The 230,213-nt window shown below is 61.1% G+C and carries 204 protein-coding genes and 2 tRNA genes (2 of these 206 only partly in view); 73 read left to right on the top strand and 133 right to left on the bottom strand.

Annotated elements, in window-relative coordinates:
* The 7 genes in view from mdcE to dctP are tightly spaced (at most 31 nt apart) and all read right to left on the bottom strand, a layout consistent with a single transcriptional unit that may run on beyond the window.
* Positions 1–278: the start of a biotin-independent malonate decarboxylase subunit gamma gene (gene mdcE / locus AC07V8_RS02135; RefSeq protein ID WP_494676862.1), read on the bottom strand. 439 nt of this gene lie to the left of the window's left edge; 278 of the gene's 717 nt are visible here — the first part of the coding sequence; its start codon is at positions 276–278; the stop codon falls past the left edge of the window.
* Positions 279–1,178, bottom strand: coding sequence for a biotin-independent malonate decarboxylase subunit beta (locus AC07V8_RS02130; protein ID WP_494676863.1), 900 nt, complete (start codon positions 1,176–1,178; stop codon positions 279–281). It abuts the gene before it with no gap.
* Complete coding sequence (gene mdcC / locus AC07V8_RS02125; protein WP_494676864.1) at positions 1,175–1,489, bottom strand: malonate decarboxylase acyl carrier protein; 315 nt, start codon at positions 1,487–1,489, stop codon at positions 1,175–1,177. The genes AC07V8_RS02130 and mdcC overlap by 4 nt, the downstream gene beginning before the upstream one ends.
* Positions 1,490–1,520: 31 nt before the next feature.
* A complete protein-coding gene (mdcA, locus tag AC07V8_RS02120; RefSeq protein ID WP_494676865.1) occupies positions 1,521–3,182 on the bottom strand; it encodes a malonate decarboxylase subunit alpha in 1,662 nt (553 codons plus the stop codon).
* A gap of 1 nt (position 3,183) precedes the next feature.
* Positions 3,184–4,533 carry a TRAP transporter large permease gene (locus AC07V8_RS02115; protein WP_494676866.1) on the bottom strand — a complete coding sequence of 450 codons (1,350 nt, stop codon included), beginning with the start codon at positions 4,531–4,533 and terminating at the stop codon, positions 3,184–3,186.
* Entirely contained in the window at positions 4,533–5,111 is a 579-nt protein-coding gene (locus tag AC07V8_RS02110) for a TRAP transporter small permease (protein WP_494676867.1), read from the bottom strand. The genes AC07V8_RS02115 and AC07V8_RS02110 overlap by 1 nt, the downstream gene beginning before the upstream one ends.
* Complete coding sequence (gene dctP / locus AC07V8_RS02105) at positions 5,108–6,127, bottom strand: TRAP transporter substrate-binding protein DctP (protein WP_494676868.1); 1,020 nt, start codon at positions 6,125–6,127, stop codon at positions 5,108–5,110. Before dctP ends, AC07V8_RS02110 begins: the two co-directional genes overlap by 4 nt.
* A 355-nt stretch (positions 6,128–6,482) precedes the next feature.
* Here dctP and AC07V8_RS02100 point away from each other — a divergent pair, with 355 nt between their 5' ends.
* The 5 genes from AC07V8_RS02100 (at position 6,483) to AC07V8_RS02080 (ending at position 11,875) form a co-directional block, all read left to right on the top strand.
* Positions 6,483–7,172, top strand: coding sequence for a GntR family transcriptional regulator (locus AC07V8_RS02100; protein WP_494676869.1), 690 nt, complete (start codon positions 6,483–6,485; stop codon positions 7,170–7,172).
* Between the two features lie 33 nt (positions 7,173–7,205).
* A complete protein-coding gene (locus AC07V8_RS02095) occupies positions 7,206–7,529 on the top strand; it encodes a helix-turn-helix transcriptional regulator (protein ID WP_494676870.1) in 324 nt (107 codons plus the stop codon).
* Positions 7,530–7,580: 51 nt separating this feature from the next.
* Positions 7,581–7,973: a DUF2946 domain-containing protein gene (locus tag AC07V8_RS02090; RefSeq protein ID WP_494676871.1), complete on the top strand. Its 393-nt coding sequence runs from the start codon at positions 7,581–7,583 to the stop codon at positions 7,971–7,973.
* A 90-nt stretch (positions 7,974–8,063) separates the two neighbouring features.
* The gene (locus AC07V8_RS02085) at positions 8,064–10,418 is read left to right on the top strand and encodes a TonB-dependent receptor (protein ID WP_494676872.1); all 2,355 of its coding nucleotides are present in this window, start codon (positions 8,064–8,066) and stop codon (positions 10,416–10,418) included.
* A gap of 44 nt (positions 10,419–10,462) precedes the next feature.
* Complete coding sequence (locus AC07V8_RS02080) at positions 10,463–11,875, top strand: PepSY-associated TM helix domain-containing protein (protein WP_494676873.1); 1,413 nt, start codon at positions 10,463–10,465, stop codon at positions 11,873–11,875.
* A gap of 6 nt (positions 11,876–11,881) precedes the next feature.
* Here AC07V8_RS02080 and selD read toward each other — a convergent pair whose 3' ends face one another.
* From selD to AC07V8_RS02065, 3 genes are all read right to left on the bottom strand, one after another.
* Complete coding sequence (gene selD, locus AC07V8_RS02075) at positions 11,882–12,940, bottom strand: selenide, water dikinase SelD (RefSeq protein WP_494676874.1); 1,059 nt, start codon at positions 12,938–12,940, stop codon at positions 11,882–11,884.
* Positions 12,941–13,010: 70 nt separating this feature from the next.
* Positions 13,011–13,244: a hypothetical protein gene (locus AC07V8_RS02070; RefSeq protein WP_494721442.1), complete on the bottom strand. Its 234-nt coding sequence runs from the start codon at positions 13,242–13,244 to the stop codon at positions 13,011–13,013.
* A gap of 34 nt (positions 13,245–13,278) precedes the next feature.
* A complete protein-coding gene (locus AC07V8_RS02065) occupies positions 13,279–13,932 on the bottom strand; it encodes a TetR/AcrR family transcriptional regulator (protein ID WP_494676875.1) in 654 nt (217 codons plus the stop codon).
* Positions 13,933–14,026: 94 nt separating this feature from the next.
* Between AC07V8_RS02065 and AC07V8_RS02060 the strand changes: the two genes are divergently transcribed.
* Both AC07V8_RS02060 and AC07V8_RS02055 read left to right on the top strand, forming a co-directional pair.
* Positions 14,027–14,878: a metal-dependent hydrolase gene (locus AC07V8_RS02060; RefSeq protein ID WP_494676876.1), complete on the top strand. Its 852-nt coding sequence runs from the start codon at positions 14,027–14,029 to the stop codon at positions 14,876–14,878.
* 104 nt (positions 14,879–14,982) lie between these two features.
* Positions 14,983–15,591 carry a DUF2242 domain-containing protein gene (locus AC07V8_RS02055; RefSeq protein WP_494676877.1) on the top strand — a complete coding sequence of 203 codons (609 nt, stop codon included), beginning with the start codon at positions 14,983–14,985 and terminating at the stop codon, positions 15,589–15,591.
* Between the two features lie 94 nt (positions 15,592–15,685).
* Here the strand turns inward: AC07V8_RS02055 and AC07V8_RS02050 are convergent, their stop codons facing one another.
* On the bottom strand, positions 15,686–17,617 hold the full coding sequence (locus tag AC07V8_RS02050) for an autotransporter outer membrane beta-barrel domain-containing protein (protein WP_494676878.1): 1,932 nt from the start codon (positions 17,615–17,617) through the stop codon (positions 15,686–15,688).
* A gap of 189 nt (positions 17,618–17,806) precedes the next feature.
* On the opposite strand from AC07V8_RS02050, the gene AC07V8_RS02045 reads away from it, so the two are divergent.
* On the top strand, positions 17,807–18,274 hold the full coding sequence (locus AC07V8_RS02045) for an Lrp/AsnC family transcriptional regulator (RefSeq protein WP_061946074.1): 468 nt from the start codon (positions 17,807–17,809) through the stop codon (positions 18,272–18,274).
* 2 nt (positions 18,275–18,276) lie between these two features.
* On the opposite strand, the gene metC is transcribed toward AC07V8_RS02045, so the two are convergent.
* Positions 18,277–19,476, bottom strand: a complete 1,200-nt coding sequence (metC, locus tag AC07V8_RS02040) for a cystathionine beta-lyase (RefSeq protein WP_494676879.1) — start codon at positions 19,474–19,476, stop codon at positions 18,277–18,279.
* Between the two features lie 304 nt (positions 19,477–19,780).
* On the opposite strand from metC, the gene ilvD reads away from it, so the two are divergent.
* The 8 genes from ilvD (at position 19,781) to AC07V8_RS02000 (ending at position 29,126) form a co-directional block, all read left to right on the top strand.
* A complete protein-coding gene (gene ilvD / locus AC07V8_RS02035) occupies positions 19,781–21,655 on the top strand; it encodes a dihydroxy-acid dehydratase (protein WP_494676880.1) in 1,875 nt (624 codons plus the stop codon).
* Between the two features lie 127 nt (positions 21,656–21,782).
* Positions 21,783–21,941 carry a hypothetical protein gene (locus AC07V8_RS02030; RefSeq protein ID WP_494676881.1) on the top strand — a complete coding sequence of 53 codons (159 nt, stop codon included), beginning with the start codon at positions 21,783–21,785 and terminating at the stop codon, positions 21,939–21,941.
* A gap of 73 nt (positions 21,942–22,014) precedes the next feature.
* Positions 22,015–23,286 carry a TIGR03862 family flavoprotein gene (locus AC07V8_RS02025; protein WP_494676882.1) on the top strand — a complete coding sequence of 424 codons (1,272 nt, stop codon included), beginning with the start codon at positions 22,015–22,017 and terminating at the stop codon, positions 23,284–23,286.
* A 101-nt stretch (positions 23,287–23,387) separates the two neighbouring features.
* Positions 23,388–24,281: a hypothetical protein gene (locus tag AC07V8_RS02020; RefSeq protein WP_494676883.1), complete on the top strand. Its 894-nt coding sequence runs from the start codon at positions 23,388–23,390 to the stop codon at positions 24,279–24,281.
* A gap of 192 nt (positions 24,282–24,473) precedes the next feature.
* Entirely contained in the window at positions 24,474–27,140 is a 2,667-nt protein-coding gene (mutS, locus tag AC07V8_RS02015) for a DNA mismatch repair protein MutS (protein WP_494676884.1), read from the top strand.
* Between the two features lie 50 nt (positions 27,141–27,190).
* Complete coding sequence (locus AC07V8_RS02010; RefSeq protein ID WP_494676885.1) at positions 27,191–28,123, top strand: hypothetical protein; 933 nt, start codon at positions 27,191–27,193, stop codon at positions 28,121–28,123.
* 184 nt (positions 28,124–28,307) lie between these two features.
* A complete protein-coding gene (locus AC07V8_RS02005) occupies positions 28,308–28,571 on the top strand; it encodes a hypothetical protein (protein WP_494676886.1) in 264 nt (87 codons plus the stop codon).
* Between the two features lie 33 nt (positions 28,572–28,604).
* The gene (locus AC07V8_RS02000) at positions 28,605–29,126 is read left to right on the top strand and encodes a helix-turn-helix transcriptional regulator (RefSeq protein WP_494676887.1); all 522 of its coding nucleotides are present in this window, start codon (positions 28,605–28,607) and stop codon (positions 29,124–29,126) included.
* Positions 29,127–29,194: 68 nt separating this feature from the next.
* Here AC07V8_RS02000 and AC07V8_RS01995 read toward each other — a convergent pair whose 3' ends face one another.
* Entirely contained in the window at positions 29,195–29,737 is a 543-nt protein-coding gene (locus tag AC07V8_RS01995; RefSeq protein ID WP_061946072.1) for an FKBP-type peptidyl-prolyl cis-trans isomerase, read from the bottom strand.
* A gap of 176 nt (positions 29,738–29,913) precedes the next feature.
* Here AC07V8_RS01995 and AC07V8_RS01990 point away from each other — a divergent pair, with 176 nt between their 5' ends.
* Positions 29,914–31,035 carry a JmjC domain-containing protein gene (locus AC07V8_RS01990; RefSeq protein WP_494676888.1) on the top strand — a complete coding sequence of 374 codons (1,122 nt, stop codon included), beginning with the start codon at positions 29,914–29,916 and terminating at the stop codon, positions 31,033–31,035.
* 602 nt (positions 31,036–31,637) lie between these two features.
* Entirely contained in the window at positions 31,638–31,961 is a 324-nt protein-coding gene (locus tag AC07V8_RS01985) for a hypothetical protein (RefSeq protein ID WP_211440760.1), read from the top strand.
* A gap of 104 nt (positions 31,962–32,065) precedes the next feature.
* Here AC07V8_RS01985 and AC07V8_RS01980 read toward each other — a convergent pair whose 3' ends face one another.
* The 9 genes from AC07V8_RS01980 to AC07V8_RS01940 all read right to left on the bottom strand — a co-directional run bounded on the left by AC07V8_RS01980 (position 32,066) and on the right by AC07V8_RS01940 (position 40,254).
* Positions 32,066–32,839 (bottom strand): MBL fold metallo-hydrolase, encoded by a 774-nt coding sequence (locus AC07V8_RS01980; protein ID WP_494676889.1) that lies wholly within the window; start codon positions 32,837–32,839, stop codon positions 32,066–32,068.
* 61 nt (positions 32,840–32,900) lie between these two features.
* Complete coding sequence (gene bamC, locus AC07V8_RS01975) at positions 32,901–34,076, bottom strand: NlpB/DapX family lipoprotein (protein WP_494676890.1); 1,176 nt, start codon at positions 34,074–34,076, stop codon at positions 32,901–32,903.
* A 93-nt stretch (positions 34,077–34,169) separates the two neighbouring features.
* A complete protein-coding gene (gene dapA / locus AC07V8_RS01970) occupies positions 34,170–35,048 on the bottom strand; it encodes a 4-hydroxy-tetrahydrodipicolinate synthase (RefSeq protein ID WP_494676891.1) in 879 nt (292 codons plus the stop codon).
* A gap of 130 nt (positions 35,049–35,178) precedes the next feature.
* Positions 35,179–35,769, bottom strand: coding sequence for a class I SAM-dependent methyltransferase (locus AC07V8_RS01965; protein WP_494676892.1), 591 nt, complete (start codon positions 35,767–35,769; stop codon positions 35,179–35,181).
* A gap of 7 nt (positions 35,770–35,776) precedes the next feature.
* Positions 35,777–36,979: a tryptophan--tRNA ligase gene (locus AC07V8_RS01960; protein WP_494676893.1), complete on the bottom strand. Its 1,203-nt coding sequence runs from the start codon at positions 36,977–36,979 to the stop codon at positions 35,777–35,779.
* 11 nt (positions 36,980–36,990) lie between these two features.
* On the bottom strand, positions 36,991–37,665 hold the full coding sequence (locus AC07V8_RS01955) for a site-2 protease family protein (RefSeq protein ID WP_494676894.1): 675 nt from the start codon (positions 37,663–37,665) through the stop codon (positions 36,991–36,993).
* A 135-nt stretch (positions 37,666–37,800) separates the two neighbouring features.
* Positions 37,801–38,424, bottom strand: a complete 624-nt coding sequence (locus AC07V8_RS01950) for an L-threonylcarbamoyladenylate synthase (protein ID WP_325673702.1) — start codon at positions 38,422–38,424, stop codon at positions 37,801–37,803.
* Between the two features lie 67 nt (positions 38,425–38,491).
* Complete coding sequence (htpX, locus tag AC07V8_RS01945; protein WP_098497892.1) at positions 38,492–39,376, bottom strand: protease HtpX; 885 nt, start codon at positions 39,374–39,376, stop codon at positions 38,492–38,494.
* Between the two features lie 278 nt (positions 39,377–39,654).
* Complete coding sequence (locus AC07V8_RS01940; protein ID WP_494676895.1) at positions 39,655–40,254, bottom strand: glutathione S-transferase; 600 nt, start codon at positions 40,252–40,254, stop codon at positions 39,655–39,657.
* 177 nt (positions 40,255–40,431) lie between these two features.
* Between AC07V8_RS01940 and AC07V8_RS01935 the strand changes: the two genes are divergently transcribed.
* Positions 40,432–41,496: an acyltransferase family protein gene (locus AC07V8_RS01935; RefSeq protein ID WP_494676896.1), complete on the top strand. Its 1,065-nt coding sequence runs from the start codon at positions 40,432–40,434 to the stop codon at positions 41,494–41,496.
* Positions 41,497–41,499: 3 nt separating this feature from the next.
* On the opposite strand, the gene AC07V8_RS01930 is transcribed toward AC07V8_RS01935, so the two are convergent.
* The 10 genes from AC07V8_RS01930 to AC07V8_RS01885 all read right to left on the bottom strand — a co-directional run bounded on the left by AC07V8_RS01930 (position 41,500) and on the right by AC07V8_RS01885 (position 50,379).
* The gene (locus AC07V8_RS01930; RefSeq protein WP_211440752.1) at positions 41,500–41,814 is read right to left on the bottom strand and encodes a cytochrome C oxidase subunit IV family protein; all 315 of its coding nucleotides are present in this window, start codon (positions 41,812–41,814) and stop codon (positions 41,500–41,502) included.
* Between the two features lie 8 nt (positions 41,815–41,822).
* The gene (locus tag AC07V8_RS01925; RefSeq protein WP_494676897.1) at positions 41,823–42,539 is read right to left on the bottom strand and encodes a heme-copper oxidase subunit III family protein; all 717 of its coding nucleotides are present in this window, start codon (positions 42,537–42,539) and stop codon (positions 41,823–41,825) included.
* Positions 42,540–42,549: 10 nt separating this feature from the next.
* Complete coding sequence (locus AC07V8_RS01920) at positions 42,550–43,191, bottom strand: cytochrome c oxidase subunit 3 family protein (RefSeq protein WP_494676898.1); 642 nt, start codon at positions 43,189–43,191, stop codon at positions 42,550–42,552.
* A complete protein-coding gene (locus AC07V8_RS01915; RefSeq protein ID WP_494676899.1) occupies positions 43,188–44,975 on the bottom strand; it encodes a cytochrome c oxidase subunit I in 1,788 nt (595 codons plus the stop codon). The genes AC07V8_RS01920 and AC07V8_RS01915 overlap by 4 nt, the downstream gene beginning before the upstream one ends.
* Before the next feature lie 26 nt (positions 44,976–45,001).
* Positions 45,002–46,174 (bottom strand): c-type cytochrome, encoded by a 1,173-nt coding sequence (locus AC07V8_RS01910; RefSeq protein ID WP_494676900.1) that lies wholly within the window; start codon positions 46,172–46,174, stop codon positions 45,002–45,004.
* A 203-nt stretch (positions 46,175–46,377) separates the two neighbouring features.
* Positions 46,378–46,878: a hypothetical protein gene (locus AC07V8_RS01905; protein ID WP_494676901.1), complete on the bottom strand. Its 501-nt coding sequence runs from the start codon at positions 46,876–46,878 to the stop codon at positions 46,378–46,380.
* Between the two features lie 182 nt (positions 46,879–47,060).
* Positions 47,061–47,891, bottom strand: a complete 831-nt coding sequence (locus AC07V8_RS01900; protein ID WP_494677229.1) for a 3',5'-nucleoside bisphosphate phosphatase — start codon at positions 47,889–47,891, stop codon at positions 47,061–47,063.
* 128 nt (positions 47,892–48,019) lie between these two features.
* Positions 48,020–48,910 carry an alpha/beta fold hydrolase gene (locus AC07V8_RS01895; RefSeq protein ID WP_494676902.1) on the bottom strand — a complete coding sequence of 297 codons (891 nt, stop codon included), beginning with the start codon at positions 48,908–48,910 and terminating at the stop codon, positions 48,020–48,022.
* A gap of 45 nt (positions 48,911–48,955) precedes the next feature.
* Complete coding sequence (locus tag AC07V8_RS01890; protein ID WP_494676903.1) at positions 48,956–49,981, bottom strand: patatin-like phospholipase family protein; 1,026 nt, start codon at positions 49,979–49,981, stop codon at positions 48,956–48,958.
* A 113-nt stretch (positions 49,982–50,094) separates the two neighbouring features.
* Positions 50,095–50,379, bottom strand: a complete 285-nt coding sequence (locus AC07V8_RS01885; protein WP_494676904.1) for a hypothetical protein — start codon at positions 50,377–50,379, stop codon at positions 50,095–50,097.
* On the opposite strand from AC07V8_RS01885, the gene eat reads away from it, so the two are divergent.
* From eat to AC07V8_RS01855, 6 genes are all read left to right on the top strand, one after another.
* On the top strand, positions 50,378–51,748 hold the full coding sequence (gene eat / locus AC07V8_RS01880) for an ethanolamine permease (RefSeq protein WP_494676905.1): 1,371 nt from the start codon (positions 50,378–50,380) through the stop codon (positions 51,746–51,748). The two genes, AC07V8_RS01885 and eat, sit on opposite strands and share 2 nt — an antisense overlap.
* Before the next feature lie 64 nt (positions 51,749–51,812).
* Positions 51,813–53,186, top strand: coding sequence for an ethanolamine ammonia-lyase subunit EutB (locus tag AC07V8_RS01875; RefSeq protein WP_494677230.1), 1,374 nt, complete (start codon positions 51,813–51,815; stop codon positions 53,184–53,186).
* Between the two features lie 10 nt (positions 53,187–53,196).
* Positions 53,197–54,027 carry an ethanolamine ammonia-lyase subunit EutC gene (gene eutC, locus AC07V8_RS01870; RefSeq protein ID WP_494676906.1) on the top strand — a complete coding sequence of 277 codons (831 nt, stop codon included), beginning with the start codon at positions 53,197–53,199 and terminating at the stop codon, positions 54,025–54,027.
* 552 nt (positions 54,028–54,579) lie between these two features.
* Entirely contained in the window at positions 54,580–56,814 is a 2,235-nt protein-coding gene (locus AC07V8_RS01865; RefSeq protein ID WP_494676907.1) for a TonB-dependent receptor, read from the top strand.
* 22 nt (positions 56,815–56,836) lie between these two features.
* Positions 56,837–57,523: a Fe2+-dependent dioxygenase gene (locus tag AC07V8_RS01860; RefSeq protein ID WP_494676908.1), complete on the top strand. Its 687-nt coding sequence runs from the start codon at positions 56,837–56,839 to the stop codon at positions 57,521–57,523.
* 174 nt (positions 57,524–57,697) lie between these two features.
* The gene (locus tag AC07V8_RS01855; protein WP_494676909.1) at positions 57,698–58,324 is read left to right on the top strand and encodes a 2OG-Fe(II) oxygenase; all 627 of its coding nucleotides are present in this window, start codon (positions 57,698–57,700) and stop codon (positions 58,322–58,324) included.
* Between the two features lie 11 nt (positions 58,325–58,335).
* Here the strand turns inward: AC07V8_RS01855 and AC07V8_RS01850 are convergent, their stop codons facing one another.
* Positions 58,336–58,701 (bottom strand): glyoxalase superfamily protein, encoded by a 366-nt coding sequence (locus AC07V8_RS01850; RefSeq protein WP_494676910.1) that lies wholly within the window; start codon positions 58,699–58,701, stop codon positions 58,336–58,338.
* Positions 58,702–59,258: 557 nt separating this feature from the next.
* Between AC07V8_RS01850 and AC07V8_RS01845 the strand changes: the two genes are divergently transcribed.
* Both AC07V8_RS01845 and AC07V8_RS01840 read left to right on the top strand, forming a co-directional pair.
* Complete coding sequence (locus tag AC07V8_RS01845) at positions 59,259–60,002, top strand: slipin family protein (protein WP_494677231.1); 744 nt, start codon at positions 59,259–59,261, stop codon at positions 60,000–60,002.
* Positions 60,003–60,123: 121 nt separating this feature from the next.
* Positions 60,124–60,624, top strand: coding sequence for a DinB family protein (locus AC07V8_RS01840; protein ID WP_494676911.1), 501 nt, complete (start codon positions 60,124–60,126; stop codon positions 60,622–60,624).
* Here AC07V8_RS01840 and AC07V8_RS01835 read toward each other — a convergent pair.
* Positions 60,614–62,017 (bottom strand): HdeD family acid-resistance protein, encoded by a 1,404-nt coding sequence (locus AC07V8_RS01835; RefSeq protein WP_494676912.1) that lies wholly within the window; start codon positions 62,015–62,017, stop codon positions 60,614–60,616. The two genes, AC07V8_RS01840 and AC07V8_RS01835, sit on opposite strands and share 11 nt — an antisense overlap.
* A gap of 34 nt (positions 62,018–62,051) precedes the next feature.
* Entirely contained in the window at positions 62,052–62,933 is an 882-nt protein-coding gene (locus tag AC07V8_RS01830; protein ID WP_494676913.1) for an alpha/beta fold hydrolase, read from the bottom strand.
* Between the two features lie 357 nt (positions 62,934–63,290).
* Here AC07V8_RS01830 and AC07V8_RS01825 point away from each other — a divergent pair, with 357 nt between their 5' ends.
* The 3 genes from AC07V8_RS01825 to AC07V8_RS01815 all read left to right on the top strand — a co-directional run bounded on the left by AC07V8_RS01825 (position 63,291) and on the right by AC07V8_RS01815 (position 66,221).
* Positions 63,291–65,021, top strand: coding sequence for a CocE/NonD family hydrolase (locus AC07V8_RS01825; RefSeq protein WP_494676914.1), 1,731 nt, complete (start codon positions 63,291–63,293; stop codon positions 65,019–65,021).
* Between the two features lie 194 nt (positions 65,022–65,215).
* On the top strand, positions 65,216–65,743 hold the full coding sequence (locus AC07V8_RS01820; protein ID WP_494676915.1) for a Csu type fimbrial protein: 528 nt from the start codon (positions 65,216–65,218) through the stop codon (positions 65,741–65,743).
* Between the two features lie 40 nt (positions 65,744–65,783).
* A complete protein-coding gene (locus AC07V8_RS01815) occupies positions 65,784–66,221 on the top strand; it encodes a hypothetical protein (protein ID WP_494676916.1) in 438 nt (145 codons plus the stop codon).
* 60 nt (positions 66,222–66,281) lie between these two features.
* Here AC07V8_RS01815 and AC07V8_RS01810 read toward each other — a convergent pair whose 3' ends face one another.
* Complete coding sequence (locus AC07V8_RS01810; RefSeq protein WP_494676917.1) at positions 66,282–67,661, bottom strand: alpha/beta hydrolase family protein; 1,380 nt, start codon at positions 67,659–67,661, stop codon at positions 66,282–66,284.
* A gap of 83 nt (positions 67,662–67,744) precedes the next feature.
* The gene (locus tag AC07V8_RS01805; protein ID WP_494676918.1) at positions 67,745–68,422 is read right to left on the bottom strand and encodes an FMN-dependent NADH-azoreductase; all 678 of its coding nucleotides are present in this window, start codon (positions 68,420–68,422) and stop codon (positions 67,745–67,747) included.
* 125 nt (positions 68,423–68,547) lie between these two features.
* Between AC07V8_RS01805 and gcvA the strand changes: the two genes are divergently transcribed.
* A complete protein-coding gene (gene gcvA / locus AC07V8_RS01800; protein ID WP_494676919.1) occupies positions 68,548–69,459 on the top strand; it encodes a transcriptional regulator GcvA in 912 nt (303 codons plus the stop codon).
* A 153-nt stretch (positions 69,460–69,612) separates the two neighbouring features.
* Here gcvA and AC07V8_RS01795 read toward each other — a convergent pair whose 3' ends face one another.
* On the bottom strand, positions 69,613–70,704 hold the full coding sequence (locus tag AC07V8_RS01795; protein ID WP_494676920.1) for a serine hydrolase domain-containing protein: 1,092 nt from the start codon (positions 70,702–70,704) through the stop codon (positions 69,613–69,615).
* Positions 70,705–70,936: 232 nt separating this feature from the next.
* Between AC07V8_RS01795 and AC07V8_RS01790 the strand changes: the two genes are divergently transcribed.
* The 3 genes from AC07V8_RS01790 to AC07V8_RS01780 all read left to right on the top strand — a co-directional run bounded on the left by AC07V8_RS01790 (position 70,937) and on the right by AC07V8_RS01780 (position 73,818).
* Positions 70,937–71,542 (top strand): pyridoxamine 5'-phosphate oxidase family protein, encoded by a 606-nt coding sequence (locus tag AC07V8_RS01790; protein ID WP_494676921.1) that lies wholly within the window; start codon positions 70,937–70,939, stop codon positions 71,540–71,542.
* 18 nt (positions 71,543–71,560) lie between these two features.
* Entirely contained in the window at positions 71,561–73,078 is a 1,518-nt protein-coding gene (locus tag AC07V8_RS01785; RefSeq protein WP_494676922.1) for a S41 family peptidase, read from the top strand.
* A 62-nt stretch (positions 73,079–73,140) separates the two neighbouring features.
* Positions 73,141–73,818, top strand: a complete 678-nt coding sequence (locus AC07V8_RS01780) for an HAD-IA family hydrolase (protein WP_494676923.1) — start codon at positions 73,141–73,143, stop codon at positions 73,816–73,818.
* A 30-nt stretch (positions 73,819–73,848) separates the two neighbouring features.
* Here AC07V8_RS01780 and AC07V8_RS01775 read toward each other — a convergent pair whose 3' ends face one another.
* The 3 genes from AC07V8_RS01775 to AC07V8_RS01765 are packed head-to-tail and all read right to left on the bottom strand — an operon-like array spanning position 73,849 to position 75,283.
* Complete coding sequence (locus AC07V8_RS01775; RefSeq protein ID WP_494676924.1) at positions 73,849–74,079, bottom strand: DUF6566 family protein; 231 nt, start codon at positions 74,077–74,079, stop codon at positions 73,849–73,851.
* A 40-nt stretch (positions 74,080–74,119) separates the two neighbouring features.
* Positions 74,120–74,548, bottom strand: coding sequence for a hypothetical protein (locus tag AC07V8_RS01770; RefSeq protein WP_494676925.1), 429 nt, complete (start codon positions 74,546–74,548; stop codon positions 74,120–74,122).
* Between the two features lie 57 nt (positions 74,549–74,605).
* Complete coding sequence (locus AC07V8_RS01765) at positions 74,606–75,283, bottom strand: alanyl-tRNA editing protein (protein WP_494676926.1); 678 nt, start codon at positions 75,281–75,283, stop codon at positions 74,606–74,608.
* A gap of 346 nt (positions 75,284–75,629) precedes the next feature.
* On the opposite strand from AC07V8_RS01765, the gene AC07V8_RS01760 reads away from it, so the two are divergent.
* Positions 75,630–78,641, top strand: a complete 3,012-nt coding sequence (locus AC07V8_RS01760; protein WP_494676927.1) for a transglycosylase domain-containing protein — start codon at positions 75,630–75,632, stop codon at positions 78,639–78,641.
* 100 nt (positions 78,642–78,741) lie between these two features.
* On the opposite strand, the gene AC07V8_RS01755 is transcribed toward AC07V8_RS01760, so the two are convergent.
* From AC07V8_RS01755 to AC07V8_RS01730, 6 genes are all read right to left on the bottom strand, one after another.
* Positions 78,742–78,816, bottom strand: a tRNA-Val gene (locus AC07V8_RS01755).
* A 92-nt stretch (positions 78,817–78,908) separates the two neighbouring features.
* On the bottom strand, positions 78,909–81,176 hold the full coding sequence (locus AC07V8_RS01750) for a RelA/SpoT family protein (protein ID WP_494676928.1): 2,268 nt from the start codon (positions 81,174–81,176) through the stop codon (positions 78,909–78,911).
* A 10-nt stretch (positions 81,177–81,186) separates the two neighbouring features.
* Complete coding sequence (locus AC07V8_RS01745; RefSeq protein WP_494676929.1) at positions 81,187–81,537, bottom strand: RidA family protein; 351 nt, start codon at positions 81,535–81,537, stop codon at positions 81,187–81,189.
* 33 nt (positions 81,538–81,570) lie between these two features.
* Entirely contained in the window at positions 81,571–82,437 is an 867-nt protein-coding gene (locus AC07V8_RS01740; RefSeq protein WP_494676930.1) for an alpha/beta fold hydrolase, read from the bottom strand.
* A 223-nt stretch (positions 82,438–82,660) separates the two neighbouring features.
* Positions 82,661–83,314, bottom strand: coding sequence for a 3-oxoacid CoA-transferase subunit B (locus AC07V8_RS01735; protein ID WP_494676931.1), 654 nt, complete (start codon positions 83,312–83,314; stop codon positions 82,661–82,663).
* A 19-nt stretch (positions 83,315–83,333) separates the two neighbouring features.
* Entirely contained in the window at positions 83,334–84,035 is a 702-nt protein-coding gene (locus AC07V8_RS01730; protein ID WP_494676932.1) for a CoA transferase subunit A, read from the bottom strand.
* Positions 84,036–84,159: 124 nt separating this feature from the next.
* Here AC07V8_RS01730 and AC07V8_RS01725 point away from each other — a divergent pair, with 124 nt between their 5' ends.
* Complete coding sequence (locus AC07V8_RS01725) at positions 84,160–84,735, top strand: LuxR C-terminal-related transcriptional regulator (protein WP_494676933.1); 576 nt, start codon at positions 84,160–84,162, stop codon at positions 84,733–84,735.
* A gap of 7 nt (positions 84,736–84,742) precedes the next feature.
* Here AC07V8_RS01725 and AC07V8_RS01720 read toward each other — a convergent pair whose 3' ends face one another.
* Positions 84,743–85,162, bottom strand: a complete 420-nt coding sequence (locus AC07V8_RS01720) for an acyl-CoA thioesterase (RefSeq protein WP_494676934.1) — start codon at positions 85,160–85,162, stop codon at positions 84,743–84,745.
* A 445-nt stretch (positions 85,163–85,607) separates the two neighbouring features.
* Between AC07V8_RS01720 and AC07V8_RS01715 the strand changes: the two genes are divergently transcribed.
* Positions 85,608–87,299, top strand: coding sequence for an electron transfer flavoprotein-ubiquinone oxidoreductase (locus AC07V8_RS01715; protein ID WP_494676935.1), 1,692 nt, complete (start codon positions 85,608–85,610; stop codon positions 87,297–87,299).
* A gap of 87 nt (positions 87,300–87,386) precedes the next feature.
* A complete protein-coding gene (locus AC07V8_RS01710; RefSeq protein ID WP_494676936.1) occupies positions 87,387–88,196 on the top strand; it encodes a metallophosphoesterase in 810 nt (269 codons plus the stop codon).
* Positions 88,197–88,283: 87 nt separating this feature from the next.
* Here the strand turns inward: AC07V8_RS01710 and AC07V8_RS01705 are convergent, their stop codons facing one another.
* The 36 genes from AC07V8_RS01705 to AC07V8_RS01530 form a co-directional block, all read right to left on the bottom strand.
* A complete protein-coding gene (locus tag AC07V8_RS01705) occupies positions 88,284–88,841 on the bottom strand; it encodes an NUDIX domain-containing protein (protein WP_494676937.1) in 558 nt (185 codons plus the stop codon).
* 129 nt (positions 88,842–88,970) lie between these two features.
* Positions 88,971–89,285 carry a DUF2818 family protein gene (locus AC07V8_RS01700; RefSeq protein ID WP_494676938.1) on the bottom strand — a complete coding sequence of 105 codons (315 nt, stop codon included), beginning with the start codon at positions 89,283–89,285 and terminating at the stop codon, positions 88,971–88,973.
* 4 nt (positions 89,286–89,289) lie between these two features.
* Positions 89,290–90,795: an NADH-quinone oxidoreductase subunit NuoN gene (gene nuoN / locus AC07V8_RS01695; protein WP_494676939.1), complete on the bottom strand. Its 1,506-nt coding sequence runs from the start codon at positions 90,793–90,795 to the stop codon at positions 89,290–89,292.
* A 116-nt stretch (positions 90,796–90,911) separates the two neighbouring features.
* Positions 90,912–92,399 (bottom strand): NADH-quinone oxidoreductase subunit M, encoded by a 1,488-nt coding sequence (locus AC07V8_RS01690; protein WP_494676940.1) that lies wholly within the window; start codon positions 92,397–92,399, stop codon positions 90,912–90,914.
* 49 nt (positions 92,400–92,448) lie between these two features.
* Positions 92,449–94,506 carry an NADH-quinone oxidoreductase subunit L gene (gene nuoL, locus AC07V8_RS01685; protein WP_494676941.1) on the bottom strand — a complete coding sequence of 686 codons (2,058 nt, stop codon included), beginning with the start codon at positions 94,504–94,506 and terminating at the stop codon, positions 92,449–92,451.
* Between the two features lie 83 nt (positions 94,507–94,589).
* Positions 94,590–94,898 carry an NADH-quinone oxidoreductase subunit NuoK gene (gene nuoK, locus AC07V8_RS01680; RefSeq protein WP_098497950.1) on the bottom strand — a complete coding sequence of 103 codons (309 nt, stop codon included), beginning with the start codon at positions 94,896–94,898 and terminating at the stop codon, positions 94,590–94,592.
* Between the two features lie 12 nt (positions 94,899–94,910).
* Positions 94,911–95,576, bottom strand: coding sequence for an NADH-quinone oxidoreductase subunit J (locus AC07V8_RS01675; protein WP_098497951.1), 666 nt, complete (start codon positions 95,574–95,576; stop codon positions 94,911–94,913).
* A gap of 55 nt (positions 95,577–95,631) precedes the next feature.
* Positions 95,632–96,120: an NADH-quinone oxidoreductase subunit NuoI gene (nuoI, locus tag AC07V8_RS01670; RefSeq protein WP_014005585.1), complete on the bottom strand. Its 489-nt coding sequence runs from the start codon at positions 96,118–96,120 to the stop codon at positions 95,632–95,634.
* Positions 96,121–96,137: 17 nt separating this feature from the next.
* Positions 96,138–97,205 carry an NADH-quinone oxidoreductase subunit NuoH gene (nuoH, locus tag AC07V8_RS01665; RefSeq protein ID WP_494677232.1) on the bottom strand — a complete coding sequence of 356 codons (1,068 nt, stop codon included), beginning with the start codon at positions 97,203–97,205 and terminating at the stop codon, positions 96,138–96,140.
* Positions 97,205–99,547 carry an NADH-quinone oxidoreductase subunit NuoG gene (gene nuoG, locus AC07V8_RS01660; RefSeq protein ID WP_494676942.1) on the bottom strand — a complete coding sequence of 781 codons (2,343 nt, stop codon included), beginning with the start codon at positions 99,545–99,547 and terminating at the stop codon, positions 97,205–97,207. Before nuoG ends, nuoH begins: the two co-directional genes overlap by 1 nt.
* 134 nt (positions 99,548–99,681) lie before the next feature.
* On the bottom strand, positions 99,682–100,977 hold the full coding sequence (nuoF, locus tag AC07V8_RS01655) for an NADH-quinone oxidoreductase subunit NuoF (RefSeq protein ID WP_211440682.1): 1,296 nt from the start codon (positions 100,975–100,977) through the stop codon (positions 99,682–99,684).
* Positions 100,974–101,453, bottom strand: a complete 480-nt coding sequence (nuoE, locus tag AC07V8_RS01650) for an NADH-quinone oxidoreductase subunit NuoE (RefSeq protein WP_494676943.1) — start codon at positions 101,451–101,453, stop codon at positions 100,974–100,976. Before nuoE ends, nuoF begins: the two co-directional genes overlap by 4 nt.
* A 55-nt stretch (positions 101,454–101,508) precedes the next feature.
* Entirely contained in the window at positions 101,509–102,762 is a 1,254-nt protein-coding gene (locus AC07V8_RS01645; protein ID WP_211472994.1) for an NADH-quinone oxidoreductase subunit D, read from the bottom strand.
* Entirely contained in the window at positions 102,762–103,358 is a 597-nt protein-coding gene (locus AC07V8_RS01640; RefSeq protein ID WP_494676944.1) for an NADH-quinone oxidoreductase subunit C, read from the bottom strand. The genes AC07V8_RS01645 and AC07V8_RS01640 overlap by 1 nt, the downstream gene beginning before the upstream one ends.
* Before the next feature lie 9 nt (positions 103,359–103,367).
* Positions 103,368–103,844 carry a NuoB/complex I 20 kDa subunit family protein gene (locus AC07V8_RS01635; RefSeq protein WP_211440679.1) on the bottom strand — a complete coding sequence of 159 codons (477 nt, stop codon included), beginning with the start codon at positions 103,842–103,844 and terminating at the stop codon, positions 103,368–103,370.
* 3 nt (positions 103,845–103,847) lie between these two features.
* Positions 103,848–104,207: an NADH-quinone oxidoreductase subunit A gene (locus AC07V8_RS01630; protein WP_061946053.1), complete on the bottom strand. Its 360-nt coding sequence runs from the start codon at positions 104,205–104,207 to the stop codon at positions 103,848–103,850.
* Between the two features lie 146 nt (positions 104,208–104,353).
* A tRNA-Leu gene (locus AC07V8_RS01625) sits at positions 104,354–104,438 on the bottom strand.
* Positions 104,439–104,589: 151 nt separating this feature from the next.
* A complete protein-coding gene (gene secG / locus AC07V8_RS01620; protein WP_494676945.1) occupies positions 104,590–105,039 on the bottom strand; it encodes a preprotein translocase subunit SecG in 450 nt (149 codons plus the stop codon).
* Between the two features lie 61 nt (positions 105,040–105,100).
* Positions 105,101–105,850: a triose-phosphate isomerase gene (gene tpiA, locus AC07V8_RS01615; protein WP_494676946.1), complete on the bottom strand. Its 750-nt coding sequence runs from the start codon at positions 105,848–105,850 to the stop codon at positions 105,101–105,103.
* 171 nt (positions 105,851–106,021) lie between these two features.
* Entirely contained in the window at positions 106,022–107,008 is a 987-nt protein-coding gene (locus AC07V8_RS01610) for a threo-3-hydroxy-L-aspartate ammonia-lyase (RefSeq protein WP_494676947.1), read from the bottom strand.
* Between the two features lie 43 nt (positions 107,009–107,051).
* Positions 107,052–107,828, bottom strand: coding sequence for a peroxide stress protein YaaA (gene yaaA / locus AC07V8_RS01605; RefSeq protein WP_494676948.1), 777 nt, complete (start codon positions 107,826–107,828; stop codon positions 107,052–107,054).
* Between the two features lie 74 nt (positions 107,829–107,902).
* On the bottom strand, positions 107,903–108,157 hold the full coding sequence (locus AC07V8_RS01600) for a transcriptional regulator (RefSeq protein ID WP_494676949.1): 255 nt from the start codon (positions 108,155–108,157) through the stop codon (positions 107,903–107,905).
* Positions 108,158–108,280: 123 nt separating this feature from the next.
* Positions 108,281–108,790 (bottom strand): GNAT family N-acetyltransferase, encoded by a 510-nt coding sequence (locus AC07V8_RS01595; RefSeq protein ID WP_494676950.1) that lies wholly within the window; start codon positions 108,788–108,790, stop codon positions 108,281–108,283.
* 67 nt (positions 108,791–108,857) lie between these two features.
* Positions 108,858–109,715: a metal-dependent hydrolase gene (locus tag AC07V8_RS01590; RefSeq protein ID WP_494676951.1), complete on the bottom strand. Its 858-nt coding sequence runs from the start codon at positions 109,713–109,715 to the stop codon at positions 108,858–108,860.
* An 87-nt stretch (positions 109,716–109,802) separates the two neighbouring features.
* Positions 109,803–111,104 (bottom strand): hypothetical protein, encoded by a 1,302-nt coding sequence (locus AC07V8_RS01585; protein WP_494676952.1) that lies wholly within the window; start codon positions 111,102–111,104, stop codon positions 109,803–109,805.
* The gene (locus tag AC07V8_RS01580; RefSeq protein WP_494676953.1) at positions 111,101–112,264 is read right to left on the bottom strand and encodes an alkane 1-monooxygenase; all 1,164 of its coding nucleotides are present in this window, start codon (positions 112,262–112,264) and stop codon (positions 111,101–111,103) included. Before AC07V8_RS01580 ends, AC07V8_RS01585 begins: the two co-directional genes overlap by 4 nt.
* Before the next feature lie 22 nt (positions 112,265–112,286).
* Entirely contained in the window at positions 112,287–112,883 is a 597-nt protein-coding gene (locus tag AC07V8_RS01575) for a 4'-phosphopantetheinyl transferase family protein (RefSeq protein ID WP_494676954.1), read from the bottom strand.
* Positions 112,884–113,031: 148 nt separating this feature from the next.
* Positions 113,032–113,883, bottom strand: a complete 852-nt coding sequence (locus AC07V8_RS01570) for a metal-dependent hydrolase (RefSeq protein ID WP_494676955.1) — start codon at positions 113,881–113,883, stop codon at positions 113,032–113,034.
* A gap of 77 nt (positions 113,884–113,960) precedes the next feature.
* Positions 113,961–114,857, bottom strand: a complete 897-nt coding sequence (locus tag AC07V8_RS01565; RefSeq protein ID WP_494676956.1) for an acyl-CoA desaturase — start codon at positions 114,855–114,857, stop codon at positions 113,961–113,963.
* Positions 114,858–114,967: 110 nt separating this feature from the next.
* Positions 114,968–117,040 carry an oxidoreductase gene (locus tag AC07V8_RS01560; protein ID WP_494676957.1) on the bottom strand — a complete coding sequence of 691 codons (2,073 nt, stop codon included), beginning with the start codon at positions 117,038–117,040 and terminating at the stop codon, positions 114,968–114,970.
* On the bottom strand, positions 117,033–117,803 hold the full coding sequence (fabG, locus tag AC07V8_RS01555; protein ID WP_494676958.1) for a 3-oxoacyl-ACP reductase FabG: 771 nt from the start codon (positions 117,801–117,803) through the stop codon (positions 117,033–117,035). Before fabG ends, AC07V8_RS01560 begins: the two co-directional genes overlap by 8 nt.
* 96 nt (positions 117,804–117,899) lie before the next feature.
* A complete protein-coding gene (locus AC07V8_RS01550; RefSeq protein WP_494676959.1) occupies positions 117,900–119,099 on the bottom strand; it encodes a beta-ketoacyl synthase in 1,200 nt (399 codons plus the stop codon).
* The gene (locus AC07V8_RS01545; protein ID WP_494676960.1) at positions 119,100–120,332 is read right to left on the bottom strand and encodes a beta-ketoacyl-[acyl-carrier-protein] synthase family protein; all 1,233 of its coding nucleotides are present in this window, start codon (positions 120,330–120,332) and stop codon (positions 119,100–119,102) included.
* A 38-nt stretch (positions 120,333–120,370) separates the two neighbouring features.
* Positions 120,371–120,802: a 3-hydroxyacyl-ACP dehydratase FabZ family protein gene (locus tag AC07V8_RS01540; protein WP_494676961.1), complete on the bottom strand. Its 432-nt coding sequence runs from the start codon at positions 120,800–120,802 to the stop codon at positions 120,371–120,373.
* Positions 120,802–121,131: a phosphopantetheine-binding protein gene (locus tag AC07V8_RS01535; protein ID WP_494676962.1), complete on the bottom strand. Its 330-nt coding sequence runs from the start codon at positions 121,129–121,131 to the stop codon at positions 120,802–120,804. The genes AC07V8_RS01540 and AC07V8_RS01535 overlap by 1 nt, the downstream gene beginning before the upstream one ends.
* 32 nt (positions 121,132–121,163) lie before the next feature.
* Positions 121,164–122,318, bottom strand: a complete 1,155-nt coding sequence (locus AC07V8_RS01530; RefSeq protein WP_494676963.1) for an SDR family oxidoreductase — start codon at positions 122,316–122,318, stop codon at positions 121,164–121,166.
* Positions 122,319–122,674: 356 nt separating this feature from the next.
* Here AC07V8_RS01530 and AC07V8_RS01525 point away from each other — a divergent pair, with 356 nt between their 5' ends.
* The 4 genes from AC07V8_RS01525 (at position 122,675) to AC07V8_RS01510 (ending at position 126,149) form a co-directional block, all read left to right on the top strand.
* Positions 122,675–123,571, top strand: coding sequence for a DJ-1/PfpI family protein (locus tag AC07V8_RS01525; RefSeq protein ID WP_494676964.1), 897 nt, complete (start codon positions 122,675–122,677; stop codon positions 123,569–123,571).
* A 30-nt stretch (positions 123,572–123,601) separates the two neighbouring features.
* Entirely contained in the window at positions 123,602–124,087 is a 486-nt protein-coding gene (locus AC07V8_RS01520) for a putative toxin-antitoxin system toxin component, PIN family (protein ID WP_494676965.1), read from the top strand.
* Positions 124,088–124,196: 109 nt separating this feature from the next.
* Positions 124,197–125,405: a pyridoxal phosphate-dependent aminotransferase gene (locus AC07V8_RS01515; protein WP_494676966.1), complete on the top strand. Its 1,209-nt coding sequence runs from the start codon at positions 124,197–124,199 to the stop codon at positions 125,403–125,405.
* A gap of 51 nt (positions 125,406–125,456) precedes the next feature.
* Positions 125,457–126,149: a glutathione binding-like protein gene (locus tag AC07V8_RS01510; protein WP_494676967.1), complete on the top strand. Its 693-nt coding sequence runs from the start codon at positions 125,457–125,459 to the stop codon at positions 126,147–126,149.
* A gap of 110 nt (positions 126,150–126,259) precedes the next feature.
* Here AC07V8_RS01510 and greB read toward each other — a convergent pair whose 3' ends face one another.
* Positions 126,260–126,814, bottom strand: coding sequence for a transcription elongation factor GreB (gene greB, locus AC07V8_RS01505; protein WP_494677233.1), 555 nt, complete (start codon positions 126,812–126,814; stop codon positions 126,260–126,262).
* A 128-nt stretch (positions 126,815–126,942) separates the two neighbouring features.
* On the opposite strand from greB, the gene AC07V8_RS01500 reads away from it, so the two are divergent.
* Positions 126,943–127,878, top strand: a complete 936-nt coding sequence (locus AC07V8_RS01500) for a methylglyoxal synthase (RefSeq protein ID WP_494676968.1) — start codon at positions 126,943–126,945, stop codon at positions 127,876–127,878.
* 27 nt (positions 127,879–127,905) lie between these two features.
* Here the strand turns inward: AC07V8_RS01500 and AC07V8_RS01495 are convergent, their stop codons facing one another.
* The 8 genes from AC07V8_RS01495 to AC07V8_RS01460 form a co-directional block, all read right to left on the bottom strand.
* Positions 127,906–128,931 carry a fimbrial protein gene (locus AC07V8_RS01495; RefSeq protein ID WP_494676969.1) on the bottom strand — a complete coding sequence of 342 codons (1,026 nt, stop codon included), beginning with the start codon at positions 128,929–128,931 and terminating at the stop codon, positions 127,906–127,908.
* An 8-nt stretch (positions 128,932–128,939) separates the two neighbouring features.
* On the bottom strand, positions 128,940–129,101 hold the full coding sequence (locus tag AC07V8_RS01490; RefSeq protein ID WP_494676970.1) for a hypothetical protein: 162 nt from the start codon (positions 129,099–129,101) through the stop codon (positions 128,940–128,942).
* Complete coding sequence (locus tag AC07V8_RS01485) at positions 129,098–131,668, bottom strand: fimbria/pilus outer membrane usher protein (protein WP_494676971.1); 2,571 nt, start codon at positions 131,666–131,668, stop codon at positions 129,098–129,100. Before AC07V8_RS01485 ends, AC07V8_RS01490 begins: the two co-directional genes overlap by 4 nt.
* Before the next feature lie 90 nt (positions 131,669–131,758).
* Positions 131,759–132,529 carry a fimbrial biogenesis chaperone gene (locus AC07V8_RS01480; RefSeq protein WP_494676972.1) on the bottom strand — a complete coding sequence of 257 codons (771 nt, stop codon included), beginning with the start codon at positions 132,527–132,529 and terminating at the stop codon, positions 131,759–131,761.
* Positions 132,530–132,768: 239 nt separating this feature from the next.
* On the bottom strand, positions 132,769–133,308 hold the full coding sequence (locus AC07V8_RS01475; RefSeq protein WP_494676973.1) for a fimbrial protein: 540 nt from the start codon (positions 133,306–133,308) through the stop codon (positions 132,769–132,771).
* A 434-nt stretch (positions 133,309–133,742) separates the two neighbouring features.
* On the bottom strand, positions 133,743–134,336 hold the full coding sequence (gene pnuC, locus AC07V8_RS01470) for a nicotinamide riboside transporter PnuC (RefSeq protein WP_494676974.1): 594 nt from the start codon (positions 134,334–134,336) through the stop codon (positions 133,743–133,745).
* Positions 134,336–135,547 (bottom strand): phosphotransferase enzyme family protein, encoded by a 1,212-nt coding sequence (locus AC07V8_RS01465; RefSeq protein ID WP_494676975.1) that lies wholly within the window; start codon positions 135,545–135,547, stop codon positions 134,336–134,338. Before AC07V8_RS01465 ends, pnuC begins: the two co-directional genes overlap by 1 nt.
* An 18-nt stretch (positions 135,548–135,565) precedes the next feature.
* Positions 135,566–137,827: a TonB-dependent siderophore receptor gene (locus AC07V8_RS01460; RefSeq protein ID WP_494676976.1), complete on the bottom strand. Its 2,262-nt coding sequence runs from the start codon at positions 137,825–137,827 to the stop codon at positions 135,566–135,568.
* 323 nt (positions 137,828–138,150) lie between these two features.
* Between AC07V8_RS01460 and msrB the strand changes: the two genes are divergently transcribed.
* The gene (gene msrB, locus AC07V8_RS01455) at positions 138,151–138,639 is read left to right on the top strand and encodes a peptide-methionine (R)-S-oxide reductase MsrB (protein ID WP_494676977.1); all 489 of its coding nucleotides are present in this window, start codon (positions 138,151–138,153) and stop codon (positions 138,637–138,639) included.
* Between the two features lie 31 nt (positions 138,640–138,670).
* Here the strand turns inward: msrB and AC07V8_RS01450 are convergent, their stop codons facing one another.
* The 5 genes from AC07V8_RS01450 to AC07V8_RS01430 all read right to left on the bottom strand — a co-directional run bounded on the left by AC07V8_RS01450 (position 138,671) and on the right by AC07V8_RS01430 (position 142,951).
* Positions 138,671–139,579, bottom strand: coding sequence for a 23S rRNA (adenine(2030)-N(6))-methyltransferase RlmJ (locus tag AC07V8_RS01450; protein ID WP_494676978.1), 909 nt, complete (start codon positions 139,577–139,579; stop codon positions 138,671–138,673).
* A 247-nt stretch (positions 139,580–139,826) separates the two neighbouring features.
* Entirely contained in the window at positions 139,827–140,354 is a 528-nt protein-coding gene (locus tag AC07V8_RS01445) for a hypothetical protein (RefSeq protein ID WP_494676979.1), read from the bottom strand.
* Entirely contained in the window at positions 140,354–140,608 is a 255-nt protein-coding gene (locus AC07V8_RS01440) for a GlsB/YeaQ/YmgE family stress response membrane protein (RefSeq protein WP_211440645.1), read from the bottom strand. The genes AC07V8_RS01445 and AC07V8_RS01440 overlap by 1 nt, the downstream gene beginning before the upstream one ends.
* 155 nt (positions 140,609–140,763) lie before the next feature.
* Positions 140,764–142,539, bottom strand: a complete 1,776-nt coding sequence (locus tag AC07V8_RS01435; RefSeq protein WP_494676980.1) for a ClcB-like voltage-gated chloride channel protein — start codon at positions 142,537–142,539, stop codon at positions 140,764–140,766.
* A 40-nt stretch (positions 142,540–142,579) separates the two neighbouring features.
* On the bottom strand, positions 142,580–142,951 hold the full coding sequence (locus AC07V8_RS01430; protein WP_494676981.1) for a winged helix-turn-helix domain-containing protein: 372 nt from the start codon (positions 142,949–142,951) through the stop codon (positions 142,580–142,582).
* 168 nt (positions 142,952–143,119) lie between these two features.
* On the opposite strand from AC07V8_RS01430, the gene modA reads away from it, so the two are divergent.
* The 3 genes from modA to AC07V8_RS01415 all read left to right on the top strand — a co-directional run bounded on the left by modA (position 143,120) and on the right by AC07V8_RS01415 (position 145,322).
* On the top strand, positions 143,120–143,890 hold the full coding sequence (gene modA / locus AC07V8_RS01425; RefSeq protein WP_494676982.1) for a molybdate ABC transporter substrate-binding protein: 771 nt from the start codon (positions 143,120–143,122) through the stop codon (positions 143,888–143,890).
* Positions 143,891–143,959: 69 nt separating this feature from the next.
* Positions 143,960–144,637, top strand: a complete 678-nt coding sequence (gene modB, locus AC07V8_RS01420; protein WP_494676983.1) for a molybdate ABC transporter permease subunit — start codon at positions 143,960–143,962, stop codon at positions 144,635–144,637.
* Between the two features lie 10 nt (positions 144,638–144,647).
* Entirely contained in the window at positions 144,648–145,322 is a 675-nt protein-coding gene (locus AC07V8_RS01415; protein ID WP_494676984.1) for an ABC transporter ATP-binding protein, read from the top strand.
* Positions 145,323–145,416: 94 nt separating this feature from the next.
* Here AC07V8_RS01415 and AC07V8_RS01410 read toward each other — a convergent pair whose 3' ends face one another.
* The 6 genes from AC07V8_RS01410 to AC07V8_RS01385 form a co-directional block, all read right to left on the bottom strand.
* Positions 145,417–146,505 carry a porin gene (locus tag AC07V8_RS01410; protein ID WP_494676985.1) on the bottom strand — a complete coding sequence of 363 codons (1,089 nt, stop codon included), beginning with the start codon at positions 146,503–146,505 and terminating at the stop codon, positions 145,417–145,419.
* Positions 146,506–146,725: 220 nt separating this feature from the next.
* Entirely contained in the window at positions 146,726–147,802 is a 1,077-nt protein-coding gene (gene hppD / locus AC07V8_RS01405) for a 4-hydroxyphenylpyruvate dioxygenase (protein WP_211440638.1), read from the bottom strand.
* A gap of 47 nt (positions 147,803–147,849) precedes the next feature.
* Positions 147,850–149,112, bottom strand: coding sequence for a Glu/Leu/Phe/Val dehydrogenase dimerization domain-containing protein (locus AC07V8_RS01400; RefSeq protein ID WP_494676986.1), 1,263 nt, complete (start codon positions 149,110–149,112; stop codon positions 147,850–147,852).
* Between the two features lie 52 nt (positions 149,113–149,164).
* On the bottom strand, positions 149,165–149,959 hold the full coding sequence (locus tag AC07V8_RS01395; protein ID WP_211440636.1) for an ABC transporter ATP-binding protein: 795 nt from the start codon (positions 149,957–149,959) through the stop codon (positions 149,165–149,167).
* A complete protein-coding gene (locus AC07V8_RS01390) occupies positions 149,959–150,909 on the bottom strand; it encodes an ABC transporter permease (protein ID WP_494676987.1) in 951 nt (316 codons plus the stop codon). Before AC07V8_RS01390 ends, AC07V8_RS01395 begins: the two co-directional genes overlap by 1 nt.
* A 158-nt stretch (positions 150,910–151,067) precedes the next feature.
* Positions 151,068–152,045 (bottom strand): ABC transporter substrate-binding protein, encoded by a 978-nt coding sequence (locus tag AC07V8_RS01385; protein ID WP_494676988.1) that lies wholly within the window; start codon positions 152,043–152,045, stop codon positions 151,068–151,070.
* A 213-nt stretch (positions 152,046–152,258) separates the two neighbouring features.
* Here AC07V8_RS01385 and AC07V8_RS01380 point away from each other — a divergent pair, with 213 nt between their 5' ends.
* Positions 152,259–152,735: an Lrp/AsnC family transcriptional regulator gene (locus tag AC07V8_RS01380; RefSeq protein WP_211440633.1), complete on the top strand. Its 477-nt coding sequence runs from the start codon at positions 152,259–152,261 to the stop codon at positions 152,733–152,735.
* 129 nt (positions 152,736–152,864) lie between these two features.
* On the opposite strand, the gene aceA is transcribed toward AC07V8_RS01380, so the two are convergent.
* From aceA to AC07V8_RS01365, 3 genes are all read right to left on the bottom strand, one after another.
* Positions 152,865–154,160, bottom strand: coding sequence for an isocitrate lyase (aceA, locus tag AC07V8_RS01375; RefSeq protein WP_494676989.1), 1,296 nt, complete (start codon positions 154,158–154,160; stop codon positions 152,865–152,867).
* Between the two features lie 315 nt (positions 154,161–154,475).
* A complete protein-coding gene (locus AC07V8_RS01370) occupies positions 154,476–156,854 on the bottom strand; it encodes a TonB-dependent receptor (protein ID WP_494676990.1) in 2,379 nt (792 codons plus the stop codon).
* A 133-nt stretch (positions 156,855–156,987) separates the two neighbouring features.
* Positions 156,988–157,323, bottom strand: a complete 336-nt coding sequence (locus tag AC07V8_RS01365) for a hypothetical protein (protein ID WP_494676991.1) — start codon at positions 157,321–157,323, stop codon at positions 156,988–156,990.
* A gap of 383 nt (positions 157,324–157,706) precedes the next feature.
* On the opposite strand from AC07V8_RS01365, the gene AC07V8_RS01360 reads away from it, so the two are divergent.
* Complete coding sequence (locus tag AC07V8_RS01360) at positions 157,707–158,888, top strand: efflux RND transporter periplasmic adaptor subunit (protein WP_494676992.1); 1,182 nt, start codon at positions 157,707–157,709, stop codon at positions 158,886–158,888.
* 15 nt (positions 158,889–158,903) lie between these two features.
* Positions 158,904–162,020: an efflux RND transporter permease subunit gene (locus AC07V8_RS01355; protein ID WP_494676993.1), complete on the top strand. Its 3,117-nt coding sequence runs from the start codon at positions 158,904–158,906 to the stop codon at positions 162,018–162,020.
* Between the two features lie 8 nt (positions 162,021–162,028).
* On the opposite strand, the gene AC07V8_RS01350 is transcribed toward AC07V8_RS01355, so the two are convergent.
* Together AC07V8_RS01350 and AC07V8_RS01345 are read right to left on the bottom strand one after the other, a co-directional pair.
* Positions 162,029–162,985, bottom strand: coding sequence for a lipase secretion chaperone (locus AC07V8_RS01350; RefSeq protein ID WP_494676994.1), 957 nt, complete (start codon positions 162,983–162,985; stop codon positions 162,029–162,031).
* Between the two features lie 8 nt (positions 162,986–162,993).
* Complete coding sequence (locus AC07V8_RS01345; protein ID WP_494676995.1) at positions 162,994–163,971, bottom strand: lipase family alpha/beta hydrolase; 978 nt, start codon at positions 163,969–163,971, stop codon at positions 162,994–162,996.
* A 203-nt stretch (positions 163,972–164,174) separates the two neighbouring features.
* On the opposite strand from AC07V8_RS01345, the gene AC07V8_RS01340 reads away from it, so the two are divergent.
* Both AC07V8_RS01340 and AC07V8_RS01335 read left to right on the top strand, forming a co-directional pair.
* On the top strand, positions 164,175–164,705 hold the full coding sequence (locus tag AC07V8_RS01340) for a PaaI family thioesterase (protein WP_494676996.1): 531 nt from the start codon (positions 164,175–164,177) through the stop codon (positions 164,703–164,705).
* A gap of 370 nt (positions 164,706–165,075) precedes the next feature.
* A complete protein-coding gene (locus AC07V8_RS01335; protein ID WP_494676997.1) occupies positions 165,076–166,530 on the top strand; it encodes a condensation domain-containing protein in 1,455 nt (484 codons plus the stop codon).
* Between the two features lie 58 nt (positions 166,531–166,588).
* Here AC07V8_RS01335 and AC07V8_RS01330 read toward each other — a convergent pair whose 3' ends face one another.
* Entirely contained in the window at positions 166,589–180,232 is a 13,644-nt protein-coding gene (locus AC07V8_RS01330; protein WP_494676998.1) for an amino acid adenylation domain-containing protein, read from the bottom strand.
* 523 nt (positions 180,233–180,755) lie between these two features.
* Here AC07V8_RS01330 and AC07V8_RS01325 point away from each other — a divergent pair.
* Positions 180,756–182,024: an MFS transporter gene (locus AC07V8_RS01325; RefSeq protein ID WP_494676999.1), complete on the top strand. Its 1,269-nt coding sequence runs from the start codon at positions 180,756–180,758 to the stop codon at positions 182,022–182,024.
* Positions 182,025–182,036: 12 nt separating this feature from the next.
* On the opposite strand, the gene AC07V8_RS01320 is transcribed toward AC07V8_RS01325, so the two are convergent.
* Both AC07V8_RS01320 and AC07V8_RS01315 read right to left on the bottom strand, forming a co-directional pair.
* Positions 182,037–182,852: a hypothetical protein gene (locus tag AC07V8_RS01320; protein ID WP_494677000.1), complete on the bottom strand. Its 816-nt coding sequence runs from the start codon at positions 182,850–182,852 to the stop codon at positions 182,037–182,039.
* 8 nt (positions 182,853–182,860) lie between these two features.
* A complete protein-coding gene (locus AC07V8_RS01315; RefSeq protein WP_494677001.1) occupies positions 182,861–183,061 on the bottom strand; it encodes a hypothetical protein in 201 nt (66 codons plus the stop codon).
* A 177-nt stretch (positions 183,062–183,238) separates the two neighbouring features.
* On the opposite strand from AC07V8_RS01315, the gene AC07V8_RS01310 reads away from it, so the two are divergent.
* The 4 genes from AC07V8_RS01310 to AC07V8_RS01295 all read left to right on the top strand — a co-directional run bounded on the left by AC07V8_RS01310 (position 183,239) and on the right by AC07V8_RS01295 (position 186,496).
* The gene (locus AC07V8_RS01310) at positions 183,239–184,288 is read left to right on the top strand and encodes a methionine ABC transporter ATP-binding protein (protein WP_494677002.1); all 1,050 of its coding nucleotides are present in this window, start codon (positions 183,239–183,241) and stop codon (positions 184,286–184,288) included.
* Positions 184,288–184,947, top strand: a complete 660-nt coding sequence (locus AC07V8_RS01305; RefSeq protein WP_494677003.1) for a methionine ABC transporter permease — start codon at positions 184,288–184,290, stop codon at positions 184,945–184,947. The genes AC07V8_RS01310 and AC07V8_RS01305 overlap by 1 nt, the downstream gene beginning before the upstream one ends.
* A 42-nt stretch (positions 184,948–184,989) precedes the next feature.
* Complete coding sequence (locus AC07V8_RS01300) at positions 184,990–185,799, top strand: MetQ/NlpA family ABC transporter substrate-binding protein (protein ID WP_494677004.1); 810 nt, start codon at positions 184,990–184,992, stop codon at positions 185,797–185,799.
* Between the two features lie 118 nt (positions 185,800–185,917).
* Positions 185,918–186,496 carry an ATP-dependent Clp protease proteolytic subunit gene (locus AC07V8_RS01295; protein ID WP_494677005.1) on the top strand — a complete coding sequence of 193 codons (579 nt, stop codon included), beginning with the start codon at positions 185,918–185,920 and terminating at the stop codon, positions 186,494–186,496.
* Positions 186,497–186,575: 79 nt separating this feature from the next.
* Here AC07V8_RS01295 and metE read toward each other — a convergent pair whose 3' ends face one another.
* Entirely contained in the window at positions 186,576–188,864 is a 2,289-nt protein-coding gene (metE, locus tag AC07V8_RS01290) for a 5-methyltetrahydropteroyltriglutamate--homocysteine S-methyltransferase (protein ID WP_494677006.1), read from the bottom strand.
* Positions 188,865–188,996: 132 nt separating this feature from the next.
* Between metE and AC07V8_RS01285 the strand changes: the two genes are divergently transcribed.
* Positions 188,997–189,917 (top strand): LysR family transcriptional regulator, encoded by a 921-nt coding sequence (locus AC07V8_RS01285; protein ID WP_494677007.1) that lies wholly within the window; start codon positions 188,997–188,999, stop codon positions 189,915–189,917.
* A gap of 23 nt (positions 189,918–189,940) precedes the next feature.
* On the opposite strand, the gene AC07V8_RS01280 is transcribed toward AC07V8_RS01285, so the two are convergent.
* Positions 189,941–190,555 (bottom strand): CVNH domain-containing protein, encoded by a 615-nt coding sequence (locus AC07V8_RS01280; protein ID WP_494677008.1) that lies wholly within the window; start codon positions 190,553–190,555, stop codon positions 189,941–189,943.
* Positions 190,556–191,020: 465 nt separating this feature from the next.
* Between AC07V8_RS01280 and AC07V8_RS01275 the strand changes: the two genes are divergently transcribed.
* On the top strand, positions 191,021–192,829 hold the full coding sequence (locus tag AC07V8_RS01275) for a M4 family metallopeptidase (protein WP_494677009.1): 1,809 nt from the start codon (positions 191,021–191,023) through the stop codon (positions 192,827–192,829).
* A 230-nt stretch (positions 192,830–193,059) separates the two neighbouring features.
* On the opposite strand, the gene AC07V8_RS01270 is transcribed toward AC07V8_RS01275, so the two are convergent.
* The 5 genes from AC07V8_RS01270 to AC07V8_RS01250 form a co-directional block, all read right to left on the bottom strand.
* Positions 193,060–194,259 carry a trans-sulfuration enzyme family protein gene (locus tag AC07V8_RS01270; protein WP_494677010.1) on the bottom strand — a complete coding sequence of 400 codons (1,200 nt, stop codon included), beginning with the start codon at positions 194,257–194,259 and terminating at the stop codon, positions 193,060–193,062.
* Complete coding sequence (locus AC07V8_RS01265) at positions 194,256–195,638, bottom strand: pyridoxal-phosphate dependent enzyme (protein WP_494677011.1); 1,383 nt, start codon at positions 195,636–195,638, stop codon at positions 194,256–194,258. The genes AC07V8_RS01270 and AC07V8_RS01265 overlap by 4 nt, the downstream gene beginning before the upstream one ends.
* A gap of 221 nt (positions 195,639–195,859) precedes the next feature.
* Complete coding sequence (locus AC07V8_RS01260; protein WP_494677012.1) at positions 195,860–198,724, bottom strand: TonB-dependent receptor domain-containing protein; 2,865 nt, start codon at positions 198,722–198,724, stop codon at positions 195,860–195,862.
* 573 nt (positions 198,725–199,297) lie between these two features.
* The gene (locus AC07V8_RS01255) at positions 199,298–200,686 is read right to left on the bottom strand and encodes a sensor histidine kinase (RefSeq protein WP_494677013.1); all 1,389 of its coding nucleotides are present in this window, start codon (positions 200,684–200,686) and stop codon (positions 199,298–199,300) included.
* Complete coding sequence (locus AC07V8_RS01250; RefSeq protein ID WP_494677014.1) at positions 200,683–201,351, bottom strand: response regulator transcription factor; 669 nt, start codon at positions 201,349–201,351, stop codon at positions 200,683–200,685. Before AC07V8_RS01250 ends, AC07V8_RS01255 begins: the two co-directional genes overlap by 4 nt.
* Before the next feature lie 212 nt (positions 201,352–201,563).
* Here AC07V8_RS01250 and AC07V8_RS01245 point away from each other — a divergent pair, with 212 nt between their 5' ends.
* Positions 201,564–201,959: a MerR family transcriptional regulator gene (locus AC07V8_RS01245; protein ID WP_494677015.1), complete on the top strand. Its 396-nt coding sequence runs from the start codon at positions 201,564–201,566 to the stop codon at positions 201,957–201,959.
* Between the two features lie 16 nt (positions 201,960–201,975).
* A complete protein-coding gene (locus tag AC07V8_RS01240) occupies positions 201,976–202,380 on the top strand; it encodes a carboxymuconolactone decarboxylase family protein (RefSeq protein ID WP_494677016.1) in 405 nt (134 codons plus the stop codon).
* A 314-nt stretch (positions 202,381–202,694) separates the two neighbouring features.
* On the opposite strand, the gene AC07V8_RS01235 is transcribed toward AC07V8_RS01240, so the two are convergent.
* Positions 202,695–203,633 (bottom strand): LysR substrate-binding domain-containing protein, encoded by a 939-nt coding sequence (locus AC07V8_RS01235; RefSeq protein ID WP_494677017.1) that lies wholly within the window; start codon positions 203,631–203,633, stop codon positions 202,695–202,697.
* A 187-nt stretch (positions 203,634–203,820) separates the two neighbouring features.
* Between AC07V8_RS01235 and AC07V8_RS01230 the strand changes: the two genes are divergently transcribed.
* The 5 genes from AC07V8_RS01230 (at position 203,821) to leuA (ending at position 208,854) form a co-directional block, all read left to right on the top strand.
* A complete protein-coding gene (locus AC07V8_RS01230) occupies positions 203,821–205,128 on the top strand; it encodes an MFS transporter (protein ID WP_494677018.1) in 1,308 nt (435 codons plus the stop codon).
* Positions 205,129–205,140: 12 nt separating this feature from the next.
* Positions 205,141–205,575, top strand: a complete 435-nt coding sequence (locus AC07V8_RS01225) for a GNAT family N-acetyltransferase (RefSeq protein WP_494677019.1) — start codon at positions 205,141–205,143, stop codon at positions 205,573–205,575.
* A 138-nt stretch (positions 205,576–205,713) separates the two neighbouring features.
* Positions 205,714–206,037, top strand: coding sequence for a hypothetical protein (locus AC07V8_RS01220; RefSeq protein ID WP_494677020.1), 324 nt, complete (start codon positions 205,714–205,716; stop codon positions 206,035–206,037).
* 383 nt (positions 206,038–206,420) lie between these two features.
* Positions 206,421–206,561, top strand: a complete 141-nt coding sequence (locus AC07V8_RS01215) for a DUF3096 domain-containing protein (RefSeq protein WP_082792731.1) — start codon at positions 206,421–206,423, stop codon at positions 206,559–206,561.
* A gap of 586 nt (positions 206,562–207,147) precedes the next feature.
* Positions 207,148–208,854: a 2-isopropylmalate synthase gene (leuA, locus tag AC07V8_RS01210; RefSeq protein ID WP_494677021.1), complete on the top strand. Its 1,707-nt coding sequence runs from the start codon at positions 207,148–207,150 to the stop codon at positions 208,852–208,854.
* 219 nt (positions 208,855–209,073) lie between these two features.
* Here the strand turns inward: leuA and AC07V8_RS01205 are convergent, their stop codons facing one another.
* A complete protein-coding gene (locus AC07V8_RS01205) occupies positions 209,074–209,691 on the bottom strand; it encodes an FMN-dependent NADH-azoreductase (protein WP_494677022.1) in 618 nt (205 codons plus the stop codon).
* Between the two features lie 192 nt (positions 209,692–209,883).
* Here AC07V8_RS01205 and AC07V8_RS01200 point away from each other — a divergent pair, with 192 nt between their 5' ends.
* Positions 209,884–210,807: a LysR substrate-binding domain-containing protein gene (locus AC07V8_RS01200; RefSeq protein WP_494677023.1), complete on the top strand. Its 924-nt coding sequence runs from the start codon at positions 209,884–209,886 to the stop codon at positions 210,805–210,807.
* 10 nt (positions 210,808–210,817) lie between these two features.
* Here the strand turns inward: AC07V8_RS01200 and egtB are convergent, their stop codons facing one another.
* A complete protein-coding gene (gene egtB, locus AC07V8_RS01195) occupies positions 210,818–212,071 on the bottom strand; it encodes an ergothioneine biosynthesis protein EgtB (RefSeq protein ID WP_494677024.1) in 1,254 nt (417 codons plus the stop codon).
* Positions 212,072–212,107: 36 nt separating this feature from the next.
* Positions 212,108–213,076 (bottom strand): L-histidine N(alpha)-methyltransferase, encoded by a 969-nt coding sequence (egtD, locus tag AC07V8_RS01190; protein WP_494677025.1) that lies wholly within the window; start codon positions 213,074–213,076, stop codon positions 212,108–212,110.
* 382 nt (positions 213,077–213,458) lie between these two features.
* On the opposite strand from egtD, the gene AC07V8_RS01185 reads away from it, so the two are divergent.
* Both AC07V8_RS01185 and AC07V8_RS01180 read left to right on the top strand, forming a co-directional pair.
* A complete protein-coding gene (locus AC07V8_RS01185; RefSeq protein WP_494677026.1) occupies positions 213,459–215,255 on the top strand; it encodes an ABC transporter transmembrane domain-containing protein in 1,797 nt (598 codons plus the stop codon).
* A 56-nt stretch (positions 215,256–215,311) separates the two neighbouring features.
* A complete protein-coding gene (locus tag AC07V8_RS01180; protein WP_494677027.1) occupies positions 215,312–216,421 on the top strand; it encodes an NADH:flavin oxidoreductase/NADH oxidase in 1,110 nt (369 codons plus the stop codon).
* A gap of 35 nt (positions 216,422–216,456) precedes the next feature.
* Here the strand turns inward: AC07V8_RS01180 and AC07V8_RS01175 are convergent, their stop codons facing one another.
* On the bottom strand, positions 216,457–217,416 hold the full coding sequence (locus AC07V8_RS01175) for a LysR family transcriptional regulator (RefSeq protein WP_494677028.1): 960 nt from the start codon (positions 217,414–217,416) through the stop codon (positions 216,457–216,459).
* A gap of 231 nt (positions 217,417–217,647) precedes the next feature.
* Between AC07V8_RS01175 and AC07V8_RS01170 the strand changes: the two genes are divergently transcribed.
* The 4 genes from AC07V8_RS01170 (at position 217,648) to AC07V8_RS01155 (ending at position 221,498) form a co-directional block, all read left to right on the top strand.
* Positions 217,648–218,253, top strand: a complete 606-nt coding sequence (locus AC07V8_RS01170) for a TetR/AcrR family transcriptional regulator (RefSeq protein WP_494677029.1) — start codon at positions 217,648–217,650, stop codon at positions 218,251–218,253.
* A gap of 108 nt (positions 218,254–218,361) precedes the next feature.
* Positions 218,362–219,519, top strand: coding sequence for an iron-containing alcohol dehydrogenase (locus AC07V8_RS01165; RefSeq protein ID WP_494677030.1), 1,158 nt, complete (start codon positions 218,362–218,364; stop codon positions 219,517–219,519).
* Positions 219,520–219,753: 234 nt separating this feature from the next.
* Positions 219,754–220,785 (top strand): NADPH-dependent curcumin/dihydrocurcumin reductase, encoded by a 1,032-nt coding sequence (gene curA, locus AC07V8_RS01160; protein ID WP_494677031.1) that lies wholly within the window; start codon positions 219,754–219,756, stop codon positions 220,783–220,785.
* Between the two features lie 35 nt (positions 220,786–220,820).
* Positions 220,821–221,498 carry a type 1 glutamine amidotransferase domain-containing protein gene (locus tag AC07V8_RS01155; protein ID WP_494677032.1) on the top strand — a complete coding sequence of 226 codons (678 nt, stop codon included), beginning with the start codon at positions 220,821–220,823 and terminating at the stop codon, positions 221,496–221,498.
* A gap of 107 nt (positions 221,499–221,605) precedes the next feature.
* On the opposite strand, the gene upp is transcribed toward AC07V8_RS01155, so the two are convergent.
* The 9 genes from upp to thrS form a co-directional block, all read right to left on the bottom strand.
* Positions 221,606–222,256, bottom strand: coding sequence for a uracil phosphoribosyltransferase (gene upp / locus AC07V8_RS01150; RefSeq protein WP_494677033.1), 651 nt, complete (start codon positions 222,254–222,256; stop codon positions 221,606–221,608).
* Positions 222,257–222,342: 86 nt separating this feature from the next.
* Entirely contained in the window at positions 222,343–222,750 is a 408-nt protein-coding gene (locus AC07V8_RS01145) for a MerR family transcriptional regulator (RefSeq protein WP_494677034.1), read from the bottom strand.
* Positions 222,747–223,190, bottom strand: coding sequence for an integration host factor subunit alpha (locus AC07V8_RS01140; protein WP_014005494.1), 444 nt, complete (start codon positions 223,188–223,190; stop codon positions 222,747–222,749). Before AC07V8_RS01140 ends, AC07V8_RS01145 begins: the two co-directional genes overlap by 4 nt.
* A gap of 123 nt (positions 223,191–223,313) precedes the next feature.
* The gene (gene pheT / locus AC07V8_RS01135) at positions 223,314–225,740 is read right to left on the bottom strand and encodes a phenylalanine--tRNA ligase subunit beta (RefSeq protein ID WP_494677035.1); all 2,427 of its coding nucleotides are present in this window, start codon (positions 225,738–225,740) and stop codon (positions 223,314–223,316) included.
* Positions 225,741–225,851: 111 nt separating this feature from the next.
* Positions 225,852–226,868, bottom strand: a complete 1,017-nt coding sequence (pheS, locus tag AC07V8_RS01130; RefSeq protein WP_494677036.1) for a phenylalanine--tRNA ligase subunit alpha — start codon at positions 226,866–226,868, stop codon at positions 225,852–225,854.
* 155 nt (positions 226,869–227,023) lie between these two features.
* Positions 227,024–227,383, bottom strand: coding sequence for a 50S ribosomal protein L20 (gene rplT, locus AC07V8_RS01125; RefSeq protein WP_061939538.1), 360 nt, complete (start codon positions 227,381–227,383; stop codon positions 227,024–227,026).
* A 20-nt stretch (positions 227,384–227,403) separates the two neighbouring features.
* Complete coding sequence (rpmI, locus tag AC07V8_RS01120; RefSeq protein WP_061539612.1) at positions 227,404–227,601, bottom strand: 50S ribosomal protein L35; 198 nt, start codon at positions 227,599–227,601, stop codon at positions 227,404–227,406.
* 284 nt (positions 227,602–227,885) lie between these two features.
* Entirely contained in the window at positions 227,886–228,410 is a 525-nt protein-coding gene (gene infC / locus AC07V8_RS01115; RefSeq protein ID WP_081992442.1) for a translation initiation factor IF-3, read from the bottom strand.
* A 59-nt stretch (positions 228,411–228,469) separates the two neighbouring features.
* Positions 228,470–230,213 carry the 3' portion of a threonine--tRNA ligase gene (gene thrS / locus AC07V8_RS01110; RefSeq protein ID WP_494677037.1) on the bottom strand. It continues 164 nt past the right edge of the window, so 1,744 of the gene's 1,908 nt are visible here — the last part of the coding sequence; the start codon falls outside the window, past its right edge — the gene reads right to left on this strand; the stop codon is at positions 228,470–228,472.

Genomic DNA, 230,213 nt, shown 5'->3' with positions numbered 1-230,213 from the left:
TAGCTGTTAATGCCCAGCATTTCATCGCGATGGCGCAGGCGCTGGCCTTGGGTATCGACCAGGATGACGATAGGCCGCTGCGGGAAGTTGCGCACCGTGGCCAGCACCGCCTGCGCCTGCAGCAAGGCGATTTCGACGCCGATCGGCGCATGGCCGCTGCTGCCGATCACGTTCACCGTGGCGCCGTCGACTTGCGCGGTGCCGGTCAGGAAATTATCCTGCTCGACGATGGTGTGGCCTTGCGGGAAAAGCTGCGCGGCTAAGGAAATCCAATCCATTCACGGCCTCCGTCGCAGTTGCGCTGTGGCGGCGACAAAGGCGTCGGCTTCCAGCACGGGTAGATTGACAGCATCGGCGACGCCGATTTTTTGCCAGATGTCGAGCGGGTCGACGGCGGCGCCGAAGGCATCGATGCGGTCCTGCAAAAACTGCTGTTCGGCTTCCAGCGCCTCCAGCGTCAAGGCGATCGCGCCAACGCCGGCATGGCATTCCTGCATCAAGGCAAAGGCCGCCTGCCGGAACGCGGCGCTGTCGTCGGCCACCAGCATCTGGCAATCGCCCAGCAGATAGCGGTGCTTGCCGCCGGTGGTGCGCCAGACCAGCGCGCGGTCGCGGGCATCGAATTCTTCGACGCCGTTGGCGGTTTCTATCACTTCCGGCCCCGACATCGCCAGCCGCCCTTCTTCCGACATCACGATCGCATTGGCGCAGCAGGCGACGATGCCCATGCCGCCGAAACAGCCGTTGGAACCGCCCACCAGCACGATCACCGGAATGCCGGCGGCGCGCACCTCCAGCAAGGCGCGCATCACTTCGGAGACGGCAATCAGGCCGGCATTGGCTTCGTGCAGGCGCACGCCGCCGCTTTCCAGCAGCAGCAGTACCGCATACGGACGCTCCAGCAGCGCGCGCTGCAGCAGGCCGGTCAGCTTGGCGCCGTGCACCTCGCCCACGGCGCCGCCCATGAAGCCGCCCTCTTGCGCCGCCACCAGTATCGGCTCGCCGAACAGCCGCCCGGCGCCGATGGCGACGCCGTCGTCGAACGACACCGGCGCATCCAGCTGGCCCAGATGCGGGCTGACGATGCGCAGCGATGGCGGCAGGAATTCACTGAAACTGCCGGCATCGAGCACCGCATCCAGGCGCTCGCGCGCATGCGCTTCCAGATAGCTGTTCATGGCTGCCCTCCCAGCGCCGCCTCCACCGCCTGGTCCAGGCGCAGGCTGACCACTGCCGGGGTCGCCCCCATGTCGTTGATGGCGATGCGCGTATCGGCCAGTTGCCAGCGTTGCTGAAAATCGCCCAGCACCGCTTGCCAGATCTTGCCGAAGCCGCGCGCGGCGGTCCTGATTTCAATCGTGCAAGCGCCGTTCAGCGGCGCCGACTCGATCAGCACTTCCAGGTTGCCCGAGCTGACCACACCCGACAGCTGCGCCGTGGTCGGCAGCTGGCGCTGGCCGTGTTCAAAACGAAAATTCAAGGTTTCCATCGCAACGCCCTATCACCTTTGCCAGTTCGGTTCACCAGTTCCTGAAACGCTTCGGCGGCTGGTACAAGCCGCCCGAGGCGCGCATCAGGTCTTTCATGCTCTTGGCCGCCAGCAAGTCGCGCGTGGCCAGCCGCTTGTCGATGCCCAGGTCTTCCGGGCGCCGGATGATGCCGCGGTCGCGCAGGTTTTCGACCATGCGCTTGTCGCGTCCCAGGCCGATGGCGGTATAGCCCGCGACGCCGCGCACGGCCTGCTCGCGTTCTTCGTCGCTGCGGCACAGCAGCAGGTTGGCCAGCCCTTCTTCGGTCAGGATATGGCTGACATCTTCACCGTAGATCATCACCGGCGGAATCGCCATGCCGGCCTGCTCGGCCAGTTCCCAGGCATCCAGTTTCTCGACGAAAGCCGGTTGCATGTGTTCGCGGAAGGTTTCGACTATCTGCACCACCAGCTTTTGCCCGCGCGGGATCAGATTCCTGCCGTCGCGCGCCTGCTGGCCGGCTTTCAGCCAGGCCGGGCTGGCGTGGCGCCGCCCGCGCGCATCGGCGCCCATGTTGGGCGCGCCGCCGAAACCGGCAATGCGGCCAGCGGTGGCGGTAGACGAGTTGCCCTGCAAATCGATCTGCAAGGTGGAGCCGATGAACATGTCGCAGGCGTAGTGGCCGGCCATCTGGCTGAAGGCGCGGTTGCTGCGCATCGAGCCGTCGGCGCCGACGAAAAATACGTCGGAGCGGGCCCGGATGTAGTCTTCCATGCCGAGCTCGGAACCGAAGGAATGGATGGACTCGACAAAGCCGGCCTCGATCGCCGGGATCAGCGCCGGATGCGGATTGAGCGCCCAATGCTGGCAGATCTTGCCCTTCAATCCCAGCGATGCCGCGTAGGTCGGCAGCAGCAGCTCGATGGCGGCGGTGTCGAATCCGATGCCGTGGTTGAGGCGCTGGATTTCATACTCGGCGTAGATGCCCTTGATCGCCATCATCGCCATCAATACCTGGATGTCGGAGATCTGCGCCGGGTCGCGCGTGAAGAGCGGCTCGATATAGTGCGGCGTCGGCGCCTGCACCACAAAGCCGACCCAGTCCGCCGGGATATCGACGCGCGGCAAGACATCGACGATTTCATTGACCTGGGCGATCACGATGCCGCCGCTGAAGGCGGTGGCTTCGACGATCGCCGGCGTGTCTTCGGTATTCGGCCCGGTGTACAGGTTGCCGTGGCGGTCCGCCGCCTGCGCCGCCACCAGCGCCACGCGCGGCGTCAGGTCGACGAAGTAGCGGCCGAACAGTTCAAGATAGGTATGGATGGCGCCGATATTCAGCTTGCCGGCCGCGACCAGCCCGGCCAGGCGCCCCGCCTGCGGGCCGGAGAAAGAAAAGTCCAGGCGCGCGGCGACGCCGCTTTCAAAGATGTCCAGATGTTCCGGCAACGCCAGCACCGACAGCAGCATGTGCAGGCCGTTGATGCGCGCCGGATCAAGTTTGGCCAGCGCCTTGGCGAGGAAGTCGGCCTGCTTCTGGTTATTCCCTTCCAGGCAGACTTTATCGCCCGCTTCCAGCACGCTGTACAGCAGGTCCTGGATGCGCCCGGCTTCCACTACCTTGCCCTGGCAACCGCTGCCGAGCGTCTCCGCGGCGCGCCGCAGGCGTTGCTCGCGATTGGCGTTGCGCAAGTCCCAGCGGCGGCCTTCCATGTTATCTGGCTCCCATCAAGACATCCGGCAGGCCGGTGACGATGCCCGGAAACAGGCACAGCAGAATGATCGCCGCAAACATCAGCAGCAGGAACGGCAGCGTGCCCTTGATCACATCGGACAGCGGAATGTCGGGCGCGATGTTCTTGATCACGAACAGGTTGAGGCCGACCGGCGGATGGATCAGGCCCATTTCCATCACCACCGTCATCACCACGCCGAACCAGATCAGGTCGAAACCGGCTTCGCGCAACGGCGGCAGGATGATCGGCGCGGTCATCAGGATGATCGACACCGGCGGCAGGAAGAAACCGAGCACGATCACCATCAGCAGGATCACTGCCAGCAGCAGCCATTTCGACAGATGCAGGGCAACCACCCATTGCGCCGCCGACTGGCTGATGTGCAGATAGCTCATCACATACGAATACAGCAGCGACATGCCGATGATCAGCAGCAGCATGCAGGATTCCTTGATGGTCGAGTTCAAAAACGGCATCAGGTCGCGCGGCCGCCACATGCGGTAGACCACGGCGATCAGTACGATCGCCAGCAAGGCGCCGAGGCCGGCAGTCTCGGACGGCGTGGCGAAGCCGCCGTACAAGGCAATCATGACGCCGATCAGCAGGATCAGGAACGGCAGCACGCGCGGCAGCATTTCGACCTTCTGGGCAAGCGTGAAATGTTCGTCATCCAGGTAGGCCGACTTGACGCCGCCCTGGCGATAGATTTCGTGCGCCAGCCGGTATTCCTTGCGGGCGCGGTAGACGGCATAGCCGGCGAACATGACTACCAGCAGGACGCCGGGGCCGATGCCGGCCAGGAACAGGCGTCCCAGCGATTGTTCCGAGGCCACCGCGTACAGGATCATGGTGATCGACGGCGGCAGCAGGATCCCCAGCGTGCCGCCGGCGGCGATGATGCCGGCCGCGAATCCCGGCGAGTAGCCGCGCCGCCGCATCTCCGGAATGCCGGCGGAACCGATCGCCGAACAGGTCGCCGGCGAGGAGCCTGCCATCGCCGCAAACAAGGCGCAGGCAAAGACGTTGGCGATGCCGAGGCCGCCCGGAACCCGGCTCAGCCAGGCGTGGATCGCCGAGTACAGGTCGCGCCCCGCCGGCGATTTGCCGATGGCCGCCCCCTTCAAGATGAACAGTGGAATGGAGAGCAAGGTGACGGAGGCGATTTCCTCGTAGACGTTTTGGGTGACGGTATCCAGCGAGGAAGCCGGCATGAAGAAATACATGAAGCTGGTCGCAACCACGCCAAGCGCAAAGGCAATCGGCATGCCGGAACACATCACGACAATCGTGACGATGCCATACAGGGCACCAAGGGCAAGCGGACTCATTACACTCCCGTGACGGTTGGTTGATTGGCGCCGCGATCGGTCAGGCGCGTCAGCACCTGCGCCAGGATCTGCAAGGTCAGCACGGTCATGCCGAGCGCCATCAAGGAATAAGGGATCCACAGCGGCGGCGCAAACGTGGACGAGGTCGTCTGGCCTTCGGACCAGGCCTCATGGAACAAGGTCCATGACTTCCACGAAAAGAAACCGCAGAACAGAAAAGAGACCACATCGACCAGCAGCAGGCGCATTGCGTTGACCGCGGCCGGCAGGATCGAAGACAAGGCTTCGATGCCGATATGGCCGCGATACGATTGCGCATAGCCGGCGCACAGGAAGATCACGCCGACCAGCATGAAAACGGTGGCGTCGTCCTGCCAGTCGGTCGGCACGTGGAAGAAATAGCGCGCCACCACGGAATAGGTCATGATCAGCGCCGTCAGCATTAGCGCTACCATCGACAGGTACAAGGCAAGTTTATTGAAGCGTGCAAGTGCGCCAACCAGCACCGCCACTACCGGATTATCCGGCATGGCAGGCAGGTCGGCAGCGGTCGGCTTCGCGTCGAAGCCGTGGCTCATAGGAGTTTCTCAGCCAGTTTCAGCAGCTTGGCGCAATTCTCGTTCTTGGCCGCATAGTCTTTCCAGGCGGTGTTGCGCGCAATGTCCTGCCATTTCCTGACGGTGGCGGCATTCAGGTCGACCACCTTGGCGCCGGCCTTCATGTACACCGCGGCGACGCCGGAATCGTCCAGCCGCGCCGCGCTTTCGGCGAATTTTTCCATGTCGGCGCCGACCGCCATCACCGCCGCCTGCTGCTCCTTGGTCAGGCGGTCGAAGGTAGCTTTCGAGATCATCAGCGGTTCCAGCATGTACCAGTAGGCCTTGTCGCGGCCGCTGGTCAGGCTCTTCGATACTTCTTCCAGGCGAAAGGAAATCAGCGAGGTCGACGACGTCATGGCGGCGTCCATCGCGCCGGTCTGCATCGCTGCATAGATTTCATTGGACGGCAGCGTCACCACGGCGGCGCCGGCTTCCTTCAGGATCAGGTCCATCTCGCGCGAACCGCCGCGTATTTTCAAGCCCTTGGCGTCGGCAGGATCGACGATCGGCTTGGTGCGGGAAGCAACGCCGCCGGCTTGCCAGATCCAGCTGACGATGATCACGCCCTTGTCCAGCAGGATGCGCGACAATTCCTTGCCGACTTCCGCATTCTTCCAGGCCGCGCCTTGCTCGTAGGACGTCACCAGGCCAGGCATCAGGCCGATGTTCACTTCCGGCACTTCGCCGCCGGCGTAGTTGAGCGGCACCAGCGAAAAATCCAGCGCGCCCTTGCGCAGCGCGGAGAACTGGGAATTGGTTTTCATCAGGGAGGAGCCCGGATAAATCTCGAATTTCAGGCTGCCGTTGGTGCGCTTGCCGACTTCCGCGGCAAACATGCGGGTCAGGCGGTCGCGGAAGTCGCCTTCGCTGATGCTGCCGCCGGGAAACTGATGGGATATCTTAAGAGCGCTGGATTGCGCCCAGACTGACGACATGGACCAGAACGGTGTGCTCGCAAGCGCGCCCAGCACGGTTCTTCTGCTGACTAAAGACATATCCCCTCTCCTCTGGTGGAAAAACTACCGATACAATTTTAGCTACTTTTCATGCGGTTATTGCTGAAGATAGATGCCGTGTATTCTTATTTAATTTCCTTGTATACACAATATTCCATAAAACATTTTTATGTCAACGAATAAATACGCCTTACAATCAAATCTCGAATACACGGCGCCGTTAGGGAGTAAGTTGGGCATTTGGGCGGCCGTAGCTGGATGCGATGCAAGGCGCACGTCGCGCCGCAGTGCGAGCACTGCAAGCGGCGGGCAACGCAGCAGCGCGCCTGCTACGGCCAGCACAAATGTTCAACTTACTCCCTGACGGGGCCTTTATCCCAGAAACGGCCAAATTATGCTCACGACAAAAAATCGCTCGGAATCGCTACGCGAAACCATCGAAGAGATGATCGCGGTTGGTGAGTTTCGCCCAGGCCAGCATCTTGATGAAACCGACCTGGCCATCAAGTTCGGCGTGTCCCGCACGCCGGTGCGCGAAGCCTTGATCCAGCTGGCTTCCATGGGCATCGTAGTGACGCGGCCGCGACGCGGCACCGTGGTCGCCGAAATCGGTCCGCGCCAGCTGGTGGAAATGTTCGAGGTGATGGCGGAGCTGGAAGCGATGTGCGGACGCCTGGCGGCGCGCAGGATGTCCGGCGAGGAGCATGCGCACCTGCTGGCGGCGCACCAGGCATGCATGGAAGCGCGCGATGCGCACGATTCGGACAGCTATTTTTACAAGAATGAAGCCTTCCACGACGCCATCTATGAAGGCAGCCACAATGCCTTCCTGGCGACCCAGGCGCGCTCGCTGCAGCGCCGCCTGCGTCCCTATCGGCGGCTGCAGCTGCGGGTGCGCGACCGCCTGAACGTCTCCTATCAGGAGCACGACGGCGTGGTGCAAGCCATCATCGCCGGCAACAGCGAGCAAACCGCCGACCTGCTGCGCCAGCACGTCACGGTGCAAGGGCAGCGCTTCGCCGACTTGATAGCTTCGCTGCAGCAGCTGACTGCGATGCCGGAGCCGCAGTACACCTATAACTGAACGGCGGACAGCTGCATCAGCGCAGCCATGGCGATGCAGGCCACGAGGCGGAACAGTGCAGCTTGCTCCGCCCGTCTGTTCCATCGGGTTGCCGGCATCACGCCGGCCGCCATGCTGATGCAGATGCGCATGGCGCAAGCGGCTTTATGGCTGGCGCAAGGAAAACGTGCAGTGGGCGACATCGGCGAGGCGGTCGGCTATCAGTCGGAGGCGGCTTTCAACCGCGTATTCAAGCGCTGCTTCGGAGTCGGCCCGGGCCAGTACCGGCGCAGCGCCCGCACCGGCAACACATCAATCTCTCCGCACGGCCGCCGTCACGGCTTACGGTCTTGTGCTCGCCCGGGCCTCATCCTATAATCGGCAGGCTTTGCCGCACAGCATCTACCCGCAAGCCTTCGTTAACTATCCATGTTCCGCATCCGCCGCCAAAAAATTGTTGTCTGGAGCTGCCTGTTCGCCATCTGGCTAGGCATCCTGATGCCGACAGTTTCGCAGTCGCTCAAGGCGAGCGGGGCGATCCAGGCATACAACCAGATATACAACGAGATTTGCACCTCGGCCGGACTGGTCCAGGACAATGGCGGCAGCGGCAAATCGTCCATGCCCGCCGGCGACCACTGGAATGCCTGCGGCTACTGCTCGCTGCTGGCCAACAGCCCGCCGCCGGCGGCGTCTTTCGATCTTCTGCTGGCGACTTCGGCGGCGCTGGCGCACGCCAGTCCGCTGCTGTACGACTACATCCCGCCACGGCCGTTTCGCGGCCGCACCCATCCGCTCGACCCGCCTCCTGTCTTCTCCTGAGCAGCCGTTTGGCGGCAGCTGAGCTGCTGCGAATCCCCTGTTGCCGCGGCAATACGGGGATGCTTATCCATTGAAGTCCAGGGGAGTTTTATGCTTGATTTGCTCACGCAAACTGAGGGCGCCTTGTCGCGCCCTCGCCAGTCGCCGCCGTCTTTTTCCTTCCGCCGCTCATGCGCACTATCGGCAGCGTTGCTGCCGCTGTCATTCAGCCTGCCCATATTTGCGCAAAGCGCCTGCGCCGACGACGATGTGCACGCGGTGCCGGAAGTATTCGTCACCGGCGCCCGCGAAAAGCGGGTGCTCGACCCCAACCTGCCCGCCAGCAGCGAGCGCATCACGGCCGAGCAGTTGCAAAACCTGAACGTCGTCAACACTGAAGACGCCTTGAAATACATGCCGAACATGGCGATACGCAAGCGTTTCATCGGCGATGAAAACGCCACCATATCGGTGCGCGGCAACGGCACTTCGCAGACCGCGCGCGGACTGGTCTACGCCGACGGCCTGTTGCTCAGCAACCTGCTCGGCAATACCCACAGCTTTCCACCGCGCTGGTCTATGGTTTTTCCGGAAGATATCGCCCAGGTGGATGTGATCTATGGACCGTTTTCGGCCCTGTATCCGGGTAATTCGATGGGTGCGACTGCCGCCATCACTACCAAGATGCCAAGCAAGCTGGAAGCCATGTTCAAGAGCCAGGTGTTCAGCCAGCAGTTCAAGCTGTTCGGCGTCGACGGCCATTTCGACGGCAACAAGAGCACCGCAGCGATCGGCAACAAGGTCGGCGACCTCTCTTTCCTGCTCGGCATAGATCACCTGAGCAACGCCGGCCAGCCCTTCGTCTATGCCAGCCAGCCGCGTTCGACGCAGACTGCCGGCGCGGCCGCCGTGCCGGTCACCGGGGCTTATTCCTATACCGACCCGAACGGCGCTCCGGCCACCATCTTCGGCGTCAATGCGGAAGGCGCCGAGCGCGCGGTACAGGACCAGTTCAAGTTCAAGGCTGCCTACGACATCACCCCCGCCTTGCAAGCCGGCTTCACCTTCGGCTACTGGCGCCAGCAGGTCAGCAACAATACTCAGACCTTCCTTTGCGACGCCAAGGGCAATCCGGTCTACTCGGGACTGGTGAATATCGGCGGCTACCAATACAAGCTGCCGGAGTCGTTCTTTGCCCCGGCGGCCAGCGAGAGCGAGAACCAGCTGTACGGGCTGACGCTGAAAAGCCGCAACGCCAGCGGCTGGAACTATTCGGCGATAGCGTCCTGGTTCGACATTTCAAAAAGCATCTCGCGCTCCGCCGGCAGCGGGCCGGCCGGCAATCCCAGCGGCGTGGCCACCTTCGGCGACGGTTCCGGCTGGAAAACGCTGGACCTGGCAGCTGACTACAAACCGGCGACAGGCGCCGTCGGCAGCCATTGGCCGACCTTCGGCTATCACTACGATAATTATTTTCTGGAAAACACCACCTACAACCTGAGCAACTGGCGCAGCAGCGACCGCAGTAGCTTCAATAACGCCTTCGCCGGCAAGACAGAAACACAGGCGCTGTTCGCCCAGGATGCCTGGCAGCTGAGCCGGTTGTGGAAACTGACTTACGGCCTGCGCTACGAAGACTGGCGCGCCTACGACGGCGCCCGCGCCATCACCGGCTCGGCCCAGCGCTACGCCGACCGCAATCTCTCTTACTGGTCGCCCAAGGCAGCGATCTCTTACAAGGCCAGTCCCGACCTGACCCTGCGCTTTTCAAGCGGCCGCGCCTATCGTTTTCCGACCGTCAGCGAACTGTTCCAGGGCAGCCTGACTGGCTCGACGCTGGTCAACAACGATCCCAACTTGAAGCCGGAAAACGACCTGGCGAAAGAACTGAGCGCGGAGTGGGCGCATTTCAACGGCCTGCTGCGCATGTCGCTGTTTGAAGACGACGTCAAGAACACCTTGTTCAGCCAGACCAACACCACGGTGTTTCCCAACGTGAGCAGCATCCAGAATATCGACCGCGTCAGGTCGCGCGGCATCGAGCTCAGCTATGCCGCCGAGGATGTTTTGCTGCGCGGCCTCGACCTCAGCGCCAGCGTCGGCTATACCCGTTCCATCATCCTGGAGAACAGCAAAAATCCGGCGACGGTCGGCAAAAACTTTTACCGCATCCCCTTGTGGCGCGCCAACCTGGTGGGCAGCTACCGCATCGGCGACCAGGCCACGGCGACGCTGGCCGGGCGTTATTCCGGCCGCCAGTACAACACTTTGACCAATACCGACGTCAACCCGGACACTTTCGGCGGCACCAGCTCCTTCCTGGTGTTCGACAGCAAGCTGACGTTCAGGCCGACCAGGAATACCGAGCTCGGCATCGGCGTCGACAACCTGACCGACCGCCGCTACTACGTCTACTACCCCTACCCGGGCAGGACCTTCTACCTGGAAGCCAAGGTCAGCCTGTGAGCCTTTCGTTTGTTCGAGCACCCTATTTCTAGTAAGGAAAAACCATGCAAATCGCCTCTCCGTCAGCAATGCCAGACGACGGCACTTCCGTCGCATCGCGCAACTATCGCATCCTGTGGCGCTGGCATTTCTATGCCGGCCTGTTCGTCATGCCCTTCCTGATGGTGCTGGCGATCACCGGAGCCATCTATGTCTTCAAGCCGCAAATCGAAAACCTCCTGTACCGCGACATGCTGCACGTCGCCGCCAGCGGCCAGCCGCGGCTGGCCTACGGCAAGCTGCTCGGAATTGCCGCCGGCGCCCTGCCCGGTGACGCCACGCCAACTTCGGTATCAGTCAGCGCCGATCCGTCGCGCAGCACCGAAGCAGTGTTCCGCCTGCCATCCGGCGACAGCACCAGCGTCTACCTCGATCCGTACAGCGGCCGGCTGCTCGGCACGCTCAGCGTCGAGCACCGGCTGATGAAGCAGGTGCGGCAAATCCATCGCGACCTGCTGCTGGGACGCTGGGGCGGCTGGCTGATGGAGCTGGCTGCCTGCTGGACCTTGATCATGGTCGGCACCGGGATCGCATTGTGGTGGCCGCGCAAGCGGTTTTCCGTGTGGGGCGCCCTGCTGCCGCGGCTCGGCTTGCGCGGCCGCGCAGTCTGGCGCGAACTCCATCTGGTGGCCGGCATCTGGGTGTCGATAGGCGCGCTGTTTTTCATCCTGAGCGGCTTGCCATGGTCCAGCTTCTGGGGCAAGAATTTCCAGGCCGTGGTGACCTGGGCCGGCGCCAGCGCGCCGAAGGCGGCCGTCAAAACACCCCAGGCGCATGATATGGAGGCGATGGCAGATATGCCGTCGATGACGATGCAGGATCTGCCGCTGGCGAACGTTCCCTGGGCGGTAGGCGCAACGACAGTGCCGCAATCGCACCACATGCCGCGGCAAGCCCTGGGCACCGATCAGATAGTGGAAATCGCCGCGCGCAATGGCATGGCGACTTATCAGCTGGCGCTGCCGGGCAAGAGTTCCGGCGTGTTCACGGCGTCCTATGCGCCCGGCGCCGGCGAGTTTGTGCGTTCCGACCTGGACAGCCAGCGCACCCTGCATATCGACCAGTACAACGGCAAGATCGTCAAGGACCTGCGCTTTAGCGACTACAACCCGGTCTCGAAGCTGGTGACGCTGGGGGTGGCGCTGCACATGGGAGAATATTTCGGCCTGGCCAATCAGTTGCTGTGCGCTGCGGTTTCGCTGGCGCTGCTGGGCATGGCTGTCACCGGCTTCGTGATGTGGTGGCTGCGCCGCCCGCAAGATTCGCTAGGCGCGCCGAAACGCGTATCGCAGCCGCCGCCATCCATCGTGCGCTGGAAAAGCTACATGGCGCTGCTCGGTATCCTGTTCCCGCTGATGGGTGTGAGCATGATCGCGGTATGGCTGGGCGACACGCTGTTTTTCAGGAAACGGGCCTGAGCTGCATCAGGCAGTCACTTCGACGCCGGCCACGCCCGCCGTCATCTCGCCGATGACAGCAGCGTCGGCAAAGCCTTCACGCCGAAATAGCGCCAGCACCGCCTCGACCGCGCCGGCGTCGCAAGACACCAGCAGGCCGCCCGAGGTTTGCGGATCGGTCAACAGGCTGCGCTGGACATCTGTAATGGCCGAGGCCAGCGTCACTTCATGGCCATAGCCATCCCAGTTGCGCGGCGAGGCGCCGGTGACGTAGCCTTGCTCCGCCAGCTGCTGCACTCCCGGCAGCAAGGGCACTGCGCCCATGCTGAGGCGGGCGCACAGCTTGGCCGCGCGCGCCAGTTCCAAGGTGTGGCCGAGCAGGCCGAAGCCGGTGACGTCGGTCAGCGCGTGCACCGCGGCCATCTCCGCCAGCAGCTTGCCTGGCTTGTTCAGCTTGGTGGTGTTGTCTATCAGCGCCGCATAACCGGCGGCGTCCAGCGCTTCTTTTTTCAAGGCGGCGGAGAGCACGCCGACGCCGATCGGCTTGCCCAGGATCAGCTTGTCGCCGGCCTTGGCGCCGGCATTGCGCTTGACCTTGGATGGATGGACCAGGCCCAGCACTACCAGGCCGTAGATCGGCTCGACCGAATCGATGGTGTGGCCGCCGGCAATCGGAATCCCGGCCTCCGCGCAAATCGACTCGCCACCCTTGAGGATGCTGGCGATCACTTCCAGCGGCAGCTTGTTGACCGGCATGCCGACCAGCGCCAGCGCCATGATCGGCGTGCCGCCCATGGCGTAGACATCGGAAATGGCATTGGTGGCGGCGATGCGGCCGAAGTCGAAAGGATCGTCGACGATGGGCATGAAGAAATCGGTGGTGGCGATCAGCGCCTGCTCGTCGTTCAGCAGGTAAACGGCGGCATCGTCGGCGGTTTCAATCCCGACCAGCAATTCCTTGGGCACCGGAAAACCGCTGGAGCCCTTGAGGATCTGCGCCAGCACGCCGGGCGCGATCTTGCAGCCGCAGCCGCCGCCATGGGAAAAGGAAGTGAGTTTGATGCTGTTTGCGGAGAGATCTGACATACGATTCCTGGGGGTAAAAGTCGCCTGGAACAAGCGTCGGTTAGCGGCCGGCAAGCGCCTGGCCGCCCGGTTATTTATCTTGATGCAACTGCCTTGCAGCCTGCAAAAAAGCCTCTGGTGAAATATCCGCCAGATCGAGTATCTGCGCCGTCGAGAACTGGCCGAAATTGCGCTTGATCGATTGCGCATAGGCCGGATCATGGTGCTTCAGCAACAGCTCATCAACCAGCGGCTCGACCTGCCCGGCCAATGCGGGGTATTTCATGTACGTTTCTGTTGGTTGGGGCCACACCGGAACCGTCATTATCCGGTATTTCGCGGGCAGTCCGGCAATCTGCTTAAAAATCGGGCGCGCGCGCCAGCATGCCCCAGGCCAGCTGCACCAGTTCGTCTTCAAATTCGATGCTGCCCAGCAGCGGCGACTTCTCCAGCGAGGCGCTGCGGATGGCGCCGATCACCGCGCGCGTCACCACGAACATCATGGCCGGCGTCGGCTGCCGCAGGTTGGGGTGATGGATGCGCTGCATGCTGATGGCGATCCGTTCCGCCGTCTCGCGCAAGGCCTGGGTGATGTCTTCGTGATGATCGTGCTGCCAGGCAAAGCGGATCATCGCCCGCTTGGCGCTCCTGCCGCTGCCCAGGCCCTCGATATTGATGCGGATGAACTGCCGCAGGAAGGCCTTCGGGTCGAGCTGGCCGATCTGGGTCTCGGCGCTTTCCATCAAGGCGTCCAGCTCATCCATGACGCGCCGCCGCTCGCGGGCGATCAAGGCCGACAGGATGGCATCCTTGCTGGGAAAATACTGATACAGGGTGCCGATCGAAAAACCGGCTTTTTCCGCCACCTTGTTGGTGGTCAGGCCGGCCGCGCCCTCGCTTTCCAAAATCTGAGCAGTGGTCTCGAAAATGGTTTCGATGGTGCGCTGCGCCCGCTCCTGGGTCGGCAATTTTCGCATTGTTTCAGAGGAGGAACCGGGAATTTTCTTGGCCATGTTGGCGCCTTTGAAAAACTGAGCAAGTTGCGAGTTTAAAAACTGAATAATGCTCAGTATACTGATTCTGTCGTCAATCGCCAGAGGCAAGCCAGTGAATACATCCAGTCCCTTGTTGGTAAGAAAACTACTGATCGACCTGTCGCACGGCTTTCCCCGCCACTGGCTGGCAGGCAAAGCCTTCCGCACCCAGTTTTTCAATGCCTTGTCGATGAGCTTCCCGGTCGGCGAGCAAGATTTCATCGATTCCGTGCGCGAAGCCGCGCTAGCCTTGCCGGACAGCGCCGAACACGCGCAACTGCAGGCGACGATACGCGATTTCATCGGCCAGGAAGCGACCCACCGCCGGATTCATGCGCTGTATAACGCCGAGCTGGAAAAACAAGGCCTGGTCAATCACTGGCAATACTGGGCGGCCGACCTGATCGAATTGGGGCGCAAGCGTGGCGTGCCGCCCATCAGCAGGCTGGCGATTACCGCCGCCTTCGAGCACTACACCGCGGTGCTGGCCGACCTGACGCTGCGCCACCCGGAAATCCTGCAAGACGCCGATCCGATGCTGCAGACGCTGTGGCGCTGGCACGCGGTGGAAGAAACCGAGCACAAGGCAGTCGCCTTCGATCTGTTCCGGACCCTGGACGGCAGCCACAAGACGCGGGTGCGCTGGTTTATGTTCGCCATGCTGCGCTTTACCGTGATGGCCACCAAGCAAACCGTCAACAATCTGTGGCATGACCGCGTCTTGTTCAAGCCCAGCACCTGGTTCGATGCGGCCAGCTTCTTTTTCGGCCGCCACGGCCTGGTCTGGCTCAGCACCCGGCCATTGCTCAACTACCTGAAACGCGACTTTCATCCATGGCAGCATGACAACCGTGAACTGGCGGAGCAATGGCTGGCCGCCAACGCCGCCCAGTACAGCATCGTGCGCGGCTTGAAAGGCGCGTAGGCAAACTTCTCCTGCGCGAATGCAACGAAACTCCGCCGCTTCTGTCGGATAGACTAAAATGCGATCCGCCGCATTCATTTCGCCGATTCAAGGAGTTTTCGTTCATGTCCAGGATGTTCCGCTTATCGCCTGCCCTGCTGCTGGCCCTGCTGGCTGGCGCCGTTGCCGGCTGCTCGACCACCAAGCCTAACGTCTACCAGGGCGAGGAGTTCAGCGACACCAGCACCTTTTCCCACGATTTCGCCACCTCCAGCTCGGCCACCTGCGAAGCGGCGCGCCGCACCTTGCTGAGCCAGGGCTATATCATCAAGCAGGCCAAGGCCGCCCTGGTGGACGGCCACAAGCATTTCCAGCCCGATCCGGACACGCATGTCGAAATCGAATTCCATGTGGTGTGCGCGCCCAACGGCAAGGACGACAAGAGCAGCACCTTGTTCGTCAGCGCCACCCAGGACCGCTACGCGCTAAAGAAAACCAACAATTCCGCCAGCGTCGGCCTGAGCGTACTGGGATCGGTGTCGCTGCCGATCGGCAGCACCTCCGACTCGCTGGTCAAGGTCGCCAGCGAGACGATTCCCGCCGGCCTGTTCTACGACCGCTTCTTCGGCCTGATCGAACACTACCTCGGCCTCGACAGCGGCTTGCCGGTGGCGGATTTCGACGACAAGCCGGCATTGCCGACCAAACCGGCGGTAAAAGCCGAGCAGGAATAAAGCCTGCCGCTGCAATGAAAAAAGCCGCCGGTGCGTATTGCGCCAGCGGCTTTTTTATCGGGCGGAGAAATGATACGCCGCCGTGGAAGACAGCTTAGAACACCTTTTTCAAGCCCACCTGGAAGGAATTGGTCTTGTTCCCGCCGGCAAACTGGCCGTTATAGCTGGCGTAGGCAGTAAAATCCGTCGCCAGAGCAATGCTGGCGCCGAGTTCCAGCCTGGCGCTGTTGCTCGGCCCCTGGTAGGCAGGCAGGCCGAAGCTGCCGGCCATGCCGACCAGGTTGGCGCGGACATCGCGCTCGCTGTCTTCAAACTCTTTTTCCCAGGCCAGCTTGGCAAACGGCTGCACCGAATAGCTGCCCAGCGCCAGCTTGCTGCTGACTTGCGCGCCCAGGCTGGAAACCAGCGAATTGCGCCGCTGCGAGTTGAAGTTCATGGCGCTGCTGTCATTGCCGTTTTCCGTATAGCCGCCGACATTGACTTGCTGCCAGGTCAGGTTGGCGACCGGGCTGAGCGTCGCCGCGCCGAGGTCGAAGTCATACTGGCCGCCGACACGGAACAGGAACTGATGGCCATTGGCGTTGCCGCTTTCATTGCGGGTAGCCGCACCCAGCACGATGTTGCGGGTAACGTCCTTGTACTGCAGCGAGCCGACCATGCCGATGGCGTTGAGCGCCCAGGCGCCGTCGCGGTACTGGGTGTATGCCGACAGCATGGCCTGGTCCAGCTTGAAGCCCCCTGTGTCATTGCCGAAATTCGCCCGGTTATGGGCAAAGCCGAAAGCGCCGCCGACCGTCACATTCTGGTTGACTGCATAGTCGGCGCCCACCGTCAGGCTGTTGGCCGAACCGTCCAGGCCAGGGTTGTTGCCATTGTGGTCCAGGCTTTGATGGGTATTGTCGTAGGCTGCATAGGCTTCGACCTGGCCGGCGCGCGGCGTCAGGCGCAGGCGGTCATCGATGGCGCGGGTGAAGCTTTGGGCGCTGGCCAGCGGCGCTTCCGCCAGCAGGCCGATCTGGCCTGGCGCCTGCAATACCGATTCAATGTATTGCGCCAGGACGGCATGGCCGGCGCCGGTCGGGTGGACGCCGTCGGCAAACAGATAGGTTTGATTAGCACCCGGAGCGACCAGGGTCGACGCCGTGCAGTTGCCCGAAGACGAGGTGGTGCAAGCTGGCGTGGTGACGTTGGTGAAACCGTACAGGCCCGGATTGGCGATCACCTCACGCAGCAAACCGAAGGCGTTGATCGCCACGATATTGCCGCCCAGTCCGCCCAAGCCGTTGTTCAGCGCAGTGTTGAAGCTGCTGGAGGAAGCCGTCCACAAAGTGGCCAACGCGGGAATCGCCGAACCTTCCGGCGTCTTGCCGACATCCGGCAGATTGACCACGATCACGGTGCCGGCGCCGGCCTGCTGCAACTGCCGCACCAGTCCCACTACGTTGGTAGCCTCGCCGGTCACCAGCTGGATCACCTGGGCAGCGGTGGCGGCTTGCGTCGCCGGATTAAGCAAAGCGCCGGCGTTGCTGCTGGTGTAGCCGAAAACGTCATTGGCGCCGGCCCAGACCGCATACAAACCCTTGCCGTCGAGCCGCGGATTGGCCGCCAGGTAGCCGTTGACCTGGCTGGTGACGGTCGGCACCAGAGGCGCTGTCGCCGCATCGGGCCAGCCGTTCTGCGCGGTGACGCGAGCGCCGCCGACCGCATAGTCGCTGCCGCCGGCAGCCTGCACCCCGCTCGGCGTCAGGACGGCTGCGGGATTGGCGGTGGTGCCGTATTTATGCGCCAGCAGTTGCGCCCAGACCGGATCGGGATTGGTGGTGAACGAGCGCTGCTGGCCGACGCCGGTAAAATAGCCGCTGTCGGTCAGCGAATCGCCGAAGAACACCATCTGGGAAAAATTCGCGGCGCCGGCCGGCGCACTGATAATGAAGCCGGCGCCGATCAGTGCAGCGGTACGGCTTGCCACGGTCAGTACCCGCGACATCGGGCTCAGGCGGAATGATTTGGGTAAAGATATGCGCAATTATGTCTCCTTCTTGTATTTATAGATTTGCGCCCTTAATATCGGCCACCCGGCCGGCAAAGTCAATCAAGTACATAGGCAAAACACTCGAAAATCACACCGGCGGCACGACTGGCGCTACACTCGTTGCTGCCGGCGCGCCGCTGCCACAGCAGCAGCGGCCAGCCCCTCTCCTTACTCAAGCCGACCATGGATAAAATAGATAAACAGATTCTCGCCATCCTGCAGGAAGACGCCAGCACGCCGGTGGCGGAAATCGCCGAGAAGGTCAATCTGTCGTCGACGCCATGCTGGCGCCGCATCCAGAAGCTGGAAGAAGACGGCGTGATATTGCGCCGCGTGGCGCTGCTGGACGCCGACAAGCTGAATGTCGGCGTGACGGTATTCGTCTCGATCAAGACCAGCCAGCACAACGCCGGCTGGTATGCGCAATTCAGCAATACCGTCAAACTGATTCCGGAAGTGGTCGAGTTCTACCGCATGAGCGGCAATATCGATTATCTGCTGCGGGTAGTGGTGCCGAACATCGCCGCCTACGATGCGGTGTACCAGAAGCTGACGCAGTCCAACGCTCTGTTCGACGTCAACGCCAGCTTCGCCATGGAGCAGATCAAGCACACCACGGCGCTGCCGCTTGACTACGCCGGACTGGATTAACTCTACAGCGCTTGTTCCATGCGCTTGAACGCCAAGCCCATGTCGGCGATCAGGTCGTCGACATTCTCCAGCCCGACGTGAATCCGCACCAGCGGATTCGGGTAAGTGATCTTCGACGCCACCCGGGTCGGCGGTTTATCCAGCGGCAAAGCCAGGCTTTCAAAGCCGCCCCAGGACAAGCCGATGCCGAACAACTGCAAGCCGTCGAAGAATTTGGACAGCGCCGGACGGCCGACTTCCTTCAACGCCATCGTAAACAAACCGCTGGCGCCAAGGAAATCGCGCTGCCACAGCTTGTGGCCCGGATCGGACGGCAAGGCCGGATGCAGCACCCGCTCCACCAGCGGCTGGCTCTGCAGATACTCGGCCAGCTGGATGCCGCTCTCCGAGTGCTGGCGCAGGCGCACCGCCATGCTGCGCATGCCGCGCAAGGCCAGGTAGATATCGTCGGGTCCGGCGGTCTGGCCGAAATCGTGGGCGCCGTTCTTGAGAATGTTCCAGGCGCGCTCATTGGCGCTGGCCACGCCCAGCAAAGCATCGGAATGGCCGACGATGTACTTGGTGGCGGCGTGGATGGAAACATCGACGCCATGCTCGAAGGGCTTGAAGAACAAGGGGGTAGCCCAGGTATTGTCGAGCAGGACGTAGGCGCCTGCCTTGTGCGCTTCTTCCGCGATGGCCGGGATGTCTTGCACCTCGAAAGTCCAGGAGCCGGGCGATTCGACAAACACCACGCTGGTGTTCGGCCGCATCAGCTGGCGGATGTCGCCGCCGATCAGCGGATCGAAATATTCCACCTCGACGCCCATGCGGCGCAGCACGCGGTCGGCGAAGGTGCGGGTCGGGCCGTACACGCTGTCGGTGATCAGGATATGGTCGCCGCTTTTGACGAAAGCCAGGATGCTATGGGTGCAGGCCGACAGGCCGGACGGGAACACCAGGCAGTTATGACCGCCTTCCAGCGTCACGATCGCTTGCTCGAAGGAGCGCGTGGTCGGCGTGCCGAAGCGGCCGTAGTTGGACATCGGATTGTCGATCTGGCGACTGGCTTCCCAGTCTTCCAGGTTGTTGGCGATGATGGTCGAGCCGCGGAACACCGGCGTGTTCACCATCCCCGCAAAGCGCGCAGGCTCGCGGCCGCAATGGACCAGCTGCGTATCGACATGCGTGGCCGGGGAACTGGAAGTAGGATGGTTAGACATAGGGCCTCCAAAAAATGACTGTACGGCGTGATTACCTGTGTCTATTGTAGGAGTGTGAGCGTGGAAAATTATTGCAACAAATTGCTCATAAATAGATTTTATTAGAATAATTTTCTATTATTTATTGAATCATAAGAAAATAAAAACAAAATAATATCTTTATATAGTAAATAATCGATAAATACCCCTGCCTCGATATATATGCAAATTATATTAATAGAGCATAAATCATATATTTGACACAGCCTTATGGGCAAGGCACTCTAACGCTAGCCCTGAAGCCACTTTCCCGGAGAAGCACATCATGCCGCAATATCGTTCCCGCACCACCACCCACGGCCGCAACATGGCCGGCGCCCGCGCACTGTGGCGCGCCACCGGCATGAAAGACGGCGATTTCGACAAGCCGATCATTGCGGTGGTCAACTCCTTTACCCAGTTCGTCCCCGGCCATGTCCACCTGAAGGACCTGGGCCAGATGGTCGCGCGCGAGATCGAAGCGGCCGGCGGCGTCGCCAAGGAATTCAATACCATCGCGGTCGATGACGGCATTGCCATGGGCCATGGCGGCATGCTGTATTCGCTGCCGTCGCGCGAACTGATCGCCGATTCGGTCGAATACATGGTCAACGCCCACTGCGCCGATGCCATGGTCTGCATCTCCAATTGCGACAAGATCACTCCGGGCATGCTGATGGCCGCCATGCGCCTGAACATCCCGGTAGTATTCGTTTCCGGCGGTCCGATGGAAGCCGGCAAGGTGGTGGAAAAGCTGCCGGGCGTTGCCGTCATCGACCAGAAGATTTTCAAGATCGACCTGGTCGACGCCATGATCAAGGCGGGCGACGCCTCGGTCAGCGATGCCGACATCGCTGAAATCGAACGCTCGGCCTGCCCGACCTGCGGCTCCTGCTCCGGCATGTTTACCGCCAACTCGATGAACTGCCTGACCGAAGCGCTGGGCCTGGCCCTGCCCGGCAACGGCACCATCCTCGCCACCCACGCCGACCGCAAGGAACTGTTCCTGCGCGCCGGACGCCTGATCGTGGAACTGGCCAAGCGCCATTACGAGCAAGACGATTACTCGGTGCTGCCACGCTCCATCGCCACCAAGGCCTCGTTTGAAAACGCCATGACGCTGGACGTCGCCATGGGCGGCTCGACCAACACCGTGCTGCACTTGCTGGCGGCGGCGCAGGAAGCCGAAGTCGATTTCAAGATGGCCGATATCGACCGCATCTCGCGCCATGTGCCTTGCCTGTGCAAGGTCGCGCCGATGACCGACAAATACCATATCGAAGACGTCCATCGCGCCGGCGGCATCGTCAGCATCCTGGGCGAACTGGCGCGCGCCGGCTTGCTCGACACCAGCCGCCCGACCATCCACGCCAAAACATTGGGCGACGCGATCGCCAACAACGACATCACGCAAACCCAGGACCCGGCGGTGCACAAGCTGTTCAGCGCGGCGCCCGGCGGCGTGCCGACCCAGGTCGCGTTTTCCCAGGAAAAGCGTTTCACCAGCCTCGACACCGACCGCGACAACGGCTGCATCCGCAACAAGGCGCACGCTTATTCGCAAGACGGCGGGCTGGCGGTCTTGTACGGCAACCTGGCGGAAAACGGCTGCATCGTCAAAACCGCCGGCGTCGATGAAAGCATCCTCAAATTCAGCGGCCGCGCGCGCGTCTTTGAAAGCCAGGACGACGCGGTGGAAGCGATCCTCGGCGATACGGTCCATGCCGGCGACGTCGTCATCATCCGCTACGAAGGACCTAAGGGCGGCCCCGGCATGCAGGAAATGCTGTATCCGACTTCGTACATCAAATCCAAGGGCCTGGGAAAATCCTGCGCGCTGTTCACCGACGGCCGCTTCTCCGGCGGCTCGTCCGGCCTGGTGATCGGCCACGCCTCGCCGGAAGCTGCGGAAGGCGGCGCCATCGGCCTGGTGGAAGAAGGCGACATCATCGAAATCGATATCCCTGAACGCCGCATGCACCTGAAAATCAGCGACAGCGAACTGGCGCAGCGGCGCGCGGCGATGGATGCCAAGGGCAAGGATGGCTGGAAGCCGGTCAATCGCCAACGCTACGTGTCGCAGGCATTGCAAGCCTATGCCGCCATGGCGACCTCGGCCGACCGCGGCGCGGTGCGCGATATCAGCCAGCTGAAGCGTTAAGCCCGGCGCGATATTCGCTATTGTTTCCTAGCGTTTATCTGGCAAGAAAAATGTAACTCTCTGTAAAGGAGGCCAGTGCAAACGGGCCTCCTTTTTTTGCCTTGATTTGTTATCGTTCTGAAAAAACATGTCTACGAAAAACACGAAATCCGCGAAAAAAGCCGGAGATCGACGGCTGCCGATGCTTTTTTTGGTGTTTTCCGCGCTTTCCGCAGACAAAGACTTCCACGAATCCCGTGCTGAAAACCCATCGTCGCGCTACATCCCGCGCTCGCGCCCTGCCTAAACCAGGCCCTCCATATGGTAAAGTTGCAAACCCTGCCGGACCGGCTTTGCGTCCGGCGGTTTCCCGGCTATAGATGACTTCGTTGAATAATCCCGAAATACAAACAGCAGCAACGCGCGCTACCAGGCATGCCGTCATTATCGGCGGCGGCCCTGCCGGATTGATGGCGGCCGAAGTGCTGGCCGCCGACGGCGTCCAGGTCGACGTCTACGACGCCATGCCGTCGGTCGGCCGCAAATTTCTGCTGGCCGGCAAAGGCGGCATGAACCTGACGCATTCCGAACCCTACGAAGCCTTTCTCTCGCGCTACGGCACGCGCCGCGCGCAGATCTCGCCCATGCTTGAGCAGTTCGGCCCGGATGCGCTGCGCGCATGGGTGCAGGAGCTGGGCATCGCCACTTTCGTCGGCTCTTCCGGCCGCGTGTTCCCGACCGACATGAAAGCCGCGCCGCTGCTGCGCGCCTGGCTGCATCGCCTGCGCCAGGCCGGCGTACGGTTCCACATGCGCCATCGCTGGCTGGGCTGGGACCAGCACGACGCCCTCAGTTTCGAGACGCCGCAAGGCAACATCGCCGTCAAGGCCGATGCGGTAGTGCTGGCGCTCGGCGGCGGCAGCTGGGCGCGGCTCGGCTCCGACGCCAGATGGCTGCCGCTGCTGACGCAACGCGCGGTGCCGGTGGCGCCGTTGCGGCCATCCAATTGCGGCTTCGACGTCGGCTGGAGCGAATATTTCCGCGACCGCTTTGCCGGCCAGCACCTGAAGTCGGTAGCCATCCTGACCGGCGCCGACGACGCTCAGCCGCCGGCGCGCAAGCAGGGAGAATTTGTCGTCACCGCCCATGGCGTCGAAGGCAGCCTGATCTATGCCCTGTCGGCCGGGTTGCGCGACCGCATCGCCGACAGCGGCGAAGGCGCGACGATCCGGATCGACCTGCTGCCGGACTGGCCGCTGCAAAGAGTGATCGATGAAGTAGCGCGGCCGCGCGGCGCCCGCTCCTGGTCCAGCCACCTGCAAAGCCGGCTGGGACTGAAAGGCGTCAAGACCGGCTTGCTGCGGGAACTGGTGCCGCCTGCAGATTTTATCGATCCGCTGCGGCTGGCGCATGCCATCAAGGCGCTGCCGCTGACCTTGCTGGCGCCGCGCCCTATCGATGAAGCCATCAGCAGCGCCGGCGGCGTGGCGTTTGACGGCTTGAACGGGCAACTGATGCTGAACGCCTTGCCCGGCGTGTTTTGCGCCGGTGAAATGCTTGACTGGGAAGCCCCCACCGGCGGCTATCTGCTGACCGCCTGCCTGGCTTCCGGCCGGACCGCCGGCCGTGGCGTTTTGAACTGGTTACCGTAAAATGAGCAATTTACGTACAGGCGCTTTACTCATGAACCACGCGGCTGCGCACGGCGCCGCCAGCAGACTTGCATGCAAGTCGACCAAACAAGGCTGAACCGATGAAGGAAGGGAGTGTAAAACCGGGCAAATTGTCGTGGATAGACAAACGACGCGCCAATCAGCAACGCATCCCCAAGATCGTCGGCGTGCTGATTTCCATCCTGCTCCACGTTGCTGGCATCTGGTATCTGCTGACTCAGCTGCCGGTCGAAATCCAGTCGCCGGCGCAAGGCAACATGGGCGCGGTCAGCATCACTCTGGCGCCGGCGCCCACCAGCACACCGAAACCGGCGGTCAAGACCCCGGCTCCGCCGGCCAAGCCCAAGACCGCGCTGGCGCCGGCCAAGCCGCGCCGCACTCCCCCCAAGGTCGCGCAGGAACGCATGCCGGTCACGCCGGAGGCGCCGCGCACTGTGGTCACGCCGCAGCCGGACGCCCCCAAGTACGCGCAATCGGTACAGGAAGATTTTTCCACGCAGCTGCAGGCGCGGCGTGAACAGCGCGAAGCCGCCCAGGCGCAGGAACGCGCCCTGGCGGGCGAAGATTCGCCCAGCGAGGAAGCGCCGCAGTCGCCGAACGACATCGCCAAGGCCAACATCCAGGCGCAACGCGGCTGGATGGGCATAGACAAGGCGAAAAACGGCGGCATCTTCGAGGTGCGCGACAAGACGCCGTTCCGCGCCAACCTGGTGTTCCATGGCTGGAGCACGGACAACAACCGCAGCGCGACGCAATACATCCCGGTCGAGCGCGGCGGCGAAATCAGCATCGAAGCGGCCATCGTCAACAAGATGATCGACATGATCCGCAAGAAAACCCAGACCGACATCCCCTGGCGCTCGCAACGCCTGGGACGCGTGATCACCCTCAGCGCGCGCCTGAAGGATACGGACGAACTGCAGCAGTTCCTGATGCGGGAAATGTTCTACCAGGACAGCGCCCCGCCGCGCTGACAGCCGGGGCGGCCAGGCGCCGCCCGCGGCGCTTTTCCGTGGATTGCCGAAACCGCAAAGAAATGGCGGCTGGGCCGGCTTCCGCTTACAATATCGGCTGCATCAGACCCGAATACTCCAGTAATCAGGCGCCAGCGGCGCCTGAGAAAGAACCCATTTAATGCACTCAGTTTCTTATCAGCGAGCCGCCCAATGACGGTAGCGGCGCAAAAAATCTCACCCGGCATGCAGCAATATCTCGGTATCAAGGCCGACTATCCGGACACGCTCGTGTTCTATCGGATGGGCGATTTCTACGAACTGTTTTTCGAAGATGCGGAAAAGGCCACGCGCCTGCTCGGCATCACGCTGACCTCGCGCGGCACCTACAACAACGCGCCGATCAAGATGTGCGGCGTGCCTTTCCATTCGGCCGACCAGTACCTGGCCAAGCTGATCAAGCTGGGTGAATCGGTCGCGCTGTGCGAACAGATCGGCGACCCGGCCACCAGCAAGGGGCCGGTCGACCGCAAAGTGCTGCGCGTGATCACGCCCGGCACCCTGACCGATTCCAACCTGCTGCCGGAAAAATCCGACCAGCCGCTGCTGGCCCTGTTCGTCACCCAGCAGCGCAAGACGCTCAAGGTCGGCATGGCCTGGCTGTCGCTCGCCAGCGGCGCGCTGAAGATGATGGAATTCGCTTGCGAAGCGGCGACCCTGGACACCCTGCTGAAGCAGGAACTGGAACGCATCGCACCGGCTGAAGTGCTGGTCGCCGACATGGTGGACGCCATGTTGGCCAAGGGCGTGGTCGACAAGGCCACCAATGTGCCGGAATGGCATTTCGACATTACCCACGGCCAGAAAGCGCTGCTCGACCAGCTCGCCGTCAGCACCCTGAGCGGCTTCGGCGCCGAGGGCCTGAGCGCCGCCATCGGCGCGGCCGGCGCCTTGCTGCGCTACGCTCAGTCGACCCAGGGCAAGGGCTTGCAGCACGTACGCACGCTCACGGTTGAAACCGAAAATGAATTCATCGGCCTGGACGCCGCCACCCGCCGCAACCTGGAACTGACGGAAACCATCCGCGGCCAGGATGCCGCATCCGGCGCGCCGACCCTGTTCTCGCTGCTGGACCACTGCCGCACCGCGATGGGTTCGCGCCTGCTGCGCCACTGGCTGCATCACGCCAAGCGCGACCAGACGGTGGCGCGCGGCCGCCACGCCGCGATCGGCGCCTTGATGGCGGCGGATGCCGGCAGTGCCATTTCCAGCACCCTCAGCGCGGTGCCGGATATCGAACGCATCACCGCCCGCATCGCCCTGCTCTCGGCCCGGCCGCGCGACCTGGCCGGTTTGCGCGACGGCTTGCAGCAACTGGATGCGCTGCGCGCCGACATCGCCATGTGCGGCAGCGAGAATCAAGCCGAAAATCAGGCGCCCTTGCTGCGCGAGCTGCAAACGGCGCTGGCAACGCCGATCGACTGCCTGCAGCTGCTGCAAAGCGCGATTGCCGCGGAACCGTCGACCATGGTGCGCGACGGCGGCGTCATCGCCGCCGGCTTCGACGCCGAACTGGACGAACTGCGCGGACTGTCGGAAAACGCCGGCCAGTTCCTGGTCGACCTGGAGACGCGCGAACGGGCCCGCACCGGCATCGCCAACCTGCGGGTCGAATACAACAAGGTGCATGGCTTCTACATCGAAGTCACGCACGGCCAGACCGACAAGGTGCCGGACGACTACCGCCGCCGCCAGACGCTGAAGAACGCAGAGCGCTACATCACGCCGGAACTGAAGGCGTTTGAAGACAAGGCGCTGTCGGCGCAGGAGCGCGCCCTGGTGCGCGAAAAAATGCTGTACGACCAGATCCTGCAAGACCTGGCGCCGCATATCGGCACCCTGCAAAACATCGCCCACGCGCTGGCCCAGCTCGATACCCTGGTGGCGCTGGCGGACCACGCCGCGCGCCATGACTGGTGCCTGCCGCAGCTGGTGACGGAACCGGCGATCCAGATCGTGCAAGGCCGCCATCCGGTGGTTGAAAAGCAGATCGAACGCTTCATCGCCAACGACTGCCAGCTCTCGACCGAACGCAAGCTGCTGCTGATCACCGGCCCCAACATGGGCGGTAAATCGACCTTCATGCGGCAAGTCGCGCTGATCACCCTGCTGGCCTACGTCGGCAGCTATGTACCGGCCGACAGCGCGGTGCTGGGGCCGATCGACCGCATCTTCACCCGCATCGGCGCCGCCGACGACCTCGCCGGCGGCCGCTCCACCTTCATGGTGGAGATGACCGAATCGGCCGCCATTCTTAACGGCGCCACTGAAAACTCGCTGGTGCTGATGGATGAAGTGGGCCGCGGCACTTCAACCTTCGACGGCCTGGCGCTGGCCTGGGCGATCGCCCGCCACCTGATCGACGTCAGCCGCAGCTTCACCCTGTTTGCCACGCACTACTTTGAACTGACCCAGCTGCCGGACCTGCATCCGTCGGCCGCCAACGTGCATCTGTCGGCGGTCGAGCATAAGGACAGCATCGTTTTCCTGCACGCGGTCCAGGCCGGTCCCGCGTCGCAAAGCTATGGCTTGCAGGTGGCGCAGCTGGCTGGCGTGCCGTCGCCGGTGATCCGCGCCGCGCGCAAGCACCTGGCCCTGCTGGAGTCGCAATCGATGCAGGCGACGCCGCAGTTCGATCTGTTTGCACAAGCAGCCAGCATGGATGCGCATGAGGAAGCCGATGCCGCCGATGGCAGCGACGCCTTGGGCAACGAGCTGATCATAACCCTGGACGGCATCGACCCCGACGCCCTGACGCCGCGCGAAGCGCTGGAACAGCTGTATCGCCTGAAGCATCTGACGACGGCGCAAAAAAACTGATGAACGCCGCGCTGCTACGCAAACCATCGGCAGCCTTGCCGTCGAGACTGATGCTTCTGCTCAGCCTGGCGGCGGCGCTGACGGTCAATTGCGGCGCGGCGCTGGCCGACACCACCAGCTTCAGCTTTGCCGTGATCGCCCACGCATTTCGCAGCAACTCCGACGAAACCACGCTGCGTAACGCCATCGCCGAAACCGATGCCGACAACCTGGCGTTTGTGGTGGCGAACGGCATCAAAGCCAGCAGCGAGCCTTGCTCGGACAAGTTGTACAGCCAGCGCAAGGCTTTGTTAAGCAGCGCCAAAAACGGCTTGATCGTGTCGCTCTCGGCCAGCGACTGGGTGACCTGCCGCACCGCGGCCGACCGCTCGGCTGCGATCGAGCGCCTGAACCGGGTGCGCGATCTGTTTTTCTCCGACGAATTCTCTTTCGGCGACAGCAAGATCCCCCTGATCAGGCAATCGACCTCGCCAAAATTCCACAGCTATGTGGAAAACGCCAGGTGGGAGATCGGCAACGTGGTGTTCGCCACCATCAATCTGCCGGCCAGCAACAACCACTATCTGGCGGAAGGCGGCCGCAACAGCGAATTCGAAGACCGGCAGATCGCCAACCGCGAATGGCTGCAGCGGATTTTCCTGAATGCGGCGCAAAAAAAATCGGATGCGGTCGTCTTGTTTTGCGATGGCGATCCGCTGGCGACCCAGCGTCATCGAGTCTTCGATTTCAACGTCAAGCGCGACGGCTTCGCCGAGATCCGCCAGCGCATCAGCGTCCACGCCAGCCAGTTCGGCGGCAAGGTGCTGATCATCCACGGCCCGCATGGCGCCGACACGCCCGCCTCGACCGCTATCGTCTGGCAACGCAACCTGGGCGACCTGGAAGTCAGCGGCAGCTGGCTGAAAGTCAACTTCGACCCGGCCAATCCCAAGCTGTTCGATCTTGGCAAGAACGCCGACCAGGCAAAGCTGACGCGCCGCTAAGTACCTCATCTCCCCGCCTGAGAACCTGCGTTCTAAGGACGCGCCTAAGTTTCGCATCAGTTGATAAAACATCTATTTTTCAGTGCGCTCTTTTGCGAAACTGGCTGCTGCACATGCGTATATCAAAAAACACAAGGTTGTCACTTGACACCCTGATGGGCGACCATCTACACTGGAGACGTTCATGACTCGCCCCTCTCATCCGCAAAAGGAAATCGAAGAGTCCCTTAAGCATGCGGAAAGCTGCGGCTGGAGAGTGAAAATCGGCGGCAGTCATGCCTGGGGCAAGATCTATTGCTCTTATAACGATGCGGAATGCCGTTGCGGTGAATTCTGCATCACCTGCGTCTGGAGCACACCCAGGAATCCGGGCAATCATGCTCGTGCATTAAAACGCGTAGTGGACAACTGCACGACGCACAGGCAGCAGACAGCAGACAGCAGATAGCAGATAGCAACAAAAAAACGGAGTAATACCATCATGGAATACACCTTCACCCTGAAGTACCAGCTCTCTGCCGCGGACGGCGACCATGATCAGCTGGTCGAACGTCTCGGCGCAGCCGATTGCGATGACGCCTTGGTCGGCGTCGGCCAGGTGCGCCGCATCACCCTCGCATTCACCCGCGAATCCGCAACTGCCGAAGCCGCGCTGCTGAGTGCGCTGGCAGACGTCAAGCGCGCCATTCCCGGCGCCAGCCTGATCGAGGCGACGCCCGATTTTGTGGGACTGACCGACGTGGCGGAGCTGCTGGGCGTGAGTCGCCAGAATATGCGCAAGCTGATGGTTAACAATGCCAGTTTTCCGGCCCCGATTCACGACGGCAATGTCGCCATCTGGCATCTGGCCGATGTCTTTACATGGCTAGCATGGAAAGGCGGCTATCAATTGGAACAAAGGATGGTTGCCGTGGCAAAGGCTGCCAAGCAAGTCAACCTGGCCAGGGAGGCTGGCCAGCTGACCCCGGAAATGCGGCGCGAAGTACAAGCCCTGTTCGTCTAGGGTCCGGCTACGGGCCACGGCATTTTCCGGGAACGGCATCGCATGGGAGGCAGCAACCGCCCTGCGATTTAGTGGATAGGATGACTGCGGAAATGATCGTCCGCGCCGTCTTCATCCTGGTCGTCGTGGTGATGACCGTGGGCGCCGTGGACATGCTGATGCGCGATTTCTTCTTCTGTCGCGGCGCGGACTTCCGTCACGTTCAGGTCGAAACGCAAGGCGATGCCGGCCAGCGGATGATTCCCGTCGAGCACGACCTTGTCGTCGGCAATATCGGTCACCGTGAAAATCAGGGCTTGCTCTTCTTCATCTTCATTGTCTGGCGTGCCTTCAAACTGCATGCCGACTTCCAGCGGTGTCGGCAAACGGTTGCGCGGCTCTATCTTGACCAGATTCGAATCGTATTCGCCAAAGGCGTCGTCCGGCTCGACCTGCAGCTCGGTGTGATAACCGGTTTCCTTGCCATCCAGTGCTTCTTCGATTTTCGGCAACGTGTTTTCATAGCCGCCGTGCAAATACACCATCGGCTCGCTGCTTTCTTCGATCAGATTGCCTTGGGCATCTGACAATTTGTAGCGTACAGTCACTACCGTATTTTTGGCAATCTTCATGATCATTCCTTTCATTTAACATGCGTTGGGATTATACCCGCCGGAATGGCCCCGCCTTGCCGAGAACGCAAAATTTACTCGCGCCGATGCGATAAGCCGCATGCAAAATACCGGTAGCGCATGGAATCAGCAGTCCTTGCCTAATTTTACGGCATGCAACCCGATATAATACGCGCATGAAAAATTCCACACTCCTGGGCGGAATGACGCCCGCACAATTCCTGCGCGACTACTGGCATAAAAAGCCGCTGTTGATTCGTCAAGCCTTACCCGGCTTCAAACCGCTGCTGTCGCCCGAGGCGCTGTTTGAATTGGCCCGGCGCGACGATGTCGAATCGCGGCTGGTCACGCATTTCAAGCAGCAATGGCAAGTCAGCAACGGCCCGGTCACCGATTTGCCGACGACCGCGCAGAAAGACTGGACCTTGCTGGTCCAAGGCGTCAACCTGCATGACGACAACGCCGACGCCCTGCTGCGCCAGTTCCGCTTCATTCCCGACGCCCGCCTGGACGACCTGATGATCAGCTACGCTACCGACACCGGCGGCGTCGGTCCGCACTTCGATTCCTACGATGTATTCCTGCTGCAGGCGCATGGCCAGCGCCGCTGGAAAATCGGCGCCACCCAGGACCTGACCCTGGTGGAAGGCAGCGCCTTGAAGATCCTCAAGAATTTCAAGCCCGAAGACGAGTTCGTGCTCGAACCCGGCGACATGCTCTACCTGCCGCCGCAATATGCGCACGACGGCGTCGCCGTCGGCGAATGCATGACTTATTCGATCGGCTTCCGCGCGCCGCCGTTCCAGGAATTGGGCGAAGCCTTCCTGCAATTCATGGCCGACTCGATCGACCTGCCCGGCCGCTATGCCGATCCGCAACTGGAAGTCAGCAAGCATCCGGCGGAAATCAGCGCCAGCATGCTGACGCAGATTGCAGATGAGCTGAATAAAGTGCGCTTCACCGACGACGATATCGCCATCTTCGTTGGCCAATACTTGTCGGAGCCAAAGGCCAGCGTATTCTTCGACTCGCCGGCCAAACCCTTGACGCTGGCGCGCTTTACCGCCGCACTCGGCAAGCGCGGCATAGCGCTGTCGCGCAAGACCCAGATGCTGTATCGCGGCAAGCACGTATTCATCAATGGCGAATCGTTTTCCATCGGCCGCGCCGACAAGGCGTCACTGACCTTGCTGGCCAACGAACGCCGCCTGGACAGCGCAGCAGCCGCAAAAGTATCGACCGACGTGCTGGACGCGCTGTACACCTGGTATGAAGACGGCTGGGTTACGCTCGGCTGATTGTGGCGGGATGTTTTTGGAATGGTGAACTTTCCGGGAACATCCGCCTCTCGCTCCGAAAAGTAAAGTGGCGATTTTATTATCTGCTTACGATATTTGAATATCTGCTAAAGATTGAAACACTTTCTGCATAAAAACCGTGCATAAAACAAATAGAAATTCGTTAAATGTAATTAATAATAAAACAAACGTCGAATTAATATTTACCGCCGGCTTGCTTAAATATTATTCACGATTGACAGTATTTAACAAATTCAAAGCCAATCCAACAGTCAACGATGCCTGCCATCGCACTGTTTCAACGGCAATCGCCCTGCACTTTTTATCAGTCATTCTGACAGCCGTCAGTACTCACGCATCATCCATAAAATTGAAGCGGCTTCCATAAGATGGAAAAGCGCTGTTGCGTTGATACAAATTCTTACCAAATAGCAAACCGTCAATGTCATATTTAACAAATTCCGGCTATAATCCTGAGCTGGAAAGTTTTTGTTGCATCGCGATGCGCAGTCCCGGCAAAGCACTGCGAAAACATCCTGTAGAGCGATAATTACCGGTAATTATTCATCGCAAAAATTTTGATTACTACTGAAGGAACATTCATGAAAAAAACACTGTTGATCGCATCCCTGTTGGCTCTGACTCTGGCTGCTTGCGGCAAAAAAGACGAAGCTCCTGCTGCTGACGCTTCGGCTCCAGCACCAATGGCTGCTCCAGCACCTGCTGCTGCTGACGCTGCTGCTTCCGCTGCATCCGACGCTGCTGCTGCTGCAACTGCCGCTGGTTCCGCTGCTGCTGACGCTGCAACTGCTGCCGGTACTGCCGCTGCTGCTGCTGGCTCCGCTGCTGCTGATGCTGCTCACACAGCTGTTGACGCTGCTGCTGACGCTGCTAAAGCTGCTGCCGCACCTGCTGCTTCCAAGTAATCATTGGTTGCGTAGAAAAAGCCGACCTCTGGTCGGCTTTTTTATTGCCTGCGTTTTAACCCCAGGCCACCCTTCTCGCCTTATCTTCCCGCATCCGCAACAGCTCAAATCTCGATCCAGCTGAAACCTTCTTCCTGGCAGGCGATCGTGATCTCCACCAATTCGTTGCGACGGGCATCGGACAATGCCGCGTAAGCCAACTCCGGCAAGTTATTGCGGGCACTCAGATGTGCGCCCACCACCTTGCGCAATCTCGACTGGTCCAGCGCCTTCAGAATCTCACACGCCGCCTGGTTCGATAAATGGCCGTACTCGCCGCCGATACGGCGCTTGAGCGACGGCGGATAGGCCGAGTTGCGCAGCATTTCTCGATCATGGTTACACTCCAGCACCAGCGCATCGCTACCGCCCAAGGCTTGCACCAGGTGATCGGTCAGCTTGCCGGCATCGGTCAGCACGCCCAGCTTATGCTTGCCATCGGTGACGACGTACTGCACCGGCTCGCGCGCATCATGCGGGACTGTATAGGGAGTTAATTGCAGATCGCCGATGGCGAGGGCTTCGCCGTCGCGGCAAAAGCCGACCGTCACGCCGGAGCAGTCCTGGCGCAGCGCCTGGAAGGTGCCGTAGGTAAGCCAGACCGGCAAGCGATGTCGGCGGGCGAATTTGAAAACGCCGCCGATGTGGTCTTGATGTTCGTGGGTGACGACAATTGCAGAGAGGGAGGCGCCATCCAGGCCCAGGCGGGCCAGGCGCCTTTCGGTTTCGCGTATGCCGAAACCGCAGTCAAGCATCACATTGGTCGTGCAGCCGGCAGAAGTGGCCGATATCAGCAGTGCGTTGCCTTCACTACCACTACCCAAGCTGGCGAATTTCAAGGATAGATTCCATAGCTCAAGAAACGCACTGCAGTCTCACTGCCGTGACAGACGAACGAGTTTATTTCAGCTGCTCATTCAGCAATGCCAGGATCTTGTCGGAAGTTTTCGACAGTTCAGGCTTGCCATCCTTGTTCAGCACAGTGACCTGGCTGCCGGCATCCGACCCCTTGACGGCAATGCGATAGCTGGCTGCATTCTTTGCCTTGTCGCTGTCCGAGCTGCTGAATATCTTGGCGAAGAAACCCTTGTCCGATTTCTTGTCCTTGGCATCCGCATCCTGGTCAACATAGCGCACGAAGTACACGCCTTGCGTACGGTCACGGTCTTCCACGGTAAAGCCGACACGGTCCAGTGCCAGGCCGACGCGGCGCCATGCGCGGTCGAAGCCTTCATCTATCTGGACGAAGTCGCCGGCGGCATTCTTGACCAGCTTGGAACGCGCCTGCAGCGACGGCGTATTGGCCACGGCGGCCTTGGCCTTCACTTCATCGGCGCCCAGGCGGCCCATCAGGCGCGACAGGAATTCTGCTTCCAGCTGCGGATCGGCAGGACGCGCGGTCCAGATGCTGGATTCTTTTTGCGCGCCGGACAAGACTTCTTCGGCGCCGCGGTGGCTGATGTAGATTTCGGTAGTGCCGTTCGGACCGCGCTCCAGACGGGTGCGGAACTTGTCGCGCTCACCTGTCGAATACAGCGAATCGAATACCTTGCCCAAGGTGTTGCGGACGAAATCTTGCGGGATCTTGGCGCGATTTTCAGCCCAGTCGGTTTCCATCACGCCGGTTTCCGGATTTTCGATATTGATCAGGAAGCCTGAATCCTGCCAGAAATCCTTCACCTTCGGCCACAGGTTTTCAGGCGTTGAGCTGACTACCAGCCAGCGCTGCGAACCATCGCGTTCGATGTGCATGTCAGGCGCAGCATTCGGCGCGACCGCCGCTGCCGCTGCCGCCGGGCGCGCACCCTGCTCCAGATTGTAGCCGGAGGCAGTGGCTGTACCTGCATTCGCCTCAGGAATGGCATAACGATTTTCACGCTGCAGCTGGGTCAGGTCGGGCGGGATGTCCAGCTTCGGCGCCGTTACCTTGCCTGCGCTTTTGTAATCGATACGATCCGGCTCAAGCACCGAATTGATCGAAGAGCATCCTGCCAGACCGGCCAGCGCCAAAGCGATAACAATGCCACGTTGTGGGAGACTGAATTGAGTCGATGGAATGTTCTTGCGAATAGTCATGTGGATACAGGATCAAAAAGACGAAGGAAATTTTAGTGTAGTGTTTCGCACATCATGAAACTCTACACTAGAGAAAACGCCTGTCAGCGCCGCTTATTGTAATACACCCGCTTCACGCAACGCCGCGCGGACGGTTTCATGGTACTCGGCTGCCAGCGGCACCAGCGGCAGACGGATGCCGTCCGCCATCATGCCCATCTCGGTGAGCGCCCATTTCACGGGCAAGGGATTCGGCTCCACAAACAGCTTGTTATGCAGAGGCAAAAGCTTGTTGTTCAATTTGACAGCTTCCGCCACGTTTCCGTTCATTGCGGCCAGGCACAGCAGGTGCATGTCGCGCGGCGCGACGTTGGCGGTCACGGAAATATTGCCCTTGCCGCCGCAGAACATGAGCGCCATCGCAGTGGCGTCGTCGCCGGAATAGACAGCAAATTCAGGCGGCGCCAGGCGAATCAGGTCGGAACCGCGGCCGATATTGCCGGTAGCGTCCTTGACGCCGATAATCCCCGGCACCTGCGCCAGGCGCAAGATGGTTTCGTTGCTCATGTCGGCAACGGTGCGGCCAGGGACGTTGTACAGGATGACAGGCAGATCGACCGACTCCGCGATCTTCTTGAAATGCTGGTACATGCCCTCTTGCGTCGGCCGGTTGTAGTAAGGCACGACCTGCAGCGATGCGTCGGCGCCGGCTTCCTTGGCGAAGCGGGTCAGCTGGATCGCTTCCGCGGTGGAATTGCCGCCGCTGCCGGCGATGATAGGGATGCGCTTGGCGGCGTGATCGACCGCCAGCTTGATCAGGGCGCAATGCTCTTCAACCGTGACGGTCGGCGACTCGCCTGAAGTGCCGACGATGACGATCGCATCGGTGCCTTCGGCAATGTGCCAGTCAATCAGTTTGCGCAAACCCGGCAAGTCGAGACTGCCGTCGGTATGCATGGGAGTAACGATTGCAACAATGCTGCCCTTGATCATGATCGTGAATGCGAAAAAATAAAAGACTGATTGTAGCGGATCGCAGTGGCTGTGGGGCATTTCCGCTTGTAAAACAAGGTACAAATACAATTACCTTGAAGCAACTCCATCAGCGGCGCCAACCATGTTTTCAGGCGATGCGCCGCGTCGACGCTACGCCGCCAGGCTGCTTGATGGCGCACAGCCGCTGCACCATGGCCGCCTTCGGCTGCTCCACGTAGCCGTCCTCGAAGGCCAGCACATGCCAGCGGCTGGCGTGATCTGCCGCCAGCAAGGCCAGCAATTCGCCCGGCTGCAGCAGGAAATCGGGATTGGAAGGCTTGCCAAAGTGTTCATTGCCAGCTGCAAATGTTTCGTAGAGCAAAACACCTTGGGCCGCGATGCTGTCCAGGATCAACGGAAACAAGGGGCGATGCAGGTAATTGGTGACCACGACGCCGCTAAACCGATGGGGCCGGAACAGCTGCGCCAGCGCCTCGGCATCGCCGTTTTCCAGCTCGACCTGGCGGGTGGCGACGCCAACCGCATCTATTTCAGCCAGCGCAGCCGGATCGCGATCGACCGCCAGCACGCTGAGGTTCTGGCTCAGGCTGGCCAGCCACAAGGCGTGGCGGCCGCTGCCGCAGGCCAGATCCAATACCGCGCCGGCCGGGATCAGGCGGCCGAAGCGGCTGATCCACGGCGAGACAGGATTCGATGCAGGACTGGTTGCAGCGCTCATAGGAGAATCAGCTATAGCCCAAGCCCATGGCTTCGCGCACGTCGCGCATCGTGTCCTGCGCCAGCTTGCGCGCATGGTCGCAGCCATCCGCCACGATCGCCCGCACCAGCGAAGGATCGTCGAGGTATTGCTGGGCCCGCTCGCGCATCGGCTCCTGCTCGCGGATGATGGCGTCGATCACCGGCTGCTTGCATTCAAGACAGCCGATGCCGGCGCTGCGGCAGCCCTTCGCAGCCCACTCGCGGGTGGCGTCGTCGGAATATACGACGTGGAACTGCCATACCGGGCATTTGTCGGGATCGCCCGGATCGGTGCGGCGCACGCGCGCCGGGTCGGTCGGCATGGTGCGCACTTTCTTGCTGACCACATCCTTGTCCTCGCGCAAGGCGATGGCGTTGCCATAGCTCTTGGACATCTTCTGGCCATCCAGCCCTGGCAGGCGCGACGACTCGGTCAGCAGCGCCTGCGGCTCCGACAGGATCAGCTTGCGGCTGCCTTCGAGGAAACCGAACAGACGCTCGCGGTCTATCATGGACAGGTTCTGGGCATCGTCCAGCATGGCCTTGGCCTGCTCCAGCGCGCTCTCGCTGCCTTGCTGCTGGAACTGGGTGCGCAGCTCGTTGTACAGCTTGGCGCGCTTGCTGCCGAGCTTCTTGACCGCTTCCTGGGCCTTTTCCTCAAAGCCCTTTTCCTTGCCGTACAGATGATTGAAGCGGCGCGCGATTTCGCGCATCATTTCTATATGCGGCACCTGGTCGTCGCCCACCGGCACCTGGCTGGCGCGATAGATCAGGACGTCGGCCGCCTGCAGCAGCGGATAGCCGAGGAAACCGTAGGTGGCCAAATCGCGGTCGGCCAGTTTTTCCTGCTGGTCCTTGTAGGTCGGCACCCGCTCCAGCCAGCCCAGCGGCGTGGCCATCGACAGCAGCAGATGCAATTCGGCGTGTTCCGGCACCTTGGACTGGATGAACAAGGTCGCCTGCGAGGGATCGACCCCAGCCGCGAGCCAGTCGATCAGCATATCCCAGACGCTGGTTTCGATCACGCTAGGATCGTCGTAATGCGTGGTCAGCGCATGCCAGTCGGCGACGAAAAACAGGCAAGGCAATTCGGATTGCAGCCTCACCCAGTTTTTCAGCGCGCCGTGATAATGGCCAAGATGCAAGGCGCCGGTCGGGCGCATGCCAGAGACAACACGATCAGGATACATGGTTGATTTGGTTATCGTAATAAAAAGGAAAGCGGCAAGGTAATGAACTGCAGCACGTCTAGCGCAAATGAACGAACAGGCCCGACCCAAAAATACAGCAACGGCACATCGCCAATTTTAATGAAAAGGAATGCCAGCACAACAAAGAAACCGTAGGGTTCGATTTTCGCAAACTGATAGGCATACCTGGTCGGCAGCAAACTTGTCAGGATGCGCCCGCCATCCAGTGGCGGAACCGGAAACAGATTAAAAGCAAACAACGCCAGATTGACCAGAATACCGGCTCTGGCCATCAGCATAAAAAATTCTTGCGCTCCGAAAAATTGCCCCAGCACCTGGTACAGCACAAGCCACATCAGCGCCATGAAGAGATTCGCCGCGGGCCCGGCCAACGCCACCCAGGCCGAATCGCGCCTAGGCTTGCGCAGCTGACCGAAATTGATCGGCACCGGCTTGGCGTAACCAAACAAGAAGGCGCCGCCGGTCGACAAATACAGCGCTATTGGAATCAGGATGGTTCCGAACGGATCGATGTGCTTGATCGGATTGAGGCTCATGCGGCCCAGCATGTAGGCGGTGGGGTCGCCGAAATACTTGGCGGCGTAGGCATGCGCGGCTTCGTGCAGCGTAATGGCGAACAACACGGGCAGCGCATACACTGCGACGGTTTGGATAAGATCATTCATGGGCGGGATTCTATCAGAGCAGCGTTGGCATCCGGTGCGGGGAACCGTAAAAGATCGGCGCCCGGGATGGCTTGGGCCATAGGGAATTACAAAAAGACAATATGGACGCCGCAAGCGGCGCCCTCGCCGCCGGGGTCAGAATCCAAACAAGCCGGCGTCGCCGCGACCCTGGCGTATCAGCTCCGGCTCGTCGCCGCTGAGGTCGATCACGGTGGTCGGCTCCAGGCTGCAGGCGCCGCCGTCGATCACCAGTTCGATCTGCTTCTCCAGCTGGTCGCGCACTTCTTCCGGATCGGTCAACGCCTGCTCCGCTCCCGGCAAAATCAAGGTGGTGCCGATCAGCGGCTGGCCCAGCTCTTCCAGCACCGCGCTGACGATACTGTGCTGCGGCACGCGCAGGCCGATAGTCTTGCGCGCCGGATGGCTGAGGCGGCGCGGCACTTCCTTGGTGGCTTCGAGAATGAAGGTATAAGCGCCTGGCGTCGCGCTTTTCAGCAGCCGGAACTGGCGGTTGTCGACCTTGGCGTACAGCGAGATTTCGCTCAGGTCGCGGCACAGCATAGTCAGGTGGTGCTTGTCGTCGACGCCGCGGATGCGCCTGACCCGGTCCACCGCGTCCTTGTTGTCCAGCTGGCAGACCAGCGCATAGCAGCAATCGGTAGGCAAGGCGACGATGCCGCCGGCCTGGATGATTTGCACTGCCTGCTTGATCAGGCGCAGTTGCGGATTGTCCGGATGGATCTGGAAAAACTGGCTCATGGCTGTTCGGCTCTAAAAATGAAAAACGGCGCTAACCCGAAGGTCAGCGCCGTCGAATCAAGAAAAATTACAGGGCAGTGACTTGCGGATTACGCAAGGCTGCGATGCGTTGTTCGATCGGCGGATGGCTGGAAAACAGCGCCATGAAGCCCGGCTTGTCGTTGATGCCCAGCGCTGCCATCGATTCCGGCAGGGTCGCGGGCTCAATCCCGCCCAGGCGCGCCAGCGCATTCTGCATCGGCAAGGCGCTGCCCAGCAGCTTGGCGGAGCCGGCGTCGGCGCGGAATTCGCGATGGCGCGAGAACCAGGCCACGATCAGCGACGCGCCTATGCCCAGCACAATCTGCGATACCAGCACCGTCGCCATATAGCCGATGCCGGGACCATCGTTATTGCCACGCGACAAGGCGCGGTCGACAGCATAACCGATGACGCGCGACAGGAACACCACAAAAGTGTTCACCACGCCCTGGATCAGGGTCATGGTCACCATGTCGCCATTGGCGATGTGGGCGATTTCATGGCCCAGTACCGCTTCGACTTCTTCCTTGGTCATGCTTTCCAGCAGACCGGTCGATACCGCGACCAGCGCCGAATTCTTGAACGCGCCGGTAGCGAAGGCATTGGCGTCGCCCTGATACACGGCCACTTCAGGCATGCCGATGCCGGCACGCTGCGCCAGCTTGCCGACCGTATCCACCAGCCACATCTCGGTCGAATTGGACGGCGAGGCAATCACACGGGCGCCGGTCGACCATTTCGCCATCTGCTTGCTGATCAGCAGCGAGAAAATCGATCCGGTGAAGCCGACCACCAGCGAAAACACCATCAGCATCGGCAGGTTGAGGCCGGCGCGAGTCAGGAAACGGTCCACGCCCAACAGCGACAGCACGACGCTCATGACAAGCATCACTGCGATATTGGTGGCAAGGAACAAGAAAATACGTTTCATGTGGAAAACTCCAAAATGGGGAAAGAAGTGTCTTTAAAATAAGGTCGCCGACCCAAATTTCAAGAGTGCGGCGGCCAATTATGCCAGACTGCCTGCAGCAGAAAACAAAGCAATTAAACAATATTCACGCCAATATTCACGCCTGACGCCACCGAACTCCGTTATCCCTCCCATTCTTCCACAAAATCTGCCGGCCGTTCCTGCACGGCTGCTTGACGCACCTGCTCTTGCCGGCAGCGATCCCGTCCTCGTTTGTATCGCCCAGTCCGCCCGCAAAATCACTTTTGCATCACGGACTGGAATAGCGGCGATGCAAGCAAGCCGTCCAGCCAGCCGGCCAGGCTCTGGTGCGGGCTGGCATAAAACCACTCCGGGTCGACCGCCACGAATTGCCGTACGAACGGGAAAATCGCCATGTCGGCCAGCCCCCTCTTGTTCCCGCTCAGGAAACCGTGGGTGGCAATGCGTGCATCCAGCTGCGCCAGGATAGCTTCTCCCTGCATACGGTAATAGGCGGCAGGTTGCTCCGGAAAGCGCTCCGCGTATTTATAGCGGTCCAGGAAACCCTTGAAAGCGCCATCGTTTTGCGCGATCAGTTCCTGCGTCTGCCGCACCAGTTCGGAGTCCGTGCTCAGCCATTGCTCCGGGTCGTTCTGCGCCAGCGCCCAGTGCATGATGTCGAGGCTTTGCTCAAGCACGGCGCCGCCAGGCAACGCCAACACCGGCACCGTGCCCTTGGGCGAACAGTCCAGCATGGCTTGCGGCTTGTTCCTCAGGCTGACCTCATGCATCTCGACCTCGACGCCGCTGATCTTGACAGCGAGGCGCGCGCGGATGGCGTACGGGCAGCGGCGAAAGGTAAATAAAATCGGCTTCAAATCAATCAACCCGTGAAAAATAATGCCAATAAAATAACACAGGTGCGGCCGCGCCGTTATTCGCGCGGCGGCCGCGTGAAGATACGCTGAATTCTGCTATCTTTGCCGCACGGAAATTATTGGAGCCCCTATGCATTGTTCAACACCGCCGCCCGTCACGCATGCGGCCGATCATCCATGACGCGCCGCCTGGCGTCGGTCGATGCCTTGCGCGGCTGTACAGTCGCAGCGATGCTGCTGGTGAACGACCCGGGCGACTGGGGCCACGTCTACGCTCCGCTGGAGCATTCTGCCTGGCACGGCTGCACGCCGACCGATCTGGTGTTTCCGTTTTTCCTGTTCATGGTCGGCCTCTCCACCGCCCTCGGCATCGAAGCGCGCGCGACGCAAGGCGGCGATCGCGCGGCGCTGACGCGGGCGGCCTTGCTGCGGGCCTTGCGGATCGTGGCGCTGGGCCTGGCGATCAACCTGCTGGCCTGGCTGATCATGCCTGGCGTGCATTTGCGCGTGCCAGGGGTGCTGCAGCGGATCGGGCTGTGCTTTGCCGCTACCGCACTGTTTGCGATCCACACCCGGCCGCGCACGCAATGGGGCGCGATCGTCGCCATCCTGCTCGGTTACTGGGGCTTGCTGGCGCTGGGCGGTTCGCTGGAGCCCTGGGTCAACCTGATCAGCCGCAGCGATAGCGCCATCTTCGGCAAACTGGTGTATCAATTCGATCCGCTCAGCGGCCGCGGCCACGATCCGGAAGGCTTGCTTGCCACGCTGCCGTCTCTGGCCACCTGCCTGCTCGGCTTGTGCGCCGGCCGCTGGCTGCGCGCAGACCAGCTGAAACCGTTGCTCATCGCGGCCATCGCCGCGCTGGCCTTGGGCGCACTGTGGTCGCTCGTGCTGCCGTTCAACAAGAATCTGTGGACGCCGTCGTTCGTGCTCTGGTGCGCCGGCTGGGCCATGCTGGCGATGCTGCTGTTGCACCGGCTGATCGACCGGCGCGGCTGGCCGGCGCTGGGGCGCCGTTTCGGCATCAATGCGATCGCCGCTTATGCGGGATCGGAACTGATGCAGATCCTGCTGCCCGGCCTCGGTTGGCAAGAGCCGCTTTATCAGCACTTGTTCGCCGGATGGATCGCGCCGCTGGCCGGACCGCAGCTCGCTTCGCTGGCGTTTGCCGCGGCCTTCGTGGTCCTGTGGTGGCTGATCGTCTACGTGATGGACAGGCGGCGCTGGCACATCAAACTGTAGCCCTCAGCGGAAGAACAGCAGCCTGGTCAGGAACGTATAGTCGGCCTCGGTCGCCATCAGGCCCACCAGCACCAGCAGGCAAAGCGGCGGCACCAGGATGGCGAACACCAGCGCCAGTCGTTCCCACGCCATGTGCATGAAAAAAGCGATGATCAACCCTGCCTTCATCAGCATCAGGACGATGATCAGGGTCCAGCGCAGATAGCTGTGGAAATTGAAGTAGTCGACCAGATAAGACAGCGTGCTGAGCACAAACAGCAGGCCCCAGATCTTGAGATAGAGGCTGATCGGATGTTGTTGTCCTGTGGCGGAAGTCATGAGCGCACCTACCAGAGATAGAACAAGGCAAAAATGAAAACCCAGACCAGGTCGACGAAGTGCCAGTACAGGCCGGCGATTTCAACGATCTGGTAATTGCCGCCCGTGCCACCCTTGCCGCCGGGACCGTCATAACGGCCTTTCAGCAAGCGTACCGCGACTGTAATCAGGTAAATCACGCCGGCGCTCACGTGCAAGCCGTGGAAGCCGGTGATCATGAAAAAGGTCGAGCCGAACTGCGGCGCGCCCATCGGATTGCCCCACGGCCGCACGCCTTCCTGCAAAATCAGCTTGCTCCATTCGAACACCTGCATGCTGACGAAACAGACGCCAAAAGCGGCGGTGACAAACATCAGGACCGCCGCCCGCACGCGCTCGCGGCGATAGGCGAAATTGACCGCCATCGCCATGGTGCCGCTGCTGCTGATGAGGACGAAAGTCATGATGGCGATCAGCAGCAGCGGCACCTCGGCGGCGCCGATCTTCAGGCCGAACACCAGGCTCGGATTGGGCCACGGAATGGTGCTGGAAATGCGCACCGTCATGTAGCCGGTCAGGAAGCAGCTGAAGATGAAGGTGTCGGACAGCAGGAAGATCCACATCATCGCCTTGCCCCAGGACACCTGGAACGCGCGCTGGTCCGACGACCAGTCCGCCACCAGCTGGCGCCAGCGGCCGTGGCCGGATGCTTCTGCCGTGCTTGCCGGCGGAGTTGCGACGCTCATATATCCCCCTTCAACGGGTACCGCACACCATGCGCACAAAGTCCGGCGTCAGCCAGCCCAGCGCGGCAAACAGCAACAGCCAGACCGCCAGCAGGAAGTGCCAGTAACGCGCGCACAGGCGGATACGCCAGGCCAGCCGGCGCGGCTGCCGGCGCCAGGAGCCGGCGGCAGCCATGCCCCAGCCAGCCAGGCCGCCCATCACATGCAGGGCGTGCATGGCGGTCAGCAAGTAAAAGAAACTGCCGGCCGGATTGCCGGTGGCCGTCACGTGCATCGCCCGCAACGCCTGCCATCCCCATAGCTGGGCGGCGAGGAAGGCCATGCTGCAGACGCCCGCCAGCAACAGCAGGCTGCGGGCGCGCTCCATGTGATGATGGTTGGCGGCGGCGACAGCAAGCTGCAAAATAACGCTGGCGATCACCAGTATCGAGGTGCTCAGCCAGAGCTGCCAAGGCATCGCCAGCGGCGACCAGTCGGCGGCATCCATGCGCATGATGCAGGCCGCGATGAACAGCAGGAACAAGGCGCTGGCGACCGCCATGAACAGCCACAGGGCGACGCTGATGGCGGCGTAGCGGCGCTCAAGCGGGTTGTCCGCGGCCGGCTTGCCGTAGCCGCCGCCAGATGATTTCAAGATGGCCGCGTAGCTCATGCCAGCACCTCCCTATCGACCGCCAGGCGCGACTCGGCGTCGCCGGGAACCGGCGGCGCGTTCTGGGCGATGAAATCTTCCTGCGCGCCGGGCACGCTATACGTGTAGGCGCCGCGGTACACCACCGGCAGATGCGGTCCCCAGTTGCCGTGGCGGGGCGGCGTTTGCGGCGTCTGCCATTCCAGCGATGCCGCGCGCCAAGGATTGGCGCTGGCGCGCTTGCCGTAAAAAACGCTCCACACCATATTGAAGATGAAGATCAGCTGCGCCGTCGCCACGATCAGGGCGACTACGGTAATGAAGGCGTTCATGCTCTGGGCCGAATCGGGAATGAACTTATAGCCTTCGAAAGCATAGTAGCGGCGCGGCATGCCGAGGATGCCGAGGTAATGCATGGGAAAAAAGATGGCATACGTGCCGAGGAAAGTTACCCAGAAATGCAGCTTCCCGAGGCCGTCGTGCAGCATGCGGCCGCTGATCTTGGGATACCAGTGATAGATGGCGCCGAAAATCACCAGCAGCGGCGACACCCCCATCACCATATGAAAATGCGCCACCACGAAATAGGTGTTGGAGAGCGGAATATCGACGCTGACATTGCCGAGGAACAGGCCGGTCAGGCCGCCGATCAGGAAGGTGCTGACGAAGGCCAGCGCAAACAGCATCGGCACAGACAGATGGATATCGCCCTTCCATAATGTCAGCACCCAGTTATACACCTTGAGGGCGGTGGGAACGGCGATGACCAGGGTGGTGGTGGCGAAGAAAAAGCCGAAATACGGATTCATGCCGCTGACGAACATATGATGCGCCCACACCACCACGCTGAGCACGCCAATCGCAATGATCGCCCACACCATGGTGCGGTAGCCGAAGATACTCTTGCGCGCATGCACGCTGATCAGGTCGGAGACGATGCCGAACGCCGGCAAGGCCACGATATACACCTCGGGATGGCCGAAAAACCAGAACAGGTGCTGGAACAGCAAGGGACTGCCGCCCTTGTAGCCGCTGATCTGCCCCATCGACACCAGCGCCGGCATGAAGAAGCTGGTGCCCAGGGTGCGGTCCAGCAGCATCATGACGCCGCTCACGAACAGCGCCGGAAACGCCATCAAGGCCAGGATGGTGGCGACGAAAATGCCCCACACCGTCAGCGGCATGCGCAGCAGGGTCATGCCCTCGGTGCGCGCCTGCAGCACCGTGGTGACATAGTTCAAGCCGCCCATGGTGGCGGCGACGATGAAGATCAGCAGCGACACCAGCATCAGGATGATGCCCCACTCATAGCCCGGCGTCCCCGGCAGGATCGCCTGCGGCGGGTACAGCGTCCAGCCGGCGCCGGTCGGCCCGCCCGGCACGAAGAAACTTGCCATCAGCACGATCACCGACAGCAGGTAGACCCAGAAACTGAGCATGTTCAGGTAAGGGAACACCATGTCGCGCGCGCCCACCATCAGCGGAATCAGGTAATTGCCGAAGCCGCCGAGGAACAGCGCTGTCAAGAGATAGATCACCATGATCATGCCGTGCATGGTCATGAACTGGTAATAGTGCGCCGCATCGATGAAGGCGAACTTGCCGGGAAATCCCAGCTGCAGGCGCATCAGATTCGACAGCCCTACCCCCACCAGCCCGGCCAGGATGGCGACGCTGGCATACTGGATCGCGATCACCTTGTGATCCTGGCTCCAGACGTATTTGCGGAAGAAACCTTGCGGCAAATGATCTTCATGCGGGTCTTGATGCAGGTCTTGATGCATACGGTCGTCGGTGTAGGCCATGGCTTTCCTTGCTTAGCGGATGATGTTTATTGCTGCGCCTGCTGTTTCGGTGCGGCCGCCGGCGCCGCGCCTACCGATTTGATGTAGGCCACCAAGGCCTCCAGCTCGGCGTCGCTCATGTCGATTTTCGGCATCATCGGCGCGAAGCCTTTCACCACGCGCGCCTGCGGATCGCGGATAAAGGCCTTCAGATAAGCCTCGTCCACCAGCGCCGTGGCGCCGTTTTCCATGGTTTCGGTTTTGCCGTACAAGCCTTTCCAGGTCGGGCCGACGCGCGGCGTGCCGTCCACCGTATGGCAAGCCACGCAGGCCTTGGATTCCGCCAGCGCCTTGCCCTGCAGCGCCAGCACATCGCCGGCTGCAGCTACGGCAGCACCAGCGGCAACGCCGACAGTTGCCGCGGCCGGCGGCGCCATGCTCTGGGCAAAGGTCGGCTGCGCCTTCAGCCACTTCTGGTAGCTGGCGGCGTCTTCCACCACCACATAGCCGCGCATGCCGGCATGGCCGACGCCGCATAGCTGCGCGCACAAGACTTCATAGCGGCCGATCTTGTCCGGCGTGAACCAGAACGACGTCACCATGCCCGGCACCATGTTCATGCGGGCGCGGAACGGCGGCACGTAGAAATCGTGCAGCACATCCATCGACCGCAGCAGCATCCGCACCGGCTGGCCGACCTGCAAATGCAGCTCATTGTTATTGATAAGGATATTGTCCTGGCCGGCCGGATCGGCCGGATCCAGCCCGAAAGGATTGGCGGCGCTGATCAACGCCACGCTGGAACGTCCCAGTTTGCCGCTCGGGCCTGGATAACGGAAACGCCATTGCCATTGCTGGCCGACCACTTCGACATCACGCGCATTCGCCGGCACGGTGACGTAGGCGGCATACACGAACAGTCCCGGCGCCAGCAAGCCCATGATGGCAATGCTGGTGCCGACGATCAGCCAGCGTTCCAGCTTGAGATTCTCCGGCCGATAGGCGGCCTGGCGGCCTTCGCGGTGGCGAAAACGCAGCAGGGTATACACGATGAACAGATTGATGACGACGAAGAAGATGCCGGTGATGATCAGGGTAATGGTCAGCGTATCGTCCATTTGCCGCCAGTTCGATGCCAGCGGGGTTGCCCACCACGGGCTGAAGAAATGAAACAGCACCGAAGCGACGACGATCAGAATGAGTGCGACTGCCATGGCCATAGCTACCCTCTTTCCTGCGGAGCGCTCCGCGGAAGTGATGCAAATGCAATGAAGTACTCTCTGAATGCTTGCAACGACAGCCGCAACCATGCTCCGGCATACCGTGTTAATGCGGACCGGCACGCGAACGGATCAGGGTTGAACTCCTGATCCGTCGGCACTCACGGCAAATGATGGTTAAGCGGAAAGCTAAGCGCGCGCCGCTATTGTTCCAAAGGCCGTTCCAGCTTCCAGTAGATGATCGCCGCCGACATACCGAATACCAGGTGGGCGGCCAGCGTCGCCCAGCCGCGCATATCAGCAAACCACGAGAAGAAGCGGACCATGCCATAAAAATTGAACAGATAGACAACCAGGCCGAACACAGCGCCGGTCAGCAAGACCATGCCGACGCTGGAATCAAAGTGGAAAGGCGCAATGATGGCGGCCAGGATCAGGGCCAGTACAATCCCCAGCACATAATGGGTGCCCAGGGCCACGGCGACCACGCCGATGTCGAAGGTGGTTGATTGCAAGGAATCCGGCCCCATCACGATGGCGGCAATCATGTGCGATGTGGCCCAAGGGCTGGTGTCCTGAAAGATGGACGACCACAGCAGTTCCAGCACCATCACGACCGCACCGGCGGCAAAACCGGAGACAGCTGCCGCCGGCCAGTCCGGCAGGCGACGCTCCAAGTGATGCGAATGCATGTGAAGTTCCATGATGATCTCCTGAAAGCGATGACAAGCAGCTACGCCACCGCAACAATAGCAGCGGCGCCGGCCCGCCGCGCAGACGCCGCGCCGGGTTCTCTTTCAGAGTAGTACAGAATCATAGACATGCAAAGGCAGTAACTATGCTGCGACGCAGCAGCCAGGCCGGTCAGCGACCAGCTGGCAATTTGTCACCAGTTATGCCAGACCGGGGTAACGCTATCAGGCAAAGGCGGCAAGGCGCCGAGGTCGACCCGCGATTCGGCAGGGCTGTGGAAATCGGAACCGCGCGAAGCCAGGAAACCGTACCTGGCGGCAACCTTGGCGTAATAGTCATATTGATCCGGCGTGTGGCTGCCGGTCATGACTTCGATCGCGGCGCCGCCCAGCTGCTTGAATTCGCTGAAGAAAGCGTCAAAGGCCAGGTCGCTCAGCTTGTAGCGCCCCGGATGCGCCACCACGGCGATGCCGCCGGCGTCGCGTATCCATTGCACCGATTGCGCCAGCGAGGCCCAGCGGTGCGGCACATAGCCCGGATTGCCTTCGGTGAGGTAATTGCGGAATACTTCGCTGGTGTCGGCGCAACGGCCGATCTCCACCAGGTAGCGGGCGAAATGGGTGCGCGAGATCAGGTCGGGATTGCCGACATGCTTCAAGGCGCCTTCGAAAGCGTCGGGAATGCCCACCGTTGCCAGCTGCGCCGCCATTTCATGCGCGCGCCGCTCGCGGCCGCCGCGGGTGGTCGCCAGGCCCTGCACCAGCTGCGGATTGGTTTCGTCGATTTGCAAGCCGACGATATGAATGGTGTGGTTCGCCCAGGTAATCGAAATTTCCACGCCGGCGACATACGGCAGGTCCAGCGCCGCCGCAGCCGCCCGGGCTTCGGCGATACCGTCGATTTCGTCGTGATCGGTCAGCGCCCACATGTCCACTCCATTCGCCTTGGCGCGCCCCGCCACCGCCATCGGCGTCAGCGTACCGTCGGAAACATTGGAGTGGCAATGGAGATCAACATTCAACATCATTAGTCCTACAGGGGGAAGTACGGTGAAAAGCCGGCTCGCCGCCTGGCAGCAGCCTCATATCAGGATTGTACGCCTCTTGGGCGGCATATGCTGCAAGCGCACATTTCCCCCGCTGCAGCGCATCCTCAAGCTGCGCCCTGCTCCTGCAGGAATTCCTCGATCAGTTGCGCCAGCGCCTGCGGCTGGTCGTGATGCAGCATATGGCCGGCTTCGGCAATGAACGCCATCCTGGCATGCGGCAGGCTGGCGATGCGGCGGTCGACTTCCTCGCGCATGGTTTCCTGGCCGCCCATCCATTGCCACATATTGGTTTCCGCGGCTTCCACGCACAGCACCGGCGCCGTTGTGCTGCGCCAGCAGGCCAGCATTTCCTCGACCCGCGGCAATACCGGATTGATGATCTTGTGCGCCGGATCGGCCAGGATTTCCCAGCGGCCGAGATCGTTCTGGCGTGCCCAGTGCTGCGCCAGGAAGGCCGCCCGGCTGTCGCTCAGGCGCGGATTGGTTTTCTGCAGGCGAGCTGCCACCGCCGCCAGGTCCGGATAACTTTGCAGGGACGCCGATTCGATCAGCTGATCCAGCCATTTGGCGTAACGTGTCGGCGCCAGGTCAGCCGCCAAATGGGCGCCGCCGAAACCTTCCAGGTTGATCAGTGCCTTGATCCGCCGCGGCCGCGTGCCCGCATACAAGCCGACGGCGTAGCCGCCCATGCTGTGGCCGAGCAGGTTGACCGCTTCATCCGCCGCATAGTGCTGCAGGATGGCGTCGAGGTCGGCCAGGTAATCGGGAAACCAGTAGCTGTCCACCGGCGGCCCCTCGGTCAAGCCGAAGCCGCGCCAGTCCGGGGCGATCACATGCCAGTCGCGCTGCAGGCAGTCCACCACGAACTGGAACGAGGCGGAGACATCCATCCAGCCGTGCATCATGAAGATTTTCGGGGCGCCGGCGCGGCCCCAGTGGCGCACGTGATAGCGCAAGCCGCGCAAGGGAATGAATTCTGAGCGGGATAATTTCATCGGCATGGGACTTGTAGAGTTTGCGTAGTTAGATGTAGATGCGTGCTATGCCAGGAACTGGCCGAGATCAAAGTTGGACTTCAGCTCGCCGCCGGAAAATTCTTCCCGCAGCCAGTGCTCCGCACGCGTCCGTCCGGCATCGCGCAAGGCATGGATGAAGGACGCTTTGGTGTTGAGCTTGCTGGCCACGCTCAGCTGGCTCATCAGGGCATCGGAATCGATCACGTGAATCTGCAGTTCCATCAGGCGGTCATGCATTTTTCCGCGTGCGTCGGGATCGGCCTCGGTTTCGCGCTTGGCCAGCGCCAGCCCGCCCAGCTCGGTGAAAAAAGTCGAACTGAAACTGATTTCGCTCAGGCGCTGGCCGATCTCTTCGGTGCTGGTCGGGGTCAGCGGCCGCCGGAACGGATGCAGCAGCACCGCCAGCACATCCGGCGAGGCGCACAGGTGCAGCAGGGGGAAAATCGGAGGATTGGCGGTCAGGCCGCCATCCCAGTAGGCTTCGCCGTCGATCTCGACCGCATGGTGCATCGACGGCAGGCAGGCCGAAGCCAGCAAGGCGTCTTGCGTCAGGTCCTCATTGCGGAAGATGCGCAAGCGGCCGGTGCTGACCTGGGTGGCGGCGATGAACAGCTTGATCTTGCCCTCTACCCGCAGGCGTTCGAAATCGACCTGCTTTTCAAGGATGTCGCGCAAGGGATTCAGGTCGAAGGGATTGAGCTGGTAAGGCGAGAACATGCGGGTCACCGAAAACATATGCTTGAGCAGCGCCGAGGACGTCGCCTGCGAGGCAATGCCCGCTTCGCTCAAGGCGTCCGGCCGCATGAAGCTGTACAGGTCGCGGGTGCTGACGCTGTCCCAGAAATCGGCCAGCGCCTGGCGTGCGCCGTCGCGCCCGCCGGTCGCCAGGCCGTAGCTCATCACCACGGCATTCATGGCGCCGGCGCTGGCGCCGCTGATGCCTTCGATATCGATGCGCGGTTCTTCCAGCAGGCGGTCCAGCGCGCCCCAGGTAAACGCACCGTGCGAACCGCCGCCCTGCAGGGCCAGCGTGATTATCTTGTTTTGCATGAATAGTTCCTGAAGATGGTTATCTGTCGCATGTCGTCATGCGCTGAAATTCGGTCGCATGGAGCACAGTCTATTGCGGCGTCTGCCCATACCCTCCCACATATTTCAGTAATTTACCAATCTTTCGCGTAGAGCGTTTTCCTGGAATCAGTTTCATGCCATCTTGACGACTTGCTTTGCGAGCAGCCGCCGACGCATTGTGCACCACAAGGGCACGCATTTTGCTTTTCAGCATTCAAGATCGGACTAGTGGAAACTTGCTCGCGCCATTGCACCGCTTTCTTGCACCGCTTTATTGCGCCGGCGAACCAAGGCGGCGCGGCGGCGCGCCGCAATCGGGCAATAGATTTTTCTTTGTATTTTCGTGCAGCTGAAACCATTTCGTGGAGAAGAATCATGAATGCAAATACCGGCGCCCCAGCCCTGAAACAAACCCTGGGCACGATACAGTTGTGGGGCATTGCGGTCGGCCTGGTCATATCGGGCGAGTACTTCGGCTGGAGCTATGGCTGGGCCTCGGCCGGCACCCTGGGCTTTACCGTGACGGCGCTGTTCATCGCCGCCATGTACACCGCCTTCATCTTCAGCTTCACGGAATTGACTACCTCGATCCCGCATGCCGGCGGCCCTTTCGCCTACAGCAAGAAAGCCTTCGGGCCGCTGGGCGGCTATATCGCCGGCGCCGCCACCCTGATCGAATTCGTGTTTGCGCCGCCGGCGATTGCACTGGCGATCGGCGCCTATCTGAATGTACAGTTTCCCTCGCTCGATCCCAAAACCGCTGCAGTCGGCGCCTACCTGGTGTTCATGACGCTCAATATCGTCGGCGTGCAGATCGCCGCCACGTTTGAACTGTGCGTGACTTTGCTGGCGATTTTCGAGCTGCTGGTGTTCATGGGCGTGGTCTCGCCGGGCTTTTCGATTGCGCATTTCGCCAAGGGCGGCTGGTCCGGCCAGGACCATTTCAGCCTGGCCTCGATTCCCGGCATGTTTGCGGCCATTCCCTTCGCCATCTGGTTTTTCCTGGCTATCGAAGGAGTGGCAATGGCGGCCGAGGAAGCCAAGAATCCGCAGCGCTCCATCCCGATCGCCTACATCACCGGCATCATCACGCTGGTGCTGCTGGCGATCGGCGTCATGGTGTTTGCCGGCGGCGCCGGCGACTGGACCAAGCTGGCCAACATCAACGATCCGCTGCCGCAAGCCATGAAACTGATCGTCGGCGAACACAGCGGCTGGCTGCACATGCTGGTGTGGCTGGGCCTGTTCGGCCTGATCGCCTCCTTCCACGGCATCATCCTCGGCTATTCGCGGCAGATATTCGCGCTGGCGCGGGATGGCTACCTGCCCGGCTATTTCGCCAAGATCCATGCGCGCTTCAACACGCCGCACCGGGCGATCCTGGCCGGCGGCGCGATCGGCATCGCCGCCATCTACAGCGATGAACTGATCACGCTCGGCGGCCAGACCCTGACCGCCAACATCGTCACCATGTCGGTGTTCGGCGCCATCACCATGTACATCATCAGCATGCTGGCTCTGTTCCGCCTGCGCCGCAGCGCGCCCGACATGCTGCGGCCGTTCCGCGCGCCGCTGTATCCGTGGCTGCCCGCGTTCGCACTGGCTGGCGCCTGCGTCTGCATGGCCACCATGATTTATTACAACCTGCTGATCTTCGGCGTGTTCGCGGCCTTCCTGGCCTGCGGCTATGTGGTGTTCCTGATGACCAAGAATAGTCGTACACTGGAACCCAGCGCTGTGGCGTAAGCCAATCCGACAAACTGCATGGAGGACCGCATCAGTGGGCAACAGCAAGCATCCGTTCAGCCATATGGTCGGAACCAGAAGCTATATTTTCCGCGACCTCAAGGACCTGATGGCCAAGGCCACGCCGCTGCGCTCCGGCGACTGCCTGGCGGGCCTAGCCGCCGCCAGCGCGGAAGAACGGGTGGCGGCGCAGATGACCCTGGCCGCCGTGCCGCTGGCCACCTTCCTCAGCAATTTGCTGATCCCTTACGAACAGGATGAAATCAGCCGCCTGATCGTCGACGATCACGACGCCGCCGCCTTTGCCCGCGTCAGCCATTTGACCGTGGGCGATTTTCGCAACTGGCTGCTGAGCGATGCGGTTGACGAACAGATGCTGACTGCCGTGGCGCCCGGCATCACGCCAGAAATGGCGGCCGCCGTATCCAAGATCATGCGGGTGCAGGACCTGATCCTGGTCGCCAAGAAATGCCGGGTAGTGACCCGCTTCCGCAACACCATCGGCCTGGCCGGCAGCTTCTCCACCCGCCTGCAGCCCAACCATCCGACCGACGACGCCAGCGGCATCGCCGCCAGCATCCTCGATGGCCTTTTATACGGCAGCGGAGATGCGGTGATCGGCATCAATCCGGCCACCGACAACGTGCCGCAAGTGATCAAGATCGTCAGCATGCTCGACGACATCATCCAGCGCTACCAGATTCCGACCCAGTCCTGCGTGCTGACCCACGTCACCAACACCATTGAAGCCATCAACCGCGGCGCGCCGGTGGACCTGGTGTTCCAGTCGATTGCCGGCACCGAGGCCGCCAACCTCAGCTTCGGCATCGACCTGGCGCTGCTGGCGGAAGCGCGTGAAGCGGCTTTGTCGCTGCAGCGCGGCACGGTCGGCGACAACGTCATGTATTTCGAAACCGGCCAGGGCAGCGCGCTGTCGGCCAATGCTCACCATGGCATCGATCAGCAGACCTGCGAAGCGCGGGCCTATGCGGTGGCGCGCAAGTTCCAGCCGCTGCTGGTGAATTCGGTGGTCGGCTTTATCGGCCCCGAGTATCTGTACGACGGCAAGCAGATCATCCGCGCCGGCCTGGAAGATCATTTCTGCGCCAAGCTGCTGGGCCTGCCGATGGGCTGTGATGTCTGCTACACCAACCACGCCGAGGCCGACCAGAACGACATGGACGTGCTGCTGACCCTGCTCGGCGCCGCCGGCTGCACCTTCGTCATGGGGATTCCGGGCTCGGACGACATCATGCTCAACTACCAGACCACCTCCTTCCACGATGCCTTGTACGTGCGACGCTTGCTGGGATCGAAGCCGGCGCCGGAATTCGAGGCCTGGCTGAAGAACATGCAGATCTTCAGCGAAGGCGAGCAGGTCAAGCTGGGTACGGCCTTGCCATCGATATTCAAACAAGCGCTGCTGCGCCTATCCTGAGGCTGCCTGCATGACTAAACCGAACCCCACCGTCGTCAACAATCCGTGGCAAGCATTGCGGCAGTTTACCGCCGCCCGCATTGCGCTCGGACGCAGCGGCGTCAGCCTGCCGACCTCAGCCCAGCTGGCGTTCCAGCTGGCGCATGCGCAGGCGCGCGACGCAGTGCACCTGGCGCTGGACGCCAAGGCGCTGAGCAGCCGTCTGAGCGAGTCCTTTGCCGGCAACACGCGCTGCGTCACCGTATCGAGCGCGGCGGGAAACCGCGACACCTACCTGCAGCGCCCAGACCTCGGACGGCGGCTGGACGCCGCCTCGCGCACTGTCTTGCAGGAACTGCGGCAAAGCCATGCGCCGGCGGCGGCCAGCTACGACCTCGCCATCGTGATTGCCGATGGCTTGTCGGCGCTGGCCATCGAACAGAATGCCCAGCCTTTCCTGGAGGCGCTGATGAAGCGCCTGGCGCCTGAGAACTGGGCGCTGGCGCCGATCGCCATCGTGCGCCAGGGACGGGTCGCGGTGGGCGATGAAGTCGGCGAAATATTCGGCGCCAGGCTGGTGGTGATCCTGATCGGAGAACGCCCTGGCCTGAGTTCGCCCGACAGCATGGGGCTGTACCTGACCTGGGCGCCGCGCATCGGCCTGACCGATGAAAGCCGCAATTGCATTTCCAATGTGCGGCCCGCCGGCCTGTCGTATGAAGAAGCGGCGTTCAAGCTGCATTACCTGCTGACGCAAGCGCGCCAGCGGCAGCTCTCCGGCATCCGGTTAAAAGATGAAACCGGCGCCGCCGGCGGACAGTTGCCGCAGTCTTCACGCAATTTCCTGCTGGACGAACGCTAGGGCCTGTTAACATTTGATTTGGGAGTGCGAACGCGCGGCAGGCGTTACAGGCCTAGGCGCGACGACGCGACGTAGCGGCTTATTTGCCAACTGCGCGGCAAGGAGTCGTAACGACGGCATGTGACGCCTGCAGCCGTTCCCGGAGGGTTCCAGCCAAAACGTGCGCTGACCGCGTTGCATGGCTTGCTGGGGCACCAGCCCCAGCTACGCCACGCGCCTTGCCAGCACACGTTTTGGTGGGAACGCATCTCCCAAATCAAATGTTAACAGGCCCTAGACCCCGCCGCCGGCGATCCGCGGAAAGACAGCAATGAGCAGTTTGACAAGCTGTTGTTTTTTTGCGCGATTTCACAATTCCCAACTATAGACGCAACAGAATTCTCATCTATAATTGCAACGCGAATTAACGGTAAATAAGAATCGATTACAAAATCACTCTCATTTACATGCAACACCATCAGCCAGCCAAACGAGATCATCCGCCGTACTAGCCAGCCAAAAATTCCGCGCGCCGCGCAAGCCGGCCCGCCAAACCTTTTGCTGACGATAAAAATGAACCGCCTCAACCCGATTGCCGCTGCCCTGGTCGCAGTGTTCGCCGCCCCCCTGTCCGCGCAAGCGCAACAAGCCCCAAGCCCGAAAACAAACGCCAGCCCTGCTGTGCTGCAGGAAGTCGTGGTGGAAGGCAGCCGCGGCGATTTCAACGCCAACGGCACTTCCCTCGCCAAATTGCCGGCCGACCTGCATGACGTGCCGCAATCGGTCGTCGTCGTCAACAAGGCGCTGATGCAATCGCAAGGCGCGAGCTCGCTGGCCGATGCACTGCGCAACGTCGCCGGCATCACGCTGGGCGGCGCGGAAGGCGGCCAGATCGGCAACAATATCAACCTGAACGGCTTTTCGGCGCGCACCGACATCTATCTGGACGGCTTCCGCGACCGCGGCCAGTATTATCGCGACACTTTCGCCATCGATGAAGTCGAAGTGCTGATGGGGCCGTCGTCGATGCTGTTCGGGCGCGGCTCCACCGGCGGCGTGATCAACCAGGTCACCAAGAAGGCCAACCTGCATGCCTCGACCGAAGTCTCGGCGTCGGCCACCACCAACGGCCTGGTGCGCACTACCGCGGACTACAACCACCCGTTGTCGGACACTTCGGCATTGCGCCTGTCGGCCATGGCGCAAAGCGGCAAGGCCACTACGCGCGACCAGACCGATGTGCAGGATTTCGGCCTGGCCGGCTCCTATGTGTTCGGCATCGGCACGCCGACTGAAATCACCCTGTCGGCCCTGATCCAGCACAACCACGACATGCCCGACTACGGCCTGCCGCCGCTCAACGGCCATCCGGCCAATGTCGGCCGCGATACCGCCTACGGCCTCAACAGCGACCACACCAACCAGGACGTGGCGTCGCTCAACACCACCATCCGCCACAAGATCACCCCCGACGTCGTGCTGCGCAACCAGACCCAGTTCAACTATGTGCGCACCAGCGCGGTAGAGACCGCGCCGAACACCATCGGCACGGTGTCCGCCGCCGGCTTCACGCCATTGCCGACTTCGGCAATCAGCTCGCTGCCGTTGAGCAGCCTGTATGTGCGCGGCCAGAGCCATGACCGCGACATCCGCGACTATTCGATTTTCAACCAGACCGAACTGTCGGCCAAACTCAGCACCGGCAGCGTCAGGCATGAGCTGCTGGCAGGCTTTGAAGTCGGCCATGACGGCTATGACAACCAGGGTTACTACCGCAACGGCAGCTGCAACGGCGTGGCCTTGAATGCGCCTTCAACGGTCGCCGGCTACAACGACTGCGTGCCATTGCTCAATCCGAGCTACAGCACGGCCGGCAGCAATGTCGTCAGCCAGGCCGGCAACCGCGCCGGCGGCTCGGCCAACACGGTCGCCGCCTACCTCAACGACACCGCGACGCTCACCGATCAGTTCAAGCTGGTCGGCGGCCTGCGCTTCGACCGCTACATCGCCAGCATCACCAACTCGCTGAACTCGACCAATGCACCGGCCGCCGCCAAGAACACCACGCTCGCCGCGGCCCAGCAGACCGTCAACTTCACCAGCGTGCGCCTGGGCGGCATCTGGCAGCCAAGCAGCGAACAGTCTTACTACCTGTCCTACGGCACCTCGTTCAACCCGTCGCTGGAACAGCTGACCGGCACCACCGGCCAGCAAAACCTCGATCCGGAAAAGAACCGCTCCTACGAACTGGGCGGCAAATGGGATCTGCTCAATGGCAAACTGTCGCTCAACTCGGCCATCTTCCAGATCAAGAAGGAAAATGCGCGCAGCCTGGTCAGCACCGGCGTCTATGTGCTGGACGGCACGGTCAGGGTCAACGGCGCGCGCGCCGGCGCCATCGGCCACATCACCAAGGACTGGCAGGTCGCGCTCGGCTACACCTACCTGGACGCCAAGGTGATCCAGTCGTCCGGCCTCGACGGCACGCTGGGCAAGATTCCGGTCAACACGCCCAAGAATACGCTGACCAGCTGGACCACCTACAAGGTCGCGCCGCACTGGGAAGTCGGCGGCGGCGCCAGCTATATGTCGGCGCGCTACGCCAACCCGACCAACACGGTGCAGGCCGGCGGCTATACGCGCTGGGATGCAACGGTGGCATATACGCAACCGAAGTACGATATCCGTCTGAATCTGTTCAACCTGACCAACAAGATGTATTACGATGCGTTGATCCAGTCCGACGGCGGCCGCTCGGTGCCGGGCACGGGCCGTACCGCCATGCTGTCGCTCAACTATCGTATGTAATTAGAAAAATAGAGAAACGTTCATGCTGATTGCCATTCCCAAGGTACTAGATGCACAGCAGCTGGAAGCTGTGCGCCAATTGCTGGACCACGCCGGCGCGGCGTGGATGGACGGCCGCGTCACCGCCGGCTACCAGGGAGCGGCAGTCAAGTTCAACCAGCAGATCGATGAACGTTCTGAAGTGGCGCGGCAATGCCAGCAGATCATCCTGGCGGCATTGGAGCGCCACCCGCGCTTCATCAGCGCGGCGCTGCCCAATACCGTCTATCCGCCGATGTTCAACCGCTACGGCGAGGGCATGACTTTCGGCGCCCACGTCGACGGCAGCGTGCGCATCGATCCGCATAGCGGCCGCAAGCTGCGCACCGACATCTCCGCCACGCTGTTCCTGTCCGATCCCGAGTCCTATGACGGCGGCGAACTGCAGATCGACGACACTTACGGCACGCATGCCGTCAAGCTGCAGGCCGGCGACATGGTGCTATACCCCGCCACCAGCCTGCACCAGGTCACGCCGATCACGCGCGGAATGCGTACCGCCTGTTTTTTCTGGGTGCAAAGCCTGGTGCGCGACGACGGCCAGCGCAGCATGCTGTTCGAAATGGACAACGCCATCCAGAAACTCAACCAGACCAATGCCGACGAAACCGCGCGGCGCAGCCTGATCGGCTGCTACCACAACCTGATGCGGCAATGGAGCGAGACCTGAACCCGATCCCTCCCCCTCTGCCTGACGTTCGCCGGGCGCAAGTGTTACACTGGTCTGCCAGCCATGCATCCCGGGTCCGCGGACTTGCTGCATGCATGGCGGCATCGTTGAAACAACGTTTCTGGGATATTGACGATTCGCAGCGAATGCACGTTTCCAGGAAGAGTTGCGACGATGTTTTCAGAATCCCCCGAGTGCTTCAGCAAAGCGCTGCAGCTGCACATGACCGACAACCTGACAGAGCATGGCTGGTCGCAGCAAAACATTTTCCTGCCGGCAGACCTGACCCTGGAACTGGCCGCGGAATGCCGCGCGCTGGCGCTTGACGGCGCCCTGCATCGTGCCGCCGTCGGCCGCGGCGAGGCGCAAGCGGTACGCAGCGATATCCGCGGCGACCGGATTCTTTGGCTCAAGGCCGGACAATCGCCGGCATGCGACCGCTATCTGCTGATCATGGAAACCTTGCGCGTGATGCTGAACCGCACCCTATTCCTGGGACTGGACGAGTACGAAAGCCACTTCGCCTGTTACGCGCCAGGCGCGTCCTACCAGCCTCATCTGGACCGCTTCCGCGACGACGACAGCCGCACCGTCTCGGTGGTCATCTACCTGAACCAAGACTGGCTGCCGGAACAAGGCGGCGCCCTGCGCCTGCATCCGGCCGGACAGGCCAGCGCAGACATTGCCCCGCTGGGCCGCCGGCTGGTGCTGTTCCTGTCCGCCGACATGCTGCACGAAGTACTGCCGGCGACCCGCGAGCGCATCTCGCTTGCCGGCTGGTTCAGGCAACGGCCGGCCTGACGCAGATCGGCTTACTGCTTTGACAGCTCGCAAAAGCGGATGCGGTTGCCGAACGGATCCGCGACCTCCATGTTGCGCCCCCAAGGCAAATCTTCGACGCCTGGTTTTGCATACGCGTAATTCCTGGCCAGCAGCTCGCGCTGCAAGGCATCGATATCGCGCACCGGCACAAACATGGTCGAGCCCGGCGTCGCATCGCCATGATGCTCGCTCAGATGAATGGTCAGGTCACCGCGCTTTATCTGGGCATACAGCGGAAAATTTTCCTCGAAGCGGTGCTCCCATTCCAGCGTGAAGCCGGGGAAGTCGAGATAAAACTCTTTGGCCTTGGCTTCCGAAAAGATGCGGATGATGGGAGTGGCGTGGGATAGGTGCATGAACTGTTTTCTCCTGCTTATTGCTAATTTGATTTAGATTAAATCAAGAACGCCGATTGCGCGATAGCCGATCTGGTCGGGCTCGTCGACATGGACGATGACGTGATTCAGATGCACTTGCGAATGCGTCATAGGTAAAGAGTCCGCAATAATGGCGGACCCGGTTTCGCCTGGAGGCAAAATCGTCGTCTTTGACAAGCATGGCGCTACGCAGGAAGAGTCATCTGGGGTCGGAGTCGGAGAGAGATGGAGCGTGTTGACCGGATTTTTTCTCATACTGCGGCATGCACTCCGACCCCAGTTAGCTGCATGTATCAGGCGCGACGAAAACCAGGTCATGGTTTTGTCGCATTTTATGAAATTTTCAATAAGAAACAGCAATTTAGCATACCCCGATACCAGCGGAGATGTATATGTGCCGTGCGGTCGCCTATACTGGTTGAATGACCTGCTCGATGTTCGCCCACTCCGGCTAACCACCGCTTCGGCAAAACACGCCAGCTCATCCTCGACAAGGAAGGAGGCACAAAATGCCCTGGAATTTCGCCTGGTTCGGAATGGTCGCATTGATTTTCGTGGCGATCATCCTGCTGAACGCATCGATTTACATCTTCCGCGAATATGAACGCGGCGTCGTCTTCACCCTGGGACGTTTTTCCGGCGTCAGGGGGCCGGGGCTGGTGTTGCTGATTCCGGCGATCCAGCAACTGGTCAGAGTCGATCTGCGCACCGTAGTGCTGGAAGTGCCGACGCAGGATGTCATCTCGCGCGACAACGTCTCCGTCAGAGTCAACGCCGTGGTCTATTTCCGCGTGATCGATCCGCGCAAAGCGATCGTGGAAGTCGCCAATTTCTTCAACGCCACCAGCCAGCTGTCGCAGACCATGCTGCGCTCGGTGCTGGGCAAGCACCAGCTAGACGACATGCTGGCGGAACGGGAAAGGCTCAACCTGGATATCCAGCAAGCGCTCGACGCCCAAACCGACTCCTGGGGCATCAAGGTTTCCAACGTCGAAATCAAGCAGGTCGACCTGACCGAATCGATGATACGCGCCATCGCCAGGCAGGCCGAAGCGGAACGCGAACGGCGCGCCAAGGTGATCCATGCGGAAGGCGAGCTGCAAGCATCGGAAAAACTCTACCAGGCCGCCCACGTGCTGGCGCAGGAGCCGCAGGCCATCCTGTTGCGCTACCTGGAAACGCTGACGGTGATCGGCGCCGACAAGAACACCACGGTGGTGTTCCCGTTGCCGATGGACTTGCTGTCGACGTTTTTGGGCGATAGAAAGAAGGCGCCCTGAAAAACGGCCGGCGCGCACACGCGCATGCGGATGGGCGCAGACAATCGGCAGGCGGCGCAACGGATTGTGCGGCCTGCCATATAATTGCCTGATTGCAATCAACCCATCCGACCACTCTGCCATGAACCCGATCACCCTGAACACCCTGGCGGCCTTTCCGCTGCAGCTGGAACAGCATTACGCCGCCATCCCGAGCGCCTGCGCGCACTGGAAACCGGCCTCTTGGGAAGGCGTGCCGAGCGAGCCGTTCAGCGCCATCGAACAGATCTGCCACGTGCGCGATATCGAGATCGACGGCTATCATCTGCGTTTCCGGCACACCCTCGATGAACACAATCCGCTGCTGCCATCCATCGACAGCGACCTCCTTGCCAGCGAACGCAATTACGCCAGCGCCGATCCGATGGAAGTCTTCACGTCGTTCCGCGCCGCCCGCGCCAAGACCGTCGCTCTCATCGCCAGCCTGGCGCCGGAGCAATTCGATCGCCAGGCAGAGTTCGAAGGCTACGGCGCTCTGACGCTGCGCAGCCTGGTGCATTATCTGTGCAGCCACGACCAGCAGCATCTGGCCGGCCTGCAGTGGCTGCTGGGGAAAATAGAGGCTACATCGGCTACGGCATGATCTTTTCATCTCCGGACCGCGCCGCCTGCACCGCCTCTCTGCGCTCCTGCCGCCATTGCCGGCGAGAGCGCGACATGGTGCGCATGGCCAGCCGCGCCATTTTCAGCCAGCCAAACGGCCTCGGGTCCGCCAGCATGCTCATCGCACGCGCATAATCGAGCGCCAGGCCGGGAGTCCAGGCCATGGTTTTTGCACGCTTGCGGATTTGTCCCGCGACCCACAGCTCCGGCGTCAGGAACAGGCGCACGAAAGCCGCCCAGCTGCGGTCGTTCCCGCGCGCCCGGCATACCGCTCCCTCCAGCGCCGCTTCCAGCGCGCGCGCCACCGAACTCGAACAATTGCGGTAGGTCAGGTTGTAGGTATTATCGCGCCGGTAGCGCTCCCAGAAAACACGCAGCCGTTCGGGACTATAGTTGCGGATCCTGACCTGAACGGTAGACTCGCACCAGGCGCGCGACTCCGTCCGGTAATCGGGCTGGAACACGCCGGCCACATCGTTTTCGTGCGTGGCGCGCAGCAGCCGGCCGAATTCATCCGGCGAGCGGTCGATTTCCACTCCGGGATACAAGCTGATGTAGATGCCTTCTGGCGTTTCAAGCGCTGCGTGGCCGGTCGATATCACGCCGGCGGAATCGACCGCGGCAATATAGCGGTCGATCACAGGCAGGCGCTGCGCCGGCATTTTCGATGAACCGACCGGCGTCCAAACGTGCACCGTCAATGCCTTCTCGCCAGCGGCAGGCGGACCGTCCCATTCAAAAACGGCGGCCGTGCCAGCAGCATCGGGCTGGGGTGCGCGGGCGGCAACATTCTCCAGCACCGAGGCCACCGTGGCGCCAGCCGGCAGACGCCGCACGCGGTATGCCAGCAGCAGCATGTGCCAGCCGCCGAAAGCCAGCCCGAGCCCGATGCAATAAGGCACCGTGCCGACGTAATGGGTCGGATAGGGCTGGTAGAAAAAGATCGCAATCGCGCATTCCAGGATGCCACCGGCGAACGCCAGCCGCCAGCGCGGATAGCGCACCACCGACGCCGAGATGGATTGCAGCAGGCCATCGGCCAGGAACAAGGTGCCGAAGATCATCGACAAGATGAAATTGCCGTGATGGTGGCCGGCCAGGATCAGCAACGCCGCAGCGATAAACGACAGACCCTTGATGTTGCGCAGGATGCGCTGACCCGCCACCCCGGTCCATGCCACCGCCAAGGTGGCCGCGCCTTCCGCCAGCAGGAAATAGGCAAAGAAGCTGATCGGAAAATACAGCGCATCGTCCAGCGCGTCGATAAAAATCGCGACGCCCGCGATGGTCCAGATCCAGCCGATGATCCTCAGCCCGCGCCAACGCTCGCGCAGATAATCGACACCTAGCAGCAGCAATACCAGACGCAGCATGGTTCAGTCCTTTCAGTCGTCTTTTCTGCAGCAATCAGCGGAGCGCCAATATGGCTGCGGCGAAATCATGAGGCGCCTCCTGAGGCAGATTGTGCCCCGCTACAGGGATCACCCTGCGCTGATACGGGCCGCTGAAAAAACGCGTGTGCTGCTCCGACCCGCCGCTCAGGCTGACGCCGTCGCCGCCGCCGTCCAGTGCGATAGTCGGCACGCCTATCCCAGGCTGCGCGGCCAGCAGCAGCTCCGTGCTCTCGACCGCAGGATCGCCCGGCGCCAGTCCGAAACGGTGGCGATAGGAATGAATCACCACTTCGACAAAATCGGGATTGTCGAAAGCGGCGGCGCTGCGCCGGTAAGCCTCGTCATCAAACTGCCAGTTGGGCGACCACAACCGCCACAGCAATTTGCAGAATTCGTAGCGATTCTGCGCCAGCCCGGCGCGGCCGCGCTCGCCGTGGAAATAGTACTGATACCAGTAGCGCAATTCATTTTCCGGCGACTGCGGCCTGGCGGCGCCGGCAATATCCTGGATGTTATAGCCGCCGGCCGACACCAGGCCGCGCACGCGCTGCGGCCACAAGGCGGCAACGATGCAGGCGGCGCGGCCGCCCCAGTCGTAGCCGGCCAGCAGCGCCTGTGGAATCGCCAGCGCATCCATCAGCGCCAGCAAGTCATGAGCAAGCGCCGCCTGCTGGCCAGAGCGCGGCGTGTCCGCCGACAAGAAGCGCGTCGGTCCGTAACCGCGCAGATAGGGAGTAATCACGCGGCAACCCTGCGCTGCCAGCAGCGCAATCACTTCGTCGTAGGCATGGATATCGTAGGGAAAGCCGTGCAGCAGAAAAACCGGGAGACCGGCGGCGTCGCCGCCATCGTCATAGGTAACATTGAGAACACCCGCATCGACCTGTTTTAACACAGCACCTCCCTGTTAATTTTCCCAGTCCATAGTGCACATCGATAGTTAGGCAACGGCGTCTAAAATTTTTATTGATGCTGCAACGCGATGCGTGGGTTAATGAATCCAGAATAAAAGAACGATCGTTCACTTATAAATCAGTTCGTCAGTCAGATTGGCGGCAACCCACGTGCACTTGCAGGCGCCCAGCCAAAGACTGACCGATCACTACCATCCGCTGTTCCGCAATCCGCAGTCCGCAGTTTCAATTAATGCAGCAATCATCATCCCGGCAACATGGTTTCCCGCGCCAGCAAGCATGCTGAACCCATGCTTACTTTGGCACAAAACAATCAATAATGTTTAGGAGAACGTCGCATGCGCATTCCGTCTTTCTTATCTTTGCCCGGCATTGCCCTGACGCTGGGCTTGAGCCTGGCATCGGCAGCCGCCAACGCCGAACTGTGCCGCAGCGCCACCGCGGCTGAAGCGGCCAGCTATTCCAGCCCCATGCAGTCGCCCGGCATCGTCTCGCCGATAGACGGCACCTGCTGGATTCCCGCCATGACCGTCACCAGCTTCGACGGCACCAAGCTGGCCGCCAACCTGTTCCTGCCGAAACGTAGCAGCAGCGACCAGAAATTCCCTGCGATCGTCATGATCGCCAGCTGGGCCGCGCCCGGCCGTGTCGAATACATCGGCCAGCAGCAAAAACTGGCGCAGGACGGCTATGTGGTGGCGAGCTATACCGCGCGCGGCTTCTACCTGTCCGGCGGCCAGGTAGACGTCGCCGCGCCGGAAGACGTGCGCGATGTCTCCTCGGTGCTGGACTGGCTGCAAGCCAATGCGCCAATCGACATCAACAACGTCGCCGCCAGCGGCATATCCTATGGCGCCGGCCTGTCGCTGATCGCGCTCGGGCAGGACGCGCGCTTCAAGACCGCCGTGGCGCTGTCCGGCTGGGCCACCCTGGCCGACCAGCTGTACACCGCCGGTTCGCCCAACCTGACCTGGGCCGCCGTGCTCGGCCTGGCCGGCAGCGTCACCGGCCGCCCGGCGCCCGAGGTGAACCAGAACATACTTGCCCTGCTTGATCCGAACAGCAGCGCGGCGACCATCGCCGGCATCACGGCCTGGGCCAAGCCGCGCTCGCCATCGAGCTACGTCGCCGCCATCAACAAGCGCAATGCGCCGGTATTCCTGAGCAAGAACTACCAGGACGACATGTTCACGCCGAATTCATCGCTGGCGATGTTCTCCGCGCTCACCGGACCGAAGAAGATATTGCTCAACGCCGGCATCCATGCCTCCGCGGAATTGACCGGCGCCTTGCTGGGCGCCCCCAACTATCCTTACGACCAGGCGCACCGCTGGTTCAACCGCTGGCTGAAAGGCGAGCAGAACGGCGTCGATACCGAACCCAAGGTGACCATGCAAATCAAGTTCACCGACCGTCGCGAATCGTTTTCCAACTGGCCGGCGCCGGAGCTGACCAACCAGACTTACTACCTCGGCCCGCGCGGCCCGGTGCGCTTCGATCTCAGCTGCTTCTGCGGCAAGGGCGACAAGGGGACCATCTCCGCCGCCGCCAACAAGGCCGCCGATTCCGACCTGATCCAGAACTTCTTTGACACCACTGCCACCAGCGGGCTGATCCCGATTCTCTCGACCCTGGGCGAAACCGTGAATCTGCCAGTAATCAATTCGCTGTTGACGGTCAGCCTGGCGGCCGGCGTGCGCTACGAAGCGCCAGCCTTGCCGGCGACGCAAAAGATCAGAGGGATTCCGAAACTGAATTTGCGCGTCACGCCTTCGCAGGCGCGGGCGCAGGTGGTCGCCTATCTGTATGACGTCGACGCCATCGGCACCGGCATCCTGATTACCCATGGCGCCACTACTCTGCACTGGGCAACGCCTGGCCAGACCGTTGATTTCCCTATCGAATTCTCGGCCACCGCCTATGACGTGCCAGCCGGCCATCATATCGGCGTGGTGCTGGACACTGCCGACAGCCTGTACGCCTCGCCAGTGAATCCGGGCGAGCGTTTCGGCGTGCGCTTTGAATTCAACCCGGCTAAGCAATCGACTTTGACATTGCCAACCTTATAAGTCCGATGCGGCAGCTTGCGCAATTTGCCGCGCAAGCTGCCTGCCGATGCGCCTCGTGCCGCCAGCGATGACCAACGACTACTGGCAATCACCAACAAAATAGCATTTCCATGAGGAAATTTTTGTGCTATAGATATAAGCATCGGCAGGGAAGCGGACTTGAATAACAAGAAGTGGCAATCGGGAGATTCGTCATGCAAAAGTCTATGCAACATGGCATTTTGATCATTACCGCCCTCGCAGGCATGATCGCGGCAGGCAGCGCCTGCGCCGGAACCGCGACGGCCACCATGACCAACACCGTCACCATCGGCAACGACTGCATCATCTCCACCACCGGCTTCACCACCACCTACGATCCGGTCGTGGTCAACGCCACCACCAACCAGGACGTCACCGCCAGCGTCACCACCACTTGCACGCCGGGCGCCACGCCCGTGATCACGCTGGGACAAGGCGCCAACGCCAACACCGGCTCCACCGACAGCGTCCCGCTGCGCCGCCTGTCCAGCGGCGGCGGCTCGCCGACCTATCTCAACTATGCGCTGTTCTCGGATTCCGGCCGCACCACCACCTGGGGCAATACTGCGGGCACCGCGCCGGCCAGCACCACCGCCACCGGCACGGCGACGCCGCTGACCGTGTATGCGCGCGTGCCGTCCGGACAGTCCGGCCTGGCCACCACGTTTACCGATACCGTGGTCGCTACCGTCACCTTTTAAGGTCGTCTCATCCGCCGGCATTTGGTGTATCCTGCCGGCTATGAACAGCGAAACCGACATCCAACTCAGCGGCCCGTTCAGCGTCACCGACGCGGCCGGCCGCAAGCATGACATCCAAGCAATCCGCATCTTCGACGAAGGCTATGGAATTATCGACGTCTACGTCGATTTTGCCGCGGCGATCGGCAAGGAGCGCCTGTTCGAGGATACCCGGCTGATAAGCCAGATCCTCGCACGGCTGCGCCAGATCGGCTACGTCGGCCCCGACTTCGGCCACGGCGACCTTGGCCTGCAGGACGACAAGTTGATCGTGCTGGAAGCGCCGGAAGAATTCAATGCCTTCGCCGCGAGCAAAGGCTGGAAAAACCTGGCGGAAGAATTCGTCGAGGATGAACAGGAAGACTGGCACGGCGACAGCAGCAGCAGTGCGCCCTCCAGTTCGAAGCTGGACGCACTCAAGAATAAATTCAAAGCCTGATCCTCGGCGCGATCGGCGTCATCAACGACGACGGCCGCGCGCATTGAGGCCAGCAAAAAATCACGGCCTGGCCGGCCGCGCCAGCATCCTGTCCTGCGCCTCCGGCGGCAAAGGCTTCTGCCCCATCCAGTTGGCCAAGAGCTGGTCGTAACCTGCTGCGTAAGCGAGGTATTTACGGCTGCCGTCAGGCATCACGGAAAAGGAACGGATGCCGTGATCCGACTGCGGGAAAACCGCAATCTCGATATCCTTGCCGCTGCCGCGCAAGGTTTCCAGGCGGGCGATGGTCGGCGCACTGGGCGCCACCGAATCATCTTGCGCAAACACCCACAGTTGCGGAATGGCCAGCTGCCGCAGCACCGCCAGCGCATCGTAATGCCAGATCACTTGCGGACTTTCGCTGCGCGCCCGCTCCACCTCGCCGCGCAGCAGTTCGCCGCTGTACTGGCCGTCGATTTTCGCCAGCCAGGGCTCGCTCGCGTATTTATCCCTGGCCCGCAGCAGCTGCGGCATGCCGCGCTGAAAATCCGATGCCGCGACTTTGCCGGCCAGCGCAGTCAGCGTACGCGCCTTGCCGATCACATCTTCGCCATAACCGAGCTGGCGCAACTGGTAATCCACCTGCCACTGGTCCTGCTCGATCGGCGTGCCGATCACGCCATACCCGACCACCAGGAAATCCACCTGCGCCTTGACCGCCGCCAGCGGCGCGACCCAGCCGCCCTGGCTGAAGCCGGCGAGACCGATGCGGCCGACACGGCCTGCGCTCAGCCTGCGCGCCTCCCCTACCGCGGCGGCAACGTCATCGGCCAACAGCTCGAAATCCTGGGTATAAACACCTCCCGAGGCGCCGGTGCCGCGCTTGTCGAACACGAATGAGGCGACGCCTTGGCTCGCCATCAGGAATGCGTGGTTGCTGGAATCGACCGCGGCGGTCGATTCGGAGCCGTGCACCAGCACGAACAGCGGCGGCTTGTCGCCGTCGGCCATCGGCTCGATCGGCTCGATCAATTCGCCGTTCAGCGGCACGGCGCCGGACATGAAACGGGTCCGCGTAATCCGCAGCGGCAAGCGCGACCACTGTTGCGCGTCAGCACCGGCAAACTGCAAGCTGACCGAAGCGGCCTGGCATCCTGCATAAGTCAAACGCCCAGCCAGCCTGGATGGATTATCGGCAACCGGCGCTGCGTTCAAAACACCCTCTTCGGCCGCCTCAAAAACGCCGCTGCGGCCATTGAAACTGGTCGCCAGCAGTGTCTGCGGAAATCCCGGACGCTGGGTCAGGGTGACGATTTCTCCCGCCGGCGAGCGGTAGGCTCCGGTAAGGCAGGCCGGCGCCGCGGTCTGCGCCGGCTCGGCAAAAGCCGTGGCTGAAAAGCAGGCAAGCGCAAAGACGAAGCGGCGAAGATTGGCAGAGGGTCGAGCTTTGGTGGATGGCATCTGAATTCCTTGACGTAGAGAGCAAATCCTACCCGACATACTTACCCCAAGGCAACCATATTGACTGAGCTGAGCCGGCGACGCTAGCGCAAGCCGGCGCTCAAACTGCTCACCAAAGCACTGACTTCTGCTTCTGCCGCTGCAATCGATTCATCCAGGCGCGCATCGCCGAACTCGTCGTATTCGATCGCGATGCTATGCAGGCGCTCGATACCAATGTAGCCAAGCGCGCTGCGAATGCGCGGCTCGACATGGTTCATGGACGCCATTCTTTGCCCGGCAGCGTAGCCATGATCGCCCCTGGACGAAAGCACTACCGCAAGCTTGCCTGCATCTTTCAGCATCGGCCAGTAAGGCTCGCCCTCGCGCTTGCGGTCGAAGCCGAAGGTACGCCCTACCCTGACGATATTGTCGATCCAGGACTTGAATTGCGCCGGCACGTTGAAGTTATACATCGGCACGCCGAGCAGCAGGATATCGGCGGCCAGTATTTCATCGATCAAGCCATCGCTTTCGGCCAGCACCTCGGCCATCCACGGCTCGCGCGCCGCCGGTGCGGTAAACGCAGCATGTATCCAGGCGCCGCTCACCGGCGACGGCGGATGCAGGCCGACATCGCGCACCACGACCCGGTCGCCGGGGCGCTGCCGCAGCCACTGCTCGACGAAGCGGTGCGACAGCCGGCGCGTGTGCGAACCGTGCTGTTGCTGGTCGGAGCGCCCGCTGCGCGCGCTGGCGTCCAGATGCAATAAGGTGGTCATTTTCAGCTATCCTCCATCAATGTGAATTAATCTCATGCACCAATTTCAGGAACCACTGTAAATCCCGCTACCGATCCAGACAAACGACAATTTTTACCGAAAACCAGAAAATAAAACTCATCTATATGGATAATTCGAAAGCGCGCCGCCTGCCGCCGCTGGCAGCCCTGAAAGCGTTCGAAGCAGCAGCGCGGCATGTGAGCCTTAAGTCCGCGGCGGCCGAACTCTCGGTAACGCCGACGGCAGTAAGCCACCAAGTCCGGCGCCTGGAAGATGCGCTCGGCATCGCGCTGTTCCAGCGCCAGCCGCGGCAACTGCATCTGACTGCCGCCGGCGCCGAGCTGTATGCCGCATTGCGCGACGGCTTCGATGCGTTCGCCGCTGTCATCAGCCGCATCCAGGAGCGCGAGAGGCCGCGAGCGCTCACCATCTCGACCACCCCGGCATTTGCCGCACGCTGGCTGCTGCCCAGGCTGGGCGTCTTTCGCGCTGCCTATCCCAGACAGGATCTGCGGATTCACACTTCGGTGGAAATTTCGCCGCTGGACGGCCATACGGCAGACATCGCCATCCGCTACGGCCTGGGAAATTGGCCCGGACTGGTCGCCAGAAAACTTTTCGACGACCGCATCGCGCCGGTCTGCAGCCCGCGACTGAAAGTAAGGAAACCTGCGGATCTGCTCAAGCAAACCCTGATTCATTGCGAATGGCAAAACACGCTGCGCAAACCGTCGACCTGGCGCGCATGGGCTCGCCACGCCGGCTTCGACAAACTGGACAGCCGCGCCGGCATGGTGTTTTCCGACGAAAGCCACGCCATCTCGGCAGCCATCGCGGGGCAAGGCGTGGCGTTGCTGAGCACCTCGCTGATCGAGCCGGAATTGCGCGGCGGCCTCCTGCAGCAACCGTTCGGTCCTGTGCTCAATACCTACGCCTTCTATCTGGTGTATCCGGAAACCAGGGAGGGCGACCCGCATGTGCAAGATGCCTGCGCCTGGATCAGCGCGCAGGCGAACGCCTCGGCCGAGTTGTTTTAAAAATCGTCCCGGCGACCGCCTGTGACGAGAGCACCACCGGCGGCGCCATGCCGGTCGCATGGCATGAGAAGACCGTATAAGCCGTCCGGAAAACTCCTTGACGATTGGCGGTCATGAATTCCTGGGATACCGCAGTTTCTGCCGCGGTGGCGTTTATTGTATCTGTCCACGCAGGTAGCGCAGGAAAGCGGGACTGCTGTCGAGACGTTCCAGCACCGGCAGCACGATCTTGTAGCCGTTGTCGCTATTGGTCAGGATGACCGCGCCGTCGCGGCTGGTCCGGTTCAGATAGGCAAAGGTGAACACGCCCTCGTCCTTCCCGGTATGCATCAGCAGCGTTTCATCCTTGAATGCCAGTATCTGCCAGCCCAGTCCAAAGCCGGCATTGGGCGGACAGTTCTCGGCCAGCTTGCCCTGGCACATTTCATCCATCATGCTGACCTGGATTTTGCTCCGCTCGCGCGCGATGGCCGAGCTCAGGCCCTGATCGGCCAGCACGCCGGCCATGAACAAGCCGTAATCATAGGCGGTGGTGTACAGCAGGTCGGCCGCATTGAAACGGCTGGCAAGCTGCGGCTGCAAGGCCTTGCCGGCGGCGTTGGCGGGGACCGCGATGCGGCCCTTGAACCAGTCCCGGCCGCTATAGGCGGTCTCGGTCATGGCCATCGGCTTGAACAGATAAGCCTGCGCCAGGCTTTCGAAATCCTGGCCGGTCTTGTTTTCGGCAAAATGCGCGAGATATTGATAGCCTTCGCCGGAATAGCCCCACTTGAGGCCGGGTTCGCGCAGGATCTTCAATCCCTCCTTGCTGTCGCGCCAGTTGGGAAAACCGGTGCGATGGCTGAGCGCCAGGCGCGGCGTCAGCAAAGCGTGGCGCGGGTCGGCGGCGATGTCTGGATCCAGCCAGTAGCGGTCCATCGGCTCGTCCAGCGAAATTTCGCCTTTCGAGGCCAGCCGCAAGATGATTTCAGCGGTCAGCGGCTTGGTCAGCGAGGCCGCGTTGTACAGCGTGGCAGGCGTGGCAGGCAGACCGTCGCCCTGCTCGCCATAGGCGGCGATCAGCACCACCGCGCCGCCTCTGATCTGAGCAATGGAAACGCTGGGAATCGCATTCTGCTCCAGCAGCTGCGGAATGTCCTGGTCGAGCCGCGCCTGCTGCTCAGCCTCTCCCGCTGGCGGCGCCGGTGCTGCCAGCGCCAGGCTCGCAGTCAGGTTTGATAGAAGTATTGCCGCCAAACGACGCATGGTATCCCCTTGCCTTTGCATTGCCAGCCTACGCCGTTTTGCCCGAGCCTACGATTCTCCTTGCACAGGACGCTGTCGGGCGCCAAATCGCCAGAAATCAAGATAGTGTACTTGCGAGCTCCGCCTGGTGTCCATCGCCCGGCCGGGGAGCGCATGCAATCGCTTCCCGGCCAGCGGCGGGCGGCGGGGTTTCCCGGTAAAATTGCTGCAAATCCAACATCGGAGGACAGCAATGCTGACCGATATCGCGCAACTGGAACAAATTTACGGCAAGCCTCACGAGCGTTCATTGTGGAAGGAAATCGACCACCTGAACCAGGATTACCAGGCTTTCGTCAACGCTTCGCCATTCGTCGTGTTTGCCTCTTCCGGACCGGAAGGCATGGATTGCTCGCCCAAGGGAGACCTGCCCGGCTTCGTCCAGATCCTGGATGAACGCACACTGGCGATTCCTGATCGTCCGGGCAACAACCGCATCGACACCTTGCGCAATATCCTCAGGGATGCCCGGGTCGGACTGCTGTTTATCGTACCGGGCATCGGCGAAACCTTGCGCGTCAACGGCCGCGCCGAAATCTCCGCCGAACCGGCGATGCTGGAAAAATTCGCCATCGACGGCAAGCTGCCGCGCACGGTGATCATCGTCAAGATAGAGGCGGTCTACTTCCATTGCTCAAAGGCGCTGGTGCGCTCGAAGCTGTGGGATCCCGGACAGCAAGTCGAACCCGCCGGCTTCCCTAGTCCCGGCGCCATGCTCAAGCGCCTCAGCAGCGGCGGTTTTGACGCCGACGCCTACGACCGCGAGCTGCCGGCGCGGGTGCAGGCCAGTCTCTATTAGACGAGGAATGCACATCCGATGACAGTATTTTCTGGACGGGCCATGAGCCGCAAGATCAGCGACGGCGGCATCTCAGGCCGGCATTGGCCCGCCCTCGCCGCAGTGCTCATCGCGCTGGCATTTTCCGCGCCGGCCCATGCCGCCGAGCCGTCGCCCTGCCCTCCTGACTGGGAACCGCAGATCTGCGAACTGAAGTCGGTGGTGGAAATACTCAAGAAAGATCACCTGACAGAGATCGACGTCCCCGCCTTTCTCGACGAAACCATACGCCTGGGCGTCAAAACCCTGCCCTATGCCAAATTCATGAATGCCGAGGAACAGCTGGAGCAAGCGAAGAAGGACGAGCGCGCCCGCAATGGCACGCCCGGCATCGGCATCATCTTCGAGACCCTGGCGGACGGCCTGCATATCATCGACGTGGCGCCGGACGCCCCCGCGGCCCAGGCCGGCGTGCGCACCGGCGACATCGTGGTAGCGATGGACGGCAACAGCATGGCCGGCATCAGCACTACCGACATCGCCAAATACGCCGGCGGCGACGTCGGCACGCCGCTCAAGCTGACGCTGCTGCGCGGCGCCAAGCAGCAGCGGCTTGAATTCACGCTGCTGCGCGCCATCATCAAGCAACGGCCGGCAAGCGCCAAGCGGCTGCCGGGCGATGTGCTGTACACGCGCATGAGCAGCTTTCCCGAACCAGCGATTGGCGACTACATCGATACAGTGCAGGCGGCAAGGAAAAATGGCGCGCCGGTCAAGGCCGTGATCCTCGATCTGCGCCTCAACGGCGGCGGCGCCTTGAACGCCTCCATCGGCATCATCGGCCTCTTCACCGGCCGCAACAAGACCGCGATGGTCACGCTGCAACGCGACGACAAGATCCAGCACCGCATCAGCACCAACTGGCCGGACTACGACCTGCCGGTGCTGAAAGGCCAGGATCCGCTGGCGCCGCTGGAGGCAGACGACTGGTGGCGCAGCGTGCCGCTGATCGTGCTGGTCGACGGCCAGAGCGCCTCGGCCGCCGAAGCCACGGCAGCCGCCTTGAAAGACCTCGGCCGCGCCAAGTTGCTGGGCACGCCGACCTACGGCAAAGGCATGGCGCAAACCGGCGTCGGCACGCGCGACGGCACTTACCTGGGCTGGACCTATGCCCGCAACCTGCGGCCGAACGGCTGTCCGATGGAAGGCTACGGCGTAGTACCGGACTGGATCGTCGGACCACGCAAGGATGCCGACATGGAGGGTGTCCTGCTCATTCACCGCGAAGTCGACATTCCGCGCGCGCCCTATGCCAACAAGCCCAATCCCGATCCCTTCGCCGATGTGCGCAAAGAACGCCAGCGCCAGCGCGACCAGCGCGCAAAAGCCAAGCCGGACCCGAACAAAAGCGCGCTGCCGCAAAAGGAATTCGGCGGCGCCAAGGATTGGCAGCTGCAGCAAGCCTTGAACGCGCTGGCGGGCAAGCCGGTGCAGGTGGCAAGCGTCAATCCGCGCTTCATGCCGGCGCAACCGGCATGCATCAAGCTGGATCAATGAATTCCGGTTTTAGCGATATCGGAGATAATGACAGCCCAATTTGCGCCTCAAGGAAACAAAAAATGTCTGACAGTAATTCATCGGTAGCCAAAGGCCGTTACAGTGCGTTCCTGTTCGACATGGACGGCACCATCCTCAACTCCATCGCTGCGGCAGAACGCATCCGGGGCGCATGGGCGGCGCGTCACGGTCTCGATGTTGCGTCCTTTCTGCCGACCATACACGGCGCGCGGGCAGTTGACACGGTCGCCCGCCTGGCATTGCCTGGCGTCGATCCGGAACTGGAAGCGATTGGCATTACGCAGGCCGAAATTGCCGATGTAGAAGGAATTGTCGAAGTGCCCGGCGCCGCAAATTTTCTGAGATCGCTGTCGGCGGACAGGTGGGCCGTGGTGACGTCAGCCCCCAGGGATCTGGCGGCGCGGCGTATGACTGCAGCGGGCATTCCCGTCCCGGCCATCCTGGTGACGGCCGAGGATGTCGCAGCCGGCAAACCGCATCCTGATTGCTACTTGCTGGCGGCCAGCAGGCTGGGCGTCGACGCCGGCGACTGCCTGATATTCGAAGATGCCCCTGTCGGCATTGCTGCCGGCGAGGCGGCAGGCGCTACGGTGATGGTCGTTACGGCGACGCATCTCCATCCGATGGATACTCCTCACTCGTCCATCAAAGGCTACGAAACGATGTTCGCCAAAACGGACGGGGATGGCTTCATGCTGCTGGAAGAAAGAGGCGCTTGATCAAGGATCAGGGTCTGCCAGATCCAGGCATCAGATCGGATTTTGATCAATCCAGTCGCCGGCAAAATCCAGGGCGTAAGCGAGCGCCTCGTCCTCGGTTTCGAATTCATTGCTAGGCGCCGCGCGGGTGTAACGGATTTCACCCGCGCCGTCTTTTCCTGATTGAATCGTAAAACATGCCGCGTACTTTCCACTGTCCTGTTTTTCCGGCCGCGGGAACACGGCATGTCCCTTATACGGAAAGCCCTTTGCTTGAACCATAGTCATTTCTTCTGTAAGGATACGTTGCGCCCAGCATATCCTATTTTTTGTCCGGCACGGTCAGCTCCCGGCTGATGCCGCCTTCCAGCGCGCTGCCGCTGGTCGTGCCTTCGCCATTCATGCGGCGCTGGCACGCATCGCGATCGTCCACAGGGAGAGCATTGCAGCGCAACAATGCATTTGCCTGATCCGCGGCCTTGTCGTCATGCAGGCGCCCCCTTCTCGCTTCTTGCAATGCAGCCCCGGCCTCTTTCAGGCAAGTTGCACGATCCTGATTCGACTGGCCGCTGATGCAACGTGCGCGATCTTCCTGATAACGCGCGTTGGCGCCGACGGAATCGCTTGCAGCTCCTGCCGCCATAGCGGAGAACGACATGCCCAGGATGAGCATCGCCAAGGCTGACAGGCAAACGCTCTTGCGAGCGAGAATATCGGGTGTTGAGGAAAGATGAAGCTGGCGATTTAACATGATAACCTCCGATTGGAGATTTAAATTTACCGCAGGGCATCCTCCGCTGTATGTACGCTAGCGCACATCGTTCGAATCAAAATCCGCCTTCGCTTGAGACGACAAAGTGATTTCGATGCGCTCCTTGCCCTTGCCAAGCCGCTTACGTTTTAGCGTGAGCGTGCCGATTTCGGCGGTGGACCTGGGGTGGGTGCCGCCGCAACCCATGCGGGCAAAGCCCTGGACTTCCCAGTACCGGCGTTGAGACTGTTCATCGGTAAAATCTGTTTCTATCGGCGTGCCGGCGGCGACCAGAGCGCCTGCCTCCTGCTCAAGCAAGGGGAACAGCACGGCGATGCTGTCATCGCGGGCGAAGTCGATGCGCGCCTTGTCCTGGGAAATGTGGGCGCCGATGCGCTCGATGCCCGGACAATGTTTGTACACCAGCTGAAGAATCATTTCGGCCGCGAAATGCAGACGCATCAGGCGATAGCGCCGGTCCCAGTCAATCCGCAGTTCAACCGGGTCGCCTGCTTTCAAGGTGTGTTCGGGCGGCAGCGTGTAGACGATATCCAATCCATCCTTCGCTGCAGCCAGGACCGGATAGCCACCCAAGGTGCCCGTATCGCTTTCCTGGCCGCCCGAGAAAGCGAAGAAAATCGTTGACTGCAGATACACCTGATCGCCGCGCACAGCGGCGACAGCGGTTTTCAGCTCGGTCAGATAAGGATCTTGCCAAAAGATTTTCTGTGTCATGGTTCCCATTCGTCGATTGATCTGCCTTGCCTGCATTGCGATTCCGTTCGATTACCCGGAATCTGTCAGCGCATCTGCCACTGCTTGTATGTCAAGCCCCTCTGATCATAATGGTTTTGAAACGCAGGCGTGATGCTTTGGTAGAAATTTCGGTTGCTATTGAGATCCGCCATGTCCTGAAAGCGACAAGCGCGATGAGCTGCGGACGGATATTGACGAATGAATGTGCGGCTATAATGAAGAGCAGGCACATTCTGGCAAAAATGCAGTTGGCATCCATCAAGTCTAGGTTAGGATACATGAAGATTTAACCGTTTCCATCGCGTAGCGTCTACCGGACCAAGCCATGCTGAGAAAACGTCCACGGTTTGTGAAGTTCGTTATTCTCCTCACGATCTTGCTGTTGATCGCGGTGATGATGTATTTCGTCGCCGACGAGCTACGCACCTCGAGGCTGCAAGCCAGCTATCTGGCGCGCCTCGGGAATGAGCTAAATTTTCGCGTAGGACCTGGCCCGAGTCGATCGATCCTGTTCCCGAACGCGGGTCCCTATGATCAACGTCTGGGCTACACCCAATTGCAGACCTTCCAGGAACGACTGGATGAGCTTGAGTATGCCGTGACTGAACAAGCTCGCCTGTCGCCGCGAATGGGGGAAGTGATCAAACGCGGTGTGTACGCGCCCTATCTGGAAAAGGATCAGGCCGGCCTGACAATCTTAGACTGCAACGGACTGCCTATTTATGCCCCGGTCTTCCCGGAACGGATCTACTCAAGTTTTGCCGCCATCCCGTCCTTGCTAACCAGTTCTCTCCTGTATATTGAAAACCGGACCCTGCTGGATACCAGCCAGCCGCGGCGTAACCCTGCCGTCGAATGGGGACGCTTTTCTCATGCAATATGGGATCGCGCCGTGCACTTGTTCCGCGCCAATTCTGAATCGCCAGGCGGCAGTACATTGGCCACCCAGATCGAGAAATATCGACACTCTCCCGACGGACGCACCGGATCCGCCACGGAAAAACTGCGCCAGATGATTTCTGCCTCGGTGCGCGCCTATCTCTATGGCGAAGACACAACCGAGGTACGCCACCAATTGGTGACCCATTATGTGAACACGGTCCCATTGGGAGCTCGCGCCGGCTTCGGTGAAATCAACGGCGTAGGCGATGGCTTGTGGGCATGGTATGGCCGCGATTTCAAGCAAGTCAATTTGTTGCTGGCCGATCATTCCCAAGCCCCTCTTTCGATGCGCGCGCTAGCCTACAAGGAAGTGCTCAGCTTGTTGATTTCGCAGCGCAGCCCCTCCTACTATCAGGCCCACATCGATGAACTGGAAGCGCTCACCGATTCTCACCTGCGCCTGCTGGCAAATGCGGGAGTGATCACCGCTGCGCTGCGCGATGCGGCGTTGGCGCAATCACTCAAGCCGCACAGCAAAGACACCCGGCCATCCTGGCGGCCTGCTGAACGCAAAGGGGTCAACGCTGTACGGGGAAATCTGGCATCGCTGCTAAGCGTGCCGCGCATGTATGACCTCGATCGCCTGGATCTCGTTGTCGACAGCGCGCTGGACTCTCAGCTGCAACAGGAGGTCACTGCTGAGCTGTATAAATTGCGCGACCGGGCAAACGCCAAGACAGCAGGCTTGATCGAACCTCAATTGCTCCAGCAAGGTGATCCGCGCGGCGTGACCTACAGTTTTACGCTGTTCGAACGCACCCCCGGCGGCAATCGCGTGCGCGTGCAGACAGACAATTTCGACCAGCCGCTCGACATCAACAAAGGCATCAAGCTCGATCTCGGCTCTACAGCCAAGCTACGCACGCTAATCACCTACCTTGAAATCGTCGCCGACCTGCACCGCCGATACGCCGCTCTCGATCGGCAAGAGCTGAAGAAAATAAGCGTAGCGCAGCAGGACCCCATCCGACGCTGGGCGCTCGATTATCTTGCACAAGCACCAGACCACAACTTGACCGCAATGCTGGAAGCCTCTCTGGAGCGCAAGTACTCTGGCAATCCGGGTGAATGGTTCTCCACCGGCGGCGGCATGCAGCATTTCGAAAATTTCGAGAAGTTCGAAAACGGCCAGAACTTCACTGTGCGCGAAGGGTTCCGGCACTCGGTTAATCTGGTGTTTGTACGACTGATGCGCGATATCGTACATTTTTACATGTACCAGGTACCCGGCTCGAGCGCACAGCTGCTGGAGAACATTGATACACCCGACCGCAAAGGATACCTGCAACGCTTTGCCGATACCGAAGGACGCACATTCATATCGCACTTCTACAGCAAATATCGCAACAAAAGCATTGAAGACCAGGAGCGCATCCTGATCCAGGGGATACATCCAACCCTCAAACGCCTCGCCATGATTTTCAGGACCATAGCGCCGCAGGACAGTCCAGCCCAATTCACTCAATTCGCCAACACCTACCTGCCTGCGGTCGGCCTCAGCGACGAGATGCTGAGCAAGCTCTACGATGAATCCGCTCCACAGCGCTTCGACCTCTCTGATCGCGGTTATCTGGCAGGCGTACACCCGCTGGAACTATGGGTGGTCGGCTACCTGCGAAAATATCCAGATGCCACACTCACGCAGGCTTTCGCCGCTAGCGCCGACGAGCGACAGGAGGTCTATAAATGGCTGTTCAAGACCCGCCATAAGAATGCGCAGGACAAACGCATAAAGCAATTGCTTGAAGTAGAAGGCTTCCAGGAAATCCACAAGGCGTGGACACGCTTGGGGTATCCGTTCGAATCGCTGGTCCCGTCATATGGCACAGCCATCGGCGCCTCGGCGGATCGCCCGGACGCGCTGGCGGAATTGATGGGAATTATCGAGAATCAAGGTTTGCGCCTGCCAACGGTGCGAATCGAGCGCCTGCAGTTCGGCAACGGCACGCCATATGAAACGACACTCGCCCGGACTGCCAGCAGCGGCGAACGGGTCTTGATACCGGAAATCCCGTTGCTGCTGCGCCCGGTCCTGGCTGAAGTAGTCCAGATGGGAACCGCCAAGAGGTTGGCTGGGGCCTTCAAGTCAGCAAATGGAACGCAAATAGCGGTAGGTGGGAAGACCGGTACAGGCGACAATCGATACAAGACTTTCGCCAAGGGCGGCGGGCTGATTTCCGAGCGGGTGGTTAGTCGTTCGGGGGTACTGGTGTTCTACATTGGCGATCGGTATTTCGGCACGGTGATGGCATACGTGGCAGGACCCAAGGCGGGGGAATACAAATTCACCAGCGCCCTGACGGTGCAGATTCTCAAAGTGCTGGCCCCGACGCTGATGCATGGCCTCGGCTATAACGAGGCCGGCCGCCAGCCGCACGAATGCGCCGGGCCGTAGGGCGAGACAACGAGGGAAAATTCTGACGAAAGCCAGATCGATCGAAATATCGCGGATACTTTCCCGACTGGCTTAACTTATTGATTTAAAACAGGAATTCTGGTGGGAAGTACAAGTTTCGAACTTGTGACCTATCGCGTGTGAGGCGATCGCTCTACCCCTGAGCTAACCTCCCGGAGAGGCCGCCATTATGACACAAACTTTCTGGAAAATAAAGCAGGCGCGGAGACAAAGCTGACAGCCCTCCCCGCGCCTGTTGAGCCAGGCTTATTGGCGCTTGGCTTCGAGTACCCCTTTCACCTCGCGAATCACCGTCAGCGCCTTCTGCAGCTGGGCGGTAGAGGCGATTTCGGCGGTGAACGCCATCCGCGCATGGGCCTTCGCGCTTTGCGTGCTGACGCCGATGACGTTGATTTTCTCGCGCAGGAACACTTCCGAGATATCCCGCAGCAGGCCCTGGCGGTCGCTGGCCAGCACGAAGATGTCTACCGGGTAGACGGTTTCCGCTTCCTGTGCGCCCCAGGTGGTCTGGATCACCCGCTCCGGCGCCTTGATGCGCATCTCGGCGAAATTCTTGCAGTTTTCGCGATGGATCGATACGCCCTTGCCGCGCGTGATGAAGCCGACCACGGGATCGGGCGGCGCCGGCTTGCAGCACTTGGCCAGCTGCGTCATCAGGCCGTCGGTGCCGACCACCAGCACGCCGGATTTACCGCCATGCACTACGCTGGAGGCGCGGCTCTTGCGAGTGATAGCGGCCTCTTCAAACTCGCTGCCGTGCTCGATCGGCTTGATGCCGTGGTCGTCGTGCAGCGCCTGTTCGACGTGGCGCAGGCTGAATTCATCCTTGCCTAGCGCCAGCAGCAAATCTTCCAGCTTGGCGAATTCCAGCTTGCGCGCCAGCTCTTCCAGGTTGACCGCGGTCTTGCCTTCGCGCTGCAGGGTCTTGTCCAGCAGGCTGCGGCCGGTGGCCAGGGTCTCCTGCTGTTCGATGGCGTTGAACCAGGCGCGCACCTTGGAACGGGTGCGGGCGCTGGCGGCGTAGCCCGGCGTGAGCCAGTCGCGCGAGGGGCCGGAGCCGCCGGGGGCATTCTTGGCCGTGATGATTTCCACCGTCTGGCCATTCTTCAGCGGCGTATTCAACGGCACCATGCTGCCGTCCACCCGCGCGCCGCGGCAGCGGTGGCCGACGTCGGTGTGCAGGTAGTAGGCGAAATCGATGGGCGTGGCGCCGCTCGGCAATTCGATCACGCGCGCCTGCGGCGTCAGCACGTAGATGTGGTCGTTGAGGGTAGCCTGCTTGAGTTTTTCCAGCCACTCGCGGCGGCTGTCTTCATGCTCCACCACGGCATCCACCACTTCGCTTTTCCAGGCCAGCAGCTGGCGCAGCCAGGCGATTTTCTCGTCGTATTTCTGCGCCGAGAAATTGGAACTGCCGGACTCCTTGTAGCGCCAGTGCGCCGCCACCCCGTATTCGGCGAAATGGTGCATTTCATTGGTGCGGATCTGCACTTCGAGGGCGCGGTCGTCATCGGCCAGCACCACCGTATGCAGCGACTGATAGCCGTTCTGTTTCGGGCGCGAGATGTAGTCGTCGAACTCTTTCGGGATCGGCACCCAGATGTTGTGCACGATGCCCAGCACCGTATAGCAAGTCTTGACGTCGTCGACGATCACGCGAAAAGCGCGGACGTCGTACAGTTCGGAAAAATCCAGGTCCTTGCCTTGCATCTTGTTCCAGATGCTGAAGATGTGCTTGGGCCGGCCCGAGACTTCGGCCTTGATGTCGGCCGCCGCCAGCTCGCTGCGCAGGCGCGTGATGGCGGCATCGACAAAGCCTTCGCGCTCGATGCGGCGCTCTTCCAGCATCTTGGCGATGCGCTTGTAGGTGACCGGATCGATGAAGCGGAACGACAGGTCTTCCAGCTCCCACTTGAGCTGCCAGATGCCAAGGCGGTTGGCCAGCGGCGCATACAGGTCGAGCGTCTCGCGCGCATACTGGCTGGTGCGCTCGTTTTCCATCTTTTGTTCGGAAAAATAGCGCAGCGCGGTAACGCGCGAAGCCAGCCGCACCAGCACCACCCGCATGTCGGTGGCCATCGCCAGCAGCATCTTGCGCAGGGTTTCCACCTGGCTGGCGGCCTGCTGCGCGGCGTTCTTGCCGCGCATGACTTCCTGCGGCAAGCCGAAGGTAAAGCCGTGCAGGCGCATCAGCTGGCGGATGCCGCTGACCAGGTCGGATATTTCCTTGCCGAAGCGCTGCTCGATGGTGTCGGCGTAGCTGGCGTCCAGCAAGGGCAGCTCGAACAGCAAGGCGGCGATGCGGGTTTCGACATCGGTATCGAGCAAGGCCAGGATGCTGGCCACGCCTTGTGAAAAATCGAGCGTGCTCTGGCCGGTAGTGATGACGTTATCGGCGTACAGCGGCTCGACGAACGCCAGCGCGTCCAGCACGCGCGCGCTGTCGGCCGCACTCAGGCCGGCGGTGCACAGCTGGATTTGCGTAGCGCGTTGTGTTGCAGTGAGCGAAACCATGCTTGCATCTTTATTTTTGCGCGGCGACCACGATAATTTCTATCAGGATTTCAGGACGCGCGAGTTTAGCTTCTACCGTGGCCCGCGGCGGCGCATTGCCGGCGGCGACCCACTCATCCCAGACCAGGTTCATGCCATCGAAATCCTTGACGTCGGCCAGGTAGATCTGGCAGGACAGGATGTGATGCTTGTCGCTGCCGGCTTCGGCCAGCAGGCGGTCGATATGGCCGAGCGTCTCGCGCGTCTGGCCTTCGATGTTCTGGGTGGTGTCTTCGGCCAGTTGCCCGGCCAGGTACACGGTACTGTTATGGATGGCGACTTCCGAAAGTCTCTTGCCGACATGCAGGCGCTGGATAGTCATGAATCATCTCCTTTAAGAATAAATGACAGCAAATCAACCGATCAGAAAATCGGCGACAATTTCAATCTGGTCGGTATGCAGCAAGGTGGGCGCATGGCCGACGCCGGCCAGCTCCACCAGCTTGGCCTTGGGGCCGCATTGCGTCATCAGCTGCGCCGTCTCAGGCGACAGCAAATCGGACTCGGCGCCGCGCAGCAGCAAGGTCGGGCAGCTGATCGCCTTGTAGGCGTTCCACAGCAGCATTTCCGACAGCTTGAAGGTTTCCGGCGTGGTCGACTTGAAAGGCTCGGCCAGTTTCAAATCGTAGTGGCGGGTCCATTCGCCGCCGGCGTTCTGATGCAGCACGTCGGCCGCCAGCTTGCGCCACTCGGCGTCGGTGTGCGGGCCGAACGATGCCGAGATGGCGCGCACGTAGGCCGCCGCTTCGTCAAATGTAGGGAAGCGCATGTCGGCGCCGATGTATTCGCCGATGCGCCCCATCGCATCCGCATTCAAGGTCGGACCGACATCGTTCAACACCAGCTTGCGCAGGGGATTGTCCGGCAGCGAGGCCAGGCCGATGCCGATCAGGCCGCCCATCGAGGTGCCGACCAGGTCGACGGTTTCGGCGTTGAGCCGGGCCAGCAAGGTGACCACGTCGTTCAGGTATTGCGGCAGCACATAGTATTGCGGATCGCGCAGCCAGCCGGAACGGCCGCGCCCCACCACGTCCGGACAGATCACCCGGTAGGTATCGCATAGTGCGCGCGCCAGCTGGTCGAAATCGTCGGAGACGCGGGTGACGCCGTGCAGGCACAGCAATACATTCGGATTATGCGGATCGCCCCACTCCTGGTAGGCCATTTTGTGCAGGCCGGCGGGAGAAATGCATTGAACAGACTTGTGCGCGGCGATGGTCATCGGTACCCCGTTTCGGTTAAGGCTTGCTGGACGGCGGCAAACAGCTGCGGGCAGCGCGTTTGCTTTGCGGATATACAACATCTTATCGCATATGCCCCCTCCCTTGCACCTTACCTTGAACATTAGGGATGCATCCGGCGCCGCGCAAAGAAAAACGGCGCCTGACAAATGTGTCAGACGCCGCTTTTTCTGGAACGCCGGCCGGGCCGGCATCTTCCCGATCTTAGTGCAATGCGCTCAGGTCCAGCTCCGTCCCGGTTTGCGCGACGATATCTTCGCGGCTGACGCCCGGCGCCAGCTCGATCACCTTCAGGCCTTGCGGCGTCACATCCAGCACGCCGAGGTCGGTGATGATGCGGTTGACCACGCCGACGCCGGTCAGCGGCAGGTTGCAGGCTTCCAGGATCTTGTGCGAGGTGGTGCCGTCCTTGGCCTTGGCCACGTGCTCCATCAGCACCACCACGCGGCCGACACCGGCCACCAGGTCCATCGCACCGCCCATGCCCTTGACCAACTTGCCCGGAATCATCCAGTTGGCCAGATCGCCATTCCTGGACACCTGCATGGCGCCCAGGATGGCGATATTGATCTTACCGCCGCGTATCATGGCGAAGGAATCGGCGGAACTGAAATAAGCCGATCCCGGCAAGGAAGTCACGGTCTGCTTGCCGGCGTTGATCAGGTCGGCGTCGACCTTGTCTTCGGTCGGAAACGGGCCGATGCCGAGCAAGCCGTTTTCCGACTGCAGCCAGACTTCGATTTCCTTAGGTACATGGTTGGCAACCAGGGTCGGCAAGCCGATGCCGAGGTTGACGTAAAAACCATCTTGCAATTCCTTTGCCGCGCGCGCGGCCATTTCATCACGTGTCCATGCCATTTTGTTCTCCTGGTCTGGTTTATTCTGCTGGGCGAACGGTACGCTGTTCGATACGCTTTTCCGGGCTCGCATTGACGACGATGCGGTGCACAAAAATACCCGGCGTATGGACCTGGTCCGGATCGATCTCGCCCACCTCGACCAGGTGCTCAACTTCCACCACGGTGATTTTCCCGGCCATGGCGACGTTCGGGTTGAAGTTGCGGGCGGTCTTGTTGAACACCAGGTTGCCGCTGCGGTCCCCCTTGTAAGCCTTGACCAGGGACACGTCGGCCACGAGCGAACGCTCCATCACATACTTGGCGCCGTCGAAGTCGCGGATTTCCTTGCCTTCCGCGACCAGCGTGCCGACCCCGGTCTTGGTAAAGAAGGCCGGGATGCCGGCGCCGCCGGCGCGCAGCTTTTCCGCCAGCGTGCCCTGCGGCGTGAATTCCAGCTCGAGTTCGCCGGCCAGGTATTGCCGCTCGAATTCCTTGTTCTCGCCGACATACGAAGCAATCATTTTCTTGATCTGGCGGGTGGTCAGCAATTGTCCGAGGCCGAAGCCATCGACGCCGGCGTTGTTGGAAATCGCCGTCAGCTCTTTCACGCCGGAATCGCGCAACGCCAGGATCAGCGCCTCAGGGATGCCGCACAGGCCGAAACCGCCTACGGCGATGGTCTGGCCATCCTTGACTATGCCGGCCAACGCGCTTGCCGCGTCAGGATAAACTTTGTTCATGCCTTGCCTCCTGTTTGTGTAAACTAGCTATTATTGCTCTGATTGCTCTGCCCTTGGTCTGTTAGCATATGATGAAGTAACACATCCAACAATACCGTAAAACTACGAACTCAAGCTGCAGCCAGTGCCATTGCCCAATTCCGCTATCGATTACCAGACCATTTTCGCCCATGCGCCGATAGGCATGTGCGTTTCCGAACGCCGCATCATGCAGGTGTGCAATCTGGCCCTGACCCGCATGTTCGGCTACCAGCCGGAAGAATTGAACGGTCAGTCGTTCCAGCTGCTGTACCCGACCCAGGACGAGTTCGAGCGCACCGGCGCGCGCATCGTGCCGATCATGAACGCCAAAGGGGTTTATTCCGACGAGCGCATCATGCGGCGCGCCAGCGGCGAGTTGTTCTGGTGCCATGTCACCGGCCACGCGCTGGTGCCGGCAGACACCCACGCGGCTGGGATCTGGACCTTCGAGGATTTGAGCGAAAAACGCCGGGCTTCGGCCGTGCTGTCGCCGCGCGAACGCGAGATCGCAGCCTTGCTGGTAGAGGGCAAGACCAGCAAGCTGATCGGCAAGCAGATCGGCCTCAGCCCGCGCACGGTGGAAATGCACAGGGCCAACCTGATGAAGAAATTTGCCGCGTCGACGTCCAGCGAGCTAGTGCACCGCCTGCTCGGCATTACGCAGGCAGAGCGGGTTTAGCGAACGTTCAGGCCGGCGCTGAAGGGCTAGTCAGCAACTGGCGCAGGTCATCGGGCAAAGGCATGGATTTTTCCAGGTCGAAATCGACCCAGACGATTTTTGCCGTACCTTCGGCGAACACCACGTCTGGCATGTCGGCGCGGCGGATTTCGTAGCTGGCCTCGAAGCTGGAGCGGCCGATGGCGCCGATATAGGATTTGACCTCGACTTCGCAGGGGTATTTCAATTGACGCAAGAAACTGCACTGCGCGTTGACCAGCACCGGCCCGTGGCGGGAATCGAAATCGCTGCCGAGTTCTTGCAGCCATTCGATGCGCGCCTGTTCCATATAGCGGAAATAAATCGTATTGTTGACGTGGCCGAGCGCATCCATATCGCCCCAGCGCATCGCGATTCGCGTGGTGTGGACGTGTTTTCTGGTTTCCATTATTTCAACTTTCGTGAATACTGTCGTGATCTGCCTCAGCCGGCTGCAAGCAGCATCGGTCCGGTGCGTTGCTCAACATGCGAGGAACAACACTAACCGCTGAGGAAGCCCAGGGCCTATTAACCTTTGATTTGGGAGATGCGTTCCCGCCAAAACGTGTGCTGGCAAGGCGCGTGGCGTAGCTGGGGCTGAAGCCCCAGCAAGCCATGCAACGCCGCCAGCGCACGTTTTGGCGGGAACCCTTCGGGAACGGCTGCAGGCGTCACATGCCGTTGTTGCTTCTCCTTGCCGTAGCACCGCTACGGCGCGTCGGCGCGCCTAGGCCTGTAACGCCTGCCGCGCGTTCGCACTCCCAAATCAAAGGTTAATAGGCCCTAGCATTCTGCCGCAAAATCCCCGACAATTAGCACATCCGTTCGAAAAATTAATGATAGGTAAAGAGACAATGACTCCAACCCCAGGGCAGAACCAGCAGAATCTCCTAGAACAATACGGTCCGCGCGAAGCGATGGAATACGATGTGGTGGTGGTCGGCGGCGGCCCCGCCGGCCTGGCCGCGGCGATCCGCCTCAAGCAGCAAGCCGCTGAGCAAGGGCGCGAAGTGTCCGTCTGCGTGCTGGAAAAAGGCAGCGAGATCGGCGCCCACATCCTGTCCGGCGCGGTGATGGACCCGCAGGCGCTGACCGAACTGCTGCCAAACTGGAAAGAACTGGGCGCGCCGCTGACGACCGAAGTCAGTGAAGACCGCTTCCTGTTCCTGACCGAGAAAAAAGCCTACAAGACCCCGAACTGGCTGCTGCCGGCCTGCTTCCAGAACCATGGCAATTACGTCATCTCGCTGGCCAATGTCGTGCGCTGGCTGGGCCAGCAGGCGGAACTGCTGGGCGTCGAAATCTTCCCCGGCTTCCCCGCTGCCGAAGTCCTCTACAACGAGGATGGTTCGGTCAAGGGCGTCGCCACCGGCAACATGGGCGTGGACCGCCACGGCCAGCCTACCGACGCCTTCCAGCTCGGCATGGAACTGCACGCCAAGTACACCCTGTTCGCCGAAGGCGCGCGTGGCCATCTCGGCAAGCAGCTGATGGCAAAATTCGACCTCAACAAAGGCAAGGATCCGCAGACCTACGCGATCGGCATCAAGGAGCTGTGGGAAATCGATCCCAAGCTGCATCAGCCGGGCCTGGTGGTGCATACCGCCGGCTGGCCGCTGGATACCCAGACCTATGGCGGCTCCTTCCTGTACCACCTGGAAAACAACCAGGTCGCGGTCGGCTACGTGGTCGGCCTGGCTTACGAGAACCCCTACCTGTCGCCTTACGAAGAATTCCAGCGCTACAAGACACATCCGGAAATCAGCAAATTTTTCCAGGGCGGCAAGCGCATTTCCTACGGCGCCCGCGCGATTACCGCCGGCGGCCTGCAATCGCTGCCCAAGCTGACCTTCCCGGGCGGCGCGCTGATCGGCTGCGATGCCGGCTTCCTCAACGCCAGCCGCATCAAGGGCAGCCACGCCGCCATCAAGACCGGCATGCTGGCCGCCAACGCCGCATTCGAAGCCCTGGGCAACAACCGCCAGTTCGATGAGCTGACCGCCTACAGCCAGGCATTCGAGCAGTCCTGGCTGCATGCAGAACTGCACAAGGCGCGCAATTTCAAGCCGTGGATGAGCAAGGGCCTGTACCTGGGCACCCTGATGGTCGGCATCGACCAGGTAGTGTTCGGCGGCAAAGCGCCATGGACCCTGCGCCACACCCACGCCGATCACGAGTGCCTGAAGCCGGCCGCCAACTACACGCCGATCAAGTATCCGAAGCCGGACGGCAAGCTGACCTTCGACCGCCTGTCGTCGGTGTTCATTTCCAACACCAACCACGCCGAAGACCAGCCCATCCACCTGACCCTGAAAGATCCGAACGTCCCGGTCAACGTCAACCTGCGCGACTATGCCGGACCGGAAGCACGCTACTGCCCAGCCGGCGTGTATGAATTCGTCACCAACGGGGACAATACCGAACGCCTGCAGATCAATGCGCAGAACTGCGTGCATTGCAAGACTTGCGACATCAAGGATCCGACGCAAAATATCGTGTGGGTGACGCCGGAAGGCGGCGGCGGACCGAATTATCCGAATATGTAATTTCACCTTGAAGGCTGCGCATGCAGCCTTTTTCATACTTATCCAATGACAAGCTGGCGCGGCAGACACAATTACCCGGCACGCAGGTTGAGCGAACGCACGCTCAACTTCCTGCTGCTCGATGGCCTCTTCGCCAGGTTAAGCTATCGGCTCGGCTTGCACGGCAAGCTAGGCGTATCGCACTACGCCGTGGAACTGGAACCGAACAAAAGACTAACCACGCCGCTGCGCATAGGATTTGCATCTGACTTCCACGCCGGCCCGACTACCAGCCCGCGGATATTTGCAGATCTTTTCGATGAAATCGATCGCCAGCAGCCGGACGTACTGCTGCTAGGCGGGGATTTTGTTTCCGGGCACGCGCATTATGCGCAGGCGCTCACAGCGGGATTGGCTGCCATCCAGCCCCGCTACGGGAAATATGCGGTCATGGGAAACCACGATCTGTGGGCGAACGATGCGCAACTGTCTGCGATTCTGGACGAAGCCGGCGTGGAGGTATTGATCAACCGCAATCGTCCGCTGCCGGCGCCCTATGAAGCCGTCTCGATCTGCGGCCTGGACGATCCTTGGACCGGCACGCCGGATATACATCAAACGGTCGGCAATGCCGGGGAAATACGCATACTGCTGATGCACGCGCCCGACGGCTTGCTGCTGCTGGACGGCCAGCGCTTCGATCTCAGCTTTGCCGGGCATACGCATGGCGGCCAGGTCGCCTTTGCAGACGGCACGCCCGTCCTCGTGCCACACGGACCGCTTTGCCGGAAGTACCACTTTGGCCGCCACGCGATAGAGCACAATGGCAGCCTGATCGTGAGCCGGGGCGTAGGATGCAGCACTTTACCGATCCGCCTGAACGCGGATCCAGAACTGGTGATCTGCACTTTGTATTAAGAGAGATCAACGTAGGATGGGCACCTGTGCCCACGCGGATGTGGTCCGCTACCGCGTGGGCAAAAAAACTTGCCCACCCTACGATGCTTAAGACAGTCTCCAATCGCCGGCGACAATTTTTTCAAGCCAGAAAGTGCCGATCACGGTTTTGACGTCGGTGACCTTGCCTTCCCTTACCCAGCCCAGCATATCCGTCAGCGGCGCCTTGAAGACATCCAGGAATTCGCCGTCGTCGAGCTTGCGTTCGCCGGCCACCAGGCCGCGCGCCAGGAACAGCTCCAGGTGCTCGTCGGAATAGGCGATGGCGTTGTGGATGGTGCAGACGTGCTGCCATTCGGTGGCGGTATAGCCGGTTTCTTCCAGCAGTTCGCGCTTGGCGCAGCTCAGGTGATCTTCGCCTTCGTCGATTTTTCCCGCGGGGTACTCAATGAACACTCGTTCCAGAGGATAGCGGTATTGCCGCTCCAGCAGCACCGTGCCGTCTTCGAACAAGGGAAGGATGACGACCGCGCCGGGATGCTTGATGTATTCGCGGGTGGTGGCTTTACCGTCCGGCAGTTCCACCTTGTCGCGCTGCACTTTGAGGAAATGACCGTCGTAGGCGACGGCGGTGGCGATCTGGGTTTCTTTGAGGTGACTATCCATGCAAACGCTCCGGCGAAATGGTGGCAGATGAGACAAGCGGACTGATATGGGATTGTAATGCCTGAGCGCGCAGGCTGTGCTGCGCACCGTATAAGTCGATGCAGGAGGAAGATGCCTCCCTGCCCTGCTTCAGCGATGCTTCTTCAGATAGCGCAGCACGTAGCCGGGATAGGCCAGCACCAGGAACATGCAGCCGGTGACCGCATAGAATTCCCAGCCTTGCGTGAAGGCGTTGCCGATATTCGCTTCCAGCACATGGGCCAGCAGGCCGACCAGCGCATACAGGGCGAGCAACTCCAGCAGGCGCACCCAGATCGGCTTGGCTGCAGCCTGACCGCCGAACTTGAACGGCACCAGCGCGAACAAGCGTTCGTTAAAGAACGGCAGGTTCGCCGCCAGCAGCGCGAGCAGGATGACGAACAGGCTGGAGAGCGAAACGTTCACGCTGTTACGAGGTGACGCGAGCGATGAAACCGGCCAGGGTGCGGACGATAGCCAGGTTGCTGGCATCCATCAGCAAGCCGGGCCACAGGCCCAGCACCAGCACTGCGATGCCGTTCAGGCTCAGCAGGACGCGCACATCGGCATGGGCCACGATAGGCGCACGGTCTTGCGGCTCGTCGAAGTACATCATCTTGATCACGCGCAGGTAGTAGAAGGCGCCGATCAGCGAGAACAGCACGGCCACCACTGCCAGCCAGATCTGCTGGGTGCCGATCACGGCCTGCAGCACCGACAGCTTGGCGTAGAAGCCCATCAATGGCGGAATACCTGCCAGCGACAGCATCAGCACCAGCATCACGCCGGCGAACCAAGGGCTGCGCTGGTTCAAGCCTTTGAAGTCGTCCATGTTTTCCGCTTCAAAGCCGGCACGCGACAGCAGCATGATGACGCCGAAGGTGCCAAGCGTGGTCATGACATAGGTGATCGCATAGAACAAGGCCGAGCTGTAGGCATTGGAGGTCGAGAACAGATTGTTGTCGACGATGCCGCTCAACAGGCCCAGCAGCATGAAGCCCATGTGCGAGATGGTCGAGTAAGCCAGCATGCGCTTGATGTTGGTCTGCGCAATCGCGGTGATGTTACCGATCGCCATCGACAGCACCGCCAGCACGGTCAGCATCTGCTGCCAGTCGACCGCCAGCGGCAGCAGTGCTTCCACCAGCAGGCGGAAGCAGATCGCAAAAGCCGCCAGCTTGGGAGCGCCGCCCAGCAGCAGGGTAACCGCGGTCGGTGCGCCTTGGTAAACGTCCGGCACCCACATATGGAATGGCACCGCGCCAAGCTTGAACGCGAGGCCGCAGACGATGAACACCACGCCGAATACCAGCACGGTATGGTTGATGTTGCCGGAATCCGCGGCGCGGGCCACTTCCACCAGGTCGAGCGAACCGGTGGCGCCGTACAGCATCGACATCCCGTACAGCAGGAAGCCGGAAGCCATCGCGCCCAGCACGAAATATTTCATTGCAGCTTCAGTCGCAGAAGTATTTTCACGACGCAGCGCCACCATCGCGTACAGCGACAGCGACATCAGTTCCAGACCCAGATAGATGCTGAGGAAATTGCTGCCGGAAATCATCACCATCTGGCCCAGCAAGGTGAACAAGGCCAAAGGATAGAATTCGCCGCCCAGGTGGCCGCCCACCATGGCGCGCGCGCTCACATAGCTGCGCGAGTACACCAGGGTCATCGCCACCGCCACATAGGAAACCAGTTTCAGCAGGCTGGAGAGCGGATCGGAAACGAACATGTTGTGAAAGGTATAAACCGTCTCCCCGCTTTCGAATGCGCCCAGCGTCAATACAAAGCACACGGCCAGCACGGCCAGCGTCAGGTAATAGGTGATATGGCGCTTGGCATCCGAAACGAACATATCGATCAGCAGCACGACCGAAGTCGCGATCAGCAGAAAGATTTCCGGATAAACAGGGATCAGATTCATGTTATTCATTTATTTGCCACTTATTTTTGTACACTGCGCTTCTATCTAGTCAGTTGAGGACAGAGTAACTCGTCGCGCTACGGCGACTCTTAAACACTCGCCGTGCGCCTCTGTCCCGCAATTTATCAGTTTAACTTGGTGATCGCGACGTGCTTCAGCAGATCGGCCACCGATACCTGCATGGCATCGGTGAACGGCGCCGGATACAGGCCCATCGCGATGACGGCAATCGCCAGGACACCCAGCATGGCGAACTCACGCTTGTTCAGGTCCAGCATTTCTTTCACATGCGAATTGGTGACGGCGCCGAACACCACGCGCTTGACCAGCCACAGCGAATAGGCTGCGCCCAGGATCAGCGCGGTCGCCGCCAGCAGGCCGATCCAGAAGTTGAATTTGACCGCGCCCAGGATCACCATGAACTCGCCGACGAAGCCGGAAGTGCCTGGCAAGCCGGAATTGGCTAGCGAGAACAACACGAACAGGGCAGCGAAACGCGGCATGACGTTGACGACGCCACCGTAGGCCGAAATTTCACGAGTGTGCATGCGGTCGTACAGCACGCCGATACACAGGAACATTGCGCCGGAGACGAAGCCGTGAGAAATCATTTGCACGATGCCGCCCTGCACGCCGATGTCGTTGAAGATAAAGAAGCCGAGCGTGACGAAGCCCATGTGCGCGATCGACGAATAGGCGATCAGCTTCTTCATGTCTTTCTGCACCAGCGCCACCAGGCCGATATAGATCACGGCGATCAGCGACAAGGTGATGATGAAGCCGGCCAGGTAGTGGCTGGCGTCAGGCGTGATCGGCAGCGAGAAACGCAGGAAGCCGTAGCCGCCCAGCTTCAGCATGATGGCCGCCAGCACCACCGAGCCGCCGGTCGGCGCTTCCACGTGGGCGTCAGGCAACCAGGTATGCACCGGCCACATCGGCACCTTGACGGCAAACGCGATCAGAAAAGCCAGGAAGATCAGGATCTGTTCCGACATGTCCAGCGGCAGCTGGTGCCAGGTCAGGATTTCGAAAGTGCCCGAATGGAAGTACAGGTACAGCAAAGCCACCAGCATCAGCAGCGAGCCCATCAGCGTGTACAGGAAGAACTTGATCGCTGCATATACCCGGTTGCTGCCGCCCCAGACGCCGACGATGATGAACATCGGGATCAGGGTCGCTTCGAAGAATACGTAGAACAGCATGCCGTCCAACGTGCAGAAGACGCCGATCATCAGGCCCGACAGGATCAGGAAAGCGCCCATGTACTGCGCGACTTTCTTCTCGATCACCTGCCATGCCGAAATCACCACCAGCACCGTGATGAAAGCGGTCAGCGGGATGAACCACAGCGAGATGCCGTCGATGCCGAGGAAATAATTGATGTTGAAGCGGTCGATCCATACCGACTTTTCAACAAACTGCATGCCCTGGAAACCGTTGTCGAACTGGCGCACGATCGGCAAGGTGACGACGAAACTGACCGCTGCACCCAGCAGCGAAAGCCAGCGCACCAGGGTTGGATTGTCGTCGCGGCCCACTGCCAGGACGAGGATACCAAACGCGACCGGACACCAGATCGCGAGGCTGAGAAGAGGGAAAGTTGACTGCATCATATGTATTATTTATCTACCTTGCTGAGTTTGCCGAGTTAGCTTTAGCAGCTTATTTGAACGGATACGGCATGAACCAAACCAGGAAACCCAGCACGCCGATAATCATCACGAACGCATAGTGATAGATATAGCCGGATTGCCAGAGACGGGTGATCTTCGAGAACCAGTTGACCGCCTTGGCGCTGCCGTTGACGATCAGGCCGTCGATCAGGCCGCGGTCGCCGGCGTTCCACAAGCCGCGGCCCAGCATGCGGGCGCCGCCGGCAAAGACGATGTCGTTGAACTTGTCCATATAGTATTTGTTGTCGAGCAGCGCGAAGATCGGACCGCTCTTCTGCTTGATCGCCGCAGGCAGGCGCGGATTGACCATATAGCAGTAGTAGGCGGCGGCGACGCCGGCAATCGCCAGCCACAGCGGGGCCGAACTGAATGCGTGCGCAACCATGCCGATCGGTCCGTGGAAATCGGTACGCAGTTCTTCCATCGCATGGTGAGCTTCATTGACGAAAATCACGTCCTTGAAGAAGTTGCCGAACAGCATCGGCTCGATCGCGAAGAAACCGATGACGGCGGATGGAATCGCCAGCAGGACTAGCGGCAGCGTCACCACCCAAGGTGACTCGTGCGGCTTCTGGCCTGGCTCCAGGCCATGGTGGGCATGCCCGTCTTCCGAATCTTCATGATGATCGGCATTGGCGTCGTGTGCATGATGTGCATCATGTGCCTTGCCAAAGCGCTCTTCGCCATGGAACACCATGAAGTACATGCGGAAGGAATAGAAGGCGGTCACGAAGACGCTGGCCAGCACGGCGAAATAGGCAAAACCGGAGCCGAACAGGGTCGATGCATGCGCCGCTTCGATGATGCTGTCCTTGGAATAGAAGCCGGAGAAGAACGGCGTGCCGATCAGGGCCAGCGAACCGACCAGCGAAGTGATCCAGGTGATCGGCATATATTTGCGCAGGCCGCCCATGTTGCGCATGTCCTGGTCATGGTGCAGGCCGATGATCACGGAGCCGGCGCCGAGGAACAGCAAAGCCTTGAAGAAGGCGTGCGTCATCAGGTGGAACACCGCTACCGAGTAGGCCGAAGCGCCCAGCGCCACGGTCATGTAGCCCAGCTGCGACAAGGTCGAGTAGGCAACCACGCGTTTGATGTCGGTCTGGATCACGCCGAGGAAGCCCATGAACAGCGCCGTGATCGAACCGATGATCAGGATGAAGGACAAGGCAGTATCGGACAGCTCGAACAGCGGCGACATGCGAGTCACCATGAAGATACCGGCGGTCACCATGGTCGCCGCGTGGATCAGTGCGGAAATCGGAGTCGGGCCTTCCATCGAATCGGGCAGCCAGACGTGCAGCGGGAACTGCGCCGACTTGCCCATGGCGCCGATGAACAGGCAGATGCAGGCCACTGTCAGCAGCATCCAGTCGCTGCCCGGCAGGGTCAGTTGCGCCAGGATGCCCTTTTGCGCGAACACTTCGGTGTAGTTCATCGAGCCCGAATACGCCAGCAGCAAGCCGATGCCGAGGATGAAGCCGAAGTCGCCGACGCGGTTGACCAGGAAGGCTTTCATGTTGGCGAAGATCGCCGTCGGACGGGTGTACCAGAAACCGATCAGCAGGTACGACACCAGGCCCACCGCTTCCCAGCCGAAGAACAGCTGCAGGAAGTTGTTGCTCATGACCAGCATCAGCATCGAGAAGGTGAACAGGGAAATGTAGGAGAAGAAGCGGTTATAGCCTTCGTCGTCCTGCATGTAGCCGATGGTATAGATATGCACCATCAGCGAGACAAAGGTCACCACGCACATCATCATCGCGGTCAGGCTGTCGATCAGGAAACCGACCTCCAGCTTGACGCCGCCGACCGTCATCCAGGTGTACAAGGTGCCGTTGAACGTGGCGCCGTCGATCACCTGCAGCAAGGTCTGCACGGAAATGATCAGAGCGATCAGCACGCCCAGGATCGTGACCGTATGCGAGGTCTTGCGACCGACCAGATTGCCGAAGAATTTGGTACCGAATAAGCCCGCGATCGCGGCACCAGCCAGGGGTGCCAACGGTACGGCAAGAAGTAATTGTGGGTTAAGTTGCCCCGCCATGATGAACCTTATCTTTATTCGTTATTTGTTGTCTGCGTACTCTTCACATGCCGCGCCGACTCTCGCCGGCGAGGCAAACCTCGTCAACCCTTCAGGCTATCGAGGTCCTCCACGTTGATGGTGTCCAGGTTGCGGAACAACGCCACCAGGATGGCCAGGCCGATTGCCGCTTCAGCGGCCGCCACCGTGAGGATGAAGAAAACGAAAATCTGCCCTGCCGCATCACCCAGGTAATACGAAAAGGCGATGAAGTTCATGTTCACCGCCAGCAGCATCAGTTCGATTGCCATCAGCAATACGATGAGGTTCTTGCGGTTCAGAAAAATGCCGACGACGCCGATCGAGAACAGGATCGCGCCGAGGATCAGATAGTGAGCGAGCGAAAGTACCATGTTGCGTCCTTGTTATTTTTGTGGGGCTGGCGGCGCAGCCGGAGTGGCCGGAGCAACAGGTACGGCCGGCGCGATCGGATCCATCTTGGCTTCCGATTTCATCTTGACGATGCGCACGCGGTCAGTGCTCTTGACCTTGACTGCAGCCGAAGGCGCGAAATACTTGCTGTCCTTGCGGCGACGCAGGGTCAGCGCAACCGCAGCCACGATCGCCACCAGCAGAATCACTGCGGCGATTTCAAAGGCGTACACGTATTCGGTGTAGATCAGCTTGCCCAGTTCCTTGGTGTTGCCGATGTTGGCTGAGATCGCCGGCACGTCGGCGTCGCCGCCCTGGAAACCGTGGAATATGACGCCAGCCATTTCCAGCACGATGATGGTGCCGACCGTGGCCCCGAGCGGAAAGTAGCCCCAGAATCCCTCTCGCATTTTCTCGATATTGACATCCAGCATCATCACCACGAACAGGAACAGCACCATCACGGCGCCGACATACACCAGCACCAGCACGATAGAAAGGAATTCAGCTTTGAGCAGCATCCAGATACCGGCTGCCGAGAAGAACGCCAGCACCAGGAACAGCGCGGAGTGCACCGGATTGCGGGCGGTGATAACGCGCAAGGCGGCCAGCACCAGCACCACCGAAAACGCGTAGAACAAGAAGGTCTTAAATTCCATAATGGCCCAGAAAGTCGGCTAAAAAAGCTTCGCTAATCATCAAACACTAGCGTTGTTATCGGTATGCGGCATCCGCGGCACGCGCCGCAGCAATTTCAGGTTCGTAACGATCGCCCACCGCCAGCAGCATTTCCTTGGTGTAGTACAGATCGCCGCGTTTTTCACCGTGGTATTCCAGGATGTGGGTCTCGACGATCGAATCGACCGGGCAAGACTCTTCGCAGAAACCGCAGAAAATGCATTTGGTCAGATCGATATCGTAACGCGTGGTGCGGCGCGAACCGTCGGCACGCTGTTCCGATTCAATCGTGATGGCCATTGCCGGGCACACTGCTTCACACAGTTTGCAGGCGATGCAGCGCTCTTCGCCGTTCGGGTAGCGGCGCAGCGCATGCAGGCCGCGGAAACGCGGCGACTGCGGCGTCTTCTCTTCCGGGAACAGTACCGTAATCTTGCGTGCAAACAGGTAGCGCCCGGTCAGGCGCAATCCCTTGAGCAGCTCCAGCAGCATCAGACTGCCGAAAAAATCCTTGATGGCTTCCATTTACTCTATACCTTCCATTACTTCCAGATATTCCATGGACTTTGAATCCAGGCTGCGACGATCACCAGATACACGAGAATCAGCGGGATGAATACTTTCCAGCCCAGGCGCATGATCTGGTCATAGCGATAACGCGGGAACGAGGCACGCACCCAGATGAACACCGACAGCATGAAGAAGGTCTTCGCGCCGAGCCAGATCCAGCCTGGGATCCAGTCCAGCAGCGCCAGCGGCGAGGCCCAGCCGCCCATGAACAGCAGCGCTGTCAGGATCGACACCAGGATCATGTTGGCGTATTCGGCCAGGAAGAACATCGCGAACGACATGCCCGAGTATTCGATCATGTGGCCGGCCACGATTTCCGATTCGCCTTCCACCACGTCGAACGGGTGACGGTTGGTTTCGGCGATGCCGGAGATGAAATAGATCAGGAACACAGGCAGCAGCGACAGCCAGTTCCAGGACAGGAAGCCGACCCCGTGATCGAAGAAATAGCCCTTGCTCTGCGCGTTGACGATATCGATCAGGTTCAGGCTGCCCGACACCATCAGCACGATCACCAGCGCGAAGCCCATCGAGATTTCGTAGGACACCATCTGCGCCGAAGCGCGCATCGCGCCGAGGAAAGCGTACTTGGAGTTGGAGGCCCAGCCGGCGATGATCACGCCGTAGACTTCCATCGACGTGATGGCCATCACGAACAGCAGGCCGGCGTTGACGTTGGCCAGCACGGTTTCCGGACCGAACGGCACCACCGCCCAGGCTGCGAGCGCCGGCATGATGGTCATGATCGGGGCGATGAAAAACAATACTTTATTGGCGCGCGTCGGCACCGTGACTTCCTTCAGCAGCAGCTTGACGGCGTCGGCGATCGGTTGCAGCAAGCCGGCGGGACCAACCCGGTTAGGACCGACGCGGATATGCATCCAGCCGATCAGCTTGCGTTCCCAGTAAGTCATGTAGGCCACGCACAGCAGCAGCGGCACCAGCACGACGATGATCTTGACCAGGTTCCAGACCAGGGGCCAGAGGCCGCCGAGCAAATCGGCGCCGGTGGCATTGATGGCGGCGATGAAGTGATCCATCATGCTTTCTCCACTACGATAGAACCAAACATCGCACCCAAGGCTGCGGTCGAGGCATGCGAAGCGGCTACCCGCACCACATTTTCCGGCAAGGATGCATCAATCGCTGCCAGCAGCGAAGCGCTGCCCTGCCCTTGCTTGACAGTCACGCGGTCGCCGCCGGCGATGCCCAGCTTGGCCGCCAGCGCTGCCGGCAACCATGCTTGCGGCGCCTGGCCGTCCACGGTTTCCTGCAACGATGTCGCACGCCGGACTACGGCGTCGCCAAAATAAATAGGCACATCGGCGATGCGTTCCAGCGCGCCGTCGGCGGTTTGTGCAACGGCTTGCGGCTGCAGGTCGCTGATATTGTTCAGGCCGGCTGCCAGCTTGGCCGCGGCGACTTCGCCGGTGCCCAGCACTTCGTCGCGGATCGCTTCCGAAGTGTCGTAGTCGAACCCAGGCAGGCCCAGCAGGTTGCCCAGCACGCGCAATACCTTCCAGGCCGGACGGGCATCGCCGGCAGGACGCACGGTGCCGTTGAAGCTTTGGGCACGGCCTTCGCAGTTGACGAAAGTGCCGGAAGTTTCGGTGAACGGTGCGATCGGCAGCAGTACGTCGGCGTAATCGGCGCCATGCTTGTAGGCCGACAGCGTAACAACCATTTCAGCTTGCTTCAGAGCGGCGACTGCGGCTTGCGGGTCGAAGCTGTCCAGTTCCGGTTCCGCGTTCAGCAGCACATAGGCTTTGTGCGGTTGCGCGAAAATCTGTTGTGCGTTACGTCCCTTGCCGGCGGCAGGCAAGGCGTTGGCCCAATAGCCGCCGACGGTGTTGCCGGCTTCTGTCAGGTAGCCAAACTTGGCGTCGGTCTGCTGCGCGATCCATTGCGCCACAGCGTGCAATTGCGATGCTTGCGGATGCTGCGCCGCCGCGTTGCCCAGCAATACTGCCTTGGCGTCGCCCGACAACAGGCTGGCCGCGGTCTGCTTGGCTGCCGCCGATGGCTCGACATTCTCGAAGCCGGCCGGCGTTGCCACGCCCTTGGCTTGCGCCACGGCGACCGCGACCTGCCCCAGCATCGCCAGCCAGGCTGACGGTGCGGCGATGATCTTGTTGGCGACCGGCATCAGCAGGTCGTCGTCGGCTGCATGCAGGATGCTCAGCTTGGCGCCGCGCTTGACGCTCAGGCGCATGCGGGCCGACAGTAAAGGATGATCCTTGCGCAGGAAGGAGCCGATGATGAAAGCACGGTTCAGCTGCGCGAATTCATTGATCGACATGCCCAGCCATGGCGTGACCTTGCCGTCCAGCGCAAAGTCGGACTGGCGCAGGCGGAAATCGATGTTTTCGGAACCCAGGCCGCGCACTACTTTTTGCAGCAGCGACAGTTCTTCCAGCGTCGAATACGGCGTGCCGACAGCGGCGATCGCATCGACGCCATGTTCGTGGCGGATATTTCGCAAACCGTGCGCGACATATTCCAGCGCGGTTTGCCATTCGACTTCCTGCCACTTGCCGTCTTGCTTGAGCATCGGCTTGGTCAGACGCTCGGCGCTGTTCAAGCCTTCATAGGCGAAGCGGTCCTTGTCCGACAGCCAGCATTCGTTGACGTCGTTGTTTTCCAGCGGCAGCACGCGCATCACCTTGCCGGACTTGACTTGCACCACCAGGTTGGCGCCCAGGCCGTCATGCGGGCTGACCGATTTGCGGCGCGACAATTCCCAGGTACGAGCGCTGTAGCGGAACGGTTTCGAGGTCAGCGCGCCGACCGGGCACAGGTCGATCATGTTGCCCGACAATTCCGAATTGACGGTCTTGCCGACGAAGGTGGTGATCTCGGAATGCTCACCGCGGCCGACCATGCCGAATTCCATCACGCCGGCGATTTCCTGGCCGAAGCGGACGCAGCGGGTGCACTGGATGCAACGGCTCATTTCCTGCATGGAGATCAGCGGACCGGCGTCTTTCGGCGCCACCACGCGCTTTTCTTCTTCGTAGCGGGACGACGACTTGCCGTAGCCGACCGCCAGATCCTGCAACTGGCACTCACCGCCCTGATCGCAGATCGGGCAATCCAGCGGGTGGTTGATCAGCAGGAATTCCATCACGCTCTTTTGCGCAGTAGTGGCCTTGTCGCTGGCGGTGCGCACGATCATGCCGGCAGTCACCGGCGTGGCGCAGGCCGGCAGGGCCTTCGGCGCTTTTTCCACCTCGACCAGGCACATGCGGCAGTTAGCCGCGATGGAGAGTTTTTTGTGATAGCAGAAATGAGGAATGTAGGTGCCAATCTTGTTGGCAGCATCCATTACCATGCTGCCCTCTTGGACTTCCACTTTCTTGCCGTCTATTTCGATTTCAACCATGGCTTCTATTTTTCCTGCCTAAATATTTTGGTAGGGTGGGCACCCGTGCCCACGCATGAACCAACTCGCAATGCCAGTCTCTGCACCAATGTTGCATTCCGCGTGGGCACAAAAACGTGCCCACCCTACATGGCTTAAACGTATGCCGGCACCAAGCAATGCTTATGCTCGATGTGATATTCAAATTCTTCGCGGTAGTTCTTGAGGAAACCGCGCACTGGCATCGCAGCCGCATCGCCGAGCGCGCAGATGGTGCGGCCCATGATGTTGCCCGCCACCGTATCCAGCAGATCCATGTCTTCCGGACGGCCGTGGCCGGTTTCGATGCGATGCACCAGGCGGTACAGCCAGCCGGTGCCTTCGCGGCATGGCGTGCACTGGCCGCAGGATTCTTCAAAGTAGAAGTACGACAGGCGCAGCAGCGATTTCACCATGCAGCGCGTTTCATCCATCACGATCACGGCGCCCGAACCCAGCATCGAGCCGGCCTTGGCGATCGAATCGTAATCGAGATCGGTGTCCATCATGACCTCGCCGCGAATCACCGGCGCGGACGAGCCGCCAGGGATCACGGCCTTGATCTTCTTGCCGCCGCGCATGCCGCCGGCCAGTTCCATCAGCTTGGCGAACGGCGTGCCCAGCGGCACTTCGTAATTACCCGGCTTTTCAACGTCGCCCGAGATCGAGAAGATCTTGGTGCCGCCATTGTTCGGCTTGCCCAGCGCAGCATAAGCTTCGCCGCCCATGTTCAGCAGGAACGGCACCGCTGCAAAAGTCTCGGTGTTGTTGATCGTGGTCGGCTTGCCGTACAGGCCGAAGCTGGCAGGGAAAGGCGGCTTGAAGCGCGGCTGGCCCTTCTTGCCTTCCAGCGATTCCAGCAAGGCGGTTTCTTCGCCGCAGATGTAAGCGCCATAACCGTGGAATGCGTGCAGCTGGAAATTGAATTCGCTGCCGAAGATCTTGTCGCCCAGGGCGCCGGCGGCGCGCGCCTCTTCCAGCGCTTCTTCAAAGCGTTCGTAGCCGGACCAGATTTCGCCGTGGATGTAGTTGTAGCCGACCGAAATGCCCATGGCGTAAGCGCCGATGGCCATGCCTTCGATCAGCGAATGCGGATTGTAGCGGATGATGTCGCGGTCTTTGAATGTGCCCGGCTCGCCTTCGTCGGTGTTGCAGACCAGGTACTTCTGGCCCGGGAACTGGCGCGGCATGAAGCTCCACTTCAGGCCGGTCGGGAAACCCGCGCCGCCGCGGCCGCGCAGCGAACCGGCCTTGAGTTCGGCGATGACTTGTTCCGGCGTGATTTTTTCAGACAGGATGCGCTTGAGGGCGGTATAGCCGCCGCGCTTGACGTAATCGGCGTAGTGCCAGTTGTTGCCGTCCAGGTCAGCCAGGATCAGCGGGTTGATGTGACGATTGTGCAGGCTGGTCATTTTTTCAGTTCCTCGATCAAGCCGTCAATCTTTTCGTTCGACATCCAGCTACACATGCGTTTGTTATTCACCAGCAGCACCGGCGCATCGCCGCAGGCGCCCATGCATTCGCCTTCCACCAGCGTGAACTGGCCATCGGCCGTGGTTTCCCGGAAACCGATGCCGAGCTTGTGCTTCAGATGCTCTGCCGCGCGATCGCCGCCGGACAACTGGCATGGCAGGTTGGTGCAGATGCTGATCTTGTGCTTGCCGACCGGCTTGGTGTTGTACATATTGTAAAAGGTCGCGACTTCCTGCACCGCGATCGCCGGCATGCCCAGATAGTCTGCGACATCCTGCATGGTTTCCGGCGCCAGCCAGCCCTTTTCGTCTTGCGCGATCGCCAGCGCGGCCATCACCGCCGACTGTTTCTGGTCGGCGGGGAATTTCGCGACTTCGCGATCGATCTTTTTGTATGTATCTTGACTTAACAACATGTGTTGGCCATTCGTGCGCGGTATGTTGCGCTATAGTTAATTGGTAACAGCAGACTTAACGGTCGATTTCACCGAAAACGATATCCTGCGTACCGATGATGGTGACGGCATCGGCAATCATGTGGCCCTTGGCCATTTCGTTCAACCCTTGCAGATGCGGGAAGCCAGGTGCGCGGATTTTCAGGCGGTAAGGCTTGTTGGCGCCATCGGAGACGATGTAGACGCCGAACTCGCCCTTCGGATGCTCGACTGCGGCATACGCTTCGCCCGGCGGCACATGGAAACCTTCGGTGAAGAGCTTGAAGTGATGGATCAGCTCTTCCATGTTCGATTTCATGTCGACCCGCGACGATGGCGCAACCTTGTGGTTGCTGGTCATCACCGGACCGCTGTTGTTGCGCAGCCATTCCACGCATTGCTTGATGATACGGTTGGACTGGCGCATTTCTTCCATGCGCACCAGGTAGCGGTCATAGCAGTCGCCGTTCTTGCCGACCGGGATATCGAAGTCCAGCAGGTCGTACACTTCGTACGGCTGCTTCTTGCGCAGATCCCATTCGACGCCGGAACCGCGCAGCATCGCGCCGGTGAAGCCCATGGCCTTGGCGCGCTCAGGCGAGACCACGCCGATGCCGACCAGGCGCTGTTTCCAGATGCGGTTATCGGTCAGCAGGGTTTCGTATTCGTCGACGTATTTCGGGAAACGCACGGTAAAGTCTTCGATGAAATCCAGCAGCGAACCCTGGCGGTTTTCATTGAGGGCGCTGATCGCCTTGGCGTTGCGCACCAGCGATGCCTTGTGCTGCGGCATGGTGTCCGGCAGGTCGCGATAGACGCCGCCCGGACGGTAGTAAGCCGCATGCATACGGGCACCCGAAACGGCCTCGTAGCAATCCATCAGGTCTTCGCGTTCGCGGAATGCGTACAACAGCACCGCCATCGCACCGACGTCCAGCGCATGCGCGCCGATCCACATCAGGTGGTTCAGCAGGCGCGTGATTTCGTCGAACATGACGCGGATGTACTGGGCGCGCAGCGGCACTTCCAGGCCCAGCAGGCGTTCGATCGCCATCACGTAGCCGTGCTCGTTGCACATCATCGACACGTAGTCGAGGCGGTCCATATACGGTACGGATTGCAGATAGGTCTTTTGCTCCGCCAGCTTTTCGGTGCCACGGTGCAGCAGGCCGATATGCGGGTCGGCACGCTGGATTACCTCGCCGTCCAGCTCCAGCACCAGGCGCAAAACGCCGTGCGCGGCCGGATGCTGCGGGCCGAAGTTCAGCGTGTAGTTCTTGATTTCTGCCATTATTTGGTCCCGTAGTGTTCTTCACGAATCACCCGCGGCGTGATTTCGCGCGGATCGATCGTTACGGGTTGATAAATTACGCGTTTCTGATCGGCGTCGTAACGCATTTCGACATAGCCCGATATCGGGAAGTCCTTGCGGAAAGGATGGCCGATGAAGCCGTAGTCGGTCAGGATGCGGCGCAAGTCGTTGTGGCCTTCGAACAGGATGCCGAAGAAGTCGAATGCTTCGCGCTCGTACCAGTTGGCCGAAGCCCAGATATCGGTCAGCGAGGCCAGCACCGGCATCTCGTCGTCCGGCGCGAACACACGCACCCGCAGGCGCCAATTGTGCTCGATCGACAGCAGATGGGATACCGCAGCAAAGCGCGCGCCATCCCAGGCGCCGTCGCCGTAGGTCGAATAATCGACGCCGCAAAGGTCGATCAGCTCTTCAAAACGGGTATCGGCGTGATCGCGCAGGACGCGCATCGCCGATAGATAGTTGGCAGCCTTGACGATGATGGTGATCTCGCCGAAGGCCACGGTCAGACTTTGCAGGTCGTCGCCAAGCGCATTGCGCACGGCGGCTTCCAGGGTTTCCAGTTTGGTCGTCATGGTGTTCTCTCAGCGCGCAATCGTATTGGTGCGGCGAATCTTGTTTTGCAACTGGATGATGCCGTACAACAGTGCCTCAGCAGTCGGCGGGCAGCCCGGGACATAGATATCCACCGGCACGATGCGGTCGCAGCCGCGCACCACCGAATACGAGTAATGATAATAGCCGCCGCCGTTGGCGCAGGAGCCCATCGAAATCACCCAGCGCGGTTCCGGCATCTGGTCGTAAACCTTGCGCAGAGCCGGCGCCATCTTGTTGCATAGCGTACCGGCCACGATCATTACATCGGACTGGCGCGGCGACGGACGGAAGATTACACCAAAACGATCGAGATCATAACGCGAGGCGCCGGCGTGGATCATTTCGACGGCACAGCAGGCCAGACCAAACGTCATCGGCCACAGCGAGCCGGTACGGGTCCAGTTGATCAGCTTGTCAGCGGTAGTGGTGACAAAGCCTTCGTTCAATACGCCTTCAATAGACATGACTTACTCCCAATCCAGAGCGCCGCGTTTCCAGATGTACCAGAAGCCAACCGCGAATTCGGCGATAAACACCATCATCGTGACAAAGCCCTGCCATCCGAGGTCGCGCATGGCAACCCCCCACGGGAAGAAAAAAGCGGTTTCCAGATCGAACAAAATGAACAAAATGGCGACAAGGTAGTAACGCACATCGAACTTCATGCGCGCGTCTTCGAATGCTTCGAAGCCGCATTCGTAAGGAGATGTTTTTTGGGAATCGGGCCGATGCGGCCCCAGTATCCGACCCAGCAATTGCGGTGCTACACCTACCGCGATACCGATCAGAATAAACAGCAGGACGGGAAAGTAATTTTCGAGGTTCACGATTATGCGCCAGTAGTTCAAACGATTAGCAGAATGATTTGCGGATCTGACTCATCAGACCTGACGCCCCCAATCCAGCAAACCACACTACAAGTTCCTCGACAAAAAGCCAGCGCAGGGGCAACCGTTGCTGGCCTCGTATTCTTTGGTGCCGACGGCGAGACTCGAACTCGCACAGCTTTCGCCACTACCCCCTCAAGATAGCGTGTCTACCAGTTTCACCACGTCGGCATAAGCGCGTATTTTAACCTGATTTAGTACTTTTGTTCAATGCACAATCGGATTAAAAGTCAGCAATTTCACTCTAGAACAGCTACTAATTTACTGCTGGGAGAAGATTTCGCCGCAATGCGGCAAATCTCACCCTTTTTCCGTCAAATACTTACTTCGGAATCTGGTTGGACTGAGCGCTGCCGGTCGCCGGCGCAGGAACCGAAGCGGCCGCGCTGGCCGAGCCGGAAGCAGCCGGAGCTGCAGCTGCAGGAGCCGAAGTTGCTGGAATCGCCGCCGCTGCCGAAGCCGCCGGAGCAGATGCCGCCGCCGGCGCGGTAGCCGCCGGCAGATTATCCATCAGGCCGCCGGTAGCGACCGATCGGTGATTACCCAGATACACCAGGGCCAGAGTGGCGATGAAGAACAGCGCTGCTGCCGCGCCGGTCGACTTCGACAGGAAATTCGAAGAACCAGTAGCGCCGAACAGGCTGCCGGAAGCGCCGGAGCCGAAAGCGGCGCCCATATCGGCGCCCTTGCCATGCTGCAGCAGCACCAGGCCGATAATCGTCAACGCCGACAACACCTGAACGATGACAATGATATTGAATACTGTGTTCATTTAATGATTTCCAAGGAGAGTTGATTCTTTATTTACTAGATTACCGGAGACAAAATCGGCACTACCGGGCGGCTGCTGCAATCGCCAGAAAATCGGCTGCCTTCAAGGCTGCGCCGCCGATCAGGCCGCCATCGATATCCGGCATGGCCAGCAGTTCGACAGCATTGTCCGGCTTCATGCTGCCGCCATACAAAATCTTTACTTCAACCGCGGCTGCCGGGTTTTTCCCAGCCAGCTTGGCGCGCAAGGCCAGATGCACATCTTGCGCCATTTGCGGCGTTGCGGTCTTGCCGGTGCCGATCGCCCATACCGGCTCGTAAGCCACCACGATCTTGCCAACCTGCGCCGCATCCAGCACGCTCAGCACCGCCTGCAACTGACGGCCAACCACCGCATCGGTCTGACCGGCCTCGCGCTCGCCCAAGGTTTCGCCGACGCAGACAATAGGCGTAACGCCCGCCTGCAGCGCGCGCAAAGTCTTCTGCGCCACCTGCTCATCCGTCTCGCCATGGTAGGCGCGCCGCTCGGAATGGCCGACGATCGCGTAGCGGCAAGCAAAATCCTGCAACATGCTGACCGCGACTTCGCCAGTATATGCGCCTGCCGCATGGGCCGACACGTCCTGGCTACCCAAGGCGATTGCCGTTCCGGCAAGTTCGGCCTGGCATTGCGCAAGGTAAGGCGCCGGCACGCACACAGCCACATCGCAGGCCGCCAGCGCCATGCCAGCCTTGATTTCCGCCAGTAAAGCAGCGTTGGCAACCAGACTGCCATTCATTTTCCAGTTACCGGCTACAAGTTTACGACGCATATTTGGCAAGGCCCAGGTTTTCAATAACCCGGCATTCTAACGCGCCGGGGGGAAAGCGGTCAAACCGGCAAGAAATGTTTACCGGCCGATGCCGCCCCGTCCGATGCCGCCATGCGGAGTCAATCCATGCCCTCGATCTTGCTCATCAACAATAAACCAGGGGCGAAGATATCAGGAAAATGCTTTCGCAGCAGCAACAGATTGCGAAAAAAGCGTCATATCGACATTGCCGCCGCTCACGATCACCCCTACTTTTGCCCCGGAGAATTCGATTGCCTTGTGCATGACGGCGGCGGCAGCCAGGCACCCGGCCGGCTCGACCACAATCTTCATGCGCTCGGCAAAGAAGCGCATCTGGGTGCGCAACTGGTCGTCGCTGACGGTCAGGATATCCTTGACGTGGGCTTGCAGAATCGGCAAGACCAGTTTGCCGATATGTTGCGTCTGAGCACCATCGGCGATGGTGTCGGGCACCGGGATGTGCACAATATTGCCACTTCGCAAAGATTGCTGAGCATCGTTACCCGCTTCCGGCTCAACCCCATACACGACGCAGCCTGGCGACAAATGCGCCGCCGCGATGGCGCAGCCGGACAGCAAACCGCCGCCGCCGGTACATACGAACAGATAATCGAGCGGACCGACGGCATCGAACAACTCTTTCGCGGCCGTACCCTGCCCGGCGATCACGTCGCGATGGTCGTAGGCGGGAATCACGGCGCAGCCACGCTCCTCCGACAGGCGCGCGGCGATCACTTCGCGGTCCTCGCGCTCACGATCGTACAAAATGATTTCGGCGCCGTATTCGCGGGTTGCCGCCAGCTTCATCGCCGGCGCATTGCTCGGCATGACGATGGTGGCATGCACGCCGAGCATGCGCGCCGCCAGCGCCATCCCTTGCGCATGATTGCCGGATGAAAAAGCCACCACGCCCTGCTGCTTCTGCTCTTCGCTCAGGCAGCTGATGGCGTTATAGGCGCCGCGGAACTTGAAGGCGCCGACGCGCTGGAAATTTTCGCACTTGAAGAAAATACTGGCGTCCGCTTGACTGTCGGCCTGGCTGGAAGTCAGCACCGGCGTCTTGTAGGCGACGCCCTCAAGGCGCTTGGCCGCAGCGGCGATATCCTGATAAGTGACAGCGAGTTCGGTAGCAGCCATTTTTCATCCTTTATATATGTGACGCGCGCCGGGCGGCTATCGCTTACTCTGCAAGGCGGCGCCGGAACATCCAGCGGCCGCTGTCGGAATCCTGCGGAATGTATTGATAGCCGCCGAGGTCGAAGGCTTTCAGCTGCTCTGCGTCGGTGATCTTGTTCAAGGCCGCATAACGCGCCATCAGGCCGCGTGCACGCTTGGCGTAGAAAGAAATGATCTTGTACTTGCCGTTCTTCCAGTCCTCGAACACCGGCGTCACGATACCGGCATCCAGCACCGCCGGCCGCACCACCTTGAAATATTCTTCCGACGCCAGGTTGACCAGCGTCCTGGCCTTTTGCCGGCCCATCTGCCGGTTCAGCGCCTGGGTCACGGTATCGCCCCAGAATGCGTACAGATTCTTGCCGCGCGGGTTGGCCAGGCTGGTGCCCATTTCCAGCCGGTAGGGCTGCATCCGGTCCAGCGGCCGCAGCACGCCATACAGCCCGGACAAGATCCGGATACGGCTCTGCGCATAGTTCAGCTGAGTGCTGTTCAGGGAAGCCGCATCCAGCCCTTCGTAGACATCGCCGTTGAAAGCCATGACCGCTTGTTTGGAATTGGCGCTGGTGAACTGCTTCGACCACGACGCGAAACGGGCGGTATTGAGCTGCGCCAGCGGATCGGAGATTTTCATCATGCTGCCGATCTGATCCGGCGACAGCTTTTGCAGGACGCTGATCAGTTCGGCGGAATGGTCGATGAAATCAGGGGTGGTATGGGTTTCTGTCGTGCTGGGGGTGCTGTAATCGAGGGATTTTGCAGGCGACAAAACAATCAGCATTGTGGAGATCCGAAATAAGCAGAAGAATGTCCGCAATGATACCGAAACAATGACAACGCTGCTGGCGCCGCCCGTCAGTCGAAAGCGCCCCGCATCAGATCGCGCTCGAATTCGGCCACCCAGGTAGAGCCGTCGCCGATCGGATACTGCGTTTTCCGCCCGCTCGATTTTCTGCTGACGGTCACAAACCCCGTCAGCCCCAGTATCTCGTCGGTCTTGGGATCGGTGGTATCCACTTCATGCAGCTCGAAGTCGTCGGCGGCCAGATGCCGTGCTTGCAAAACCGCGTGGAAATCCTTTTGTTCGCCTGGTTCGATCAGCTTCATCATGCCTCCTGAAGTACCGTCGTGGGTTTCCCACCTTAGCACAGCCAGGCGCAGCGAAAATACTCCATCAAATTTATTTTCTTATTGATAAGTATCCGCAAAAATATCTGCAATATCGCGGCGCAATTAAAATTGATACGCAAACAGCTTGGTGTCGGAACCGTCGTCCTTGAGCTGCAGCATTTTTTCAAACTGCAAACCCATCTTTTCCAGCACCCTGATCGAGGCATGGTTGTCCGGCGCAGTAATCGCTACCACCCGCTGCAGGCCGCAAACGCGGTTGGCATGCTGCAGCACCGCGGAGGCAGCTTCGTAGGCATAGCCCTTGCCCCAGAACTCCGGCAGGAAGGCGTAGCCGATATCGACGTCCTCCAGGGTCTCCCGCTTTACCAAGCCGCAAATGCCGATCGGCAGTGCGCCCTCTTTCAATTCCGTCATGTAGAAGCTGAAGCCGTCGCGCGCCTGCGCCGCTACCGGGCCGCTCAGGATCGCGGCCTGCGCAGCCTCCACCGTCCGGATGCCGCGGTCACCGATAAACTGCAGCCAGGCAGGCTGCGTCACCAGCCGCAGGTAAAACTCGGCATCGCCGCCGTTCAGGGTACGCAAAATGAGCCGTTCGGTTTCAAGAATTTTCATCGCAATGATTTTCCATGAATTTGACTACCCCGAAGCTTATGATCAGAATCGCCGGATGTCTAGTAACTCACGATCCGCGCGCTTCGGGAAATTTATCGGCGTCCCTGAAGCTGGCGGCATTGTCGGCGAGCCATGCCCTGGCGATCTGATCGCCAAGGTTGTCCCTGTGATGGTATTTCGGATTCAAAAACTTGACAGACGCGGCCGAGATGGTCCAGAACATGCCGCCCGGCCCGAAATTGAAGCGCAGCGCCTGGCCCAAGGTCGACCATTTGAACAGCTGCCGCGAATCGCGCAGATTCAAGAAAACCTGGATGTGCAAGTCCAGCATGAAAGTCGACAAGGCCCATACGTACCACAGCAGGCGCCGCACATAGCCACCGCCTGCCGCCTCATACAGGTCCAGCACGAAATGCCTGTGCTCAAGCTCTTCCGCAGAATGCCAGCGCCACACGTCCGCCAGCCGCGCATCGGCGCCTTCGAGCAGCCGCGGCGTGCACAACAGCGAGGAGGACAGGTTGGCTGTCAGGTACTCATAGGCAACCGACGACGCCAGCTGGTTGATCGGCGTACCCTTGCCGCCCCACTCCATGCGCCGCTTGGCGCGCAGTTCCAGCCAGTTGCGCAGCCCCTGAAGCTTGAGGTGGTCATTGTATTTGCGATGCACCGAACTGTGTATCGACTCTTGCGCGATGAAATCCCTGGTGCTGCCGGCCCACGCTGCCTTTTCTGCCGCAGGAAGGATATCGACCACCCGTCGCACGGTATCGATAATCCATTTTTCGCCAACCGGGAACAACATCGATACCGCGTTGAACAGCTGGCTTCGATAAGCATCGCCACCATTCCAGTTGATATCGAAGCCGTCGTCGATGCGTAGTTCGATACGCCTGGGGATAATTTTTCTTACGCTATCTGGGTTCATAAAAATCAATATCCATGCTCAATAAATACGCAATATTCGACAAGAAATCCATTGCCATGCAAGCCCTGCGGCAACTACCCGCAGGGCTCAGGCCGTGCCGGCCAGCGCGCTGCGCTCGGCGTGGTCCGGCGGGAGGCCTTGCTCGAATCCGAAGAAACGCAGCATCAGCGCGCTGATCTTTTGCCGGTCGAAAATATTGTCCGGAAAAACAACTTCGAAAGCCGTCCATTCGCCAATCCGGGTCGCCGACACATAGACAGACGGCATCGAGGTGTGCAGCGACGTTGCCGCCAGCCACAAGCAGGTGTACGGCCCATCGATATTGCCCATATTGGAGACGGTGAACAGCGGGTCCATCATGAGTTCGCCGGCATCCTCCAGCGCGCTGCGGCATTGCCCGCGGAACCAATGCACCAGCTTCAGGCGATTCGGCATCACTTGCGCGAACAGCTTGCTGAAGCCGGGCGCAGCACCGCCTCGTATCCGCTTGAACAAGGCCGCCGTTTGTTCCAGCACCGGCAGCCGCCGCTCTATGTAGCCGGTTATCAAGCCGGTGAAATTGCCGACCTCGTAAAGATCGATCCCGCAATGGCGATGCAAATCCGCAGCCACCTGCACGCCGACGCCCTGCAAGGCGGGGTAATCGGCAAGGACCTGTTCGGAGAGACGCCGCGTCAGCGTCTGCGTATAGCTTTCTCCCGCGGCGCGGTGATGCAGAAACGCCGCGCTGACCTCTCGGTCCGACAAGACGAATCTTTCTGCATGAAAGCTGAAGCACGGTGAGCGCGACTGCCGCAACAGCGGCTGCCGCATATCGCCGTTTCCTTGCAGGATCCGCTTGCGGCGAAGCAATGATGCGACGGTATGCAGCATCGCCAGGCGCAATGGCGCATCGTTGGCGACCTCCACCTGGCCGGCAGGTGCTGGCGCGGGCGCCGCCAGGCCTTGGCTTGCCGACAGCAAGGAGAAATACCGTTCCAGCCAGGCGTAGCTGCCGCGGCCGTTGGCAAAAGTATGCTCCACCCGGAACACCAGTTTCAGTTCGCTGCATTCGAACAGGCGGAACGGCAGCTTGCAAGCCGGATGAAGCGCGGCCGGCGCAATGCCGTTCTCCAGCAACTCGCTCCGGATAAGCTCCCAGTCCTGCCGCCACGCCTGCTCCGGCGCGGACAGCCATTCCCAGCTTGCCGCCGCCGGCGCCCGCGAGCGCAGCCGCTGCAGCGCCTCATGCCTGGCCAGCAATTCCTGGAACGCCTTGACAGCCGTTTCAACCGGCACGGCCCGCTTGAGATCGCAGGTGATGACGATATCGGTATTGCTTCCCAGGCTATCCATCGCCATGAAATAGGCATTGCCTACATAGCTGCAGTAATCCTTGGCGCTTCTCATGCCTCGGCTCCATAGCTGCGCGCCAACAGGGCGTTGCGCTTGCCCGGGTCGAGATGCGCAACGGTCAGATCGCCGCGATAGTGCTGAATGACCCGATGATCCATCAGCCGGAACCACAGCGGCGGCAGATAGGCGACCAGCATCAGCGTCACATAGCTGGCCGGCAGCTGCGGCGTTCCTTCATGATGATGCAAGGTCTGATAGCTGCGCGAAGGATGGATGTGATGGTCGGCATGCCTTTGCAGCTGGTACAGGAACAAGGTGCAAACGACGTGATTGCTGACCCAGGCATGGGCCGGCGAACAGCGCTCATAGCTTCCGTCCGCCAGTTTTTTACGCAGCAAGCCGTAGTGTTCTATATAGTTGGTCACTTCCAGCAAGACGATGCCATAGAACGCCTGCAACATCAGGAACACCAGCACCCCTGGTCCCAGCCACGCGCTCAAAGCCGCAAACATCACCGCAGTCATGGCCCATGAATGCAGGTTTTCATTGGACCAGCTCCACACGCTGCGCCCTTCCCGCGCCAGCCGCTCGCGCTCGATGCGCCAGGCTGAGGCGACGCCGGAAACAATGGCGCGCCACAGATATTTCCAGAACGTCTCGCCCATCATGGAACTGGTCGGATCGCCCGGCGTCGCCACATTCTTGTGGTGCCCTCGTACATGCTCCGCAAAAAAATGGCCGTAGACGGTGGGCGCCAGGACCAGCTTGGCAAGCCAGCGCTCAAAAGGCTGCTTCTTGTGCAGCAGGTCGTGGGCCGCAATGAACGCCAGCCCGTTGACCGTGCCGACGCTCAGCGCCATTCCCGCAACTTCCCAGGCAGCCAGCGGCGTGCTGGCGTAGATCCACGCTCCGAGCACCACCACCGCAATCTGGATCGGTGCAAAGGCGTACACGATGATGCGATAGAAGGCGTCGCGATCCATCCTTTCCATCTCGCCGGCCTGCGGATTGCTGGTGTCCAGGCCGCCTAGCCAGTCGCCCAGCGGCACCACGACATAGATTGCTATCAGCAAGGCCCAGTACCAGATGCCATGCCCGCTATGGTGGCCGGCCCATAGATAAAACAGCGCCGTCAGCGGCACCAGCGGGCTGAGCAGCCACAATAAACGCCGGAGATTCTTGTGAGACTGAACCATCGTGATTTGAGTTGTCATGTGCGTATCTGCAGATTGAAAGTTAGCGACAAGGTTGCATGATCTGATGCGCGGCCGGCGCCTGATCGACCCAGGAGACAGCCAGCGCTCCGGGCCGGTGGCTCAGCAGAGCGCGCACCGGCGCGCTGCACACCACCTCGAGCGAATTGAAGGCGCGGCGCGAGGCCACGCAGGCGCTCTGCTCCGCGGCGCCGGGCAGATCGGCGATCCATACCGTGCCGTAGCCGGTATCGACACGGGTCGCTGCGGTCAGTGCGCCCTGCGGCAGGCGCAAGCCATCCAGCGGCAAGCTCATGCCCATGCCGAGGCATTTGAATGCGGCTTCAGCCCGGGTCCAGCAGCGCCGCAGCGCGGGTTCCCCGGCGCTGTGGCTGCGACTGATGCTTTCACCAGGCATGCACAGCGCATCGGTAAAGCTGCTGAAAGCGTGCCGCGAGCGCAGCCGGCGCCGCCGTTCGATATCGACGCCGACCTCGCTGTCCGCAACCACGATATACAGCCAGGCGCCGCTATGGGAGAGATTGAAATGCAACTCCCCCGAGGCGAGCGAAGCCTTGCCGTGTTCGTCGCGCGTCAACTCTTCCGTCGTCACCGCCCTGCCCAGATGCCACTGCAGCACCGACCGCAGCGCACCTTGCGCCGCCTGCGCAACGAGCGCTTTGCGGGCGAGCCGCTGGCCGCGCGCAGCGGGCCTTCCCAGCCCGTCATCAATGGCTGCCGGACACGGCAAAAGGACAGGATGCAGCACAATGCCGGCCGCCCCGCCGCTAGTCCGCGGCGCCATGGCTTGCCACAGATGGACCGACAACCTTCAGGCGCGTCTTCAGCTGCTCCAGCGCGAACGCGCTCAGGGCGCGGTTGTCGACATCGCCTGGATGAAAGCGCGGATGCATGAATGCCAGCCAGCGCGGCAACGCAAACCAGAACAAGCCCTGCCGTCCAAAAAAATAACGCAGGCAGCCCAGCCAGACCCTCGGATCGAACAGGCGGCCGTCGCGATACATGTTGTGCGCGGTCTGTGTCGCAAAATCGGTCACGAACAAGGCCGTGCCGTAAAGCAGCCAGCCGATCTTCAGGGGATAGCCGCCGGCCGTACCGACATACAGATCGTGCGCCAGGCATTTATGCTCCAGTTCTTCGGCGCTATGCCAGGTCCATAGCGCGCAAAACGGATCGTCGGCATCCTTGAAAATATCGAAGCGGGACAAGGTGTGTTCGCAAATGATCGCGGTGATGTGTTCCCAGCATGCGGTCAGCGCCAGTCCGCTCAGGCGGCTCAGCCAATGCGCCTTGGACAGACGCCATTCGCAATAGCGATGCAGGAAAAAGCGATAGCCTTGCCGTTCCAGCTCAGCATTGCATTTCGCATGTAAAAAGCTGTGCGTCGATTCCTGGCCGATGAAAGCGCGGGCTTCCGCCTTCAGGGTCTCTTCCTGCACCAGCGGTAAACTATCCTTGATGCAGGAGATCGCAAACCGTTCGGCCGGGACAATGCCGAACGACAGCGCGTTGAACCAATGCGTCTCAAAAGGTCGGTTCTTGAACCAGTAACGATTGGATTTGGCCGCAAAATCGATGCTCAGCTTGCGTACCGGGTACGTGTCTTCTGATGCTGACATGGTGAAACCTCCTTCAATTCAAGATGCATGGACCAAGGCTCCAGGGCGATCGCGGGACAAAATACCGCGCGCCGCAATCAAGGCCGCGGCTCGCGCTGTTCCTTTACGTAACTCAGCACCGCGCGCGGAATCGTCACCTTGTGCACGATGCCCAGCCTGTGCAGGATCTTGATGACCAGATAGGTGATGTCGAATTCACCGGGCTTCAGCCCCAGGCGGGCGGAACCGGGAAACCGATGGTGATTGTTGTGAAAGCCGCCGCCGCTGCTGACAAGGCCCATCAGCAGATGATTGACTGATTCGTCGTCTGTCTCAAATGAACGATAGGCTCCCGGCAAGCGCGGCGCGGCATGCGCAAATGTTGCCTGGCAGCTGATCACATGCTGGCAAATAAATACCGGCATCACGTACAGCCATATCAGCGTCTGCCAGCCAGACGTTCCAGCCAGCCCGCTCGCACCCAGGGAATAGCAGATTGCGGCGAGGGCAATACTGACCACGTAATGCCAGTTCCCAAGCCAGCGCAGCTCCGGATAGGCAAGCAGGTCGGGAATGCCGCGCTGATCGACTTCGGCGTTGCGCTTGACGACGGCCCACACCAGATGCGCATGCCAGTAGCCGCCGGCATTTTCGGCATACGGGCTGTGCGGGTCGTTGGCGGTATCGGAAAAGCGGTGATGCAGCCGATGCATGCTGGCCCACCAAAGCACGTCGCGCTGGAACGCTGCGGTCGCCCAGACCCCCAGCACGAACTGGAACACCCGGCCGGTGCGGAAGCTGCGGTGCGAGAAATAACGATGGTGCCCGAGCTCCACCCCAAGAATCAGCAAAAAACCCAATATGACGCAAGGCGCCAGCAGCGACAGCTGGAACGGGACGGCAAGAATGCCCAGCCACAGCCATTGGTGGAGGAACAGCGCCGTAATCTTGAACGCGCGCCGCAGGCGGGGAAAAGGAAGAATGGGCAGCATCATGGATAGGCTGGAATCAGGCGCTCATCGACGCATCGAACACACGCATATGCAGCGCCGCCGGCGATGTCCGGGCAGCAGCCAAGGATCGATTGCACGGTCTCCATGGCGCCTCACCTGTCCGAATAAGAAAGCGCCATCTGATAGGCGTCGCCCAGCGCCGAGCTGATGTTGGTGCGCCTGGCTACGTCGCCTTCCGTCGCCGCCGAGCCCACCACGGAGTGCCTGATCTTGGCCTTTGCAAGCAGTTCAAGCAGCTGCAACCTGGGTTCATGGCCGACCGCCAGCACCACCGTCCTGGCCGGCACGATCTCGCTGACCTTGCTGGCGCGGTTGAATATTTCAACGCCGTCGCGGGTTATGGCGATGATGTCCACCTTGTTGCGCATGCTGACATTCAGGCGTTCCATATCGGCCATCTGGATCCAGCGCGTGGTGCGGCCAAGCCTGAATGCGAACTTGCGGCTCGAACGCTGCAGCAAGGTCACCGATGCCGCGCTGCTGGTATCGGCTGCCAGATATTTGGACAGGCTGTCGTCGGCCACCTTCGAGTTCAGATAGGAATGCGCCGCGCTGCGCAGGCTATTCTTGGTTTTCATCAGATATTTCGCCACGTCGCAGGCAACGCCGCCGCCGCCGATAATCACCACCGGATGTTCGACCGGGCAGCTGTTTTCCAGCACGTCGCTGTACTGGATCACATGCGGCAGATCCGCGCCCGGCAGATTCCCAGGATGACGCGTGGCGCATCCGGTGGCGACGACGACGTGATCGTAGCCCTGCGCCAGCTGCGCCGCACCGAACTCCGTGCCCAGATGCAGCTTCACCCCGGCCTCGATAACGGCTTGCGTGTAATAGCGCACGGTTCCCAGAAATTCATCCTTTTCCGGAATCTTTGCCGCCAGCCTCAGCTGTCCGCCGAGCGAACCGCCGGCTTCGAAAAGATCGACGGCCGCACCGCGCCGCGCCAGGAATAGCGCCGAGCCCATGCCGGCGATGCCGCCGCCGACCACGGCGACCTTCTGCTTGCGCGGCAGAGCGGCGTAAACGCCCTCATCCGGCTGCACCGCTTCGGGATTGACGCTGCAACCGACCGGCTGACCGGAAAACACATAGTCGAGGCAGTTCTGGTTGCACGCAATGCACGGATTGATCTGGTCGAACGCATTCCGCCTGGCTTTGCTGACCAGCGCCGCATCGGCCAGAAACGGCCTGGCCATGGCGATCACATCGGCGCCGCCGTCTATCAGCAGCGACTCCGCCACGCGCGGGTCGTTGATACGATTGCTGATGCAAATCTTCAGGTCGGGGAAGTTGTCGCGCACCAGCCGCGTCGCCGACGCAAAGCCGGCACGCGGCACCACCATCGCAATCGTCGGCACATCGGAATCGTGCCAGCCGATGCTCACGCTCAGCAGATCGACGCCGAATGGCAGCAGGCGGCGGATCAGTTCGATCGATTCGTCTTCGGTGAGGCCGCCGGTCAGCAGATCCATGCAAGGAACGCGGAAAATGATCGGATAGTCCGGACCGACCCTGGCCCGCACGCGCCTTGCAATTTCCGTGGCCAGGCGGCTGCGGTTGTCGAAACTTCCACCCCAGGCGTCTGTGCGGTTGTTGCAGGCCGGCGCCAGGAACTGATGCACCAGGAAGCCCTGCGAAAAAATCAGTTCTATCGCGTCGTAGCCGGCATCCACGGCGCGCTGCGCGCAGGCGGCAAAGGCGTCGATGATGGCAAGGATCTCATCCTCTTCCAAGGCTTTCGGCGTAAACAGGCTGGACGCCAGCTTGCGACTGGACGACGACACGATATTGCCATGCACCGCCTCGCGGCCGAAATGCATGATCTGCAATGCGATCTTGCCGCCTTTCTGGTGCACGGCATCGGTGATGATGCGATGCGAGGCTATCTCCGCATCCTCTTTCAGGGAAAAACCCTTGACCGCGAACATGCCCGGCACATCCGGCGAGCAGCCCGAGGTGACAATCAGGCCAACGCCTTCGGCGGCGCGCTTTGCGTAAAAGTAGGCCATGCGCTCGAACTGGTCTTCGAAATCTTCCAGGTTCAAATGAATGGAGCTCATCAAGGAGCGGTTTTCCATTTCCATGCCGTTGATGCGGATCGGCGAAAAGAAACGGTTCAGCAGCGGCTTGGTATTTTTATCAACTATGCTCAGATCAGACACTTAGGCCTCCATCGACTGTAATCACCTGCCCTGTGACATAGCTCGCCGCCTTGGAACACAGGAAGCGCACTACCGAGGCGATTTCCTCAGGCTGGCCGAGCCGCCCCAAAGGAATTGCGGCGGCCGCGGTCTGCTGCAGGAATTCCTCGCCTTTTTCGCTGCTGCGCAAATCGGACAGCATTTCGGTCTCGATGAAACCCGGCGCAACCGCATTGACCCGCACGCCATAGCGTCCAAGCTCGCGCGCCAGGCCACGGGTGAGCGCCATTACCCCGGCCTTCGAGGCGGCGTAGTTGACCTGGCCCGGCTGCGCCTTGATGCCGCTCACCGAAGCAATGTTGACGATGCGCCCGCTCTTGCGGGCGGACATGGTCGATAACGCAGTCCGGATGCAGAAAAAGCTGCCGTCCAGGTTGGTAGCCAGTACCGAACGCCATTGCTCTATCGACATCGACGCCGCGATCGTATCGGCGACAATGCCGGCATTGTTGATCAGCGTATGCACCCAATAACCTTGCTCTCGGATGAACAGGAACATCCGCTGCACCTGCTCATGATCCGAGACATCCGCCTGGACGGCAAATGCCTGGCCGCCGGCCGCCGCCACCACGGCGCAGGTTTCCTCGGCGGCTTGCGGGTTGCGCGCATAGTTGACGAAAACGGGCATGGCCGGGTCGGCCATGGCGGCGCAGATAGCGCGGCCTATGCCGCGGCTTCCGCCGGTAACGAGGACCGCCTTTTGAGGGCGTGCAGCGATATTCATAGAAGATCTTTTTCCCGATGTTTTTTTAGTTTTCCGGCAACCGCAGAATCCGGGTTCCTGCCACCGCCATCCCGGACGCCCCAGCCGCCAGCCGTGTTACGAACGCGACAGGTGGATGGAACAGAAATTTCCGCCTGAACCGACGCCCGAGACCAAGGCGCTGCGATGCGAAATATCGCCGTCATGCAAGCGCTTGTGGAATTGCGCCGGCACGTCTTCCGCCACATTGCGCGTAGCCGGACTGCGTCCATGCTTCAAGATGAACGCCGCCATCGCCACCTGCAACGCCGAGGCCCACGATTCACCTTCGCCGACCAGCGACCTTGGCGTATGCACCTGCGCCGCCGCGCCTGGATTTTTCTCGAAAAAGGCGTTCAGGGCGCTGCGCTCGGCCAGCTCATGGGTACGGTTGGTTCCGCCCGAAGCAGCGCTGATCAGCCCCAGGCTTGCCGGCGTATTGCCGGCCCGCGCCAGTGCGCGCGTCCAGCTGTCCTCGAGCGCCTGGCCGGCGGGAAAATCGCCGCCGAAGCGGCCGGCATCGCAGGCATCGACCGAGCAATACGCCGCGGCGCCGCGTGCTTCGGCATGCGATGCCGATTCCAGCACCAGCATGCATGATCCTTCGGAAGGCACCAGATAGCCCGGCTGTGCGCCGAAAAACTGCGGCTTGCCGGCGGCAAGGTGGGATGCATACAGCCGCCGCAAAAAATACAGCGAAAATTTGGACAAGGACTCGTAGCCGCCAACCAGCGCCACCTTGGAACGGCCGACCCGGATGTAATGGGCGGCGCGCGCCAGCGCCTCGATGGAAGCCAGCGATCCCGAGGCAAGGACGGTGCTCGGGCCTTGCATGCGATAGCGGATCGCCACCTGGCCGCAGGCGACATTTCTTGCAATTTTGGGAAAATCGGCGGCGTTGAGCTGCGTTTTCTGCTGCCCCAGCTGGGGCTGGATGAACTGATAGCAGGAAGGCAATTCGGCCCGCGCGGTCCCAAGGAATGTGCACGCCTCAAGACGTTCGGCGTCGCTCAGGCCGGCGTTTTCAATCGCCAGCCCGGCAGCGGTGGATGAAAGCGCCATGGCGCGGTCCATCAACCGTATCTGGCGCTCGGTAAAAAAGCGCTTCACCGGATAGTCGGCGACCTGGGCGATCCTGGCCTGCCCGTGCGGCGGATCGATGGCTTCCGGCCAAGGTGCGAATGGCGGCGCCAGGTCGCCGGAATGATTGAAAATCGGTTCGAGTCCGGTACCATGCGGCCCGACCACGCCGATTCCTGTGATGACAACGCGCTCCATTCAGATTCCCCTATATTCCGGCTTGCTAAACACTACGCATGAACAGGCGCCGCCGAATCCGAACGAGTGTGAAATGGCATGCACCAGCTTGGCTGGCCTTGGCTGATTCTTGACAAGATCAAATGAAAGCTCAGACTCGTCTCCCGATGTAAACGGCGTCGCCGGCACGGTCTGCGTTTCCAGCGCCATCACCGTGCTGATCGCCTCCATGATGCCGGCCGCCCCCATGCAATGTCCGATCAGCGGCTTGTTGGAGCTGGCCATGATGCCTTGCGCGTGCTCTCCGAAAACCTTGTTGATCGCTTTCATTTCGGAGCGGTCGTTGTGGATCGTGGCGGTGCCGTGGGTATTGATATAGTCGACCTGGTGCGGCGCCAGGCCGGCATCGTCCAGCGCGCGTTCGATCGCCAGGGCTTCGCCAACGCCATCGTTGGACGTCGCGGTCAGGTGGAACGCCGTGTTGCTCAAGCCGTAGCCGGAGATTTCCGCATAGATCCTGGCCTGGCGCCGGGTTGCGCTTTCCAGCGACTCCAGGAACAGGATGCCGCCGCCCTCGCCGATAGCAAAGCCGTCGCGCCGGGTATCGAAGGGGCGCGGCGTAGAATTGGTGATCGAGTAAAGCGCGTTGAAGCCGGCATGGATCAGCTCGGCCAGGATATCGCCGCCGCCGACAATGACGGCATCGCATTCCTGATGGCGGATCAGGTCCATGCCATAGCCGATGGCATCGGTAGTCGATGCGCACGCGGTCGAGACTATGCTGGTCGGGCCGGTCAGATTATGTTTCCTGGACAGATATTCAAGCTGATAGTTGACCAGCGCTGCGTCATACGGGAAATCGGCGGCCAGTTCCTGGCCTTCGTGGTAGGACTCCGCAACCATGATCAGGTTGTCGATCCCGGCGCACAGGGAACCCAGCACGCAGCCGACCCGCTGCTCGCTGCTGAATACCGGGCCGACGCCAGCCATGCGCAGCGCCTCGTCGACGGCAAACGAGGCAAATAGCGCGCCTTTGTCGAAAGGCTTGTTGTCCACCGCCAGCGCCGTCAGCTCTTGCACCGCTGCCGCCGGCACTTGGGCGCCAAGTACGCTGCGAAAGCGGTCGGCGGAGAATGTCGGCACCACGCCGATTTCAGTCTCGCCCTGCAGCAGGCCATTCCAATATGCCTCAACCCCGATGCCAAATGGGGAAACCACCCCGATACCGGTTACTACAACGCGATGACTTGTCATGTCTGTTCCTCCGGGAACCCAGGGGTTCTCAGTGCCGATTAGGTAAGAACTGCAATGGTGATACGAAGCGTGATGGCCTTTGCGCCGTCCGCGAACACGGCGACGCCGGCGGCGTCGAAGAAATTCGCGGAAACGTGGCTGACCGTCAGTTCGAAACTGAGGCGGTCGCCGGGGACTACCGGTTTGTGAATCAAAACGCGCTTGACGCCGGCCAGCATGCCAAGCCCGGCCTGCCGGCGATTGCCCGCGGCAATCCAGACTCCTGCCAACTGCGCGCCTGCCTCGATGAGAAAGACGCCTGGCACGATCGGGTTTCCTGGAAAATGCCCGCTCAAATGCGGATGCGAAATCTCCCAGCCGGCGTGGCCGCTTACCTGCGCCCCATCCACCACGGCATCGGCGATGAACAGCGCATGCGAGCGGTGCGGCAATAGCGCTTCAATCTCCGCGCGATCGAAACTCTCTGCCATTACAGCTCGTCGTCGGACAGGGAAAGATCGAGTTCGTCGACGTTCACCGCCAGCAGTTTGGCGACGCCGGCTTCGCCGAACTGCTGGATCACGTATTCGCTCAGCAGGCCAATCGAATTGCTGATCTTCGGATTGAAGGTATTCGGGATCGCCTCGCCGATAATCTCGTGCAAGGTGGCGACAGCATCAAACGCCTCGATCGAGTCCAGCCCGATCTGCTGCACCAGGTCGGCATTCACATCGAGCGCGATATCGTCTTCTATCGACAGCATCTTGCGCAGGATTGCAGCAACCTTTTGTTCCACCTGTGTCTTGTTGGTAAGGCTCACTGGCTTTCTCTCTTTCTGTGTAATAAAGGGTTTTATTGGACTGATGCCGGGGTCGTGCCGCGTGTCTTTCTGGTTCGAAAGGACAGCGCATACTGCGTAGTTACCTTGATCACATTTTCCATGCATGGAATCGAGATGCCAGCTGTCTGCAATAACTGATGGGTCGCGCCGCAGTCGAAATCGCGTTCATAGGCCAGGTACGGCTGATAGGTCCTGAGCAGGAGTTTTTGCGCGCTGGAGTTGTAGCGTGCCAGCTGCAGGGCCGTGGTGTCGGTTTCCAGGCGCTCAAGAGGGATGATTCTTGGGCGAGCGACAGCGACGCTTTCGTTGGCCGCACGCATGATCCCGAGGACGGCGTCGACCACCTGGTCGACCGTGATGCTGTGCCGCAGTCCGGCCACCAGATGATAAGTCTGGCCGATCGCCGCGGTCTGACGGGAAAAATGCCGTATCGCGGAACATACGTAATCCAGCGGCACCATGTCGGCGCGCATGCCGGGATCGGCCACCAGGATATCGGAACGCCCGCGCGCGGCCAGTCCGATGAACTCGTAGAAGCCGAAGAACTTGTTGATCTTGCCGCTGCCTGAATCCCCGACAATCTGGCTCGGACGATAGATGGTGATCGCGGTTTGCGCCTTTGCCAGCTCGACCAGTTGCTCAGCTTCCAGCTTGCTTTGCTCGTAACTATTCCAGAACTCCTGGCCGAGTCCCAGCTCGGATTCCTTGAGAAGGCCGTCGCGTTTGCCGCAGACATAGGCGGTCGAGACATAGTTGAGACGGAATTGCGCAGCCGAGTGATATTTGCATCGGCGGGAAAAATCGAGGATTTGGATCGCGCTGTCGACGTTGGCCTGGCGCGAGACGGACAAGGGAAGATCGAAATCGACGCTGGCGGCGAGATGGTAAATCTGCTGGACGCTGGATAGAATTTCGCTGTATGCCTCTTGCGCCAGCCCGAGTTGCGGGGCCGAGACGTCGCCGTGCAGCAGCTTCACCCTTGCGCAGCTGTCTGCCGCCAGGCCAGCGTTCGAGAGTACGGCCGCCAATCGCTGCCGGGCGTCGTCGGAAGAACTGCCACGGACCAGGCAATATAAATCGTGCTGTCCGAACTCAGACAGCAACTCAGGCAGCAGAGCGCTGCCAAGCGCACCTGTTGCGCCGGTTAAAAGGATCGATGGGCGCATAACTTGTTTTTTCTAGTTTTTTCTGATTAGGACCATAAAAATTAGGGACCCAAGCTCTCATGCGCCGTTCAGCTTGTCCCTCCCCGGAATTTCACCTGCCACTGGAAAAACTGCTTATTATTTAATTTTTCGGAGTCTAGAACCAAAAAATACAGCTGTCATCCTACTAATGTTTGTAGTTGTCCCATATAAAAATCCATGTCATAAAATCCGTTTCCGACACCGTCCATGCCCGCCTGAAACACCGACAGGCAAGCATTCCTGGCGATGCGGCGGAATCGAAGATGGGCGCCGCATCGCGCAGCAACGCGCCATAAACAGCAGATAGGCCGTGACATTCGGCTATGATCTGAGCGATGAATCCCTCTCAAAAAACCGTGCTGATCCCGGTTCCCAATCTGGACTTCGATCCAAGCGAAGTGGCGGCCTCCTGGCGCATCCTTAGCGCGCGGGGACACCGAGTGATCTTTGCCACGCCCGATGGCCGTGCCGCCGCCGCCGATCCGCTGATGCTGTCCGGCGAAGGTCTCGACATGTGGGGTTGCATTCCCTTGCTGAAAAAGCTGAAGCTGCTCGGATTGGCGCTGCGCGCCAACGCCGCCGCCCGCGCCGACTACGCAGCGCTGCAAAGCGAGCGTGCATTTCTGGCGCCGTTGAGTTATGCCGAACTGCGGCCGGCCGACTACGATGGCCTGCTGCTGCCCGGCGGCCATCGCGCGCGCGGCATGCTGGCGTACCTGGAAAACCAGCCGCTGCAGGATTTCGTCGGCGCCTTTTTCGACAGCGGCAAGCCGGTCGCCGCCATCTGCCACGGCGTCGTTCTGGCCGCCCGCAGCCGCTCGCCGCGCAGCGGCAAATCGGCGCTGTACGGACGCAAGACCACGGCATTGACCTGGAAGCTGGAAAGGACTGCCTGGAATTTGATGAGATTTTGCGGCCGCTGCTGGGACCCGGCCTACTACCGCACCTATGTTGAGCAAAGCGGCGAGGCGGCCGGCTACCGCAGCGTGCAGGCCGAGGTCAGCCGCGCCCTGGCGCAGCCCGGCGACTTCCTCGACGCCAGCCCGGCGGCGCCGGATTTCTTCCGCAAGAGCAGCGGCCTGTTCCGCGACAGCGGCGGCGACAGCCGGCCGGCATTCGTGGTCACGGATGGCAATTACGTCTCGGCCCGCTGGCCCGGCGACGTCCACCTGTTTGCCAAGACCTTCGCCGATTTGCTGGAAGCCGCTTCAGGACGGCAGAGCGCAGGGTAAAATGCGCGCAACCGATTGATGGAAACCCGCATGCACCCAGATTCACCGCCCCCGACGCCCGCCGCGCAACAGCCGCAGCGGCCGCGCATCGTCATCGACACCAATGTCTGCCTCGACCTGTTCGTCTTCCGCGACCCGCGCTGGCAAGGCTTGATGGACGCCTTGCAAAGCGGCGCAGTGGAAGCGGTGACGCGCGCCGACTGCCGCCTGGAGTGGCAGATGGTTTTGCACTACAGCCACTTGCCGATTACCGACGAGACCCGGCCCGGCTTCAACGCCGCATATGACGCCCTGATCACCTGCCTGCCGGCGGAAGCGCTGACGCCGCGCACCGACATCCGCCTGCCGCTGTGCACCGACCGCGACGACCAGAAGTTCCTGGAACTGGCGCTGGGCGCCCATGCCACCACCCTGATCACCAAGGACAAGGCGCTGCTGAAGCTGGCGCGCAAGACCGCCAAGATCGGACTGTTCGCCATCATCCCGCCGCAGGCCTGGGCGCCAGCCGCCTCATGATCAGGATCAGACCGCCTTATTGCTCGAACAGCAATTTGGCGCGGCGCTGTGCGGTCTGCGACAAAACGCTAAAATGCGGGATCCAGACATAAGCCCAGATCGCCAGCAAATGAAACGTGATTCAACAGATTCAATCGATTCAATCGATTCAAACAGCAAGGCTGCAGCACCTCAGCTCAGCTCCAAACTGCCGCGCGTCGGCACCACCATTTTTACAGTGATGTCGACCCTGGCCAGCGAAAAATCCGCGGTCAACCTGGGCCAGGGCTTCCCGGATTTCGATTGCGACCCGGCCTTGGTGGACGCCGTCAGCGGCGCCATGAAAAGCGGCTTCAACCAGTATCCGCCCATGCCCGGCGTGCCGGCCCTGCGCCAGGCCATCGCCAGCAAGATAGAAACCATCTACGGCCACCGCTACGATGCCGCCAGCGACATCACGGTCACCGCCGGCGCCACCCAGGGCCTGCTGACCGCGATCATGTGCGCGGTCCATCCCGGCGACGAAGTGATCGTGATCGAGCCGGCCTACGACAGCTACGTGCCGGCCATCGAACTGGCGGGCGGCAAGCCGGTGCTGGTGCAGATGGTGGTGGGCGCGGACGGCTACAGCATCCCGTGGCCGCAGATCGCCGCCGCAGTGACCGCGCGCACCCGCATGATCATGATCAATTCACCGCACAACCCGACCGGCAGCGTGCTCAGCGTGGCCGACATCGAAGCGCTGAAAAACATCGTGCGCGGCACCGAGATCCTGATCCTGTCGGATGAAGTGTATGAACACATGGTGTTCGACGGCGCCCTCCATGAATCGGTCTGCCGCCATCCTGAACTGGCCGAGCGCGCCTTCGTGGTCTCCAGCTTCGGCAAGACCTACCACGTCACCGGCTGGAAAATCGGCTATGTGGCGGCGCCGGCGGCGCTGTCGGTGGAATTCCGCAAGGTCCATCAATACAATATCTTTACCGTCAACACCCCGGTACAGCACGGAATTGCACAGTACATGCAGAATCCGGCGCCCTACCTGGAACTGCCGGCCTTCTACCAGCGCAAGCGCGACCTGTTCCGCGCCGGCCTGGGAAACACCCGCTTCAAGCTGCTGCCGGCGGACGGCACCTATTTCCTCTGCGTCGACTACTCGGCCATTTCATCGCTGAGCGAAGCCGACTTCGCCATCTGGCTGACCTCGGAAATCGGCGTCGCCGCCATCCCGGTCTCGGCTTTTTATCAGTCGCCGCGTGAATCGGGCATCGTCCGTTTCTGCTTCGCCAAACAGGACCAGACCTTGCAGTTGGCATTGGAACGGCTGGCCAGGATCTGAGCGCAGCGTTCTTGCATTACAAGTCCTCACTCTCAACAAAAGGGAATAATCATGATCGATGTCTATAGCTGGGCCACGCCGAACGGGCACAAGATTCACATCATGCTGGAAGAGCTGGGCCTGCCGTACCGCGTGCACGCCGTCGATATCGGCGCCGGCGACCAGTTCAAGCCGGATTTCCTGTCGATTTCGCCCAACAACAAGATTCCCGCCATCGTCGACGCCGACGGTCCGGACGGCAAGCCGATTTCATTGTTTGAATCGGGCGCGATCCTGGTCTACCTGGCCGGCAAGAGCGGCAAGTTCCTCGGCAACACCGAGCGCGAGAAATTCAATACCCTGCAGTGGCTGATGTTCCAGATGGGCGCGGTCGGGCCGATGCTGGGCCAGACCCACCATTTCCGCATCTACGCGCCGGAAAAGATCGAATACGCCATCAACCGCTACAGCAACGAAGCCAAGCGCATCTATGGCGTGATCGACAAGCAGCTGTCGCAGCATCCGTACCTGGCCGGCAACGCATACACCATCGCCGACATCGCCACCTTCCCGTGGATCCGTTCATGGAAAAACCAGGGCATCGAACTGAGCGACTATCCGCACCTGCAAGCCTGGTTCGACACCATCAGCGAGCGGCCGGCAGTCAAGCGCGGCGTCGAGGTGCTGGCGTCACAGCGCAAGCCGCTGACGGACGACAAGGCGCGGGACGTCCTGTTCGGCAGCCAGCAGTATCAGAAACGATAGGGTGGGCACCTCGTGCCCACGCGTTAATTCACACGCGCATGCCCTGTTTCAGCGCTGCTTGAGGTCGCTCTCCGGCTATTGCGGTCACGCGTGGGCACGATGTGCCCACCCTACGGTTGCGGGTAGCTGACTTCGAGTATCTCCAGCTCATCCAAGCCGGCCGGCGTCATGAGGGTGACGGTTTCTCCTTCATGCGCCTTGGTCAGGGCGCGCGCGACCGGTGAAATCCAGCTGATTTTTCCATGCAAGGGGTCCAGCTCGTCGATGCCGACAATGGTCACGGTGTGTTCCTCGCCGGCGCAATTCTGGTAAGTCACCGTGGCGCCGAAGAACACCTGGTCGCGGCCATGGTGCACGCTGGGGTCCACCACTTCCGCCAGATCGAGCCGCTTGGTGAGAAAACGGATGCGGCGGTCGATTTCGCGCAGCCGGCGCTTGCCATAAATATAATCGCCGTTTTCCGAACGGTCGCCGTTGGAGGCGGCCCAGGAAACGATGCGCACCACCTCCGGCCGGTCGACGTCGATCAGGCGCAGGAGCTCGTCTTTCATGCGCTGATAGCCGGCCGGCGTCATGTAGTTTTTTGTGCCAGGCGGGATCGGCGGCAATCCGAATTCCAGATCGTCGTCGTCGCCTTCCGATTCTTTAACAAATGCCTTGTTCATAGCAGACATTGTAGTTCCAATTGCGCGCCGGCTGACGATTTTGCCCAGAAACCGGGCTTTGCCGCCATGGCGGTATGGTAAAGTCAGGCCGGTGCAATGTTGCCCGTGCTGACTCACTATCCCGCCCTATGCCTGCCAATTCCTCCCGCCCTGCCCGCTCAGATTCCGCCACGCCGTTCCGGATTGGCCTTGCCACCAGCCGCAGCCATCAGCACGGCCAGGAATCGGCGCTGGCGCAGTTGCTCAACGGCAGCCGCAAGATCATCGAACAGCAGTTGCAGCCGCAGCTGATCGTGGTGGGACGCACCCTGGACGCCATGCAGCAGCTCGGCCTGTTGCCAGGCTATCCACACATCGAACGCTTTCCCTACGGCCGCCATGGCGGCCTGATGAAACTGGTGTCGCGGGTAGTGGATGCCGATCCGGCGCGCACCCTGGATGCTGTGATCTACCTGATGGATCCGGTCGATCCGTCCTCGACTTTTCCGGAGGCGGTGGCCTTGAAACGGCAATGCGTGATCCATGGCAAGCCATTTCTATCGACCCTGGCCGGTGCGCTTGAATGGCTGGAACTGGAAGCGGTGGCGGCCGGCGCGGCGCCGAATCCGCTGCTCGACCCGACTTTCGATCTGGCGCAGGAAGGCATTGCCCTGATCGCCCACGATGCCATGAAAGAACGCATGCTGGATATCGCGGAACGCCATTTCGCCCTGCTCGACCAGTTTGCCTTCCGCTGCGCCACCGGCACCACCGGCAGCCTGCTCAACAAGCTGGCGCAGAAAATCAAAGGAGAAGAAGCCGGCCGCAACTGGGTCAAACCCTTCCTCAGCGGCCCGCTCGGCGGCGACGCCCAGATCGCCGAACTGATCCTCGATCGCCAGCAATGCCGGCGCGTGCTGTTCCTGGAAGACCCGCACGTGGCGCGCCAGCATGAGGCCGATATCCAGCTATTGGAGCGCGCCGCCCGCACCGTCACCGACTACGCGCTCTGCATCAGCGATGCCGAATGCGGCGAACGCTGGCTGAGTTTGCTGCAGCAGCGCGCGGCATTGGCCAGGTCCTAGGACCTGCCTTGGCGGCAGGGCTTGCCGTCATTGATATTCAACCGTGAAAGTCGCGGTGCCGTTGGCCGGTCCGGTGGTGATATTGGGCGCGGTCTGGTAGTAGCGCGCCGTGAACGGCACCACATATTGGATGTCGGCGGATGGACCGACCGTCGCCGCGGTGCCGAACACCACCGGGTTGCTGTTCTTGTCCAGGATCTGGATGCCGACCCCGGTCGCCACGCCCGTCCCCTGCGTCAATTGCGTGACCCCGGGACTCTTCGACAGATCCGCTGTAGCCTGCATGTTCAGCAGGATCGTGTTCTGGGCATTCTCGCCGCGCTGGCAATTCAGCTTGATATTGAAGGGACGGGCTCCGGCAGTCGAACCGACGCCTTTGAAGCTGCCCCTGGAAATCGAGCCGAAATTCACCACCACGTTCTGCGAGCCGGTATCGACCGTGCATGACGGCGTGATGATGGTGATGCCATTGCCGGACAGGATAGAGGTGATGGCGGATTTGCCGTCGCCATTGCCGACGTAGGTGGTGTAGGTGCCTGCAGCCAGCGGACCGTTGCCGGTCTTGGTGGCGATCTTGACCAGTTCGACCGTGAAGAAAGATGGGCTTAAAAAAACTACCGTGGTGGTGGTCGGCCAGGTCAGCACGTGCGGGTAAAAAGTCTGGCCGATGCCGGTAATCTGGCGCGACAGGCGAATGCCGACTCCGGTCACGGCTGTGGTGTAGACATTCGGCATGCCCGGCACTGCGCTTCCTTGCAGCATGCTGCCGGTGACCGTGCCGCCGCCGTTGCAGTTCCAGGCAGGCTCGGAGGCCCCTGAAATCGGGATAGTGAAGCTCTTGGTGGCAAATACCGCGCCGATAGCGGCGCTGTTCGGAATAACCACCGTCCCCATATCCATCTGGATGATTTTCTCCGTAGCGCCGGCCGGCCGCACGCAAGCGGCCTGCGCATCGCCCACAAAGAACAAGGACAGCAGCGCCAATAGTCCCAGCGCCGCCAGCCATGCCAGGGCGCCGTTGATCTTGTCTGTCGTTACTTGCGTTATTTTCATGCCATTCCTCATTTTCCGGATTTCGTCCGGATCTCCAGCAACAATTGCGCCGACAGGCATTCAGATATCCATCCGAATGATTTTTTCAACTGCAGCAATGACCGCGCACATCGAGCCAGTGCAACGGCCGTCAGCGCCGGCGATCCTTTGACCTGCAGCGCCATGCTCATTCGCATTGCCCGTTCAGTTCACGGATCGGCGCCGGATTCTTATCCGCCGGGACGTGGTATTTGACGCTGCACTGTTCCGTCGCGCCCTGCCCCCACTTGACGCTCAGCACGCCGCTGTCCTTCGCGCCGCTGATAAAAGTCTGGCCTTCACTGCCGACGATCCCCATCTCCTGCCCTTGCTCGTTATCGACCTTGGCGCCGAACGGCAGCGGCTTGCCGCTCTTGTCGCTCAGGTTCAGCATGATGCGCAAGCCGATCGACGTCTCAAATTTCGCCAGCACCACGGCGCCGCGGGTCGGCACCACGTCCAGCGCTGCATTCTTGACTTCAACGTTGTCGCCAAGGTCTTCGGTGCGCACCGCCAGGCGGTTGACCCGGTACGGGCTCAAATTCGCCAGCACCGCATTGCCGCGGCTGTCGGTACGCACCCCCGGATAGACTTCAAAGCCGACGTTGGCGGCGTCCGGCGCTTCCACCAGCGCCATGGTTTCGCCCAGAGGCTGCGACAAGGTCACGCCGCCGCCATGCGCCACCAGGCCGCCGGCCATGCCCAGCGTGGTCTGGCCGTAGCCGGAACCTTGCGCGCGGCCGAAGTCGACGCGGCCGTATTGCGACAGGTAGCTGGCGGAGGCGCTGCCGCTGTTGTCGTTCTGATTCGAGTGGGCGGCCGTGACGTTGTAAGTCAGGCGGCCATCGTCCAGCGCCGAACCGTAGACGCTGGCTTGCTGCGTCACTTCGCCGTTATTGCCCTTGGCCACGGTGTAGCGCGCATAGGAGCGGCTGTCGCCCAGCGGGATCGACAGGGTCGCCATCAGCTGGCGGTTCGACGGGCCGTTCAGATTGGTGCTGTAGTTATAAAAAATGCTGTAGCTGAACTGCTTGTAGAAATTCGAGTAGCCGACCTGCATCAGGCGGTCTTTCTGATCGGTGCCCCAATAGCTTTGCTGCTGGATCGAAGCGTAGGCGGTGCCGCCCTTGCTGCCCAGCTGCTGCGCCAGTTCCAGGCGCACCTGGTTGCGCCGGTTATTGAGCACCTGGCCGTTCTGCAGATCTTGCATCTGCGCCGCTTCCTGGAAGGTGCGAAAGCCGCCGGTGGAATAGCGGTAGCCGGCCATGCGCACGCTGGTGCCGTAGTTCTCGAAGGATTTGGCGTACAGGAAGCGCAGCGATTGACCGTCATAGTTCTGGTTGAACGGCCCCTTGGTATGCGCTTGCGAGACGTCGGCGGAAATCGCGCCGAAATCGCGCAGGTTCTTGCCGACCCCGAACAATGCCGACTGATAGATTTCAGAGCCGATCACGCCGCCGTACACCGAATATTCCTTGCCCAGGCCGCGCGCCACCGTGCCTTGCACGAAATTCGGCTTGGCGTTGCTGGAGCCGGCATTGATGGTGGAATAGCCGTTGCGGTACTGGCCGCCGGTCACGCTGTAGCGCCAGACGCCTTCGCGCAGCAAGGTCGGCACTGCCGAAAAGGCCTGGCGGAACTTGGTTTCACGGCCATCGGCTTCGGTAATCGTCACTTCCAGGTCGCCGCTGGTGGAAGTCGGATACAGGTCGTCCAGCACAAACGGACCAGGCGCGACATAGGTGCTGTACACCACGAAGCCGTTCTGCCGCACCGTGACGCGCGCATTGGTTTGCGCCACGCCGCGGATGGTCGGCGCATAACCCTGCTGGCTGTCGGGCAGCATGCCGTCGTCGGACGACAGCTGCACGCCGCGGAACTGAAAAGCGTCGAAGAAATTGCCGGGCGTGGTGCTGTCGCCGATCACCAGCTGGCTGCCGAGCGAGGCGATATCGCGCTGCAGATAGGAAGTCACCGACTGCCAATGGCCTTCGCCGTCGACGCCGCGGTTGTAGGTCGAGAAATTGCGGAAGCGCCAGTCGCCCAGATTGAAGCCGCCGCGCAGGCCGGCGTACAAGGTATTGCGAGCTTGCGTGGTGGCGCTGGGGTTGGCATTGAATTCCGTGATGCTGCTGTTCATGGTGCTGGCGGCGTTATTGCCGCCGTCATAGCGCGCCGCTGAAATCTGGTAGTCCAGCATGGCGACATTGATGCCCTTGTCCCATTTGTCCGGACTGATGGCGCCGCGCGCCTGGCGCTTCATGGCAGCTTGCGGAATGCTGAGGGTCAGCCGCAGTTTCTCGCCGTCGTAGGAAACGCTGGAACCAGGGATTGCCTGCGCCAGGTCGACGCATTGGTCGCCGGCCGCCATCAGGACCGGAAACACTTCCACCTTGACGCCCCAGCCTTCCAGCATGGCGCGGGTGATGCAAGCCTGGGCATTCTTGCCCTCGCCCTGGTCGCTGAACACCACCTGGCTCTGGCCGACGCTGCTTTCGTTGAGGCTGACGTCCACCAGATAGCTGCCGGGCATGACCCGATTGCCGAACGCGAACAGCGACAAGTCAGCGCGGCTTTGTTCGCCGCCGATATCCAGGAACTGCTCGTTGAATACCGAGCCGCCCTGGCCTTGCGCCTGGGCCAGCTGCGACAGCACGGCCAGCGTGATCGCTGACAGTGCCAGGCGTACCGGTTTGCGTTGATGCGACAATCTGATCACAGCTTTCCCTTCCTTTGTTTCTGCCTTGCGCGGCAGACTGACTTGCCCTGACAGGATCTGGTGCTTGCTACCTGGTAGATGACGACGGTGTTACTTGCCGGTGCCGCCGGTTGCGGCTGCGGCAGCCGGCTGCACTGCGGCTGCGACGCCAACCGCCACCTTGGCCACGACTTCCGGCGTTTCGCCGCCGTAGTCATTGATGGTGGTGTAGCTGACATCGATCGGCTGCGGCGTACTGATCGCGGTCAGCGGAAAATCGCTGGCGCTGAACGGCAACACCATGCCGGCCTTGGTCTGTTCCTTGTTGCCGTTGATTTTGAAACCGGTGAAGGTCAGGTTGTAGGCGCTCGGATTGTTGACCCGCAGCGCTGCGCCCTTACCGTCCTGACCCGGCACCACCGACAGCGTCACCAGGTTGCGCGCTTCATCCGGCTTGCCGGCCAGGCCCGCCGGCCGGTAGAAAATCTTGATGCGGGTGCGCACGGCGACCTGCAGCACGTTCGGCTGATCCGATTTTTCCGGGATTTCCTTGACGTTGAGCCAGAACACCGTTTCGCGGTCGCTCGGCAGGTCGCCGGAAATGCGGACGATGCGCAAGATGTTTTCGGCGCCGGGATCAAGCCGCGACAAAGGCGGCGTCACCAGCAGCGGCGCCTTGTTCTTGCCTTCGCCGGCATCGACCCAGGTTTGCACCACATACGGCGAGCTGCCGGTGTTCTTCAGCGGAATCGACGCTTGCCGGTCTTTTTCGCCCAGGATCACGCGGGTGCCGCCCAGCATGACGCTGGCGTTTGCCGCCAGCGCGCTCATCATCAGCACGCTGCCGAGGATGGCGGAAGTGATGATTCGTTTGTTCAACATGAAGAACCTCGTCTGTCAAAATGTCCTATGCACAAATTTCTAAGCAAGCACAGGCCGCTATCGCGTGCTCACAAATTGATGCATGGGTATCGCTGGAAAATGATGGCCGGCTTGCCGCTACCGTTGCGGCTTGCCAGCCCATCCTTAAAACCTGGCCGCAGCAAGCGCCAGGCTGCCCGTCACGCCGCAAGCGGCGCAACGAGGTAATGCCGTTTCAGGATTTTTGCGAAGCGCGCCGATTACAGGTAAGTAACGACGAACTGTGCAGTGGAGTTAGCTGGACCGACGGTGACTGCAGGACCAGTCGAAACGTAGGTAGCCTGGAAGTTCAGAGGGTTGTTGCCCAGACCCAGAACATAAGTGCCCGATGCCGAACCGACAGGGATCTTGGTGCCGGCGGAGTCGCCCAGCTCGATCGCCACGCCGGTTGCTGTAGTAACGCCAACCTGGCCAGCGTTAGCCAGAGCCAGATCGTCGGTGACGTTAGCATCGGTTGTGCCGGTGAAAGTCACGGTTGCGCCTTTGGCGGTTGCGCCGCAGTTGGTCAACAGGATCTGAAACTTCGATGGCGTTGCCTTCTTGCCGGCGGCGCCGTTCAATACTGCGCGCGACACTGTGCCCATAGGAACAGTGATGTTTTGGCCGGAAGGATCGATCGAGCAAGGCGAGTCAACGATCTGGCCGTTGAAATTCACGGTGCCGCCGTCAGCGAAGGCCGCTTGGGACAACAGACCTGCAGCAGCAACTGCAACCAACTTAGCGATAGTCATTTGTTTCATTTTTACCCTCAGATATAAAAGTAGATGTTCGATTCAAATTAATGAATTGCCAACACGGCGAAACAAATTGTAGGGGCAAAAATTCACAAAATGTCATTACTGACAATGTTTAACAATTACTAACATACATTAATTTTCCAAGGGAAATAAAAAGCGCTGCCAATCTTGATTATTGGCAAATATATAATTATTAATGACATTCTATTAAATGTAAGAAACCCGCGCCTGGCTTGCCTTTGCGGCGAGCGTTGCACAGCGCCATCAATCTGAAAAGCAAGGGAATTGAATTCGGGAAACTCTTGAAATGCCGTATGGAAATAGGATGTTTGTCGTGGGATTGCAACAGATTTTTACAAAAATTTACACGTGCGCGGCGTTGCGCCGGCGGCTTTCGCGTTATCTGCTTCCGCGCGGGCATGGCATGCCCGCCCTGCCTACAGTGCTGCGGCAGCCGCTGGCGGGCGATTCGCAGGCAGCTGCTGCCGCCAGTTGCGCAAGCCGATAAGCGCCAGCACGATGAATCCCGCATACAAGCCTGCGGTCAGGTTCAGGTCTTTATAGATGTACACGCCGACGTAGATAATGTCGACCGCAATCCACAGCCACCAGTTGGCGACATATTTGCGCGCCATCCAGAATTGGGCCACCAGGCTGAAGCTGGTCAGCGCCGAATCCAGCCATGGAATGTGGGCGTCGGTGAAGCTGGCCATGACATAGCCCAGCACGACGCTGCCCGCGGCGCCGGCCAGCAGGCCGGTCAGCAAACCCCGCTTCGGCAGGCGCTGCGGCAGGATATGCCGGCTATCCTGCTCCGACGCCCCGCTCTTCCATTGCCACCAGCCGTACAGCTGCATGACGGCGAAGATCAGTTGCAGCAGCAGGTCCGAATACAGTTTCGCCACCAGGAATATGCGCGCATATAACAGCACCGATACCAGGCCTATCGGCCAGCACCACAAGTGACGGCGCGCAGTCAGCCAGACTGCCAGGGCGCTCACGATGACTGCAACGATTTCCAGACCTGACATCAAGACTCCTGTGGTTCGGTTTTATGTTCGCAGCGACGCTGCAGATGGTCGAGCAGATAGCGGCCGGCATCGCTGTGGAACCATGCCGCATGGCCGAGAAAATAAGTGTCGTAAGCCAGCGCCGCATTTTCAGCGGAGTGCTGCACGCCATGGAAATACGCCAGCTCGGACAGCGCGAACTCGATATGCACCAAGGGCAGCATGGCGGGCAATGCCGCTGCTTCCAGCGCCGACAAGGGCGCCACCGCCTCATAGGCGTCCAGCATGGCGTCCAGCTGGTCGATATGCACCAGATGGCGCTGGCCGCCGCTGGCCGAAGGCAAGGCCAGCCATTCGATCAGGTTGCGTTCAATCGCGTTGGCCAGATCGTAGACCGCGCAAGTGCGGTCGGCCAGGCCGAAATCCAGCACTGTCTCGACGGCAGCCGGCGCCGGCGCGGCTTGCCATAGCAGATTGGAAGCGTGCCAGTCGTTATGCGTCCACAGCGGCGCCAAGCCGTGCAGCAAGGGACTGAGGCGGGCGTGGAACGGCAGCAGCACCCGCGTCGCGTCGGCGCGCCAGTCGCGCGGCGCCAGATAGTCGCTCAATGCCGGACGCTGCTGTATGTAGATCTTGATACGCTCCAGCACTGCTTGCGGCTGCTCCGCATTCAGCAAGGTAAAGCCGGAGGCCAGCAGCCTGGTGCTGCGCGCCGGCGCGTCATAGCCGCGCGCGGCCAGGTGCAGCAGAGCCAGTTCGCGGCCGGCAGCAGCGGCGTCGGCGCAACTGAGGAAAGGCGTCCATGAGGTGGCGTCGCGGTAGCGGTCGACGCCCTGTCCGACGCGCTGCACTTCGTATGTCCAGTCGCCGTCGGCATAGGCCGTATTGCCGTCGCCGGTGCTCAGCACTTCGCTGACGGCCAGTCCATTGGCCCGCAGATGGGTCATGAAGCGGTGCTCGTCCATCAGCTCGTCAACCGTGCGGATCGCGCGCAGCAGGCGCTTGATGAACAAGAGACCTGAGTCCGTCTTCGCCACACAGGCGCTGGAAAAGGGCCGCGGGCTATGCCAGTCTAGGCGCGTCACTGCGCCCGCCAGCGGGTAGTGGCGCAGCAGGCGCGCGACTTCATCCAGCGTCAATGGCGGCCAGCTCGGCTGCACCACATCCATGCCCATGCCGTGGCTCAGCACTACAGGCAGGCCGCCGATGTCGTCTGGTTTTGCATCCTTCATGCCGCTTCCATCCCGCCCTTAAAAGTCGTACTGGAGCGACAGCCGCGCGGTGCGCGGCGCCCCCAGATGCAGGTAGCTGTCGCCGAAATATTCGCCGACATCTTTCCAGTAGCGCTTGTCGAACAGATTATCCACGCTCAGGCGCAGCACCGCGGCATGCCCGGCCAGGCTGGTCTTGTAGCGCAGGCCGGCATCGAACAAACTATAAGCCGGGACCTTGACGTCGCCTTCACGCGTGGCCGCCTTGCTGGCGCTGTACTGCCAGCCGCCGAGCAGGGTCAGGCCGGTGACCTGCGGCAGCGCATAAGACGCATACAAGGCGGCGCGCAGGCGCGGCACATTGATGGCCTGGTGGCCGTCGTAGGCAGGCGTGCCGGTATCTTCGGCGCGCGCCTGGATCAGCGCCAGGCTGGCGGTCAGCCGCAGCTGTCTGGTGACCTGGCCGGCCGCGCTCAGCTCCAGTCCCCTATGTGTTTCGGTACCCTGCTGGGTGTAGGTATAGCCATTCTCGTCCGGCTTCGGATACTCGTACGGCTTGCTCATCTGGAACAGCGCCGCACTCAGGCTGAGCTGGTCGCGCCAGTCGTACTTGACGCCGGCTTCAAGCTGGCGCGACACGGTCGGCGCCAGGAAAGCATAGGCATTCTCCGCCCAGAACGGCGCCTGGCCGCCCATGCTCAAGCCTTTGCTATAGCTGGTGTAGAGCGAAAGATCGGCCTGCGGCTTGTAGACCAGCGCGACTTGCGGCAGCAGCAGGGACTTTTCGGTGGTGCGGGTCGCTGCACCGGTGATGTCCAGCGCCCGTTCGTTCAGCCACACCTGGCGGCCGCCGGCAATCACCTGCCATTGCGGCGTCAGGCTGATGCGGTCGACTGCAAACAGCGCTTTTTGCCGGCTGTCGAGCCGCAGCGTGGAGGCGTCCGGCGACAACGGCGAAGGCGCGTAGACGATCGGATTGGGGTTATAGATATTATCGCTGCCGACATACTCGTTGACGCCATCGCTCTGCGATACCGTACGGCGGAACATGCTCGCCCCCACGGTCAGGTCGTGGCGGATCTTGCCGGTATCGAGCCTCCCTTGCAGCACCGCCTGCAGCTGGTCGTTGCGGCGGGTGTCGTCCGGAAAGCGATAATCGTAAATATCGAAATCGCCGTTGGCGCTGAAATAACGGGCCGGCGTGCCACCCTCGCCGCAGGTAGCGCCATAGCCGCAACCGTAAGGAAACGCGGAATTGTCGTCGATCACCACCCGGCTGCGGCTGGCCGCGACGTAAGCGCGCCAGTCCGGCGCCAGGTCGAGATCCAGGCGCAGGTTCAGATTGACGGAGTTAATGGTGACCGGCTTGGCCCACGGCTGCGCGCCCAGCAAGGTCGAGGGCGATACACTGCTGGGGACGACAGTCCCGCCCAACAATTGATAGCCCGGCGCGGAACGCTGCTCGCGGTGCTGGTACTCGGCGTCGAACTGCAGGCGCGCCTGCGGGCTGATCACCCAGTCGGCCGCCAGCGAGGCGAAATTGCGCTCGCCGTCCGCGTGGTTGACATAGGAATGCAGGCTCTCGTGGGCGGCATTGATGCGCAGGCCAAACTGCTTCTGCTCGCCGAACAAGGTGCCGATGTCGGTGGCCAGGTAGCGCGAGCCGCGTGAATCTGTTTCCAGCGTGATCGAACGCACATCGGCCGGCCGCTTGGTGACATAGTTGATCAGCCCTCCGGGCGGCGTCATGCCGCTCTGCAGGCCGGCCATGCCGTTCAGGATCTCGACGCTTTCCTTGTTTTCCAGCGCGACATTCTGCTCGCCGGCGATGCTCATGCCATTGATCTGCAGGCTGGTCGCCAGGTCCAGCGGAAAGCCGCGGATGCTGAAATTTTCGTAGTAGCCGACCGGCGTGTAATTGTTGCCGACGGCAGCGTCGTTGCGCACGACGTCGCTCAGCAAGCGTGCCTGCTGGTCGTCCAGCTGGGTGCGCGTGACTACCGAGACCGCGGCCGGCGTATCGAGCAGCGAGGCGGCGCCGAAGCTGGCGACGCCGGCTGAAGTCTTGCGATAGCTGTCGGCGGCGGGACCGGCGCCGGTCACCGTCACGGTCGGCAGCGTGGCGTCATTTTGCGGCTGGGCGCTCTGCCCCGCTCCCTGGCTCTTTTGTTCCGGATCGCTTTGCGCATGCGCCATGCCGGAGGCAAGGGCGGCGGCAATCAGGGTGGTCAGCAATCTTGTCTTGGTTTGCAGCGCTACCCGGCCCTCGGTCGCTGGATAGTTTTTTTTCGTAGTTGTCATTATTATGTCGACGCCATATCAAATGGATAACACCCCCACGGATTGCGTCTGGAAATCCGGGCGTGATTAAAACAGGATCCGCATTATCCGTCCATTTTCCCGCCGAGACTTAAAAACTGCGCAATACACCTATACGGTTGACGGGCATTGACAACAGTCAAATACGTCAAACCCAAGAAAATTTCCTCAAAGAAATTCCATGGATAATCCTGCTCCGCCCGTTTTCAGGGAGAAGGCCGCAGCCAGCAGGCCGGCGAAAATCGGTGCAAACTGGAAGCAGGATGGCCCGGATCGGCCAGTGACGCGATAAAGGAGAGATTGCCATGCCAACCCGACGCACCTTGATGTTCAGGACCGGCGGCGGCCTGCTGCTGGGAAGCGTGCTGGCGACGCTGGGCTGGCGCGCCAGCGCGGTGGAGAAGTATGAAATCATGCATACCGACGCCGAATGGAAGCAGCGCCTGAACCCAACCCAGTATGCGATTTTGCGGCAGGAAGCGACCGAGCGGCCGTTTTCCAGTCCGCTGGACCATGAAAAACACGCCGGCACCTATTCGTGCGCCGGCTGCGACCTGGCGCTCTACTCCTCCAAGACCAAGTTCGACAGCGGCACCGGCTGGCCGAGCTTCTGGCAGCCGCTGCCGAACGCCGTCGCCACCCGCATCGACAGCACGCTCGGCATGCGCCGCACCGAAGTGCACTGCCGCCGCTGCGGCGGCCACCTCGGCCATGTCTTCGACGACGGCCCGAAACCTACCGGCCTGCGTTATTGCATGAATGGCGCTGCGTTGAAATTCATGCCGGAAATCTGAGTGCAGTACCGAGACCGGTCCCGCCGGGCGCTCAGACGCGCCGGGTACCGGTATCGACCGCCTTGGTCTGCCCCGATTCCAGGGTAAAGCCGGCGCCGGAATCGGTGCCCATCACCTTGACCAGATAGGGCATCAGTTCCTTCAGCATCGGCTCCAGCGTCCACGGCGGGTTGATCACGAACATGCCGCTGCTGTGCAGGCCGAAGCCATCCGGCGAAGGCGTCTTCACCGTCAGCGTGACGTTCAGCCAGCCATTGGCTTTCATGCGCTTGAGCTTGTCCGGCAGCTGGCGCGACTCCATGCGGTTCAGCAGCGGATACCAAACGGCGTAAGTGCCGGTGGAAAAGCGCGTCAGCGCGTCTTCAATAGTGTTCTTGACGTGGCGATAATCTTCTTTCACCTCATACGGCGGATCGATTAGCACCAGGCCGCGGCGCGACGGCGGCGGCAGCAAGGCTTTCAGGCCGAGGAAGCCGTCGCCCAGCTGGATCATGACGCGCTTGCCGCGACCGTTGCCGCGCGGGTTGCGCTCGGCGTCCAGGCGGCGGAAATTGTCGGTCAGGATCTTGCCGTCGCTCGGATGCAGTTCAAACAGGCGCAGGCGATCCTGCTCGCGCATGACGGCATCGGCACAGTACGGCGAACCCGGGTAATAGCGCAGCTTGCCGTCCGGATTCAGCTGCCTGACGACGTCCACATATTCGGCTGCCGCCGGCGGCAGGTCCTTACGGTCCCACAGGCGGCTGATGCCGGACTCGTACTCGGCGTTTTTCGAGGCATAGCCGCCGTCCAGCGCGTACACGCCGGCGCCGGCGTGGGTATCGATGACCATGTAGGCGGCATCCTTCTGGCCCAGGTAGCGCAACAGCTGGATGGTGACCAAGTGCTTCAGCACATCGGCATGATTGCCCGCATGGAAGGCATGGCGGTAACTCAACATAGGGAACTCTATCGTGGTGAAGTGTGTTGCCACACTCTACATCAAAGCGCCGTCCGCGCAACGTGGTAACGCTATGGCGGGCCGGGCTGGCGTGCAGAAGTGCGGTAAAGTCGCGCGGGAGCAGCAGTTTTCAGTATCCCGCAGCGCAAACGACCCGCATTCTAACATTGCGGCGCGGGATGGCGGAGAAGGATGCTCCAGCTGTGCGGCAACAGCCGGCAAACAACACCGGTGCCAGACAAACAACTCACTCGCCGGCTTGCATTTTCAGCATCTGCCCGGCCACTTCGACGCACGCTTCGATATGCTTGTTGCCGATCGCCCGGAACGCGGAAAAGCCGATCGCCGCCGACACCATCTGGCCGGCGATGGGCACCAGCCGGGTGGCGTTCTTGGAAACGACCTTGACGCCGCTGCGGGTCAGGATTTTCAGCAGCAGCTCGCGCGTCACCACCCGCCCCACCAGCGTGCTGCCGAGGCCGACGATGGTGCTGTAGGTGGCTACCCGCAGCTTGGGCTGGAGTTTTTCAATCTGCTGCGGCGTCAGGCCGAAGGCCGCATTGATGTCTTCGATCAGGCGCGACAGCAAATGGATATCGACGGCGATATCGACACCCATGATCGGCAAGGCGGACGCGCCGGCCGACAGCAACGCGCGCTTGGCCACCATCTGGCGGCAGCGCAGGCGCACCGCCTGCAGCGCCGTGTCAGACGCCGGCAGCAGTACGCCCGCGGTCTGCCGGGCAGGCTTGCGCCATGGCAGGCGATCCAGCATCAGCTAGCCGCCTTGCCTTTGACAAAGCCGTAGATCACCAGCAGGACGAAGGCGCCGACGATGGAGCCAATGAATCCTGCGCCCTGGCCGGCGTGATACCAGCCCAGCGCCTGGCCGACGTAGCCGGCCAGGAATGAGCCGGCGATGCCCAGCAAGGTAGTGACGATAAAGCCCATGTTCTCGCGTCCGGGATGGATCAGCTTAGCGATCACGCCGACGATGAAACCCACGATGATGGTCCCCAGAATTTCCATAGATGCTCCTCATGGTTGATGACGGTTGCGGAATGGCCGCACCGGGATCAGGCGCCGGTGCGGGATCCAATATAGAGCAAAGTGCGGCCATCTGCAGCGCTTGCAAGGTAAACTTATGTGAAATGTTGGCTGAACAACATCCCTGCATAGATCAATTATGCGCGCAGCTCGTGCGAACGATCCAGCCGGAAATAGGCATCCAGCAAGGAGGTCTTGTAGACCGCGCCCAGCAGCTCGGGATCTTCATGGCTGCGCACCACCGGCAGCCGTTCGCCCTGATGATCGAGGAAGGATTGCAAGGCATCGCCTAGCGACATGTCGGGCGTCACCACGTGCAGGAATTCGCGCCGCAGGAAATCCTCGGCCACCTTGGCCTGGGTATCGGCCTTCTCCAGCAGGCAGGAAGTGATGTCTTGCAGCGCCACCACGCCGCAATAGCGGTTGCGCTGGTCGACCACATAAATGTATTTCACCGGATACTTGAGGAACAGGCCGCTGATTTCCGCAAACGATGCGTTCAGCGGCAACACCGTGTCGGCCGGCCGGATCAGCTCGCTCATGTGGATGCCGCGCAGCCGCACCCGTTCCTGTGCATCGCGGTTGCGCTTGATGGTGATGTCGTACATGGAGGCGCCGTTGATGCTGCGCGCCACGAAGTAAGCCACCACGCAGGACAGCATCAGCGGCAGCACCACCTGGTAGCTCAGGGTCATCTCGAAAATCATCAGGATCGCCATCAGCGGCGCGCTGGTGGCCGCCGCCAGGAAGGCGCCCATGCCCACCATGGCATAGGCGAACGGCGCCGAAGTCATGCCCGGCAGCAGCGTGTGCAGCACCTCGCCGAACAGATAGCCGATGGCTGCGCCGACGAACAGCGTCGGCGTGAAGATGCCCCCGACCGCGCCGGAACCGGTGGTGATGCAGGTGGCCAGCACCTTCAGCACCAGCACCAGCAGCACGCTCCACCATAGCCATGGCGTGTGCAGCAGGGAATTGACCACGCTATAGCCGTTGCCCCAGACCTCCGGCATCCAGATCGAAATCAGGCCCACCAGCAGGCCGCCCACGCCCAGCCGCAGCGGCAGTGGCAAGCCGGTCTTGGTAAATGCTCGCTTGGAAACCGCCAGCAGGCGCAGGAACTGCGGCGCGGCGACGCCGGCCATGATCCCCAGCAGCACGAACCAGATGATCTCGATGCCGGCCAGCGGCGGGAACGGCGGCATCTCGTAGGCCGGATGATAGCCGGGCAGCTCGCGCATGGTGATGTTGGCGACCACCGAGGCCACCACCACCGGGCCGAAGCTTTCCATGACGATCGCGCCCAGCACGATTTCGGTGACAAAAAAGGCGCCGGCGATCGGCGCATTGTAGGCCGAGGTAATCCCCGCCGCCGCGCCGCACGCCACCAGCAGGCGCAGCCGCGCAGGACTGAAATAGGTGAAGCGGCCGACCAGCGACGCCGCCAGCGCCGACAGCTGCACCATCGGCCCTTCGCGCCCGATCGAGCCGCCCGTCACCACCGTCGCCAGCGAAGACAGGCTGCGCAGCAGGCTTTGCCGCACCGGGATATTGCCGTCGCCGATCGCTACCGCTTCCATGTAATCCGAGGTGGCGCTGGCCGGCACCCGCTTGGCCAGCACCAGGATGGCGCCGGCCACCAGGCCGCCGCTCACCGGCAGCAGCAGCCGCATCCACCATGACAAGCTCTTGGCCATGGCGACGAAACTGCCGCTTTGCCCGGTCAGCAGCTGCTGCAGGCCGTACATGCATTCGCGGAACAGGACCGTCGCCAGCGCGCCGAGGAAGCCGACCACGGCCGCCCACAGCAGCATCGAATGGCTCTCGGAGAAATGGAAAAGGCGCTGCAGGCGGACGCGATAACCAAGAAGTGTGCTGCGGAGCGTGCTGCGAGGTGTGCTGCTTGAGAGCATGGTCGGTGTCGGCAAGATGATCGTGGTGGAAGTGCGAGGCTCAAATGTGCGGATCTGCGGCGCTGCCGGCCGTCATCAGCCCGGCAAAATACGCCATGTCGGCCGCCACCGCCGCTTCCGCCCTCTCCTGCATGGCTTGATAGCGCGCCAGGACTTCCTGCCCCAGCGCCGTCACCTGCGCCCCGCCACCCTTGGCGCCGCCGGTGGCGGTCGCCACCAAGGGCTGCCGGAAGCACAGGTTCATGGCTTCCACCAGCAGCCAGGCGCGCCGGTAAGACATGCCGATTGCGCGCGCCGCCGCGGAAATCGAACCGCTTTGCTGTATCGCCAGCAGCAGCGCCGCCTTGCCGGGACCGAAGGCGATGGTCTCGCCTTGCAACACTCTGAGCCGTATCGATTTGGAATTTGCCATAGGCGCGATTGTAGCAAGGAGGTCGGCGGAATACGGATATTTTGTTGACAACCATTGCTGGCCGGCAGCAGCGGCGCGCTTTACGGCCCGCTTTTCAAGTTGACTCACGCTGTATCCTGCCATATATTTCGCTTTCCATTTTGTTATTTTCCACCAGGAGATACTGCGATGTTGCGCCGCTTGAAACGCCTTGTTATTGCCAGCGTCTTTCCCCTTTTTGCGCTGACCCTGCTTACGCCGGCCGCGCACGCCGCCGACCTGGTGGTCTCGGCCGCGGCCAGCCTGACCAACGCCTTCAAGGAACTGGGACAGTCGTTTGAAGCGCAGAATCCGGACACCAAGGTGCTGCTCAACTTCGCCGCCTCCGATGTCTTGCTGCAGCAGATCATCAAGGGTGCGCCGGCCGACGTGTTTGCCTCGGCCGACCAGGAAGCCATGAACAAGGCGGAAGCGGAAAAGGCGGTGCAGCCCGCCAGCCGCAAGAATTTCGCCAACAACCAGATCGTGCTGATCGTGCCGGCCGACAGCACGCTGCACATCACGCAACTGCAAGACCTGACGCAGGCAGCGGTGAAGCGCGTCGCCTACGGCAACCCGGCTTCGGTGCCGGTCGGCCGCTACACCAAGGCTGCGCTGGAACACGTTAACCTGTGGGATGCGGTGGCAGCCAAGGGCGTGCCCGCGCAGAACGTGCGCCAGAGCCTGGACTACGTCGCGCGCGGCGAAGTCGAAGCCGGCTTCGTTTTCTCCACCGATGCGGCGATCATGCCGGACAAGGTCAAGGTTGCTCTGCGCGTGCCGTCGCAAGCGCCGGTGAGCTATCCGATCGCGGTCACTGCAAATACCAAGCAAGCCGAGATGGCTGCCAAGTTTGTCGCCTATGTCTTGTCGCCTGCCGGCCAGGCCACGCTGGCGCGCTACGGTTTCTTGAAACCCTGATGACTGAGTGATATCGTCAAGTTCTTCCGCACAGCGTCAAGGGTAATGAGTGAATAGAAAGCAGAAGTCATGAACAGCGGAGTCTGGGTTGCCCTCGCGCTGTCGTTGAAAGTCGCAGGCTGGGCCACCCTGCTCAACATGCTGTTCGGCGTTGCCGCCGCCTACGGCTTGTCGCGCTGGCGCTCGCCGGCGCGCGACCTGGTCGACGCCGTGCTGACCCTGCCGCTGGTGCTGCCGCCGACCGTGCTCGGCTACTATCTGCTGGTGCTGCTGGGGCGCCGCGGCGTGTTCGGCGCCTGGCTGGAAAAATGGGGCATCGAGCTGGTCTTCACCTGGCAAGGCGCGGTAATCGCCGCCACCATCGTCGCCTTCCCACTGGTCCTCAAATCCGCCCGCGCAGCCTTTGAAAACGTCGATGCGCAACTGGAAAATGCCGCCCGCGTGCTTGGCGTTTCAGAAGCCGGGGTCTTCTTCCGCGTCACCTTGCCGCTGGCCTCCAAGGGCATTGCCGCCGGCGTGCTGCTGGCTTTCGCCCGCGCGCTGGGCGAGTTCGGCGCCACGCTGATGATCGCCGGCAACCTGCCGGGCCGCACCCAGACCTTATCGGTGGCGATCTATGAAGCGGTGCAGGCCGGCGACGACCAGACCGCCAACCTGCTGGTGCTGATCACCTCCGCCACCTGCATCGTGGTGCTGCTGATCGCCGGCCGCCTGCTGCCGAAAAGCCAGCGCCGCAGAAATTCATGAGGATGGCGCCATGACGATAGAGATCAGCATCCGCAAGCACATGCAGGCCGACGACCGCGGCTTCAACCTGGATATCTCCCTGCGCGCCGAGAGCAATCGAGTGGTGTTGTACGGTCCGTCCGGCGCCGGCAAGAGCCTGACCTTGCGCGCGATTGCCGGCCTGCTGACGCCCGACGAGGGTGTGATACGCCTCAAGCACAACATCCTGTTCGACAGCGCCGCGGCGATCTGCCTGCCGCCGCAGCAGCGCAAGGTGGCCTACCTGTTCCAGGACTACGCGCTGTTTCCGCACCTCACGGTGGCGCAGAACGTGGCTTTCGGCCTGCGTTCGGGCTGCACCAACATGCGCCGTCCGCACGAACATCCGGCGGTACGGAAATGGCTGGCTTCGTTCGAGCTGAGCGCCACCGCCAACAGCTATCCGCACCAGTTGTCGGGCGGCCAGCGCCAACGCGTGGCCCTGGCCAGGGCGCTGGTGCTGGAACCGGACATCCTGCTGCTGGACGAACCGTTTTCCGCGCTCGACCTCCACTTGCGCGACAAAATGCGCTACGAACTGTCGGAACTGCAACGCCGGCTGAACGTGCCGATGATGGTGATCACGCACGACCCCGCCGACCTCGTCCTGCTCGGCGATGAAATCTTCGAAATCCGCGACGGCAGCATCTTTAAGACAGCCAACTGAAAACCGCATAAAAAAAAGCGCGGAACCAAACCGGTCCCGCGCCTTTTTTTGACTTGCCTGCAGCCACCGCTGGCGACTGCAGCGATTCCGCTATTTAGAAAATGTGACGGATACCAACCGCTACGCCAGTCACGCTATCCTTGCCGACCAGTTCCGACAAGGCTGCATCTTTAGCCTTGTTGTAGTCGACCGTGCCGTACACCTGGGTACGCTTGGACAAGGCATATTCCGCCACGCCGACCAGCGCGTAACGCGTGCCGTCGCCCAGGTTGCCGATAGTGGCGACCGTGACGTTCTTGCTCTTGTCGTAGTAGCCGGCGGCCGACAGCGACCAGGCTGGGGTTGCCTGGAAAGTCGCGCCCAGGAAGTAAGCATTGTCCTGACGCTCAACGCCGGCGATGCCGCCGTTGGTCGCAGCCGCGCTGCCGGAAACGCCAAAATACGCAGGCGTGGTGCCGGTGCTGTCCTTGATGCGATAGTAGCCGCCGAACAGCTTGGCTGCGCCGATTGCGTAGGAAAGGCTCAGGTTATAAGCGGTGTCTTTCCAGGCGGTGTTAACCGAGCTGACAGTCTGCTGATAGCCGCCGCCGATGGAAAACGGACCGACCGTGTACTGGCCGGTGGCGCCAATCTGGCTGCCCGACTTGATTGATCCAGCCTTCTCGCCCGCAGCGTAGCTCAGGGCGCCGGCGAAGCCGCCGACTGCGCCGGAGTACTTGATCATGTTGGAATTGCGGACCAGCGTGGCGCCTGCCGGCATCCATGCGTTCTGGTCGTAATTGCCGACGGTCAGCGGATCGAAGTGGTCAGCCATCAGGTCGAACAGCGGAGTTTGCTGACGGCCCAGGGTGACTTGGCCGAAGCTGCCGCTCAGGCCGACATACGATTGGCGGCTGAACAATGTGCCGGCGCTGGCCAGGCTGCCGGTATCGGAATTGAAGCCGTTTTCCAGGCGGAAAATAGCTTTCAGGCCGCCGCCCAGATCTTCAGTGCCCTTGAAACCCAGGCGGCTGTTCGAGATGGCGCCGTTGGTGACGACAAAGTTCTTTTGTCCCGCGGCGTTGTCGCTGCTGATATAACGGATGCTGGTATCGACGATACCGTAGATCGTGACCGAGGTCTGCGCCATCGCGCCGCTACTGGCCAAGCCCGCCGCTACCAGCAACAAGGAATATTTTTTCATGCACGTCTCCATAGGATTAATATTTTTTAGATTTTGTACGACGGGATCAAGCCGGCGCAATCAAACCTCAACCGCACTGCCCTGCCGCCGCTTTACCACTACTGCCTGCTACTACTGCACCAACGCCGCCATTTCGGCGCTGCAAGGGGTAAAGTTGAGCCGCCATCATAGCAGGCTAACTTTCCCCCAAGACAAGCTGTTGCGAAAACACAACTTGAATTTATTCCGCCTTCAGTACGCCGCGGCGGATCTGGTCGCGTTCGATCGATTCGAACAGAGCCTTGAAATTGCCTTCGCCAAAGCCTTCGTCGCCCTTGCGCTGGATGAACTCGAAAAATACCGGGCCCAGCGTGTTTGCCGAAAAAATCTGCAGCAGCAGGCGCTGGCCCTGATCGTTGGAGACGCCGTCCAGCAGGATGCCGCGCATCTGCAACTGGTCGGTCGGCTCGCCATGGCCCGGCAGGCGCCCTTCCAGCATTTCGTAGTAAGTCGCCGGCGGCGCCACCATGAACTTCGTGCCCATTTTTTTCAGGGCATCCCAGGTTTGCACCAGGTTGTCGGTCGCCAGCGCGATATGCTGGATGCCTTCGCCGCTGAACTGCATCAGGAATTCCTCGATCTGGCCCGAGCCCTTGGACGATTCTTCGTTCAAGGGAATGCGGATCATGCCGTCCGGCGCGCTCATCGCCTTCGAAGTCAGGCCGGTGTATTCGCCCTTGATGTCGAAATAGCGGATTTCGCGGAAATTGAACAGTCGCTCGTAGAACGCCGCCCAGTGCGCCATGCGGCCGCGGTAGACGTTGTGGGTCAGGTGGTCGATGGTCTTGAGGCCGGCGCCGACCGGGTTGCGGTCCACGCCTTCGATAAATTCGAAATCGATGTCGTAGATCGACTTGCCCGGCGTGAAACGATCGATCAGATACAGCGGCGCGCCGCCGATGCCCTTGATCGCCGGCAGCCGCAGCTCCATCACGCCTGTCGCCATGTCCATCGGCTCGGCGCCCAGTTCCAGCGCGCGCTGGTAAGCCTTGTGCGCATCCTTGACGCGGAACGCCATGCCGCAAGCGGACGGGCCATGTTCGGCGGCAAAGTAATGGGCCGGGCTTTTCGGCTCATGGTTGATGATGAAATTGATATCGCCCTGGCGATACAGCGACACGTTCTTGGAGCGGTGACGGGCAACCTTGACGAAGCCCATGGCCTCGAAGGCCGGCTCGATCACGTTGGGAATTGGCGATGCGTACTCGACGAATTCAAAGCCGCACAGGCCCATAGGGTTATCAAATAAATCAGTCATGAGCTACTCCTGGATAGTTAAAGTCTGGTGGACTGGGTCAATACAGATCAGCCGCGGGTAGCGGCGGTCTCCGGAACTTCTGCTGTGATCAGTTGCTGCAGAGCGATTTCAAACGCGACTTTCGCAATCCCGGTATGGCTGGCCGAATGGCCGTGGCACTTTTCCAGCGCCGCGCCGACGGTCGCCGAAACGTCGCCGAAGATGGCTTCGTCGGACACTTCGACCTGGCTCTGCATGAGGAAGGCGAAGGCGCGCGCCATGCCGCAATTGGCGACGAAGTCAGGGATCACGGCGACGCGGTTGTCCGCATGTTCATAGATCGGACCGTAGAAAATGTCGCTGTCGGCAAACGGCACGTTGGCGCCGCTGGACACCACTTGCAGGCCGTTGGCGATGAGTTGATCGACCTGTTCCTGCTTGACCAGGCGCGAACCGGCGCATGGCAGGAAGATGTCGGCGCCGACGCTCCAGATGGCGGCGTTGCACTCGTCGAAAGAGAGCATGTTGTCCGCGATCAACTGGTTGCCCTGCTTGGACAGGAACAAGGCATGCACTTCTTCGTAGCTGTAGCCGTCGGCTTTGATCAGGCCGCCGTTGCGGTCGATGATGCCGACCACGCGGGCGCCGGCCTTGGCCAGGTAGTAAGCCGCGGTCGAGCCGACATTGCCCCAGCCCTGCACGATCACGCGCTTGCCTTCGAGGCTGCCGCCATACAGGCGATAGTAATGGCGCACCGATTCCGCCACGCCCCAGCCGGTGATCAGGTCCGCCACCAGGTATTTGCGACTGGCTTGCGGCGTGTAGCGCACGTCTTCCACTACCTTGGCCACGCCCATGCGCAGCTGGCCGACCTTCTGGATGCGCTCGTTGTCGCTAGGCTCGAAATGGCCGTTGACGATGCCTTCCTGCGGATGCCACAGGCCGTAGCGCTCGGTCATCGGAATCACTTCATGCACTTCATCGACGTTGAGGTCGCCGCCGGTGCCGTAGTAAGTCTTCAGCAAAGGCGTGACCGCCTTGTACCAGCGGCTGAGCACGCCAGCCTTGCGCGGATCGGCAGGGTCGAAATCGATGCCGGACTTGGCGCCGCCGATGGCCGGCCCGGACACGGTGAACTTGACTTCCATGGTCTTCGCCAGCGACTCCACTTCGCGCCGGTCCAGCCCGCTGCGCATGCGCGTGCCGCCGCCCGCCGCGCCGCCGCGCAGCGAATTGATCACGATCCAGCCGCGCGCCGGCGTCTCGGCGTCATGCCATTCAAAGACGATTTCCGGCGCCTTGCTTTCAAACGCATTGAGTAAAGCCTTCATACTGCTCCTTCAGATTTCCATGGTTACAACGACCCTGCTTCTGCCGGCCTGATCAGCCTAGCAACAGCTTGTCGTCATCGATTTTTTCGCCGCGGGTGGTTTCAAACATCCGCAGCAGATCCGGCACATCCAGGCCTTGGCGCTGCTCGCCGTGCACATCCAAGATGACTTTGCCTTCGTGCAGCATCACGGTGCGCGTCCCGTAGTCCAGCGCCTGGCGCATGCTGTGGGTGACCATCATCGCTGTCAGCTTGCTGGATTCGACGATCTTGGCGGTCAGCGACAAGATAAAGGCCGCGGTCTTGGGATCCAGCGCCGCGGTATGCTCATCCAGCAGCAAAATGCGCGAGGGCTGCAGCGATGCCATCAGCAGGCTGACCGCCTGGCGCTGGCCGCCGGACAGCAGGCCCATGCGGTCCGACAAGCGGTTTTCCAGCCCCAGGTTGAGGATGCTGAGCTTTTCGCGGAACAGTTCGCGCAGGTTGCGGTTCAGGGAAAAACGCAGGCCGCGCTTGCTGCCGCGCTTCCAGGCCAGCGCCATGTTTTCTTCAATCGTCAGGCTTTCGCAGGTGCCCGCCATCGGGTCCTGGAACACGCGCGCCACCAGGTCGGCGCGCTGCCAGCTGGAACGCCGCGTGGCGTCGGTGCCGTCGATGGTGATGCTGCCGCTGTCGACCATCAGGTCGCCGCAAACCGCATTCAGCATGGTCGATTTGCCGGCGCCGTTGGAGCCGATCACGGTGACGAACTGGCCTGAGGGAATTTCCAGCGAGAGACCGCGCAAGACCTTGTTTTCAATCGGCGTATCGGGATTGAAAGTGATTTCCAGGTTATCGAGCTTCAACATCAGTTTTCCCCTTTGCGTGCTGCCAGGCCATTGCTGATGCTGGCGGAAGGCTTGGTTTTTCCGTTGCCACGCATGCGCTTGTAACTGCGCTTGAAATTGGGAATCAGCAGCGCCAGGCCGACCAGCAGGGCTGTGACCAGGTTCAAATCCTGCGCCTTGAGGCCGATGAAATCCATGTCCAGCGCCAGCGCAATGAAGAAGCGGTACAGCACCGCGCCGAAGACGCAGGCCGCGGTGGTAATCACCAGGCTGCGCGCCGGCACCACGGTTTCGCCGATGATCACTGCCGCCAGGCCGATCACGATAGTGCCGATGCCCATAGAGATATCGGCGCCGCCCTGGGTCTGCACGAACAGGGCGCCGGCCAGCGCTACCAGCGCATTGGAAATCGCCAGGCCCCATACCGTCTGGCGGTTGGTGGAGATGCCCTGTGCGCGCGCCATGCGCGCATTGGCGCCGGTGGCGCGCATCGACAGGCCTGTTTCGGAAGCAAAAAAGGCGTCCAGCAAGAGCTTGGCGATCAGCACGATCACCAGCATCACCAGCGGCTGCACCCAGTAGTCCGGCAAGTCGCCGATATTGATCATGCTGAACACCGTCGGCTCGCTGATCAGCGCCACGTTAGGTTTGCCCATGATGCGCAGGTTGACCGAATACAGGGCAATCATCACCAGGATACTGGCCAGCAATTGCATGATCTTCAGGTAGACATTGAGGCAGGCGGTGATACAGCCTGCCAGGCCGCCGGCCAGCAGCGCGATGAAAGTCGCCAGGAAGGGATTCCAGCCAGAGACGATCAGGGTTGCGGCAACGGCGCCGCCGAGAGGGAAACTGCCATCGACCGTGAGGTCGGGAAAATTGACGACGCGGAAAGACAAGAACACGCCAAGCGCGACCAGGCCGAAAATCAGGCCGATCTCGATGGCGCCAAGTGAAGCGATGAGCGACATAAACATCCTTAAATTACGGAACCGCGCGGCTGCTCGGCGGAGCAGGCCGGCCACGGTTCACCGGCAAAATACGCGGCAAAAACATGCCAAATCGGGTAAACCAGAATCTACGAAGCAAAAGCCGGCGGATGACGGCATGCGTCATCCGCCAATCCTCTTTATTGTTCGACGACTTTGGCGGACTTGACCAGATCAGCCGGCAAGGTCAGGCCTTGCTTGAGCGCTGCCTTAGGATTCACGTAGAGCTCGAATGTCGTGCTGGTTTGCGAAGCGATCTTGCCTGGCGCTTCGCCCTTCAGGATGCGCACCACGATCTTGCCGGTCTGGCGGCCCAGGTCGTAGTAGTTGAGGCCGATCGCAGCGGCAGCGCCGCGCTTGACCGCGCCGGTATCGGCAGCGACCACTGGCAACTTGGCTTGCTCGGCCACTTTGATGATGCCTTCAAGCGCAGACATGACGTTGTTGTCGGTCGGTGCGTAGATGACGTCGGCCTTGCCGATCAGGCTTTGCGCGGCGCTCGGCACGTCGATGGTGCGGGCGGCTGCCGCCTCGACCAGGGTCAGGTCGGTGCCGGCCAGCAGTTTCTTGAGCGACTCAACGATGGATACCGAATTCGCCTCGCCCGGGCTGTAGATGACGCCGATGCGCTTAGCCTTCGGCGCCACCTTGCGGATCAGCTCGATCTGCTTGTCCAGAGGCGACATGTCGGACACGCCGGTGACATTGGTGCCGGAAGCATCCCAGCTCTTCACCAGCTTGGCGGCGACCGGATCGGTCACGGCAGCGTAGACGATAGGCACGGTCTTGGTGGCGGACACCAGCGCCTGGGCGGAAGGGGTGGCGATCGCCACGGCGACGTCCGGCTGGCTGCCGGCATATTTACGGGCGATCTGCGCCGCAGTGCCGGTATTGCCTTGCGCGCTCTGGTATTCGAACTTCAGGTTCTTGCCTGCTTCGTAGCCTTCGGCCTTCAACTCGTCCTTGACGCCGTCGCGCACGGCATCCAGCGCCGGGTGTTCAACGATGGCGGTGACCACCACGGTTTTGTCCGCAGCATAGGCAGCGGAAGCGGAAACGCCCGCCAGGCTCAGCAGCACGACAGATGCAATAGCGGTACGCAAGAAAGGAAATTTCATGACTTTGTCTCCAAATGAGTCAGTTTGGTTGCCGGGAATCGGCCTCTTTATTATATTGCAACAAGGTATTACTCTGGCTTGCGCCCTGCTGCCCTACATATTATTTTGAAAAAAGTATAGCTTTGAACGCTGAAAATTGGTTTGCGAGTTGCGCCCGATTTTTATACGGTTATGAAATATAATTTCGTCACAAATCCAGAAATCGAGAATAAATTGCACAAAATTGATATCGATCAAATCGACCGCAAAATGTTGACCTTCCTGCAGCAGAACGGCCGTGCATCCAATCTGGAACTGGCGGAAGCCGTCAGCCTGTCCGCCCCGCAATGCCACCGCCGCCACCGCCGGCTGGAGGAAGCCGGCTTCATCGTCGGCTATGAAACCAGGCTGAGCCCGGCCAGCCTGGGGCTGAACGTGATCGCCTTTGTCCATGTATCGATGGAGAAAGGACATATTAACGACTTATCGGGATTCAAGGCGGCCATCAACGAATGGCCGCAAATCCTGGAGTGCTACTCGATCACCGGCGATTTCGACTATGTCTTGAAGGTGACCGCGCACGATCTGAAGGAACTGTCGGACTTCCTGATGGAAAAGCTGATGCGCATGCGCGGCGTCAGCGGCGTCCGCTCCAGCGTCTGCCTGGATGAAATCAAGGCCACCAACATGCTGCCGCTGCCGCCAGTCTGAAGCAGCGCCCAAATGAAAAAGCCGCACCCTTGTGGGATGCGGCTTTCTGGAGCGCTGGCGAGATAACGCCCGCACTCTGCCGGCGGGCCGGCGTTCAATAAACCTGATCGTTCTACTGAATCAATCTAATCAAGCCACCTTGGCTTCGAAGAATTGTTCATCTTCGGTCGAACCGTGCAGCGCGGTCGTCGAGGACTGGCCTTGCTGGATGGCCTGGGTCACGGCATCGAAGTAACCGGTGCCGACTTCGCGCTGGTGCTTGACCGCGGTGAAGCCCTTGTCGGCGGCAGCGAATTCCGCTTCCTGCAGTTCGACGAATGCCGACATCTGGTTGCGTGCATAACCGTGCGCCAGGTTGAACATCGAATAGTTCAAGGCGTGGAAGCCGGCCAGCGTGATGAACTGGAACTTGTAGCCCATGGCGCCCAGTTCTTTCTGAAACTTGGCGATGGTGGCGTCGTCCAGGTTCTTTTTCCAGTTGAACGATGGCGAGCAGTTATACGCCAGCATCTTGCCTGGGAACTTGGCGTGCACCGCTTCCGCGAATTTCTTGGCGAACGCCAGGTCCGGCTTGCCGGTTTCGCACCACACCAGGTCGGCGTACGGCGAGTAAGCCAATGCGCGCGAGATGGCCTGGTCGATGCCTGGGCGGGTCTTGTAGAAGCCTTCCACGGTACGCTCGCCGGTCAGGAACGGCTTGTCGTTTTCATCGACGTCGGACGTCAGCAAGTCGGCCGCTTCGGCATCGGTACGGGCGATCACCAGTGTCGAGGTGCCGGAAACGTCGGCCGCCAGGCGTGCTGCGTTCAGTTTTTCAACCGCTTCGCGGCTTGGCACCAGTACTTTGCCGCCCATGTGGCCGCACTTCTTGACCGAAGCCAGCTGATCTTCGAAGTGGACGCCGGCAGCGCCGGCATCGATCATCGACTTCATCAGTTCGTAGGCATTCAGCACGCCGCCGAAACCGGCTTCTGCATCGGCCACGATAGGCGCAAAGAAGTCGATGTCGTTCTTGCCTTCCGACCATTGGATCTGGTCGGCGCGCTGGAAGGTGTTGTTGATGCGCTTGACTACCAGCGGCACCGAGTTGGCCGGATACAGCGACTGGTCGGGATACATTTCACCGGCCAGGTTGGCGTCGCCTGCGACCTGCCAGCCCGACAGATAGATCGCTTTCAAGCCAGCTTTGACTTGCTGCATGGCCTGGTTGCCGGTCAGTGCGCCGAGGGCGTTGACGAATGGCTCTTCGTGCAGCAGCGTCCACAGCTTGTCGGCGCCGCGCTTTGCCAGCGAGTGTTCGATCTGGACCGAACCGCGCAGACGCACTACGTCTTCTGCCGAGTAATTGCGGGTAACGCCCTTCCAGCGTGGATTCTCTGCCCAGTCCTTGGTCAGTGCTGCAACTTGCTGTTCACGTGTAGTCATCGTCGTTCTCCTGTTAAAAACAAAAAGTGAAATCAAATCCGATGACTAAATAGTAGGCTTATCTGTGCGCGGCAACAATGTCTTATATAAGACATATAAGCTTTTTTATTTTCTTTAAATTCAATAACTTAATTTTTAAATTTCGCGATGTGGAATAAAATTTCTGAGAATGAAATTTTAAAATGGTGCTATGCGTTTGCATTTTCCACATTATGAAATGCAAATTGCGTATCCTGAAAAATGAAAAAAAAAAGCGAGGAGCAAGCTCCCCGCCTTCGCCATAGCGCCTTGATTCAGCTGTACAGCCAGCTGCAATCAGAACGCCTTGGTCATCGACAGATAGAAACCGCGCCGCTGTCCGAATTGCGGCGCGCCGACGCCAATGCCGGAACCGTCGCGGATTTCATACACCTTGTCGAACAGATTGATCACGCTCAAGCGGGTCGTGACCTTGCCGATCGGACTCTCGCTGAACACGTGGCTGGCGCCGAGGTTGACTTCGGTATACGCCGCCAGGTGATCGGTATTGGCGAAGCCGCTGCGCAGGCCGCTGCCGAACAAGGCGTCGGCAGTCATGGTGGTGCCGTGCCACACGTAGGAAACGCCGGTCGAAGCGGTGATTGCCTGGTCGTGATCCAGATGCACCCAGTTGCTGGAGATGTAGTCGAGTTTGTCCTGCGAGAAGTTGTACTGGCCAGACACGATATTCTTGCCCAGAGCCGTGGCCCGCGCCAGATTCAGATACGCCCCCAGGTCGCCATTGCGATAATTCAAGGTCAGCTCCAGCCCATAGACCTTGCCCTGCGCATAGTTAAACGGCGTATACAGCAAGGCCGAGCCGAACTGCCCCTCGTCCAGCAGGTTTTCCACTTTCTTGTAGTAGCCGTCCAGTCCCAGGGTCAGGTGCTGCGTCAGCTGATGATTGACGCCCAGATCGAAATAATGTGAACGCTCCGGCTGCACCGGACCGTTCTGGCTGCTGGCGGAAGCATTGGTGGTGCCGTTGAAGCTGGCGATGGTGCTGGAGCCGATCAGTTCGCTGGCCGGCGGCGTGAAGTACCTGGCGTAACCGGCATGGAAGGTGGTGCGCGGCGTCATCTGGTAGACCACGCCGATGCGCGGGCTGAACTGGCTGGCGGTGACATAGGCATTCACCCAGTCGGCGCGGGCGCCGTAATTGACGGTCACCTTGTCGCTGATCTTCCACTCATCCTGCAGATACAAGCCGGTCTGGTTGGTGGTCTTCTGGCTGCTGTCGGCCAGCGCGATCGGCTGGGTCGAGAGCTGGTTGCCGCTGTCGTCGGCCGGGAAAGTCAGCGAATTGTCGCTGTTCTTCAAATTCTCGCGCGTGTAGTTGATGCCGGCGCGGATGGTGTGGCTGGCGTTCAGGCGGTAACTGCCGTCCGCCTGCAGGCCGTTCGCCAGGCCGGTGCGCAATACCCGCGAAGCGACGCCGGTATACAGCAGGTCGCCGACTTGGTCCGGCTCGAACAGCACTTTGGAATAGCGACTGAAGGCGGCCACCTGGTAGTCGATGTCGGCGCCGATCTTCCCTTGCAAGGCGAGGATGCCGTAGCGGTTGGTTTCATGCTGCCGCTCATTGACGCTGGCGGACGGATAGTCGGTCACGCCGTCGAGCTGGAAGCCAGGCGTCTGCCCCGGCAGGTTCGGAATCTGGAAACGGCTGTCCGAATTGCCCAGGATCAGGCTGACGCGGGTATCCGGATCGAGCAGATAGGAAAAATACCCGAAGGCCTTGTTTTGCAAGGTGCGGTCATGCAAGGCGCTGGAAGCGCCGGTAGGATTCTCGATGCCGAGGTTGTTGGCTTCAAACGAACCGTTAATGTAATAGCTGAAGGAATCGGTGCTGCCGCTGACGTCGCCGCTGACCTGGCGCGTATTGTTGCTGCCGATCTGCACGCCGATGTCGCCGCCATTGGCCAGTTCGCCGGTCTTGGTATGGATATCGACCACGCCGGCGGTGCGGTAGCCGTATTGCGCCGGCAAGGCGCCGGTGAGCACGCTGACGCTGTCGACAAAGCGGGTGTCCAGGGTCTGGCCGAAGCCGGAAATGCTTTCCGGCAGGATGATGCCGTTCAGGCGGTATTGCAGATTGGCGTGATCGCCGCGCACGTGCAGCTGGCCGAAGGAATCCTGGGCCACGCCGGGCGCGCGCAGCAGCACTTCATTGAAGGCCGTGTCTTCGCCTTGCGGCATGGCGGCGATTTCCTTGCGGCCGATGCGGTAGATGCTGCTGCCGGTCTCCACCTGGATGCCGTTGCGGGCGCGGTCGAGGCGGTCGGCGGTGACCACCACCGCATTGCTGGCATCGACCTTGCCGGCCTGACTGGCTTTCAGGGTCACGTCCGCCGTCGCGCCGTTTTCGTCGGCCACGGTGACGGTGCCGTTCTCAGACTGGAAAGAAGGCTTGCCGACGCTGATGGCGTAGCTGCCGGGGGCGATGTCGCTGAACGTGAAACGGCCTTGCTGGTCGCTCCTGGTGGTGCCTACCGCTTTGCCGGTAGCGTCCTTGAGGGCAACCGTCGCATCCGGCAAAGGATGGCCGAGGGCATCGTGAATGGCGCCGCTGATCTGTTTAGGGGCGGACTGCGCATAGGCCGCAGGAAGCACGAAGCCATAGGCTAGCGCAATCAGGGCGCTTAATTGTAGTCGGCGCAACAAGCGTGTTTTCATACTCAAACTCCGGTAAGACGAATAACCCGGCCGGCATTTCCCGCATCTGCCCAATCAGAGATCGGGGCGCACGGAAAATCGCTATGGGCTGCTTGGTGTCAAGCAGCCTCAGGCCGAAAGAAAAAACAGAACGTCAGACCAGGGAGGATGGCGGAGCTTGGGAATGCGGCGTCAGATAGTGTTTCTGCGCCGGAGTAAAGGAATATGCCGGTTCGGCGGTGCTGCTGTAGACGAATACCAGTACCGGCGTCAGCACCGGCACCGGGGTGGATGGGACCGGCGCCGGGAAATCGGCCGCCAGATCGCAGCTGATGCAGTCGGAAGACACTTCCGCCAGGCTGTGCTTGTGGAAGGCCATCCCGACCAGCTGCAGCACCAGGATCGCCAGCGCCAACCACAGTGCGCACTGCTGCAAACGCAGCTTGAAGCGGCGCCGTGCATGGAAACGGGATTCGACGATCAGGCGCATGGCGGCGCCCCGCGCTTGGCCCGCACCCAGTCCTGCCCGGCCGCGCACGCCTCCGGCCCGCGTTCTGGGCGCGGCGCTGGCTGAATGGGGCTGGATTGAGGACGCATGCGATGCAAGCCTGTTTTATAAGCGGAAATTGGAACGGCAAGCAGAGAGTGTAATCGCGAACCGGCATTGCTTGCAAGCCAATTGCAACACAGTTGCAGGGATTGTCATGCGTTTCCAGGCCGGCTGCCAGCAGCGCTCTGTTTGACATTCAGGCAGGCCGCGGATCGTCGTGGCCCGGGCCAAGCCCCATCAAAAATGTTTCTACACAGCCATGCAAGTTCCTCCATAATATGCCACAACTTTTTTCCTGACCTGTCACATTTACCAGGGCAATCATGACAAATCCTTCCCCGTCGTCGCGTTCACGTATCGGCTGGCGCAAGCCGCTTGCCCTGTTGCTGGTCATGGCGCTTGGCGGCGGCGGCTGGCTCGCCCTGCACGGCAAGAACAGCGACGCCAGACAGGCCGGCAACGGCCAGGCGGAACAGCCGAAGGCGCATGCGTTTGAGCTGGCGGCCAGCGACGTTGCGCTGATCGGCGCCAGGGAGCTGCACATCACCCTGCCGTTGTCGGGATCGCTGATGCCGCTGGTGCAGGCCACGGTCAAATCCAAGGTCGCCGCCGAAGTCCGTGAAACCCTGGTGCGCGAAGGGATGCAGGTCAAGCGCGGCCAGGTCATGGCCCAGCTCGACACGGCCGACCTGAAGGCGCGCTACGCCAGCCAGCAGGCGACGCTGGACGAAGCCAGGGCCAAGCTGGCGCTGGCCAACAAGAACCATGACATCAACCAGATGCTGCTGAAGCAGAAATACATCTCGCAAAACGCCTTCGATACCGCCCACAACAGCGTCGAGGTGGCGGAAGCGGCGGTCAAGTCAGCCTCGTCGCAGCTGGAAATCGCACAGCGGGCGATGGATGACGCCACCATCCACGCACCGATCGCCGGCATCGTCAGCAAGCGCGAAATCCAGCAAGGCGACAAGGTCTCGCCCGACTCGCCGCTGTTTTCCATCATGGACCTGAGCCAGATGACGCTGGAAGCCCAGGTGCCGGCCAGCGAGATCCCGAGAGTCAAGCTGGGCCAGGACGTGACCTTTGCGGTGGACGGCTTCCAGGAGCGCCGCTTCGCCGGCAAGGTGACGCGCGTCAATCCCGCTACCGAAGCCGGCTCGCGCGCCATCAAGGTGTATATCGCCGTCAACAACAACGATGGCGCGCTGAAAGGCGGCATGTTCGCCAAGGGCGCCATCACCTTGCAAAAATCGGAAGTGCGGCCGCTGCTGCCGCTGGGCGCGCTCCGCCGCGAAAACGGCGTCGACCTGGTCTACACGGTGCAAAACAACCTGATCGTGGCGCAGCCGGTGACGCTGGGCTTGCGCAACGACGATGAAAACCTGGCCGAAGTGACTTCCGGCCTGGCGGCAGGCGCGCATGTGATCGTGGTCAGGCTGGACGGCGTCAAGCCCGGCAGCGCGGTCAAGATGGCAGAAAACGCCGGCGCCAAGCGCAACAGCTAAGGGACACGACGCGCCATGTGGATAACCAAAATCAGTATCAACCATCCGGTGTTCGCCACCATGGTGATGGTGGCCTTGCTGGTGCTCGGCCTGTTCTCCTACCAGGAACTGGGGCTGGAACAGATGCCGGACATACAGACGCCCGGCCTGCTGATCGAGATGCGCTACCCAGGCGCATCGCCGGAAGCCGTCGAGAACGACATCACCAAGCCGATCGAAGACACCATCAATTCGGTCAGCGGCATCAAGACCATCCTCTCCAGCTCATATGAAGGACGCAACGACACTTGGGTGACCTTCGAGCTGAGCGTCAACATGGACCGCGCGGTGCAGGAAGTGCGCGACAAGATCGCCCAGATCCGTCCCAGCATGCCAAAGGACGCCAAGGATCCATTCATCGTCCGCGGCGACACCCTCAACAGCCAGCCGCTGGCCTCGCTCAGCGTGACCTCAAGCACACGGAGCCTGCGCGACCTCTCTACCCTGACCGAACAGATCATCGTCAAGCGCCTGCAGGCGGTGGCCGGCGTCGCCAAGATCGCTGTCGGCGGCAACGTCAGCCGCCAGGTGCTGGTCAATCTCAAGCCCGAGCAGATGGCGGCGCAGAAAGTCGGCGTCGATGAAGTCTTGAATGCGATCCAGAGCACCAACCAGGACATGCCGGCCGGCCTCATCACCCGCGGCGCCTCCGAACAGCTGGTGCGGCTGGAAGGCAAGATGAAAGATCCGCGCGCCTTCGGCCAGATCATCGTCGCCCGCCGCGCCGGCACCCCGGTCTACCTGGACCAGGTGGCGCAGATCGTCGACGGCGAGCGCGAAGAAACCTCGATCTCGCGCTTCAACGGCCAGCGCGCCATCAACCTGGACATCACCAAGATCCAGGACGCCAACATCGTCGCGGTAGGCGACGGCGTGCGCAACGAAGTGGAAGTCCTGAAGACGCAGCTGCCGAAGGATGTCGAGATCAAGATCGTCCATGCCAATTCAGACAACGTCAAAAGCTCGCTCGACCGGGTCAAGGAAACCATCCTTGAAGGCGCGGCGCTGACGATCCTGATCGTGTTCCTGTTCCTGCACTCCTGGCGCAGCACCATCATTACCGGCCTGACCCTGCCGATTTCGGTGATCGCCAGCTTCATCGCCCTGCACGCTTTCGGCTTCACCCTGAACTTCATGACCCTGATGGCGCTGTCGCTGTGCATCGGCTTGCTGATCGACGACGCCATCGTGGTGCGCGAAAACATCGTGCGCCACCTCGACATGGGCAAGAGCCACGTCGCCGCGGCGCGCGACGGCACCCAGGAAATCGGCCTGGCGGTGATGGCCACCACCTTTGCCATCGTTGCCGTATTTGTGCCGGTAGCCTTCATGAAGGGCATTATCGGCCGCTTCTTCCTGCAGTTCGGCGTCACCGTCACGGTGGCGGTGCTGGTGTCCCTGTTCGTCAGCTTTACGCTGGACCCGATGCTGTCCTCGGTCTGGCCCGATCCGCCGGAGAACCGCTTCCAGCGCCTGCCCTGGCTGGCGCGCCTGATGGCCGGCATCGAACACTTGATCGAGCGCATCCACGGCGTCTACGGCCGCATCCTGCAGCGCGCTCTGGCCTGGCGCAAGACCACGCTCACCCTGGCGCTGGCGCTGTTCGTCGGCAGCCTGTTCCTGGCGCCGCTGGTCGGCACCGAATTCATTCCGGATACCGACCAGGGCTTCATCGCCCTCAAGCTCAAGACTCCGGTCGGCTCCAGCCTGGTGTACACCGACAGCAAGATGCGCCAGGTCGAAGACGCGCTGCGCAAGATGCCGCAGATCGAGACCATCAGCACCACCGTCGGCACCGACGACGGCCGCAATGCAGCCGACATGAACCTGACTTTGACCAATCGCAACACCAGCCATCGCATCGCGCAGAAGGAAGTGGAAAAGAATATCCGCGAGCGCCTGAAATCGATTCCCGGGATTGAGCTGTCGGTCGGCTGGGACAAGCCTATCTATGTGGCGATTCTCGGCCCCGAGACCGACAAGCTGAGCGCCATCGCCGACCAGGTGATGCTGAAGATCGGCAAGATCAAGGGCATCACCGACCTCGAAAACAGCCTGACCGCGGCCAACCCGGCGGTCACCATCAAGGTCAACAACACCCTGGCCAGCGACCTCGGCCTGAGCGTGCAGCAGATCGGCGCCGCCCTGCGGCCGTTCGTCTCTGGCGACGCCAACGGCCACTGGCTGGCGGCGGACGGGCAAAACTATGAAGTCAATGTGCAGCTGCCGAAATCCGGCCGGCAGAAGATCGCCGACCTCGGCGACCTGTCGGTCGCCAGCAGCAACCTCGACAGCGACGGCAAGCCGATCATGGTGCCGCTGCGGCAAGTGGTCGAATTCGTCCACACCTCCAGCCCGCGCGTAATCAAGCGCCAGGACCTGCAGCGCCGCATCGGCATCTACGCCAACGTCGAAGGCCGTCCTTCGGGCGACGTCGGCACCGAGGTGCAGGCCGTGATCAAGCAGATCGAACTGCCGCCAGGCTATCGTTTCGACGTCGGCGGCCGCACCAAGGACATGCAGGAAGCATTCGGCTCGGCGCTGGCGGCGCTGGGCATTGCCGTGATCTTCATCTACCTGATCCTGGCTTCGCAGTTCGGCAGCTTCCTGCAGCCGATCGCCATCATGGCCTCGCTGCCGTTTTCGCTGATCGGCGTGTTCCTGGCCTTGCTGATCACCGGCAGCACCCTGAACATCTTTTCCATCATCGGCTTCATCATGCTGATGGGACTGGTCACCAAGAATGCGATCCTGCTGGTCGATTTCAGCAACCGCGAACAGCGCGGCGGCCGCTCGCAATACGAGGCCATCCTGACGGCCGGCCAGGTGCGCCTGCGCCCTATCCTGATGACCACGCTGGCGATGCTGTTCGGCATGCTGCCGATGGCGCTGGGCCTGGGCGACGGCGGCGAAACCCAGGCGCCGATGGGACGCGCGGTGATCGGCGGCATCATCACCTCGACCCTGCTGACCTTGGTGGTGGTGCCGGTGGCCTATAGCTACCTGGACAGCTGGGGCAAGCGGGCGCTGCGCTATTTCAAGGGCGGCCACGCCAAGGAAGCGGAGACGGCGGCGCTGCCCAGCAAATCCTGATTTTCAGCTCAGCGGTGATCCAGCCCCTGCGCCCGCATGCGTTCGGCGGGATCGCTAAAGGTCTGGTTGCGCAAGGCCTCGATCTGCCGGTTGCGGTCTTGTTCGGCGCTGCCGCTCTGCTGGCTGATCTGCTCCGCGGCCTGGCGATACCGGGTGTAGCGCTCTTGCCAGGCCTGCTCTTCCCGGCCAAGCTGATCAAAGCGCTGCGCCGCCGCCGGACCGAACTGCTGCGCCATCATGTCGCGCTGCGCCTGCTGGCTGGCGCCCTGCTGCCGCAACTGGCGTAGATCGTCAAAGCTCTTTTGCACGGGATCGGCAGCGCTTAAGCCACTCTTGACGCCGCTGCGCAAAGCCGCCAGCATGCGTTGCGATTCCGCCTCCTCTTCGCCAAACCAGATCCTCGCCGCCTCCATGCCCAGCATGTCCTGGCGCAAGCGCGACAACTGCGCCAGCCAGCTTGCCACGCGCTCCGCATCCAGCGGCGCCATCTTGCTGTCCGCCGTCAGCGCCGGCGGAGTTTGCCGCTCCAGCAGCGCATCATGCGCCGCCAGATACGCGACATAAGCGCGCGCCAGCCGTTCGCCGTCGGCGTAGGCCGGCGCCGGCAGGCTGCTCTTCAGGTAAGCCAGCAGCTGCGCCATGTGTTCACTGCGGGAACCGGGCAAGCCGCCCAGCAGGTAGTAATCGAACACATCGCGCAAGGCGCGGCTGACTTGCAGATGCTGGTCCGCGCCCACCGCCAGCCCTGGCGGCGGGCTGGTGTCCCTGGCGGGCGGCAGATTGTCGCTCACGGCGGCGTTCAACTGTCCGGGACCGAAGCGGTCCGCCGCGTTGGCGGGAATAGCTGCTTGCGTGCCGGCGGCAGCCGCTGCCGGTTGCGCCGAGCGAGAGCAAAACAGCGCTGCGGCAAGCAAACCAAGCACCACCACCGCCATCCCTAGCATAAACCGGTGTCTGGTCTGCATCGCTGCTCCTACAGACCGGCGGTCTTGAGACGATTGGCCTGGGTGCGGATGGTCACCACAGGATCGGCGCTGAACAGGCCGCGCAGGCCGAACAGCTGGTTGACCTCGTCCAGGTGGTTCCAGCCGTACACGCCCAGCTCACGGCCGAAGCGCGCGCTGCATACCGGCACCAGCCCATCGTTGGCGCCGCCGCCGGCAGTCTTGATGATCACGCTGCCGAGCACCATGATCGGATCGGTGACATCGAGGACATTGGTGCCGGCCTGGTTGCCGGTCCAGGAATACAGCAGCTGGGTATTGCCGCTGCGGACCTCGGACGCAGCGCCATTCACGCTGCAGTTGGCGGGCACGCCGGCGCTGGGATAAAGACGGTTGAAATTCGCCGCACCGGCCGTGGTCAGGCCGCTCAAGGCAGCCAGCGGATCTTGCGGCTGCGGATTGCCGACAAACAGGCTGAGCAGCTGCCCGAGCACCGAGGTGCCGTCAGCCAGCAGGTTTTTCAGGGCCTGGGGCGTCATGCTGACCGTGTCGGCTACCGGGGTTCCCGCATGCGGCGTGGCGATGGTGGTGACCGAGGCGATCCATTGCGGCTTGACCGCGGCGGCGTAGCGTGAAGTGGTGCCGCCCTGGCTATGCGAAATCAGGTTGACCTTGCTGGCGCCGGTAGCAGCCAGCACGCTGCTGATCTGCTTCAGCAATTCCTCGCCGCGCTGTTCGTCGCTGTTGAAGGCGGCGACGTCGGCGACATATACCGTGGCGCCGTTGGCGCGCAGGTCGCTGGGGATCTGCCACCAGTAATCGACCACGCCGAAGTACTTGGAAGTGCCGGCCAGCCCGTGCACCAGCACGATCGGATACTTGGTTTGCGCGTAGGCGCTGGACGCTGAGGTCCCGAACAGGCTGAACACGGAAGCCTGGGCCTGCCCCCACGGCAGGCAACAGCAAAAGACAGAAGCAACTGCGATTCGGCGTAGCGATTTCATCATCACATCTCCTTAAATAAACGCACGGTCGTGCTCTTTTGTTATCTCAATGGTACACATATACAGACCTGTCTACAATCAATACCCATCGTGCAGAGCAGCATTGCAAACCGCCCGCCCGCAGCGGCCGGCAGCAGCCTTCGAGCCGGCAGGGCATAATGACGCGGCCCGTCAAATCACTAGACACTAGATCAACAGGAGAGAACATGCCCACCCGTGAAGAAACCCTGGCGCAATGGCAGGCGCAGGAAAGCGCTGTGCGCGCCAAACTGGCCGCTCCCGGCGTCGCCTCGCTGGAGCAGCTGAAGCAATGCAGCGGTGTCGAGTTTTTACAACGCATCCTGGACGGCGAACTGCCGATACCGCCGATTGCGCAGACGCTCGATTTCACCCTGCTGGAAGCGGAGCCGGGCCGGGTGATCTTCCAAGGCACGCCGGGCATGCAGCACTACAACCCGATCGGCAGCGTGCATGGCGGCTACTTTTGCACCTTGCTGGATTCGGCGCTGGGCTGCGCGGTGCAATCCACCCTGCCGAAAGGGAGCGGCTACACCACGCTGGAACTGAAGGTCAACCTGATCCGCGCGCTGACCGACAAGACCGGCCCGGTGCGCGCCATCGGCAAGGTGATACAGGTCGGCGGCAGGGTCGGCGTGGCGGAAGCCAATATCGTCGACGTCGATGGAAAAATTTATGCGCACGCCACTACCACTTGCCTGGTGTTTGCGCTACCATAGCGAAGCCGGTTCAGTGCCTGGCCCTGCGGCATGCAGCAAGCGCGCCAGGCGCATCCCATGCGCCGCGACACAACATGGCTCTCCCGCAATCAGCCGGAAGCAATTCTCCCCGTCTTCGCAAAAACCGTCTAACACCGATTGCCGCTTTAAACTAGCTGTCACTTTTTATAGCTAGCAAAACGGAAAACCAGCAGCTATATTCTTTTGCGCCTGGAAGCGGCAGACGACCCGCACGCCACCCATCGCATGCATTAAATTCAATTCGTAAAGCTATCTGTTTTACGCATGCCCCAATGCGGACCGCCGAGTCATGCAGTCAGCGCACAGGCACGCAGATCATTCCCGTTTCATTCATGACATGGAGAACTGCTTGGAAATCGTCGCCCCTCCGGCTGCCGCAACTGCGCTGACCACTGCCCAAACGGCGGTGTGGCTTGGCGTCAAATGCGCCGCGCCTGGCTACAACTTCAACCTCGCCGAGGCCGTCGACATCTTCGGCGAGATCGACCTTGCGCGGTTCCTGGCAGCCATGCAGACAGTGGCGGATGAAAGCGAGTCGGCGCGCCTGCGCCTGCTCGATACCGAACGCGGACCGCGCCAGATCGTGGAGCCAGGCTTCAGCGGCGAGCTGCCTTATCTCGACTTCAGCCGCGAGCGTGATCCGAAAGCCGCCGCGCAAGCCTGGATGCGCGCCGATTTCAGCCGCGCCGTCGATCTGACGCGCGGCCGGCCCTGGCTGTCGGCATTGCTGCGCACCGCCCGCGACCACTACGTCTGGTATCACCGCAGCCATCGCATCTTGCTTGACGGCTCAGACGGCGGCATGATGGCGCGCCGTCTGGCCGATGTCTATAGCGCGCTGGTCAAGAACCAGACGCTGCCGGCCGCAACTGCCTTGCCGTCCATTGCGCAACTGCTGCAAGAAGAACACGACTACCGCGGATCGGAGCGCTACGCGAGCGACCGCCAATACTGGATGGAACGCTTCAGCCATGCGCCGCCGCCATTGACCCTGGCGGCTCAGCCCTCGGCCGATAGCGCCGGCTTGCTGCGCCAGAGCGCCCGCTTTCCGGTTGCCGGCGTGCATGCCTTGCGCGGCATCGCGCGCAAGCTGGAGATTCCCATGCCGCAGCTCCTGATTGCAGTCACTGCCGCTTTCCTGTATCGCGCTACCGGCATGGCGGACATGGTGATCGGCGTGGCGGCGCAGGCGGCTGAAATCCTGCCGCTGCGGCTGGCGCTGAGCGCGGAGCTGTCCATCGAAGAATTGATGCGAGACGTCAGCCGGCAGATGCGGCAAATCCTGCGACACCAATCCTATCCGTACGAACAGCTGCGTAACGATTTGCACATGCTGTCCGGACAAAGACAGTTGTTCAGCACCGTGGTCAAGGTCGAATCTTGCCACAGCGATCTGCATTTCGGCAGCCATCCGGCCAAGCTGCGCCAGCTGTGCGGCGGCAGCGCCCAGGACCTGGCGATCTCTCTCTACGAACGCGGCGCCGGCCAGGACTTGTACATCGAGTTTGACGCCAATCCTGCGCTTCATGACGCACAGATGCTGGCCGAACACCAGCGCCGGCTGCTCACCTTCCTGGCGGCGGCGACGCATAGCCCGGCGCAGAAGATCGGCCAGCTGGAACTGTCCGATGCGACCGGGCGCAAGCATCTGCCGGCAAGCCGCAACGATGCCGAACCCGCGGCCGCGGAAAGCAATCTGTCGCGCCTGATAGAAGAACAGCTCGCGCGCAGCGAGCACGCCGCTGCGCTGCATTTCGACGGCGAGCCGCTGCCGCGGCGCAGCGCTGAAAACACCCCTAATTGATGATCGCCGCGGCAACCCAGGCAAATTCTGCTTGAGCCGCCGCGCGGCATGGCCTCACTCAAAGCTGGAGAGTCGCCACCTTCCCTTCCAGCCTTGCCGGTTGCAGCGCTATATTCAGCACCTGCGCAAAGACCTCGATATGCGGTGAAATCATCATCGTCTGATGCGTTCCCGGCACCGGGAACAGCCGCAGCTGCAACTCTGACAGCACCTCGCCCCAACCGCGCAGCGGTTCGTTGACGGTATCGCCCACGGCGCTGTAATAGTGCACGGGAATGGCGATCGGCTGTGTTTTATATTCGCCATAGGCGCGGATGATGGTGCGGCTGTTCTCCATCAGCTGCAGCAAGCCTTGCAGGGAAAAGCCGGCCGGGAACAGGCCGCCTCGTCTTGCCGTCTGCAGCAGGGTCTGGATATCGACATCGGCGGCGATCGCTTTCAGCTTGTCCATCGCCGCCAGCAGCAACGGATCATTGCCGGCGGCGGCTTCCAGCAGCTTCAGCATCAGCTGCTTGTCGCCCAGCTTCTCTTCGCGCTCATCGTCGTCGCCGAGAGTGCAATGCGTATCGAACAGACCGACAAACTCCACCTGCTCGCCTTCCTTGAGGAACTGCTGCGCCGTCTCATAGGCCAGCATGCCGCCAAAGGACCAGCCGGCCAGGCGGTAAGGCCCGCTCGGCTGCACCGCGCGTATCAGTCCCAGCATGCGCGTCGCCATGCTCTCCACGCTCAGCAGCGGCGCCTCTTCCGGCGGCACCGGCGGCAGGCCGTATACCGGAATGCCGGGATCGACGTGCTGCGCCAGCATGTGCGCATAAATCAGCAGCCCGGAACCCTCGTGCATCAGGAACAAGGGACGCTGGCGCCCGCCGGCGCGCACCAGCACCGCCGCATTCTCAGTCTTCAGCGGATTGAGCTGCGCTATATGCGCAGCCAGCGCAGCCACGGTCGGATAGGTAAACACGTCGCTGGCTGAAATCCGCACGCCCTTTTTCTTCAGCAGGGTCACCACTTGCAGTATCGACAGCGAATGGCCGCCCAGCGCGAAGAAATTGTCGTGGCGGCCGATGCGGGCAACCTGCAGCAGCTCCGACCAGATCTCGGCCAGGGCAACTTCGATTTCCCCCTCCGGCGCCGCGTAGCCGCTCACTGCAAATGCCTCCGCCTCCGGCGCCGGCAGCTTCTTGCGGTCCACCTTGCCATTGGCTGTCAGCGGCAGCTCTGCCAATGCGACATACGCTGCCGGCACCATGTACTCAGGCATGCCGGCGCTCAGGTAGGAGCGCAGTGCTGCGGCGTCGATCTCTTCATTGGCGACGATATAGGCCACCAGGCGCTTGTCGCCGGGACTGTCCTCGCGTGCAATCACCACGACTTCGCGGATCGCCGGATGCAGGGCCAGCCGTGCTTCGATCTCGCCCAGTTCGATGCGGAAGCCACGGATCTTGACCTGGAAGTCGTTGCGGCCCAAATGCACCAGCTCGCCGTCTCCCTGCCAGCGCGCCAGGTCGCCGGTGCGGTACAGCAGCGCTCCGGGGCGGCCGCTGAAACGGTCGGGAATAAAGCGCTCCGCCGTCAACTCTTCCCGGTTCAGGTAGCCACGGGCGACGCCGGCGCCGCCGATATAGATTTCGCCGGCAACGCCGACCGGCACCGGCTCCCCTTGCGCATCCAGCAGATACACCTGGGTGTTGGCGATCGGCCGGCCTATCGGTATGCTCGCCTCGACCGCATCGATGGCAGTCACTTCATAAGTCGTGGCGTAGGTCGTCGTTTCCGTCGGGCCGTAGCAATGGATCAGGTGCTGCGGCTTGCCCGCCGCCAGTACGCGCGCAAAGGTGGCCGGATCGCAGCGCTCTCCTCCCGTCAGCAGGAAGCGCAGGCGGCGGAACGCATCCGGCACGATCGCCGCGCATTGATTGAACACCGCCGTGGTCAGGAACAGCGTGCTGACGCCTTGCTGTTCCAGCGCATCGGCAAAGCGCAGCGGATCGAGAAAGACCTCCTTGTCGATCACGACCACCCGTCCGCCATTCAGCAAGGCACCCCAGATTTCCATGGTCGAGGCGTCGAAGGCCGGATTGGCGGCGAAGGCGATGCGGTCGCCGGCGTCAAAGGCCGCGTAGCCGTTCTCCAGCACCAGGCGCTTGATCCCGCGATGCGGCACCAGCACCCCTTTCGGCTGCCCGGTCGAACCCGAGGTATACATGATGTAGGCAATCGTCTCGTCGTCGCCGCCCGGCGTCAGGTTGTCGGCGGCATAGGCGTTGGACGAGATCTGGTCCAGGTTGACCCTGGCCAGCGCAGCCTGTGCCGGCCAGTGGCCGTCGCTGAGCGCCAGCAGCACGCCGGCGCCGCTGTCTTTGGCCATGAAAATCTTGCGCTCGTCCGGCAAGGCTGGATCCAGCGGCACGTAGGCGGCGCCGCACTTGAGGATCGCCAGTTCGGCGACAATCAGCGGCAAGCAACGCTCCAGCTGCAGCGCCACCCGGTCGTTGCGCCTGACGCCCAGCTGCCGCAGGTGATGCGCCAGCTGGTTGGCCTGGCGGTTGAGCTCGGCATAACTCAACTGATGGGCGCCATGCACTGCCGCGATCGCATCCGGCGTCCGCGCCGCCTGCGCCTCGAACAGCTGCGGCAGCAAGGGCGCCGGATTGGCGGCGTCGGTCTGGTTCCAGCTCTTCACTATCCGCTGGCGCTCTGCTGCGCTCATCAGCGGCAGATCTGCGATCTGCCGGCTGTCGTCGCTGACCATTGCTTGCAGCAGGCACTGCCAATAGCCCAGGTAGCGCTCGACGGTGCTGCGTTCGAACAAGGCGGTGGCATACTCAAGCACGCCGGCAATCACATCGCCCGACTCTTCCAGCGACAAGGTCAGGTCGAATTTGGCGGTCACTTGCTTGTACGGCAGATGCGTCATCTCCAGGCCCGGCAGCTGCAGCTTGCCTTGCGGCGCGTTCTGCCACGCAAACATTACCTGGAACAAGGGACTATGCGCCATGCTGCGCACCGGATGGGTATGTTCGACCACCTGTTCGAACGGAAGATCCTGGTGCTGCTGCGCCGCCAGCGACTGTTGCTTGACGTGTTCCAGCAGAGTGCCCACCGTTGCCTGTTCCGGCAGGCGGATACGCAGCGCCAGCGTGTTGACGAAGAAGCCGATCAAGCCTTCCACTTCCTGCTGGCTGCGGTTCGCCGCCGGCGTGCCGATGACCACGTCGTCCTGCCCCGACAGACGCCCCAGCAGCAGAGCCCAGCTGCTCAGCAGCGTCATGTGCAAGGTGCTGCCGTGGCGATGGCTCAAGGTCTTGAGTTTTTTAGTCAGCTCTTGATCCAGCGCCGTCGCTACCCAGGCGCCGGCATAGTCCTGTTGCAGCGGACGGGAATGATCGGTCGGCAATTCCAGCAAGCTCGGCGCGCCCGCCATGTTCTCTTTCCAGTACGCGGTCTGCTGTTCCAGCACCGTGCCGCTCATCCAGCGCCGCTGCCACGCAGCGTAATCCGGATACTGCACCGCCAGCGGCGGCAAGGGATCGTGCTCGCCCTGCCGGTAGGCGCTGTACAGCGCGCTGATTTCATTGAGCAGCACCGCGATCGACCAGCCGTCCGAAACGATATGGTGCATGGTGATCAGCAGCGTATGCCGGGTACGCGTCTCCTGCAGCAGACGGCCACGGATCAGCGGTCCTTGCTCCAGGTCGAACGGCGCCGCCGCTTCTTCCGCGATCAGGCGTTCCCGCTCCGCGTCGCGCTCCGGATGATGCCGCAAGTCGTGCTCCAGCAGTTGGAAATGGCTGAGGTCCGCCGCCTTGACGCGCTGTATTACATCTCTGCCTACATCCCCGCCTTCGGCGGCAAAGCTGGTGCGCAGCGCTTCGTGGCGGAATACCAGGCGCTCCAGCGCCTGCTCCAGGGCAACCCGGTCGAGCTCGCCGCGCAGCTGCAAGGCCAGCGGAACATGGTAGGCCTGGCGCACCTCGCCCATCTGCTCCAGGAACCATAGCCGCTGCTGGGCAAACGATAGCTGCTCCCGCTCCGCGCCGCTGGCGCGCGTGATCAGCGGCCGGACGCCTTTATCGCTGCCGGATAATCCGGCGGCGAAGTCGGCAAGGTACGGATGCATGAAGACGGCGCTCAGCGCCACTTCGACGCCGAACGCTTGCCGCAGCCGCGAAATCATCTGCACCGCCAGCAGCGAATGGCCGCCAAGCGAGAAGAAATTGTCGTGACGGCCGATGCACTCGATTTTCAGCAGCTCCGACCAGATCGCCGCCAGCGCGATTTCCGTCTCACCGAGCGGCGCGGCATATTCATTGGCTGCATAGGCAGCGCCATCCGGGGCCGGCAGGTTCTTGCGATCCAGCTTGCCGTTCGCCGTCAGCGGCAAGGCCGCCAGCGCGACGTATGCCGCCGGCACCATGTAGTCCGGCAGGTTGACGCTCAGATGTGCGCGCAGGGTTTCCGCATCGACGTTTTCGTGCACCACGATATAGGCCACCAGGCGCTTGTCGCCCGGGATATCTTCCCGCGCAATCACCACAGCCTCGCGGATCGCTGCATGCAGCGTCAGTTGTGCCTCGATCTCGCCCAGCTCAATGCGGAAGCCGCGGATCTTGACCTGGAAGTCGTTGCGGCCCAGGTACATCAGCGCGCCGTCGGCCTGCCAGCGCGCCAGATCGCCGGTCTTGTACAAGCGCGCTCCCGGCACTTGCGAGAAGCGGTCGGCGATGAAACGCTGCGCGCTCAGTTCCGGTTGGTTCAGGTAGCCGCGGGCGACCTGCACGCCGCCGATATGCAGCTCGCCGGCGACGCCAAGCGGCACCGGTTCGCCTAGCGCATCGAGGACGTAAATGCGGGTATTGGCGATCGGCTTGCCGATAGGAATTGCGCTCCTGGCGTCTCCGGCGACGCAAGTCCACGCTGTCACGTCCACTGCGGCTTCGGTAGGCCCATACAGATTGTGCAGCTGGGCATGCGGCAGCAGTGCATGGAAATTTTGCGCCAGCGACGCCGGCAGCGCCTCGCCGCTGCACATCACCCGCACAATGCTGCTGCAGGCAGCGGCTTGGTCGTGGGCGGCAAACACCTGCAGCATGGAGGGCACGAAGTGCAGCGTGGTGACGCCGGCAGCGCGGATGAGCTCGCTCAGGTAGGCCGGATCCTTGTGGCCCTCCGGCTTGGCCATCACCAGCTTGGCGCCGGTCATCAGCGGCCAGAAGAATTCCCACACCGAGACGTCGAAACTGAAAGGCGTCTTTTGCAGCACCACGTCGTCCTGCTGCAGTCCATAAGCCTGTTGCATCCACAGCATGCGGTTGACCACGCCGCGATGCTCGTTCATCACGCCCTTCGGCTTGCCGGTCGAGCCGGAGGTGTAGATCACGTACGCCAGGTCGGACGGCGCCAGGCAGCTGCTGTCGGGATTGTGCTCCGGATATCCGCTCCAGCTGGGTGCTTGCAGGTCCAGCAGCGGCAACTCCGGTGCGATCGACGCCCGCACCTGTTGCCAGCCGCCTGCAATCCCGGCCTGCGTCAGCACCACGCGCGGCGCGCTGTCGCTCAGCATGTGCGCCAGGCGGTCCGCCGGGTAGGCCGGATCCAGCGGCACATAGGCCGCCCCCGCCTTCAGCACGCCCAGCAAGGCAACCACCATCTGCAGGCTGCGCTCGGCGCAGACCGCCACCCTGTCGTCCGGCTTGACGCCCAGCTCGCGCAGGTAGTGCGCCAGCTGGTTGGCCTGACGGTTCAGTTCGGCATAGCTTAGCTGTTGCCCGTCCTGCTCCACCGCCACCGCGTCCGGCGTGCGCGCGGCCTGCGCTTCGCACAGCTGATGCAGCAGGGACTCGCGCTCCGGATACCTCACCTCGGTCGCATTCCACGCCGCCAGCACCTGCCGTTCCGCCTCGCCCAGCAGCGGCAGGCTGGCGATCTGCCGCGCATCGTCGCTGACCATCGCTTCCAGCAGACGGCGCCAATAGCCGAGATAGCGTTCCACCGTGGCTTGTTCAAACAAGGCCGTAGCATATTCCAGCGAACCGGCGACTGCATCGCCCGCTTCGCCCAGCGACAAGGTGAGGTCGAATTTTGCCGTCACCTGCCTGAGCGCCAACGGCGTCAGCTCCAGGCCTGAGAGCTGCAGCCTGCCTTGCGGCGCGTTCTGCCAGGCGAACATCGTCTGGAACAAGGGGCTGTGCGCCATGCTGCGCACCGGATTGGCATGCTCCACCACCTGCTCGAACGGGACTTCCTGATGATGCTGGGCTGCCAGCGACTGCTGCTTCACGTGCTCCAGCAGGGTTGCCACCGTAGCCTGTTCCGGCAGATGGATACGCAGCGCCAGCGTATTGACGAAGAAACCGACCAGGCCCTCGACTTCTTGCTGGCTGCGATTCGCCGCTGGCGTGCCGATGACCACGTCGTCCTGTCCCGCCAGCCGGCCCAGCAGCAGGGCCCAGCTGCTCAGCAGCGTCATGTACAGGGTGATGCCGTGGCGCTGGCTCAAGGCCTTCAGTTTGCGCGTCAGCGCGGCGTCCAGCGTTGTCTCGATGCTGGCGCCGGCATAGTCTTGCTGCGCCGGCCGCGGATAGTCGGTGGGCAGTTCCAGCAGGGTCGGAGCCCCTGCCAGGCTCTGCTTCCAGTAGGCGGCCTGCTGTTCCAGCACGGCGCCGCTCATCCAGCGCCGCTGCCATGCCGCGTAATCCGGATACTGTACCGCCAGGGCTGGCAGCGGATCATGCTGCCCCAGCAGATAGGCGTTGTAGAGTGCGCTGATTTCATCCAGCAGCAGGCCGGTCGACCAGCCGTCCGAAACGATATGATGCGTGGTGATCAGCAGCGTGTGCTGGGTCCGCGTCTCTTGCAGCAGGAGGCCGCGGATCAGGGGGCCTTGAGTCAGGTCGAAAGGCCTGGACGCTTCTTCGGCAAGCAATCGATCCCGCTCCTCCTCGCGTTCCGGATGATGGCGCAAATCGTGTTCCAGCAGCTGAAAATGACTGAGTTCCGCCGCCGCGACGCGCTGTATCGCAGCCTGGCCTTCCATGGCGACAAAGCTGGTGCGCAATGCTTCATGGCGGAACACCAGCCGCTCCAGCGCCTGCAACAGGGCTACCCGGTCGAGTTCGCCGCGCAACTGCAAGCCCAGCGGAATGTGATAGGCATGGCTGACTCCGCCCATCTGCTCCAGGAACCACAAGCGTTGCTGCGCAAACGACAATTGCTCGCGCTCTGCTGCGCTGGCGACTGTCAGCGGCGGCCGGACGCTGGACGGACCAGTCAGCAGCTGTGCAGAGAAGTCCTCCAGCACCGGATGCGCAAACAAGGTGCTGATCGCCACCTCGATATCGAATGCCTGCCGGATGCGCGAAATCATCTGCACCGCCACCAGCGAATGGCCGCCGAGCGAGAAGAAATTGTCGTGGCGGCCGATGCGCTCGACCCGCAGCAGCTGCGACCAGATCGCCGCCATGGCGGCTTCCGTTGCGCCTTCGGGCGCCGCGTAGCCGCCAACCGCATAAGCATCCGCTTCGGGCGCCGGCAGCTTCTTGCGATCCACCTTGCCATTGGCTGTCAGCGGCAGCTCTGCCAATGCGACATACGCTGCCGGCACCATGTACTCAGGCATGCCGGCGCTCAGGTAGGAGCGCAGCGCTGCGGCGTCGATCTCTTCATTGGCGACGATATAGGCCACCAGGCGCTTGTCGCCGGGACTGTCCTCGCGTGCAATCACCACGACTTCGCGGATCGCCGGATGCAGGGCCAGCCGTGCCTCGATCTCGCCCAGTTCGATGCGGAAGCCACGGATCTTGACCTGGAAGTCGTTGCGGCCCAAATGCACCAGCTCGCCGTCTCCCTGCCAGCGCGCCAGGTCGCCGGTGCGGTACAGCAGCGCACCGGGACGGCCGCCGAAACGGTCTGGAATAAAGCGCTCCGCCGTCAACTCTTCCCGGTTCAGGTAGCCACGGGCGACGCCGGCGCCGCCGATATAGATTTCGCCGGCAACGCCGACCGGCACCGGCTCCCCTTGCGCATCCAGCAGATACACCTGAGTGTTGGCGATCGGCCGGCCTATCGGTATGGTCGCCTCGACCGCATCGATGGCAGTCACTTCATAAGTCGTGGCGTAGGTCGTGGTTTCCGTCGGGCCGTAGCAATGGATCAGGTGCTGCGGCTTGCCCGCCGCCAGCACGCGCGCAAAGGCGGCCGGATCGCAGCGCTCTCCTCCCGTCAGCAGGAAGCGCAGGCGGCGGAATGCATCCGGCACGATCGCCGCGCATTGATTGAACACCGCCGTGGTCAGGAACAGCGTGCTGACGCCTTGCTGTTCCAACGCATCGGCAAAGCGCAGCGGATCGAGAAAGACCTCCTTGTCGATCACGACCACCCGCCCGCCATTCAGCAAGGCGCCCCAGATTTCCATGGTCGAGGCGTCGAAGGCCGGATTGGCGGCGAAGGCGATGCGGTCGCCGGCGTCAAAGGCCGCGTAGCCGTTCTCCAACACCAGGCGCTTGATGCCGCGATGCGGCACCAGCACCCCTTTCGGCTGCCCGGTCGAACCCGAGGTATACATGATGTAGGCAATCGTCTCGTCGTCGCCGCCCGGCGTCAGGTTGTCGGCGGCATAGGCGTTGGACGAGATCTGGTCCAGGTTGACCCTGGCCAGCGCAGCCTGTGCCGGCCAGTGGCCGTCGCTGAGCGCCAGCAGCACGCCGGCGCCGCTGTCCTTGGCCATGAAAATCTTGCGCTCGTCCGGCAAGGCTGGATCCAGCGGCACGTAGGCGGCGCCGCACTTGAGGATCGCCAGTTCGGCGACAATCAGCGGCAGGCAGCGCTCCAGCTGCAGCGCCACCCGGTCGTTGCGCCTGACGCCCAGCTGCCGCAGGTGATGCGCCAGCTGGTTGGCTTGGCGGTTGAGCTCGGCATAACTCAACTGATGGGCGCCATGCACTGCCGCGATCGCATCCGGCGTCCGTGCCGCCTGCGCCTCGAACAGCTGCGGCAGCAAGGGCGCCGGATATTGCGCTTGCGCGCCGTGCCCGGCCTTGATGACCTGACGTTTTTCCTCGGCCGGCATGACATCGATGCTGTTGATGGCGCGCTCCGGCGTCGTTTCCAGCGCCGTCACCAGCCCTTCCAGCGCCGTCTGCATGAAGCCGCACACCCGCATTGCCCCTACCGCCGGCGTGACTTGCGCAGTCAGCGCGAAATCAGCTCCCAGGTCGTCGACCGACAGGCTCAAGGGATAGTTGCTGCGCTCTTCTCCCGAAATCTGGGTAATCCCTTCCCAGGTCGCCTGTTCCGCGGGCGAGGCTTGGTCGAGCACGCTGTGACGATAATTGAGCAGGGCCGAGAACAAGGGCTGCGGCGCCGCAATCGCACTGGCCCGTTGCGCCAGCGCCAGCGAGGCATGTTCATGCGCCACCAGCTGCGCCAGCAATGCATGCGCATGCCGCACCCCGGCCGCCGCCCCTCGCGTATCGATATTGAGCCGCAACGGCAAGGTATTGACCAGCAAGCCCATCATGCGGTCGGCGCCCTCGCCGCCCTGCATGCGGCCGAACAGCACCGTGCCGAACACCACATCGCTGCGGTTGGAAACCCGCGCCAGCACCAGCGCCCAGGCCAGGTGGCACAGGCTGGCCGCACTCACGCCCAGTTGCCGCGCCTGCTGCCGCACACGCTGCGACAGCGCCGCGTTGAGCCGCACATGGCTCTCTTCCAGGCCGCCGCCGTCGCCGTGCACTTCCAGCAAGCCGAATGGCGCCGTCGGTTCGTCGACATCGCCCAGCATCTGGCGGAAGAAAGCTTCATGAACCTCGATGTTGCCGCCCAGCCTGGCTTGCGCCACGTAATTGCGGAATTGCAGCGGCGCCGGCAGCTGCGCCTGCTGCCCCTGCAGATGTGCCCCGATCTCGGCGTGGATGACTTCCAGCGTGGTGTGATCGTTGATCAGGTGATGCAGCAGAGTCAGCAGCACCCAACGCTGCTGCGCGGCGTCGTAGGCAAAACTGGTCCGCATCATGGGCGCCTGCGCCAGGTCAAGACGCGTATGGCGCGGATCGAAACGCGCCCGCAGCTGGCCGGCGACATCGCCATCGGCCGGATCCAGAATCAATTCTTCCCGCACCAGCGGCGCGCTGCGCCACACCACTTGCAGCGGCTCCGGCACGCCTTCCCAGATGATGGCCGTGCGCAGCGCGTCATGCCGCTGTATCACGCTCTGCAAGGCCGACAGATAGCTCTCCAGCCTGTGCCGGGTATCGAAACCGATCATCGCGACCAGCAGGTAAGGATCGCCTTCCTTGGCCATCAGGTGATGGAACAGGACGCCTTCCTGCAAGGGCGCTAGCGGATAGATATCCTGCACATTGGCGGCGCCGCCAGGCACGCGCTCGACGACGCGCGCAATTTCCGCCTCGCTCAAGCTCACCAGCGGCAGCATCGCCGGCGTAATCCGTTCGCAGCCGGACGGGATCAGGTTGGCAGGCACCGCCACCAGCGCGCTTTCCGCACCGACAGAGGCCGCCAGTCCGGCCAGCGTCGGCGTCGCGAACAGCGCCCTCACCTCGGCCGGCAAGCCTTGCTGGCGCATCCTCTCGATCAAGGCCACGCCCAGCAGCGAATGGCCGCCCAGCGAAAAGAAATTGTCGTGGCGGCCGACGCGCTCGATCTGCAGCAGCGACGACCAGATCGCTGCCAGCGCGATTTCCGTTTCGCCTTGCGGCGCTTCATAGCTGCTCGCCGCATAGGCATCGCTTGCCGGCGCCGGCAGGGTCTTGCGGTCCAGCTTGCCATTGACCGTCAGCGGCAAGGCGTCCAGCGTGACGTACGCGGCCGGCACCATGTAGTCCGGCAGATTGCGGCGCAGGTGCGTGCGCAGGGTTTCGGCATCGACTTCCTCGTTGGCCACGATATACGCCACCAGGCGCTTGTCGCCCGGCACATCTTCGCGTGCGATCACCACCGCTTCGCGGATCGCCGCATGCGCCGCCAGCTGCGTTTCAATCTCGCCCAGCTCGATGCGGAAGCCGCGGATCTTGACCTGGAAGTCGTTGCGGCCCAGGTACGTCAGCGTGCCGTCGGCCTGCCAGCGCGCCAGATCGCCGGTCTTGTACAGGCGCGCGCCTGGCGTCTGCGAGAAACAATCCGTCACGAAACGCTGCGCGCTCAGTTCCGGCTGATTCAGGTAGCCGCGGGCGACGCCGGCGCCGCCGATGTACAACTCGCCCGGCACGCCGACCGGCACCGGCTGCCCTCGGGCATCCAGCAGATACACAGAGAGATCCGGTATGCGCACGCCGATCGGGCTGACGCCGCCGCGCTCGGTATCGGCAACATCGATCGGCTGGTAAGTGACGTGGACCGTGGTCTCGGTAATGCCGTACATATTGATCAGGCGCGTGGCGCAGCCCCGGTTTTGCGCATACCAAGGGATCAAGGTCGCCGGCTCCAGCGCCTCGCCGCCGAAAATCACGTGCCGCAGCCGGTGTGCTTCCGCAGCGTCGCCTTGCGCCGCAATCAGCTGGCGGAAGGCGCTCGGCGTCTGGTTAAGAATGGTGACTTTCTCGCGGCATAGCAGGCGATAGAAATCTTCCGCCGAACGCGCTGTCTCCAGCGGCACCACCACCAAGCGCCCGCCATGCAGCAAGGCGCCCCAGATTTCCCATACCGAGAAATCGAAGGCGAAGGAATGGAACAGGCTCCAGACATCTTCCTTGCCAAAATGGAACCAGGCGTCGGTGGCGGCAAACAGGCGCGTCACGTTGCGATGCTCGACCATGACGCCCTTCGGCGTGCCGGTCGAACCCGAGGTGTAGATCACGTACGCCATGTCCGACGGCGCCAGATGGCTGCTGTCGGGATTATGTTCCGGGTATCCGCTCCAGGCCGGCGCCTGCAGGTCCAGCAGCGGCAGGCCAGCGGCAATCGTCGCTTTCACCTGCAGCCAGCCGCCTTCGATCCCGTCCTGCGTCAGCACGGCCCGCGGTGCGCTGTCGTTCAGCATGTGCGCCAGGCGATCCGCCGGATAAGCCGGATCCAGAGGGACATAGGCCGCACCCGCCTTCAGCACGCCCAGCAAAGCCACCACCATGCTCAAGCCGCGCTCGACGCAGATCGCCACCCTGTCGTCAGGCTGGACGCCCAGCTCGCGCAGATAGTGCGCCAGCTGGTTGGCCTGCCGATTCAGTTCGGTATAGCTCAGCTGCGCTTGACCATGCACTACCGCCACTGCATCCGGCGTCTTTTCCACCTGCGTCTCGAACAGCTGCTGCAGCAAAGGCGCGGGAAAACCGGCCTGGACCGCATTCCAGCTGCAGACGATCTGATGGCGCTCCGCCGCAGTGAGCAGCGGAAGCTGATCAACCGGGCAGTCTGCGCCTGACAGGACGGCATCCATCAGCAAGGCCATGCGGCTTTGCATGCGGACGATTTCATCGCGCGTGAAATGGCGCGTATTGTAGTCGAACACCACCAGCACATCCTGGTCCCTGTGAAAATCCTGGACCGACATGGCCAGCGGCGTCTGCTCGAATCCATGATCCAGCTCAACGCCGCTTGCCATCCCTGATCCCATCGGGAAATCGGTATTGAATACCTCAAAGGAAAGCGAGACGTCGAACAGCTGGCGATAGCCGTTCTGCACGACGTTGTGCAGGCGGTTGATCTCCGCGATCGGAAAGCGCTGATGGCGGTAGCAGCGGCGCATTTCCTTGGCGACCGCCGCCATCGCATGCACGAACGGCTGCTGCCGGTCCAGCGCAAACCCGACCGGAATGATCGACGAAAACATGCCAAAGGTGTTTTTTTCACGCGCATTGCTGCGATTGTGTACCGGTACGCCGATAACCACCTCTTCCAGGTCGACGACACGGGCGAAATAGACGCTGGTCAGCGCCAGCATGAAATCCGAGCCGGAAAAGCCATGCCCGGATGCAAACGCCGTCATTTTTTCAAACAGCGGACGCTCGATGGACCAATACACCTGTTCGCTGGGAGCCAGCGTTTTTGCGGCGAGCGCACTGTCGCCCGCGACCAGCCGCGCCGGCAGCTGCGTGAAACGCTGGCGCCAGAATTCCTTGTCGAGCGCAAAACGCGAAGAAGAGAAATAGTCCTGGTCCTTGGCAATGAAATCCAGGTAGGACGGCGCAGTTTCAGCGACAGTGCTGTCCAGCCCCAGCAAGCGATTGTATGCTTTGGCGATGCTGACGAAACTCTGCGAAGTACTGATGCCGTCGGCAACCAGATGGTGATAGCACAGCAGCCAGTAGTAACGCACAGGGCTTACGCGTATCAATTCCATTTTCCACAACAGCCCGCCATACAGATCGAAGGCCTGCTTGAATACCCGCTCCATATGTTGCCGCGCATGCTGGTCGCCATCGGCTGCGCCGGATAAGTCCAGCACCGGCAAGACGAATTCCAGCGACGGCAAGACCTGCTGTTGCGCCACGCCGCCGGCTTTGACCAAGGTCAGCCGGGATGCGTCGTTGGCCATGGCGAAATCGCGGATCGCCTGCTGCAGCAGCAGCGGATCGATGGCAGCGTCGATCTGCACCGCCAGGCCGATGTTGTAGTAAGGGATGTCAGGATTGAGCATCTGATCCAGCCAGACCACCTGCTGCACGGAAGAGAGTTCGTGGACGGCCGCTGACGCGCCGTCGGGCAAAGAATTTGATACAGCTGTTGTTTCAGGCGAATTCGACATGGAAACCCTCTGATAGCAATTGAAAATAAGGAGCGCAGTCAGCTCCCCAAAGCCGCACGCCTGTCGGCGCCGGGATATGGCATTAAGTCGGCCTTCAGTCTTGAATTGAAGTTGAGGCGAGCTCTTAAGAAGCAGCGTCGGGAGCGACAGCTTTATTGAGGAGACGGGACGGACAGGGCTGGGGATGGATGAGCGTGCACATGGAATTCTCTTGGCATAGGAAACAAGATGGTTATAGACATCCATTGCAGCAGCCGGCCTTCAACGGCAGCAATCAGGAATAGGGCAATCGCCATACCGTTCTGATTGCGGGGTAAAAGTCGTCACAGCGCTGCAGGTAGGATACGGTGCAACGTAGTTACTTTACAGAACGCAACAAACGCCGAAACTGTCACTTTTTACAGGGTGTTGCAATGCGCAAAATCCAAGTAGACTGATCTGTCTTTTATCTCGCCTCGCCAGCTGGAGCGGCGGCCACGGCGCGCCCGATCGTTTGACAATACATACGCCAGCCATGACCGAGATGAGCACAGAACTTGCGATGGAAAATACAGCCGCCGCCGATCAGGCCGGGCGGCCGCCGGCATTGCTGCATCGCGGCTTCCTGCTGCTGATGACAGGTTCTTTCGCCGCCTTCCTGGGGGAACAGATGACCGCCGTGGCCCTGCCCTGGCTGGTGCTGAAGCTGAACAACGATAGCGCGGCGCTGGGCCTGGTGCTGGCGCTGATGGCGCTGCCGAAAATCCTGTTTCTGGTGATCGCCGGCGTGCTGGTGGACCGCCATTCGCCGCGCGCCGTGCTGCTCTGCGCGCTGACCGGCGGCGTCATCCTGCTCACGGGAGTGGGCACATTACTGCTGCATGACATGCTGGCGCTATGGATGATGTATCTGTTCGCCTGCGGCATGGGACTGGTGGGCGCCTTCGCCATTCCGGCGCGGGTCGCGATGCTGCCCAGGCTGATCCACCCGCAGCAGCTGCAATCGGCTAATGCGGCGCTCATGGGGATCACCCAGATTTCGCTGCTGGGCGGACCGCTGCTGGCCGGCCTGCTGGCGGCCTCGGCGGATGGACTGGGGCTGGTTTTCCTGCTGAATGCCGGCTGCTTCCTGCTCGCAGCTGTGGCTGTGCCGCGCCTGCCGCCGCGCACGCAGGCGGAAGCGGCTCATCACGCAGCCGATGCGCCGCTGCTTGCCACCATCGTTCCTGCGGCAAAATGGCTGTGGTCCGATGGCATGCTGAGGACGCTGATCAGTTACTGGACGGTTGTCACTCTGCTGGTGGCCGGCCCGGTCCAGGTCGGCCTGCCGCTATGGGTGGACCGCCAGCTGGGCGGCGGCGCTTCGGCCTTCGGGATACTGATTGCGGCCAACGGCCTGGGACAGCTGATCGGCATCGTCTGCTCCGGCCTGCGCGCCAGGAAAGTCATTCATCTCGGCGTTGCGGTCTGCCTGATCGATGGCTTGGCCGGCATGGCCGTGCTTGGCATGGGATTCACCCATGTGCTGGAGATCGGCCTGGCGCTGATGGTGGTGGTCGGCATCGGCGCCGGCTATGTCCAGGTCGGCTTGTTCACATGGATACAACGCCGCATCCCGAGTGCGCTCCATGGCCGGGTGCTCAGCATGCTGATGCTGATCCTGATCACCAGTGCGCCGCTGTCTGCCTTGATTGCCGGCTACCTGATCCGCTACGTCACGCCATCCCAGTTATTCATCTATGGCGGCGCTGCGCTGTCGCTGTTTGCCATGCTGATGCTGCTGCATCCGACACTGCGGCAGTTGCGCAATTGACAAACCCCGGCGCTAGTCCAGCGCGTCGGCTTCGCTCAGGACATCGGCCATGGGCGCCGGCTCCGGCACGGCATCGTCTGCGAGCTTGTCCATCCTGATGTATTCGATGTTGAGGGTGATCGCTTCGCTATAGCGCAGCACGAAGTAGTCGCCCTCGACCACGTAGAAGCGCTCCAGCTCTTCCGCGATGCTGGCGCCGTCCGGCTTGTCGGCCGAGAGCGGACGCCGCATGACTTTCTCCAGGATCAGGCGGTCCAGGCTGCCGTTGGCGTCGACAAAGAAATTGTCCAGGATGCCGGTGAACAGCACCGCCTGCCCGGCGACGTTGACGATGGCCGATACCGAAATCAGGTCCGGCCGCTGTCCTTCATCGAAATCGGCGCCGGTCAGCAGGTAGTACCAGGGCGCCTGGTTGAAGCGCAGCCAGGGAACGTACCAGCCGGCGTTGGCGCGGTCCAGGCGATAGCGGGTGATCATCAGGCGGAAACCGTTCGGCACGATCCAGGCGCCGGCATACAGGCTCAGGAAATAGGCGCAGATCCAGGAAAACTGCAGGGCGATGCCCTGGATCGCCTTGGCCTGGCTGGCGGCGTCCGACGACAGCAGTTCCAGCAGCAGCAAAGGCTGCAGGGTGCGGCCGAACAGCCAGGCCGCGGCCAGCAGCCAGAGTGGATGGAAAACGCAGTTCCACAGCATGGCCTCGGTGACAATCTGTCCGAACGGCGAATAATCGAGGGAAATGCGCTCAGCCCGCTTGAAGCGCGAACGAGCGATGAAACCGGGAAGCAATAGCAGGAAGACGATGAGAGCAGGTAGCGCTACGTTCATCGTACCGCTCAGGCGGCCTTGGGAACAACGGTAAGACGGTACAAGACTGTGCCCTCTTGCGCGGAATGCAAGCTGATCACATCGTCGGTGACGACCGTGGTGGACAATGAAGGCTGGGAATTCTTGCTGGCCAGATAGGCGCGCAGCTGCTGCGTCGCGCTCGGATCAGCGAGAACTCTTTTGGCCAGTGCGCTCTTGAGTGCTTTCATAGTTTGTCCACTATGCCATAAAAAAGCATTTTTTGCATGTTTCCGCCGTGCCATCTCCTGGCGATACTCGTATTGCCTAACGACAGGATTGTTATATCTACATAACGATATATAACTTTGGTGTATATAGGGTCGCTGATAAAATGGCAAGCCTGACTGAATTTGTGAAGCAAACCTGTGATCCGCATCGAGAACCTGCATAAAACCTATCCGCTGGAACGCAATGCCAAAACCGCCGGCACTCCTGTCGCCGCATTGTCCGACATCAATCTGCATATCAAAAAAGGCGAAATTTTCGGCATCATCGGCCGCTCCGGCGCCGGCAAAAGCACCCTGATCCGCACCCTCAACATGCTGGAACGCCCTTCCGGCGGCAGCGTATCGATCGAGGGCGAAGACATTACCGCGCTGGACAACAGCGGCCTGCACCGGCTGCGCCAGCGCATCGGCATGATTTTCCAGCATTTCAACCTGCTCAACGCCAAGACCGTAGCCGCCAATATCGACTGGCCGCTGAAAATCACCTGCAAGTACACGCCGCAGGAACGCGCCGCCCGGGTGAGCGAGCTGCTGGCGCTGGTCGGCCTCAGCGAGCATCGCGACAAGTATCCGGCGCAACTGTCCGGCGGCCAGAAACAGCGCGTCGGCATCGCCCGCGCCCTGGCCAACACGCCGCACCTGCTGCTGTGCGACGAAGCCACCTCGGCGCTCGATCCCGAAACCACCCAGGCCATCCTGCGCCTGCTGCTCGACATCAACCGCAAGCTGGGCCTGACCATCGTGCTGATCACGCACGAGATGCAGGTGATCCGCAATATCTGCGACCGCGTGGCGGTGATCGAAGCCGGCCGCATCGTCGAAAGCGGCGAGGTCGCCGAAGTATTCCTCCATCCGCAGCACGCGGTGACGCAAAGCATGGTGGCCGAAAGCACGCCGTTCTCCGCCGAGGCCGCTTTGCTGCCGCCGACGACGGCAGCCGGCCATGCGCATCTGCGCGGACTGCTGGTGCGCCTGACCTATGTCGGCGACATCACCTACCAGCCGATCCTGAGCAGCATCGCCGCCGCCACGCCGGCCCTGATCACTATCCTGCAAGGCACCATCGCCCGCATCAAGGACACGCCCTACGGCCAGCTGCTGGTGGAAATCCGCGGCGAAGCGGCCGATGTAGCACAGGTTTTCACGACACTGGATCAACACAATATTCGTCACGAGGTCTTGGCATAATGGATTTTTCTCTCATCGACTGGGCAGACATCTGGCAAGCCACCTGGGAAACCCTGGCCATGACCGGCTTTTCCCTGCTGTTCACGATACTGCTCGGGCTGCCGCTCGGGATCCTGCTGTTCATCACCGGCAAGCGCCAGCTGCTGGAACAGCGCGGCATCTACCGCGCGCTGTCGCTGGTCGTCAATGTGCTGCGCTCGGTGCCGTTCCTGATCCTGCTGATCGTCATGATCCCGGTCACGGTGCTGCTGGTCGGCACTTCGCTTGGCGTATTGGGCGCGATTCCGCCGCTGGTGCTGGGCACCGCGCCGTTCTTTGCGCGGCTGGTGGAAAACGTCTTGCGTGAAATCGACCGCGGCGTGGTCGAGGCTTGCCAGGCGATGGGCGCCAGCAAGCGCCAGATCATTTTCGGCGCGCTGCTGCCGGAAGCCCTGCCCGGCCTGATCGCCGCGACTACCGTCACGGCGATTGCCCTGATGTCGTATGCCGCCATGTCCGGCGTGATCGGCGGCGGCGGCCTGGGCGACCTGGCGATCCGCTTCGGCTACCAGCGCTTCCAGACCGAAGTCATGATCACCACCGTCGCCGTGCTGGTGCTGCTGGTGCAGGCGTTGCAGTTCTCCGGCGACCGCCTGGTGCAGCACTTCACACGTAAATGATTTTTTCAGCTTGTGTTTTTAAAATTTAAAAAGGGAGTTTATATGTCACGCAAATTTTCATTGTCGCTCGGCCTGGCTGCGGCTGTGTTCTCGACTTTCAGCCTGATCGCCGCAGCCCCGGCGCAAGCCGCCGACAAGCTGGTGATCGCCGCCACTCCGGTGCCGCACGCGGAAATCCTGGAGTTCGTCAAGCCGATCCTGGCCAAGGAAGGCGTCGACCTGCAGGTCAAGGTATTTACCGACTATATCCAGCCGGCGGTGCAAACCAACGAAAAGCGGGTAGACGGCAACTTCTTCCTGCACCTGCCCTACCTGAACGAGTTCAAGAAGAACCACAAGAACGACCTGGAAGTCGTGGTCGCCAAGGTCCATGTCGAACCGTTCGCCGGCTATTCGAGCAAGTACAAGAAGCTGGCCGATTTGCCGGACGGCGCCACCATCGCCATTCCCAACGATCCGTCCAATTCCGGCCGCGCCTTGCTGCTGCTGTCGCGCCAGGGCCTGCTGAAGCTGAAGGACCCGAGCAATATCTCGGCGACGCAGAAAGACATCGTCGAGAATCCCAAACATCTAAAGTTCAAGGAACTGGAAGCGGCCACCTTGCCGCGCGTGCTGAACCAGGTCGACCTGGCCCTGATCAACACCAACTACGCGATCGAAGCCAAGCTCAACCCGGTCAAGGATTCGCTGTTCATCGAGGACGCCAATTCGCCTTACGCCAACCTGCTGGTGGCGCGCGCCGACAACAAGGACAGCCCGGCCGTGAAGAAGCTGGCAGCGGCGCTGAATTCGCCGGAAGTGAAGAAATTCATCGAAGAAAAATACAAAGGCGCGGTGGTTCCGGCATTCTGATCGCTCTGATGGCTGCCAAACAGCGATAACAAACGAAGCCCTCGCAATTTGCGGGGGCTTTTTGGTTTACACTGACTCTTTTGCAATTACGAATTCCCCAACACCTCAGAGGCACATCATGGAAGAAAAAGTGGAAACCAATGCACCCCAGCGCGACGCCTTCCTGGAAGAGAAAGCGTTCAAGTCGCGCACCGTCTTATTGTTCGGACAAATCAACGATACGCTGGCGCGCGATGTCGTCCGCCAGCTGATCGCCTTGTCAGGCGAATCCAAGGATCCGATCAATTTCCTGATCTGCTCGCCGGGCGGCCATGTGGAATCGGGCGACGTGATCCATGACGTGATCCGCTTCATCGACGCTCCGGTCAACATGATCGGCAGCGGCTGGGTCGGCAGCGCCGCGGTCAACGTATTCCTGTCGGTGCCGAAAGAACGCCGCTTCTGCCTGCAAAACACGCGCTTCCTGATCCATCAGCCAAGCGGCGGCGTCGGCGGCCAGGCTTCCGATATCGCTATCCAGGCGCGTGAAATCATCCGCGTGCGCGAAAGAATCGGCGCCCTGATCGCCAAGGAAACCGGCCAGAAGCTGGAAAAAGTGACGACCGACATCGACCGCGATTTCTGGATGTCGGCGCCGGAAGCCATCGAATACGGCCTGGTGTCGAAATCCATCGTCAGCGCCAAGGAAGTTGCCTGAGCGCGTCAAGGTAATCGGTTAACGGCAAGAGGGGGCGTAGATAAATTATCTCGCCCCCTCTTTCATTCCACCCTACAGCTTACGCCGCCTTGCGTTCCTGCTCTACCGTCTCGCGCAAGCGCTTGGCCGCCAGCACCATGTTTTCCAGCGCCTCGTAAGTCTCCGGCCAGCCGCGCGTCTTCAGGCCGCAATCCGGATTGACCCACAGCCGGGCGTCAGGAATCACGCCGCGCGCCTTGCGCAACAGGCGTTCCATTTCGTCGACTTGCGGCACCCGCGGCGAGTGGATGTCGTAGACGCCGGGGCCGATGTCGTTCGGATAGGCAAACTCGCCGAAGCCATCCAGCAGCTCCATGTCCGAGCGCGAAGTCTCGATGGTGATGACGTCGGCATCCATCGCGGCGATCCACGGCAGGATGTCGTTGAACTCCGAATAGCACATGTGCGTGTGGATCTGGGTTTCGTCGCCGACGCCGGCGGCGCTGATCTTGAAGGCGCGCACCGCCCAGTCGAGGTAATGCGGCCAGTCGCGCGATTTCAGCGGCAGGCCTTCGCGGAACGCCGGTTCGTCGATCTGGATCATGCCGATATTGGCCTTTTCCAGGTCGCAGACTTCGTCGCGCAAAGCCAGGGCGATTTGCAGCGCCGTGGTTTCGCGCGGCTGGTCGTCGCGCACGAAGGACCATTGCAGCATCGTGACAGGCCCGGTCAGCATGCCCTTCATCGGCTTGGCGGTCAGGGTCTGCGCGAACTGGCTCCAGCCGACTGTCATGGCTTCAGGACGATACACGTCGCCGTAAATCACCGGCGGCTTGACGCAGCGCGAACCGTAGCTCTGCACCCAGCCGTTGGCGGTGAAGGCGTAGCCCCACAGCTGTTCGCCGAAATACTCGACCATGTCATTGCGTTCCGGTTCGCCATGCACCAGCACATCGAGGCCGAGCTCTTCCTGTTTTTGGACCACGACGCGGATTTCTTCGCGCATCTTGTCGAGGTAGTCCAGGTGGCCGATCTCGCCGCGCTTGTAGGCAGCACGCGCCTGGCGGATTTCCGCGGTTTGCGGGAAAGAACCGATGGTGGTGGTCGGGAATGCCGGCAACTGCCATTTTGCTTGCTGCTTGGCGATGCGTGCATCGAAGGCGGCGGAGCGTTCGGCATCGGCCGCGGTCACTGCCGCCAGGCGTTTTTGCACCAGCGGATTGTGGATGCGGCTGGAGCTGCGGCGGCTGGCCTGGGCCGCGCGCGAGGCGACGAATTGCGCCTCCACTTCAGCCGCCTTGCCGTTCAGCGCCTGCTTGAGAGCGACGATTTCCGCCAGCTTCTGGGTCGCGAACGCCAGCCAGCTTTTCAATTCCTCATCGAGCTTGGGCTCATTGGCGAGATCCACCGGCACGTGCAGCAGCGAGCAGCTGGAGGCCACCCACAGGCGGTCGCCCAGTTGCGCTTGCAGCGGCTTGAGCTTGGTCAATACCTGATCGAGATCGGTACGCCAAAGGTTGCGGCCGTCGACCACGCCCAGCGACAGCACCTTGTCTTGCGGCCAGCCGGCTGCGATCTGCTCCAGCTGGCCGGCGCCGCGCACCAGGTCCAGATGGACGCCGGCCACCGGCAGCGCACGCAGCAGTTCAGCGTGTTCGCTGACTTCGCCGAAATAGGTGGTCAGCAGCAAAGCCGGCGCCGCGCCATTCAGTTGCGCGTAGACCGGCGCAAAAGCGTCGCGCCAGGCGGCGTCCAGTTCCAGCGCCAGGATAGGCTCGTCGATCTGCACCGATTCGATGCCAGCGGCCTGCAGACGCTGCAGCAACTGCCGGTAACCGGCCACAACCTTAGGCAGCAGATCCAGCTTGTGGCCGAGGCCGGACTTGATCTTGCCTTGATACAGCAAGGTCAGCGGACCGACCAGCGCCACTTTGACCTGATGACCGAGGGCGCGCGCTTCAGCGATTTCATCGTGCAGCCAGTCGACGCCGCCGTTGAATTGCAGGTCGGCAGTCCATTCCGGCACCAGGTAGTGATAATTGGTGTCGAACCATTTGGTCATTTCCATCGCGAAGTGCTGCTTGCTGCCGCGCGCCAGGATGAAATAGTCGGCCAGGGTCAGCTGCTTAGGATCGAAGCCGAAACGGCTGGGAATCGCGCCCAGCAAGGCCAGGGTGCCCAAGACCTGGTCGTACCAGGCGAAGTCGCCGACCGTGACGAAGTCGAGGCCGGCATCGGCCTGGGCTTGCCAGTGGCGGGCGCGCAAGGTAGCGCCCGTGGCGCGCAATGCCGCCTCGTCGGATGCGCCCTTCCAGAACGATTCCTGGGCGAACTTCAGTTCGCGGTGAGCGCCAATGCGCGGAAACCCTAATACGTGTGCCAATGCCATCTCTGTCTCCAATAAAAACATGTTCGATGACTCGCATCTTGGGCCAGCTTGGATTATGATTCAAACGATAAATATTAAGAATCAACTTGAATTTCATTCATATATCAGCTTTTTGATCATTTCGGCAACCTTATGCAATCCATCCTCGAATTACGTCACCTGAAAACCCTCCACGCGCTGCGCGAAGCCGGCAACCTGCTGCGGGCGGCAACCTTGCTCAACGTCACCCAGTCGGCGTTGTCTCACCAGATCAAGCAGCTGGAAGACCATCACGGCACCACCTTGTTCGAGCGGAAATCGGTGCCGGTGCGGTTTACCCCGGCCGGTGAACGGCTGCTGAAACTGGCCGATGCGGTATTGCCGCAAGTGGCGGAGAGCGAGCGCGACCTGGTGCGCATGGCGCAAGGCGTGGCCGGTCAGCTGCGGATCGCGGTGGAATGCCATACCTGCTTCGACTGGCTGATGCCGGCCATGGATATTTTCCGCAAGCGCTGGCCGGAAGTGGAACTGGATATCGTCTCCGGCTTCCAGGCCGATCCGGTCGGGCTGCTGTATGAACATCGCGCCGATGTGGCGATCGTGGCGGAAGTCGACCCTGATGAAAAAGTCGATTACCACGCCCTGTTCAGCTTTGAAATCGTGGCGCTGGTGGCGCACGACCATCCGCTGGCGGGCAAGGAATATCTGGTGGCGGAAGATTTTGCCGGCGACACCCTGATCACCTATCCGGTGCCGGACGACATGCTGGACGTGGTCCGGCAGGTGCTCAAGCCGGCCGGCATCCAGACCGCGCGCCGCACCACCGAACTGACGGTCGCCATGCTGCAGCTGGTCGCCAGCCGCCGCGGCATTGCCACCCTGCCGATCTGGGCGGCGCAGAATTACCTGACGCGCGACTATGTGCTGGCCAAGAGAATCACCGCCAAGGGCCTGACCGGCCGCCTGTATGCGGCCTGCCTGCCCGAGGTGTCGCAGCAGCCGTACCTGGTCGATTTTGTCAGCACTACGCGCGAGAGTTGCTACGTCAATCTGCTGAGCGTCGAGCTGCTTTGATTACAGCTACGGCTAGTGGACGATTAGCGGTCGCACTGCAGGTAGCCGTTTATATTGCTGAAGCTGCCGCTGCGGCAGGAACGCAGGGAGATTGATGAGCGTATCCTGTTGTTGTCCCTGCCGCCGCAGGTTGCTTCCAGCACGCCGCCCCGGATCCCGATTTCCGAGCAGGACTGGAGGTAGCTTCCTGGCGGCAAATCCCTGTTGGATCCGCCATAGTCGCGGCCGCCTCCGCCCATGCACTGCAGGTTGCCGTTGATATTTTCAAAACTGCCGCTGCGGCAGGAAGACAGGGGAATCGAGGTCCTTCTGCCGCCATTGTCGCCGCCGCAAGTGGCTTCCAGCATGCCGCGCCGCACCACGATATCGCGGCAAGAATCGCGGTAGCTGCCGGGCGGCGTCCAACTATCGCCGCCATAACGGTTGTCGTTGCGATCGTCGTAGCGGTCATCGCGGTCGTCGCGCCGATCGCCGTACGAGGGCGAGTCGCCATAGCCGCCAAATGCGACAACCGGAGCATTGCCATAGTAGCCGGGAGCGGCAGGCTGATACTGGTTATAACCGTCGTTGTAAGGACTTGCGGCACAGGCGGCGAAAGCGCCGCAGGCAATTACCATCAGCATGGATTTGATTTTCATTTTTTTCTCCTTCAACGAAACATCTTGTATTCCCACAATTATACTTCGACAAAACAGGGCTCCTCCTCGCGTTTACCGGTATTTCCCCCCCTGCTCCGCAGAGATCCGCATCCCCTCCCTCCCGCCAAGCATCCGCAGGCAAGCTTCCCGAGTATTCTTTCCTGTAAGAAATAACAGCTATTTCGACAACAGAAATCCGAGTATGTTGCCACATGGCATTTCATTTTGTAACAATACGTAACTTATGTTAGCGCTTGTTACAAATGAAGGCCATCGCAGGAATCCTGGCCGCCGGCAGCTCTTTGCATGAACTACAGCAATGACATCAGCACCAACGGTGTTGTTTTGCCAAATGCTTGAGCTGGAGGCCGTAGGCGCCCTGGATTGCCGGTAGTGTTTTTGTTCGCGAAGTATCTGGTCACCTTATGTCTTATCCACGCATCAATTTCAAGAGAGTGAGATACCATGAAACCAGCATTACGTCACGTCGAAGGCCCGTTGTTTCTGTCGCTGCTGCTGGCGGCAAGCTCAAGCGCAATCGCAGCCGACCGCATTGATCTTGAGAGCTACACCCCGCAAGTGCAAGCCGCTAAACAAGGCGGCCAGGTCAGCGCCCAGGCTTTGCTCGGACTCAGCGCCGACGAACTGAAGCCTCTCCGCAGCCAGAACTACGCCAATGGCAAGGTGGTCACCCGCTATCAGCAATTTTTCCAAGGCGTGCCGGTATGGGACCAGGCCATCGTCGAACAGCGCTCGGCCAACCAGGCGCAGCCGGCGATGTCCGGCGTCCTGCTGCGCAATATCGCGAATGACCTGCCGAGCGCCAAGCCGGCCTATGCCGCCGCCGACGTGCTGCTGCAAGCCAAGGCCATCTCCCGCGCCGCCGTCACTGAAAACGAGCAAGCCAAGCTGTATGTGCAGCTGGGCCAGAACAATGTGGCGCAGCTGATCTACGTGGTGTCGTTCGTCAACAAGAGCGCCGCCAAACCCAGCCGCCCCTACTACATCATCGACGCCAACAGCGGCGCCGTGCTGAAGCAATGGGAAGGCATCACGCATTACGAAGCCAGCGGCCCCGGCGGCAACGCCAAGACCGGGCAATACGAATACCAGCCGGGCGGCAAATACGGCCCGCTGGTTGTCGACAGCAACTGCAACATGGTCACCACCAATGTAGTGACGGTCGATCTGCAGAACGGCAGCAGCGGCAGCACACCCTTCCATTTCACCTGCCCGCGCAACACCTACAAGGCTGTCAACGGCGCGTTTTCGCCGCTCAACGATGCCCATTACTTTGGCAATGTGGTGTTCAATATGTACCGCGACTGGCTCAGCCTGCGTCCTATCAGCCAGACCCTGTACATGAAGGTCCACTACGGCAGCAATTATGAAAATGCGTTCTGGGACGGCAGCGCCATGAATTTCGGCGACGGCGCCTCGACCTTCTATCCGCTGGTGGCGCTGGACGTTTCCGGCCATGAAGTCAGCCATGGTTTCACCGAGCAGAATTCTGGCCTGGTGTATAGCGGCATGTCGGGCGGCATGAACGAAGCCTTCTCCGACATGGCCGGCGAAGCCGCTGAAAACTACATGAAGGGCACGAACGATTTCCTGGTCGGCACCGACATCTTCAAGGCCAGCGGCGCGCTGCGCTACATGGCCAATCCGACCCAGGACGGCCGTTCGATCGACAACGCAAAAAACTACACCAGCAGTCTCGACGTCCACTACAGCAGCGGGGTCTACAACAAGGCCTTCTACCTGCTGGCGACCACGGCCGGCTGGAGCACCCGCAAGGCCTTCGAGGTGATGGCCGACGCCAATCACCTGTACTGGACCGCCAACAGCACCTTTAACCAGGGCGCATGCGGCGTCGAAAAAGCCGCGGCCAACCGCGGCTACCAGGTGGCCGACGTGACTGCCGCTTTCAAAGGCGTTGGCGTCAGCTGCAGCGGCAGCAGCGGCAACGTCCTGGTCAAGGGTGTGCCGGTGAACGGCATCAGCGTGGCCAGCGGCGGCAGCAATGTGTACAGCATCGCGGTTCCAGCCGGCGCCCGCAACCTGAGCTTCCAGCTGTCCGGCGGCAGCGGTGACGGCGACATCTATGTCAAGCTGGGTGCAACGCCTAGCACCAGCACTTACGACGCCAAATCCGACGGCAGCACCAACGCCGAAAGCGTCATCATCGGCGCACCCGGCGCAGGAACCTACTACCTGCTGCTGAACGGCTACCGCGCTGTCAGCGGCGCTTCGCTGGTGGCGGATTACCAGTAAGTGGGTAAAGCAGCAGCGCATGCCCGTTCTTGGCATGCAACCCTAAGCACTCCGTAGTCCGTCGAGCGGGGTCAGAGTAATTTTCGCAAAAAGCCGCGAAAAAAACTCCGACCCCGGTTGACTGCGACTGGCCGCCGGGCCACTCCGGCAAGTTTCCGCCGAGTAGCAACAGTTTTAGCAACGCACGGACCGTTCTTGGCACTTGCCAACCACCGGCCTGTTGGCCCGACTCAGCCCTTCATCGCAACAAAAGCGTTCTGCAAATCCTTCTTCAGATCGGCAATATTTTCCACCCCGACGGATAGCCGGACCAGCGAATCGGTAATCCCCAGCGTTGCCCGGTGCGCCGCCGGAATCGTCGCATGCGTCATGATGGCTGGATGCTCGATCAGGCTTTCGACGCCGCCCAGGCTTTCCGCCAGGGCGAAGATTTCGCAACGCTCCAGGAAACGCCTGGCGCCGGCCAGGTCGGTTTTGAGATCGACCGAGATGATGCCGCCGTAGCCTTGCATCTGGCGCTGCGCCAGTTCGTGCTGGGGATGCGAGCGCAAACCCGGGTAATGGACGCGCGCCACCTCAGGCAGGCTTTCCAGCCAGCCGGCCAGCTCCAGCCCGTTCTGGCAATGGCGTTCGACCCGCAACGCCAGCGTCTTGATGCCGCGCAGCGCCAGGAAACTGTCGAACGGACCGGCGATGGCGCCTACCGCGTTTTGCAGGAACCCCAGCCGCTCCAGCCATTCCGCCTGGCGCGCTTCGCGGCCGACCACGGCGATGCCGCCGATGATGTCGGAGTGGCCGTTCAGATATTTGGTGGTGGAATGCAGCACGACATCGAAGCCCAGGGTCAGCGGCTGCTGCACCATCGGGCTGGCGAAGGTATTGTCGGCCACGGCGATGATGCCGCGCTCGCGGCAGATCTTGGCGATCGCTTCCAGGTCAGCCAGCTTCAGCATCGGATTGGTCGGCGTTTCCACCCACACCATCTTGGTCTCAGGCCGTATCGCGTCCAGCAGGTTTTGCGGATCGACCAGGTTGACATAGCTGAACGAGAGGCCGGCGCTGCGCCGCCGCACCTTGTCGAACAGGCGGAAGGTGCCGCCGTACAGGTCGTCGCCGGCGATCACATGGGCGCCGGCGTCGAGCAGCTCCAGCACATTGGCGGCGGCGGCCATGCCGGAAGCGAAGGCGAAGCCTTGCGCGCCCTGTTCCAGGTCGGCGACGCAGCGCTCCAGCGCCCAGCGCGTCGGATTGTGGGAGCGGCCGTAATCCAGGCCCTTGTTCACGCCCGGGCTTTGCTGCACGAACGTCGAGGTGGCGTAGATCGGCGGCATGATGGCGCCGGTAGACGGATCGGGCGCCTGGCCGGCGTGGATCACGCGCGTGGCGAAATGCATGCCGGCGGTGTGGCCGCCCTCTTTGTCGTTGCTCATAATAGACTCCTGCGAAGATGATTAAGTAAATCGAAACGGGTGATCAGGCCATGGAACTGCTGGTCGTCGGCAATGATGGCGACCAGGCCGCGCGCCAGCGTGCTGCGCAAGGCCGGCAAGCCGGCATCCGGCGCCAGCTTTTCTATGGCGCTGGTCATGGTGCTGCTGACCGGGTCGCTGAAATGGGCCGGATCTGCCGCCACCTTGAGCAGCAGGTCCGATTCATCGATGATGCCGACCACTTGGCGGCCTTCCTGCGGCAGCACCGGCAGCTGCGAGACGTCAGCGCTGCGCATGCGGTTGAAGGCGGTCATCAGGGTATCGTCGGCAGCGACGCTGATGACGCCGCCATCGGTATAGCGGCGGCCGATGATGTCGCGCAGGTCGCCCAGCATTTCGCGCTTGAGCAAGCCCTGGTCGCGCATCCAGTTGTCGTTATAGACCTTGGACAGGTAGCGGGTGCCGGTGTCGCAGACGATAGTGACCACGCGCTTGGGCTCGGTCTGCTCGCGGCAATAGCGCAAGGCCGCCGCCAGCAAGGTGCCGGTGGAGGAACCGCCAAGGATGCCTTCGGCCCGCACCAGCTCGCGCGCGCTGCGGAAACTTTCTTCGTCGCTGATGGTATAGGTATGTTTTACAGCCGACAGGTCGGCAATCGACGGAATGAAGTCCTCGCCGATGCCTTCGACCGCCCAGGAACCCGGCGTCGATTTTATCTCGCCGGTATTCACGTATTCTGCCAGGATCGAACCTTGCGGATCGGCCAGCACGAATTCCAGTTGCGGCTGCACGCCGCGGAAGAAGCGCGTCAGGCCGGTCAGCGTGCCGGCCGAGCCGACGCCGCAGACAATCGCATCCAGCCGCTGTTCGCATTGCCGCCAGATCTCGGGGCCGGTGCTTTGCTCATGCGCCAGCGGATTGTGCGGATTGTTGAACTGGTCGGCAAAGAAAGCGCCCGGCGTCTCGCGCGCCAGGCGCGCAGCGACATCCTGGTAATACTCGGGATGGCCTTTGCCGACATCGGAACGAGTGATATGGACTTGCGCGCCCAGCGCTTTCAGATGCTGGATTTTTTCCACCGACATCTTGTCCGGCACCACCAGGATCACGCGATAGCCTTTGGCGCAAGCCACCAGCGCCAGGCCCAGGCCGGTATTGCCGGCAGTCGCTTCGATCACGGTGCCGCCGGCCTGCAGGCGGCCATCCTTCTCCGCCGCATCGATCATCGAGAGCCCGATGCGGTCCTTGATGGAGCCGCCGGGATTTTGCGATTCCAGCTTGAGAAACAGCTGGCAGCAGCCGGTATCGAGCCGCGTGACTTCTATCAACGGGGTATTGCCGATCAGGTCCAGCACCGCTGGACGGCTAGCTAAATTCATGGGCGGATCTTCCTGTCAGAAAGGCGGCAGCCATCGCGCTGCCTGTTTCACATAAGATGATCGGCCTATCTTATCAGTTCTTTACTGAAACATTTTGGTGCATGAAATTCATCGCATGCGTTTTACCGGTTTGCAGCGGACATAAAAAAGCCGGACGCAAACTTCGCGCCCGGCCAGTTCAGCAACGCCAGCTCAAAAAGAAAGCTCGCGGCTGCCTACGGTTAGAACTTGTAAGTACCTGTGATATAGAACTGACGTCCCAGCGGATCGGTGTAACGCGCATCGTAACCAACCTGGTTGCCGCCGCCGGCAGTGACCAGCGAGAGAGGCGGAGTACGGGCAAACAGATTCTTGATGCCGCCCGTGAATTCCAGGCCCTTTTTCACCGTCAGCTTGGTCTGCCAGTCAAACGTGGTGTATGACGCCACGTTATGGTTAGGCATGGCCACGAACGCACCGTAGGAACCGTCAGGATTGACGATACGCACAGTGGCATCGTCGGCGGTATAGGTTTGATCGTGATAACCGGAACGGTAGTTGGCTGCCAGCGTGTGGGTCCACATATCCGACTGCTTCCAGGAGCCGGCCAGACGGGAAATGACGCGGAACACCACGTTCTGGTCCGCACCATACTTGCCCAGGCTGCTTTGGGTGCCGCTGCCAGGGAAGTCCTGCTCGGCTTTCAGCATGTAAGTGCCGGTCCATTGCAGGCTCATGTCGCCGATTGGTGTTTTGGTCCGGAAACTATGATCCCAGTCGATGCCCTGATACTTGGCGCTGGCCAGGTTGACCGGCGTCTGCAGGAAGGCGATGGTTTGCGAGCCCTGGATCGGATCGTTGAACAGCTTGAACAGGTTGGAATACAGCACCGGATTGCCGAAGGCCAGGTTTTCCTGCAAGACGCTGATCTGGTCCTTGATGCGCACCGTCCACAGATCGAAGCCGATCGAGACATTGCGGATCGGCTCAAGACGGAAGCCGATAGTGCTTTGTTTCGACGTTTCCGGCTTCAGGCCGCTCGAACCGCTGAGCTGGTTACCGCCTTGCAGCAAGTCGTACTGGGTCGTACCCTGGCATCCAGCCGCCCGTGGATCAGGCGCCGAAACTGGGCATGGGTGCTGTTGCGCGGTATTGCCGACAAAAGTTACCGGCGAAGTGATCTGCGCCAAGGTCGGCGCCTTGAAGCCAGTGCCGTAAGAACCGCGCAGCAGGAATGATTCGACCGGTTGCCAGCGCGCAGAAATCTTATAGGTGGCTTTGCTGGCGGAGTTGCCTTGCGTCGCCGAGCCGATAGGATTGCCCGCCAGGTCAAAGTTGGAATCATTTTTTGCGGCGTCGTAGCTGTCGTAGCGCAATGCGCCCGTGAGATCAAAGGTCTTGGTCACAGGCACCAGCAATTCAGCGAACGTGCCGTAGTTCATCCGGCTTGCCGAGAACGGCAGCGAACCGGAGCCGCCGCCAAGAATGGCGTCGGTATAGTTCGGCTGCAGCGCGTTGGTGCTTTGCAGGATCGCACTCGGGCTATCGGAGTGCTGTTCCTTGGTCGCTTCCACGCCGATGCCGATCTGGGACATGCCGCCCGGCGCCTTGAACAGGTCGTGGGACACGTGCATGTTAAGGATATCGAGCTTAGAGATGGACTGGTCGAGCGTCTGATGCAGCACGGCCGGCGCCAATACGGCTACTGACGATCCTGCTGGCTGGAAGGGATCGAAAGCGCCTGAAGCGACAATATTTGAAAACGCATTGTTGCTGGCATAGCCGCCCAGGGCCTTGTCGTAGAAATGATTCTGCGAATGGGTGTAGGACGCGTTGTAGTCCCAGCCCAAGAGGTTGCCGTCGATGCCAAAGGCTACGTGGATGGCGTCGGTCTGGTAATTGTCGCGACGGCCGCCTGTATCAAACAAGCGCAAGCCCATCACCGCGCTGGCGACGTTGGCGGGATCCACACCCAGCTGGCTCAGGTAAGGCGTCACGTACTTGGCGTACAGCGGACTGCTCAGCGACAAGGCCAGCGGTTGGGCTGGCGGCGCATATTGCGGCTTGATCTGGTAGCGCGATGCAACGGCTTCGCCGAACAGCGTGGTGTCGCTGTTGAGCTTCCAGTTGCCGGATACGACGAAGCTGTCGCGGGTCGACTCCGGGATCAGCTCCACGGTAGAGGCATAATCGAACTTACAATACTGCCCAGACTGAAAAGTATTTGGGCCGCACTTGCCGTTCTTTAACAGGTCTGGCGAAAACTGCACGGTGGAACCGTCGTTGTTGCGCAAGGTAACGCCGGCCGGTGCCGTATTGGAGCTCAACTGGTACAAGGCGTAGTTCTGGCCGCCGACGCTGAACGGCACCACGCCTGTATCGGCAAAGCCGCGCTGGCCGGCAACCAGGTTTTTCTGCTCGTCGTGGCTGTATGCCAGCAACACGTTGTAGCCGTCCTTATCCAGATCGCCAAAGCCTTTTGACAGTCCTACATTAAAGCTCTTGCCGCCCGCTTTGGTCGGCGCATTGTAGGTGGCGGTGATGGTGGCTTCGGTCGAGTTTTTCTTGAGGATGAAGTTGACGACGCCGGCAATCGCATCCGATCCGTACAGCGCGGAAGCGCCGTCCGTGAGAATTTCAACCCGCTCAACCGCGGCCAGTGGAATACTTGCCAAGTTGACCGCATAATCGTTGTTGGCAATCGCCGATTTGGCGATGCGCCGTCCATTCAGCAGCACCAAGGTATAGCCGGAACCGATACCGTGAATCGACGCTGTTTCTACGCCGGCGCCGCCGCCGTTGACTGAGCTTGATGCGGGAATGAACCCTTGCATCGCAGGCAGCGCCTGGATCAGGTCGGCAACGCTGTTAGCGCCGCTCTTCGCAATATCGTCCTGGGTCAGCGTCTGCACTGGCAGCGCGCCTTCCTTGGTGATACGTTTGATGGATGAACCGGTGATTTCAACCCTTTGCATCTGCTGCGGTGAATCGTCCGTCTTTGTCTCCTGTGCCTGCACGGAATGCGCTAGCAATCCCAGCCCTACCACCGCTACGCCGCCTGAAAACATCAGTCGCAGCGCGTGAGGCAACTTTCTTTCTTTTATCATTACAAACTCCCTATGGGTAAGTTTCAGAGTAGAAATTTTAAGTTTTGTAAAAATCAAACAGATTTGTTAATCGCCTTGTGGGCGATGCAGCGGAAACCGTGCTCGAACAACCAAAAAGCAGGTTTCTTTTGCAGCAATGTCATTTCTTACGAAGGTCTTTTCTCGCGCTACACATTGCGTATTACGACAAAATATTTCCGTACAAACACAGGCAAAGCAACATACGTGCCACAAAACTTTCAACACTGAGACCATGCCTGTCCGCCCGGTTCACCAGCTGCAGTGCACCATGCGGATGAGCGATCGCTCGACATTTAAATTACCGTAAAGAAATCGGTTTTGGAAACTGAAGTGGGCTGGCGTAATCGGCATACAACAACTCAACCCTCTCAAAAGTAACAAGAGTAAAAGTTGTACCATTTGGGAACCAATTAGTGCATATTATTGTCCCCGACTGGCAACGCTCTGATTGAAATTATTGTTTATACAATAAACGGCAGTTCATGCCGCCAGCCCGGACCGGCAAGGGTTTACGGAAGAATTTGCTGCGCCGCCAAAGCGCTTAAGTGGGCCTTAAACGGGCAGTTTTGAAGGCGTGCCCAAAATTGGGAAGGGGAAATGCACCGAAAAGATCGTGCCGCCGGTGGCGCCCGGCTCCACCGTGATCCTGGCGCCATGATCCTTGGCGATATCGCGCACGATGGCCAGGCCAAGGCCGTTGCCGGCGATACTGTCGTCCAGCCGGTGCGAACGCTTGAAAATCGATTCCTGTTCCGAAGGGGCGATCCCCGGACCGGAATCTTCCACCGAAAAAATCCCGCCATCCTTGCCTTGCAGGGTGCTGACGGTCACCGTGCCGTTGCGCGGCGAATAGCGGATGGCGTTGTCAATCAGGTTATCGACCAGGTCGCGCAGCAGGAAATGGTCGCCCATCACTCGCGTCGGCTGCAGGTTGAAGCCGAGATCGATATTCTTCTTGTGCGCCTCCTCGACAAAATGCTGGACCGAGCCCTCGACCAGCTTGTTCATTTCCACCACCCGCAGCCGCTCCTTTTCAAACTTGGCCGGCTCGGCGCGCGCCAGCGTCAGCAGCTGGTTGGTCTGGCGGATCATGCGCTCGGTGGATGAGGTCATCAGCACGATCGAATGGGCGCTCTCGGGTTCATCCGCATATTTATGCAGCAGCCATTCCAGCTGCGTCCGGAAGCCGGCCAGCGGCGTACGCAACTGATGCGCCACGTTCGCCAGGAAATTCTGCTGTGCCTTGGCGTCCATCTGCACCCGTTCCAGCAAGCCGTTGATGGCCTTGACCACCGGACTGAGCTCGGACGGCACCGGCTTCTCATCCAGCGCCGACAGATCGTCCCGGCTGCGCGCATTGAGCTCTGCCTTCATTTTCTTCAGCGGCAGCAAACCCTGGCTGATCGCTAGCCATATCACGGCAATCAGCACCAGCGCCAACACCCCTTCCAGCAACAGCAGCGCCAGGAATATCACGGAACGGATATGGGTGCGCTTGCGCAGGGTTTCGGCGACGCCGATATGCACCGGCTGCTTGCCTATCATGGTTTTCAAGGCCATGATGCGCACCGGCTCGCCACGCATGAAACCGTCGTAAGGAGTCGGCTCGTTCAGCGCTTCGCGTTCCGGCAGCAGCGGAAAATCGGCATCTCCCGCCAGCAGCTTGCCCTGCTGGTCGCGCACCACCAGGAAGATGGCGTCGAAGTGATCGACCCGCAGCACCTGCTCGGCCTGCTTCGACAAATCGATCTCGACTTGCGCGCCATTCTCGTGCAAGCGCGGGATCATGGCCCAGCCGGCGTCCGCCAGACTCTGGTCGAACGCAATCTGGGCCGGGATCCAGGCCAGCCAGTAAGTCACGCCGGCGCCGATGATATTCACGGTCAGCAGCGGCACGACCAGCCACTTGAGCAGGCTGACGCGGATGCTGGGCATCTTCATGGATCGTTTTTTTCCAGCATGTAGCCAAAGCCGCGTATGGTGCGGATTTCAATCCCCGCATCGGCAATCTTCAGGCGGATGCGCGAGATGTAGACTTCGACGGCATTCAAGGTCAGTTCGGCGCCCCACGGCAGGATGGCGTCGATGATCTGCTGCCGCGACACCACCCGCGACGCCTGCTGCAGCAGGTACTCCAGCACCGCCCATTCGCGCACCGACAGATCGATCGTCTTGCCGTTGATCTTGGCCCGGCGCGACGAGGTATTCAGCGACAGCCCGCCCAGATGCATCTCCAGCGGCTGCGGCGCGCTGCGGCGCAAGAGCGCGCGCACCCGCGCCACCAGCTCCTGGGTCGCGAACGGCTTGACCAGATAATCGTCGGCGCCCAGTTCCAGCCCGTAGACCCTGTCTTGCACCGAATCGCGCGCCGTCAGCAACAGCACCGGCACATGGCTGCCGCGCGCCCGCAGGCGCCGGATCACTTCAAAACCGTCGATCCCGGGCAAGCCGATGTCCAGCACCACCACGGAGATTTCCGCACGCTGCAGCAGCGCATCGGCGTCATTACCGTTCTGCACCACGTCGACCACCATGCCGTGGCCTTTGAAGATGCGCAGGATGCCGTCCGCCAGCACCGAATCGTCTTCCACCAAAAGAATATGCATTGAATCCCTTACTACTTCCATGGCGATGCCTGGGCGCCGCCCGATAGCCTGTTATTGTCGTTGTATTGTCGTTATCGCAAGCCTCGATAATCTAGTGTCAATTTTAATCGCTAGTCATGCATTTGCGTTGATCGGCAGACTCCCGCAGCCGGCAAACTGCTGTGATAATAGTGCTTGACCTAGAGCGCACTCTAACTTCTACACTTTATCCCATGGCCACTTCCATCACGATCCAACAGGCAGCAGCAGCAACCGGACTCAGCGTCCACACTTTGCGCTATTACGAAAAGATAGGCTTGATCGACCCTGTCCCCAGGCAAAGCAATCAACATCGCCTGTACCGCCAGGAAGACCTGCGCTGGATTGAGTTCCTGCTCAGGCTGCGCGCTACCGGGATGTCGATACAGCAGATGCTGCGTTATGCGGAGCTGCGCAGGCTGGGGGAGCGTCTTGGAAGTGTGTCAGAACGCAAGGCATTGCTGGAACAGCATGCCGCAACGCTGGAAGCCGATCTTTTGGTGTTGCAAGACACCCTGGCCATGTTGCGCGGAAAAATCGCCATCTACGCCAGCCAGGAAGAACAGCTGAAAGCCCTCGTCGACACATAATCATTGGGAGCATCACATGCAACAAAGCACATACGAAAAAGGTCTGCAGCGCTTGAAAGAAGTGGACGACATCGCCGGCGAAAAGGTCATCGACAGCCTGGCCGACATCTCGCCGGACCTGGGACGCTATGTCATTGAATTCGGTTTCGGCGAAATTTATTCGCGCCCCGGGCTGACTCTGCAGCAGCGCGAACTGGCGACGGTAGCGGCGCTGACGGCGATGGGGACGGCGCAGCCGCAGCTGAAGGTGCATCTGGCGGCGGCCCTGAATGTCGGCCTGTCGCGCCTGGAAATCACTGAAACCATCATGCAGATGGCTTTGTATGCCGGCTTTCCGGCGGCATTGAACGGCATGTTTGCGGCCAAGGAAGTATTTGCCGAGCATGACCGCCTTGCCCAGTCCGAGACCAGCCCGCACTGACCGGCCACCGGCTCGCTCCGCTTGATCAGGGCGGAGCCGCAGCACAGATTCCCGGGATGCCAGCAAACGGTACGGCGCATGCGGTTTTCAAAGCATTCTCGGAAGGATGATCCGGGAAAAATCTGCCTTAGGGATACTCGGTAAAGCATCCGGCTGACAGACGATGCGGCCATGGTGGCGGCCTTCGCAGCACGCGTTTGACTCTGCTGTGACTGAAGTCTAAGGGAGCATGGCCGCGGACAGGAAATACCGATTCTGGATAGGGGTATAAGGAAAAACGATAGCCAGTTTCCTTCTGGCAAAACCGATACAGCTCAAGGCCGCGCCAGGATCCTTGCATGCAGCCATTCGCCGCTGCGGCACAATTCATCGGTCACCTCCAGCACCAGCCGCTCGACCGCCGCCGCCGCGGTGGTCAGCGGAATATTCCTGGAAGCGCACAGCGCCAGCGTGCGCGACATTTTTTCGCCGCTGATCGAGTAGGCAGTCATTTCGCCACGCTTGATCTCCGGAAGCAAGGGCGCCACCGGCAGGATGGTGGCGCCGATATCGGCCAGGATGGCTGATTTCATGATCGTCACCGAACTGATCTCGATCACGTTTTCCAGCACTATCCCCGCCGCCCGGGCGACGCTTTCTATGCGCGGGCGCACGCCGTGCTGCATGCCGGGCAGGATCAGCTTGGCCTTGGCCGCGCGGGCAAAGGTCACCGAGCGGCGCGCCGTCGCATATTGCGAACCGCTGCGCGTGATGAACATCATTTCCTCTTCCGCCAGCGGCGTGACGGCAAACGAGCCCAGCTGGCCGTCGTCGAACAGCACCGCCAGGTTGATGCGGCCTGTCTTCAGCTGCTCGATCAGGTTGCCGGTCAGTTCTTCCGTCAGCTGCAGCGAAATATCCGGATAGCGGGCGCGCATCGCCGTCAGCAAAGGCAAGGCCAGGATGCCGGAAACGCTTTGCGGTATGCCGAGCGCAACCGTGCCTGCCGGCTTGTCGGTGGACTGCGCAACGGCTGACCTGGCATCGATCACCTGCTTGAGGATGGCCTGCGCATGCTCATAGAAAATCTTGCCGGCATCGGTGGCGAGCACGCCCTGCGCCGAGCGATGCAAGAGTTGCGCGGACAGTTCGTCTTCCAGCTGCTTGATCTGCTGGGTCAGCGCCGGCTGGGCGATGTGCAAGACACGGGCGGCGCGCGACAGCGATCCATGATCGACGATGGCGACAAAATAGCGCAGTTGACGCAACTCCATAAAACGCGGACCTCGGTGATGTGTGTGGATAGGCTGAGCAGCCGGGAACAGTGTAAACGAGTTCGCCCGCCGCGCCCTGAAATCGGCGCATGGCCTTTCGCCGAGGGTCCGGCTACAATGCATCTCACAAAACCACCGCCAAGCTGAAACTCCACCGTCGCTTCCTATTCTAATAAGGCAGAGAGACATGTCAGAACCTTCAAGCCCAGCAAACGCTGCCGCCGGCAGCGCCTTCGAAGCCGCCACCTACGCCAAGGTCACCTGGCGCCTGCTGCCGATGCTCTTCCTCTGTTACGTCGCCTCCTATCTCGATCGGGTCAACGTCGGCTTCGCCAAGCTGCAGATGCTCAACGACCTGAAGTTCAGCGAAACCGTCTACGGCCTCGGCGCCGGGATTTTCTTCCTCGGCTACTTCATCTTTGAAATCCCCAGCAACATGATACTGCACCGGGTCGGCGCCCGGCTCTGGATCGCCCGCATCATGATCACCTGGGGCATCATCTCCGGCGCCATGATCTTCGTCGACAGCCCGGCCAGCTTCTACGCCATGCGTTTCCTGCTGGGCGTGGCCGAAGCCGGCTTCTTCCCCGGCGTCATCCTCTACCTGACCTACTGGTATCCGGCGCACCGGCGCGGCAAGATGACGGCGCTGTTCATGACCGGGGTGCCGGTCTCCGGCGTCATCGGCGGCCCGCTGTCGGGCTGGATCATGAAGGCCTTGCCCGGCGTGCATGGGCTGGCGGGCTGGCAATGGATGTTCATCCTGGAGGCGATTCCATCCCTGCTGCTGGGCGTCGCGGTGATCTTTTACCTGCAGGACCGGATCCGCGGCGCCGCCTGGCTGAGCGAGCAGGAAAAGCAGTTGCTGGAGTCGCAGATCCAGGCTGAAACCAGCCAGAAGCAAGAAGTGTCGCTAGGCCGGATGTTCGCCAATCCGCGCGTCTGGCTGATGTCGCTGATCTACTTCTGCTTCGTCATGGGCTTGTATGGCGTCAGTTTCTGGCTGCCGACCATCATCAAGACCACCGGTGTCACCGACACCTTCAACATCGGCCTGCTGACCGCGATTCCCTACGCCACCGCCGCAGTCGCCATGATCCTGATCGGCCACAGCGCGGACAAGCGGCGCGAGCGGCGCTGGCATGTGGCGATTCCGGCGGTGCTGGGCTGCATCGGCCTGATCTTCAGTACGGTGTATGACCACAATACCTTGCTGGCGATGTCGGCGCTGACGCTGGCCACGGTCGGCATCATTACCGTGCTGCCGCTGTTCTGGAGCTTGCCGACGGCGTTTCTCGGCGGCGCCGCAGCCGCGGCCGGGATTGCCCTGATCAACTCGCTCGGCAACCTGGCCGGCTTCGTCAGCCCCTACCTGGTCGGCTGGCTGAAAGACCTGACCCACAGCACCAACAGCGGCATGTACGTGCTGGCGGCATCGCTGCTGCTGGGCGCCGTGCTGACGCTGTCGGTGCCGAAACATCTGGTGAACAGATAGGAAAGGAAAAGCATGGCAATGCAGTTCAGGCCGGCAACCAGCGCCGACCTGCCGTTCCTGACAGCCTTGCGCCATGCCACCATGAGCGAGCACCTGGCGCGCGTGAATGCGGCGCGCGACGACGCTGCGCAGCTGGCGCGCATCCTGTTCCAGTTTGAGCACGCTCAGATCGTCTCCATTGCGGGCAAGCCGGTCGGCCTGCTGAAAGCGTATCGCGAGCCCGGTCAATGGCATATTGCCCAGATCCAGATTGCGCCCGAGTTCCAGGGGCAAGGACTGGACCGCATCCTGGTCGACAAGGTGCTGGCCCAGGCCCGCCGCGAGCAGTTGCCGACGACCCTGAGCGTATTGGAAGGCAACCCGGCGAAAAAACTGTACGAAGCGGCAGGCTTCAAGGAGGTCGGACGGGACGGCGTGGCATGGCTGATGTCCTGTCCTGCAGCCTAGGCGTCCTTGCCCCGGCCGCGGCGCCGCACTTCATCCATCATGAAAAAAATCGCAAAGTGCTTGCATTCGAGCCTGCCTTGGATAATAATTTAAATGAGAATCATTACTATTTAAAGTCAAGCGACCAAGGAGTATTTGATGACTAGTACGCGCGATGCAACAGACGGCCCGGCCGACAACTACCGTACCCCGCCAGAGCTCCTGATCTCAGCGGTCTTGCACTTGATATCGCAATACAATATGCATAATCTGGCGACCGACGCTTGCGTGCAATCGGCGCGCACCATTGAACGGCACCTGCGCACCCTGTCCGACTGGCCGGAACTGGCGCCGGTGCTGCGCGCCACTTGCCAGCAGTTGTCGGAGCAATGGACCTCGATGATTGAACGAGCGTTGCCTAAACAGAAAAGCGAGCGCTCGGCCTTTATCACGCGCCTGATTTCAGGCACCCGAGCGCTGTAAATGACGAAAGAGCCGAGAAAAGAGCCGGCCCGCCGGCCCTGCCTGATCCGCACGCAGCGGCAGTATGCCGCAGCGCCACTGTATTCCCCGGGAAGGGAGTAAATCCGTCTCCTGCCCGCTTTGAAATGGTTGCGCCAACGACCTGCCCGTTGCTGACGCCGACCGCCAAGTTTCAATGTGTGCATCTGACGGAGTGTGTGTCCTTATCGGCATTAGCCAACGCTGTGACGGTTTCTCCTCCCTAAACAGCGATTAGCCAAGCCGTTTTTTTACCGTCTTCCATGCCTTCCTACACCGCATGGCGGCCTTGTCCTACATTGGAAAGACTGCCAGCGTCGTATCATCGAGTTGGATGCAACTTCGCCACCCGAAAAGGAATGCATATGTTTACCACCCTGCACCTGACCCCTATCGTTTCACTGATCGCGGGCGTACTGATCCTGGCCATTCCACGACTGCTGAACTACATCATTGCGCTGTACCTGATCGTCATCGGCCTGATCGGCCTGTTCGGGACACGCTGAACGCAGCGCGGCCCGGGGCATCCGCTGGCGAAAAGCAATACGCGTGCGGGGAACCAAGCCATTTTTTGGCCGGATGCCAACTCATGCTTGACAAGCCCTGACTTTATCTCATACATTAAGGCCATGGCTTCCCCACGCATCCAATCCCGCTCCCTACTACAGCATCCTGGCTTACTGCCGGCAATGCTGCTAGTGCCGCTACTAGCGCTATCGCTACTACGCGCACTATGATCTCGACCCCGTTCTGACGGGGCACCCTGGCAGCAGCACCGCCAAACCAAGAAATCACAGTAGTGAAACTGAAATTCCGACTAGGCGTTTCAATTTTAAAGAGCCCGATTCCATGTACCGCATTCAGCGCCACCCTTCGCTCTCCCGCATCGCCAGCACATTTGCCGCCACTGCTGCGGCATGCATCTGCGCGCTATCGCTATCGCTGCTAAAGCTACCGATCGGTTGCCTGGCCTCGCGTTGATTTTTCCGAGTGGCAGCCAGGCAACCGCGCCGCCACCGACCTGTCCGTTCCCTGTTTCATCGGCACACGCATCTAGCAAACGTACTTAATCAGCTCCCAGAGAGGCTTCCCATGATGTTGCAAAACCCCGCTGTCAAATATCGCCCTTTTCCGCCCATCCCGCTGAGCGATCGCACCTGGCCCAATCAAGTCATCAGCGCGCCGCCAATCTGGATGAGCACCGATCTGCGCGACGGCAACCAGGCATTGATCGAACCGATGGACGCCGCGCGCAAGCTGCGTTTCTTCAAATTGCTGGTGAAAATCGGCCTCAAGGAAATCGAAGTCGGCTTTCCCTCCGGCTCGCAGACCGACTTCGATTTCGTGCGCCAGCTGATCGAAGAAAAGCATATTCCCGACGACGTCACCATCATCGTTTTGACGCAGTCGCGCGAAGACCTGATACGCCGTACGGTCGATTCGCTCAAGGATGCAAAACAAGCCATCGTCCACCTGTACAACCCGATTGCACCGGCCTGGCGCCGTATCGTGTTCGACAAGAGCCGCAATGAAGTCAAGGAAATCGCCGTCTCCGGCACGCGCCTGATCAAGGAGCTGACCGACGCCCGCCCGGAAACCCAGTGGCGCTATGAATATTCGCCGGAAACCTTCAGCATGGCGGAACTGGATTTTTCCAAGGAAGTCTGCGATGCCGTGGTCGATGCCTGGCAAGCCACGCCGGCCCGCAAAGTCATTCTCAACCTGCCGACCACGGTCGAGTGCAGCACGCCAAATGTGTTCGCCGACCAGATCGAATGGATGCACCGCAACCTGGCGCGCCGCGACGCCGCCATCATCAGCGTCCATCCTCACAATGACCGCGGCACCGGCGTCGCCGCCGCCGAGCTGGCCGTGATGGCCGGCGCCGACCGCGTCGAAGGTTGTCTGTTCGGCAACGGCGAACGCACCGGCAATGTCGACCTGGTGACCCTCGCTCTCAACTTGTACACCCAGGGCGTCAATCCCGGCCTGGACTTCTCCGACATCGACGAAGTGCGCCAATGCGTTGAGGATTGCAACCAGATTCCGGTCCACCCGCGTCATCCGTATGTCGGCGACCTGGTGTTTACCGCCTTCTCCGGCTCGCACCAGGATGCGATCAAAAAGGGTTTCGCCGCGCAGAAGGCCGACGCCATCTGGGAAATCCCCTACTTGCCGATCGACCCGGCCGATCTCGGCCGCAGCTACGATGCCGTGATCCGCGTCAACAGCCAGTCCGGCAAGGGCGGCATGGCCTATCTGCTGGAACAGGAATACGGCCTGGCGATGCCGCGCCGCCTGCAGATCGAATTCAGCCGCGCGATCCAGAAAGCCGCGGACGCCAGCGGCAAGGAAATCGCCGCCAGCGACATCTACAGCATCTTCAAGCAGGAATACCTGGACAAGCAAACCCCCTACGTCTATCGCGGCCATCGCATGAGCGAGGATTCGAGCCAGGCACAAGCGGTCAAGATTGAAATCGACATCGTCCGCGATGGCCAGGTGCACACCAGCAGCGGCCACGGCAACGGTCCGATCGATGCTTTCGTCAATGCACTGGGACTGGACATCAAGCTAATGGATTTCCATGAGCACGCGATCAGCGCCGGCGCCGACGCCCAGGCCGCCAGCTATATCGAGCTGCGCCTGAACGACGCCCCTACCGGCTTCGGCGTCGGCATCGACGCCAATACCCTGACCGCCTCGTTCAAGGCGATCCTGAGTGCGGTCAACCGGCAAATTGAAATCGCCGGCCAGGCCGCCAACCAGGAGATCGGCAGCAGCGCCGCTGCTGCGTAAAGAGCAGTTTTATCTGCTTGCCGCGGCGATCACGCGACAGGCAGGCTTCGTGCAGGCTGGGTATTACCGTACTACATGCTTTCATCAGCGCGGCCGGACGTCAGTTACCAGTGACGACCCGCCGCGCTATTACTTCTTTTACGCGAAATAAAAACAGTCGACGAAAAAAACCGCTACTGATTGATAGCAGTAGCGGTTTTTTCATTTCGACCCTGCCGATCAGGCCATTGCCACTGCGCTGGTCAGATCATTGATACGCGCGCGAGCTGCCGCAAAACCGGCTTCTTTCGCTTCAGGACTGTAGGCCAGGCCATCGGCGCGGACCACTTCGATATCGGTAATCCCGAGGAAGCCGAACACTAATTTCAAGTAGTCTTCATGCGCCACGCCAGTAGGGCCGCCTGCATGCTTGCCGCCGGAAGTCGACACGATCACGACGCGCTTGCCCTTGGCCAGGCCTTCCGGACCTTTTTCGGTATAGCGGAAAGTCACGCCGGCGACGCTGATCTGGTCGATCCATGCCTTGAGCTGGGTCGGCACGCTGAAGTTGTACATTGGCGCGCCGACTACGATCACGTCCGCTGCCAGGAATTCATTGAGGATGGCTTCGTTCAGTTCCACTTCCAGCTTTTGCGCCAGGTTGCGCTTTTCAGCAGGCGTGCCTTTGGCGGCAAAGGTGGCGCCGGACAAATGCGCGGTGACGTCTTTGCTAAGGTCGCGATAGCTCAGGTCGATATCGCTGTCGGCGGCCATCAGGGTGGCCACGACTTCGCGTGTGAGTTGGCGCGAAGCCGAAGCGTCGCCGAGAATGCTGGAGTCGATTTGCAAGAGTTTCATGATGTATTCCGTTCTATCAAATGAAGAGTGGATCAAAATCCATAGCAATCCGGAGAACCCATTTCTCGATGCCAAAGAGTTTGACTGACTGGTTGTTGAACCATTGAGCACATCCTACCTTTGCATCAGCAATAGAACTAGTCATCAAAAATAAGATATATTGTTCCATATACAGAACACTGGATGACGATCATGCAAGATTTGAACGACCTCTATTTCTTTGCCAATGTGGTGCAGGAAGGCGGCTTCACAGCCGCCGGCCGCAGCCTGGGCATTCCGAAATCGCGCTTGTCGCGCCGGATTTCCGAGCTGGAAACCCGGCTGGGCGCACGCTTGCTACAACGCAACACCCGCGGCATCGCCCTCACCGATCTCGGCACCCGCTACTACCAGCATTGCCAGGTGGTGATTGCCGCGGCCGACGCGGCCGAACTGGCGGTGACCAGCTCGCTGGCGGAACCGAGCGGCACGGTGCGGGTGAGCTGCGTGGTGGCGATTGCGCAGACGGAAGTGGCGTTTGCGCTGCCGGCCTTCCTGGAGCGCTACCCGAAAGTGAATATCGACCTGCTGTTCACCAACCGCCGCATCAACCTACTAGAGGAAGGGGTGGATGTCGCGGTGCGGGTGCGCGCTACCGACGATGAGGATCCCAACCTTGCTACACGGCGTTTGCGTTCCGCCTCCGGCGTGCTGGTGGCGACGCCGGAGCTGTTGGCCAGATATGGCGTACTTAGCCACCCGCGCGAACTGGCAAAACTGCCCTTCCTCGGCGCGGTGGAGCGTGATCGGCGCATCCACCAGCCGCTCGACGGCCCCGGCGATGAACGTTACGAACTGGTGACGGAAGCGCGCCTGGCGGTAGAGGATTTCTCCCTGCGCAAGCGCGCGGCGTTGCGCCATCTCGGCCTGACCATGCTGCCTACCGAGTATTGCAGCGAAGAGATGGCGCAAGGCCGGCTGATCCATGTGCTGCCCGACTGGACCACGCCGGCGGGGCATCTGCAAGTTGTGTATCCGACCCAGAGAGGTTTGCTGCCGGCGGTGCGGGTGTTCGTCGATTTCCTGATCGAGCATCTCAGCAAACTGCAATTCCCTGCCGACCGCTGTCGGGAATGACAGAAAAAAATCAGGAACGCGCCAGCCTGATGCCGCTGAACTGCCAGCGCGCGGTGGCAGGAAAAAAGTTGCGATAGCTCAGGCGCGCGTGGCCATCCGGCGTCGCCGCCGAAGAACCGCGCAATACGTACTGATTGACCATGAACTTGCCGTTGTACTCGCCGACGGCGCCGGGCAAGGCGACGTAGCCGGGATAAGGCGCATAGCTGCTGGTGGTCCACTGCCAGGCGACGCCGAAATAATCCTCGCCTTGCGCCGCGGCCGCGGCCTCCCATTCCGCTTCGGTCGGCAAACGGGCGCCGGCCCAGCGCGCGTAGGCTTCCGCTTCGAAAAAGGAGAGATGGGTGACCGCCTCGTGCATGGCCAGCGGGTGCAAGCCATGCAAGGTGAATTCGCGCCAGGCTGAATCGAATTGCGCCTGCGCCTGGTGCCAGTACAGCGGCCGCGTGATTTTCTGCTGCACCACCCAGTCCCAGCCGGCCGCCAGCCACAGCAAGGGATTGCTGTAGCCGCCATCTTCAACGAACGCCAGGTACTCGCCATTGCTGACCAGCCGCGATGCCATGCAAAACGGCTCGACAAACTGGCGGTGCCGCGGCGTTTCATTATCGAAGAAAAATCCCTGCCCATCGTGCCCGACTTCCACGATGCCGGCTGCGAACGGCTGCCACTGCATCGCACGCGCGCCGGCCTGCCCTTGTCCTGCATCGGCCGTGGCATCAGACCCAAGGTAAGGCGGCAGCAAGGGATTCATCGACAGCAAATGCTTGATATCGGTGAGCAGCAGTTCCTGATGCTGCTGCTCGTGCTGCAAACCCAGCTCGACCAGCATCGCCAGTTCGCGGGCGACGTCCGGCGCCTGTGCTTGCGCCAGCAGCGCCAGCAGGCGCTGATCGACGTTCTGCCGGTAGGCCAGCACTTCCGCCAGCTCCGGCCGCGTCATCAGGCCGCGCTGGGCGCGCGGATGCTGTTCGCCGACGCCTTCGTAATAGGAATTGAACAGCACCCGGAAGGCCGGATGGAAGGGCTGGAAACAGGCCTCGAACCGTTCCAGGATGAAGGTCTCGAAAAACCAGGTGGTGTGCGCCAGATGCCATTTGGCGGGGCTGGCGTCCGGCATCGATTGCACGCAGCAATCTTCCGCCGACAGGGGCTGCACCAGCTGGCAGCTTTGCGCGCGCACGCGCGCGAAGGCTTCAGCCAAGTGATGCGTCGCCTGGCCGGCAGGCGCGGGAGCCAGCCTGTGTCTTGTCGCCGTATCCATCGTAGTCCCGTTCAGTAGTTCGTTTTCTTATGACGCTCAAGCGATGCGGGCGTGGCAGACCATGAACCAGTTGCGCTCATCGCTCCAGGTCTGGACCTTGCCGAAACCGGCTTGCTGCAGCAGGTCGATGAATCCCTGCTCAGTATATTTGTAGCTGCTTTCGGTATGGATGCTTTCACCCTTGGCAAAGCGCCGCATGCCGCCGTCCTGCCAATGGACGGTGAGATCCCGGCGCGCTTCCAGATGCATTTCTATGCGGTGCTGGCCCTCATTGTAAAAAGCCCGATGGCGCCATTGCTGCGGCTGGAAATCTGCCGCCAGCAAGCGGTTCACATGGTTCAGCAGGTTCAGGTTGAAGGCCGCGGTGACGCCCAGCGCATCGTCGTAGGCAGCGTCCAGTATCGGCTTGTCCTTGACCAGGTCGACGCCGATCAGCAGGCCGCCGTCGCTGCCGTTGATCGCCTTGCGGATGCGGTGCAAGAACTTCAGGGACTCCAGCGGCGCAAAATTGCCGATCGAGGAGCCTGGATAGAAAAACTGGCGGCGCGGCGCTCCCAGCGTAGCCGGCAGCTCCAGTTCGGAGGAAAAATCCATGCCCAGGCAAGTCATCTTGATCTTCGGGAACTGCTGCCGTAAAGCGTCTACCGCTTCCCGCAGGAATTTTTCCGAGATATCGATCGCCACATACTGCTTCGGCCGCAGGCTGGGAAACAGGCGCGCCGCCTTGCTGCAATTGCCGGCGCCGAGGTCGATCAGGGTCGCCTCGGGGCCGAGCGCTGCCGCGATCGCGCCGGCGTGCTGTTCGAAGATCGCCGCTTCGGTACGGGTCGGATAGTATTCTGGCAGCTCGCAGATCGCGGCAAACAGGCGCGAGCCGAGCACATCGTATAGATATTTGGGAGAGACGTGGGCATAAGGCGCCAGCAGGCCGGCTACCAGCTGATCTTGAACCTCGTCTTGCGCTACGCAGTTTTCCGGATGCGCCGGTTGCTGCAGTTGAGCCAAAGGATTCTCCTGAGGTAGCTATCAGTGGAACGACACATTTAGTTGCTTGTTCAGCTACAAAAACTCATCTTCTCCGTAGCGAGATCCTGCGCTATCGCGCAACATCCACTACACTAGGGCCTTCGTGCCTAGGCCTGTAATGCAGGCCGCGCGTTCGCACTCCCAACACAGTGCTAATAGGCCCTGGCAAACTGCCAGGCAATGCAGTAAGTATATCGATAATCCGTAATTGGTTGAAGTTCCCTTTGAATAGATGGCAAAGCGCGATCGCTCTCTTAATGGATGGCAATATGCATCCACGACGCGCCCTGCCATTGCAGCTTGATACAGATGCAGGCAAACCGCAGGGCCAGGTCCAACGGCGGCCCACATAGAATCCAACATGACAACCATAACTTCCAAAGAACCTCAAAAACGCAGTCTGGGCACACTCGTCGGCTTATTCCCTTTCCTGGCTCCCTACAAACGCCAGTTTGCCATGGCCAGCATCGCGCTGCTGGTGGCGGCCGGCGCCACCCTGGCGATTCCGTATGCGTTCCGGCAGATGATCGACCTCGGCTTCAGCACCGGCGGCATCCAGGGCGCCAATCACATCGACCTGTACTTCCTGGCGCTGTTCGGCGTCGCCTGCGTGCTGGGCGTGGCGACGGCTGCGCGCTTCTACATGGTGTCCTGGCTTGGCGAGAGAGTCACGGCCGACCTGCGCAGCGCGGTGTATTCGCATGTGGTGACGCAGAGCCCGCAGTTCTTTGAAACCACCAAGACCGGCGAAGTGCTGTCGCGCATCACCACCGACACTACGCTGATCCAGGCGCTGGTCGGCACCAGCATCTCGATGGCGCTGCGCAATGCCTTGCTGTTTGCCGGCGGCATGGTCATGCTGTTCATTACCAGCGTCAAGCTGAGCGCGATCATCCTGGTCATGCTGGCGCTGGTGGTGCTGCCCATCGTCTGGTACGGCCGGCGCGTGCGCAAGCTGTCGCGCGATTCGCAGGACCGGGTGGCCGACGCTTCGGCCATGGCCGGCGAAATCCTCAACGCCATGCCGACCGTGCAAGCCTTCACCCATGAAACCATCGAGGCGCAGCGCTTCGACATCTCCATCGAAAACGCCTTCAGCACCGCAATGGAACGGATACGCGCGCGTTCGCTGCTGACCATGATGGCGATCCTGCTGGTGTTCGGCGCCATCGTGTTCGTGCTGTGGCTGGGCGCACACGCCGTGGTCCAGGGCCGCATGACAGGCGGCGAGCTGGGCCAGTTCATCTTGTATGCCGCCCTGCTGGCCGGTTCCATCGGCGCCTTGGCGGAAGTAATGGGCGACGCCCAGCGCGCCGCCGGCGCCACCGAACGCCTGCTGGAACTGCTGGCGGCGCAGTCGCCGGTGCAATCGGTGCTGCTGCCGGACACGCTGCCGCCGCGCACCGCGCAAGGCGCTGCGCTGACGCTGGAAAACATCGGTTTCCGCTATCCTTCACGGCCCGAGAGTGCCGCCCTGCATGGCCTGTCGCTGGATATCAAGCCCGGTGAAACGGTGGCCGTGGTCGGCCCTTCCGGCGCAGGCAAGACCACCCTGTTCCAGCTGCTGCTGCGCTTCTACGATCCGCAGCAAGGCAGCATCAAGCTCGACGGCGTCGACATCAAGTATCTCGACCTGCATACCTTGCGCAACGCCATCGGCATCGTGCCGCAGGACACCATCATCTTCTCCGCCAACGCGATGGAAAACATCCGCTACGGCCGCGTCGGCGCCAGCGATGCCGAAGTGATCGCCGCCGCCAAGATGGCGGCCGCCCACGAATTCATCGAACGCCTGCCGGAAGGCTATCAAGCCTTCCTCGGCGAGCGCGGCGTGCGCCTGTCCGGCGGCCAGCGCCAGCGCATCGCGATTGCGCGCGCCCTGCTGAAGAATCCGCCGCTGCTGCTGCTGGACGAAGCCACCAGCGCGCTCGACGCTGAATCCGAACGCGCCGTGCAAGGCGCGCTGGAAGCAGCGATGGTCGGCCGCACCACGCTGGTGATCGCGCATCGCCTGGCGACCGTGCAGCGGGCCGACCGCATCATCGTGCTGGAACACGGCCACGTGGTCGAAACCGGCAGCCATGCCGAGCTGGTGGCGCACAACGGCTTGTACGCCAGCCTGGCGGCGCTGCAGTTCAATATCGTGAACGAGGCCTGAGCCGGTCGAAGCCAGGCCGGACCAAACTTGCTGTAACCAACCGACAGGAAAAGAATATGAGCATCTTGTTTTCTCCATTGAAGCTGCGCGGCGTGACCCTGGCCAACCGCATTGCGGTGGCGCCCATGTGCCAGTATTCGGCCGAGGACGGCTTCGCCAACGACTGGCACCTGGTGCACCTGGGCAGCCGCGCGGTCGGCGGCGCCGGCCTGATCATCTTCGAAGCCAGCGCGGTGCTGCCGCAAGGCCGCATCTCGCCGCAGGATCTGGGGATCTGGAAAGACGAACATATCGCGCCGCTGAGCCGCATCACCCGCTTTATCGAGCAACAGGGCGTAGTGGCCGGCATCCAGCTGGCCCACGCCGGCCGCAAGGCCAGCGTCTGGCGTCCGTGGGAAGAACAGCAAGGCCGGGTCGAGCCGGAACAAGGCGGCTGGCATACCGACGGCCCGTCTGCGCTTGCCTTCGACTCTAGCTATACCACGCCGAGAGCGCTCAGCATCGACGGCATCAAGGGCGTGATTCAGGCCTTTGCCGATGCCGCGGTGCGCGCCCGCAAGGCCGGTTTCAAGCTGGTGGAAATCCACGCCGCGCACGGCTATCTGCTGCACCAGTTCCTGTCGCCGATCAGCAATCAGCGTACCGACCAGTATGGCGGCTCGTTTGAAAACCGCGTACGGCTGGTGCTGGAAGTGGTGGCCGCGGTGCGCCAGGTCTGGCCGCAGGATTTGCCGCTGCTGGTGCGGCTGTCAGCCACCGACTGGATTGAAGGCGGCTGGAATGCCGATGAAACCGTCGCCTTGAGCCGGCTGTTGCGCGAGGCTGAAGTCGACCTGGTGGATGTCTCCAGCGGCGGCAACATCGCCAGCGCCAGCATTCCGGTCGGCCCGGGCTACCAGACCAAGTTTGCGGCGCGGGTCAAGCACGAAGCGGGCATCGCCAGCGGCACGGTCGGCATGATTACCGATCCCGGCCAGGCCGAACACATCCTGCGCACCGAGCAGGCCGACCTGGTGCTGATGGCGCGCGAACTGCTGCGCGACCCTTACTGGCCGCTGCATGCGGCCGATGCGCTGCACGACGTCACTTCGTGGGCGCCGCAATACATGCGCGCAACTTCGCGCAAATCGCCGCAGCGGCCGAATGTGGATTACAGCGAAAAGTAGAGCAGGAACGGTGTGAAAAACGGTGCGGCGGATGATTACGGGATCTGCTGCATCGACTGCTTGGCCGGCGCCTTGCCGAGGCCGGCCGCCACTTCGGCGATCAGGCGCCGCAGCCAGACCACGTCCGGCGCCACATGCGAACGCGCATGCCACAGCATGTAGAAACGCATCTTCGGCATGTCGAACGGCAGGGTGAACATGCCGATCGGCCAGTCTTCGATGATATGCTCGGCGAACTGCCGACCGGTGGTGAAAATCAGGTCGGATTTCGACAGCACGTGCGGCACCAGCGCGAAATACGGGATCGTCACCTGCACGTTGCGCTTCAAGCCTTGCTCGGCCAGCGCCGCGTCGATGCCGCTGCGGTGCCCTTCTATATACGGCGTCGGCGCCAGGTGCGGCATCTCCAGATAATACTTCAGGGTCAGGCCTTTCTTCGCCACCGGATGGTCGCGGTGCATCATGCACACCACGTCGTCGTCGAACAGTTGCGCCAGGTGCAGATGCTCGGGCGGGTCCGGCCAGTTGCCGATCACCATGTCGAAGCGGCCGGTTTCCAGCGCGCTGGCGTAATCCAGGTTGGCGTCCAGCGCGTGCACCATCAGGCTGGCGCCCGGCGCGCGTTTGCGCAGCTGCTCGATGATCGATGGGATCAGCAGCATGTTCAGGTAATCCGGCGTGCCGATGTGGAATACGCGCGAGGTGCTGTCCGCTTCAAAGGCCGCCACCGGCGCCGCGATTTTTTCAATCACTTCCAGGCCCTGCTTGGCCAGCGCTAGCAGCTCCTGCCCGCGTTCGGTCGGCACCATGCCGGTCTTGCCGCGCACCAGGATCGCATCGCCGGTCAGCTCGCGCAAACGCTTGAGCGTATTGCTGATGGTCGGCTGCGACTGCCCCAGCTTGATGGCGGTGCGCGAGACACTTTTTTCCACCAGCAAGGTGTGCAGCACACGCAGCAGGTAGGTATCAAGATGGTGGTTGGTACGGGATGTCATGGGCGCCGCTAAAAAAGGTGGGGAACTGTCAACTTTCGGATAGATATGAAAATTGCATAATCAACCCCACCAGCATAACGGATATGCGTAAACATGAATAGTCGCCGGTAAAGCATGACTGGATAACGCTGAAGTATCGAATCAACCCGATTCTGTCGAAATTTGATTAAAATTTGTCAGTTTTGACCTTGTTAGACGACCGGTCTAATTTTGATGTAGAATCGATCCATCATGCGAACCACTTACGACACCACCAAGCGTCACATCCTCGACGCAGGACAAAAAATCATTGCAGTCAAAGGCTTCTCCGGAGTCGGGCTGAGCGAGATCCTGAGCGCGGCGGCGATACCCAAGGGCTCCTTCTACCACTACTTCGGCTCGAAAGAACAGTACGGCCGGGCGCTGATGGAACAATACGTGGAAGACTACCTGCAGGCGCTCGACCAGGTCTTGCAAATCGGCGCCCGCCAGCCTGCCGCCGAACCGGCGCGCGAACGCTTGCTGCGCTACTGGAGCAACTGGCGCGAGACCCAGGCCGGCGGCGAAGCCATGGACAAGTGCCTGGTGGTCAAGCTCAGCGCTGAAGTGGCCGATCTGTCGGACGAGATGCGGCTGGTCTTGTGCGCAGGCACCCAGCAGGTGATGGCGCGGCTGGCCGACTGCATCGCGGAAGGCATCGCCGACAGTTCCCTGCAGGTCGGCCTGGAGCCGCAGAAAACCGCGCAGATGCTCTATCAGCTTTGGCTGGGTGCAAGCCTGCTGGCCAAACTCCAGCGCGACCGCAGCCCGCTCGAAAACGCCATGGAAATCACCTTGAGCGTCCTGGCCTCGCCCTGACCAAACCGCACATCGCTACGCGCGCTTGCGTATCTGCCGTTACTTGCAAGCGCATTTATTTTTTTGCCGCCCGACTCGTCGAGCGGCCTACTTGCCAAAGGAAATCCCATGCTCAATTTTGAATTTTACAACCCAACCAAAATCGTCTTCGGCCGCGACACCATCGCCAAGCTGTCCCAGCTGGTGCCGGCCAAGGCCCGCGTGCTGATCCTGTACGGCGGCGCCAGCGCCCAGAAAACCGGCACCCTGGCCGAAGTCAAGGCAGCGCTCGGCGAGCGTGAAGTCCATGAGTTCGCCGGCATCGAACCGAATCCGAGTTATGAAACGCTGATGCAGGCGGTCGAGCAGGTACGCGCGCAAAAGATCGACTTCCTGCTGGCGGTAGGCGGCGGCTCGGTCATCGACGGCACCAAGTTTGTCGCCGCCGCTGCGCATTTCGAAGGTGAAGCCTGGGATATCGCCGTCAAGCGCGGCGCCAACATCACCAGCGCCCTGCCCTTCGGCAGCGTGCTGACCTTGCCGGCCACCGGGTCGGAAATGAACAATGGCGGCGTCGTCACCCGCAAATCGATACAGGCCAAGCTGGCCTTCCACAGCCCGCTGGTGTTTCCGCAATTTTCGATTCTCGACCCGAGCAAGACCTTCACCCTGCCGCCGCGCCAGATCGCCAACGGCGTGGTCGACGCTTTCGTGCACACCGTCGAGCAGTACCTGACCTATCCGGTGCAAGGCCAGGTGCAAGACCGTTTCGCCGAAGGCTTGCTGCTGAGCCTGATCGAAACCGGGCCTAAGGTGCTGGCCGAGCCGAACGACTACGATGCCCGCGCCAACCTGATGTGGGTGGCGACACTGGCGCTCAACGGCCTGATCGGCGCCGGCGTGCCGCAAGACTGGGCTACCCATATGCTCGGCCACGAATTGACCGCGCAATACGATATCGACCATGCCCGCACCCTGGCCATCGTCCTGCCTTCCCTGCTGACGGTGCGCCGTCATAGCAAGCATGCCAAACTGCTGCAATACGCCGAACGCGTCTGGCAGATTACCGAAGGCAGCGAAGATGCCCGCATCGACCTCGCCATCGAACGCACGCGCGACTTCTTTGAAAGCATGGGCATCAAGACCCGCTTGTCGGACTATGAGCTGGGCCAGGCTGCGGTCGAAACAGTGCTGCTGCAACTCGAACAGCACGGCATGACCAGGCTCGGCGAACACCAGGACCACACACTCGCAGTCAGCCGCAAGATTCTCGAAGCGGCGCTGTGAGATTGACGCTAAGGGCCCGTTAGGGAATAAGTTGGGCATTTGGGTGGCCGTAGCTGGATGCGATGCAAGGCGCACGACGCGCCGTAGTGCGAGCACTGCAAGCGGTGGGCAACGCCGCAGCGCGCCAGCTACGGCCGTCCAAATGTTCAACTTGTTTCCTGACGGGGCCTAAACTGATTCTGCACGCGCCGGCAAAACAGCGCCGGCATTCATTCCACCCAAGGAGTAGCGAACATGTCACAAAGCAAAACCGTCAACCGCCGCATCCTGCTGGCCTCGCGCCCGCATGGCGCACCGACTGCCGAGAATTTCAAGCTGGATCAAAGCCCTGTGCCGGCACCCGCCGCGGGCCAGGTATTGCTGCGCACCGTCTATCTCTCGCTCGATCCGTATATGCGCGGCCGCATGAGCGATGCGCCTTCCTATGCCGCGCCGGTGGAAGTCGGCCAGGTAATGGTCGGCGGCACGGTGGCACGGGTCGAAGCCTCGGAAAACCCTGCCTACAAGGCTGGCGACCTCGTGCTGAGCTACAGCGGCTGGCAAGACTATGCGCTGTCTGACGGCAAAGACCTGACCAAGCTGGACCCTAAGCTGGGCAAGCCGTCCTATGCGCTGGGGCTGCTTGGCATGCCCGGCTTCACTGCCTACATGGGCCTGCTCGACATCGGCCAGCCGAAAGCCGGCGAGACCGTGGTCGTGGCCGCCGCCACCGGCGCGGTCGGTTCGCTGGTTGGGCAAATCGCCAAGCTCAAGGGTTGCCGCGTGGTCGGTATCGCCGGCGGCGCCGACAAGTGCACGTATGCAGTGCAAGAACTGGGTTTTGACGCTTGCATAGACCACCGCGCCGCCGATTTCCCGCAACAGCTAGCTGCTGCCTGCGATAAAGGTATCGACGTTTATTTTGAAAACGTCGGCGGCGCAGTCTTCAGCGCCGTGCTGCCGTTGCTGAACCTGCACGCCCGGGTGCCGGTATGCGGCCTGATCGCCAACTATAACGCCACCGGCAAACCACAAGGACCGGACCACCTGCCGGGACTGATGGGCAGCCTGCTGGTACGCCGCATCAAGATGCAAGGCTTCATCATCTTTGACTACCAGCCGCGCTACATGGAATTTTTCAAAGAGATGGGCGGCTGGGTCGCCGCCGGCAAGATCAAGTACCGGGAAGATGTCGTAGATGGGCTGGAGAATGCATCGCAAGCCTTCATCGGCCTGCTGGAAGGCAAGAACTTCGGCAAGCTGGTGATACGCGCCGGCGACGAATAAATTTCCCGGCTAACGCCACATTCAAAGGAATGCACATGAACATATTAATGGTACTGACCTCGCACGACAAACTGGGCGACACCGGCAAGAAGACCGGCTTCTGGCTGGAAGAATTCGCTGCTCCCTACTACGCTTTCCTGGACGCCGGCGCCAAGCTGACCCTAGCCTCGCCACACGGCGGCCAGCCGCCGCTGGATCCGAAAAGCGACGAACCGGACGCACAGACCGAGGCCACCAAACGCTTCCGCAAGGACAGTGCAGCGCAGGCTGCTCTGGCTTCGACCATCAAGCTGGCGACGGCTCAAGCGAAAGATTATGACGCTGTGTTTTACCCAGGCGGCCACGGTCCTTTGTGGGACCTAGCGGAAGACAAGGATTCGATCGCGCTGATCGAAACCATGTACGCCGCCGACAAGCCAGTCTCCGCGGTCTGCCATGCGCCAGGCGTGCTGCGTCACGTGCGCGCCGCGGACGGTACACCGCTGGTCAAAGGGAAAAAGGTTACCGGCTTTTCGGATAGCGAAGAAGCCGCGGTGCAATTGACCGATATCGTGCCCTTCCTGGTGGAAGCCGAGCTGAAACGCCTGGGCGGCGATTACAGCAAGGGAGCGGACTGGGGAAGTTATGCTGTGGCTGATGGGAATCTGATCACTGGCCAGAATCCGGCTTCTTCGGTGGCGGTGGCGGAGCTGGTGTTGAAAATGCTGGCTTAAGGTTGGTTGCTGCAGGCAAGGTATCGATCACGATCTGATGTACTCCGTGGTCCGTCAAATGGGGGCAGAGTCTGACCCCATTTGACTACTACAGCGATTAATTACGGTTATTTGGTGCCGAATATGCGGTCGCCGGCGTCGCCCAGGCCTGGCACGATGTAGGCGTGCGCATCCAGATGCGAATCCAGGCTCGCCACATACAGCTTGACGCCAGGATGCGCATCCTGGAACACCTGCACCCCCTCAGGCGCCGCCACCAGCGCCAGGAAAATGATCTGGTCATCGCTGACGCCGCGTTTCTTCAGCACATCCACCGCATGCACCGCCGAATTGCCGGTCGCCACCATCGGATCGCAGACGATGAAGATGCGCTCCGCCAGATCCGGCAAACGCACCAGATACTCCACCGGCTGATGCGTATCCGGATCGCGGTACACCCCGATATGCCCCACCCGCGCCGACGGCACCAGGTCCAGCAAACCGTCGCTCATGCCTATCCCCGCCCGCAGCACCGGCACCACCGCCAGCTTGCGCCCGGCAATCACCGGCGCCTCCATGCTCTGCATCGGCGTCTCGATCAGCTGCGTGGTCAGTGGCAGGTCGCGCGTGATTTCATAACCCATCAACAAGGTGATTTCCCGCAGCAGCTGGCGGAAGGTGCGGGTCGAGGTTTCCTTGCTGCGCATATGCGTCAGCTTGTGCTGGATCAGCGGATGGTTCAGGATGAAGAGATTGGGGAAACGTGGGTCGCTGAGCATGATAAGTAAGATAAACGAATAAGGAAAAATAAGGGCCGGCCGTATACAAAAAAAGGAGAGATTTCTCTCCCCTCTGTGTTCAGTAGTTATTCTGCGGCTGGCTCGGTTTTGGGTATCAGCAGATCAAGTATCTGTTCAAGCTCGTGACGCACCTCGACCAGATTCACCTCGTTCTGCTTGGCTTCGGCTGCCTGCTCAGCTTCCGCGGCTGCGCCCAGGCGGCCGTCGAGCTTGTTGCGGGCGCCGCTGATGGTGAAGCCATGCTCGTACAGCAGCTCGCGGATGCGACGGATCAGCAGCACTTCGTGATGCTGGTAATAACGGCGGTTGCCGCGCCGCTTGACCGGCTTCAGCTGGGTGAATTCCTGTTCCCAATAGCGCAGCACATGCGGCTTGACGCCGCACAGGTCGCTCACTTCGCCGATGGTGAAATAACGCTTGGCCGGAATCGGCGGCAATACGACAAGCTCGGATTTACTAATGCGATCGTTCATGAATTAGCTGGAAGAGCGGCGGCAAACTGTTGGATAGGCTGGATGGGTTGCAGGCTTGCGGCTTCAACCATGCCCTTGAGTTTCTGACTGGCGTGGAAAGTCACCACGCGGCGCGCAGTGATAGGAATCTCTTCCCCGGTTTTCGGATTGCGTCCCGGACGCTGCGGCTTATCGCGCAGTTGGAAATTGCCGAAGCCGGACAACTTCACCGACTCGCCACGCTCCAGCGCATCGCGGATTTCATCGAAAAACGTTTCGACCATGTCTTTGGCTTCACGCTTGTTGAGGCCAACCTGTTCAAACAAAAGTTCAGCCAGCTCCGCCTTGGTCAGTGTCGGCAAATTCTTTTCTGCCTGCGAGCGGGCTTGCGCTTCACGCATCGCCCGGTTCAGATCGGCGTCCAGAACGGATTCAAATTCTACTGTCTGCATATTGTTCATTCTGTTGTTACGCCCCTGTCTTCTGGATTGCTGCCGCCGGCGCCACGCGTGCTTCTACAAACGCGTGCATCCGGCTTTTTTTGCTGCAGGTTTTATCATTAGATTACGCTCTCTGAGGGCAAATCAGGCGCGTAATCTTGCTGTTGGCACCTTGTTGACAGCAGCGATCAAAGCAGCCATGGCGGCTTCTACGGTGTCATCTTGGAGGGTGTTTTCAGTATCTTGCAAGGTAAAACGGAAAGCAAGACTTTTTTCGTCATTTTCCAGTCCTTTGCCATGATATTCATCAAATAAAACAATGGCTTGCAGAATCCGGCATGCTGGATTTTCTTGCTGCTCAGCAGCAAAAACGTCCAGTAAATCCTGCGCATAAACCGCTTGTTTCACCACCACTGCAAGATCGCGCACCACCGCCGGGAATTTCGAAATTTCGACGTAGGCCGGCACTTGCCGTTGCTGCAACGCCAAGCCATCGACTTCGAACACAACCGGCGCCAAAGGCAGCTCATATTTCTGTTGCAGGCGCGGATGCAGTTCGCCGATGAAACCGACAACTTTATCGCCCAGCAGCACTTGCGCCGAACGGCCGGGATGCAGCGCCGGATGTTCGAGTTTGGCGAAACGCAAAACCACAGGCGCAAACAGGGCTTCCAGATCGGCCTTGACGTCGAAGAAATCGACGGTGCGGCTGGCCTGGCCCCATTGCTCGTCCGCTTGCGGGCCGTAAGCCAGGGCGGCGACCCGCTTCGGCTGCGCGTAGCCGGCTACCGCCAGCGGGCCGTTCTCGACTTGCTGGTCACGCATGTAGACCGCGCCGGTTTCAAAAATCCGCACCCGGTTCAGCTTGCGGTTCAGATTGTATTTGACGTTGGCGATCAGGCTTCCGATCAAGGTCGAACGCATCACGCCCATCTGGCTGGCGATCGGATTGAGCACCTTGATCGGCGCCAGGTTGCCGGCGAAATCGGCTTCCCAGGCTGCTTCGACGAAGCTGAAGTTGATCACTTCCTGGTAATCCAGGTCGGCCAGCTGCCGTCGCGTGGTAAACAGCGAGCGCTGGTTTTCCGGCGCGATGTACATGGCGTTCGGCGCGACCGGCGGCAAGGCCGGGATATTTTCAAAGCCGTAGACGCGGGCGATTTCCTCGATCAGGTCTTCCTCGATCTCGATATCGAAACGGTAGGACGGCGGCGTCACCGAAAACACACCGTTCTCTTGCGTGAACGCCAGGCCCAGGCGAGTGAAGATGTCGGCGATCTGGCTATCCGACAAAGGCACGCCGATGACGCGGATCGCGCGCGCGGTGCGCACTTTAACCGGATCGCGTTTAGGCAGATTGACGCTTTGATCGTCGATCGGGCCGATCTGGGTCGCAGACGTGCCGCAGATTTCGACCAGCAAGGCGGTGATGCGCTCGATATGCTCGACAGTGGTGGCAAAATCGACGCCGCGCTCGAAGCGATGGCCGGCATCGGTCGAGAAATTGAAGCGGCGGGCACGGCCCTGAATCGCTTGCGGCCACCAGAAAGCAGCTTCCAGATAGATGTTTTGCGTTTCCAGCGAGACCGCCGTGGCGTCGCCGCCCATGATGCCCGCCAGCGATTCGATTTGCCGGTCGTCGGCGATCACGCCGATCCAATCGTCCACGCTGACGGTATTACCGTTCAACAGCTTGAGCGATTCGCCTGCCTTGCCCCAGCGGACATCGAGGCCGCCGTGGATCTTGTCGAGGTCGAACACGTGCGTCGGACGGCCCAGCTCCAGCATCACGTAATTGGAGATGTCCACCAGCGCCGAGATCGGGCGCTGGCCGCTGCGCTCCAGGCGCTGCTTCATCCATTGCGGCGTCGGCGCCTTGGCATTGAGGCCGCGGATCACGCGGCCGGAGAAACGACCGCACAGATCCGGCGCCGAAATCTTGACCGGCAGCGTTTCAGTCATGTTGGCGCTGACAGCCTTGAACACCGGCTGCTTCAGCGGGGTGTCGGTCAGAGCCGACACTTCACGCGCCACGCCCAGCACCGACAGGCAATCCGCCTTGTTCGGCGTCAGCTTGATGGTGAACTTGAGGTCGTTCAGTTCGAAGTAATCGCGGAAATTCTGGCCGACCGGCGCATCGTCCGGCAGTTCCAGCAAGCCGCCGTGGTCTTCCGACAGCTTCAGTTCACGCGCCGAACACAGCATGCCTTGCGACTCGACGCCGCGCAACTGGCCCAGCTTGATCTCGAACGGCTTGCCGTCCGCGCCCGGCGGCAGGATGGCGCCGACCATGGCGCACGGCACCTTGAGGCCAGGGCGCACATTCGGCGCGCCGCACACGATATTGAGCATGGTGCCGGTGCCGACATCGACCTGACAGACATTCAGGCGGTCGGCATTCGGATGCTTGGCGGTCTCGACCACCAGGCCCACCACGATATTGGTAAAGGGCGGCGCGACCGGCTCGACCTCTTCCACTTCGAGACCGGACATGGTCAGCAGATGGGACAATTCGTCCGAAGTCATCTTCGGATCGACCATGGAACGCAGCCAGCTTTCAGAGAATTGCATAGGTAAAACCTTCAAAAACCTTTAGTCACAGAAGCGGGGAACGCTGGGCAGCCGGCCGTGGTATTACGGAGGTGGCTACAGAACAATGCCAGCGTCTTCGGCAAGGAGCTTTTAGTTAAATTGTTTCAGGAAACGCAGATCGCCTTCGTAGAACAAACGCAGATCGTTGATGCCATAACGCAGCATGGTCAGGCGTTCGATGCCGGAGCCGAACGCGAAGCCGATGAACTGTTCCGGATCCAGGCCCATGTTGCGCACCACGTTGGGATGCACCTGGCCTGCGCCCGAGACTTCCAGCCAGCGCCCTTTCAGCGGACCGCTGCCGAAGGCAATGTCGATCTCGGCCGAAGGCTCGGTGAACGGGAAATAGGAAGGACGGAAGCGCACTTGCAGATCGTCGGTTTCAAAGAAGGCCTTGACAAAATTCAGGTAGGCGCCCTTGAGGTCGGCGAAGCTGATGTCTTCGGCAATCCACAAGCCTTCGACCTGATGGAACATCGGCGAATGGGTGGCGTCGCTGTCGACGCGATAGGTGCGGCCCGGGGCGATGACCTTGATCGGCGGCTTGTTCATGCGCGCGTAACGCACCTGCATCGGGCTGGTGTGAGTGCGCAGCAGCAGCGGCTTGCCTTCGGTGTCGTTGCCTTCGATGTAGAAGGTGTCCTGCATCGAACGCGCCGGATGGTTTTCCGGGCTGTTCAAGGCGGTAAAGTTGGTCCAGTCGGTTTCGATTTCCGGGCCGTCGGCCACGTCGAAACCGATCGATCGGAAAATTTCTTCGATGCGCTGCCACGATCGCATGACGGGATGGATGCCGCCGACGCCGCGGCCGCGGCCCGGCAAGGTGACATCGATCGCTTCCGCGTTCAGGCGCTCTTGCATCTGCGCATTGGCCAGGGCATCACGGCGCGCTGTGAGCGCAGCTTCGATCTGCTCCTTGGCGGTATTGATGACGGCGCCCTGCACTTTGCGCTCGTCCGGCGCCAGCTTGCCCAGCCCCTTCATCTGCTCGGTGATCTGGCCGGTCTTGCCGAGATATTTGGCTTTCGCGTTTTCCAGCGCGGCGGCGTCGACAGCGGCGATGAAATCAGCCTGGGCTTGCGTTACTAGTTGTTCTAGGGAGTTCATGCAGTTTTCCTGCTCCATTGAAGCCGAAATACGCCAGTCAAATCAAAAAAACCAGCGGTTAAAAACACAAACGGGGCATAAGGTGTTGACCTCTGCCCCGCTCGGGATTGCCACGCCGCAGAACCGCGCGGCATTGGCAAAACTACATAAGAAACTTACGCAGCGATGTTGGCCTTGACTTGATTGACAATCGCAGCAAACGCTGGCTTGTCCATCACTGCCATATCAGCCAGAACCTTACGGTCCAGTTCGATCGAAGCACGCTTCAGACCGTTCATGAATACGCTGTATGTCATGCCATGCTCACGGGAAGCGGCGTTGATACGGGCGATCCACAATGCACGGAATACGCGCTTCTTGTTGCGGCGGTCACGGTATGCATATTGACCAGCGCGCATGACTGCTTGCTTGGCTACACGGTAGACTTTACTGCGGCGACCGCGGTAACCCTTGGCAAGGTTAAGAACTTTTTTATGACGGGCACGAGCTGTAACCCCACGTTTTACTCTAGGCATAATAACTCCTTAGTATGAGGTTAAGCGTTCGGCAACATGCGCGAAACGGATACCATGTTGTGGTCATTGACCCCAACGGAACCGCGCAATTGACGTTTGTTTTTGGTGGTTTTCTTGGTCAGGATGTGACGTTTGAACGCTTGGCCGCGTTTAACAGTACCACCCGGACGGACGCGGAAGCGCTTTTTGGCGCTGCTCTTCGTTTTCATTTTAGGCATGACACTATCTGTCCTCTAGGGACAGCTCCTTTTTTAACATGATTGCAGGTGGCAACAATATCGTTACGCTTGGATGCCTGCTCTCACTTGTTTAAACCCAACTGCCCGACTGCCACAGCTGGATTTTGCAGCAGGATCTGGCCTGCTGCTTTTTGGGCGATCTGGATAATTGCTCATCCACGCCGCCTAAAATCTATCTAATCAGTTGAGGACAGAGCTGCACGAGAAGTGTAATTCGCCCCGGCTCAATTAAACCCTACCCGGGCAGCTCTGTCCCCAATTTATTATTTCTTCTTTTTAGGACCGATGATCATGATCATCTGGCGCCCTTCCATCTTCGGCCACTGCTCGACCTGTCCGTACGGCTCCAGGTCTGCCTTCAGACGTTCCAGCATGCGCATGCCGATGTCCTGGTGAGCCATTTCACGGCCGCGGAAACGCAGCGTGATCTTGACCTTGTCGCCGTCTTCGTCCAGGAAGCGGGTCAGGTTGCGCAGTTTGATGTTGTAATCACCATCATCGGTACCCGGGCGGAATTTGACTTCCTTCACCAGGATGACCTTCTGCTTCAACTTGGCCTCGTGCGCCTTCTTCTGTTCCTGATACTTGAACTTGCCGTAGTCCATCAAACGGGCTACCGGCGGCTGGGCTGTTGGTGCGATTTCCACCAAGTCAACGTTCGCCTCTTCCGCCAGGCGGAAGGCCTCAGCCAGACTGACGATACCGAGTGCTTCGTTCTCGACACCGGATAAGCGCAATTCTGGCGCCGTAATTTCGCCGTTGATGCGATGTGACTTGTCCGTAGCTATTGCAGTTTCCTTTAAAAATCAAATAATTAAGCCGTGCTCTTGCGCTTGGGTCACCCCGTTCAGGCTTTGGTTTCGACCTCGTTCCTGAGGCGCTCCACCAGTACGTCGATAGGCATCACACCCAGATCGACATTGCCCCGCGCTCGCACGGCCACTGTGTTTGCATCCCGCTCTTTATCACCGACAACCAGTATATAAGGCGGCTTCTGCAAAGAATGCTGCCGTATTTTATAGGTAATCTTCTCATTACGCAAATCGGTCTCTACCCTAAACCCTTGTTTTTTCAGCGTTTGTGCAACATTTTGGACATATTCCGACTGGGCGTCGGAGATATTCAAAACAACAACTTGCACCGGCGCAAGCCACAAGGGCATGGCGCCGGCGTGATTTTCGATCAGCATGCCGATAAAACGCTCCAGCGAGCCGACAATAGCACGATGCAGCATGACCGGCACTTTGCGGCCATTGTCTTCAGTGACATATTCCGAACCGAGGCGGCCCGGCATCGAAAAATCGACCTGCATGGTGCCGCACTGCCAGGAACGGCCGATCGAATCCTTCAGGTGGTACTCGATCTTCGGACCGTAGAAGGCGCCCTCGCCCGGCAATTCTTCCCACTCGGCGCCGGAGGCGCGGATGGCTTCGCGCAAGGCGTTTTCCGCCTTGTCCCAGACCTCTTCCTCGCCGACCCGCTTTTCAGGACGCAGGGCCAGCTTGACCGCGACTTCGCTAAAGCCGAAATCGAGATAGACCTTGCGCACCAGCTTGTCGAAGACTGCAACTTCTTCCTGGATCTGCTCTTCCGTACAGAAAATATGGCCGTCATCCTGGGTAAAGCCGCGCACCCGCATCATGCCGTGCAAGGCGCCGGACGGCTCATTGCGATGGCACTGACCGAACTCACCGAAGCGCAGAGGCAGGTCGCGATAGCTGTGCAGGCTGGAATTGAAAATCTGGATATGGCCAGGGCAGTTCATCGGCTTCAACGCGTAGCTGCGGTTTTCCGATTCGGTGGTGAACATGCTTTCGCGATAATTTTCCCAGTGGCCAGTCTTTTCCCATAGGGAGCGGTCGAGGATCTGCGGCGCCTTGACTTCCTGATAACCATTGTCGTTATAGACGCGGCGCATGAACTGCTCGACCTGCTGCCAGATCGTCCAGCCCTTGGCGTGCCAGAAAATCAGGCCCGGCGCTTCGTCCTGGAAATGGAACAGGTCGAGCGCGCGGCCCAGCTTGCGGTGGTCGCGCTTTTCCGCCTCTTCCAGCATGTGCAGATAGGCTTCCTGCTCATCCTTCTTGGCCCAGGCAGTGCCATACACCCGCTGCAGCATTTCATTCTTGGCATCGCCGCGCCAGTAGGCGCCGGCCAGCTTCATCAGCTTGAACACCTTCAGCTTGCCGGTCGACGGCACGTGCGGACCGCGGCACAGGTCGGTGAACTTGCCTTCTGTGTAGAGCGAGACTTCCTGGTCTTGCGGAATCGAGCCGATCAGCTCTGCCTTGTAGGCCTCGCCGATCGATTCAAAATAGGCGATCGCTTCATCGCGCGCCACTACCTTGCGCGTGACAGGCTCATCCTTCTTGGCCAGCTCAGCCATCTTCTTTTCGATTTCCAGCAAGTCTTCCGGGGTGAACGGACGCTTGTAGGCAAAATCGTAGTAAAAGCCGTTTTCGATCACCGGCCCGATAGTCACCTGCGCGTCAGGAAACAGTTCCTTGACCGCGTAGGCCAGCAAGTGCGCCGTCGAATGGCGGATCACTTCCAGGCCGTCGGCATCCTTGTCGGTCACGATCGCCAGCTCG

Source organism: Collimonas sp. GW821-FHT02H07 (assembly GCF_059421505.1).
Note: the sequence above shows the minus strand (reverse complement) of the source record. Positions and strands in the feature narration are given on the sequence as shown.

Bases quoted from the DNA above. Each gene is read 5' to 3' on its own strand.
- AC07V8_RS02130 (WP_494676863.1), bottom strand. From the start codon at position 1,178: ATGAACAGCTATCTGGAAGCGCATGCGCGCGAGCGCCTGGATGCGGTG.
- mdcC (WP_494676864.1), bottom strand. From the start codon at position 1,489: ATGGAAACCTTGAATTTTCGTTTTGAACACGGCCAGCGCCAGCTGCCG.
- mdcA (WP_494676865.1), bottom strand. From the start codon at position 3,182: ATGGAAGGCCGCCGCTGGGACTTGCGCAACGCCAATCGCGAGCAACGC.
- AC07V8_RS02115 (WP_494676866.1), bottom strand. From the start codon at position 4,533: ATGAGTCCGCTTGCCCTTGGTGCCCTGTATGGCATCGTCACGATTGTC.
- AC07V8_RS02110 (WP_494676867.1), bottom strand. From the start codon at position 5,111: ATGAGCCACGGCTTCGACGCGAAGCCGACCGCTGCCGACCTGCCTGCC.
- dctP (WP_494676868.1), bottom strand. From the start codon at position 6,127: ATGTCTTTAGTCAGCAGAAGAACCGTGCTGGGCGCGCTTGCGAGCACA.
- AC07V8_RS02100 (WP_494676869.1), top strand. From the start codon at position 6,483: ATGCTCACGACAAAAAATCGCTCGGAATCGCTACGCGAAACCATCGAA.
- AC07V8_RS02095 (WP_494676870.1), top strand. From the start codon at position 7,206: ATGCAGGCCACGAGGCGGAACAGTGCAGCTTGCTCCGCCCGTCTGTTC.
- AC07V8_RS02090 (WP_494676871.1), top strand. From the start codon at position 7,581: ATGTTCCGCATCCGCCGCCAAAAAATTGTTGTCTGGAGCTGCCTGTTC.
- AC07V8_RS02085 (WP_494676872.1), top strand. From the start codon at position 8,064: ATGCTTGATTTGCTCACGCAAACTGAGGGCGCCTTGTCGCGCCCTCGC.
- AC07V8_RS02080 (WP_494676873.1), top strand. From the start codon at position 10,463: ATGCAAATCGCCTCTCCGTCAGCAATGCCAGACGACGGCACTTCCGTC.
- selD (WP_494676874.1), bottom strand. From the start codon at position 12,940: ATGTCAGATCTCTCCGCAAACAGCATCAAACTCACTTCCTTTTCCCAT.
- AC07V8_RS02070 (WP_494721442.1), bottom strand. From the start codon at position 13,244: ATGACGGTTCCGGTGTGGCCCCAACCAACAGAAACGTACATGAAATAC.
- AC07V8_RS02065 (WP_494676875.1), bottom strand. From the start codon at position 13,932: ATGGCCAAGAAAATTCCCGGTTCCTCCTCTGAAACAATGCGAAAATTG.
- AC07V8_RS02055 (WP_494676877.1), top strand. From the start codon at position 14,983: ATGTCCAGGATGTTCCGCTTATCGCCTGCCCTGCTGCTGGCCCTGCTG.
- AC07V8_RS02045 (WP_061946074.1), top strand. From the start codon at position 17,807: ATGGATAAAATAGATAAACAGATTCTCGCCATCCTGCAGGAAGACGCC.
- metC (WP_494676879.1), bottom strand. From the start codon at position 19,476: ATGTCTAACCATCCTACTTCCAGTTCCCCGGCCACGCATGTCGATACG.
- ilvD (WP_494676880.1), top strand. From the start codon at position 19,781: ATGCCGCAATATCGTTCCCGCACCACCACCCACGGCCGCAACATGGCC.
- AC07V8_RS02030 (WP_494676881.1), top strand. From the start codon at position 21,783: ATGTCTACGAAAAACACGAAATCCGCGAAAAAAGCCGGAGATCGACGG.
- AC07V8_RS02025 (WP_494676882.1), top strand. From the start codon at position 22,015: ATGACTTCGTTGAATAATCCCGAAATACAAACAGCAGCAACGCGCGCT.
- AC07V8_RS02020 (WP_494676883.1), top strand. From the start codon at position 23,388: ATGAAGGAAGGGAGTGTAAAACCGGGCAAATTGTCGTGGATAGACAAA.
- mutS (WP_494676884.1), top strand. From the start codon at position 24,474: ATGACGGTAGCGGCGCAAAAAATCTCACCCGGCATGCAGCAATATCTC.
- AC07V8_RS02010 (WP_494676885.1), top strand. From the start codon at position 27,191: ATGCTTCTGCTCAGCCTGGCGGCGGCGCTGACGGTCAATTGCGGCGCG.
- AC07V8_RS02005 (WP_494676886.1), top strand. From the start codon at position 28,308: ATGACTCGCCCCTCTCATCCGCAAAAGGAAATCGAAGAGTCCCTTAAG.
- AC07V8_RS02000 (WP_494676887.1), top strand. From the start codon at position 28,605: ATGGAATACACCTTCACCCTGAAGTACCAGCTCTCTGCCGCGGACGGC.
- AC07V8_RS01995 (WP_061946072.1), bottom strand. From the start codon at position 29,737: ATGAAGATTGCCAAAAATACGGTAGTGACTGTACGCTACAAATTGTCA.
- AC07V8_RS01990 (WP_494676888.1), top strand. From the start codon at position 29,914: ATGAAAAATTCCACACTCCTGGGCGGAATGACGCCCGCACAATTCCTG.
- AC07V8_RS01985 (WP_211440760.1), top strand. From the start codon at position 31,638: ATGAAAAAAACACTGTTGATCGCATCCCTGTTGGCTCTGACTCTGGCT.
- bamC (WP_494676890.1), bottom strand. From the start codon at position 34,076: ATGACTATTCGCAAGAACATTCCATCGACTCAATTCAGTCTCCCACAA.
- dapA (WP_494676891.1), bottom strand. From the start codon at position 35,048: ATGATCAAGGGCAGCATTGTTGCAATCGTTACTCCCATGCATACCGAC.
- AC07V8_RS01965 (WP_494676892.1), bottom strand. From the start codon at position 35,769: ATGAGCGCTGCAACCAGTCCTGCATCGAATCCTGTCTCGCCGTGGATC.
- AC07V8_RS01960 (WP_494676893.1), bottom strand. From the start codon at position 36,979: ATGTATCCTGATCGTGTTGTCTCTGGCATGCGCCCGACCGGCGCCTTG.
- AC07V8_RS01955 (WP_494676894.1), bottom strand. From the start codon at position 37,665: ATGAATGATCTTATCCAAACCGTCGCAGTGTATGCGCTGCCCGTGTTG.
- AC07V8_RS01950 (WP_325673702.1), bottom strand. From the start codon at position 38,424: ATGAGCCAGTTTTTCCAGATCCATCCGGACAATCCGCAACTGCGCCTG.
- htpX (WP_098497892.1), bottom strand. From the start codon at position 39,376: ATGAAACGTATTTTCTTGTTCCTTGCCACCAATATCGCAGTGATGCTT.
- AC07V8_RS01935 (WP_494676896.1), top strand. From the start codon at position 40,432: ATGACGCGCCGCCTGGCGTCGGTCGATGCCTTGCGCGGCTGTACAGTC.
- AC07V8_RS01930 (WP_211440752.1), bottom strand. From the start codon at position 41,814: ATGACTTCCGCCACAGGACAACAACATCCGATCAGCCTCTATCTCAAG.
- AC07V8_RS01925 (WP_494676897.1), bottom strand. From the start codon at position 42,539: ATGAGCGTCGCAACTCCGCCGGCAAGCACGGCAGAAGCATCCGGCCAC.
- AC07V8_RS01920 (WP_494676898.1), bottom strand. From the start codon at position 43,191: ATGAGCTACGCGGCCATCTTGAAATCATCTGGCGGCGGCTACGGCAAG.
- AC07V8_RS01915 (WP_494676899.1), bottom strand. From the start codon at position 44,975: ATGGCCTACACCGACGACCGTATGCATCAAGACCTGCATCAAGACCCG.
- AC07V8_RS01910 (WP_494676900.1), bottom strand. From the start codon at position 46,174: ATGGCCATGGCAGTCGCACTCATTCTGATCGTCGTCGCTTCGGTGCTG.
- AC07V8_RS01905 (WP_494676901.1), bottom strand. From the start codon at position 46,878: ATGGAACTTCACATGCATTCGCATCACTTGGAGCGTCGCCTGCCGGAC.
- AC07V8_RS01900 (WP_494677229.1), bottom strand. From the start codon at position 47,891: ATGTTGAATGTTGATCTCCATTGCCACTCCAATGTTTCCGACGGTACG.
- AC07V8_RS01895 (WP_494676902.1), bottom strand. From the start codon at position 48,910: ATGAAATTATCCCGCTCAGAATTCATTCCCTTGCGCGGCTTGCGCTAT.
- AC07V8_RS01890 (WP_494676903.1), bottom strand. From the start codon at position 49,981: ATGCAAAACAAGATAATCACGCTGGCCCTGCAGGGCGGCGGTTCGCAC.
- eat (WP_494676905.1), top strand. From the start codon at position 50,378: ATGAATGCAAATACCGGCGCCCCAGCCCTGAAACAAACCCTGGGCACG.
- AC07V8_RS01885 (WP_494676904.1), bottom strand. From the start codon at position 50,379: ATGATTCTTCTCCACGAAATGGTTTCAGCTGCACGAAAATACAAAGAA.
- AC07V8_RS01875 (WP_494677230.1), top strand. From the start codon at position 51,813: ATGGTCGGAACCAGAAGCTATATTTTCCGCGACCTCAAGGACCTGATG.
- eutC (WP_494676906.1), top strand. From the start codon at position 53,197: ATGACTAAACCGAACCCCACCGTCGTCAACAATCCGTGGCAAGCATTG.
- AC07V8_RS01865 (WP_494676907.1), top strand. From the start codon at position 54,580: ATGAACCGCCTCAACCCGATTGCCGCTGCCCTGGTCGCAGTGTTCGCC.
- AC07V8_RS01860 (WP_494676908.1), top strand. From the start codon at position 56,837: ATGCTGATTGCCATTCCCAAGGTACTAGATGCACAGCAGCTGGAAGCT.
- AC07V8_RS01855 (WP_494676909.1), top strand. From the start codon at position 57,698: ATGTTTTCAGAATCCCCCGAGTGCTTCAGCAAAGCGCTGCAGCTGCAC.
- AC07V8_RS01850 (WP_494676910.1), bottom strand. From the start codon at position 58,701: ATGCACCTATCCCACGCCACTCCCATCATCCGCATCTTTTCGGAAGCC.
- AC07V8_RS01845 (WP_494677231.1), top strand. From the start codon at position 59,259: ATGGTCGCATTGATTTTCGTGGCGATCATCCTGCTGAACGCATCGATT.
- AC07V8_RS01840 (WP_494676911.1), top strand. From the start codon at position 60,124: ATGAACCCGATCACCCTGAACACCCTGGCGGCCTTTCCGCTGCAGCTG.
- AC07V8_RS01835 (WP_494676912.1), bottom strand. From the start codon at position 62,017: ATGCTGCGTCTGGTATTGCTGCTGCTAGGTGTCGATTATCTGCGCGAG.
- AC07V8_RS01825 (WP_494676914.1), top strand. From the start codon at position 63,291: ATGCGCATTCCGTCTTTCTTATCTTTGCCCGGCATTGCCCTGACGCTG.
- AC07V8_RS01820 (WP_494676915.1), top strand. From the start codon at position 65,216: ATGCAAAAGTCTATGCAACATGGCATTTTGATCATTACCGCCCTCGCA.
- AC07V8_RS01815 (WP_494676916.1), top strand. From the start codon at position 65,784: ATGAACAGCGAAACCGACATCCAACTCAGCGGCCCGTTCAGCGTCACC.
- AC07V8_RS01810 (WP_494676917.1), bottom strand. From the start codon at position 67,661: ATGCCATCCACCAAAGCTCGACCCTCTGCCAATCTTCGCCGCTTCGTC.
- AC07V8_RS01805 (WP_494676918.1), bottom strand. From the start codon at position 68,422: ATGACCACCTTATTGCATCTGGACGCCAGCGCGCGCAGCGGGCGCTCC.
- gcvA (WP_494676919.1), top strand. From the start codon at position 68,548: ATGGATAATTCGAAAGCGCGCCGCCTGCCGCCGCTGGCAGCCCTGAAA.
- AC07V8_RS01795 (WP_494676920.1), bottom strand. From the start codon at position 70,704: ATGCGTCGTTTGGCGGCAATACTTCTATCAAACCTGACTGCGAGCCTG.
- AC07V8_RS01790 (WP_494676921.1), top strand. From the start codon at position 70,937: ATGCTGACCGATATCGCGCAACTGGAACAAATTTACGGCAAGCCTCAC.
- AC07V8_RS01785 (WP_494676922.1), top strand. From the start codon at position 71,561: ATGACAGTATTTTCTGGACGGGCCATGAGCCGCAAGATCAGCGACGGC.
- AC07V8_RS01780 (WP_494676923.1), top strand. From the start codon at position 73,141: ATGTCTGACAGTAATTCATCGGTAGCCAAAGGCCGTTACAGTGCGTTC.
- AC07V8_RS01775 (WP_494676924.1), bottom strand. From the start codon at position 74,079: ATGGTTCAAGCAAAGGGCTTTCCGTATAAGGGACATGCCGTGTTCCCG.
- AC07V8_RS01770 (WP_494676925.1), bottom strand. From the start codon at position 74,548: ATGTTAAATCGCCAGCTTCATCTTTCCTCAACACCCGATATTCTCGCT.
- AC07V8_RS01765 (WP_494676926.1), bottom strand. From the start codon at position 75,283: ATGACACAGAAAATCTTTTGGCAAGATCCTTATCTGACCGAGCTGAAA.
- AC07V8_RS01760 (WP_494676927.1), top strand. From the start codon at position 75,630: ATGCTGAGAAAACGTCCACGGTTTGTGAAGTTCGTTATTCTCCTCACG.
- AC07V8_RS01750 (WP_494676928.1), bottom strand. From the start codon at position 81,176: ATGGTTTCGCTCACTGCAACACAACGCGCTACGCAAATCCAGCTGTGC.
- AC07V8_RS01745 (WP_494676929.1), bottom strand. From the start codon at position 81,537: ATGACTATCCAGCGCCTGCATGTCGGCAAGAGACTTTCGGAAGTCGCC.
- AC07V8_RS01740 (WP_494676930.1), bottom strand. From the start codon at position 82,437: ATGACCATCGCCGCGCACAAGTCTGTTCAATGCATTTCTCCCGCCGGC.
- AC07V8_RS01735 (WP_494676931.1), bottom strand. From the start codon at position 83,314: ATGGCATGGACACGTGATGAAATGGCCGCGCGCGCGGCAAAGGAATTG.
- AC07V8_RS01730 (WP_494676932.1), bottom strand. From the start codon at position 84,035: ATGAACAAAGTTTATCCTGACGCGGCAAGCGCGTTGGCCGGCATAGTC.
- AC07V8_RS01720 (WP_494676934.1), bottom strand. From the start codon at position 85,162: ATGGAAACCAGAAAACACGTCCACACCACGCGAATCGCGATGCGCTGG.
- AC07V8_RS01715 (WP_494676935.1), top strand. From the start codon at position 85,608: ATGACTCCAACCCCAGGGCAGAACCAGCAGAATCTCCTAGAACAATAC.
- AC07V8_RS01705 (WP_494676937.1), bottom strand. From the start codon at position 88,841: ATGGATAGTCACCTCAAAGAAACCCAGATCGCCACCGCCGTCGCCTAC.
- nuoN (WP_494676939.1), bottom strand. From the start codon at position 90,795: ATGAATAACATGAATCTGATCCCTGTTTATCCGGAAATCTTTCTGCTG.
- AC07V8_RS01690 (WP_494676940.1), bottom strand. From the start codon at position 92,399: ATGATGCAGTCAACTTTCCCTCTTCTCAGCCTCGCGATCTGGTGTCCG.
- nuoL (WP_494676941.1), bottom strand. From the start codon at position 94,506: ATGGCGGGGCAACTTAACCCACAATTACTTCTTGCCGTACCGTTGGCA.
- nuoK (WP_098497950.1), bottom strand. From the start codon at position 94,898: ATGGTACTTTCGCTCGCTCACTATCTGATCCTCGGCGCGATCCTGTTC.
- AC07V8_RS01675 (WP_098497951.1), bottom strand. From the start codon at position 95,576: ATGGAATTTAAGACCTTCTTGTTCTACGCGTTTTCGGTGGTGCTGGTG.
- nuoI (WP_014005585.1), bottom strand. From the start codon at position 96,120: ATGGAAGCCATCAAGGATTTTTTCGGCAGTCTGATGCTGCTGGAGCTG.
- nuoH (WP_494677232.1), bottom strand. From the start codon at position 97,205: ATGGATCACTTCATCGCCGCCATCAATGCCACCGGCGCCGATTTGCTC.
- nuoG (WP_494676942.1), bottom strand. From the start codon at position 99,547: ATGGTTGAAATCGAAATAGACGGCAAGAAAGTGGAAGTCCAAGAGGGC.
- nuoF (WP_211440682.1), bottom strand. From the start codon at position 100,977: ATGACCAGCCTGCACAATCGTCACATCAACCCGCTGATCCTGGCTGAC.
- nuoE (WP_494676943.1), bottom strand. From the start codon at position 101,453: ATGTTGTTAAGTCAAGATACATACAAAAAGATCGATCGCGAAGTCGCG.
- AC07V8_RS01645 (WP_211472994.1), bottom strand. From the start codon at position 102,762: ATGGCAGAAATCAAGAACTACACGCTGAACTTCGGCCCGCAGCATCCG.
- AC07V8_RS01640 (WP_494676944.1), bottom strand. From the start codon at position 103,358: ATGACGACCAAACTGGAAACCCTGGAAGCCGCCGTGCGCAATGCGCTT.
- AC07V8_RS01635 (WP_211440679.1), bottom strand. From the start codon at position 103,844: ATGTCTATTGAAGGCGTATTGAACGAAGGCTTTGTCACCACTACCGCT.
- secG (WP_494676945.1), bottom strand. From the start codon at position 105,039: ATGAACACAGTATTCAATATCATTGTCATCGTTCAGGTGTTGTCGGCG.
- tpiA (WP_494676946.1), bottom strand. From the start codon at position 105,850: ATGCGTCGTAAACTTGTAGCCGGTAACTGGAAAATGAATGGCAGTCTG.
- AC07V8_RS01610 (WP_494676947.1), bottom strand. From the start codon at position 107,008: ATGGCTGCTACCGAACTCGCTGTCACTTATCAGGATATCGCCGCTGCG.
- yaaA (WP_494676948.1), bottom strand. From the start codon at position 107,828: ATGCTGATTGTTTTGTCGCCTGCAAAATCCCTCGATTACAGCACCCCC.
- AC07V8_RS01600 (WP_494676949.1), bottom strand. From the start codon at position 108,157: ATGATGAAGCTGATCGAACCAGGCGAACAAAAGGATTTCCACGCGGTT.
- AC07V8_RS01595 (WP_494676950.1), bottom strand. From the start codon at position 108,790: ATGAAAATTCTTGAAACCGAACGGCTCATTTTGCGTACCCTGAACGGC.
- AC07V8_RS01590 (WP_494676951.1), bottom strand. From the start codon at position 109,715: ATGAACCCAGATAGCGTAAGAAAAATTATCCCCAGGCGTATCGAACTA.
- AC07V8_RS01585 (WP_494676952.1), bottom strand. From the start codon at position 111,104: ATGAGAAGCGCCAAGGATTACTGCAGCTATGTAGGCAATGCCTATTTC.
- AC07V8_RS01580 (WP_494676953.1), bottom strand. From the start codon at position 112,264: ATGACAACTCAAATCACGATGGTTCAGTCTCACAAGAATCTCCGGCGT.
- AC07V8_RS01570 (WP_494676955.1), bottom strand. From the start codon at position 113,883: ATGTCAGCATCAGAAGACACGTACCCGGTACGCAAGCTGAGCATCGAT.
- AC07V8_RS01565 (WP_494676956.1), bottom strand. From the start codon at position 114,857: ATGATGCTGCCCATTCTTCCTTTTCCCCGCCTGCGGCGCGCGTTCAAG.
- fabG (WP_494676958.1), bottom strand. From the start codon at position 117,803: ATGAATATCGCTGCACGCCCTCAAAAGGCGGTCCTCGTTACCGGCGGA.
- AC07V8_RS01550 (WP_494676959.1), bottom strand. From the start codon at position 119,099: ATGGAGCGCGTTGTCATCACAGGAATCGGCGTGGTCGGGCCGCATGGT.
- AC07V8_RS01545 (WP_494676960.1), bottom strand. From the start codon at position 120,332: ATGACAAGTCATCGCGTTGTAGTAACCGGTATCGGGGTGGTTTCCCCA.
- AC07V8_RS01540 (WP_494676961.1), bottom strand. From the start codon at position 120,802: ATGGCAGAGAGTTTCGATCGCGCGGAGATTGAAGCGCTATTGCCGCAC.
- AC07V8_RS01530 (WP_494676963.1), bottom strand. From the start codon at position 122,318: ATGCGCCCATCGATCCTTTTAACCGGCGCAACAGGTGCGCTTGGCAGC.
- AC07V8_RS01525 (WP_494676964.1), top strand. From the start codon at position 122,675: ATGAATCCCTCTCAAAAAACCGTGCTGATCCCGGTTCCCAATCTGGAC.
- AC07V8_RS01520 (WP_494676965.1), top strand. From the start codon at position 123,602: ATGCACCCAGATTCACCGCCCCCGACGCCCGCCGCGCAACAGCCGCAG.
- AC07V8_RS01515 (WP_494676966.1), top strand. From the start codon at position 124,197: ATGAAACGTGATTCAACAGATTCAATCGATTCAATCGATTCAAACAGC.
- AC07V8_RS01510 (WP_494676967.1), top strand. From the start codon at position 125,457: ATGATCGATGTCTATAGCTGGGCCACGCCGAACGGGCACAAGATTCAC.
- greB (WP_494677233.1), bottom strand. From the start codon at position 126,814: ATGAACAAGGCATTTGTTAAAGAATCGGAAGGCGACGACGACGATCTG.
- AC07V8_RS01500 (WP_494676968.1), top strand. From the start codon at position 126,943: ATGCCTGCCAATTCCTCCCGCCCTGCCCGCTCAGATTCCGCCACGCCG.
- AC07V8_RS01495 (WP_494676969.1), bottom strand. From the start codon at position 128,931: ATGAAAATAACGCAAGTAACGACAGACAAGATCAACGGCGCCCTGGCA.
- AC07V8_RS01490 (WP_494676970.1), bottom strand. From the start codon at position 129,101: ATGAGCATGGCGCTGCAGGTCAAAGGATCGCCGGCGCTGACGGCCGTT.
- AC07V8_RS01480 (WP_494676972.1), bottom strand. From the start codon at position 132,529: ATGTTGAACAAACGAATCATCACTTCCGCCATCCTCGGCAGCGTGCTG.
- AC07V8_RS01475 (WP_494676973.1), bottom strand. From the start codon at position 133,308: ATGAAACAAATGACTATCGCTAAGTTGGTTGCAGTTGCTGCTGCAGGT.
- pnuC (WP_494676974.1), bottom strand. From the start codon at position 134,336: ATGTCAGGTCTGGAAATCGTTGCAGTCATCGTGAGCGCCCTGGCAGTC.
- AC07V8_RS01465 (WP_494676975.1), bottom strand. From the start codon at position 135,547: ATGAAGGATGCAAAACCAGACGACATCGGCGGCCTGCCTGTAGTGCTG.
- AC07V8_RS01460 (WP_494676976.1), bottom strand. From the start codon at position 137,827: ATGACAACTACGAAAAAAAACTATCCAGCGACCGAGGGCCGGGTAGCG.
- msrB (WP_494676977.1), top strand. From the start codon at position 138,151: ATGCCAACCCGACGCACCTTGATGTTCAGGACCGGCGGCGGCCTGCTG.
- AC07V8_RS01450 (WP_494676978.1), bottom strand. From the start codon at position 139,579: ATGTTGAGTTACCGCCATGCCTTCCATGCGGGCAATCATGCCGATGTG.
- AC07V8_RS01445 (WP_494676979.1), bottom strand. From the start codon at position 140,354: ATGCTGGATCGCCTGCCATGGCGCAAGCCTGCCCGGCAGACCGCGGGC.
- AC07V8_RS01440 (WP_211440645.1), bottom strand. From the start codon at position 140,608: ATGGAAATTCTGGGGACCATCATCGTGGGTTTCATCGTCGGCGTGATC.
- AC07V8_RS01435 (WP_494676980.1), bottom strand. From the start codon at position 142,539: ATGCTCTCAAGCAGCACACCTCGCAGCACGCTCCGCAGCACACTTCTT.
- AC07V8_RS01430 (WP_494676981.1), bottom strand. From the start codon at position 142,951: ATGGCAAATTCCAAATCGATACGGCTCAGAGTGTTGCAAGGCGAGACC.
- modA (WP_494676982.1), top strand. From the start codon at position 143,120: ATGTTGCGCCGCTTGAAACGCCTTGTTATTGCCAGCGTCTTTCCCCTT.
- modB (WP_494676983.1), top strand. From the start codon at position 143,960: ATGAACAGCGGAGTCTGGGTTGCCCTCGCGCTGTCGTTGAAAGTCGCA.
- AC07V8_RS01415 (WP_494676984.1), top strand. From the start codon at position 144,648: ATGACGATAGAGATCAGCATCCGCAAGCACATGCAGGCCGACGACCGC.
- AC07V8_RS01410 (WP_494676985.1), bottom strand. From the start codon at position 146,505: ATGAAAAAATATTCCTTGTTGCTGGTAGCGGCGGGCTTGGCCAGTAGC.
- hppD (WP_211440638.1), bottom strand. From the start codon at position 147,802: ATGACTGATTTATTTGATAACCCTATGGGCCTGTGCGGCTTTGAATTC.
- AC07V8_RS01400 (WP_494676986.1), bottom strand. From the start codon at position 149,112: ATGAAGGCTTTACTCAATGCGTTTGAAAGCAAGGCGCCGGAAATCGTC.
- AC07V8_RS01395 (WP_211440636.1), bottom strand. From the start codon at position 149,959: ATGTTGAAGCTCGATAACCTGGAAATCACTTTCAATCCCGATACGCCG.
- AC07V8_RS01390 (WP_494676987.1), bottom strand. From the start codon at position 150,909: ATGTCGCTCATCGCTTCACTTGGCGCCATCGAGATCGGCCTGATTTTC.
- AC07V8_RS01385 (WP_494676988.1), bottom strand. From the start codon at position 152,045: ATGAAATTTCCTTTCTTGCGTACCGCTATTGCATCTGTCGTGCTGCTG.
- aceA (WP_494676989.1), bottom strand. From the start codon at position 154,160: ATGACTACACGTGAACAGCAAGTTGCAGCACTGACCAAGGACTGGGCA.
- AC07V8_RS01370 (WP_494676990.1), bottom strand. From the start codon at position 156,854: ATGAAAACACGCTTGTTGCGCCGACTACAATTAAGCGCCCTGATTGCG.
- AC07V8_RS01365 (WP_494676991.1), bottom strand. From the start codon at position 157,323: ATGCGCCTGATCGTCGAATCCCGTTTCCATGCACGGCGCCGCTTCAAG.
- AC07V8_RS01360 (WP_494676992.1), top strand. From the start codon at position 157,707: ATGACAAATCCTTCCCCGTCGTCGCGTTCACGTATCGGCTGGCGCAAG.
- AC07V8_RS01355 (WP_494676993.1), top strand. From the start codon at position 158,904: ATGTGGATAACCAAAATCAGTATCAACCATCCGGTGTTCGCCACCATG.
- AC07V8_RS01350 (WP_494676994.1), bottom strand. From the start codon at position 162,985: ATGCAGACCAGACACCGGTTTATGCTAGGGATGGCGGTGGTGGTGCTT.
- AC07V8_RS01345 (WP_494676995.1), bottom strand. From the start codon at position 163,971: ATGATGAAATCGCTACGCCGAATCGCAGTTGCTTCTGTCTTTTGCTGT.
- AC07V8_RS01340 (WP_494676996.1), top strand. From the start codon at position 164,175: ATGCCCACCCGTGAAGAAACCCTGGCGCAATGGCAGGCGCAGGAAAGC.
- AC07V8_RS01330 (WP_494676998.1), bottom strand. From the start codon at position 180,232: ATGTCGAATTCGCCTGAAACAACAGCTGTATCAAATTCTTTGCCCGAC.
- AC07V8_RS01325 (WP_494676999.1), top strand. From the start codon at position 180,756: ATGAGCACAGAACTTGCGATGGAAAATACAGCCGCCGCCGATCAGGCC.
- AC07V8_RS01320 (WP_494677000.1), bottom strand. From the start codon at position 182,852: ATGAACGTAGCGCTACCTGCTCTCATCGTCTTCCTGCTATTGCTTCCC.
- AC07V8_RS01315 (WP_494677001.1), bottom strand. From the start codon at position 183,061: ATGAAAGCACTCAAGAGCGCACTGGCCAAAAGAGTTCTCGCTGATCCG.
- AC07V8_RS01305 (WP_494677003.1), top strand. From the start codon at position 184,288: ATGGATTTTTCTCTCATCGACTGGGCAGACATCTGGCAAGCCACCTGG.
- AC07V8_RS01300 (WP_494677004.1), top strand. From the start codon at position 184,990: ATGTCACGCAAATTTTCATTGTCGCTCGGCCTGGCTGCGGCTGTGTTC.
- AC07V8_RS01295 (WP_494677005.1), top strand. From the start codon at position 185,918: ATGGAAGAAAAAGTGGAAACCAATGCACCCCAGCGCGACGCCTTCCTG.
- metE (WP_494677006.1), bottom strand. From the start codon at position 188,864: ATGGCATTGGCACACGTATTAGGGTTTCCGCGCATTGGCGCTCACCGC.
- AC07V8_RS01285 (WP_494677007.1), top strand. From the start codon at position 188,997: ATGCAATCCATCCTCGAATTACGTCACCTGAAAACCCTCCACGCGCTG.
- AC07V8_RS01280 (WP_494677008.1), bottom strand. From the start codon at position 190,555: ATGAAAATCAAATCCATGCTGATGGTAATTGCCTGCGGCGCTTTCGCC.
- AC07V8_RS01275 (WP_494677009.1), top strand. From the start codon at position 191,021: ATGAAACCAGCATTACGTCACGTCGAAGGCCCGTTGTTTCTGTCGCTG.
- AC07V8_RS01270 (WP_494677010.1), bottom strand. From the start codon at position 194,259: ATGAGCAACGACAAAGAGGGCGGCCACACCGCCGGCATGCATTTCGCC.
- AC07V8_RS01265 (WP_494677011.1), bottom strand. From the start codon at position 195,638: ATGAATTTAGCTAGCCGTCCAGCGGTGCTGGACCTGATCGGCAATACC.
- AC07V8_RS01260 (WP_494677012.1), bottom strand. From the start codon at position 198,724: ATGATAAAAGAAAGAAAGTTGCCTCACGCGCTGCGACTGATGTTTTCA.
- AC07V8_RS01255 (WP_494677013.1), bottom strand. From the start codon at position 200,686: ATGAAGATGCCCAGCATCCGCGTCAGCCTGCTCAAGTGGCTGGTCGTG.
- AC07V8_RS01250 (WP_494677014.1), bottom strand. From the start codon at position 201,351: ATGCATATTCTTTTGGTGGAAGACGATTCGGTGCTGGCGGACGGCATC.
- AC07V8_RS01245 (WP_494677015.1), top strand. From the start codon at position 201,564: ATGGCCACTTCCATCACGATCCAACAGGCAGCAGCAGCAACCGGACTC.
- AC07V8_RS01240 (WP_494677016.1), top strand. From the start codon at position 201,976: ATGCAACAAAGCACATACGAAAAAGGTCTGCAGCGCTTGAAAGAAGTG.
- AC07V8_RS01235 (WP_494677017.1), bottom strand. From the start codon at position 203,633: ATGGAGTTGCGTCAACTGCGCTATTTTGTCGCCATCGTCGATCATGGA.
- AC07V8_RS01230 (WP_494677018.1), top strand. From the start codon at position 203,821: ATGTCAGAACCTTCAAGCCCAGCAAACGCTGCCGCCGGCAGCGCCTTC.
- AC07V8_RS01225 (WP_494677019.1), top strand. From the start codon at position 205,141: ATGGCAATGCAGTTCAGGCCGGCAACCAGCGCCGACCTGCCGTTCCTG.
- AC07V8_RS01220 (WP_494677020.1), top strand. From the start codon at position 205,714: ATGACTAGTACGCGCGATGCAACAGACGGCCCGGCCGACAACTACCGT.
- AC07V8_RS01215 (WP_082792731.1), top strand. From the start codon at position 206,421: ATGTTTACCACCCTGCACCTGACCCCTATCGTTTCACTGATCGCGGGC.
- leuA (WP_494677021.1), top strand. From the start codon at position 207,148: ATGATGTTGCAAAACCCCGCTGTCAAATATCGCCCTTTTCCGCCCATC.
- AC07V8_RS01205 (WP_494677022.1), bottom strand. From the start codon at position 209,691: ATGAAACTCTTGCAAATCGACTCCAGCATTCTCGGCGACGCTTCGGCT.
- AC07V8_RS01200 (WP_494677023.1), top strand. From the start codon at position 209,884: ATGCAAGATTTGAACGACCTCTATTTCTTTGCCAATGTGGTGCAGGAA.
- egtB (WP_494677024.1), bottom strand. From the start codon at position 212,071: ATGGATACGGCGACAAGACACAGGCTGGCTCCCGCGCCTGCCGGCCAG.
- AC07V8_RS01185 (WP_494677026.1), top strand. From the start codon at position 213,459: ATGACAACCATAACTTCCAAAGAACCTCAAAAACGCAGTCTGGGCACA.
- AC07V8_RS01180 (WP_494677027.1), top strand. From the start codon at position 215,312: ATGAGCATCTTGTTTTCTCCATTGAAGCTGCGCGGCGTGACCCTGGCC.
- AC07V8_RS01175 (WP_494677028.1), bottom strand. From the start codon at position 217,416: ATGACATCCCGTACCAACCACCATCTTGATACCTACCTGCTGCGTGTG.
- AC07V8_RS01170 (WP_494677029.1), top strand. From the start codon at position 217,648: ATGCGAACCACTTACGACACCACCAAGCGTCACATCCTCGACGCAGGA.
- AC07V8_RS01165 (WP_494677030.1), top strand. From the start codon at position 218,362: ATGCTCAATTTTGAATTTTACAACCCAACCAAAATCGTCTTCGGCCGC.
- curA (WP_494677031.1), top strand. From the start codon at position 219,754: ATGTCACAAAGCAAAACCGTCAACCGCCGCATCCTGCTGGCCTCGCGC.
- AC07V8_RS01155 (WP_494677032.1), top strand. From the start codon at position 220,821: ATGAACATATTAATGGTACTGACCTCGCACGACAAACTGGGCGACACC.
- upp (WP_494677033.1), bottom strand. From the start codon at position 222,256: ATGCTCAGCGACCCACGTTTCCCCAATCTCTTCATCCTGAACCATCCG.
- AC07V8_RS01145 (WP_494677034.1), bottom strand. From the start codon at position 222,750: ATGAACGATCGCATTAGTAAATCCGAGCTTGTCGTATTGCCGCCGATT.
- AC07V8_RS01140 (WP_014005494.1), bottom strand. From the start codon at position 223,190: ATGAACAATATGCAGACAGTAGAATTTGAATCCGTTCTGGACGCCGAT.
- pheT (WP_494677035.1), bottom strand. From the start codon at position 225,740: ATGCAATTCTCTGAAAGCTGGCTGCGTTCCATGGTCGATCCGAAGATG.
- pheS (WP_494677036.1), bottom strand. From the start codon at position 226,868: ATGAACTCCCTAGAACAACTAGTAACGCAAGCCCAGGCTGATTTCATC.
- rplT (WP_061939538.1), bottom strand. From the start codon at position 227,383: ATGCCTAGAGTAAAACGTGGGGTTACAGCTCGTGCCCGTCATAAAAAA.
- rpmI (WP_061539612.1), bottom strand. From the start codon at position 227,601: ATGCCTAAAATGAAAACGAAGAGCAGCGCCAAAAAGCGCTTCCGCGTC.